Here is a 230,686-nt window from a genome sequence, read left to right on the forward strand (position 1 = left end):
GCCGGGGGGCTATCCCGCACTGTTTTCCGGCCCAAACCACCAGCCGCCAACTATTCCTATGCAGCATATCTGTTGATCGCTGCACCCGCTTCACAGATAAAAAGGCTGTTGTTGTTTGCATGAATCATTCAGTGGCATAACAGCACTCATGTGCTGTATTGCACTGCGCATAAATCAGAATAAAAAACCAACACAAGGATAGATCGAATGAATCTAGCACTCCCCCTTGCAGTCACAGCTGGGATATTTTCTGCAAGTGCGATGGCCGCGCCAGCATCTCCGGCCCCCTTTTCTCCGATGACAACGGCACCAGCATCAGTCATATCCGGCTCGGCATCCCCGATGGCTGTATCGACAGCAGAGGCCAAGCGTACGTTAGCGCTCAGCCTGAGCCAGCAATACCAGCAGCTGGCCCCTGTTCTGCATGACAAAATCAACCAGTATCAATTGAATGCGCCGCTCAACGAATTAAAACAAAACAAGCGCGCAGCCCCGTTTGCCCGTTCGATGATGGCAGTAGATAAAGCGTTACGGGCCGAAAAAGGGATCGAAGAATACACAGATTCAATTATGGAGTTGCGCCTGGCCGATCAGTCCATGCTGGCCCGGTGGCAGGCAGGGCAATCGCCTCTATTCGCCTGGGAGCCGGAAGGCAACGATCAACACTGGAATTATATCGAGGCCTACGATATCGACGGTAACATTCACCTTCTGGATGTCCATGAAGTACCGGAGCGCCCCGTGCTTGTGGTTGATACGAACTCTAGGCAAGAGCTGGAAGCCGGAATCAGGGCGATGAATGATGAAATCAAGCGCTTACAAGGAGAGAAATATCCTGATACCGCACCACGTTCAATGGCTCTTCAATCTTTTTCGGCGGCAGACAATGGCTTCGAGACTCAAGCGGAAGTCCCGAGCATCTCAACCACGGTACTAACAAAAATTCGCCTGAAAGATGATCAGGAGCCCTGGATTTCCGGCAAAGCTGAAGTTTATGCCATTGTCACCGGCGTGAACCCAACCCGTGATGAGCCTGTACTGGACATCATTGATATGCCTTACCTGGACTACAGTGAAACGGATTACTCACCAAACCAAGTGCTGATCCACTGGCAACGCTACCGCTGGTCGGCGGCTGATATGCTGTTGATGGAAAAAGATGACGGCACCAATTATAAGGATTTAGCACGCGCCTTATTGGAAGTGGCGACAGCGGCGCTGAAAGCAATTCCCGATCCTGAAGTGCAGGCATATGCGGTAATTCCGCAGCTCACCGGCAAAGTATTGGAAGCGATCCCGGACAGCTGGGCGACTAACGATGATGACTTTATTGATGTCTATTATACCCTGCGCCAGGGCGTGACCTACACGGACTACGCGGCAGCAGGCAATAATGCCACGGCGACCTTTACGCCATTAACCATTGACCCGACTCAGTAAAGCATCAGCACAAGTCTGTGCGATGCACAACAATCAAACAAGTCTGCGCAATACGCAGGCTTGTCATCGAGTGATGAGGCCGTTTAGAACATCGATCAGACCGCTACCACCTGATATATAGTAGCTCATACTCGCCCTTACACATCCGCTGGAAAGTTACGATTAGATCGTACAGACGACCTGCGTGTATCGTAACTCACAACTGGACAAAAGTGAGCCAGTTGCTTTGCTAATTTAGTAAATCATGAACAACTAAAAGTATGGAAAAGTCGCTTAGCTCAATGTCCAGTATTGATGGTGTAGATCATTTTTACTCGAAGTCCCTTCCCAATGTATTGACAGAGAGAGACGGTTCACAAATGTTAGGAGCAGATTCGGCTTAGAACACTCACGTTAAGCGTTAGATGGATATTATCGAGTAAGTGGAGAATCAGTAGCATCAACCTAGAGGTTGCATCGTCGCTCATTATATCCTCACCAAGGAATCATTCGAACATTCTCTAATTGAATTTGAAGATCGTAAACTTCATAAAGCAATGATATCATTATGAAGTTTTATGTAGGAGTAAAGAAGAGAAGCATAGTTTGGTCGATTTACCCAAGGAGCTAAGCCCGCTTTAACGCAACGTTTTTGGGGTGGATTGGGGCTCTGCGAGGATAATTACACTATCTACCTCAATCGATACCATAGGGAAAATGACATACCGTGTTTCTGAATCTAACAGGGCAGCTTCACCTAAAATGGCCGTAAGTTTCCCCAAGTATTCTTTTAGTGAAAAAGATTGTTAGATTGCGGCTGCGCTATTTTGCCTTATCTATGATAAGGGCTATTCAATATTAGGAACATGATTTTGGCGACGATTGATGATGTACTCTCGAGCAAGGAAGAAGATGATAAGTTGCGTAGCAGCAACCCGAAAACTCCTGATGTGTTCGCTTTTGACTGTGGGCAGCTTCCTTTTGAAAGAATGGGTGATGATCACTTTGAGCTAATGCTGGCAGACCTTTATACAGCTCGTGCAGATGATGGTAAAGAGGATTGGTTTGACAAAGCTTGTCGTCTGAACGACGGCGCAGACCAAGGTCGAGATGTTATCCTTCTTCAAGATTCAGTTCCAGTTGGCGTGATTCAGTGTAAGCGCTACAAAGGTAATGTCGGGCGTCCTCAAATCATACAAGAAATATGCAAGTTCTTCATGTACGCCAAGATTATGCCACAGATAGCTCCCGCTCCTGATACTGAATTTAGATATTATGTAGCGGTGTCTGACGGGGCAACGAGTGATTTATTCGAGTTCATGACAAGTAAAGGTCGAAAACGATTTGATGACTTACGGAGTGAATTCGAAAAAAAAGCGTTGGCAGCGCGGAACGCATCCAAGAAATTAAAGGAGCACCCCGAACTCAAAGATCTAGACAAAAAACAATTATGTGACATTGTCTGGGAAAGAATTACTAATCTACATACAGAACTACACAAGAAGGATAGCTTGTCTCGGATGGTCTCAGACTATCCTAGTATTAAATCGAATTATTTTAGGCTCGAATCGGACACGGCAAAAGTCGTTGATGAGATAAAGAAAATTTTGAGTTCCCGAGGGACAACCCTCTCTGATGACGATGCAAAACTTGTTTCGCATGTGCGCACTGAGTATATAAAACTCACGCTAAGCAGCAGCAGTAGGTTCAATATTGCGCTAATCCAAGGTAAGGAGCTGCTGCCTTTTATTAGAGGTATGTTGAAACCAAAGTCAGGTACCCTCTACACTAATTTCGGCTCTCGCCCAGCATTAATGACTGCAGGTGCTAAGGCAGCAGAGGCAAGCCAATGGAGTGAAATTAATAATCTGGTCAACGATTATCCATATCCACTGGTCTTCAGTGTCGGTTGCGGTGACGTATTAGGCTCTACGCTCCTAGAGTGGATAGAGTCTGATGATATGTCTTGGATCGATCCAAAATGGAAACCTGCTCCAGCTCGTCTTTACAAAGCAGGTTGGTGCTGGGTGAAGGACCCTGAGCAAGAAACCCATGATTGTTACATCTTGGTCGAGAATGAGACTGGTGATCAAAAATACGATCATGCGAATATGTCGTTACGGTTAGCTTTCGAGGATGTAATAGTATGGCCAACTTTAGGTAATGACTTCACCAACCCCATTGGTAACGCAAAATCGCTATTGAGGCGGATAATGGCCAGTCAAGCTGAAGATAGAGCTGGTCGGCGTAACTTAGTATTGGCTTCTCAAGATATTGACAGCATTGACAAAGTGCTAGAGTCAGTTCCAGATTATCATGGCCAGCGTAATCAGTCTCCTATCGCCATTACTATCGCGAACAGCGGACGTCTGCACGACTGTAACGTTGGTCTTTACTGCGCGACAGGAGTATTCCCAGCTATAGATACTGAGCACAATACCCGAGCAACTCCTCCAACAGTCCAACCTCCCAGTAGAGTCATGCGAAGAAGTTGCAACGGAGCCTTAACGCTTACCATAAATTGGACAACCGAACTATTACTAGAGTTCGCCAAAAGCCATCGCTTGATTGGGAATGATGTCAAAGACGATCTGTCACCTGAAGCCCTTGAATTTCATGAGCTCTTTGATCGGCACCCACCGATAGATGGCTACCTTGAATCCGTGAGGAAAGAATTAGAACTCTTGAACGTATTGGTTCAAAACGCAAGTCTTGCTGACTCTAAGGAGTTTACCTATCGGACGAAATATGGAGTGATGCAAGATCAGTCATTTTCATTAGATGATATGTCAGCCTCAGGTGAGTATGTTATGCAGGCGGTTCAAGCACTGAGTTATATCAAATCTCACAAAAGCACTAAGTGGATCGTCGAGTCGGGAGGGGATGGACATATTGAGTACAGTGATCCAGCGTTCGGTGAGTTTAATGTCTTGGCTTGGACTAACCATAGATATCCTGTGAGGCAAATGGAAGCGGATCTATTCGGATGGGCTAGAAAAGCAGCCACCAATCCCAGTTTAATTGTGTTTGCGGACGCTAAGGGACGTGTAAATGATAAAAAGCCCAGTCATGGACGCCATGACTTCACTAGCCCTCCCCCTTTAAAAGGAACAATCACAGAAGCAGAAGAACCTAGCAATGTATATATCTTTGACCTAGGCGAAATTGAATCGTACTACGATGATGATGGAGCCCCTTCAGTTGAACAATTTATGGATGACATATTAGAGCGTAGGAAAAAACTAGATGATAAGTGATTTGATCAACATTCTTCATGAACGAGTTCAAGCTGCGGGCTTTAGATCGCCAGAGGGTGGTAAATTGCTGTTGTCGAATGATGAAAACTGGCCAGATGCAGCACTCGAAAACCAGCTATTTTACTGTTATAGCGACTTCGCATCTATCCTTGTAGTCGATATATCATCTGATACATCCGCCGAGGCTTTGAAGCTTACTAAACGTTCTGAAACATATCTTGATGCCGCACTTATACAACGGGAGAAAAATGGTTCCGTTATTGATGGCTATCTTGTGTTAGCAATGACAAAAATGAATGATAGCCTCAAATCTTTCATCGTAGAAATCGAAAAGGACACGAGATTCGTCAGAAAACATGTGGTTTTTCAGGGAGAACACGGGTGGGAGCGATATCAGCGCATCACTCCTTTAGGGCTTGTTAATGCGCAACCTGAAGCTCAACTTACTGAATTTATTCCAGATAGTATAGAGTCTTCTCAACTTTTAGAGTCGTTGTCGAAGCTAGGTAGTACACCTCTCGCACGACTACATGGGCAAGAATGGAATCTAAATGAATAACCAATCAATTAAGTTTCTTTCGGTCACGATCCGAAATTTTCGTGGTATCCCGCGCGAGTTAACCATCCCTTTGGATGCGCCTTTAACTGTTATACATGCTGCCAATGGCACAGGTAAAAGCACTGTTTGTTATGCGCTGGAGTGGTTGCTGACGGGGAAGGTAGAAGATCTTGCTAACACATCAGATTTCGCCTGCCAATGGGGTCAGGGAGAAACCTCAGTTTCAGCAACCTGCTTGATCGGCGGAGAGCCACATGAGCTTACTCGAAAAGGGAATTCAATATGGATTTCTGAAAATGGTGCGAAAAAAAAGAAGATTAAAGGAGCCGACTTACTAAATTTGCTTACTCCTGTATCAGTTTCAGGAAGAAGCTCTCAAGCTATTAGCAAAGCTAAACGTGGCTGGCTTAGAAATAGCCGTTGGCTATATTCGAATTCTCTATCCTTGTTAATTGATAATAATAAGGCAGAAGAGAGACAACAAATATTTGCGGATATCCTCGGGCTTGGGCATCTTACAAGTACGTTACGAGATTTACGTGACTATCGTAAACAGTTACCTAGTACAAAAGGGCTTCAAGATAGTGTTATTCGCCTTAGCACTGAAATCTCGGAGATTGAAGGTAAGTTGGCCGAAAGTAAACCTTGGAAGGAACGAGCTTCGAGTCATCTCTCCAAGATACTTGAGGCATTCCCTCAGATTACGGCGACGAGGAAGCTTGGAGAAGATTTTAAGTTAGCCCAACTTCAGGTCAGGATTTTCGATCAAAGGGTACAGCATTCTCTTGATATACTCCGACTTCTATCAGGACAATGGGAACAATATAATACGGAACAAAAACAGCTAAACAAGCTGCGCCAAACGCTTGCTGACCTTTCAAAAATAAACGAAATACAGAGTCAAAAACACACTGAACTGTCTGCGGAGCTGTCTGCGGAGGAAGTGAAAGCGGCTGAAGGTTCGCGTTCTGTGATTTGGGCAAAAGAATGCTTGGACGTGCTTAATCGATGGGAACAAGTTATATCATTGCCGAGTATAAAGGCATTTTTTCTGTCGGAAAAAGTTAGTCAAGGCACTCTGCAACAGCAGTTCGTCGAGTGTTCATGGACTGCTGACAAACAAGAGGCTTGGCTTCAATCAGTAAACTACTTGATACAGAACTCAGCAACTGTGGCAGACCTTGTTCAGCAAAAGCAAGATTTGGCGTCAAATATCGTCCATCCACCAACAGATATTGTTAACATTAATCATCAGGCAGAAGAGGCTAAAGTAGCAAGGGTAAAAGCTGAATCAGAGTTCAATGCTCTCTCAAGCGTACTGGATAAGCTGAAGGCTATGGGCAAAGAAATTACCCACTCCCATGATGGGGGGCAATGTCCACTTTGTGATCACGATTGGGGCTCCAGCGATAAGTTGCGCCAACAGATCGAGAATGAAGCATTGCTGACGCCTGAGCTCAAAGATGCAGCTCAGAAACAGGCGAAAGCTCAGAAAGTTGAAAGAGATGCTGTAGCAAGGCTAACTCTGGCAAATAACCAAAGGGTCTCCTATGAGGCTTACGTGGCTCGTATAGTTGCGGTAGACAATCAATTGGCTTCGATTGAGCAACGAACCAAATATCTTGAAATTATAAATGTTCATGATTTCTCAAACTTTAATGAAGCTAATCTCCAGCACCTGAAGAGCCGCATTGATGCCGCTATAGACCTGAGGCTCATTTTTGAAAGCTTGGAAAAAGTAGAGAGTTTATTCGAGAGCTCTCTCGTGGAAGGAGTTGGACAAAGAATATCAAAGGCGAGAGAAAACCTTACTAGCTACACAGATCATTATCAATCGCAAGCAGATCTAGCTAATTCAGCAAAACTAAGGCTCTCCCCTTTGGTGCTAGGGGTAATGGAGAGCATTACTGCTAATTCTCGCGAAATTGAAGGAGTGAAATCTAACATCGCAGCTATAACTCACACTGTCAACGGCTTCGATGCTCGCTGGAAGGAAGTGGTAGGCGAAGATGCAATTACTCTCGAACTCTTGAACTCTACTCTCAAAAAGGTTGAGGATGAGCGCATTCAGGTAGTTGCTTTCAAATCTATGCTGGCAGAATGTGAAGCCGTTGTAAATATTGATTTAGATTCAGGGCCGTTGACTAAGCTTAAAATTGAAAAAGAAGAACTATCCAAAAAGCTTGAAGCAGGCAATAAATACATAACAGAAGCGGACAATACTATTGATAGCTACGCTCATCACGTCAAGAAGTTGACTTCTTCCAGTCTCGCACCGCTTCTTGAACCAGCTGGTGAACTTTTTTCTCGAATGCATGCGAATGAGGTTTATAAGGGGCTAAGTGTGTCAGACGGCGAAGCACTCAAGTGGACAGTATTCGCTGATGGGCATGAGTTTGCTTTGGATGCAGAGGAAAGGTTCAGCCAAGGACAGCGTCAGGATCTTGCGCTTTCACTCTATCTAGCTAGAGCGAGAAATACTGGAGGCAGTTTCTTTCTCGACGAACCAATTGCTCATTTGGATGACCTCAACCGGGTTGCTATGCTGGACATTTTGAGACTTGTTGCTACGTCAATGCCGAATATGAACTTAATTCTTACCACTGCGAGTGACTCACTTGCTCGACATTTGACTCAGAAATTTTCAAGCATTACTGATAGACATCTACTGAGCATGATACATTTAGAAGGTAACCCCCGTACCGGAGTATCTAAGTCTATAACAACAAATGTGATCGACTGAAAGCGATAATTTGTGCCTAGTAGCTCATGGCGCTAGATAGTGAATGAACTAGAGCAATGTGACATAGTACTGCTCTGGTTCAAGATTGAACTGGTATTGACCATTTTTTTCTAGCGTCTTTTAAATTTAAGCTATTAGCACTTATTAGTCGCAGAGTATAATAAATGCTTAATTACTCGATCTTTATCCTGAATTGTGCAGCATTTCTAACACAGCGTTTCAAAGTGCTATTTCATATTTACTCGTTATTGACAGTATTAAGCAGTGTTTTTCTGTTCGACGGTTGAGAGCATGGCTAGTTCGAATTACCTCAGATAAGGCAAACATCTATGAACAGAAAATGAATGAGCTTTTGTTCTAACACGGAAAGGGGCAGAACCGAGTTAGGGCACCTGTCAGATTATGTCACACCGAGGAAACGAAACTGACAGATTGCATTCAGATTAATCCACCTGATAACGCGTTTTCACCATTTGCCCAACCAAGACCTCTGAGTTGACCAAAGACAATTTCACTTTGCTCTCTAACGGGCCAAACAGCGGAATACCGGCACCGAGTATGACCGGCATCGTCGTCACGGTTAATTCACGGAGCACGCCATGACGAATTGCGCTTTGGATCAGCTGACCGCCGTCGATATAAACGGCGCTGACATCGCGGGACTCAAGGTGCGCGAGCATGTCCGGAAAACTTCCGGAAACAATCGTGGCTTTATCTTTCAGCTCCTCAGGCAAAGATGTCAATGAATTGCTCGCCACATAAACAGGCTTGTCGTAGGGCCAGAAGCCAAACGAAGCGACTTTCTCAAAAGTATGCTTCCCCATCAGCAATGCATCGACAGAGGACATAAATTCAGCAAAGCCGAAGTCACTCTCATCCGGATTCTCAATGTCCTCAAGCCAGTCCAGTTCTCCATTTGGCCCGGCAATATACCCATCCAGGCTTTGCGCCATATACGCTGAAACTTTCACGTTGTTCTCCTCCAGATTTCACCGCCAATCACATCGCGCTCTCATCAGGCTTTGCCAGAGGTGATCAGCCTGCTCACGAACCGGCGAAAGCATCCCCTGTGCATGTTGTTATAAAACTTCTCCATTGACCAGCGACCAATGATGCGGCATGAGTTCTCGTATTGTTTTGAACACCAGATCATTACCTTTCGTGGATATCGCAGCTTTCACATCCCCGCCCCAATGGACCAAACGCTCCTGGCAGACACCACACGGCGATAAAATCAAAAACTCACTCTGTTCATCTTCACGGCACAAGCACAATGAATGAGTCACCGCTTCGTTGAGCTTATGCGCTTCCAGATAGGCTCCAACTTCCATGCACAGTGATAAAGCATCATTTTTTACATCTGGTGCTATACTGGTGAGGATTTTTCCAGAAGCCGTTCTCACTGCGGCAGCACCACCCCAACCTGCCGGGTAGCGCGATTCGATAAGTTGAACTGCGGCGCCATACAAATCTTTTTCTATTTGACACGTATCGCTACTCTTTTGAACTTTTAAGTTTTCCATGCTTTAATTCAAATCCTCGCACGATGACATAGGCAATTAATGCGAATATAAATACCACCAAATATATCCACGCGATAGCCTGAAGAAGCGTTTCAATAATGGTTCGATACACTTCCAGAGCCCACCTTTCGAGATTGAGCTCCAGAACTTGCGTCAAGACACAGAACTGATTGCCTCTGAAATAGACGGAAATTGAATTTTTGTCAGGCAAACTTCTGCTTTTGCAAACTCATGCGCTTGCACAAGCGCGGTCACTTCACTGAGTGTCAATCGATGCCCAAGCGGATTGAGTTCAATCTGTCCGGCTTCAGCTGACAATAAACCATAACTTTGTCCGGTTGAATCGATGACTCGATCACTTTCACCCCAGATGAGCGACGCAGTTTCATTCATGAACTCAGATTCCGAAGCGAGATAAATCAGTTCATCATCACCTTCGAGGTGAAATACACAAGGCCATTCAATCATCAATTTCTCCCGTGAACATAACGAATAACAAGGCCAACTTCATCAAGGCTTTGCCGCATCGGGTCAGTTCAATTGTATCATCATAGGAGATCCCATATCACAATCTGAAGGCGGCACTGACTGAGCCGAACATCAATGCAGTATCCTTAAAGGGATAAAATATTCCTGCTCAAGTGAATCTACTTCCGGGGCTGAGGTTCCCAGCTTCAGTTCATCTATCAGCGATTAAAGGTTCGAACATTGCACATCCAGCATAGAGAAGTGGTGACTCGCAATGGTGAACCCTTCACGCAAATAGAACTTATGGGCTGGAAAACGCTGAACACCGGAATCGAGATGGATTTGTTCACACCCGACTTCCAAGGCATACGCTTTGAACCAGTCAATGAGAAACTTGCCAACGCCACAGGAACGATGATTTGCATTGGTGACTAAATCGTCAATGTAGATGTGCTTGCCCCATGCCAACTTCTCCCCCACAACAAAGCCAGCCACCGCGAGGATCCCATCGGGTGACTTCACATAAACGACCTGATAGCCGTGGGCCTGCTGTTTTTTGATCTGGGCTGACAGTGAATCGATGTCGTAGCTTGGTCGCAGTTGTAGCAGTACCTCAAGCACCGCTGGCTCATCAGTGTTAGCGTTGTTGTCTAAGAATCTTACTTCCATGTTTTCTCCATTGGTGCTGAACGCCGGAATCACCAGATAAACGGGCGTGGAACGATGAACACAGTCTATTTCATCTGATACCATCGTACAAATGACTCACCCCCAGATTTAAGATAAACAAATTCACATGAGAAAGTTTGCTTCAACTCCTATCATCCGTTCCCCAAAGCCCGCTATCCAGTGCAATAGCCCCCAGCTATGGCTGCTCTAGATCTGAATGTTGGAGGTAAAAACAGCCTTATACATTGATAAATATAAGTTTTCCATTTTAATCGGCTTGGGAACAACCGCTTCAAAACCCTCGTCGAAATAATACTGAATGTCACTCTCCTGTACATTCGCTGTGACTGCGATAATCGGCAACTCTGGCCTGGATTCCTTAATTTTCCGACAGGCGGCCACGCCGTCCATCACCGGCATCTGAATATCCATTAAGACAAGTTGAGTATCATGAGACACCAAATCCATGGCTTCCTGCCCATTACTCGCGATGACAGGAATAATTGAAAACTTTTCAAGAATTTTCGTGATGATAAACTGATTCACTTTGTTATCCTCTGCCACGAGGACATTGAGTTTTTGAAGCGAGTGCGAATAATCAGGATGATGTGCTGTATCTGATTTCAGTATCTCGCCACCAGAGACAGGTAAATTCAGTTCGATCGCAACTTTAGTCCCAACATTTATTTCACTTGATAGCTCTATTTTTCCACCCATCAATTCCACAAGTGCTTTAACGATAGACATCCCTAAGCCAGCGCCACCATAAACACGAGTAATTGAGCTGTCACCCTGTTCAAATTCGTTAAATAATTTATCTTGCGTGGAACGGTTCATGCCAATCCCGGTGTCAGTTATTTCTAGCCGAACCTTTTCCGGCCTCGTTTGTTCTTGTACAACAAGAGAAATAGCACCGCTGTGGGTGAACTTGACGGCATTATTTAACAGATTGAATATCACTTGCTTCAGACGTAACCCGTCACACAGTCGCTCGGGATAGACCATATTCTGAGACAAATGGAACTTAATGCCTTTGGCGTTACACTCTTGAGTGTAAATCTGATCGACTGCGTTTAACAACTCGTTCAAGTTACACTTTTCTACATGAAGGGTATATTTTTTTGAACTTAGTTTAGTGAAGTCAAGGATGTCATCAACTAGCTTGACTAACATATCACCACACAAGATTGCATTATTAACTAGCTGCAGCGTTTCTTTATCCACTTTCTTCGATTTAATTAACTGTAAACTACCGTGTATACCATTAATAGGTGTTTTGAGTTCATGGGATACCTTAGCCAATAGTTCAGACTTTGCATTATTCGCTGATTCCAGCTCCAGAGTTAACGTCTCTAGCTTTATGACTTTATCATTTAGCTCATCAATTTTCGAACGAATTAAGTTTTCTGTTTTCTTATTGTATCTATAAAAATAGATAACCAATGACAAAAACAGCACAGACAAAATAAAAGCCGAACGTTGTAACCAACTTTGTGTTTTGGTGATCTTTTGTAATAAAACGCCTTCATGATGGTCTATGGCATCTTGCAGTGCTCGATGTACATACCTTTCGTACTCAGATTTTAACTCAAAGTATTGTTCATTTAACAATAAAGATTGGGCATTAGTGAAGCGCTGGCCTTTCGCCAACTCAATCGCTTCCATTTCAATAGCAATGAGCTCATCATTCGTGACTGACGTCGCTTCGATCGCATCTTTTACTCTGGGTTCTAAAGATTTAGCCACCTCTAATACGTTATCTAAGCTCTCTGCCGCTTCTAAATATCGTTTTTCCCAGTAAGAATTTTGGGTGAACGCAAACATTCGGGCAGACATAGTTAATACTTCGTCAAAATATACAATATCTTGAGTCGCCTGTTTAATCGCTAAGAGGTGCTTATCTAATGCATTTCGCTCTTGAAGGTTACTGATCAGAAAAGGGATAAGTGAAATAACACTAAGCCCCAAGACACATATCAAAGCAATGATATAAACTTTTAGCTTCCTCACCTTGTTCAGTTCTTGCGGCATAGATCTATCCAATCAATACTCAACCAATCACATATCGGAGTATAGCTCAACAAACTGAATTATCACGAAAAATCACAAAATTTGAGAGCTCCCTTAGTGCTCACGCATATACACTGTATAACTTGTGTTCCATCAAAACATAGCACACGAACTTTTATCGTTTACCGACTGTATACCAAGCACTGATTCGGACAAATAATGGACAACCGTTCTTATCAAGATTCGGGACAATAACGAGCGATATTACCCCATTCCTTGCTCTCTTTAATACCGACTCCTACGATACCGTCAGCATGACATAATCCCGGTGTTCGAAAAACGACGTTATCGTATAAGCAGACCCACGGAATACCGATTTCAAGGGTGTTCAGAGCGGCATTTTTGCAGCTCGGAGGCGCTTTCTCTGAAGATGAGGACTACAATAACTGCATCTGTTTGCCCGACCATGAGGACCAGCTATGGACCGCGAAGAAAAAGATGCCGGCATTCTGCAAGCGCTGGCTGAACGGATGGAATCACAACGCCTGCCTCGTGCGCTGTCGATAAAAGAGCGGGTCGATAACGGCGAAACCCTGAATGAACTCGACATCCAGTTTCTCAAAGAGGTGCTCGAAGACGCCCAACGCGCGATGCCCCTGATGGAGCGCCATCCGGAATGGCAAAGCTTGGCTGCCAGTCTGATCAATTTATACAAAGAAATCACCGATAAAGCGTTGGAGAATGAAAAAAACCAACCCAAGGATCATTGATCTCGTATGCCGCGACATGACTCAATTTCATCTTGCCGAACCATACCGTCTCTGTTAACTTGAAGCATATGAACAAGCTCTCACTATCCCCAATGTCAATGATGCACATGCCTTCTCAGCGAATGCTGCGGGGGATGGGCTGCTTGTTCTAAAGAAAACACCAAGCAACACCATTCCACACTCACAAACTGGAATGGTGCGCCAATGAGCCCCACTCAAAACCCTCAGTGACTGCGTCCATTCCAGCGATTTCATTTTACGTATGGAGACGCACTGATGACTTCTTTTGTAACCACGCCGATTTTTTATGCCAACGGTAAGCCGCATCTGGGCCATGCCTACAGCGGTATTGTTGCCGATATCTGCCATCGCTTCAGCCAACTCACCGGCGAGGAAAATGTGCTGATCACCGGCACCGATGAACACGGTCAGAAAATTGCGTCCACAGCCCAGGCTGCCGCGACAGATATCGCAACCTTTGTTGATGTCAAGGCAGAAACCTTCGCCGCGTTATGGCCTGAGCTGACCATCCAACCAGACATTTTCATCCGGACGACCCAGTCGGCGCACAAAGCTCATGTTCGCGAGGTCTGGCAGCAACTGTTTGAACGCGGCGACATCTATCTGGGTTCCTATTCCGGCCAGTATTGCGTCGCATGCGAGCAATATTATTCGCCGCGCGAACTGGAGGACGAGCACTGCCCTGTCCACAAAAAACCGGTTGTTACCGTGGCTGAGGAAACCTACCTGTTCCGGTTGGAAAACTACCGCCAGCAACTCCTGGATTACTATTTGGCTCACCCGGATCTGATCACCCCGAGTCATTTCCAGGAGTCGATCATGGCCCTGCTCCGGGAAGGCCCGCTGGAAGACTTGTCAGTGTCGCGGATCAATAACAGCTGGGGCGTTCAGGTACCGAACCACAGCGAGCATACGGTGTATGTGTGGATTGATGCGCTGTTTAGCTACATTACAGCTATCCAGCAATCGGGCCATGCCAACACCGCAATCGCGAACACGGCGCACATCCTGGGCAAAGATATCCTAAAATTCCACGCGCTCTACTGGCCGGCATTTCTGTTGGCGCTTGATCTGCCGCTGCCGAAGAAACTGGTGGTACATGGATGGTGGACCATTGAAGGTCAGAAAATCTCCAAATCCAATCCGCAAACCACCGTCAATCCAAGCACCTTCAGCCACCAGCTCACCGCCGACGGCCTGCGTTATGCCCTGGTTCGGCAAAAACCGCTCTACCGCGATGGCAATGTCGCGATTGGCGAGCTGGCAGAAGTGATTAATGCCGACCTGGCGAACAACTTCGCCAATCTGGTCAAACGCAACAACACTCTGATCCTGAAATACTTTGACGGCCAGCTTGACGACAACCTCAGTCAAGACCTCGATGCTGAATGTGAGCAGTTGCTGAGCACCAGCCGGGCACAACTGGCGCAAGTGATCGGACACTATCAGGATTATGATATTTACCAGGTCACTTTGGTGCTCAAGCAGTTGCTGGACCAGCTCAACACCTTCTTCCACCACCGCGCGCCGTGGCTGATCAGCAAAGGGCAAGACCGCCGACAGACGATCAATACCTGCTTTGTGATTGCCAACGTGCTGCAACAGGTCGCCCTGAGTTATTTGCCGATCGTGCCGCAGCTGAGCCAGCGTGTCCTCACCGAATTCGGCATTGACGAGACCCAATGGCGCCTGAACCCGAACCTGCCGCTGCATACAATTGAGATCCAGGAAAGCAACAGTCATTTTGCGAGAATTCAGTTGAACCGCTAAACCATCGGCACAAAAAACAAATCGGGCGCCCCGTCATCACTGGGGCGCCCGCTTTCATGGTCGGCTGTTGATTACGCAGAGACTGGACTCAGCTGCGAAATATCAAACACTTTATCCGGCCAGCCCCGCACAAATTCTGCTTCGTGCGAGACTAACACCACGGTACCGTCATAGCGCATCAAAGCTTCCTTCAGCGCCGATTTTATATCGACATCCAGGTGCGTGGTCGGCTCATCCAGGATCAGGAGATTGGTTTTCTCCGCAGCCAGACAGCACAGCTTCACCTTGGTTTGCTCACCGCCACTCAGCGTGGCCAGGCTTTGTTGCGCTTTACGGCCGGAAACACCAAACCGGGCCAACTGCTGACGAGCCATTTTATCATTCAGGGTAGCATTGGCCGCCCGCACCACCTGAACTGGGGTACTATCCGGGTACGGCCAATACAAGTCCTGGGCAAAATAGCCCCACTTGATTCCTTTGGCGGTTTCCACCTGGCCTGAGAGCGCATCCACCTCACCGATCAGGGTTTTCAGCAAGGTCGATTTCCCCAATCCGTTAAAACCTACAATCGCGATTTTCTCACCGCGCTGGATATCCAGGTTCACCGGCGGCAGCAGCGGCCGCTGATAGCCAATCTTCAACCCGCGGGCGGCAATAACCCGCTGCGCGTTCAGCGGCGCGGCAGCGAAATGGAACTCCGGGGTGGGCTTTTCTTCCGGTTTCGCCAGCCGATCAATCTTGGCCAACTGCTTTTTGCGGCCATTGGCGATGGTTGCGTTGACGCCGGCACCATTTTTAGAAATATAAGCTTCGAGTTTTTCAATTTGGCGTTGCTGCGCTTCAAATTGTTTGACCAGATGCTGCTGCTCCTGCGCTTTCTGCGCCATCGCCTTGGCGTAGTGACCTTTGTATTTTTTGATCTGCTGATGGTCAATGTCACAGATGCAATTGGCAATGCGGTCAAGAAATGCGGTGTCATGCGACACCACCATAAATGCACCCGGATACTGCTCCAGGAACCCGCCCAGCCATTCGACATGATCGGTATCGAGATAGTTGGTCGGCTCGTCGAGCAGCAGCACATCCGGTTGTTGCAACAGCAATTTTGCCAGCATCACCTTGTGGCGCTGGCCGCCACTGAGCGCGCCCATCCGGGTGTCGAGCCCGAAGCGGTCTATCCCCAACCCGGTTGCAATCTGGATAACCCGGTGATCCAGGCTGTAGAACTGCTCTTTTTCCAGCAGCGACTGCAATGCCGCGGCCCGGTTCAACAGCGCCGTCGATGTATCGGTTGCCATCTGTTCGTATAAGACCATCAGGGTCTGTTCCGCCTCGAACAGCTCGGCAAATGCAGAGGCAAGGTAATCCTGAATCGACAGCGTCTTGTTCACTGTCCCGTGCTGGTCCAGATAACCCATCACAAGATTCGGCTGCCAGTGGATCTCCCCCTGATCCGGCAAATATTCCCCTTGTAGCAATTTCAGCAGGGTACTTTTACCAACGCCGTTGTGACCGGTCACCCCGATATGCTCTCCGGCATGCAGGGCAAAATTGGCATCTTGATACAAGACTTTGTCGGCAACCTGATAAGTCAGGTTTTGAATCATTAATAAGCTCATGTTTTTAAACCATAAAAAAGGGGTCGGTAGCAATGCACCGACCCCTGAATAACGTTCACTGTTATCTTGTTTCTGATAAATTTCAGATACAAAAAAGGCCGGTGATGAAGCATCACCGGCCGCCTTCTCTACCTGTACACATCAGATGCAGGCCGTCCTGCGCTTTCGCGCATCACTGCAACTGACGAAGATTCAGGTTATTTAAGCTCCGAGCAACACTTCATCGTGTTTGTGCGCGGAGCAAAGCCTTCTGACGAAGTTCTTGAATAAGATGTACAACATGATAGAGAGTGTTTAAAAACAATTTGGTGCGAATCTAATCAAATCTTGCCTGCCTGTCAATGCAGACAGAGTCATTTTCACTCGCTGCCGAACTAAATGTCACAGTAAATGTACTGCCCTGGCCCGGCACAGAGGCCAGCGTCATTGTCCCACCAAGATTGCGCACCATCGCCGCCGCCAGAGACAGCCCCAGCCCGTAACCTTCCGTATTGCTGCGACTTTCATCGACACGATACAAACGTTTGAAGACCAACGCCTGATGCTTTGGGGCAATACCAATGCCAGTATCGGCCACTTGAAGGGCGACCCCGCCCTGTGCCAGCGCTGCCGAAGAGAGCGACACCCGGCCGCCGGATTCAGTAAACTTCAGCGCGTTATCAACCAGATTAACCAGAATTTGTGTCAATTTGTCTGCGTCTGAGTCCATCATCAGACTCGGGGCCGGCTCACACTGGATCTCAATCCCTTTGAGCTCGGCAATGTCCTCATACCAACTCGCCACGCGTCGCAAAATATCATTCACGTTCACCGGAGTACGCTGCACCGTTCGCTTGCCGGTTTGCTCATCATTGAGCTTCATCAACGCAGTCAGCAGATTACCCGCCTGCGCCGCGTATTCGGAGCAGTCGGCCAGCGCACTGGCCTGCAAGGCCGATTTTTCTTTCCCTTGCAGCTGGCTTAGCAAGGCATTTTCCGTCGACAACTGAATTCGTGACAGTGGCGTTCGAATATCATGGGCAATCGCATCCAGGGTCCGATCCATCGTGGTCACGACGCCATGCAACCGCGAAACGGCCTCACGCACGCTGTGATTAATCGCGGCCAGTCCCTGCGGTACTTCCGCTTCACCGGCATGCCGGGCAAAAGCATCCAGCGTGCCCCGACTCAAATCATCCAGGTGATGACCCAGCACCACGAGCGGCTGCAAGGTGTTATGAATCAATCGCCAGATAAACACCGAAGTGAAACACGCCAATAGAACCAAGGCTAGGAAGGTCATCAGCCACTGTTTCATCGCCACCGGATAACGGGCCTGGTTATCGAGCACCAGCCAAAAGGCGTGCTCCGTCCCCTGCATCCTGAGCGTCATGTAGGGGCTGGCGAGAAACGCGCTGATCCAGGAATGGTCGCCGACCTGATAGGCTGAAAAGTCGAGATCCGCAGGAATTTGCCGCTCCCCGGCCAGAAACCGGACTTGGGCTTTCTCACCGGGCATCGCTTCTGCCGTTGTATTTGGCATAACAAACGCTGCGATATGGTTGTCCACCAGTCGTTGCGGATTGGCTCGGATCACATGAACCAGCTTGTCATCGGACTCAAACTTGAGGATCCGCTGATACTCCACCGACAAGGAGGTCATGATTTTGGTCTCGACCCGATACAGGTCGTAAAAAAAAATGCCGCCAACCACGGCTTCAATCATCAGCAGCGCCAACAGCAAAATGGCCATAAACTTGCGAAACAGCTGGCGCTGAGTCAGGGCCAGGGCAACTTCAACCTTCTGCTTTGAGGACATAGCCGACGCCTCGGATAGTGTGGATTAAGGGTAAGTCAAAGTGCTTATCCACTTTGCCGCGTAAGCGGCAGACCAGTACATCAACCACATTGGTCTGCGGATCGAACTGATAGCCCCACACCTGCTCCAGGATTGCCGTTTTCGACAGCACTTTTTCCGGGTGCTGCAACAACAACTGCACCAACATAAACTCCCGCTGATTGAGTGGGATCGGTTGTCCGCCGCGATGCAATGTATGTTTGAGTAAATCCAGGGTAAGATCATGATAACTCAGCTGATGCGCGGGTGCGGCCTGAGACTGGCTTCTGCGGGTTAGGATCTGGCAGCGGGCCAGCAACTCGGAAAAGGCAAACGGCTTGACCAGATAGTCGTCCGCACCGGAGCGAAGCCCCAGCACCCGCTCTTCAACGGAATGTTTGGCGCTGAGAATAATCACCGGGGTGGTATGCCCCATGCCACGCAGCTCGGCAAGCACTTGCAGCCCGTCTTTCTTCGGCAACATCAAATCCAGCACAATGACGTCATAGTGGGCGGTGGTCGCAAAATGCAGCCCGTCAACGCCATCGCCGGCCTGAGTCACGGTATATCCTTCCTGCATAAAGCCCTGAGTCAGAAACCGGGTGATGTGCAGATCATCTTCGATCAGTAATACGTTCACTGGATCCATCAGCCTGTGTGGGGAATAACCAGTTCACTGTATCAGCTTTTCTGGTCGAATTTCAGGAACATTACAACCTTGTAATGTTCCTGAAAGCCTCCGGCAATCCCGATGTCGCTAACCTGACAGCACGTACCCAAACACCACCCCGCTTCATGGAGGATCACATGACACCTTTAAAAAATACGCTATTGAGCACTATCTTCGCAGGTCTGGCTGCAACGTCTTTCCAAGCCAGCGCCGAGGATCAGACAGCCACGATTTCTATTGCCCAAATCTCATCAGCCACGGCATTTACACTGAGTCAAGAGGCTGTAGCGCAGTGTGCGGCCAAAGGCTACACCGTCTCCGCCACCGTTGTGGATGTCACCGGCAACGTCATTGCACAGCTTCGCGCAGACAATGCGGGCAAGCACACCCTCGACAGCTCGCGCAAGAAAGCCTTCACCGCCGCCAGCATGAAACAACCGACAGCCAGCCTGATGAAAACCATCGCGGATAAGCCGATGCTGCAACCGCTGAAAGATATGGATGACAACCTGTTGCTCCTGGCAGGCGGCCTGCCGCTGACCGTCAACAATACCGTCATTGGCGCCATTGGTGTCGGCGGCGCACCGGGCGGCCACCTGGATGTGCAGTGCGCGGAAGCAGCGATCAACAAGGTGCTGTGATTCACACCGCCCCGGTTACCCGAAAAAAACAGGTGCTCGATTGAGCGCCTGTTTTCGTTGAAATCAGGCTTACATGAAGCAAGGGCTACATGAAGTGAGGGCTACATCAGCCTTTGTCCTGCGGCTGACGCTTGTGTTTCGGGACATAATTGAGGATCGAGATCGGCACCGGTTTTTTCGGTGCAAAACCTTCCACTTCCCGGCGCTCAATCAGATGGCCCAGGCGGCTTTCGATCATGCACAGATTTTTGAAGTTGTCTTTCGAGACAAACGAGATCGCCTCGCCCGAGGCATTTGCCCGGCCGGTCCGGCCAATCCGGTGGACATATTCATCCGCCGGGAACGGCAAATCATAGTTGACGACACGGGGTAGTTCTTCGATGTCGATCCCGCGCGCCGCAACCCCAGTCGCCACCAGATATTTCAGACTGCCGGCTTTAAAATCTTCCAGCAACTGAGCCCGTGCGGCCTGGCTACGCCCGCTGTGGAACGCTTCCGCGAAAATGCCGCGTTTTTCCAACTGAGACGCCAGCTTTGCCGCGCCGTGTTTGGTTTCGATGAAAATCAGCGCCTGATCCCACTGGTTTTCGTTGATTAAGTGGCTCAACAAAGCCGACTTTTTATCTTTATCGACCGTGATCAGCCACTGCTCAATATTGGCTTTCGATGCCTGATTGGCGGCGATGGTGATTTCATACGGATCAATCACCGCAGATTTCGCCAGATCACGCACTTTGCGCGACAGTGTCGCGGAGAACAGCAACTGCTGAATGTCTTCCGGCAGGCGATCCAGGATCTTGTTCAGATCATCGATAAAGCCCATATCCAGCATCCGGTCGGCTTCATCCAGCACCAGCATTTCAACTTCTTCGAAATACACCGCGCGCTGACCATACAGATCCAGCAGACGGCCCGGGGTAGCCACCAGCACGTCCACGCCTTCAATCAGGCGCTGTTTCTGCTGCTGCTCGTCGACCCCGCCATACATCGCCAGCGACGTCAGCCCCAGGAGCTGACCATACTGAGTGATCTTCTCTTCAACCTGAATAGCCAACTCGCGGGTCGGGACCAGGATCAGCGCCCGGATCCGCTTTTTCTTTTTCGTCTGTCCCTGGCTCAGCTTTTCCAGGATCGGCAGCACGAAGCTGGCGGTCTTACCGGTGCCGGTTTGCGCAGCGGCAATCAGGTTCTTGCCATCCAGGATCACCGGGATCGCTTTGGCCTGGATCGTGGTCGGTTGGGTATAACCGAGCGCTGCCACCGCTTGCGTCAGTGGTTTGCTCAGTCCAAGTTTAGAGAATGGCATGGATCGCCTCTGGTTCATCAAACAATCAGGTCACGCCTGAAACCGGCGCAACACAAGTAAGCGCGGGATTCTACCATGAACCCCGGCAAGCGCTGAGCATTTTTCCACGCGAAATGACCGACTTCAGTAACGAGAGTCATCTTCGAGGGTCAATCCCGAACGGTTTCCCGCATAGCCATCTGTTGCCGCAAGGCAGCAGCCGCATCACGCGGTGAATCGGCGTGACAAATGGCCGAGACCAGCGCAATCCCGTCAACGCCCGTTTCCACCACCGCATCAAGGTTAGCCGCGTTGATTCCGCCAATCGCAACGATGGGATAACTACTTTGGGCAATCGCCCTGGCCAGCCCGTCAATGCCCCACGCTTTCTTGATGTCGGTTTTGGTCGGGGTGGTAAAAATCGCACTCAGCCCCAGATAGTCCAGCGGGAGAAACTCAGCTTCCATCAGTTGCTGCTCGTTTTCAATCGACAAGCCGAGCAGCTTGTCTTCCCCAATCAATCGGCGCGCCAGCGCCGCTGGCATATCAGATTGTCCCAGATGGACACCATCGGCATCGACCGCCAGGGCGACATCGACGCGATCGTTGATGATCAAAGGCACACCCGTGCCGCGAAGGATGTCTTTCACCGCCTGTGCCCGCTCGATAAACGCGCGAACATCACCGTGCTTTTCCCGCACCTGCACCATGGTCACCCCGCCCGCAACGGCTTGTGCCACAACCGAGGTCAGGGTCGCGAGATCTTGCTGATCGTCTGTCACCAGATATAAATGATATGGGTTCACAACAGTGTTCCTTATGCTAACTTCAGGCGCTGGCGCAGTGTGGTTTCATCGAGCTGATACAGTGCATCGAGCAGGTTAAGCTGCAGGCTTCCGGGCCCGGCGGACTGCTCGGCGGCGATTTCTCCGGCCACCCCCAGGACAGCGGCGGCGGCAAGCCCAGTGGTTTCACCTACTGCCGCAAAAGCGCCGGTCAGTGCCGACAGCGTACAGCCCATCCCGGTGACAGACGGCATCATGGCATGGCCGTTGCGCAGCCGAACCTCGCCTTCCGCGGTTACCACGACATCGGTCGCGCCTGAAATCACCACATTGCACCCATGAACCTCGGCCAGATGACGCGCCGTCCCCACGGCAGCTTCACTGCTGTCCAGTGCATCCACCCCTTTGCTCTGGCCTGCTTCTCCGGCCAACGCAATAATCTCCGAAGCATTGCCGCGGATGATCAGCTGCGCTGCCGCCTGGGCGATCTGACGCGACGTTTGGGTACGCAGGGTGCTGGCCCCACAACCGACCGGATCCAGCACCACCGGCTTGCCATGTCGATTTGCTTGCTCAACGGCATAAGCCATGCGCGGCGTCCAGGAACTATCCAGGGTGCCGATATTCACCACCAACGCACCGGCAAAGCTCATCATTTCAGCCATTTCTTCACGCGAATGCGCCATGATCGGGGATGCACCCAGTGCCAGCAACGCATTGGCGGTGTTGTTCATGACAACGTAATTGGTGATATTGACCACCAGCGGCTTTTGCTGACGCACGGCATTCAGTGCGGAGACGATAGTTTCGGTATTCATATGCTTCCTCAGGCGTCACTGTGACGCGGCCTTGTCACGCTCACCGGTGAGCGGTTCATTTTGGGGAATACCTGAACAGAAATGATGTCAGCGGGAAACAGCCATTTGACGGCACACAAAGGCTGGATTTATCAGGCAGATACATCGGGCTGGAGAAGGAGAACAGCGCCCGGCGATCTATTTATTGAGGCGGAGGCATGATACCTTCCATCGCAAGCGGTATAGTTCCCTACGCCAGTGTTAACTGAATCAGGTTCAACGGGTCTCGCAATGCGATCTCAGCCTAACGGCTCCCCGACTATTTCCCGCGATGATATCAATATTGACTGAAAGCGCAACAAGCCGTGTTGCACTTTCAGTCACTTCAACAGCTTACCCCGCGACAGTCCGCTCCCAAATCGAACGCACCGTCAGGGTTGAGAAGCCCAGTTTTTTACAATTCAGTACATGCAACACAAGTTTTACATCACAGCAAAATTGAGATCCGATCAAAAGGACAGCCCAGAAACTTGAATTTGCTCTCAACTCGACGAATAGGTGATCGCCATTGCCGCTGTTAACCTGCTGACTCAAAAGAAATTACGCTTTCTTTACGGCCAGCATTCCCCGAACTCTGATAAAGTCACCCCATGTTCAGTCAACGACCCCAAGTTATGAAAGCCTCTGCACCCCAACGGACGATCAAAACGCAACGATTTGCCCGGGCGCGGCATTTCACCCAAGCGAATTGTGCCGGTACACGGCATTTTACCAAGCCGTGGCTGTTTGCGGCCTTCACCACCCTCGCCGCGCTGGCGGTGAGTGCCCTGCTCGACCACTGGCTTCACTCCACCGCGGCAGTTTTGCTGATCCTACAACTCGGTGTGGTCTGGGTGGCTTTACATGGGGATCGATTCCGGGCGTTCGCCGCCGCCGTGTGCAGCGCGCTGAGTTTCAACTTTTTCTTTACTGCACCACGCTTTTCCCTGCAGATGTTCCACCCCAGTGACATCATGAACCTGGGGGTGTTCCTGCTCGTTGCCCTGATCACCAGCCAGCTGGCCGAGCACTACCGCCGTCAGCAACAGGCGCTGAAACAAGCAACCCTGCGCAGTAACATTCTGCTGTCCGTCTCCCATGATCTGCGCACGCCGCTCTCCACCATCATCGGAACGCTCAGTACTTTGCAGGCGTATCGCAGCAAGCTGGCAGAGCCGCAACAGGAAGAGTTGCTGCAAAGTGCAATGGATGAAAGCCATCGCTTACACCACTATATCGAGAACCTGCTGCAGGCGACGAAACTGCAATGGGATCAAGTCACGTTGCAAACGACGGAACAGTCGATTGCCCCGATCGTGCATGCAGCCTGCCGCCGGGAGCGCAGCGATCGGATTGTTTTGCACATCATCCCGGATCTACCCCGGGTGCATGTTCAGGCTTCCCTGCTGGAACAGGCGCTGTTCAATGTGATTGATAATGCAGTCGCTTATTCTCCGGCGCAGGAGAAAGTCAGGGTTGAGGTCTACCAAGACGGCGATCAGGTAACCCTGGATATCTGCGATCAGGGTCCGGGGATCCCGCCGGACCAGCACCAGCAGGTATTTGACCTGTTCTACTCTCAGCGCCCCGGTAATCAGGCGGACGGTGGATCTGGTATGGGCCTGACCGTCACTAAAAGTATTATCGACGCCCACCGAGGCACCATTGCCATTGTGCCGGTTGACCAAGGCTGCACCATCCGAATCCAGCTTCCTTGTTACGAGGAGCTCTGTCACGAGGATCTGTCATGACGCCCTACACCATCCTCATCATTGATGATGAGCCGCAAATCCAGACTTTCATCCGTATTGCCCTTTCGGCCGAAGGGTTTCAGTCCGTCAGTGCAACAAATGTGGCTGAAGCGCAGGCGCAAATCAACACAGCAGCGCCCGACCTGATCATTCTGGATTTGGGTCTGCCGGACGGGGACGGCAGCGACTTGCTGCAACGCCTGCGCCGTGACCAGCCCACGCCGGTACTGGTGCTGACCGCCCGGGATGAAGAGGACGAAAAAGTCCGCCTGCTCGAACTCGGCGCCAACGACTATTTAAGCAAGCCGTTCGGGATCCGCGAGCTGATGGCCCGCATCAAAGTGCTGCTGCGCGATCTCATCCCTGCCGAAAAGCCGGCGAACAAGCTGGTGTTTGAACAAATGACCCTGGATATAGAACGCCACGAGGTGCTGCTTAACCACCAGCCGATTTCCCTGTCAAAAAAAGAGTTCGCCCTGCTCTCGACGCTGGCCCGCCATGCCGGGGAGCTGGTCAAGCAAGATCACTTGCTGCGCGATATCTGGGGAGAGACGCATCAGGACGATACCCATTACCTCCGGATCTTCATCAGCCAGCTCAGGCGAAAATTAAATGATGATGCCGACCAGCCCCGGTTTATCAAAACCGAACCGGGGATCGGCTACCGCTTTTTGCCCGAGCTGATCCATCGCGAATAGACCCGCGGTATCACCGAGCCGCATGGTGACACTCGGCTCCATACCCGCATAAACCACAGCATCAGGCAGCCCGTTTCTGACGGGATGCCGGCTCAAGCATGCCCGAAATGACTCGGGTCGGCTTTGTACACCTTCAACACAGAGATTAATACGAAACGAGGAATAAATATGGCTCACTTTACTGTCATTGGGCTTGGCCGCTTCGGCATCGCAGCCAGTCTGGAACTCATTCATCTGGGACACACCGTGACCGGGGTCGACCGAAGTGCCACGGTTGCCGACAAATATGTCGAGGAACTCACCCAAACCGTCATTTGCGATGCCACCGATGAAAATGCCCTGCGCGAACTGGACTTATCCAACAGCGATGCCGTGCTGGTCGCGATCGGGGCCGACATGCAGTCCAGCCTGCTGTGTACCTTGAGCCTCAAAAATATCGGCGTTCGGGAAATCTGGGTCAAAGCCAGCACCAAGGCTCACCACACCATCGTCTCGAAACTCGGCGTGTCGCGGATTATCCATCCGGAAGAGGAAATGGGCATGCGGGTTGCTCAAGCGCTCCATTACCCGATGGTGCACAACTACCTTGCCCTCGGCCATGGCATGTATGTGGTTGAAGTCCACGTCAAATCCGCCTGGCAGGATCACAGCTTAAGCCAGATCCTCGAGCGCACCAGCACCTCAATCGATGTGCTGCTGCTCAAGCGGGATCAGCAGACCCTGACCCAACTCCCGCTGAATTTTCGCGTCCAGCCCGATGACATCCTGCTGCTCAGCGGCTCGCGTGCAGCACTCACTCAACTGGCACCAAGGTTGGTATAACCCATGATCATCTGGCATCCCTCTGTCTCTCCGATTGAGAGAAAACCCAAAGCAGGCAAGAAGATCCTCGCGGCGCCGCCCTTGATCCTCTGCGGTAGCTTCCTGCTATTTATCACCCTCGGCACCCTGGCCCTGAAGCTCCCCTGGTCGACCACCCAGCCCATCACCTGGCTGGAAAGTCTGTTTACCGTCACCTCGGCCGTCACCGTCACCGGGCTGGTCGTGGTCGATACCGGCACGGCCTACACCCCTTTGGGACAAATCATCATCGCCTTGCTGATCCAGCTCGGTGGCCTCGGTATTATGACATTTGCCATCGTCACCCTGATTGCCCTCGGCGGAAAAATCGGCTTTTTACAGCGGACCGTTGCCAAGGAGGCGTTTAACCAGACCGATGCATCCACCATTATGGCCACCGCCAAGTCTGTGTTTCTGTTTGCGCTGATCGTCGAAAGTCTGGGGATGTTGATCCTCTTTATCCGCTGGGCCGAAACGCTGGGCTGGCAGACCAGCCTGTTCCACAGCTTTTTCTATACCATTTCAGCATTCAACAACGCCGGGTTTGCCCTGAGCAGCGACAGCCTGATGCCCTATGTCGACGATCCGACCGTCAACCTAACCATTACCGCGCTGTTTATTACCGGGGGACTTGGATTCACGGTATGGATGGATTTGTGGCAAAAGCGCTGCTGGCGCCAGTTGTCCACCTACAGCAAAATGATGCTCTCTGGCACCGTGATCATCAACGGCGTTGCCCTGCTGGCCATTTATTGTATTGAGTATCACAACCCCAATACCCTGGCCCCCCTTTCTGAAGGCGGCAAATGGCTGGCGGCCTGGTTTCAGGCCGTGACCCCGCGCACGGCCGGGTTCAATACCCTGGCGATTGATCAACTGGAAGATGCCACCACGGCCCTGATCCTGGTCCTGATGTTTATCGGCGGCGGCTCGCTCAGTACCGCCAGCGGGATCAAGGTCGTGACCTTCATGGTTCTGGTCATGGCGACCTATGGTTTTCTGGAACGGAATCAAGACATTCATGTGTTTCAGCGCCGCATCGCAACAGACACGATTCGCAAAGCACTAGCGATGGGGCTGATTTCGATTGGGGTGACCTGGCTGGCGATTTTCCTGCTGCTCCTGACGGAAAACGCGCCGATGCTGGATGTGGTCTTTGAAGCGGTGTCCGCCCTCGGGACAGTCGGCCTCTCACGCGGATTAACCGGCGAGCTCTCCGATGCCGGGGAAGTGATCATCATTTTTCTGATGTTCATGGGCCGTTTGGGGCCCTTAACGGTGGCTTACTGTCTGGCGAGTCCCCATGCCAAGCGAGTTCGACATCCGGAAGCCCGACTGGCAATTGGCTGAGCTGATGCCGATGCCGATGCCGATGCGAGCATCCTATCCGGCTGACCCACTCCGCAGGGGAAATCATTCCCCTGCCCGATGCCGACCCGCCAAAGATTTTTCCATCAACTGGCCGTTGGACTGGACGGCGCCAACCGGTTGCCAACCCTGCCTGTGATAAAACGCGCCCGCTGCTGTATTGCGCGGCAAGTACCGCAGGCGGGCTTGGGAGCAGCCCTGTGCTTGAAATTGATCCAACATGTACGCCTGAAGCCGACCACCGAGATGTCGATGCCGGTACGCAGGCACCAGGTAAATAAGATTGATGTAGCCGTAGCGTTGACCCTCAGCGTCAGTCCGAGGGCACTGATATTCCAACTGACCGATGATCTCCCCGGCGTCACGCACATGCAAAAAACCGGCATCCGGGTTGGCAGCCAATGCCTCAAACCAGGCCAGCGTTTCCTCCCGGCTAAAATGGTCGAGATTGCCGTAACTGACCCGGTGCGTCTCCCGGCGAAATTCAAGGCACAACTCAAGATCCCGATTCAGATCCACCGCTGTGAACGTGAGTTGGGGTGTCTGTTTCATCATGGGCAAGCTCCCTCCCTGAGTAACCCTTTTCCTGACAGCCGACGATTAGGGCACAGCCATCAGGGAAGGTTGAGCACCGACACCAAGCGGACCTCAACCTGCAACGAGATATGTCCTTCGCCTTGCTGCCGGACCACAAATGCTCCGCCTTGCGCCGAAAGTTGGGTGACTTTGAGCGTTTCCCGGCCCAGTTGTTCCAGCCAGTAAAGTGCCAGCGAACACTGGGCTGAGCCGGTCGCGATATCTTCATCAATCCCGATTTTGGGCGCAAAATATCGCAGCACGTAGCCATCACTGCCGTCCTGCGCCGTCAGGATCACGGCATGATAATCTGCAATCGCCGCCAGCACCGCCATATCCGGCGTGAACTGACGCACCAACGCCGGGCTTTCCGCCACCAGCACCAAATCCCGGGTGGCAAAGCTGTCGATCACTGGCAGGCCGATTTGCTTCAGATACCGTTTCAGATCCGGCGAACGGTTCGGCTGCCAGCCCGGCAGCGTCATGTGATACCGTGCGCCGTCTTTGCGCACGATCACCGTCCCGTGTTCGCTGGTCAGGGTCATCGTGTTGGCCTCAGCCGCTGTTTCAACATCAGCCGCAACCTCAGTCTCTGTTCCGGCATCCCCGAACGCCTGCTCCCCAAATTCCAACAACACAGCCGCCGCTGCCAGACTGCCATGACCACACAGATTAATTTCAGCCTGCTGGGAGAACCAGCGAACGGCATACTGAGATTCATCATGGACAACAAACGTCGTCACCGGTTGGGCCAGTTGCCGGGCGATTTGTTGCAGAGTCGCCGTGTCCAGCCAGTCATCAAGCACGACGACACCCGCCGGATTTCCGGCAGCTTGTTCCCCGCTAAACACCGTCAATAGATAAGCTTTCATCGTTCAGCCTTTTTCATCCGTGAACACATCAAAAATGAACTTCATGGCGCTGGATCCTCGTGAAGCTAATTCTTCATCAAGCTAGCGCCTCATGAAAATGGAAACTTCAGCCAAACTTCCACTTCAACGCCGCTTGTTCGTGCAACTGCACAAAATCGTTCTTATGAGCGCAATATTGCGCATTGTCGTGCTGACATTGCGCAGCACCTTCTTGCTTCAGCATCGCATATTGCTCGCAAACTTCAGGAAACGCGCGTAAATAGTCGCGAAATGCCAAATGACGCACCGAGCCGGGTGAGTCTTTCACAAACGCATGCACATGGTGTGTACGCTCCGTTTCCCCTTTATAGAAAAAGCGCCGTTCCGGGATCCCAAACTCGCCTTTGGCGACATACCCTAACGCTTCCATCGCGGCCGTCTGCTGGTCCAGTGCTGCCAGGTCGTTCACTTCCAGCAGAATATCAATCAAGGGCTTGGCGGCGAGACCGGTCACAGAGGTACTGCCGATATGGTGGATCCCGGCCAGGTTATCAGCACAGAGGCTCCCTGCGATGGCCTGCTTTTCCTGCTCAAAATCATCCGCCCAGGAAGAACGGTACGCAACCACTTCAATTTTTCTCATCGTATTTTCCTTGCGACCACACTAAACGTGTGCCAATGCTTATGTCTGCCGAGCGCCGTTTTCCCCGGCTGATTTCGCTCATCAAACTTCAAAATCGTGAATCCGTCGAACAAAGCTTCCACCTGCAACCGGCTTAAAGCCGTGATGGTATGATCGGAATGCGTCGCCCAATCATCCGCCACGCCCATGAACCCACCCGCGAAAACCCCGCCGATTTCAATCGCATCGGTGAGTCTCTGCCAGGTTCGCGTAAATTGCGTCGGCTCGGCGAAATACAAGCTGGCATTGGCGATCAGCACGCCGGTCGTCGGGTAATCAAATTGCTCGAAGCTGTCCTGAGAAATATCAATCAGCGGGTCTTGTTCAAAACGCTGCCGACAAATCTCAATCGAGTCCACATTGATATCAAATCCATGTACCTGATAACCCTGCTCACGGAGGAACTGAATATCGCCGCCTGCGCCGCAGCCGCAATCGACCGCCACATTCAGCCCGGAGCGATTCTCTTGAGCAGCCATCTCGGTGAGGGGATGATGCGAGCGCTGGATGGCTTTCTCATAATATCCCCGCCAGCGCTCGGCGGTACTTGATGTCATACTAATTGTCCTATTGAAACTGAAACAGAGCGCGGTGATTTACAGGAGGCCGGCAACCTCATCGCACCATGATGGGAGTTGCTGTCGATACCAATCGAGATACATTGCCGAATCCCGGTGGCGGGAACGGAGCAGAATATTAACCACTTCTATCACAATCCAGGCTTTGGCCATCGCGATATGGCTCACCAGGGTTTCCGGGGCAATCGTCGGCAAATCTGTCAGCCTATGGCGGCATGCCAAATATTGCCCGGCGTACGCTTCATACTGGGCCGGAGTCCCCATGCCGTTGATTAACGGTGCCAAATCAATACTCGGGCAGCCCATCGTCAACCGCTCCCAGTCAAACTGCACCAGTTCACCATTGGCTCTGCGCCCCCAGTTCCCCGGATTACTGTCTCCGGTGATCAGTCTGTTACCGGCAAAGATCGCTGCAGACTGGGCCTGAACCACATGAAAAAAATCAATCGTTGTCCTCGGCAGCGCCAGTGCATCCAGCGCTGATGCCGTGGCGCGCTCAGTCCAGCAAGCCCGGTAAAACGGCAGCGAGGGCTCTTCGACTTCCATCGCATGGATCCCGGCCAGATGCTGAAACACGGCGGGCGTCTGAAGTTCGGCCAGCTTGACCGAGTGCGGAATCAACTCCATCACGATCCGTTTTTCGTCTGCGTCCAACGCCATGATCGCTGGTGAGAAAATGCCGCGCGCATTCAACCGATCGGCATAATGCTGATAAAAAAGTAGCTCCGTCTCGGATAACGGCTTTTTTTCAATGCATATTTTCCCGCCTAGCGTGACTTGCCTGACACTTGCTCTGCCTAATCGGGCCAGCTCTGTCACCTGCTTCTCTCCTTCATCCCTGTTTTGAAAGTCCATGTTTCGAAGATTCCCGCCAGCCTTCGCCAGCAAGTTGCTTTAAATCGTGATCCAATAGCGGGCAATCGGATTGGGAAAAACCTTCCCCATCACAATGTTTTCCAGTACCCCGCCGTTGGCTTCGATGATTTTCCGGGAGCCCGGGTTATCTTCATCGGCAGTCACCAGCACTTGAGATAAACCAATCGCCTTTGATTTTTTCAACCCCAACGCCAGCAGAGTCGTGCCATATCTTTGCCTTCGATGGGCCGGGGCAACATCATAGCCGATATGGCCAGCTTCAAGCGATAAGAAAGGGTTATCAATCCGGTGCCGAATGCGGATCACCCCGACGATGTGTCCATCGTCATTTTTAAGCCAGTAATGATGACAAGGCACATAGCCTGCCGGTAATCCGATCCCTTTTGATTCGTTATTTAGACTTTCCACATAGGCGGCAAAATCAAGCGTTGCCGGGCGGTAAAAATCCGCATTTTCCGGGTCATTGTGAAGAAAGTCGTGGTAAAAGGTTAAAAACGCCGCTTCATCGGCCAGTGAGGGGGAAATGAGTTCCATATCTGTCCTTGTGAAATATCTTCCGTATTCAATCAATCCAGCAGGCTACCTTCAGATGAGGATGTTTGCTGCGCTTTCTGAGTCCGAGTAGCTCCCTTATGATCTGGACATTGATATATGGCATGACTTTTCTCCCTGAAGACATGGATCACGCATGACGCCACTGCTTCAGGGGCATCGTATGAAAAAAGGGGGATTCTGATAACCAGCACTCAAGAGAATCCTTTTCAGGTGCGGTTGAACAACAGTGAATCTGTTGCCAGAGTAAAGCGTTGCAGGGAAAGTTGCAATGAAAACACAGCTAAGAGACTGTATTCAATATGATTTATCTCAATTCAGGGAATGAGCGTTGCTCCGGTTACAGTTAAATCAGCTTTAACTCAATCCCTCTTAAAACGGCGCGGGTACGATCCCGGACCACCAGCTTGGTCAGAATGGACGACACCTGATTACGCACGGTTCCGGTCGATTTAAACAGAGCCGAGGCAATTTCAGCGTTTGAGAAGCCTGCAGCAATCAAGCGTAAGATTTCCAATTCACTGTCCGAAAGCGGCGTAAACGGCTGCTCATTGTTTAACGCCTCCAGCTCGCTGCGACTGGTAATGCCCTGAGTCACCGCCGGCTGAAACCAGCGCTTACCCTGGTGCAACGAAAGCACAGCTTCAGTCAGTACCTGAAACGAAATATCTTTCCTCAGATACCCCTGCGCACCGAGGCGGATACTTTCGAGCACTAAGTCATGCTCATCAAACGTCGACAAGAGCATTACCGGGATGTCAATGCCTGCGTTACGGATCATTTTCAGGGCATCGATCCCCGAGAATTTGGGCATCCTGACATCCAGGATCACCACATCGGGTTCATGAGTTTCTATGAAGGTCAAAATATCCTGAGCATCATGAGCCCGAGCCACCACATCAATCTCAGGGTGTAAATCCAGCAGGCTGCACAGTCCTTCCAGGACCAGGTTCTGATCATCAATGACTACGACGCGCGCCACTATTTTTCTCCTAATAACGAAACCGGCAAACTCAAACAAACGGTTGTTCCTTGCTCGGTATCAATTGTCAGTTCACCATCTAACATTGCGGCTCTTTCCTGCATCCCTTTCAATCCGTTCCCCAACACAATCGGATGCTTTACCCGACCCGGATCACTGGCCTGCCAATAGACATGCTCATCATCTTGCCAAATCCGGATGAGGCAATGCCGGGCCTTGCTGTGCCGAGTCACATTGGTGATCGCTTCCTGAGTCGCACGGAAAAACAACTCTGCCACCTGGGCATTGCTGATCCGCAAATCGGGCTGGAAATCAATTTGAACGTCGAGCTGATCCAAGTCACGCACCTGCTCATGCAGCGCCTGCTCCAGATTGATGGAATCAAATCGGCGTAAATCACTCACGGCCTGGCGAATATCGGACAGCAGCTCCTCAGACAACCGTTTGGCTTTTTGGATCTGTGCTAAATCGCTCTTGGCACACAGCTGCAATGTCAGCTCTAATTGCATATTCAGAGCCGTTAACCGATGCCCCATCACATCATGAATATCCCGTGCAATCCGTAATCGCTCATCCCGTTTCGCCGTGTCGGATAATAAGGTCTGGGTCGCCCGCAGCTCCCGGACCAGATTCCGGTTCGCCAGGTTCGATGCTCGCTCATTTTCAATCGCATATGATAGACGCAGCGCAAACAGGTTATAGGTGGTAAATAAAATCGCGTTGACCAATGCATATGACATATCCGCCACCGCAAAATAAATGCAGGGTAAAAGAATACTCAGCGCAATACAGAACCGAATGGGAACGACCTTGGGAATACTGGCAACAAAGACTATCCCCAGGATCATGATGATGCCGTTATCCACCAACACCAACAGAGCCAGCAAAGCAATAAACTGGGCCGCCAGTGGATATACCGATGATTTGCCTGCACGCAGCCGATACAAATGACAGCCAATAAAGACCAGAGACAAAGTCAGCAAAATACCAACGGCCAGACGAATATCATCAAATGGAAAACGCAATGACTGCTGATCGGGCCAGGCAGTATAAAGCGTAAAGATCGACACCGTTAAACAGGTTAATAACACCAGCCCCAAGTTTAGCCAGCTTTCTGAGTTTCCCAACCGCAAGGACTGCCAAATCGATGTTGCAGCCGGCTTCACATTGATAGCTTCCATTCATGACTCCATGTCTTGCTTAATATTCCAGGTACAGGGCCTGTCGCCCGTCACCGTCGACAACCAATAAGTAAGAGCGCCCGAATGAAGCATCACATATCGAGATTGGCTGTTCATTCTGCATGATACCGCCATTGCACTGATCAATATAGAAACGTCCGCTCAGCATCCCCGATGTCAGGGACACCGGACTACCCTCGATTTCAAGATTCACTGCATCGGCGGCAAAAATCCGTACGGAAAATTCACTGCTGCGATCATCTTTTTCCTGCTTGAATACGTTTAGGGCGACTTGTCCCTGATGTTGCCAGGCCAGAAAATGATAGTTCTTGTCATTGGAGACTTTCACTTTTTTCTGATCTAATAGACCCAGTTGGTTTCTCGCGGCGACATAAAAGGAAATTCGACGTTTGACATTATGCTCATGCGTGATCTCAACGGGTGCGGCCCCGGCAGCCAGCGTCTTTTTGAAGTACTTGCTGTTTTCCACATCACGCTCATCGCCATCCAACTCCGTATTGGCCATATGAAAATCAATTTCGTAGTCGGTTGCATTCATCAGCGTATAGTGGTTTTTATAGTAATCAGAGCCAAAATTGGATGTTTCCAAGTCTTCTTCCGAGCACCCAGCCAAAAATGCCAGCCCAATGAAACCGTATCGCCACCATGAAGTTTTCATGACCGAACCTTCTCCTGATTGAAAGTGTGAATACCCAAACAATGCTCGCAAAACATCGCATCTTGACATCATTTGGGTATCTTCAGGTTAAGCAATCCGGGCACCACTGCCATGTGCCAAAAGTCATGAGATGATCCCACCTCAACATCGATTAGGCAGGGTCATCTGAGCCAATTTCCCCTGGCCTCAGGTTTAATCCGACAAATAATATTCGATGGTCGATACCACCCGAACCTTTTTAATATGCGGGTTATTTTTATCCCGTGCACTGATACTGAATTGGCCCTGGGAAGCGCGTTTTATTTTTCCTAAATGGCTGTCCGAATCGGCGGCAAACTTTTCGGCCACTTTTCGGGCATTCAAAGTCGCTTCTTCAATCATCTCCGGTTTGATCTCGTTGAGCCGGGTAAACAAGTAGTCTGTCTGGCTCTGATAATTGTTCCCGGTAAAAACAATGCCTTTCTGACCCAACTCGGATAAGGTATTCATTACCTGGCGAACCTCGGCAATCTTCGCCGAATAGACCGTCACAATCCGTAATGCGGTATAACGAAAAGGCGCAGCCGAATCATTGCCGTACTGCTGGGCAGACTTATCCGTAAGCGAGGGCGCTGACAGGGAAATATCGGCCGCCTCGATTCCGTGGCTGATCAGGTGATCCCGAATCGCTTGCGCATGGGCATCCAGCGTTTGGTAGACATCCACCAGCTCGTTCCCGGCAACATTAAACTGAATCGGCCAAATCACAATATCTGCCGGATACTCTCGCTCCGACAAACCTTTCACCGTGACACTGCGATCATACATCTTGTGCTCAATTGCAGCATGACCCAACAGATATCCCAGCATCGTCAGGCCCAAAAAGATCCCAAGCCCCAGAATGATGCTGGCAGTTTTATTCATCGACTGCATCCCTTTCTCCTTCTCTGACTCATTTCATCTGTTGTGGTGAAAGCAAACTTGCATCGTAGCCGCGATCAATGCCTTCTCCTCGGCACCGACGTTGTCATAAGTCTAAAACCTGTCCCGCCACCTCGTCCTGTCTCCGGCGCAATTCTCTTCGACACAATGCCGACAATGTGACCCATACCCCGGCAGGTGGCGTCCCATCCTGCAGAAACAGTAACACATATAATAAGACAGGCACGCCTGAGCGTGCCTGTCGTTGATCATGTGATAGTTTAACCGGCGCTTTAAATTTTATCTTGCCACATCCAGCCTGTTGCCGGTGCTGCCGTTCACCCGGTACCATCCGGCAATACTGTAACGAAGCCGGTGAGCCGGAAGAACTTCATGTGGAAAGTTTTCCGACAAAAACACCACCAACCGACCCGCCTTCGGCGCAACCTGGGTCAGATACTGGTCGTTCAGATCGTACACCACCAACTCTCCCCCATCTTCCGTCACCCACTGCTCATTGAGGTAGAATACCGTGGTCAGTTTACGGTTGGTCTGGCCTCGGAAGCTATCAAGATGCTTCTTGTAAAAATCGCCCGGCTCATACTTGGCAAAGTGCGCCTCATACTCAAACAGACCGAGGAACAAGTAGCGGTTCACCGCCACCCGCAAGGCTTCCATCTGCTGCATATAATGCTGCACCGGCGCGCCAATTTCCGGAGACAACCATTGGATTTTATCTTTACGCACCCGCGCTTCCTGAACGTAATTTGTATCCCGACCGATGCCGGACTGTTGCCAGTTTGATGGGATACAAGCTCGCAAGTCATTCACCTGCGCCGGTGTTAAAAAATCGTCCCAAATAAACCAGCCACGGGTATGGATCGCATCAATTAAAGTATCTACGTTCATCAGCATCTACGAAGAAAAGTCTATGCTGCTGTTATAAAAACCTCCGGGGAACAGAACAAATCAACATTTTCATGCCATTGATAAGAAATTTTAATTGAAGGAGTAAAAAGAAGATGTTGTCCTCAACATCGGAGCCATCGTGCGATAGGAAAGTTACCTCGGCGGAATAGCTTGAAGCAGATACAGGGCCTGCTGCCTTGACGCATTCAAGGCAGCAGGCGTTTTTTTAGCTGACCGACTTGGCGTAGCTGGCAACATCAATGTCAACCACTTCAACGGTGTAGGAAGTGTTCGGCTGATCGACTTGCTGCAGCTTCTGCAAAATATGATGTGACAAATTCTTTTTCTTTGTTTCATCACGACCGGCCAAGATCCGAGCTGTGACATGCACAAACCCCGCCGTGGTTCCCCCCACCTGATAGCTGGTATACGGGATCACCCGGGTTTTAATATCTGCCGGGGTAAAGAGCCCGGATTCCAACGCGCCTTGAAAAACGACTGAAGAGAGTTCATCGGGTGAAATGGCCGCTTCCAGTTCCTTCGAGTATTCAATGATGCAATGTGGCATTTCACGCTCCTGTATTTTTGATAGCACAACCCGCTGAGCGGAGTCAGTAAGGATTGATGATTAACGATGTTTACAATAAATCACGGTGTCATCTAATTGCCCGGCCGGCAGCCTGCGCGCTTTTTCAAGGCGGGCCTCCAATCGATAGCCGCACCGCTCTGCAACTGCCCGGCTACGCAGATTGGTCGCAGCCGCGATGATTTCCAGACGCTCTGCGTTCAGATGCTCCAGCGCATATTGTTCCACCCGGGCCACCGCTTCCGTGATATACCCTTTGCCGACTTCATCACTACGAAGCCAGTAACCGATTTCACAAAGCGGCACGGCCGGGTCTTTCAGGATCAGCCCGACGACCCCGAGCAGACGGGCATCGGACTTTCGGATGATGAAAAACCTGAGTTCACCGCGCTGATGTTCAAAATTATCAATCGCCTCACGCATGGCTTGCGTGGCCTGTTCAATGGTCTGGTGATGAGGGACCCAAGGCAAGAACACACTCAGCGTGTCACGATGAGCACAAACGGCCTCAAGGACAGGCTCTACCCAACACATCGCCGGCGGGACCAGCTGAATTCTTTCACTTTCCAATCGACAACTCCTGATAAGCCCGCAACTCACCAGAACACTGTGCCACAGGTGTTATAAGAGTGTAAATGAATTATTCACTTTCCTGAGCCGATTCGATATAAAACCCTGCGTGAAAAATCACATTGTCGTCGAGAGGATCTTAAGCATTAAAAACAGTACGTTAGCTAAGGTTCTCGTTGAATGGCAACTTGCAGTCCTCCCCCTGAGAACTACAGTTAAACTGCAACACGCAAAGACATCACGGAGGCGTACCATGCCACTACGAATTGGAGATAAAGCCCCTGATTTCACCGCCGACACCACTGAAGGATCGATACGCTTTTACGATTGGATCGGAGACGGTTGGGCCATTCTGTTTTCTCACCCAAAAGACTTTACGCCGGTCTGCACAACGGAGCTTGGCTACCTGGCAAGCTTAAAACCCGAGTTCGATAAGCGACATTGCAAGCTCATCGGGCTCAGTGTTGACTCAGTCAGCGATCACCAAGCCTGGCTCAAAGACATCGAAGAAACCCAGGGTCATGCCTTGAACTACCCACTCATTGGGGACTCAGACCTCAGCGTAGCTAAGCTGTACGATATGATCCACCCCAACGCCAGCGGCCCTGCCCAGGAAAGAACAGCGGTCGATAACGCCACCATACGTTCAGTTTTCATTGTCGGCCCGGATAAATTGATCAAACTGATCCTCACTTACCCGATGAGCACCGGCCGTAATTTTGATGAAGTGCTGAGAGTCCTGGATTCCATCCAGCTCACGGCCAAACATCAGGTGGCAACGCCGGTTAACTGGCAGCAAGGAGAAGATGTCATCATCGTTCCTGCGGTTTCCGATGAACAGGCCAGGCAGAAATTCCCTGACGGCTGGCGGGCGCCCAAGCCTTATATGCGCATCGTCCCGCAGCCGAAGTAATCATCTACATCAACATAAAGCATACGCCTCACCTGCCGCTTACGGGGGTGAGGTTATATTTCAACCCACTTCCCTGGTTCAAATGCCGGATTCAGTGCATCCGGCCAATAGCCCCTGGGATTGCTCAGCACCCGGGTGCCGTGGAGGACAACATCCACGCTGTGATGAAGGTGACCATGAAACCAGAGCTGGATGTCATGGTGCTCCATCATCGACTCCAGATTACTGACATAAGCTGGCGCCAGTCGCTCCGGCCGGGCCAACCTTGCGGGCACCCCGCTCCCCCAACACCGTGGACTGGGCGCATGATGCGTGACCACCACAGTCCGCCCCGGGTAAGGCTGGTGTAAGGCACCTTCCAGAAACTGACGGGCAAGGCGATGCTCAAAGAGCGCATCATCCGGGGTAAACAGATGGTCTTCGTACTGCACCAAACGGTGGTCACTGAGGTCGGTGGCAGCCGCAGCCATCGCGCTGTGCCGATTGCCGCGCAGGTTGTAGTCGGTAAACAAGGTTGTACCCAGAAATCGCACCCCCTGGAACTCCACCTGATCTTTTTCCAGAAAATGAACATGGGTGTTGGCCGTGGCCTGCCGCCAGACATGCAAGCTGGATTGCCTGCTCGACAAATAGGGTTCGTGATTGCCCGCAATCACGACGGTTGGCGTCCCTGCAGTCGATTCGAGCACCCAGTCAATATAGGTGGGATCGCTTTTCACCCCGATATCACCGGCAATCACAATCACATCGGCTCCTACCTGAGGGAGCTCATAGTTTGAAGGCGACGGCATAAACTCCAGGTGAAGATCTGACTGGAACTGAATACGCATGCGCGCCTCCTAATTGCGTCTCCCCGACCTACTCTTCAAACGGTTGGGTTTCTCCGGGTTTTCGTAACATCTTGTTGACTTCATCACGATGCAGTTCTTCCGCCGAGATCATTTCCCGGGCGTACTCTTCCAGCACCACGGACTTTCCTTCAACCATCTTGAGCAGTTTGTAGTACAACGCCAGCGCCGACTCTTCATGCGCTAAGCTCTCGCGCATGATATCGCCAATATCATGCTGGTGTGTTTCCAGCAATGGCCCAACCTTCAAAGACGGGTGCCCCCCCAGCAGCGTGACCATCTCCCCGGCTTTATGCGCATGCAACAGCCCTTCATCCGCATTCCCTTTGAGCCAGGAAACAATCGGAATCCGGTTATAACCAAACACCATTAGGGAGTAATGGGTATAACGCACCACCCCGGCCAGCTCGTTTTCCATAATATTGTTGAGCAGATCAATGACTTGTTTCTTTTCAGTATCATTCATTCTCAATCCCTACCTGTCGGTGACAAGGCAGCCGCACAACGATCATCACGGCTAAATATGAAAATAATCAATACCATTTTAGCCAAGATACGCCGGGCTCATTTCCTTATTTTTTCCGTATTTGATCGCAGCTGTTCAGGTAGGCTGTATCGACTGACCCAGGAGTCTGGTATGAACTGAATCCCATACACCTACATCTCATCACGCTGAGCCGGGATACGCCATAAAAAAAGGCTGCGGACATGCCGCAGCCTTCAGCCATTCAAATGTTTCTCGCTTTGCCACCTTCAACTGCAGCTCAGCGAATGGTGCCCCGTTTAGGCCGCATGTTCGGACTCATCTGTTTTATTCTCGATGACCTTGCGATTCTGATTAATCGAGATGGTTTTAGGCTGCATCGCCTCGGGGATCTCTTTTTTCAGATTAATGGTCAACAAACCATTGCTCAGGCCGGCATCAACCACCTCAACATAGTCCGCAAGGTTAAACTTACGTTCAAATGTCCGATTCGCGATACCACGGTACAGGTATTTACGCTCCTCTTCAGTCGCTTTTTCACCGCGAACCGTTAACACACCTTTTTCGACTTTAATATCCAGCTCACGTTGCTCGAAGCCTGCAACAGCAAGCGTAATGGCATAATGGTTTTCGCTCAGCACTTCGATATTGTATGGCGGATAACCACTAGACACCGAATCGGTTGCTAGAGCGCTGTCAATTAAGGATGCGAGACGGTCAAAACCGATGCTATTACGGTACAGAGGAGATAAGTCAATTGAGTTCATAATATATCCTCCAATCAGAAGCAACACACTATAAATTCAATCATGCCGGGAGCACTCTCTCGAAGACATACCCCGGACACTCATTTTATAGATCTTCGGAAATCGCTTTTCAACGCTGTTATTAAGCTAATTATTCATGAGAACGTGTCGATTTATAACGATCGTTAATAATCTTCTTCGATTTCCGAATGGAAGGTTTCAATACTTTTTTCTGCTTTCACCACAGTGGCAAACCTGGCGATGTGAAACAGCGCATCACCTTCGTTCACCAGCGGGATATTGTTTCGGCCAATAATGATCCCAGCCGTTCTGCTGATCACCGGATATTCATCCGTACTGAACGGTGAAGAAATCAGCGCCAGCACATCACCGACCGCCACCCGCTGGCCCAGCTTGGCCATAAACATACAGATACCGTCAATTTCAGCCCGGAGCCAGTAAGATGCCCGCGCAATCACGGGTTGAAAAGCTTTCTTCGACGCCGGTGAAGCCGGCAGCATCTCCAGGTTACGCATCACATTCAAAATGCCCCGGACCCCACCTTTAATCGAAGCGGCATCAAAGCGCAATGCCTCCCCGGCCTCATACAGGATCACCGGCACGCCCTGCTTATCAGCGCATTCGCGCAAGGAACCGTCACGGGTCTTGGAATCAATCACCACCGGCGCCCCGAAGCTCAGCGACATCTGCGCCGCCACCGGGTTATCCATATTGGCCCGGATCTGGGGCAAATTGCTACGATGAACTGCTCCGGTATGCAGATCAATGACATGAGTGCACTGACTCAGGATCTGGGTACGGAACTGATAGGCAAACCGGCCACCGACCGAGCCCTTGGCTGAACCCGGGAAACTCCGGTTCATATCCCGCCGATCCGGCAGGTAACGGGAGCGATGGATAAAACCAAAGATATTCACCACAGGGACAATCACCAGGGTTCCCCGGATCCGCTTCAGCGCCTTGTGTTTGAGCAACTGGCGGCAAATCTCAACCCCGTTGATCTCGTCGCCGTGAATGGCCGCAGACACCAGCAACACTGGACCGTCCCGCTTGCTGTGAATCACTTCCACCACCATGTCCAGGCTGGTATGGGTATAGAGCCTGGCCACATCCAGATAAATGCTTTTTCGCTCACCGGCTGCTACCTCAACATCACCAAAGGTGATCGGAGCCCGCGGCGTTTTCCCTCTGCTTATCATACGTTATTGAACCGTCTTTAACGGCAGGACATCTACCAGCATAGTCCAGAACTGCAATGCGAGATGATGGTATACACTCGATAGTGTGCACTTTTTAAACGATTTCTTATCACTAAACCTGAAAAGCACCCAAACTACGACTAGCTTGATCGGTAAACATACCGTTTATCACCGGGCAAAAGCTCAACCGTGAAGGACGCTCTGATGAAAATTGCTATTCTATCCCGCAACAAAAAACTTTACTCCACTCGCCGCCTGGTCGAAGCGGGCGAAGAACGCGGCCATGAAATGCATGTGATTGATGTATTGCGTTGTTATATGAACATTAACTCCCGCGCCTCTTCCATCCATTTCGAAGGGAAAGCGCTCGAAGACTTTGATGCAGTCATCCCGAGAATCGGCTCATCCGTTACCTTTTACGGGACTGCTGTCCTGCGTCAGTTTGAAACTATGGGCGTATATTCTGTTAATGAATCCGTCGCGATTTCACGTTCTCGCGACAAGTTACGCTCACTTCAACTACTGGCCCGAAAGAATATCGGTCTGCCCATCACTGGATTTGCGAATAAGCCCAGTGATATCCCGGATCTCATCGACATGGTCGGCGGTGCGCCGCTGGTGATCAAGCTGCTGGAAGGAACTCAGGGGATCGGTGTGGTATTGGCAGAAACCCGAACCGCTGCAGAAAGTGTCATTGAGGCCTTTCTCGGCCTTCATGTCAACATCATGGTTCAGGAGTTCATCAAAGAAGCCGGAGGTTCTGATATTCGTTGCTTTGTGATCGGCGATAAAGTGGTTGCCGCCATGAAACGCCAAGGGAAAGAAGGTGAATTTCGCTCGAACCTGCACCGCGGCGGTTCAGCGAGCCTGGTGCGGATCACGCCGGAAGAGCGCTCAACTGCCGTTCGGGCGGCCCGAACCATGGGACTCAACCTCGCCGGGGTTGATCTGCTGCGCTCCATGCATGGCCCTGTCGTCATGGAGGTGAACTCCTCGCCCGGCCTGGAAGGGATCGAAAAAGCCTCTGAGCGCGACATTGCATCCAAAATCATTATGTTCCTTGAAGCCAATGCCAAACAGAGTACCACCCGAACCCGGGGCAAAGGTTAACCGGAAAGCCAATCATACAAACGAGAAATCTCGAGTGAAAATTCTCAGTAAAACTAAGTTCTCATGTTGTGTTACCCCCCGTACAATACCCTGACGCGTATCATTCACGACATGAGAACGAAGGAGATTTCAGGTGAACGAGCTGATTACCGGTAATAAACTCATTGCATCACTGGTCCTGATCGCCATGGCTTGGGTGATCCGCTGGCTGGCGATCCGCCACCTGGGACAACGCCCCAATGGTGATGACGAACAACCCAAACGCTGGATCAACACCGTCAAGAACTTAACCAACCTGGTCATTGCGGTGGGCTTAATCATCATCTGGTTGTCTGAGATCCGTTATATGGCCCTCTCGATTGCGGCTTTCGCAGTTGCTCTGGTGGTCGCCACCCGTGAATTTATCCAATGTTTTCTGGGTTCGCTCTACATCGCCAGTAACCGGACTTTTGTGATCGGGGACTGGATTAAAGTCGGCTCGAACTACGGCGAAGTCGCGCGCAGCGACTGGTTCAGCACGACCTTGCTTGAAATTGATATGGACAACCTCAGCTACGGCTACACCGGAAAATCCCTGTCGATCCCCAACCACCAATTTGTCGGTGGCACAGTCCAAAACCTCAATTTCATGCGTCGCTACATCAGTCATTCGTTTGCCATTACCCGGGAAGCTGACATCAATGTGTTCGATGCCAAAGCCTACATTCTGGAGAAGGCCAATGAATACTGTGCCCCTTTCCAGGAAGTCGCACAGCGCTATACCGGACTCATCGAAAAACGCCTGGGGATCCAAATCGAAGGGACCTCACCGAGTGTCCGGATCAGTACATCCAACATTGGCAAAAATATCTTCACCATCACTATTTTTTGTCCGACCCAGGAAGCTGTGAACATCGAACAACAACTCACAGAAGACTTTATGGCATTCTGGTATGCTGAATTGAGCCGCCTGAAGAAAGAAAAAGAGAAGGAAAAAGAAAAGGAGAAAGAGAGCAAAAAAGCAGAGCTCGTAGATCCCACCACCGGAGGCACCTCGTGAAGTCACCTAAAACCACGGTCGGTTGGCGAGAATGGCTGGCACTGCCCGCCCTCGGTATCCCGGCCATCAAAGCCAAAGTTGATACCGGAGCCAAAACCAGTGCCTTGCATGCTTTCATTGTCAATCCGTATATGAAAGACCAGGAGCCCTGGGTCCAGTTTTTTATCCACCCACTGCAACATGATTTAGACACAGTCGTTGAGTGTCACGCCCGGCTCAGTGATCAGCGGCAAGTCACCGATTCTGGCGGTCATCAGGAAATGCGTTATGTGATTAAAACCGAGATTACGCTCGGCGATCAGCAGCTGGAAGCGGAGATCACCCTGACCGACCGGGAATCGATGAAGTTTCGAATGTTGCTTGGGCGCAATGTCCTCAAGCAAGGGTTTGTGGTCGACTCAGACCAATCTTTTCTGCTGGGGAAACAGCCGGTACACGGTTGCCATTGATCAGAATGCCCTGAAGCTGCCAGGTCAGCATTCAAGCAAGGATTACAAGAAAAAGTCCTATGCAATCGCTCGTCAAGTCAGAGACTTAAGCCGCGATTGAATAGGACTCTCGTCCGGCATGTTTTGCCTTGCGCTGAAAGCTCCCCTTCCCTTTTTTCGCTTTCTCGACACGGGTTCGGAACAGGGTGCTGGTCACAGCAGCTTTGAGCGCATTATCCTGAACCTTGCCTCTGCCAAGCTCGGTCTCAAGCGCTGGCGATGCATGATTGCACTGCACCACTTGGAGAGTATCATTTTGTTTTAGCTTACTTTTTTTAGCCATGATAGAGTTCCTTAATGAATGAAAATCTGCTGCCAGAACAGTCTGGCAGACTGCGCAATATTAAGACCATTTGGCGGGTTCACACAATCAAATTTTTCACCGGCCAAGATTATTTTTCGTGTATGTATTGCTGATACAAATCGAGAAATTTGATCACAATCTCCCGGGCGACATTCGTTTCACAGTTGGTCAGAAAGACCATCCCGGTTTGCGATACCGGATGAAACACCATTTCAGTGCGTATCCCTTTCACCCAGCCGCCATGATGCACAAACCCGGCAATGCCCTGGTAATCAAACGTCCGCCATCCCAGCGCATAATAAACATTGCTGAGCTTGGCACGATAACGGTACTGGTTTGCCCGCACATGGGGCTTATGCATCACAGCAAGTACCGACGGCCGAAGAACCCCCGGCTGATGGCCAAACTGAGCCAGCATCCATTTCGCCAGATCCTGTGCACAGGCATTCACCCCGGCAGCCGCCGGCACCTGATAGTAATAGGCTGCCGGCTTCACCGCCGCAAACCCGCTTTTCACTTTCACATGAGGTTCGACCCGGTTCGGGCTGTTCAGATAACCCGTCAGTCCGAACGAGGCGTGCGACATCTGTAACGGGACAAAGATCAGTTCCTGAACTAAGGTCGAGTAGTCCTTGCCGGAGGCCTGGGCCAGCATGTCCGCCCCTAGGTTATACATCACATTTTGATAACCGTAACAGCGGCCCGGCTCACACACAAACCGTACCCGGCTGAGCATTTGCAGAATGCGGGAATAGCGAACATTATCTTCCAGCAAATCTGTATAGGCATGGGGCACCAGGCCGCTCGAGTGCGACAATAGATGACGCAGGGTCACATGCTTTCCCAGTTCCGGATCACTAAAACTGACATGCTCCAGATAAGGAACAACATGAGTATCCCATTCAATGAGCCCCCTGGAGATCAAAATCGCCGCAACCGTTGAGGTAAACGTTTTCGAAATTGATGCCAGCGGGAAAACCGTGGCAGAATTAATTCGCTGTTTCCCGCCAATTCTGGTGACACCATACCCTCTTAACAATCGTACTTTACCATGAACAACAACGGCTAAGGATGCGCCTGGGATACCCTGCTTGACCGCCTTTTGTACATAACTGTCCAGGGCGAAAACCATTTCGTCCTTCGCCATACCGGGGAGGGTGATCATAGAGATCAGCAAGAGCGCAACCGGGCACAACCCGTACAGCTTATGCAACACAGGAACACCAGCCTTCGTTAGTTTTCACTAAGCGTAGTGCCTGCAGAAACAGTTATTTTTTCTCTGAATTGAGAATTAAATGCGTTCGCAAAAAGGTTCTTAGCGGCGTAACAAAAAAGTTATTGATGACAAAATAGTTCAAGAAATATACTTAGAATTGCTCTATGATAAAAATTGCTGTTTGTTATTTCGCCTGTGCGATTTATTGCTTTCATTTTGAGTGAGGTTAATTCTTTCCGCTTACAAGCGTACGCTCAAAATAATAGATTTCGTGTACAAGCGTTCGCTGAAAATAGTGTTTTATTAGATGAAAGCATCAAGCCATCGGATAAACTAGAACATTTGCACCAAATTAACAATCGACATAAGCCACTGAATCAAAAGAAATTAAACTCATCCGACATGTGTTGAAATGAGATCTGGGGCACAAAATAACTTTTATTGTTCCCGATAATGGCTACAATAAGCCGCCTTAGCCACTTCAAGACAAATATTAATAAGGTCAAACAGTCATGAATGTCGTCGATTTTTTTAAACAAAAACGTGATGGTCTGTCACGACAGCAGTTTGAACTGAAAGACTTCCTATCACCTTCATTGCGTGACTACTGGCTTGAGTTGATGAGGAAGGCGAACAGTACGCAACTTGGCGCATTCATTAACAATCATAACCTCGCCTCCAATGATGATGCAGTTGATAGCCCGGCACCGGAGGCCACTGCTGTGAAAGCTACAGCAGAGCCAGCCAAACAGCCTGCACCGATTGTGATGAAGCCGGAAGCAGAAGCTCTGATGAAAGAGCTCAATGATACCCTGGGTGAAGTCATTCACGTGGGTCAATGGCTCACAGTTGATCAGGATCGCATTAACCGCTTTGCCGATGTCACCGAAGATCACCAGTGGATCCATACCGATCCTGGGCGTGCGGCATCGGAGTCACCGTTTAAAACCACGATTGCCCATGGTTTTCTGACCCTGTCCCTGCTCTCTGTATTAACGGACAGTGTCGACCCGGAGAACCAAAAGTTCCCAACGGCGAAAATGACAGTCAATGTCGGATTTAATAAAATCCGCTTCCCGTACCCGGTGAAGTCCGGCAGCCGTGTCCGAGCCAGTACCCGCATTCAAACCGTCACACCAATCAAGCGCGGCCTGGAAATTGTTCAGGAACTCACGGTCGAAATCGAAGGTATCCGTCGTCCGGCCTGTATCGCGGAGTCGGTGATCCATCTCCATTTTTAAAGCGGGACACCCAAGCAAAAAAAGCCAGGTTGGTTCAACCTGGCTTTTTCGTTCAAGTTCCCGGAGAACTACCACTAGACGATGTTCACGGGTAGAATTTTCAGCGCTTCATTACGGCTCAGGGAAGATAGCCGATCGGCATGAGCCGACACAAACTGACTCACAAAATCCGGTTCGGTCTTCGAATACTCCCGCAATACCCAGCCAATCGCCTTACGAATAAAAAATTCCTTTTCATCCGCGAGCATCAAAATGGTTTCAGTGAGCAAAGGTACATTGGTGTCTGCTTTGTGTTTTAAGTGAACCAGCAAAGATGCGCGGCGAAGCCACATGTTGTCGGATTTGCGCCACGCCAGCAGCTTTGATTCCAGCTCACGGTGCTCTTGCACCAAAGGACCGATCAGCGTCGAAGCAATCTTATCAACAGTATCCCAGTGAGAGGCACCAAGAAGCATCTCCTCATAAATCTCAAACGCTTCCAGGGTTCGGAACACCTTGTAGTGTTCGGCAACGTCCATTGCCAGATACTGCTCTTCCCGATTTTCACCGGACCACAGCCACAATACCAGGCGCCGATAATCGGTAAAATTTCGAACTTGGGTATGTTCCCTTGCTTGTTTAAAAATGGCGCGGCGCTCGGGCGCTTTTACCCCATAGAACGGCTGCTCTGTTTTCATATAAGCCTGCATCGCTCTCGCTTCGTCGGGATCACCGGCTTCTGCCAGACGCTGCTGCATAAAAATCACCATAGGAATGATGAGCGACATAGAAAACTTCCTTAGCTAACTGCGGATAAACGTCTGAAGAGACAATGATGTTGTCTTCTACATTGGAACACAAACTCTAGCACAGAAAAACCGTTTCATACCCACAGCGGAACCCGGTCGGCAAAAATCACCCCAGTGGTCTGAACCTCGCCATAAAGTGCCTCAGCAGTGGCGGCTCATATTCAAACACCAATCCGGACAATGTTGCCGCCCGCTGACTCACGCGAATCAAGGCATCGGCGACATAGTCCATATGATCATTGGTATAAACCCGGCGCGGGATCGTTAAACGCATAAACTCCATCGGTGATGGCTTTTGCCTACCAGTGACAGGGTCACGACCTGCAAGCAAAGAACCGATTTCCACCGCCCGGATACCGGCCTCCAGGTACAGGGCATTACATAGGGACTGGGCCGGGAATTGTTCCGGCGGAATCTGCGGCAACAACCGCCTGGCATCGACAAACACCGCATGGCCCCCAGCCGGTAGCTGCACCGGGACGCCCCCTTCCGCCAACCGGCTGGCCAGATACGCCACTTGTTTGATGCGGTAGGTCAGCCACGCTTGATCCAGCCCATCGTAGAGTCCGCGTGCCAGGGCCTCCATGTCCCGGCCCGCCATCCCGCCGTAGGTCACAAATCCTTCCATCGGCACACATCGGGACTGAACATGCTGAAACAGCTCGGGATCATCACGCACCGCACAAATGCCGCCGATATTGACCATGGGATCTTTTTTGGCCGAGAGCGTCAGCATGTCGGCATAGCGAAACATTTCCGCCACGATATCTTGGATAGACGCCTTTCTGTACTGCTGATCTCGCTGTTGAATAAACCAGGCATTTTCACAAAAACGGGCCGAATCCATAATTACCGGGATAGCGTACCGCTTTGCGAGCTCATATACTGCCTTTAAGTTTGCCATGGCCACTGGTTGCCCGCCGGTGTTATTGCAGGTGATGGTCATAATAATTCCGGCGACATTCTCAGCGCCATAATGGGCAATCGCCTGGTTGAGCTTTTCCAAATCCATATTGCCTTTCCAGGAAAAAGGCTGCGCCGTATCAAACGCGCGTTCATCGACTAAATTGATCGCTTTCGCCCCGCAAATCTCAACATGCGCGGTGGTGGTATCGAAATGATAATTGGACAGAAACACCGGATGCGTCCCGCCCCGGACCTGCCGCATTTTCTCTACCAGACACGGAAACAGGATCTGCTCGGCACCCCGCCCCTGATGCGTCGGCACAAAGTCGGGGTAGCCGAAAATGTCGTCTATGGCAGCTTTCAGGCGGTAATAACTGCGGCTGCCGGCGTAAGATTCATCCCCCATCATCACCCCGGCCCACTGGGTATCACTCATCGCCCCTGTTCCTGAGTCGGTCAGCAAATCGATGTAGACATCCTCACTTTTCAGCGCAAACGGGTTAAAACCGGCGGCTTTCAAAGCGGCGGCCCTCTCCTCAGCCGTGGTCATGCGGATCGGCTCAACCATTTTGATTCGAAAAGGCTCGGGAACACGTTTCATGGGACGACCTCCACCGGGACCTTGCATCGGGTACCGGACAATTCAAGGATGTGAAGTTGACGAATATTCACCGCCTTCCTAGGTTAAATATATCAGCCACCTGGAAAACCTTGTAACGGGGTTCTTCTGAAAACAACGATTGCCGTCACCAGGGCTCCGGGCCAACAAACACATCCATCGGCTGTTTGTACAGCATTAGGGAGCCAGTCCTATGGGACCAAGAGATGTAAAGACCAGTGATGATGCCAAGGCAATCATCAAAGCGCGGGGACTGACGCACGTCAAAGTCGGGCTGTTTGATAACGACGGCGTCATGCGGGGTAAATACATGGCCGTCGATAAATTTTTCTCCGCCTTAGACCACGGCTTTGCCTTTTGTGATGTCGTACTCGGCTGGGATGTCAAAGATCAGCTCTACGACAATGCCCGTTACACCGGTTGGCACACCGGGTATCCGGATGCGCCGGTGCGGATCATTCCCGAAAGCTGCCGAGATGTGCTGGATGAAGATGACATGTTGCTGTTCATTGCCGAGTTTTCCGGCAGTGCCGAATCCATCTGCCCACGTGCAATGCTGCGCCGGATGATCCAGCAGGCCGATGAGATGGGATATCGCGCCTTAGCGGCCCTTGAGTATGAGTTCTTTCTGTTTCGTGAAACCCCGCATTCTGCCCGAGAAAAGGGCTTCCGCAATCTGGAGACGATCACCCCGGACTGGTTCGGCTATTCAATGATCCGCAACTCGACTTACTCAGCGCTATATAAAAGCATCCTCGCCATGGGTGAAAGCATGGACTTTCCCATTGAAGGGATCCATTCCGAAACCGGACCGGGGGTAATTGAAGCTGCCATTGCTGTCGATGAGGCCGAAGCCGCCGGTGATAAAGCCGCGCTGTTTAAAACCTACATGAAAGTGCTGGCTCAGAAGAACGAGCTGATGGCGACCTTTATGGCCAAGTGGAGCAATGATTATCCCGGCCAGAGCGGTCACATCCATCTCTCGCTCAAAAAGAAAGACGACTCACCGATCTTTTATGATGCCGGTCAAGCCAATTGCATGAGTCAGATCCAGCGCCAGTTCCTTGCCGGGCAACAGCGCCTGATGCCGGAGCTGCTGTGCATGATTGCCCCGTCCGTGAATAGCTACAGCCGGATGGTCCCCGGTTTCTGGGCGCCGACCGATGCGACCTGGGGGATCGAGAACCGCACCACGGCATTGCGGGTGATCACCGGCTCGGCCAAAAGCCAGCGCATTGAATACCGCATCGGTGCCGCAGACGCCAACCCGTATCTGGCCCTGGCGGCGGCGCTCGGCTCCGGGCTCTACGGTATTGCCCAGGGCTGGGAGCCCCACCCGCCCGTTGTCGGCAACGCCTACAAACAACCTCACGCGCCTGAACTGGAGCTCCCGCGAACCTTGTGGGATGCCGCGCAACGCTTCAAAGCGTCAGAAGCCGCACGAAACCTGTTTGGCGATGCTTTTGTCGAACATTTTGCCGCCTCCCGGGAATGGGAAGAGCGAGAATACAGAAAACATATCACCGACTGGGAGCTGAGCCGTTACTTTGAAATTATCTGAAGGTGAAATGAATGAGGCTGGGGATACTGCTGCTAGTCAGCCACCAGCTCTTCATTCCTTCAATAAATCTGAACAATTTCGTCAAAATCCCATGCTGGTCTTCCTATTTCATTGATATACAATCAGTTTAATGATTATACCAACAACACGGTATTCGGAGAAACTGACCATGTATCATGCTCATATTTACTTTGATCTGCCCGAGCAGGCCACCGCTGAGGCCATTCACCATCAAATCCGCCTCGAGCGAACCGACATTGCGGCGATCTTTCCGCTCGTCCACCGCAAAGTCGGTCCACATGACAAGCCAATGTTCGAAGTGCATTTCCGTAATAACAAGTTCGGGTTCATTGAATGGTTGGATCAACACAGACAGGGGCTTTCAGTGCTGATCCATCCGGTGAGTGACGAAGAGCTGGCCGATCACACAACCCGGGCACAGTGGCTCGGGCAGCAGTTGCCAATTCATACCCATATTTTTTAGCCCCCTGTATCCACACACACAAAGAGCAGCTTCATACGGCGCTGCTCTTCGTAATTTATACCAGTCGCGGATCAGACCTCGACCGTCACTTTCCGGGCCAGGGACATCGCAAGATTGTTGTCATAATAGGCCGCTTCGTTAATAAAATGCGGATAGGCCTCATAGTCACCTTCCCAGCACACTTCCGTGCCGTCGAACAAGGTATAAATCGGATCGCCCGGGCGCAGCGGTTTAAAATCGGCATCCTGCACATTGCGGTGCACCATCCCGATCCGCTCGCCGTGTTCATCTTCCGGCAGCTTGAGCGTTTCTTCATATTTAAACGCTTCATACGAAGCCGGTAATTCCGGTACCGCATCGGTGTTGTGCAGCTCAATGAAATCCAGAATATGCTGGGTCATGGTTTCCATCCAGTCCAACACATCCTGGCGCAGTACGGACTGCGACTGCGGCCCCACTTCCACAATCACTCCCTGCGGCGTGATCGAACTCAGAAACAGGTGTTCTTCGACTGAGGTTTGATCTTCCAGCACCACCACCGCTTCCGGCATCCGCGCTTTGACATAGGCCCCGAGCTGGCGGTTAAACGCATCCGTTTGCAGCAGGATCAGCGTCGGTCCCATATTACTGGTGGTATTGTGTAAATCGATAATATAGTCAGTTTTGGCGTTCCCTTTCGGCCCTAACTGTTGATTGATCACCTTGGCGCGGCTTTGTTCGTAGTTCGCCAGCGCCGGATTATTCAAATCATCCAAACCAAACTGACGGTTCAAATCAACGTCCAGATAACGTTTGTTTTCTTCAAACGCCTTCGGGTTAGCAAACACGGTTTGGGTGGTAAAGCTATTGCGGGCAATGCGCTCCGGTTGCTGCTGCCACTTTCGCAACAGGTAGATCCCGCTGAATTCATTGCCATGGGTGCCACCAACAACCGCGACCGTTTTCATTGCATTCGTCCTTGTGTTCACAAGCCTGACTCTCACTTTGTTCAATATTTATTTCAAGATACTGAAATAAATATTAGTTTCAACCAGGAAATGCTTTAAAAAAGTGATTACATATTCACAGGGTGCAGCTGCGCCAGCTTGAGATATGAGTGCAAGGTGTGATTTTTGTACTCAATGGCAGAATGAATACTGCTCTGCTTGTTGGCAATCACCGTAAAGTAATAACGGTCATCCCCACGACGAAGCTCAATATCTAACCCCCCGTCATTCACCTGCCAGGTGCCTGTCCCTTTCTGACGGCTGAATAAACCCAGCTCCTCTACGGTCCCATCCGGGTGAAATATCATTTCAGTCACATACCCGGCACTACAGGTTTTAAGCCAATGCTGAACCGGCACCTCTTCACAACTGAACGGGCGCTTGGTTGCCAGCCAGTGCTGCATGTACTGATGCTCACTGTCATCCAGCGTTGGCAACGCAGATAAATCCACTAACCGAACCCGTTCTGATTCGCGTAAAAACAGCTGCAACAGCTGATGCTGCTTCTTCTCCGACATCCCTATCACCTATACATTTCATGGCGTTAGCCAAGAAGCTAAACCCTATTGGGGGCCCTTTCACCCGATAAAAGGCAAAACTGTTAACCTGCTCAAAACTTCACTTTGCCACGCATGGACTTAACCTGGCCGCGCTGCGATTTTTTGTCCATCCGACGTCGCTGCGATCCTTTGGTCGGTTTGGTGGCCTTGCGCGCTTTCTGCTGCACTGCGACCGATTGAATCAACGTCTGCAACCGCAATAAGGCATCTTCCCGGTTTTGCTCCTGGGTCCGATACTGCTGTGCCTTGATGATGATGATCCCGTCTTTGGTAATTCGCTGATCCGCAAGTTGAAGTAAGCGCTCTTTATAAAAAACAGGTAAAGATGACCGTTTGATGTCAAATCGCAGATGGATTGCACTGGAGACTTTGTTGACATTCTGCCCACCCGCACCCTGAGCCCGGATCGCGGAAATATCAATTTCCCAGTCAGCCAATTGCACCGTATTCGAAATCGCTAGCATGATATAAACGCACGTCTGTTAAAATAAGTTTCTCATCAGCATTATAACCGCAAGCCCGCGGTTTATGGCAGCGTTGGGATCAACCCTCCTTTTCCCGGCCTGTTCGGCGCGCACGCCGGCAACGCTCGGAGCAATAACGAACTTGTTCCCAGCATTTTTGCCATTTCTTACGCCAGCGAAATGGCCGCCCACAGATCGGACAAATCTTCTCGGGCAGTTCCGCTTTATTCATCCTCGACCCTTCTGTTGTTATTACCGATCAGGCTATTCTGTCCAACGTCATCCTTCGTACAGCAGTATTCATTTTCGTCGACGCATTCGGGTTTGGCTTCCTGATTGTCTCAGCTGCTCCCTGGCTCAGTCGCCAGCTCAGCCACCTGCCGAATGCCTGGCTGGTCGGCATAGTTGTAACCACCTTTGTTTTCATTGGCACCTGGGCGCAACGTCACCGGCAGGTGTAAATTGAGGGTAGAAAAAACCCGCCGAGCGGCGGGTTAAAAGAGCTTAGAAATTAAAGGTTGCGCCAGCCGCGAGCAGCTCGACGTCGACGAACATCTGCGTCTCAAAATTCAGTTGCTCACCGCCCTGCTCCGGATCATCTTCCGAGCCGTTGCAGACCAAAGTGACATCATAGTTGCCCAACGGTAGATAACCGATTTCATACTCACCAGTCTCGGTATCAACACCTGCTGTTGTGTACGGCTCCGTTGCTGAACCTAAATCGCCATAAATACCATTCGTCGGGGCTTGGTAAACGTAGATGTAAGCATCGTCGATAGTGCTATCACACACGCCCGCGGCTTCAACCTGGCCTGAAATCGTCGCGACGGCATCATTATTTACCAGCCGGACCCCACGTGGCTTGAGTTGGTACCCGTTGGCGTTGCTCACCATACTTTTACGCAGATCAAATTCCAACGTATAGGCCTGCGTTGCATTGGCTTCAACCTGAAAACCATCCAGCTTGAGTTCACCGCTTGGCACCCGGATCCCTTCAACGGCATCCGTATCGGTAACCACATGCGAATAAGGCGTTGCGTTATTGTCTGTATATTTCTCATTTTCAAGAACCGACAATCGCAGTTGTGTGTATTGCCCTGCGGTAAGCTGTTCATCACTCAAAACCTGGAGTGACTGTTCGCCCTGGTAGGCCATCAGGTTAATCACCATAAACTCCGGATGGCCGTCGCTATCCACCGGAATCGACATCCCTTGCGGGATACACTCGGCAGAGCTTTGATCCGCGGCGAAAGATGTCGTCCCCCAACTGGATTCGCTCCCGTTCGTATGGTGTACCTCAATTTCATCAAACGCGACACACACCTTAGTCAGGTTGTCCACCGGCGCATCGGAGAAAGCCAAGCTCATGGTGCCGGCCGCTTCACCATCGGAACCGTCTGAATTACACCCAATCAGAAATGCACTAACCAAGGAGGCAAGAATATATTTATGCATTGATACTACTCACGACTCAATTATTTCCCATAAGCATATCGTCTTGTGAACAGGCCCCCAACCGCTCCACCTGCAACCAGGTAAAACCTGACAGAAATTTTACCAAAGGGAGATGTTCTGGCCCGTTTTCATTTAAATACCGTTCAAAATGACGTATCAATACTAAAAGTCCATCATCGGCAAGGTTGAAGCGACCAACAACGCTGCCATCCCATAGTTAAACCATTTCATCCGCTCAGTATTATTCAGCAGGTGTTGCAGTTGCTTGCCCGCCACAGTCCAGACACTGACAGACGGCACATTGACCGCTGCAAACACAGCTGAAACCAACACAACACCCTGCCAGTTGGCCGAGAGGTTATACACACTCACGGCGGTCAGGGCCATTGACCACGCCTTTGGATTGATCCACTGAAAGTTTGCCGCAGCCAAAAAGCTCAGCGGGCGATAATCCAACGCGTTGTGACTCCCGGCACGACTGCGAGCAATTTTAAAAGCGAGATAGAATAAATACAGCAGGCAACCCACTTGTAGAATCTGATGCACCACGGGGTATGCCGTAAAAACGCCCATCAGACCGACCCCGACCAGGATCACCATAAAGCTAAACCCAAACACAATGCCCAGCATATGTGGGACCGTCCGGAGAAAGCCGACATTCGCACCGGAAGCCATCAGCATAATATTGTTGGGGCCAGGGGAGACCGTAGAGACAAATGCGAAGCTTGCCAGCGCCAGCAGATGTTGATAGTCCATATTGATTCATTCCTTATTCATGAGCTTTGGGTATATATTAACGGGAGGTAGCCGCAATTTTGTGTCTATCAATGTGCCAGTCTCATTCATTTAGCAAGATAAATTCAACATGGACAGATTTGACGAAAGAATATTGCGCGAGCTGAAATCAAATGGTCGGTTATCCAACGTCGAGCTGGCGGAGCGGATCGGTCTCTCTCCTTCAGCCACCCTGCGGCGGGTTCAGGAATTGGAGCGCAGCGGGATCATTAAAGGCTATCGTGCGGTTCTGGATCCGGGGAAAATGGGCATCGGGTTCATTGCCTATGTCACCATCGGACTCTCCAGCCATGGCAAACGCTCACAACTCGATTTTGAGCAACGACTCCAGACTGCGAAGGAAGTAACGGAATGCCACAATATTACCGGCAACAGTGAATACTTACTGCGGGTTGAGACCTCAAATCTCAGCGCTTATAAACGCTTTCATTCTGATGTACTGGGAGAAATCCCTCAGGTCATTGCCATCTCCACCCTGGTGGTGATGGAAACCCCGAAGGACGAACGCTAGCGAGAGCATAATGCTCTCGCTATTTCTGATCACTCGCTTACTGTGATTGGTATTAAAGCGAAGCTTCGCGGATCAACGCCTGTGGGATCCCGGTTTGCATCACCAGAGCCCGGCTCAGGCGACTTTCAGCTTCGGTATCATGTTGCACAGCCGTCTGCAGTGTCTTTGTCGCAGAAACCGGCTTATGCTCACCGACCTGGGATTCAGAGCGCGACAAAGGCTGATGAACTTCCACATAAACCGAGCCATCCGGCTCTACCGTTTGCTTCAGTGGCTGATTAATCACTTTGACGCGCGTCCCTTTGGCAACCTGAGGAAACAGCCACTCGATATCCCAAGGGTTCATCCGGATACAACCGGAGCTGACTCGCATCCCAATGCCAAAATCTTTATTGGTGCCGTGGATTAAATATTGGCCGCTGCCGTATGCCAGGCGCATGGCGTATTCACCCAGTGGGTTTTCTGGCCCCGCAGGCACGACCCCCGGCAATTCAATCCCGTGTTTTTCCCGGTATTCACGCCGGATGTTCGCCGTTGGGGTCCAGGTCGGGTCGACAATTTTCTGGCTGACGGAAGTCGTCATCAGTGGGGTTTCCCGTCCGACCCGCCCGATCCCGATTGGGAACACATACATCCGCTCCGGGTTATCCTTCGGAAAGTAATACAGGCGCAGCTCGGCTAGATTGATCACAATCCCTTCGCGTTTCACATCTGGCAGGATCAGTTGCGTTGGCACGGTTAACAAGGTCCCCGGGGTTGGCAGGAATGGATCGACCCCCTGGTTTGATTCCATCAATGCCAGAAAGCCGACACCGAACTTATTGGCGATGTCAGCCATGCTTTCCCCTTCGTTCACCTGGTAATATTCCATCAACCCGACCAGCTTGCTATCCGCAGCGGGTCGTGGGTACTCAATGGCTTGAACCGTCACCGACAAGAGGCAGAGTAAATAAATGAGCAATGAACGAAACACAAAATCCTCCAACTGATTTATGAGTAAGTATGGCTGAAAGGCGCAAAGTGTTGAGCTTGCACCAGTCGCTTCTCAACTTTAAGACATGCATCCGAAACATCACCCGGATTTCGCCAACCACTGAATCCTACCCACCTGGGCGCTTTGCTTCGTCATCACCAGGTAAAAATACACCACAAAAATATCCTGTCTCGCAAATACAACCGTCTTTCCTTGATAACTTACGCTGATCCGGTTCTTCGGGTATAAACTATAGGAGAAAGCAGATAAGGGCCTCCCCATGAACCCATTATCCCCCTTGAATATGGATCGACACGAACGTGTCACGATCGATACCAGCACCCAAACCTGGCTGGCTTCCCCCTTACCCGGGGTGTGGCGGATCCCACTCGAACGGGAAGCTGCTGAATCCGGACAAGTCACCAGCCTGGTGCGCTATGAGCCAAACACCCACTTTAGCGCTCATTATCATCCGAACGGTGAGGAAATTTTCGTCCTTGAAGGTATCTTCCAGGACGAATTTGGCAACTATCCGGCCGGGACCTATATCCGTAATCCACCAGGATCATGCCACGCGCCGCGCAGCGACAGCGGATGCCTGCTCTACGTCAAGCTCAACATGTTCCCTAAAGATGACCACGACGTATTTCGTCTTGATACTCACAATGCGAGCTGGCAACCGGGTATTGACCGTCAAACCACCATCCTGCCGTTACACGGCTTCGGCCATGAGCAAACCTCGCTGGTCCGCTGGGCGCACGATACCTGCCTGGCCAGCCACCAACATGAAGGCGGAGAAGAAGTGTTTATCCTCTCCGGTGATTTTTCCGATGAGGAAGGAACATACGGACAAGGCACCTGGATCAGAAACCCGCCCGGCAGTAAGCACCAGCCAGCCAGTCAAAGCGGCTGCCTGATGCTGATGAAAACCGGTCATTTACCAGTTTAGGCCCAATGGGTTTTAAAACGCGATGGATAAGGCTTGAAAACGAGCCATGGTCTGCTGGTAATGCACTGTACCCGGTTGATAGTAACCGGCCGGCATCCGGTTCTCGAGCCCGGCTGCTTTGAGCTGTTGCCACTCTGCCCGGGTCAGGATCACATAGTCCAGATGTTCATCCAGGCATTGCGCCAGGCTTGCGTAAGTCAATGCGTCATCCCGGATCAGAGTTTTCAACTTTCCGGTCAGAGCGGACAAGGGCAACCGGAATAATCGGACCAGTTGCTTACGATCGGGCACCCGCTGTGCCGCCAGTGAGCGCTGCGCATAATCAAAGATCTGTGTCCAGTCCGCTTTCCCCTGTCGGGTGACGAGTTGGTGACGGTAGCAGTAATACCCTTCGAGGTACATCTCAAGATAATGGAAGCGCTCAGCATGGACCTCCAGATAAAGATGCTGTAGTTCCAGATCAGCGTCATACAAATGGGAGTCAGTCATATTCAAAACTCAGCAGGGTGCCCCCACTTGTTGTGCGTTGCGTGGCAGCCCTGCTTGTGTCCAATGGTTCTTTATTTTGATCGTGAAGGTGAAACTATAACGGGAAGCGGATCCCGATCGCCCCTTCAAACCGGGAGTCGGAATCCTCATGGAAGTATTGAGCCATCACGCCCTCCGCATAGAGATCGAAAGTGTCAAAAGGGATTTCCATGCCCAAGCCGGCACGAACAGCCAGCTGATAAGACTCATCATCGACCCATTGCACACCAGTGATGAGGTGAAACGGTGAATACAGCGAGCCTTGGCTGAGATCGGAAGCATTCCACAGCGCATCTGCCGTCACACTTAAGGTATCTAACCCGAGAGAAAACTGCGCATCCTGTCGGTATTTCACCGTCAGTCCAGACGACGGATCCCCCACATAGACGCCAGCGGTGAGTGGTGACTTTGCTGCGAAAACCTGCTGTGGTAGTGCCAAAGTAAGAGCCAGTAATAATGCGCGTTTATACATCCCTATTCCCTGAAGCTGTAAATCTCAGTATCGCGGCGCAACATAACCTCTTTCAGAAAAAATGCAAAGGGCAATATCATGAAATTTATATGCGTGTGACCGGGTCTACTGATCCATCAAGCGTTTGCGAAAAACCCAATTGGTCAAAGGACGATTATGTATATCAAGAAAACACCAGACTGGTCACTGAAGGAAAGTGATGCCACCCCAGAGCCCATTTACCGCCAGCGCCGGGAAATCCTGAAAAAGCTGGGAATTACCCTGGTGGGGATGCCTCTGGCCACGCATGCCGACGCCGGTCTGTTTGATAGCCTTCTGGGATCCGAGCCCAAGCAGACCCCGGATAAGCGTCGGGCGCTTGCAAGTCAGAGCTCTGCATATTCAAATCGTTCGCTCTCACTGACACCAGAAGAGAAAATCCTCAAATACAATAACTTTTATGAGTTCGGGACCGATAAATCGGACCCGGCTGCCCGCTCCGGTAACTTCAAGACTAACCCATGGACCGTAGAAGTCGGCGGACTGGTACACAACCCCCTCACCCTGGGCTATGAAGATATTTTCAGCAAATTCCCTCTGGAAGAGCGTATATACCGCCTACGCTGTGTTGAAGCCTGGTCAATGAACGTTCCCTGGATCGGCTTTCCCTTAGCCAGCCTGCTACGCCTGGCAAACCCGATGGGCAAGGCGAAATATGTCGCTTTTCAGACTTTGTACGATCCGAAGCAAATGCCGGGACAAGCTTCCAGAAGATTGGGAGGTGGGATCGATTACCCCTATGTGGAAGGGTTGCGGCTGGATGAAGCCATGCATCCACTGACCCTGATCGCGGTTGGCCTCTACGGCAAAAACCTGGCACCGCAAAACGGTGCGCCGATCCGACTGGTCGTGCCCTGGAAATACGGCTTCAAAAGCATTAAGTCAATTGTCCGTATCCAGTTGACCGACCGTCAGCCACCGACTACCTGGAATTTACTGGCACCTCATGAGTACGGATTCTATGCCAATGTGAACCCAACAGTAGATCACCCCCGCTGGAGCCAGGCCAGTGAAAGGTTTATCGGCGAAGGCAGCCTGTTCAGCAGTCGCCGCCAGCCGACCCTGATGTTCAATGGCTATGCTGATCAGGTGGCCCGGCTGTACAAAGGCATGGACTTGAGGAAGCAGTTTTAATGAAGCTCACGGCACGTCATATCACCGGGCTGAAAGTAGTCATTCATCTGATTTCGCTAGCTTTTGTCGCCCTGCTGATCACCAACACTCTGTCAGGCGGTTTCGGCGCTGATCCGGTGGAGGGCCTGAGCCACTTTACCGGCAAAGCCGCCCTGAACACCTTGATCCTGACTCTGCTGATCTCACCTGTGGCGCGCAAGTTCAGACAAGGGGCGCTGATGAAAGTGCGCCGGTTGCTGGGACTCTACAGCTTTTTCTGGGCTGTATTGCACCTGGGGGTTTATCTGGCCCTGGACCTCGGTTTCAATGGCTCCCTGCTGCTGAGTGAAATTGTCGCCCGGCCTTATTTAACCCTGGGTGCCATATGCTGGCTGATCCTGCTGGCTTTGGCCGTAACCTCCACCCAGGGCATGCAACGACGCTTAGGTCCACGTTGGCAGAAACTCCATAACTGGGTCTATCTTGCCATTCTGCTGGCACCAATCCACTATTACTGGTCGGTCAAATCCGGCTTGGTAGAGCCTGCGATTTATATCGTCATTGCCCTGATTCTACTCAGCTTTCGCCACAAGACGATACGGCGTTGGCTACCCGGCCTCCCGTTGCGCCGCCCCTCAACAGAGCGGAGCTAAATCATTTCGGCAGCCTGGGAACGCAAACTGAGTGCCAGGCTGCATTTTCCCGTCCTAACCCCCTGAAAAACCATCAAGCCCGTGCTGATTTTCTGATAGGATAAGCACTTCGCGTGTTTTCGGGCTGCCAGCGTGAGCGATCATCAAACGCAATGTGGCAGGCAGCTCGTTTGATGAGGCTAAACTTTCTTGATCAGTGATCTACTCTCCGTCAGTATTCAACAATTTAAAGCTGACTGCTTGCAGCTCTGTGAGCAGCATTATCCGACGGTACACAACCGGGGAATGCGTGGAGACCACCTGGGTAAAGCACTGTGTCGCCGGATTGTTGCAACGCTGAGCCAGGCCGACATTCCAGCCCAGCTGCAGGTTTTAGAGCAAGAAGGCAAGGCTGACCAGCCGATCTTTCGGCTTGAGACCCCCCAGTTCACCCTCTGGGTTGTTGCTCATCGCTTGGTCAGTGCAAACCTGGCACGTCGGGAGTCACTTGTTGCAGCCGTTGATTCCGTCAAAACCGCATGCCAGGCCCATTCCCATCCGCATTACCTGATTTTGGTCGCCGATCACTGGTTTGACCGCAGCAAGGCCAGTAAAGAGCTGCCGGCCTGGTGGCTGGGACAACTCCCGGATAATATCAACGACTATCAGGCTGATGGTATTCGCCTGCTCGACAGCGCACAATCCTTCCCTGAAACGCTTGCCCAGCGACTGCACATCATGGACGGAACGCACCAGATCCACCACCCTCTGAAGCGCCACAGCGACGGTAAAACCGTTCACCGCTATCTCCTGCTCACTGCCGTGTACCCGTTACTATGACCACGTCCCCATCTCACCTCGCGCTGCGGGATGACAGCATTTTCAAGCTGTTTGTTCGCTATACCGTTCCGACAATCGCCGCCATGCTGGTCACCGGGATTTACGTCACGGTCGACGGCATGTTTGTTGGCCACTTCATCGGCGAACAGGGTCTGGCGGGGATCATGCTGGGTTATCCGATCGGCTCGGTTCTTTATGCCGTCGGAGCCATGATTGGGATGGGGGCATCGGCGCTGGTTTCCATGAAACTGGGGGAAGGCAACACCCGCGCTGCACAGCAAATCGCCGGGCAAACCTTAACGCTCTGCGCCATTGCCGCCCTGATTGTGTGTACGCTGGGGGTTGTCTGCCGGGATGACTTGCTCAGCTGGCTCGGGGCAGAAGGTGAAATCCTGCAGATGGCTTCGGACTATCTGCTGTGGTATTTCGCGCTGGGCATTTTCCCGATCCTCGCGATGGCCTTTTCAGCCCTGCTGCGCAACGATGGTCAGCCCAACCGGGTCACATTGATCATGATCTTCGGCGGCATCCTCAACGTGTTTCTCGACTGGCTGTTTATTGTGGTGCTTCCCTGGGGGCTAACCGGTGCAGCCATTGCCACCATGCTCTCTCAGGCGGTGACCGCCTTGCTCTGTCTACAGCACTTTTTTAGCTCAAGAGCCACCTTGCGGATCCACAAACACACCCTGAAACTGACCTGGCAAAACACCTTGGAGATCTGCCGGCTGGGTTTTTCCAGCTTGCTGATGTACCTCTATTTATCCGTCGTCCTGACGCTGCACAACAAGGCGTTTCTCTGGGTCGGGGACGCCATGGATGTCGCCGCCTACGGTGTCGTCAGCTACACCGAGGCTTTTTTCTACCTGGTTTTCGAGGGGATCGCCCTGGGTATTCAGCCAATCACCAGCTATAACACCGGCGCCGGCCAAACAGACCGCGTCATCCAGACCCGAAACCTGGCGTTTGCTGTCACCTTACTGGTTGCGCTGAGCGGAATGGCAGTCATTTACAGTTTCCCGGAGTATTTCGTCTATCTGTTTGCCGGCACCCAAACCAGCATCTTGCCGGATGCGGTCCAGGGGATGCAGCTCTACTTCTGGGGATTACCGATGGAAGGATTGCTACTGGTTGGTGCCACCTACTTCCAGTCCATCAACCGTCCCAAAGAGGCATCCCTGCTGACAGGCGGCAAACTGGTTCTAATCAGCGGTTTCATCTTCGCTTTTGCCGCGCTGGCCGGAATTCACGGCGTTTGGATGGCGCTGCCAGTCTGCAGCAGCCTGCTCACTGTCTGGTTACTGCTGAGTTTGCGCAAGAACGTCCGGCCGGTGTATTCAGTCGCCTAAGCGATTCAATCACAAAACAGGCAGCCGGAGCTACCTGTTTTCTTTCAGAAGTATTCGAGCTTGTAGCCGGCACCGTATACCGAGTGGATCAGCTCTTCATCCGGCTGAACCTCGGTAAACTTCTTCCGCAGCTTTTTAATATGACTGTCAATGGTACGCTCACTGACAATCCGGTTGTCCCGGTAAATCGCTTCCATCAGCTGACTGCGGGAATAGACTCGGCCCGGCGACGAGGCCAGAACATCCAACATCGCAAATTCAACCGCGGTCAAATCCAGCGCCTGACCTTTTAACGTCGCTTTAAACTTCGTTTTATCCAGCTGAAGAACCGGCGCCGCCGGTGTTTCAGCCTCCGTTTCCGGAATAAAATGCTGTGGTACCAGCGAGTAGCGCCTGAGTACGGCCTTCACGCGTGCCACCACCTCACGCAAACTGCATGGCTTACAAATATAATCATCCGCCCCGATTTCCAGGCCAATCAAGCGATCGATTTCATCAACCTTTGCTGTCACCATCAAAATAGGGACCTGGGTAAACGTCCGCAATTCCCGGCATATCGAGACCCCGTCTTTCCCCGGCAGCATACAATCCAGCAAGATGAGATCCGGCTGATTCGTTTTCACCCACGCAACAACCCCGCTCCCTTCATGCAATGCACTGGTCCGATAGCCGGCTGCCTTCAGGTAATCCTCTGTCAGCGCAGCCAGCTGCACTTCGTCTTCTACAACTAAAATATGTTCCATTATTGCTCCAAGGTGATGCCGACTTGTATACTCACGCCGCCAAGCTCTGAATGTTCTGCAGATAATTGCATGCCATGCGCTTCGGCAATACTGCGACAAATAGACAAGCCCAGGCCTGCCCCACCAGATTTATTACGCTGTCTCGCCGGGTCGGCGCGAAACAGCCGCTCAAACATCTGCGCCAAATCATCGTCTGACAGACCCGGCGCTGAATCATTAAATGCAATTTGTAAGTGGCTGTGCTGGTGCTGACAGACCACTTCAAGCTTCCCACCAGCGTCGGTATATTTCAGTGAGTTTTTGAGCAGATTTGAAAACAGTTGCTGAATGCGGATCTGATCCAGCTCCATTGTCAGGGCCATCATGGTTTCACGCTCACCGATATATCGCACAGTCAGTTCCAGTCCTTTTTCATCAAAAGCATCACGGTACAAGTCGACACATTGTTCCATGAGTGCCACCGGTGGGGCAGAAAACTTATCATAACTCAGGGCGCCAATATCGCTGAGCGACAGCTCATACAAATCATTTACCAAGTGCGATAAATGCGTGACATTGTGGTGAATCGATTTCATGGTCGATTCACCGTTTTGCCTGACACCATCCTGAACCGCTTCCACTTCCGCCTGCATGATTGCCAGCGGGTTTCGCAGCTCATGAGAAATATCTGCGATCCACTGCTGCCTGGCGCGCTCATTCTGCTCCAGTACCGCAGCCAGGTGATTAATGTCGCTTGCCAACTGACCCAGCTCATCTTCACGCTCAATTTTAACCCGAGTTTCATAAGTACCAAGCGCCAACTGACGCACACCATTGTTAAAGACCTCAATGGTTTTCAATAATGAATGAGCCCAGGGGAACGCGATGGCCAGCGTCAAGCCGCAGGATACCGCCCATATCCAAATCAGGCTGGAATTAAACTCTTCGACAAACTGAGCTTCTGTCGCCTCAGCCAGAGTCTCCGGCTGGATATAACCCAGATACCCGATAATCTCTCCCTGATGGTGTAAAGGGTGTAAGATCTGATCCTCATGTTGTAACGGACCGACAATTTTTTTCTTTTCCGCATCCAGCAAAAAAACCCGCAACTCAAAATCGCTGTGGACCACATCGCCCAGCCTCGGGCGAGGATGCTTCGGTGGTCGCCCCTCGCCCAACCCCGGACCACCCGCTGACGGTGGCGGCGGATGACGTTCATAACGAACCATGCCATCCGGCGGGGGGTGCATAAACTCAGGTTCAAACTCTTTCGCGAAATCTGAGATTTGCGTGGGTTGCCATTGCGGCGCCTCAACCTCGCCCTTGGTTGAGTTCACCAGCTTCGGCCACCAGAGGTGCGGACTCACGCGCTGCTCCAGGTAGCCGGGTAACGCCTGCTCCAGTAACGCAATGAGCTGCTCCGTGCGCTGCTGCTCGGTACTGTTCACATAGCGCATTAAGCCGTTGTCCATTGAAAGTTTGGTCAACGCCACCATGGTGACCGAGCCAATCAAGGTGGTGACCACAATCATGATAATGGCCTTTAGCCGGATATAGCTTCGAACACCCCCGGTCAACTTCCGTATCATTGTTCCCATATTCTGTTTGCCTACTGCCTCGATTGACCCACATCCCGCAGGAAGGGGCGGCCATTAATGTAAGAAGGTCTCTCAAGCACTCTTCATCATCAAACACGCTCTCCTCAAATCACTGCTGCGTCTGAAGATCGAGCCATACTTGCTGAACATCGCACCTTGAAGTGTCAGGAATATAAGATACTGTTTTAGACGGGGCACGTCATATTTATAATTCGAAGATGAATTCAGCAAATTGGCTTCGCGGCTCAGTCAATAACACTCGATCTTCTCGCAAAGATTCCCCCGCCACATTCCGCGGACCGCTTGTTGCAACCACAATGAAAGCGATGACCACCAGGAAATATTCCAGCACCGAAACGCTGATCAGCCAGAGGTTGTCGAGCAGACGGAGAGGTAAACACCGAACAGTGACACGACCAGCGCGAGATACTTACTCATTTTCATCCTTACCTTGCTGAGGGATCAAACATGGCTAGTGTGTGCGAAGCCGTGTGCGAAGCCGTGTGCGAAGCCGTGTGCGAAGCCGTGTGCGAACCAGCTGATGACATCAATCGATGATGTATGCAAGTTGGTCTGAGTGCGATGATAATAGTAAGGCGGTATTGAGGAGGAATTAGGGATGAAATGTGCAAAGAATATGGAAAGGATACCGGCCGCGTTCACCGGTACCCACAGCATAAAAGGCTTAGATCACACCCAGCTCTTTCAGGCGCTCCATCAGATAGCTATGCGCGGTATGGCGCTCTGACAGCACGACCTCAGGTTTCGGGTGCAGGAACAGCGGCAGGGAGATGCGCGCTTTCGTTTTGTCCGTCCCTTCCGGGTTAATCACACGGTGTGTCGTCGACGGGAAGTAACCCCCAGACGCTTCTTGCAACATATCCCCAATATTGATGATCAGGTTGCCGAAATCACACGGTACATCCAGCCAGTCACCTTCTTTGGTTTGCACTTGCAGGCCCGGCTCATTGGCCGCCGGAAGTACAGTCAGCAGGTTGATATCTTCATGCGCCCCGGCACGAATTGCGCCCATCTCTTCGTCACCTTTCAGCGGCGGATAGTGCAAGACACGCAATAGGGTTTTATCACTACCGTCGATCATGCTCGACAGTGATTGTGAATACAGCGCGGACACATGGTCTGGTGAGTGTTTCTCGACCCAAGAAAGCAACTCAGCAGCCAGTTTATTGGCTTCCTCGTAATAGTTTTGCAGCTCTTCACGCAGTGCTTCCGGACACTGGCCCCACGGGTAGAAGTGGAAGTACTCTTTGATGTCTTTCTTCGTGTGGCCTTTTGCGACTTCAGACACCTCTGCCGGGAAAAAGCCGTCTTGTGTTTCAACGTTGAAGTAGTAGTCCTGCTTCTCGTCACTGTTGAAAAAAGTGTTCCAATGCTCATAGATTGAGCTCACCAGCTTCTGCTGGATCGGATGGTTCTTCAGGACCCCGAATCCCGTGTTACGTAAGGATTCAACAAATAGTTCTTCAGCATTTTCTGCGGTGTAATCGACGGCTTCCAATTTCATAACTTTTTCTTCTTTGGCTGACAGATTCGTACGAAGTATAGCGATTCAAAGAAAAGGGTTTCCCGGGCTGATACATCGCCAGCCCATTTTCATTAATGTCGCATACCCTGAGTCTCAAGCGGATTCTATTGACTCTATCTGCGTGTCACAAGAAAGAAACACAGCTAAAAAGGAAACACTGCGTTTATAAGCAGAAACAATTAAACGATTGCCTAACCGTTTGCGCCGAATGCAACTGCGGAGCGCCGGTTTCCCCCGCCGTCCTGGATCGTATGGCTCCTCGCCTCAATGACCGTGAGCATCAGGTCCGGAATTGGCCGACCATGTCTTCAAGCTGGCTACATTGTTGAGTTAAGGCAGCAAAGGCCTGTTCTGTCGCTCTAACCCTGTCGACCATTTCGGTACTCATTTGAGCAATTGCCTGCACATTGTGGTTGATGTTATCACTGACCTGACTCTGCTCGGTCGCGGCAGTCGCGATTTGCAAGTTCATCTCATTGATCACCGCCACCGATTCACTGATCGCATCAATCGACTGGTTGGCGCTATTGGCTTTTTCAACCGTTAAAGTACCACTTTCACGGCTCGATTCCATCGCCTGAACCGCAGCGCGGGCGCCTTGCTGCAGACGCTCGATCATCTTCTGGATCTCGCCTGTGCTGTCTTGTGTTTTACTGGCCAAGGTCCGGACTTCATCCGCCACGACCGCAAACCCGCGCCCCTGCTCGCCGGCCCGGGCAGCCTCTATTGCAGCATTGAGCGCCAACAGATTGGTTTGTTCGGCAATCCCTCGAATCACATCCAGAATCGAAGCGATATTCCCGACATCCCGCTCCAGCTCACCAATCACCTCGCAGGAAGATTCAATTTCACCGGCCAGCTGGTGAATCGAGGTGACGGTGTCGGTCAACACGGTGCGCGTGGTTGCCGATTCCTGACTGGCCTTCTGCGTCGCCTGGGCTGCATCATTAGCATGCTGGCTGACATTGTCACTGGTCAGGCTCATTTCCTGAACGGCCGTCGCCGCTAAAGCACTTTCTTCCTGCTGACGGGATGTAGTCGTGACCACCCCCTGCGTTTCATCCTGAATTTTCACCGTCTCATGACGAACAGCCTCCAAGGTCAACGCTACCTCAATCATGGTACAGTGGATCCGGGAAACAAATTCATTGAAGGCATTTGCCAGTTCGCCGATTTCATCTTTTCCGTCCGCTTCAATCCGCTGGGTTAAATCCCCGTGGCCGACCGCAATGTCCTTCATAGCCGTTGTCAGCCGCTTCATCGGGGCACTGACCCACGTGGACATGACCCAGGCCACCAACAAAGACAGGGCAACCACAAAAACAATCCCGAACTCCATCAGGAATGTGACGGTAGCCATTTCGCGATGCATGAGTTGCAGTAACTGTGACTGAGCCTGCTTGATCTCAGCCTCCATCGCCTGGATTTCATCATTAAGCCGAGTTTGCGCCGTATTTATTTCCGTCAGATGCAGCGCATGATAGTTTGCTGCACTGTCGGGGCGCTGCGCAATGGCCTGATAGTGCTTGAACCAAGCCGCATAGGACGACTCCAGCGACTGCAGTCGCTGTTCATATTGCTCAGGCACAAAGCCAACGTCAATGAGCCGCCGGGCCGAAAGCAAGGCCGGCAGTGCCGCTTCACCACTTTGCTGCAACTTGAGCACATAACCGTTCACGAGCTGGGGATCGCGATTGGCCAGGACGATCCCCCGACCCGCAGCAACCACCTGAAAAATGTCATGATGGCCTGCGTTTATTTGCTCCAGCACGGGTTGCATTTCATCCGTCAGCAAAGCACCAGTGTCTGCTTGCTGTTTGGCAGCAAGCCCCACCCAGGCAAACAAGGTGGTAAATAGAATCACGACAACCAGTATCGGCACCACAAACTTCCAGCGAAAAGAAAGGCTTTTGAACCATGACATAGTTATTTCCCCGAGCTTAAAAAGATTGCACACTGAATCATCACATTAACGATTCACGGTGGCTGCATCCAGAAACAACCTACGTAACATGGTATATATCCGATTCCCTTCTTGAGTTTTATGAAACAGCGGTTTTTTATTACATCAAACTTGGCTAGCCATTACTCTATGAATACGAATGAATCTTAGTTCTTACCCATGAACTGCAATTATTACGATGCAAAAAAAATGTCATCAAGCGATGATTTTTCAGTCAAGATCAGCGCAGTCTCATCATTTTTTTCGTGTTACAATTAACATTATTTAATGTCTTGTCATTAATATATTGATACGCAACAGCCACTTGTGCTTTTATACTCCCGCTCAAAGAACAACACCTATAACAAACATCGTTAAAGTCAGGCTCATTCAGAATGTCCGCAAGTCACACCGTTCCCAATATTGCACAAGAAGTTACCTTTCCGGAAGGAGAACAACTGGTCTCAACCACGGATCTAAAAGGGGTGATTACCTATTGTAACCCTTCATTTTGCCGGGTCGCCGGCTACGGTGAGGAAGAGCTGATCGGCCAGAACCACAATATCATCCGTCATCCGGACATGCCGAAGGCTGCATTCGCAGATATGTGGGCCCGGCTACGCGAAGGCGATGCCTGGCGAGGCATTGTGAAAAACCGTACCAAGAGTGGTGGGTTTTACTGGGTAGATGCTTACGTCACCCCTATCTATGAACAGGGCAAGGTCACCGGCTACCAGTCCGTGCGAGTTAAGCCGCAAGCGCAATGGGTTCAGGTAGCAACAGCGGCCTATCACCAGCTGCTAAAAGCTGAAAAACGGGGTCGCCAACAAGCATTCACCCTGCCGGGTAGCTTCAAATATGGCGCCCTGGCGGGTGCCTGTGCTCTGCCAGCCGTCGCTGGATTGATGGCGAATGGATTTAGCCTCCAGAGCCTGCTCACTCTTGCCCCGCTGGCCGTCGTCGGCTTACTATTCCGCCAGGAGCTGGTTGAAACCCCGCTGCGTCTGAAAGAGCTTCGCCAGCAATATGACAGTATCAGCCGACTCATTTTCTCCGGTAACAACCAGTTTTCTGTCGCGGACTACCACCTGAAAATGGCCTCTGCGCGCATTCGAACAGTGCTGGGCCGGATGACTGACTCTGCGGTGCCATTGCATGATCTGTCTGATCAACTCAGCGATTCGGCCCACCGGGTAAATCAGGCCATTTCAACCCAGGACAGTAACATCCGCCATGTCGTCGATGCCATGAATAATATTGCCGACTCTGCCCGGACCGTCGCGTCCCATGCTTCGGATAGTAGCGCCCTGCTGGATGAAACGCGTTATCATTGTGATCAAACCCGTGATCAGCTCACGTCGACTCAGGGAAGTCTGCAAGCCTTGTCAGCGCAGGCCGAGCAAGCAACCGAAGCGACGCATCAACTTAGCAGCGAAGCGAGCAAAGTCAGCACCGTGATGACCGAAATCAACGGGATTGCCGAGCAAACCAACTTGCTGGCGCTGAACGCTGCCATCGAAGCAGCTCGTGCTGGCGAGCATGGTCGCGGTTTTGCCGTGGTTGCTGATGAAGTCCGTGCCCTGTCATCGCGCACCCAGACTGCGACGGAGCAAATCCAGACCAGCATTGCGCAAATGTTGCTGACCATTAACGAGTGGCAGTCGCTGATCGAAAGCAATCGGGACAAAACCAACGAGTGTGTCGATATCGCTGCCAAGGGCGCGGAATGCCTGGAACAGGTTGAACACAACATGCAGGCGATCAGTGCGTTAATTGGCCAGGTTTCCGGCTCGGCATCAGAGCAGGAGCACCTGTCAGATCAAACCAGCCAGCACGTCCACGCGATCGCGCAAGCTTCCCAACAAAATCTCAACGAAGTCAGCCAGGTCGAACATACCAGCCTGATGCTCAAAGAAAAGGTTGACGACTTCCATCAGCTCGCCGCTCGCTTCGAGGAAAAGTAATTGCCACCGCCGCCGCACTTTCTTGTGCGGCGGTCACTCCTCGCACACCGACAATGATACGCAGGTCCGATTCTCCGGCCACAAAACCGCGATTGCTTTCTTCCCAGACGTGCACTAACTGCGCAGCTGCGTTACCATTCGGGCTTCCCTCTGAGCCAGGTCCTTCTCCTTATGTATCAAGACACTCTGCAACACTACTTTGGATTCGACAGCCTTCGCCCCGGTCAGGAAGCGGTGATCACCCGCATACTCAAGGGTCAATCTGCTTGTGCCATCTTTCCAACCGGCTCCGGGAAATCACTCTGTTACCAGCTCCCGGCAGTCCAGCTGCCCCACCTCACCCTGGTGATCTCGCCCCTGCTGGCCCTGATGAAAGATCAGCTGGGGTTCCTGCACAGCAAGAACATCCCGGCTGCAACGATTGATTCCACCCAGAGCTGGGAAGAAAACCAGCAGGTGATGCAGGCTGTCCGGGATGGTACAGTCAAGGTCTTAATGATTTCTGTCGAGCGGCTGAACAACGAGCGCTTCCGTCAGTTTATCTCAAATATTCCGATTTCTTTGCTGGTCGTTGACGAAGCCCACTGTATTTCCGAATGGGGGCATAACTTCCGTCCGGATTACCTCAAACTGCCGCAGCACCGGGACTGGATGAAGATCCCGCAGGTCCTGTTGCTGACTGCGACCGCCACCCCGGCCGTGATCGACGATATGCGCGAGAAGTTCGCCATTGCCGAAGACAACGTTGTTGTGACCGGCTTCTATCGCCCGAACCTGGATTTAACCATCACCCCGGTTGAAGAGGCGCAAAAGCAGCATGCATTGCTCGAGCAACTCTCTCCGACGCAGCCCACTATCGTCTACGTAACGTTGCAAAAAACGGCGGAAGACTTGGCTCAATGGCTGAGCCAGCATGGATTTCAGGCCCGGGCCTATCATGCCGGGATGGATGCAGAACGCCGCCAGCACATTCAGCAGGCATTTATGAACGGCGACTGCCAATGCATCATTGCCACCATTGCTTTCGGGATGGGGATCGATAAAGCTGATATCCGCCGGGTCATTCACTATGATCTGCCCAAATCCATCGAGAATTACAGCCAGGAAATCGGCCGCGCCGGACGAGATGGCCAGACCTCCCATTGTACCGTGCTCGCGAATAAGTCCAGCCTTAATGTGCTGGAAAACTTCGTCTACGGAGACACGCCGGACCTGGCAGCTATCGATGCCGTCCTGGCGCAAATCCAGAATACAAATGGCCCTTGGGAAGTGATCCTGTCACGTTTATCCCGAGACACCAACATTCGCCTGCTGCCACTGAAAACCTTGCTGGTGTACCTGGAAGTCCACGGTATTATCGAACCCCAGTACACCTATTTTGCCGATTACCGCTTCAAACCCGTCATGGCGCTGGATGCCATCGTGGCGCAGTTCCAGGGCGAGCGGCAACAATTTGTCAGCCAGATCTTTGCCTGTTCACCGAAAGCGCGGACCTGGCATACGGTTGACTTTGATGCCTTATGGCAACATGCCCAGGCCGAGCGCAAGCGCGTGGTTGCCGCGATTGATTTCTTCAGCGAAAAAGGCTGGATTGAACTGGAAAGCAAGCAAATGACCGATGTCTTCCGGGTTCTGGAACCGAATTTTGACCGCGCCGCGCTGGCCGGCAGCCTTTATCAGCTATTCAAGAACAAAGAAGACAATGAAATTGGTCGGATCCAACACATGATTAGCTTTTTCGAAAGCAAACAGTGCCTCAGTCATTCGCTGGCGCACTACTTTGCCGACCACCGCGCCCCTGAGCAATGCGGCCATTGCTCTGTATGTCGGGGGGATGCTGCCACGCTGCCAGCAAACGAAGCCCAGCCGGAAGTTTCGGCCAATATGCTTCAGGCTTGGTGCGATCCATTTCTGACGGCCTGCCAATCGCCCCCATCCACAGCAGCCGTCACCCGGTTTCTCAGTGGTATGTCCTCGCCGCTGAACACCCAACTCAAAGCACGGCAGATGGGCGGGTTCGCCAAGCTGGAAGCCTATCCGTTCCGGCAAGTCCGGGATCATGTTGCCCGCCTGTACCCAGATCTGCCGGAGTAACTTGCTGAGATGTCGGGGAAAGGCTCAGCCCCGACATCTGGTATAGACCTAAGCATTTCAATTTTAAGAAAAAAATGACATCATTTTGAAATATTCCGGCAACACCAAGGTCTTGATCACAGGTTCACTCAAACCACCCAGCTTACCGAAGGCGGTAAGTTAAGGAGCCAATGATGATCAAGCTACTCAGTGCTGTTGTACTCGCGGGGATGAGCCTGTCCGTTCAAGCCTTCTCCTGGACATCCTATCAAGACACACGCCACTTCACTGCCGCAGCAGGCAGTGACAAGGCACAGGTCACTCAGCAGGGTGTTTCGCTCAGCAAGACCATTCAAACCGCAACGCCTCGACAGCTGAAAAGATCACTGGGGATTTATGACCATGGCTTGCGTTCCCGGTCGGTCAATGTCAGCCAAACCCAACTCGTCGTACAGGAATTTTTCACACAATCCGGTACCCCGCAATATCAGGCGATCGTCAAAGTCAGCTACAACTACGATGTCCAGAACCGCAGTAGAGATTAACTTACAGGTTCTGTACGACCCGATACGTTTGTCAGAGCACGTCGGTTCAAGCCGAAGCAAAGAGAGTACAGATGTACTCTCTTCTTTCTCCGGCACTAGCAACATTCCTTTTCGAACAAAAGTTTTATTTCGAGCGTATTATATTCGTTCATAATCACAACCCTCTATCCCCCAAGAGCATCGGCTTTCATTGTCTCATAGCGTATGGAGTAGCTTGTTGCGCCCAGAATAGCCCTACTCAGGGTGCCGACTTGTGGGAATATCACTGATGACACCTGCTACAGCCTCACTCATCTTGCATGCTCACTTGATCATCAAATTGCGAACACACGCAGCAACCAAACGCTCAAATGAGCGACAAAAGTCACAATATAGACACAAAAACGAAAACAAAATGTTCGGTTTGTGTACATTATCGCTCCAAATGACCTATATTATGTTTCGAGGGTGTTAACAAAACACACTTTCACAACATAACAAGGACAATATGTGGTCATTGAAGAGGAAGGAATATGAGCCATCATGATAGAAAAACCCTGACCGGGGAATGCATCGCAGAGTTTATCGGCACCGGATTGCTGATCTTTTTTGGTGTCGGCTGTGTCGCCGCCCTGGTTCTGGCCGGTGCCAGTTTTGGGCAATGGGAAATCAGCATCACCTGGGGCCTTGGGGTGACCATTGCCATCTACTGTACTGCCGGTGTTTCCGGTGCCCATATCAACCCAGCCGTGACCATCGCTCTGGCTTTGTTCCATGGCTTTGATAAGCGCAAAGTGGCGCCGTACATTGCTGCGCAATTACTGGGCGCATTCAGTGCAGCCGCCCTGGTCTATAGCCTGTACAGCAACTTATTTGCGGACTATGAAGCGACGCACAACATTATTCGAGGCACGGAAGCGAGCCTGGCGACCGCAGGCATCTTCTCGACCTATCCACACTCTGCGCTCAGCTTCATGGGGGCCTTTGCGGTTGAGATGGTGATCACCGCTGTCCTGATGTTCGCCATTCTGGCCATTGGCGATGAAAAGAATGGCACGCCGCGCGGCGCAATGGGGCCATTGCTGATCGGGCTTTTGATTGCCGTGATTGGTGGCTCACTGGGCCCACTAACGGGTTTTGCCATGAACCCTGCCCGCGACTTTGGGCCGAAATTTTTTGCCTATCTGGCTGGGTGGGGTGATATCGCACTAACCGGTGGTAAGGATATCCCTTACTTCATCGTCCCAATCCTGGCACCAATCATGGGGGCATCCTTCGGAGCCTGGCTGTACCCGAAAGCCATTGCCATGTACCTGCCACAAGCTGAACCGGCACAGCGCTCAGACGCAACACCTGCTGAACTCACGAAATAAGCCTGATTATAAAGAAGAGGAAGAAAGATAATGAACGCCGAGAAGAAATATATTGTCGCGCTGGATCAAGGCACTACCAGCTCACGCGCTGTCATTCTCGACCACGATGCCAATATCGTCAGCACCGCACAACGCGAGTTTACCCAGATTTACCCCAATGCCGGTTGGGTAGAGCATGATCCGCTGGAGATTTATGCCACCCAAAGCTCAACCCTAACCGAGGCCCTGGCCAAGGCTGAGATTCGTACCGATGAAGTGGCGGCGATCGGGATCACCAACCAACGTGAAACCACGATTGTCTGGGATAAAAACACCGGCAAACCTGTCTACAACGCGATTGTCTGGCAGTGCCGTCGTACAGCTGAAATCTGTGAAGAACTGAAGTCTCAAGGTCTGGAAGACTATATCAAGGAAAACACCGGTCTGGTGCTGGATCCTTACTTCTCAGGCACCAAGGTCAAATGGATCCTGGACAATGTCGAGGGCGCCCGTGAGAAAGCTGAAGCCGGTGAGTTGTTATTCGGCACGGTTGATACCTGGCTGACCTGGAAAATGACCCAGGGTCAGGTTCATGTCACTGACTACACCAACGCCTCCCGTACCATGTTGTTTAACATCAATACTCTGGAATGGGACGAAAAGCTGTTAAAAGCGTTCGATATCCCATTAAGCATGATGCCGTCTGTTCGTAAATCATCTGAGATCTACGGCATGGCGAACCTGGGTGGTAAAGGCGGCACACGGATCCCGATTGCGGGTATCGCAGGCGATCAACAGGCTGCTCTGTTTGGCCAGATGTGCGTGACCTCCGGTCAGGCGAAGAATACCTACGGTACCGGCTGCTTCCTGCTGATGAATACCGGGAAGAACAAAGTAACCTCTTCCAACGGCCTGCTGACAACCCTGGCCTGCGGCCCGGAAGGCGATGTCAGCTACGCGCTGGAGGGTGCCGTATTCATGGCCGGCGCCTCGATTCAGTGGCTGCGTGACGAGATGAAACTGATCAACGACGCGCGGGATACCGAATACTTTGCCGAAAAAGTAGAGACAGCCAATGGTGTTTACGTCATTCCGGCCTTTACCGGACTGGGCGCACCATACTGGGATGCCTACGCCCGCGGTACAATTGTGGGCCTGACACGCGGCGTGAATGCCAATCATATCATCCGCGCAACGCTGGAAAGTATCGCTTATCAGGCTCGTGATGTGCTGGATGCGATGCAAGCGGATTCCGGTATTACCCTCGACAGCCTGAAAGTCGATGGTGGTGCAGTGGCCAATAACTTCCTGATGCAGTTCCAGGCTGATCTGCTTGATACGGAAGTTCACCGTCCTGTGGTCACCGAAGTCACAGCACTGGGCGCTGCTTATCTGGCCGGTATGGCGGTTGGTTTCTGGCAGGATCTGGACGAAGTGAAAGAGAAAGCCAAACTGGATCGCCTGTTCATACCAGATGGCGATCAACAAAAACGAGAGCGCCGTTACTCAGGCTGGAAACGGGCTGTATCCTGCTCTCGTGGTTGGATTGAGCACTAATACCAATCGCAGTAAATAACTGGTCATCCTAGCTCGCTAAAATGCTCGATAACTGCGTTAGAATTTTTGATTGTAGAATAACTACTTATCAAAAAATTCTGCCTTGTTCTCAAACATTTTTCCTACGCTATTTCTGATCACTTACTTACTTTGATTGGTATAATCCACAAAGGCTTGCGACCCAATTCAGACCCGCCTTAGGCGGGTCTGTTACCACCAACGCCCAATACACGCACTTATATTCCCTATCGCAAATAAGCCTGTAATTTGTTTTAGGTCATAGCGATCCGGATCACATCGCATTAGACTCTCGGATATATCGGTACAGATCATGAAGAGATCACTATGGCAAACGAAGAACTGGACTACCAAACCTGCGAAGCATGCGGTGTTTCCGCCGAAATGGGCTTTATTATCAAAGAAGGTGATGATGTCGCCGAAGTACAGATTACAGGTCAGGGAAAAGCGGTTCTCGAAGCCGAATTACAGCGCTATCTTGCCCTGGCCGCTGAAGTCAATGCAAACTTCAAGTACGAAGCTTCGCAGATTGATGAAAACAGCCAGACATTACAGGCCCGGCTGCAATTTGAGTGCAGCGCTGAAAAACTCATTTTCGAGCTGAAAAGTCGCTCACTGGCGAAATAAGATCACCCCCGGTCGCCTTTATGGCGGCCGCACTCATTTCACCTGCCCCTCACCGACGGCTCGATATAGTATCGCCAAACCGAATATACTGGTCTGAGGTGACCTTCAATTCATTCGCGTCTATTATTAATGAAAGCGCATATGCAATATCTTGCGTTTTTATACTGGTAAATCCCCTCACTTTGTATGACAATACAAGCACAATGTGCCCACATGTGCATATCGTCAGGTTGACATGGAATAAAGGAATCGTCCGATGAAGAGTCAAAGAGCAAAAGTGATTGCCAATTGGAAACCCACCAATGAGCGAGAATCCGCAGCAATGAAAGAGCTACTGATGCAGGAAATGGGCGTAAGCACGGAACACCATCAGGGTGGTACAGGCAAAGTTGCGCCAAACTCGGGCCGGATGGTTCGCTAACCCCAGAGCTGTCCATCACGCCATGAAAATCACGCAGTGCAATCGGCGCTGCGTTTTTGTTGCCGCTTTACTTTGTCTGTGCTGTCTTAAGTTGGCTGGTTTAATTCGAAGCGCTTTTCTGAGATGGCTTATCCAACTGATGCCAAGTTAAGCGGCCATTGGTTTCAAACTGATTCTCAGCCTGACAAACCAGCTGCGTTGTCCCCACGATCACAATCGAACCGCGAGAGTACTCTTTGCCGCCGTACCAACAGATCCGGTGGTCGACACCTTTGGGGTGGATCTCCACCTTCGGTGTAGCCGTTGAAATCGACTGCTGCGCGACAGCAACCGGGAGCACCGTACCGACAAGCAGCCCAAAGCCCAGACAGCCTGTCTTGAAGCCAAACATATACGTTCTCATTTGATTATTCACCTGGAATTGACGGGAGCCGGATACCCGCCCCGTGTTATTCATAGCAGGGATCCTGAAAATTCACGACCGGGATGCGCAATTTTGTACAAACGCCTTCCAAAAATCTCCGATATACTGAGCCGAGGACGCTCGACAGGAAATTCGCCAGCATGACGCCAGCTCAGAACCATCAACATACAACACTGCAGCCTGCCAAAGAGCTGGCCACTTACCGCGTGGCCCAGGAGCTGGGCGGTATTGAGTTACTGAATGCCCACTATCATCGCCAGAATTTCTCTCGCCACAGCCACGAGGGCTATACCGTTGGGGTGATTGAGAACGGCGCCCAGAAGTTTTACCGCACCGGCGGTAACCACGTTGCCCCGCAAAACAGCATCATTCTGGTCAACGCCGATGAAATTCATAACGGCCATTCAGCGACAGAAGGCGGCTGGTCTTATCAAGCCATGTATCCCCTGCCGGGGCAATTTGAAGCAATTAGCCGGGAGCTGACGGTTAGCACTGCCCGAAGTGGCGCTCCGTACTTTCCATCCCCGGTCGTTGATGATCCGGAGCTGGCCAACCAGCTCCGGCTTGTCTTCAACACCCTGGAGCACTCGACCAACCGGCTGTTGCGTGAAACGCTGCTCTATGGTGTCCTGACCAAGCTCATGTGTAAGCACGGCTGCCAGCCGGGTCTGCCGGGTGAGTCACCCAAAGCCCAACAGCAGGTGAAGCGGGTGAAAGAGTTTCTTGATGATTTCCCAAGTGCAGATGTGTCGCTGCAAGAGCTTGCTAACCTGGCCTCCTTCAGCCCATATCACCTGGTCCGAGCGTTCCAGAAAGTCTATGGTTTACCGCCCCACGGCTATCAAATCCAGTCCCGCCTGCGACTGGCCAAAAAGCTGATCCGGCAGGGACATACACTGTCAGACGCGGCACAAGAAGCCGGCTTTCATGATCAAAGCCACCTCCATCGCCATTTTAAAAAAGCCATGGGCGTCACCCCCGGCCAGTTCGCGAAGCAGGTCAATACCTAACCTGATATTCCTGATACACAGCCCGCAAATTGCGCAACAACGTACAAGTTTACATGCCCCTTATCAAATAAGGTACAGACTCAACAAACCAATAAGAATTGAGACTCCATGCAAACACCAAACTCTGTTGAAGCGACGGGCTACGGGCCCGACGACATGGCACTAGCCCCGACACAACAAGGTTCCACAGCCGAAACGGCGGCCACCGAATCCAAATTGGCCCAGTTCCGACAAGGCGCGCTGGCCGTCACACCACTGTGTATTGCCGTGATCCCCTGGGGGCTTCTGGCCGGCTCATTCGCAATCGATATTGGACTGGATCCCTTTCAGAGCCAGGCTTTATCAGCCATTGTCTTTGCCGGTTCTGCCCAGTTGGTTGCCACCGGCCTGTTGAAAGTCGGGGCCGGGCTGGCAACCTTGCTGCTGACAACGCTAATCATTACCTCCCGTCATTTGCTCTACAGTATCAGTATGCGCGATAAAGTCAGCCCGCTACCGCTCAAGTGGCGTCTGGGGCTTGGGTTCTTGCTGACTGATGAGCTGTTTGCTTTGTGTGGCCATCAATCCCCCAAGCAATTTAACCGCTGGTACGCGCTCGGGGCAGGCCTGTGGTTTTATCTGTGCTGGAACCTGGCTTCATTTGCCGGAATCGTCGCTGGCAAGTTTATTCCCAACCTCGACAGCCTTGGCCTCGACTTTGCTATTGCCGCAACCTTCATCGCACTGGTTGTACCTGCCATTAAGAATATTTCAGTCCTGGTATCCGTGGTGGTCGCAATGATCGCTTCGGTCCTTTGCCAAGCATACCAAGTTGAAGGCGGCCTGATGCTGGCCAGCCTATCTGCCATGGTCGCCGGTTACAGTTATAATAAATTCCTCGGCGGTCCGGTTTCCCAGCAACCTGAAGGAGGCAAGTCATGATTTGGGTTTCAATCGGGGCGATGGCCCTGTTGGTCTTTGCCAGCCGTTATCTCTTTCTAGCCCCCGGATTACCGATCAAACTGAGTGCTGAAACCCAGAAGTTACTAAGCTATTCAAGTCCTGCAGTATTGACAGCTATTTTGGCGCCCATCGTGTTTCTGCCGGAGGGTGAAGTCGCCCTGTCCTGGACCAACCCGTACTTAGTAGCAGCGATCACCGCTGTGCTGCTGGCCTGGAAACTCAAAAACGTCCTACTGACCACCGTACTTAGTATGGCCCTATTTTTCCTGCTATCGGCCTGGTAAGCAAAATGCCTGAGCCTCCCGCCCCAATCGGACTCGTCCCGGTGGGGCGAAAATGGGACTGGTCAGCTCAGGTTGCAGCGCTGCACTATACAACAATCTGATAATCAGCCGATAAATGAGCAACCACAGCACTATGGTTGCCATGCTTTCGAAATCTATCCTAGGTGTACAAAACAAAAAGCCGATATGGAGCCCAAAGCATGACCAAGATTAACCATGATGAACCACCCAAATCTCATCAACATTCTCACGCGTGTCCGGAAAGGGAGCAGGTGTTGGTTTGGGACGAAACCAAAGCTAGATCCTACGCCGAAGCGTATGGCAACTGGCCCACCAACCGTTTGGCTGTCGCGGCGATCCCCTTTAAGGCCGATGACCGTTTGTTAGATATTGGCTGTGGCAGTGGCACCGCGCTCCGAGAGGCTTCTCGATTAATTACCTCGGGGGCACTGCTCGGCATTGACCCCAGCGCAGCAATGCTTGAGATCGCGAAGGCTCAAACCAAGACTCATCCAGCCGGGACGCGTGTTCAGTATTTGACCGGGGCTGCGGAGGCACTCCCCTTAGATGACGGCAGCATATCAGTCGCACTGGCCATCAACACATTCCATCATTGGCTGGACCCGGCGCAGGGGCTCGCTGAGGTACTACGGGTATTAGAGCCAGGTGGCTATCTTTATATCGCTGAGGACCACGAGGTGATGGCCTGGCATCAAAACGATGCAAACCACCTTCTCAAGCAAATAGAGGACGCCGGCTTTTTTCGACTGAAACGGCAAACCCTGGCCGAGGGAGAAATTGCTTTCGAATTACTCAGAGCGCAAAAGCCTTAGCCATCCATTGCATCCCCTGAATCAGGCGTGACTTGAGTGCTCTCGGTAGTCAGACAGCAATGGCTACCGGGGCTAATCTCCGCCCACGAAGCGAACGCCCATTTCTCATCAACATCATGCCTGTTTTTCTTTTATGGGCGGATCTGTCACACAAAAATGCACCCATTTTATGCTTGTTCACAGTGGAATCATCAATGAATAAAGTATCCAGCCTTATTTTATATAGCATGAAGACAATTCTGTTCGTTTTCGTCCTGCCCTTCATGACCGGATCCTGGCTCGTGAACTGGCTCGTCCAGGTGTTTCTTCAATAGCCTCCGCGACGTACTGTGGCCCAGGGTGGCTCAGATAGCCCCGGCTCTACCCGCATCGGTGCTGAACGGATATAGCGAGTCCGGTTGATATTTTCCACAAAGCCTAGAGCCCCACCCCGTAAAAAAATATTCTGTTGAAAACTAAAAATGCGCTGATTTTTACACAACCAACGCCCTGCTCCCCCTGGCTGTTGCAAGTTAAAGTATCGACCAATGATACAACGACATGAGAGAACAACATGGACTTTGGGAATGATCCGATAAAACACTTATTTTTCAAATTATATTGGCCGACATTAACCGGCATGCTGACCATGGCAGCCTACCAGGTCGCTGATGGTATTATTGTCGGTTATGGTGTCGGCACGATGGGTTTAGCGGGCATCAGCATGAGCTTTCCGGTATTAATGGTCGCCATTTCACTGGCCATGTTATTTGGCATTGGCAGCAGTATGGTTGTCGCTATCAAACTTGGAGAAAATCAACCCACTGAAGCTAACCGTGTTTTCCACTATGGTTGCAGCTTCTCTGTTTTGATATCTACTGCATTCACTGGTGTGTTGCTGATCTGGATGGATATGTGGGTTGATCTGCTTGGTGCCAATGCTGACATCCAACCTTACCTTAGGGAGTACCTAATCTATTGGGCTATATTCTTGCCGACGCTGTTCCTACGGTTTAGCTTCAGTTTCTTTATCAATAACGACAAATCGCCTCATGTTTCACGAAATGCCAATATATTATCCAGCATTTTAAACGTCTTGCTCGATCTGCTGTTCGTACTCGTGTTTGAATGGGAATTAAAAGGAGCCGCCATCGCGACGGGCATTGCTCAAACTGTGGCCGTCATTTATATGGGATACCATTTCTACCTGGGGAAGCAGCAGCTCTCATTCACAAGTTATAAATTTAAGGTCCGCGATCATGAGCAGAAAAGAATTTTAAAATTAGGCTTTCCTATTTTTATTGCGGAGATCTCAGGCGCCTTGGCTTTTGCCCTGCTGAACAGAGTCGCGATTTCTCAAGGCGGTAGTGAGGCGGGCGCGGCATTAGCCACGATTAGCTTTACCCTGTTTTTCGTCATGAAGTTCCTGGTTGGTGTTGCTTTCTCGGTACAACCGGTCTTTGGTTTTAATCACGGTGCTAAAAACCATCAACGCATCGAAGAGTTACTCGGTTTTTCATTGAAGTTTGTCTTTGTCATTGGCGGTTTGGCTTACATCTTCATCTACTTGTTCGCCGGGGAAATCGTCAGTCTGTTCAATGTAGTGAACCCAGAAGAAGTTGCACTTGCAACTCAGGCACTGGCCCTGTTCTATCCTGCGACAGCTTTTATGGGAGCGAATTTAGTCCTGGGATCCTATTTTCAGTCGGTGGAAAAAGTAAAGATTGCAACCAACTTGGCGCTGCTTCGAGGTATTGTCTTCGTCTCGCTATTTTTAATGCTGTTACCAACAGCCTTCGGTTTAACGGGCGTGTGGCTGGCGATACCACTGGCTGAGTTCGTGACCTTTGTCGTCACCCTTCCTTTCATTTCACTGAAGAAAACAGCGCAGTACGCCTAAACCACACGATAACCCAGCGGCTTGCCAGATATACCAATCACAGCGAGTAAGTGATCAGACATAGCGTCAGAAAAATGCTGAGAACAAAGTGGGATTTTTCGAGCAGTCGTTATCCTACAATCAAAGATTGTAACGCAGTCAACGGGCATTTTAACAAGCCAGGGTGACCGCTTATTGAGGACGATTGGTATTAGTTGCTGGGTTTCGTTGCCTGTTTCTTGCGCCATTGAGCTGGAGTCTGCCCTGTCACCTTCTTAAATTGCCGGATAAAGTGGGTCATATCTTTCCAATCTAACTCGGCAGCCACCTCCTGAACCGTTAGAGAGCTGTGAGATAATCGGCTCGAGGCTTTCTTGATTCTAGCCTGGCAGATCCACTCTCCAACCGTAAAACCGGTTTCCTTCTTCACCATCGTCGCCACATGGGAAGGCACACGGTGAACGGCATCCGCAACATCTTTCAGCGAAATGGCACCATGGCAGTTTTGATGAATAAATCTCAGTGCTTCTGACGCCAGCTTGCTCACCGGGGGATGCGTGCTCTCCAATGCCATACCACGGTAAATATCGCCAAAAATGATTGACAGATAGGAGCGCAGTAAAGGGGGAGATTCAGCGCCTGATTGCTGGCTTTCATCACTCAATGCTTGCACAAGCTGGATCAACAAAGGGATCCGCGCCGGCTCAACGGGCACAGTCGGAAGAGAGCCATCGATTACCCGCTGAAAAGGCTCCATCAGCAGACTGGCTTCATCAATGCCCAAGCAGCCGGTACAAAAAGAAACCAAGTACATCTCAACATGCGTAGCACTTAAAGTTCTGTGCGGCACGCCGGGAGGGATCATGATCATAGCAGGGGCAACAATCCTGATATCTGTGCCATAAACCATCTCGATCACACCTTGGGTCAGTAAAGCCAGTCGGTGCTCCGGATGATGGGCGGTGTGGCTGTGCTCTTCAAATGACAAGTCCCTGAAGTGATCGACTTTAACGTGGTGGATTTTATCCGGCAGCATGTCTCTTAACCTAAATCTGAATATATGCCGATTTTACCTCATCCCCCACTCTATTACACCGGCATGGATAAATTAAAATATTAATATTGGCACGTCGCCAAACAACATCACTTGTGAGAAGAACACGGATGCGGTTTTCCATAAACAAGCATCTCTGTCAAAGGAATCGTGACCATGACTCAAAAATCCTGGCAAATTCGCCAAGCCTGCCAAGCAGATGCCGATCGATTAACTCAGTGTATGCACCATGCTTACCGTCAATTGAACGCGGCATATGGTGGACAAGCGCTGCCTCCGATGCAAGTCGACTACGCAGAAGAGATCCGTTTATATCCGGTATGGGTCGCTTACGCGGGTGATACTTTAGTCGGCGGACTAATTCTGATCCACGAGCAGGATTACACAACCATTGCCAATGTTGCCGTTCACCCTGATTTTCAGGGGTATGGTCTCGGCCGGGGATTGATTGAATTTGCACAGCAGCAAGCAGCGCAGCATGGCCATCAAGCGCTACGGCTGGTTACGCACCAGGCATTCACAGAAAACATCAACCTCTATACTTACCTCGGTTGGAAAGTCGACAAGCATCAAGAAAACAAGATATTTATGACCAAAACACTGCCAACAACAAACGTTGTCGGATCAACCAGTTGAGTTCATGTTGCCACGGCTGTGCGGCAACAATGGTCTGCCCCGCATGAATCTTTGGATGCGGGGCACGCCTATTCAGAACAATTTCAGGCCAAAGGCGCGTTTGATCTCCCCGAGAACAGCATCGGCTTCTTCTTGTGCCTGCTCACTGCCCTGTTTCAGGAGTGCCACCAGCTGGGCTTTATCCGCCATGTACTCCGCCCGCCTTTCATGGATCGGCGCGACCAGCGTCTGCAGGCAATCTGTCAGGATCTGTTTGGTGGTCCCATCCCCCAAACCACCCGCCTGATACTGCTGCTTTAATTCGCTGACATAAGCGGAATCCGGGTGAAATGCATCCAGGTAGGTGAAGACCACATTGCCCTCCACACAACCCGGATCTTCAATCCGCAGATGGTTGGGGTCGGTGTACATCGACTTCACCGCCCGCGCAATCGCCCGATCATCCGAATCCAGGTAAATACAATTCCCCAAGGATTTTGACATCTTGCTCTTGCCGTCCGGTGCCGGTAACCGGGGCATCTCACTCAGCAAAGGGCGGCATTCAACCAGGATATCTTCCCCAACGATTTGATTGAGTTTGCGGACAATCTCGTTGGTCTGCTCCAACATCGGCAGTTGATCGTCCCCGACCGGCACCAGAGTCGCCTTAAACGCCGTGATATCGGCGGCCTGGCTTATGGGATAGGTCAGAAACCCGGCCGGTATCGACGCACCGAACCCCTTGCCCTCAATTTCATGCTTGACCGTCGGGTTACGCTGTAAACGGGCCACCGTCACCAGATTGGCATAGTACATCGTCAGCTCGGCCAGTGCCGGGATCGCCGACTGCAGGCAGATCCGGGTCTTCAGCGGATCGATCCCAACGGCCAGATAGTCCGCCACAACATTGAGAATATTGTCGGCGACTCTGCGCGGATGATGGCCGTTATCGGTCAGGCCCTGCATATCAGCCACCAGAATCGTTTGCTGATAGCGATGCTGCAACGCCACGCGCTGTTGCAGGGAGCCGATAAAATGGCCCAGATGTAACTGGCCCGTCGCCCGGTCGCCGGTCAGGATTTTCTCAGCCGTTTGAGATTTCAGGGAAGCTTGTTGCTGATGGTTCATGATCATACTCCAGGTTAATTCCGCCGGAGACACCATCAATGAGTTGATTCAATCGCTGCCTGCCGGCGGCTATTGAATACACGTGATCCAGCGCCGCTCTATAACACAGAGCGCCACCAGGAATTTGCGATGAAAAAAGCAATAGAATTCATATTCATGCCGACAAAATACCAAGGAGACCAGGAAGATGCAACCATGAATACAACAAGTTGCATTTACATTTCGTAGTCTACAGATTCGGGCGACAAGTTACAGCAACGCACTAGCTAACACACGAATGTAGCAGATAACTTCTGATACCAATCACAGTCAGTAAATGTTCAAAAATAGCGTAGAAAAATACCGAGGGCGAGGCAGAACTTTTCGAGAAGCCGTTACCCTATAATCAAAAAATCTAACGCGGTGGTTGAGTATTTCAACAAGCCAGGATGACCCGTGATTGACGACAATGGGTGCTACATTGGCAGAGCTCAAAAAGGTGGAGCTCTGAAGCGAGGCTGACGCAATGAACGCAATAGGCTTACACTAAAAGGAGGGTCCACCAGTCCTTAGCCGCCATGTCGCGAAGTATTATCAAGCAAATACCGAACATGCTGACCACATTACGCATGTTTTTAGCTGTGCCCATTTACTTCTTTATCCTGGAGCGAAACTTTACGACCGTTCTTTGGATCATCGCGATCGCCGGTTTGAGTGACGGACTGGATGGCTGGCTTGCCCGAAAATTAAAAGCGCTGAGTCACTATGGCGCAATTGTCGACCCGTTGTCCGACAAAGCCATGCTACTCTGCGCCTATATTGCGTTCGTACAAATTGAGCTATTACCGCTCTGGGTCTTCGCCATGATAGTGATTCGGGATATCATCATTCTGCTCGGTGCAGCTCTGTTCTATCTTTGCTTTGGGCCTTATCGGCTTGCGCCCAGTTTATGGGGAAAAGGCTGCACCTTGGCACTGATTGTGCTGGCCTTGCTCATCATTAGCCAACAGCTGCTGCCACAGATTCCCGAACAACTCATCTCCGTTGGGCTCATGGCAGTCATATTCCTTATCACCATCAGCGGCACCCACTATATCTATAACTGGGCTGCAAAAGCACACATGCTATGGAAGAGCCCCCCCCCACATCGATAGTTCACACCTCAGTCGTGTAAATATTTTCGTTTATAATCTGACGCTTTAGCAAAGAATATCATCGGGATAATCAGCAAAATTATACCGGGCAAGAAGATTAAGGATTCGTGTACGAGCAACTGATAGACACTGATTCCAAGAAAGGCCCCCAACAATAGCAAAATAACGCCATGCACAATAGGATGACGAAATGAGAAAATTGCATACAAACGTACCACTACGACACCTCAATCAACTTTTGATTTCTAACTAAGGCGGCAACAAACCCCGCAAATTAAATCCCCAAAAGAATGGTTCAATTTTTATGATCACCCGCCACCAGCCGTTCCATGCATTTCACTCTTCAGTAACAATATAGTCGTTAATTGTGAGGTTAGTTCAGAAAGGTGGGTGAAGGCTTGCTTATCAAACATAATAAAATAAGGGATACAAGCTTCCGGACGTTCAGCCCGGAGCAAGTAGAGCAACTTCAGCGTGTTTTGGCTTTTAGCCAGGACAAAATCACTGGCCCACTGCGGTAAAACAGCAGCGCTGATAAGATCAGGCAACAGCCCAGAAATTTATGTATCGGCATGGTCTCGCCATACCAAAGGATACTCAGAACCACTGTCCATACCGGCTCTAATACCATAATAATCGCAGCATTGGCTGCCGTACTATGCTTTTGCCCGGTGGTCTGCATCACATAGCGTAAGCTGGTTGCTAACAGGACACTCATCGCAAACCAGCCCCAAGTCGATAACAAAATGGTTTCCGGCCAGGTTTCAAAACTCAGCGAAGCCACCCAACCAATCATACCAGTGACAAAGAGCTGAATGCAGGTCAGCAGTAACGGGGGGACATGCCGGACAACGCGGCTGTTGACGTTAAAGTGCAGCGCCAGGGTCAACGCTGCGCACAAAAACCACAACTGACTGGCGGACTGCTGCCACCCCGCCCCACCCAGTGCCAGCAACATCAGTCCCCCGACGGCAAGTGGCAACGACCACCAGAACATTCGGGGCGGACGCTGACGAAACAGGGGCCAGGCGATCAGAGGCACAAACAACATGGAGAGGCTCATAATGAACGCGCCCTCACCGAGCGTCTCACTCACCGAGATAGAAAAGATCCACAGCAGCAGTGAGCACCCGAGCAGGCACCCAACACCCATGGCCCGGATCAGCTCGCGGCGTTTCACCTGCTTGAGTGCCGAATAACAAAACGGGAGCAAGCACAGTGAAGCCAGCACAAAACGAGCACCAATAAAGCCAAATGGCGGTAAGCCCTGGATCGCTTCTTTGGAGAAGATCCACCCGGCAGCGGCCAACATGGTTGTTGCGATTAAAATAAGATCAGCGCGGCGATCCAAAGTCATAAATACCCACTCAAACGAGCGTCATGAAAAGTTGTAAAAAAAACATTCTATCGCCAAGAGGTATAAAAAGTAACAACCATTTTTCAATCGACACAACGAAAAAAGCCAGCGAAATCCGCTGGCTTTGATACAGGACTATGCGTCGTTAAGTGTTAAGCATTGACGGATTGCTGACTCGCTTCGACGGCATTGGACACTTCAATCGGCAATGTCTGCTGCACATAACTGCCAGGCGCGGGAGCCAGAGCCGGGTAATTTTTATTGCCCAACTCACGTCCATCAACTGGCTCTGCCGAATCATACTGAGCCAACCAGGTATTCCAGTGATTCCACCAAGAGCCGTCCTGACGTTGTGCAGATGCCAGCCAAGCCTCCGGATCATCAACAACTTTATCACTGGTGTAAAAGCCGTACTTGTTCTTCGCCGGGTGGTTCACAATTCCCGCAATGTGGCCGGATTCACCCAACACAAAAGTCAGCTTGCTGCTCAGATTCTTCGCACCACGGTAAGTCCCCTGCCAGAGTGCAATATGGTCTTCCTGAGTCGAGATAAAGTAAGCCGGTACTTTGATCTTAGACAGGTCAATATTCACCCCGCCCACTTGATACCCTTTCGGGTCAACCAGCTTGTTCTCAAGGTAGAACTGACGAAGCAAGGTACTATGACATGCCACAGCAACATTCGTACTATCACCATTCCAGTACAGCAAATCGAAATCGATCGGGCTGTTCCCTTTCAGGTAATTGTTAATGTAGTAGTTCCAGTAGAGACTATTTTCACGCAAGAGGCTGAATGTGACACTCAATGAGCGCCCATCCATATACCCTTTGGCCTCATTCTGCGCTTCAATCGCGGAGATGATCGGATCATTGATATAAGCGCCGATTTCTCCCGGTTGTGAAAAGTCCAGCAGCGTCGTAAAGAAAGTGGCCGACTTTATGCGGTTACGCATCCGCTTACCGGCATAATACGCCAACGCAACAGCTAGCAGCGTACCACCAATACAATAACCGGCAGCATGAATCTGCTTTTCACCGGTAATGTCTTCAACCGCATCAACGGCCTTGACCACCCCATCAAGGACATAATCTTCAAAGTCGACACCGGCCATGCTGACATCCGGGTTGCGCCAGGACATCATAAAGACCGTATGTCCTTGCTCGACCAGCCAACGCACCATGGAATTATTCTCACGAAGATCCAGAATGTAGTACTTATTGATAAACGGCGGAACAATTAACAACGGGGTTGCATTCACCTGCTCAGTCAACGGCTTGTATTGAATTAACTCAAACAAGTCATTTTTGAAGACCACCTGACCTTCCGAGTTCGCCACGTTCACCCCAAGCTCGAACGCACTATCGTTGGTCATGCGGATCTTCAGCACATCAGCACTGGCCTTCATGTCTTCCTGTAACAGTTCCATCCCTTTCGTCAGGTTTTCACCGTTCGTAGCCACCGTCAACTTCGCGAGTTCAGGGTTAGTCGTAATGAAATTCGTCGGGGACAAGGCATTAATCGCCTGACGGGAAAAGAAGTGCAAACGCTCTTTGGCTTTGTCATCTATGCCCTCTATCGAGTCGATTGTTTGCTTCATCGTATTGCTAAACAGCAGATAAGACTGTTTGATATAGTTATAGAACGCTTCACTTTCCCATGCCGGATCAGTAAAGCGTTTATCATCTTTTTCGGGCTTGACCAGATCGGCGTCATCACCATTTTTCAAGGTGACGTTCTGCCAGATCTTCATCTGATTTTCCCACCATTCCATTTGCGCTTGCGCTAAAACAGATGGCTGCGCTGCAGCTTTTTCGAGAAACTCGATGCTGTCTTCTAAATTAATTTCATTCAGCGCTTTATTAAGGGGAGAGTTCATGGCTGCCTTGCCAGATTCAAGTTCCTTCCACCATGCCTGGTTTATGTCTTGGAGCTTGGCAAAGTAGTCCGCAAAGAAGTTATAGTTCATTACAATGACCTCAGTGTTAGGACTAAAATAGCCGCCCACGGAATGGGGCGGCTGAGTGGTCATTTCACTTATGCTGTTGGCGTGGCTTGCTTTACATTTTCCGCAACCAACTCTTCCACCTCAGTTTTGAAAGACTGAGCAATCGCATTGAACTTATTGCTGTCATCAATCAGCTGCTGAGACAGTTTTGTCAACGATTCCAGTTGCTGGCTGTTGTACTCAGCAAAAGACTGCAGATCTTTCACTTCGCTTACAGCTTTGAGCTGAGAAATCCCAAGGTCGCTATACGCGCGAACTGCTGCCAGTTGCAGCTCTGTCAGCTCTTCAATATTCTTGGTGAACACTTTGTTGAACTTCACGTATGGTGCCAAAGATTTTTCAGTCTGCTCAGAGAAAGATTTAAACATTTCCGTATACATAGCGGTTTCCTTCAATTAGAAAGTATCAATGGAGTACCCGATCCATCAACTGAGGCCCGGGCACAAACAAAATATTTAGGATTCAACGTTCTTTAAGACAATAGCCGTGCCCATACCGCCTCCGACGCAGAGCGTCGCAAGCCCATGTTCAGTACCTCGACGACGCATCTCATGAAGAAGACTGACGATAATTCGATTTCCTGACGCACCCAGCGGGTGACCCAGCGCAATCGCACCGCCATTCACGTTCGAACGCTCGGCTAAATCTTCGACCTGAGTATCCAGCTCATCTGCCAACTCATGCAGCACACCCAGTGCCTGGCCAGCAAACGCTTCGTTAAACTCGAACAGGCCAATGTCACCAATAGTCAAGCCTGCTTTGTTCAAAGCTTTAGTCACAGCCGGTACAGGGCCGAGACCCATGACTTCCGGTGCGACCCCCGCTTGGGCGTAGCTTTCAATTTCAGCCAATGGTGTCAGGCCATATTTTTGCACTGCGGTCTCAGAAGCAACGATGATGGCGCTGGCGCCGTCATTGATACCTGAAGCGTTGCCCGCGGTTACACTACCGCCTTCTTTCTTAAATGCCGGGCGCAATTTCGCCAAGCCTTCAATGCTGGCATCAGGTTTAGGATATTCATCGGTATCGACCAGATTGGTCTTGCGACGAACTGTCACTTCAACCGGCACAATTTCGTCAACAAATTTACCCTGCTCAATGGCTGCAACCGCTTTTTGCTGACTGGCCAGTGCAAAGTTATCCTGCTGTTCACGAGTCAGGCCCACTTTTTCGACCACGTTTTCCGCAGTCACACCCATGTGGTAGTTGTTGAAAACATCTGTCAAGCCATCGTTAATCAGTAGATCCGCCAGCTCCAAGCCGCCCATTTTCTGACCGTCGCGGATCGATGCCGGGACAGTGAACGGGATTTGCGACATGTTTTCAGCACCGGCCGCCACGACGAGTTCGGCATCACCGGCTTTAATATGCGCCGCAGCGTCCATCACGGTTTTCATCCCGCTCCCGCAAACCATATTCAACGTGTAAGCCGGCACCTCCTGAGGAACACCGGCGTACAGCGCCGCCTGGCGACCCGGGCCCATGCCTTGGGCGGCACTGACCACATTACCCAGAATCACCTCATCCAGGTTCGCCGGGTCGACATTCGCCTGCTCCAACGCTGCTTTAATCGCAGTCGCAGCTAGACGGGAAGCCGACACTGCTTTCAGTGAGCCGTTAAAGCTCCCCAAAGGGGTACGCTTTGCAGCAACAATATAAACTTTAGTCATTTTTGCGTCCTTTCAATTCGATCACCGAAGTCACAGATTAATGCATGTACAAACCGCCATTCACAGACAGGGTCTCGCCTGTGATGTATGCTGCGGCGTCACTGGCAAGAAATGTCACGGCTGCGGCGACTTCACTCGGTTCCGCCAGACGCTTCATCGGGATTTCAGCTTTAATGGCGTCCAGCACTTCCGGCTTGATCGCTTGGACCATCGGAGTCCCGGTATAACCCGGGGCAATCGCATTGACCGTCACGCCAAAACGCGCCCCTTCAGCAGCCAGGGCTTTGGTAAAACCAATCATACCTGCTTTCGCAGCTGAATAATTTGCCTGACCAAACTGGCCTTTCAGGCCATTCACTGAAGAAATATTAATAATGCGTGCATTACCCTTGTCGCACATGGATGCGAACAGTGGGTGTGTAACGTTATACAAACTATTGAGGTTGGTTGTAATGACCTCATGCCATTGCTCTGCAGTCATTCGCTTGAATGTTGTGTCTCGAGTAATCCCTGCGTTATTAACAAGAACATCGACAGCACCTTCTTCTGCTAATAAGCTCGCCAACGCTTCTTTGCAATAGGCTGTATCAGTAACATCCAGAGGAAATAACCTAACTTGGTCTTCTGAATAGTTATTTTCCTGAAACCATTGTTTCGCTTTTTCTTCCCCACTCGGGAAATACGTTGCAATCACACGATACCCAGCGTCGACTAACGCATTTGTGATTGATGATCCAATACCACCTTTCGCACCAGTTACTAATGCTGTTTTGCTCATTACAGAAGACTCCATTCCATCATTGATGATGCTATTACTGCCTTGAAAATAAAAAGCGAGTTGCATTCAGTTTCAAGGATTAACCAACCTAATTGAACTACCTGATTATTCCTAAACTTTAATGCATCGTATCGGTCAATTAAGTCATTACCGTGACCTTCATATTGCATAAATATTATAAGAACACACAGGCATACCAATATCAACACACAGCATCAATGGTCGTACCAATATTCCACTACAGAATTTACACTTCAATACACAACCATTTCATTACTCAATAAATTCCTTTTTCAAAAATAACTAATGCATTAATGGTGCCAGGTTATTTAAAACATAGAATTATTCATTTATCTATGGAGATAGACAGCATCATTCATGAAACATTCATATCTCTTGCACTTATTTAATACGCAAATGCACAATATGGGTGCCAGGTTCAACGTCAATTATTCGTCAAATTAATAAAACCAACGATACTATTTTATAAAGCACATCATTATTCATTCAGTGGGTATCCTCGTTTTAATAAACGTTAAGTCTAAAAAAACATTTTATATATCCAGTTATTATTTAAAAAACCCAACTATTGATAGGTGTTTTAAAAATATTTTTATCTTTTTTGTCACCTCCAACGTGGGAACAAGCGCCCAGAACCAGATGCCGATCGATCCAGGCAACCGCCAGGATAATCACCTGTTTCTTGCTGTTCAGGCTTGAAATCACCGTCAGGTAACCCTATGAACAGGCTATAATTCACAGCACAGGCTCCGTGATGAACAGATCTTGCGCTATCAAACAAAATAACCACCACCATAATGGCTGGACTGAACTATCGGCCGGTATTCTGGTCACACAATTCACCTTTTAATTGATGGCTTTATAGTTAAAGGACTCAATTCATTTATGTTAACGTCGACGTTTCAACGCCTGCAGGCCTACCTGGACAGCCAGGTAATTGGTCAACCTGATCTCATCAAGCAACTGTTGATAGCCCTCCTGGCCGATGGCCATATCCTGGTCGAGGGGCCGCCGGGTCTTGCCAAGACCCGGGCTGTGAAAGTCCTGGCCGATTGTATTGAAGGCAGCTTTCACCGGATCCAGTTCACCCCGGATTTGCTCCCTGCAGACTTAACCGGAACGGACATCTTCCGTCCGGAAACCGGCGAGTTTACCTTTCAGTCCGGACCGATTTTTAATTCTCTGTTGCTTGCCGATGAAATCAACCGGGCGCCGGCGAAAGTTCAGGCGGCCATGTTAGAAGCAATGGCGGAGAAGCAAATCACAGCCGGGCGGGAAACATACAGCCTGCCGGCGTTATTTCTGGTCATGGCAACCCAAAACCCGATTGAACAGGAAGGCACCTACCCGCTCCCGGAAGCACAGCTTGATCGATTCCTGCTGCAATTGAATGTGGAATATCCGGATGCGACCAGTGAGCTGGAAATCCTGCGTCTGAACCGTGGTGAAGCAATGGGCGCCCGGAGTGTCGAACCTGTGCAACTCACTCAAAAAGAAATTTTCGCGGCCCGCCAGGAAGTGCTGAATATTCATATGGCTGAAGAAGTGGAGCATTACATCATCCGGCTAACCATGGCAACCCGTGAGCCGGAACGCTACAGCGATCAGCTGGCCAGCTGGCTGCAATTAGGGGTCAGTCCACGGGCAACCCTGGCGCTGGATCGCTGTGCTCGTGCCCATGCCTGGCTCAGTAATCGGGATTTCGTCACCCCGGAAGATGTACAGCAAATGACTTACCCAGTATTGCGCCATCGCCTGCTGCTTAGCTACGAAGCCCAAGCAGAGGGCATCGCCACTGACACGCTGATCAGCCAGATCATCGAACAGGTCGCGTGCGCATGACAGAGACATCCGTGACACCGGCTCTGCCGCCCCACAGTGATGGCGTGAACTTATGTCTGGCCGAACTGCTGCAATACAAGAATCAGGCTGTTCGCTGGTTACCGCCGGCGCAAAGTATCTGGTCGCAGCTCAACGGCCAGCACTTAAGCCGAAAGAAAGGCCGTGGGATGAACTTTTCGGAAGTTCGTCCCTACCAGCCGGGTGATGATATCCGGGCCATCGACTGGCGCGTTACCGCTCGCACCGGAAAAACACACACCAAGCTATTTACCGAAGAGCGAGAGCAACCGGTAATGCTCCTGATCGATCTGAGTCAGAACATGCACTTCGGTTCAATGCTGCTGCTCAAGTCTGTTCAGGCTGCCCACTTCGCCAGTTTGCTCAGCTGGCTTGCCGTCAGTGAGCAGGATCGGATCGGCGCGATCATTTATACCGGCTTTCAACTCATCGAATGTAAACCGACGGCGCGCCAGCAAGGTCCGCTGCGGGTGATCAATGCCCTGATTGAAGCGCACCGCCATCAGGAGCCGGAGCAGGTACCGGTGGATTTCGCCGCAGCCCTGAAGCACCTTCATCACCTGTGCCCGAAAGGTAGCGATATTGTAGTGATCAGTGATTTTTACTTGTTGACTGCTACAGACAAACACCGCCTGAGCCAGCTGCGCCAACACAACCGGATCCGGTTTGTTCAAGTTTCAGACCCCCTGGAACAGGGGTATACCCATTTCAGAGGAACCGAGCATGTCAGGGATAACCATCAGGCGCTATGGGTCGATTTTTCAGCGAAAGACACCCGTCAGCAGCTTCATGACCAGTACCACCATCACCAGCAATTTCTCCACAACCTGGCCCACAGTCTGGCGATCCCGGTCCATCACCTGTCGGCAGCACAGCCGTTAATGTCTCAATTAAATCCTTCAGGAGTCACCGCATGACTGAGCAACCAGCGGTCAACAATATGGCTTCCACTTTGCCCCTGGCCGACATTCATCTGCCGCAAGCCCCCGGATACTGGCCTCTCGCCTGGGGATGGTGGGTGTGCGGGATCATTGCCTTGTGCCTGCTCGTCAGCGGGCTGTTTGTATTGCTTCGCACCATCCGCAACAATCGAGCCAAGCAAAGAGCACGAAGGGAAGCCCTTCGTCGACTGAAAACCTACACGGATCCCGGCACTCTCAACGCCATTAACTTATTGCTGCGACAAACCGCAATGTCCTATTACTCCCGCCAACAGGTTGCCAGCCTGACCGGTGAGCAATGGCTGATTTTTTTAGATCGCCATTTAACCGATGACCAGCAAGGGTTTTCGAAATTATCAGAGCCCTGGAGCCAGGGGCTCTTTTCCGGTCAGGCATTAGAACCTCAGGATTTCCAGCGTTGCTATCGGCAAGCCGAGCTGTGGCTAAAAAACGCCCAACTACCCTCTCCACGATTGCAGCAACCGAACGTGACAGAGGGTGCCCATGTTTGAGTTTCTCTGGATTTGGGCCTGGACTTTGCTGCCCCTGCCCGTGCTGGTTTATCGCTTCACCAAACCGGTGACTCAGCCAGTGGCCATTCGCCTTCCCAAGCTTCCGGAAGGGATTGGTCAACAACAGCCAAATACCCGCTGGCGAAAGATCCTGGCCGGCATTGCCTGGTGCTTGCTGATCAGCGCACTGGCCCGCCCGGTCTGGTATGGCGATCCAATTAAAATCAATCCTGAGCACCGAGACATGATGTTGGCAGTTGATCTGTCCGGATCGATGTCGATCGAAGATATGATCACCCCGGACGGTGAAACGACGGACCGCCTGACTGCCGTCAAGCAAGTCCTCGGTGACTTCATCGAAAGACGTCAAGGTGACCGATTGGGATTGGTGCTGTTTGCCAAACATGCTTACCTGCAAACACCCCTGACTTTTGACCGGGATACCGTCAAGCAGCAACTAAGCAGGAGCGTGTTAGGTTTGATTGGCCAAAGTACCGCAATTGGTGAAGGGTTGGGGATCGCTGCCAAAACCTTTATCGACAGCCAGGCCCCGCAGCGAGTGATTATTTTACTGAGTGACGGCACCAACACTGCCGGCGTGCTCCAGCCCATTGAAGCGGCTGAGCTAGCAGCGCGGAGCGATGTCACGATTTATACTGTCGGGATTGGTGCCGAGGCTCTTGAGCAACGGACCTTCTTTTCAACACGGACCGTGAATCCGTCGCAGGATCTGGATGAAAAGACTTTAACCGAAATCGCCAAACTCACAGGCGGACAATACTTCCGCGCCAGAAATCCTCAGGAGCTGGAACAGATTTATCAGTTAATCGATCAAATGGAACCTATCAACACCGCGCAACAAACCTGGCGTCCGCGTCAGGAGCTTTTCCGTTATCCACTCGCCATAACCCTGCTGCTCACAGTGCTGCTGGCCCTGTTAAGGAGGCGCCATGGCTGAATTTACTTTTCTGTATCCCGAATGGCTGTGGGCATTGCTGCCGCTCGGCGCACTTCTACCCTGGCTGGCCCGCAACAAGGGGCAACAAACAACACTTATTGCACCTCACCTGACCCGACAATTTGGTGAGCTGTCACCCTCGTCTTCCAGCCGTACGGTGATGGGATTAACAGTCGTCTGGTGCCTCAGTGTGCTCGCACTGGCCGGACCCAGCTGGGAAAAAGCCGAGCTCCCAGCTTATCATCTCTATGGGGCGCGAGTATTGGTTCTGGATATGTCCCGCTCCATGTATGCCACTGACGTCAGCCCCAACCGGCTGACTCAGGCACGATTCAAAGCCTTGGATATGCTGCCCGGCTGGACCGAAGGGAGCACCGGCCTGGTCACCTACGCGGCGGATGGCTATATCGTCAGCCCACTGACCCGTGACAGCAGTACTCTGGCCAACCTAATCCCCTATTTATCCCCGGACATTATGCCGCTTCAAGGCAGTAACGCTGCAGCCGGGATCAGGGAAGCCATCAACCTGCTCAAACAAGCTGGCCATCCAGCAGGCGATATCATTCTGATCACCGACGGGCTGAGCAAGCAGGAATCGGAGCAAGCACAGGGTTTACTCAAAGGCAGTCGCTACCGCCTCTCCGTACTGGCCATCGGTACCCGCCAGGGCGCGCCCGTGCGCTTACCGGATGGGCGCCTGCTGACCAACAGCCGGGGAGAGACAGTCGTTGCCAAGGTCAATCTCGACACACTGCTCCCGCTGACCAAACAAACAGGAGGTCAGCTCCAGCTGTTTCAATCCACCAACCGGGATGTGGAACGTCTGATCGCAGCGACCGCCAAACCGCAACATAGAACAGATCAACAGCAGGAGAAAACGGTGGAAGAGCGAATCAATAATGGGTTCTGGCTGATTATTCCATTGGTTATTTTGTCACTGGCCGGATTTCGCCGTGGCCTTGTGATTGCTGCGCTGATGTGTCTGGTACCCCTGGACCCGGCCATGGCCTCCCCTTGGCAAAATGCAGATCAACAAGGTCACCAGGCCTACATGGCGCAGGATTATGAAGCTGCGGCGGGGCTTTTTACCCAACCACAATGGAAAGGTGCCGCGCAATACAAAGCGGGCAAATTTACCGAAGCGATTGAAACCCTCAAGCCCCTCACCGATGTTCAATCACGCTACAACCTGGGCAATGCCTACGCCCAGTCAGGTCAGTACGAGCAGGCAATTTCAGCCTATCAATCGGTCCTTGAGCTTCAGCCGGATCACGCCGATGCCCGACAAAACCTAGAGCTGGTGAAACAGCAACAGCAACAGCAACAGCAACAGCAACAGCAACAGCAACAGCAACAGCAACAGCAAGATGAAAATCAAAGCTCGGATCCGAATCAAACCGATGATGAGCAGAAGTCAGAATCACCAGACGACAGTCAGCAGAATCAGCAGAATCAGCAGAATCAGCAGAATCAGCAGAATCAGCAGAATCAGCAGAATCAGCAGAATCATAACAATGGCTCTCAACAATCCGGTCAAGACCAGGGAGCAGGACAACGGCAACCTCAATCGGCTAACAATTCTGAAGCCGCATCGCAAACTCAGCCCGAACCCTCTACTGCAACGCAACGTTCAGAAGAGGCCAAAGCGCAGAGCAAAGGCCGCTCAGCCCCTGAGCCACAACAGACTGAAGAAGCCGCAGGCGAACAGCAGCCAACAGGCAGTCATGCTGAATCCGATGATGAAGCGTCGCCAGGGCCGCTCTCTGCCAGCGATCCGGTGTTGAAAAAGCTAGAGCAAATTCCGGATGATACCAGCGCCCTGATCCGTGCCCAGTTGTTACTACAAGCGCGCGAAAAACAGGCTCCGCAAGAAACTGAGAATTCATGGTAAGAAGATGATGAGAAAGATCGCCCCCAACGCACGAGCACTTCGGCATCCAAGCTGCCCCGCCAGCTTTGCCTGTTGGATTTTACTGGCGCTGATGACCGTTATCAGCCTGCCAGCTTATGCTGCACAAGCAGTGGCCACTGTGTCCAAGACCCGAGTGGCCGTCAATGAAGTATTTCAGCTGACGATTAGTATCGACGACAGCGTGAGTGCCAATGCTTTGGATTTATCAGTACTAGATAAAGATTTCCATGCTGGTTCGCCTGCAACCAGCAGCCGAACCAGCATGATCAACGGCGTCGTTACCCGGCAAACAGAATGGCGTATTGCACTGGCAACCAAGGCGGAAGGTCAGTTTACCATCCCCAGCTTTCGGATTGGCGCAACCAGCACTGACCCAATTGTCATTACCTCGGAGCAAAGCAGTACGCAACCCCTCGTCGAGCCGGACATCACAATCAGCACTGAGATTGATAAACAACAGCTTTATCTGGGTGAAAGCATACGCTATACCGTTCGCCTGATGATTGGCGAGCAAATGAGCCAGGCGACCCTGGTGCCGCCAGCGGGTGATGGGCTAGAGGTGAAACAGATCGGTGAAGATCGCCAGGCGGAGCCGGTGCTTAATGGTCGCCGGTATCTGTCAATCACCAGGGAGTATCAGATCACGGCCCACGAACCTGGCCAGCATCAGCTCCAAGGCGCCGAGTTTCGCGGCAATGTCTTAAAACAAGGTCGCGGGTACGGCTCAACCCTGCGGGTCCCGGTTGAAAAGCAAGCAGGCGATATCACGCTGGACGTGAAGGATATTCCACCCGGTTATACCGGACTCTGGTTACCGACAGAAGATTTACAGCTAACGCAACAGTGGCAGCCTGAAAGCGACGAGATTCGGGTCGGCGACCCCATTACCCGGCTCATCACGCTTAAAATGAAACATACCGAGCAGAGTAAAATGCCTAATCTGTCGTTGGACTATCCCGGATCGGTCAAGGTCTACAATGAAAAGCCTGTTTACAGCACAGTCAATGGCTATACGCTCATGACGCTGAAACAGGTGATCATTCCCCGTGAACAAGGCAACCTGAACCTGCCTTCCCTGACCGTCAACTGGTGGAACACCACAACCAGCCAGCAGGAAACCAGCCAACTAAACGGCCTGACACTGTCGGTATTACCGGGTGATCCCCTGAACAACCTCGCCCTCCCCCAAGACAAATCGACACTAGGTCAACCCGCGTTTCAAGTCACCCACCCGGCACCTGAGATCATCAACGATACCGGCTGGTGGCCATGGCTGACAGCCCTGTTTGCCGCCCTGTGGCTTCTCTCAACCGGGCTGTGGCTGAACGCGCGTTTCGGCGACAAGAAAAACGCGACACCATCCGCACGCCCAGTTTCCGGCCCCACACCGCTTGAAGGCATGCGCCGGGCCGTCCAGGCCAATCACCCCATCCAGGCTCAGATGTACTACCAGCAATGGCGCCGGCACCAGGGCGAGCACCCATTGCGAGAGCAACTGGAACAAGCCGTCAATCAAATGCTGGCAGCACACTACCAGAAGCCATCCGATGCAGGCCCCGCAGACTGGAGCAACCATACCTTGCTCAGCCTGATCGACTCGATTAACCAACAACGGCCCAAGCAAAAAACACAACCCAAGCACCATTCGGTACTGGAACCCTTAGTGCCCGAAAGATAACTTGAATGATTTAATATGCAATACGGGTTATTCATTAGATGCAAAAAGCTCACCTTCGCGTGAGCTTTTTTAACATTCAACAGCCTTGTTTCATTAATATGTTAACGGTTATTTTCCAAACAGGCTGATTGCATCTGAACTTACTGGTCTTAGCTCAAAAGCGTGTTAATCACTTGTAAATCGATGGTATATGAAAAGAAAGGTGGAAAATAATCGTATTTCCTGTTAAAAAACGTCTCGGAAGCGAAATTTAATCCTTCCGTAACATATTATAAAATGATGCAGGACGTAATATGAACCAATCACAACCTTTTCTCGCCCGTGTTGCCAATGGCAGCCTGGTGATTCAAATCCTTATCGGTATTGTCGCCGGTATCGTGCTCGCTTCGGTTGCTCCGGAATCTGCTGTGAAGGCTGGCTTCCTGGGTAGTCTGTTTGTCAGCGCGCTGAAAGCTGTTGCCCCGGTACTGGTGTTTATCCTGGTTGCTTCTTCAATTGCCAACCAGAAAAAAGGCGCCCATACCAATATGAAGCCAATTATCATGCTGTACCTGTTCGGTACACTGATGGCATCACTAACCGCGGTTACCATGAGTTTCCTTTTCCCTACTCATTTGACTCTGGTAGCCAGTGCGACCGGTACCACGCCCCCGGAAGGCATTACCGAAGTTTTGAACACACTGCTGTTCAAGATTGTTGATAACCCAGTTAATGCTCTGATGACCGGTAACTTCATCGGTATTCTGGCCTGGGCAATTGCGCTGGGCTTCGCCCTGCATCAAGCCAGTGAAGCAACAAAACAGGTATTCCACGATGTCTCCAACGGGATCACCCTGATTGTTCGTTTCGTGATCCGTCTGGCTCCAATCGGTATCTTTGGTTTAGTGGCGAACACCTTCGCTGAAACCGGCTTTGCAGCCTTGGCCAGCTACGGTCATCTGCTGGGTGTGCTGCTGGGCTCTATGCTGATCATCGCCCTGGTCGTGAACCCGTTGATCGTTTTCTACAAAACCAAATCCAACCCATATCCGCTGGTCCTGCGTTGTATCCGTGAAAGTGGTATCACAGCATTCTTTACCCGTAGCTCTGCGGCGAACATTCCAGTAAACATGCAACTGTGTAAGGATCTGGATCTGCACGAAGATACATATTCTGTATCCATCCCACTGGGTGCAACCATCAACATGGCCGGTGCTGCGATCACCATTACGGTACTGACGCTGGCTGCCGTACACACCATGGGTGTAGAGGTTGATCTCGCGACAGCTGTTCTGCTGAGTGTTGTCGCCGCTGTATCTGCTTGTGGTGCATCCGGTGTTGCTGGTGGCTCACTGCTGCTGATCCCACTGGCTTGTAGCCTGTTCGGTATCCCGAACGACGTCGCGATGCAGGTTGTCGCTGTTGGCTTCATCATCGGTGTGATTCAGGATTCTGCAGAAACTGCTCTGAACAGCTCGACAGATGTTCTGTTCACAGCAGCGGCTTGTAAAGCTGAAGAAGCTAAAGTCGCCAACGCTGAAACAGCAAAGTCGTAATTCCGACAGATACAAACTAGAAAAGGCAGCCGATGGGCTGCCTTTTCTATTTCTCTGGGTCGGAACTCGATATTACTGGTTCAAGTCTTCCAGTTTTTCCGTCAAACCTTCAGCCTGTGCAGAGACCTGATCTTTCGCATCTTCCAACAAATCCTGAACTTCTTCTACCGGACGAGAATCCACAAAATCTTCAATTTGGTCTTTATAAGTCACACCGATATAAACACCGATGCCAACCAGCAGTAACATTATGTATTTAATCATAATTTTCTCATAATTCTATAGATAACCCGACGCAGGCACCCGCTTTTACCTCATGACAAAACCCAGGAACTCGCCGCCAGCGTCGCGCAATTATACTGACTATATCGACCAAAACAATATAAATCAGTAAGTTAGATACGAAGGCTACAGTCATCCCCTCACTCAGACGAGACGCCTACTGCAGAAGGCCGTCTTCACCTTATCATCAGCTTTAGCCGAATCATTCTATAGCTTATTCGCATCCCTAACAATTTGAAACAATTTGTTCTAACGGCATGTAACTTTTATTTGACAAGTTCGAAGCCATTTTCATACTTAATTACAGGAGTTTAATTCAAAATATGGACTTGACGGACCAGTGTGAACACCTTTACTTTAACAATAATATAACAAGACAAGGACGAAAAGATGACATTACCGCTGCCCACAGAACGCTTAAGGGACACCCTCATGACACAGGCTTTACCACATGAAATGTTATTAAAATGGGCAGACGAGCGCCCGGATGACCTCTATCTCCGCCAAATCAAGAACCGGCAATTTGTCGACTTCACCTATGCAGAAGTGCTTGACCAAGCACTCCGTCTGGTTAGTGCGTTACGGAGTATGGGCATTCAACCGGGCGACCGGGTCGCGCTTATCTCAAAAAACTGTGCCGAGTGGTTCATCACAGATTTAGCCCTTATGCTTGGCAGTTATGTCAGCGTCCCGATCTTTCCGACCGCTGGTCCCGACACCATTGAGCACTGTATCAGTCACAGCGAATCAAAAGCTTTGCTCATCGGTAAGCTCGATGATAACAAAGCCACAGCAGCAGTCCTGGAAAATCACCCGGACATGCCAACCATCGCCTTCCCGTATCCCAACATGCTACCCTGTCAGTATCAATGGGAGACGCTGCTGGCCGAGTTTACCCCCAGCGAGGAGCGTCCGGATCACAAACCGGACGACCTGATGTCCATTGTCTACACCTCCGGTACCTCCGGCCTGCCGAAAGGGGCACTGCTGACATTCGGTGCCTTTGCCTGGACGGCACAACGCCTGATTGATCACATCGGGATGCAGGAAGATGAGCGCCTGTTCTCGTACCTGCCGCTGGCCCATATTACAGAACGCGTCTACATTTACGGATCATCTGTGATGGCGGGCATCCAGGTGGCCTTCCCGGAATCGCTCGAGACCTTTATCGACGATGTCAAAATGCACCGCCCCACCCTGTTTATCTCCGTGCCCCGGCTCTGGACCCTATTCCAACAGCGGATCCTTGAGAAACTGCCACAGCACAAACTCAACCTGCTGCTCAAAATTCCGTTTATCTCCGGGGTGATCAAGCGCAAACTGGCCGATGGCCTGGGGCTGGACAAAGCTCGCGTGCTGGGTTGTGGCTCCGCGCCGGTGTCTCCGGCACTGCTGCGCTGGTATGAAAGTATCGGGCTCAACATTACAGAGGCTTGGGGGATGACCGAGTCCTTCGCCTACAGCACCCTGAACCACCCGTTCCGTAGTGAGAAAATTGGCACCGTCGGCAATGCCGGCCCTGGAATCGAGCTCAAAATCGCCGAAGATGATGAAATCCTGGTCAGAGGCGCTGGTATGTTCTCCGGCTACTACAAGAATGAAGAAGCCAGCAAAGCCGCCTTCAATGAAGAGGGCTGGCTCCACACGGGTGATATCGGATTCCTTGATGATGAAGGTTATCTCACCATTCAGGGCCGCAAAAATGACACCTTCAAAACTGCCAAAGGTAAGTTTGTTGCACCCGTCCCGATTGAAAAACGCCTATTTGAGCTGAGCAACATTGAGATGATGTGCGTGATTGGCTCCGGCCTGCCTGCGCCAATCCTGCTGGCAATCCCGCATGATTTCCCGAATTTTGATCGCGAACGCTATGAGCGCAAGGCGCACCATGTCATTGAAACCATCAACCAAGAGCTGGAATCTCATGCGCAAATTAAAGGGGTACTGATGATTAAAGAGCCCTGGAGCATTGAAAACGGCATCCTGACCCCAACGCTGAAAATCAAACGTCACCTGTTAGAGAAGAAATATCATGACATAGGTGCCAATTGGCCGAAGGGACAACTGGTTCAATGGGAAGAATAAAGTAACTCGTTCCCCCATCACCTCAAAGCCGCCTGTACAGGCGGCTTTCATATTTTCCCGAATGGTCGGATACGCATCAGTGTACACCGAGGCTACGCTTTCTCTTCATAAGTAATGATTGACACAATCGCTCCCAGCGGATCAGCAATCGCGCACATACGGCCAACGCCGGGCACATTCATCGGCGGATAAACCGCTTTTCCGCCCTGAGCTTCAGCTTGCTCCAGGATAACATCCACATCATTGACGGTAATATATGTTCCCCAATGATTCGGAATATGCTCGTACCCTTCCGGTTTGGCCATAATCCCCCCTACGGCTTCGCCATCGGCTTTAAGCACATGGTAAACCCCGTCGGGCATTTCCATCGCTTCCACCTCCCAGCCAATCACATCGGTGTAAAAAGCAACCGCCTTGACCGGATCATCCGTCATTAATTCTGACCAGCTAAATGCGCCGTGCTGTTTAAATGGATTGTGCATTTGCATCTCCTTCTGCTTGTTGTCAGTACATATCATTAACAGTAGACAAAATCGCCACACTGCCCAGCGCTAATTGATCCATTTCCTTCCAAGGCCCTGTTACTTGCAGCAATGCGCGAATCCATTACCATATGTTTATCAACGGCTGTGGCAAGGAAGGCGCAATGACTGCTCACAGAGCACTTCACTATCATTTACAGCAAGCATTGGATGCATATCAAAGTCCAGTGCGCACTAACTATCCGCTGCATCACCAACAGGTTTCGAACCTCGAAGCCGCCATTTATTTCCTCAACCTGGCACACCAACAGCAACCTGAACACTTGAGCACGCTGCTCACCCTGGCAACCCTGCATACCTTTCAAGGCGACATCGACACAGCAATCGCTCTCTTCCGCCAGTGCCTGATACGGTGCCAAAGCACGCCAGAACACCGCAGGGTACTGACTTATTTAATAGCCTGGCATCATTACCAGCATGATCATCAGTCGGTGGCAATTACTTTGGCCCGGTTACGACAACTCAGCAGTCAATCCGCGGGGTTTCTCGACCGTGTTCTCGGCCAAATCGAGCGCATCCTGACTCAGCCCATCCAAAGTAACGCCGAGGAGCCTCTACACCCAAGAACACCAAACAGCCACGCGCTCATTACACTGGGGTATAAGCTCCAGCCGGACGGCACCCTGGCCCGCCCCTTGCGCTCCAGGCTGAATTTGACGAAAAAGCTCTCGCTGCTGTATCCCACCAGCGCGATAGTTGTGACCGGTGGCGCGCCGCAGCAAGGACACACCGAGGCGCAGCGAATGAAGCAGTGGCTAATTGAAAATGACGTTGATGGACAACGCATCATTGAAGAAGGTCTGGCAACCAGTACCATCGACAATGCCCGCTTCAGCCTGGCACTACTTCATCAGCACGGTATTCGGCAGGCGACCGTGATCAGTCATGCCGCGCATGTACAACGATCACAACTACTATTCCAGTTGTTGCAGCTCGATTCAAACCAGCCAACCATCACCGTTGATCACTGCGCACTACCGGAGCCTCACATCAATCAACGCAGTCAAGCTAAAGCCATCAAACGGAACTGCTACATTGATGCGCTCCGGGCTATCGGACTGCCTGCCTTTGATTGCCCGCCATTTGTCAGCCTTTGATGGCAATTGTCAGGGATTATTCTGCAGCTTAATACAAAAGTATTAAGCACATGATTTGATAAGCACACTGCAAAATACTAATCTTAACGCATAAGGTATATTTACTTCTATTCAACAAGTTGTGCGGGGGATATTTTGGCTCAGACACAGATTCGACATATCCTCATCGTGGATGACCACAAGTTTATCCGAACAACCTTGCAAATCACGATAGAGCAGCTAGGTGATTACTCCTGCTATCAAGCTAAAAGTGGTGATGACGCAATTGCCACGCTGAATCACACGCCGCAGATACAGCTCATCTTCTGCGATCTCAATATGCCAGATGAAGACGGGATTACGTTTCTGACGCGTTTAGCTAAATTACGCAGCGAAGTAAGAATTGTTCTCATCAGCGGAGAAGATAAAGAAGTCCTTCAGTCTGCCCAGTCTTTAGGCGGTAAATTTGGGCTAAACATCATTGGCATCGCTGAAAAGCCGGTGACATCCCAAAGGGTTCAACACTTAATTCAATTGGCGGAAACCTCTCCCTCAACCAAATCTGCAGTGCCCAGTACAGCATTCACTGAAGCGGACTTAAAAGAGGCTTTATCAAACAAAAACGTAATTTGTTTTTTTCAACCCCAGGTCCAGTTGAGCAATCGCCGTGTGATCGGGTTTGAAGCCTTGGCGCGAATTCGCCACCCGCAGAAGGGCCTAATAACACCCAATTTATTTATTGATCTAGCAGAAGAACTTGATCTAATTGATCAAGTGACAACGCAGGTAGTTCAATACGCGCTCTCCCATTTCAACACGTGGTACACTGAACAGGATTTAACGCTGTCGCTCAACTTTTCTGCCAGCACCATGGCATCTGATAATTTCCCGGATTGGCTATCTCGCATGGCCAAGACTTACCACATCGAGCCTGAAAGGATTATCTGTGAGCTCACAGAAACAGTGCTCTCCAATAATCCTCATGAGCTCATCCGAAACCTGCTCCGGTTGCGACTGATGAAGTTCAAGCTTTCTATCGACGATTTCGGTACCGGCTACGCTTCTTTAGAGCAACTGCATGAGATCCCATTTAATGAAGTCAAAATTGATATGTGTTTTGTACGGGACTTCCTGAACAATACACGATCACGTACCGTCGTCACGAACTGCCTTCAATTGTGTTCAGAAATGAATATAAAAACGGTTTCTGAAGGCATAGAAGATCAAGCCACTTTCACGGCTTTGGCCAAGCAAGGGTGTGACTACGGACAAGGCTACTACATTTCCAAACCTCTGTATGCCAGTGATGTTAAGACATTTCTGAACGAATATGCTGCAACCTCTGAAATAAATTAAGACGATTGCTTCACCTGTGCAAAGGAGTGCCAATGAAGCTCTATCAGAAAATCGCGTCCATTTTTATTTTTTTCGGCCTGCTGCTGATGGCACTCACCTTTGCGACATCCCACAAAAGTAAAGCCATCATCAACGATCAGTCGTTGCTCCAGATTGAACGCGAAGCTGAGTTACTCATTGGCATGATTGAGCGCAATTTATTTGAGCGTTACCATGATTCAAGAGCCTTCACCCTCAGCCTGGGGGCACTCTCCAAACAAGGCTTCAACAGCCTCGCCCACTCAACCAGTACAATCAAGAATTTAAATACCTTCGTCGGTAATTATAAAGTGTATAAGCGAATTATTATTACTGACACCAAAGGCAACCTTATCGCCGCAAGCGACCGTAACAAAAGAGGACAACCACTCCCGGCGCTCAAGTTAAACCCTCAACAACTACAGCAAACCACTTGGTTCCAGAATGCCATTCACGGCCGATTCCTTTCTCCAGATGATGGCGAAGGAACCACAGTTGCTGGGCCAATGCGGAATATCATCCGTGCCGTTAACCCCGCACCCGACAGCTATGAAATGGTATATACCTCGCGGCTTCTGTCGACCCAGGGCGAAGTTTTGGGCCTCTGGATAAATGTGGTCGACTTCCAGGTCATTGAGAAGATTGTCGGTGAAGCCTATGAACTTTTGGCGCAAAGAGGCATGCCCAGTACAGAACTGACCATCCTGGATCGCTCCGGGAATATCATTGTTGATTACGATCCGGTCGGGCAGCTCAAAGCCGATTACACCCGGGACTTTTCTGTATTAGGCCAACTGAACCTGGCCCGGAACGGCGTAGAAGGTGCCAGGCTCGCAGTCGCCGGGCTCTCAGGGTCCAATGTTTCGTTGCATTATCGCAAGCAAATCGAGCAGATTACAGGCTATGCCAACAGCCACGGCGCTTATGACTACCCGGGGTTGGGTTGGTCTGCCCTCGTTCGTATCCCGGTTGATGAAGCATTCAAGGCAGCAAACGCCCTGCAACGAAATATCCTCATCTTGTCGTTCATTGTAATCTTGATCATCTTATGTACCGGGGTATTAATGGCGTTACGGATCAGCCTACCATTGCAGAGGATCACAGCGGTTATTCGACAATTAGCCCATGGCAATATGGCGGTTGACATTCCTCCCTATAAAAATCAAGACGAGCTCAGCGAAGTCAGTCACGCGACGCAAATCCTCAAAACAAAGCTTATCGAACGGGAAGTGCTTCAAAAGCAAACCGAAGAGCAACAACAAGAGCTGGATATCCAGCGGAGAGCTATCAATGCCACGGCGACAGGCATCGTGGTGAGTGACATGACTCAGCCCGATAGTCCACTCATTTATGTAAACCGCGCCTTTGAGCTGCTCACAGGCTATCAGTCTGACGAAGTACTTGGCCGAAACTGTCGTTTCCTGCAAGGCGATGACCATGATCAGGAAGCGCTAACACGTCTGCGACAGGCAATCAAAGACGGACATTCCTGCTCGGTCGTCCTGCGTAACTATAAACAAGATGGGACTTTGTTCTACAACAATCTGCGTATCGACCCGGTTTATGATGAGCATAGCACTTTAACCCATTTTATCGGGGTGCAGACAGATATTACCGAACTGAAACATAAGCAGGAACGCGACCAATTAGAATTAGAGAATATTATCGATGAACGAACACAGGAGTTTAAGGAGTCTGAATCCAGGCTGAGGACCGTCTTCGATACGGCTATCGACGGAACCGTTGTCATCCATGATAATGGGACCATTCTCGATATCAATAAATCGATCGAGCTTATTTTTGGCCGAGGACGAGATGAGCTCATCGGTGCTGGAATTGAGTTACTGATTCCGGTAATCGATCAAACCACCGGTTCTCTGCCATTGCCCCTCGACTCGTCCACCAACGAAAAAGATCACGCCAACGGTACCCCGACGGAAACAACCGGAAAACATAAGTCCGGCCGCGATATTCCTATCGAGCTTTCTGTTGGCCGAACCCAGTTAGGAAACAGCACCGCTTTTGTCTGCGTGATTCGGGATATCACCGCCCAGAAAATGGTTCAGGATCGAGAGCATGCGCTCCAGCAAGAGCTTGCTAAACGTGAGGTCATCTATCGCGCTGCGTTTAGTCAGGCAGCCATTGGTATCGCCCGGGTTTCCCTTGATGGTCAATGGCTAGAAGTGAATGACAAACTGTGTGAAATTTTAGGCTACACACAGCAAGAGCTATTAGCGACGAAGCTACATTCAGTGATTTGCCCGGACGACTTAGAAGCAGAGTTGACGCTGCTGAATCAATTAATCAATGAGAATCGCAAATCCTACAGCAACGACCGGCGTGTCCTCACCAAAGCCCAACAAGCTGTATGGGTTAAAATTTCTGCATCACTGGTGAAAGAAAGTACGCATGAGCCTAAATATTTCATCGTCGTTATTGAAGACATCAGCGAACGAAAACAATTTGAGCATGAGCTCAATCAATCACGACATCAAAAAGAAGCACTGCTGATGGGAAGACGCCTGGCATCAGAGGCCGGCGGTATCAGCCACTGGAGCTGGGATATTATCAACAATGAGATCCATTGGGACGAGGCCTCCTATACGCTCTACGGCCTCACCGACAAAACAACGGCACTGGACTACGACACTTGGCGGCAATTTGTACACCCGGATGACCTCAACCATGTAGACGAGATGATTCATGACAGTTTTGAACAACGGTCTTCCTTCTCATCTGAGTTCCGCATTATCCATGGTATCACCCATGAAATACGGTGGCTGAAATCCGCAGCAGACTTTGTTATCGAGAACGGGGAACCGATCAAATTGTATGGGATCTGCCTGGATATCACAGAAGAGAAACTCACACAAATGGAACTGGAAAAAGAATCACAATCAGCACGTCAAGCGAATGAGGCAAAATCGCGTTTCCTGGCCACCATGAGCCATGAGATCCGAACTCCGATGAACGGGGTGATCGGCATGATCGATCTGCTTCGCGAAACTCAGCTTAGCGACGATCAAAAGCGCATGGCAGCCACAATCAGGGACTCAGCCTTCTCGTTGTTGGATGTTATCAATGACATTTTGGACTTTTCGAAAATCGAAGCGGGTAAAATTGAGTTAGAGCTTACCCCTACTTCACTGCTCTCTGTTGTCGAAAAAACCGTCGACTCATTATGGGCTCATGCATCCAATAAAAAAGTGCGCTTATATCTCGAGCCCGATTTGAATATTCCCAACCGACTGATGCTTGACCCTGTCCGGCTCCGGCAAGTGATGCTGAACTTATTGGGTAATGCTATCAAATTCTCACAGGGGCGCCGTCAACCTGGTATTGTCCTCATCAAGACCCATTACCTGGCTGCCCCACAACATCAAGAACAAATTACCATCGAAATTATAGATAACGGCGTCGGCATGTCAGAAAGCCAGCAAGGCAAGTTATTCCAACCTTTCACGCAAGCCGACTCATCAACCACCCGTAAATATGGCGGGACCGGCCTGGGACTGACCATCTCTAAATCTTTCATCGAAATCATGGGCGGTCATATTGAAGTGGAAAGTGAGCTGAACATAGGGAGTACTTTCCGAATCAAGCTGCCGGCAAACCAAGTCAATGGAGCCACTACAGAGTTTGATAATATCGATATTCATGGCCTGCACGTATTTGTGTTCATCAAAGATTTACATCTAACGCAATGTGTAAAAGCGACTTTAGGACAAACCGGCTGTGATTATCAGCTGCACGATCCTTCCGACAGCCATGAGGACATTTTGGCACAGTGGCAACAACGAAGCGTTTCCCCGGATGTGATCATTACTGACATACAAGACTTAAACCTTGCATTTCAAGCCTTGAAGCGCGATCAAAGCACTCAACCCGACCTCCGCTTTGTTATTCTGAATGATAACCCAGCCACAAGTAAAGGGCTGGTCAGTAACAACGTTTATATCGCCGGCTCGCATCCGCTCAAACCATCCGAATTAGTGTTTGGACTTGCAGTGATTACCGGGCGAGAAAGCCCAATCATTGACTGGACTTTTGAGGATAGCCACACAGCCGAACCGCTTCCCATTGTTCCTATCAGCAGGAGCGAAGCTGAACGTCAGGGAAGCTTAATCTTAGTCGCAGAAGATCAGCCAACAAACAGAGAAGTGATCGGCCAGCAATTGACACGCCTGGGTTATGTTTGCGATATGGCCCCCGATGGCCTGGAGGCCTTGGAAATGTGGAAATCCGGTCACTATCGCTTGTTACTGACAGATTGCCATATGCCGAATATGGACGGATTCGAACTCACCAAAGCGATTCGGGAGGAAGAATCAAAACACCCGGACCTTGAAACAACGACTATCATCGCAATCACCGCCAACGCGCTCGTTGGTGAAGGCGATCATTGTCTGGGCTCTGGAATGAATGACTACCTGACGAAGCCGGTTGAGTTAAGCAAGCTTCGCGAAACACTCTCGAGATGGATGAAGCATCATGTAGATCCCGTACACACACCGATTGTACCGACCAAAGATAACATCGCCGACGAGCCTGATGAACCTCGTCGTCCAGAGCACTTGTCTAAACTGGATCACCCCGTTAATTTCGATCACATCACCACCGTACTCGGAACGGACAATCCGGCCATTCATGACCAGATTCTTGCCTCCTTCTGGTGCAGCTTGCAGCAGGATGTGAGCCGGTTGCAATGCGCAGTTGAAGCGAAAGACCCCGTTGAAATCCGCAAGTTTGCCCATGCGGCGAAAGGTGCTGCGCGTTCAAGTGGCTGCATCGCTTTATCAACGCTATTTGATGACATCGAGCAACAGGCTCCCAGCCGGAATTGGGAGAATATCCACTCACTTCAGCAGCAACTTCATTCGCAAATCGAGTCCTTGGAAAGGTTTCTGCGGGGCTCAAAAGTTATTGAATAGTTTACAAAAAAAATGACAATCCTTAATCCACGAGGATAGGTTTGGCTTTCATGCCTCCCGGCAAGACACCACACACCGGCTTTGTGTCCCTGTGTGTCTCATCCGCTCCACCACACGCTCCAAGCCAGGTAAATCTGCGCCCGGACAATATGCCAATGTTGCTCCCGAAATAAACAGATAATGAAACTTTTCGCCACAAGCCGTGCAGTTTAAGGCGGCATAATTCTGTTGGCTTACCGCTAATTTCGAGGCCACTTTCACTTGCGGTGCAAGTTTATCTACTCGGATAGACATAGTGATCTCCTGCTCAATAAAGCTTGATGAATACTCACAAGCCTAGCTGAATCATAAAGTAAGCAAATACGTACATTAAGTATGCAAAAAGCTAGACATTCCACCCTCAACTTAATGATGAGATTAATATCCCGACGTCATGATTCTGTAGTAACAGTAAGACCTGCTCAGCATCACACTTGCAGTACCCTACAAAAATTGGCCACAGTCTTATAAGCAAGCCAGAATCTTCGCCCCGACTGATCCGGACTTAATCCCCCCTTGTGATGATGCGGTCTGATCGGGCTGCAGTAACCGATCAAATAACCCGTTATTGCGTGTTTTGCTTCTGCGAAGTTCTGTTAGCCAATTGTTGGTACCCAGGACGATTTAATGTAAATAGTCAAGTACTGCTTAGCCGGAATTTAGAGACGAATGGAACAGAGCAAACGATATAAGCTGCGGGCAAGCTGAGTACCCGCAGCTTGATTCTGGGGAGACGGATACCTTAGTTGATGTACATGGATACACCAGGACCAACGTCTAGACCGAGACCGGTCCATAACAGCAAGAACGAAGTCCAGAACACAAGGAAGCCAATGGCGAGCGGAAGCATTGTCGCCATCAAGGTACCAATTCGGAGTTCAGGCTTATAGCTTTGCATATACACCAGTGCCACACTGAAATAAGGTGACATGGGTGAAATAATGTTCGTCGAACTATCTCCGATTCTGAACATCGCCAGCGTGAACGCAGGTTCAATATTTAATTGCATTAGCATCGGAATAAATATCGGAGCAAATAGCGCAAATTGAGCACTGCCACTGGTCATGAAAATATTACAGATACAGGTGATCAAGATGAAACTGATGATCAAGGCATACCCATCGAAACCGACAGACTGTAAGAAGTGCGCGCCTTCAAAGGCTACCAGGTTCCCAATACCCGTCCATTTGAAATAGGCAATAAACTGGGAAATGGCTAAAAACAGAACCAGCGTTGTTGCAAGAGCCTTCACGGAGTCGGCCATTAGGTCCGGAATATCTTCTACTTTTTCAATTTTACGGACTGCCTTCCCATAAATAATGCCGATACCAAGAAAGTAAAAAAACATGAATGGCACAAGACTTTTCAGAAAAGGCGACGGAATCAAACCGCCATCCGCGTTCCTCAGCGCTGAGGATTCAGGCAGGACAAGCGCCATCACAAAAGCAAAGTAGCCTAGCGTAAACAATGCCACCCGCTTGAGACCCGTTTTTTCCTCCGCCGTCATATTCACTTCAGCCGTTGGTCTTTCTTTGATCATTGTTGACAACGGATGTAGGTTATTCAGGCGCGGTTCGACGACTTTATCTATGATAAGCGTCCCGACGATAGCGAGAATAAATACAGAAGAGGCGACAAAGTAATAGTTATCCACCGCACTGACATACGCATCAGGGTCGATGATTCTTGCTGCGTCTGTTGCAATGCCTGCAAATAGAGCGTCCCCAACCGTAATAAACAAACTGGCATCAAAGCCGGCTCCTGCTGCCGCATAAGCTGCTGCTGCCCCCGCTAACGGATTACGGCCTACACTATGGAATACCATGGCAACTAACGGGATTAAAATGAGATAGTTTGCGTCGGAAGCAATAGAGCCACAGATACCGGCAATAAACACGAAAAACGTCAGCAAATGACGCGGTGCTTTGGCCACTGTCTGTGTCAGTAAAGTCGAGAGTAAACCAACGCGCTCGGCTAAACCTATGCCCAGCATCACCGTGATGATTGTGCCTAGAGGTGGGAAGTTCACAAAATTTTTCACAAAATTAGTGAACATGTACGCGATGCCGTCACCGGATAGCAAAGATTTAATTGGATAAGTTTCTGCGGTTTTGGGGTTGTACGTGTTGATATTGAAATAATTTAAGACCGCCGAAATCACCATGACAAATATGGCTAAGTAGACAAACAATAAAAACGGATGAGGTAATTTATTCCCCGTTGTTTCAACCCACGATAAAAAACGATTATCCTTGATTGTTTCTGGCCTGTGTTGTGCGTGCTCCACTACTGATCTCTCCCTAGGTAAAATTGTGCTACACCCATATAGACTTGCCGTGCTACAGCGATATTTTCATCATTAAAGTCATAGTGAGGATTGTGTAAATAAGCAGAATCTTCACCATTGCCGATAAAGAAGTAACAACCCGGTCTTTCTAACAAATAAAAACTGAAGTCTTCTGCCCCCATCGTTGGCATATAATCAATTTCCAACAGGTTGTTTTTATCAAAACTATACTGACATGCTTCAATCACATCTGTGGTCTCTTGGCGATGGTTGACCAAAGCCGGAATTGATAACAAGATGGTGAATTCATAAGTACAGTTGAATTGCTCACAGACACATTTGAGTGTTTTTTCAATCTCACGAACCAGCAGCTCATCGGTTTCTTTCGTATCTGAACGTACACTCAAGCTGAGTTGCGCCTTTGATCCAATGACATTGTGGCCCTGTCCAGAATGAAACTCTGAGACAGTCACTGCCGCGGCGTTCAGTGGCGATAGTTTTCTGGACACCACCGTTTGAACCTGCGTCACAAAACTTGCACCAGCAACGATAGGATCATGTGTTAAATGGGGCATCGCTGCGTGCCCCCCTTTCCCCGTGATTTCAACGGAGATACTGGTATTCCCCCCCATTGCAGAGCCAGATTTCACAAAGACAAGCCCTTGCTTAAAGCCGGGCCTGTTGTGATAACCAAATATCTTATCGACTCTCGGGTTCTCAAGGACCCCGTCATCAATCATGGCCTTCGCGCCAGCTCCACCCTCTTCTGCCGGCTGCATAATAATGACGATGTTACCGCAATACGCCTCTTTGTTAGCCACTAAGGATTCCGCAGCGCATAGCAAACTAGCGGTATGCCCATCATGGCCGCAAGCATGCATCTTTCCGGTATTTTGAGATTTATGCTCAAATTCGTTGAGTTCCAAAATCGGAAGCGCGTCCAGATCGGCACGAAAAGCAATCGTCGGCCCTGGTCTATTGGTATAAAGAACCGCTTTGACCCCTGTTTTCCCAATACCCGTGGTGACTTCATAGCCCAAGTCAGTTAAATGTTCAGCGACTAATTTCGCCGTATCGAATTCTTCATACTTAAGCTCTGGATTACGGTGGAGTGCTTTCCTAATCTCAATGTACTTGTTGATATCTATGTCCATGATTATATCCACGTGTTGATTCTTTTGTTGATATTAACCATATGCGCACAATAAGTCATACAAAATAAAACAACAATTACGAACACACCACAACCTGGCAACATCTGCATTCGTGAATCTGAACCACTGCGCAGCGACTTGCGCCCGACGAAGCTTCGTTCATACCTGCCATTCTCACTTCATCCTCTATGCAGACCGACCAAGTTATCGACAGGGAGGGTGAAACCAATTTATGTCTGGTGGCGAGTGCGCTACACTCCCTTTCAAACCAAGGGTCTCAATGGCCTGTTAATCGGTAACCTGATGGGACTGACACTGTGTTCACGGCAAGTCTGGCTGACAAAACACCAGACACCACCCGGTCAGTGATTGTGTGCTTGCCTCATTTCGCACCCCATCAGCAACAAGCCATAAAAAAGAGTTATTTTTCAAATGTCTAGCAATGCAATCCAGTGGTTCCCGGGCCACATGCACAAAGCCCGTAAAGAAATCGAAGAAGTCCTGCCGAAAATCGATGTCATCATCGAAGTGTTGGACGCCCGTATTCCTTTCAGTAGCGAGAACCCGCTGATCAAGAGCTTTCGTGAGAGAAACAACAAGCCTGTCGTCAAAGTTCTGAATAAGCGTGATCTGGCAGATCCGGAAATGACGCAACTGTGGATCGATCACCTCGAGCAAGAGCAGGGTGTAAAAGCACTGGCCATCACCACGGAAAATATCAGTGAAGTGAACAAAATCATGGATCTGTGCCGCAAGCTGGCACCGCACCGGGAAGAAATGGGCAAAAATATTCGCACCATGATCATGGGGATCCCGAACGTCGGCAAATCAACCATCATCAATACCCTGGCAGGCCGCAGCGTGGCGGTCACCGGAAACCAGCCGGCAGTCACCCGTCAGCAACAGCGGATCAACCTGCAAAACGGAATTGTCTTGTCCGATACGCCGGGCATTCTGTGGCCGAAAGTTGAAAACCCACACAGCGGATTCCGTCTGGCAGCCACCGGCGCAGTCAAGGACACCGCGATGGACTACGTGGATGTAGCCTTTTTCACTATCGAATACCTGAAAGATGCCTACCCCGAGCTCATCAAGGCGCGGTATAACCTGGATGACGAACTGCCGGAAACTGAAATTGAATTGATGGAAGAAATCGGCCGCAAACGGGGCTGCCTCAAAGGCGGTGGACGGGTTGATCTGCACAAAGCATCTGAAATCCTGATCAATGAGCTACGCAACGGCACCCTGGGGAAAATTACCCTGGAGCGTCCGGAGATGATCACTCAAGAGTTGATCAACGTCGCCATTGAGGAAGAACGCAAAGCCGAAGAAAAGGCAAAGAAAAAAGAAGAACGCCGCAAGCGCTACCTGAAAAACAAGCGATAACCCCCGCACCTGGGCATATTGTGGGGTGTAATTTCGATCCTCGCATGGTCCTCAACAGACCCGCTATAAAAGCAGGTGCCGTTCTCCCGCTACAGAGAGCAGCACCTGTATGCCAAATGACAAAGGATGATGTACCATAGCTACGACAGCCCTTCCCGCTGGTCATCCTCTTCAAGTCATTACCAGCCTGATACTGCCACTGTGATCTAAGCAACTGGAATGCCAGTTTTATGTCCACTCAAAATCAGCAACTTAGGCATACACCTCTTTGAGTCCCGCACCAAAATCACGAAGCGCTGCACTCTTTTCTCTCATCCTCTCTTTCCACAGCCCGAGTACATCAGTCCAAACACACCGATCCGGGTTGCGAAACTATTCTTTACAAGCATTGACCTTTTATTGGTTATAACTCTAAAGACTCATGATTCACAACAGGCTGAATGAGCTGAAATAATCGTTTAAATCATTGTTTTTAATCAATCTGAATTTAATACTTGTCTAGAAATGGTATTTTTAAATAAGTACAACACAAAAGTTTTCATCATCAATAATATAAACTTCTCGAAACCATTAGTTTTTCTCACTTTACGAAAAAGATAATCCCCTTCATATTTCACGCCAAAAGAATCCTGCACAGACTGCGCCAGTCAGTCAGTGCCGCGCTTCACCCTGTCTATCTTATTCAAAACTTATCTCAAGGCGTCTGCTTTTCCAGCAAACGTCCTAAGCTCCGGCTTGCCAAAAACCATAAGATAGATTTATTAATCAACACCTTAATTTGGAGATGACGGTAGTGATCCAGAACACTACTTCCCCATCCAGCACCGGGATCTTTGTGCCTGTCGCTGGCTTAACCGTGTTTGCGATTGCAGCCGGATATTTGATGAGCTTAGTTCCGCTGTCGCTGAGCAGCTTTCGCATTGACAGCCAGTACGCCGGCTGGCTGGCCAGTTCGTATTATATTGGCTTGTTAATCGGTTCAATGATGATCGAGCCAATCATCAGTAAAATGGGCCACCGGGCTGCCTTTGTCAGTTTTTTGCTCTTACTGGCCTCAACCGTGATTGTACTGCCCCTGTTTGCCAATCGTGATGCCTGGTTACTGGCACGTCTGATCGCAGGCATGGCCGTCGCTGGTATTTTTGTCGTGGTTGAGTCCTGGTTGCTCATCAGCGATTGTCCAAAACAGCGAGCCAAACGGCTGGGGATCTACATGACTTCGCTCTACGGCGGCACAACCGTTGGTCAGTTAGGGGTCGGCGTGATTGGCGTTGACGGGTTCGGCCCGTTCATTGCGGTTCTGGCCCTGTTGCTGACAGCCACCCTACCGGCGATTATGCTGCGCCAGTCGCCGCCGAAACAACAGGCCCATTTAAGCCTGTCGCTCAAAGACATCGCCCGGCTGAATAAACCGGCGATCATTGGCTGCGTGGTTTCAGGTATTGTCATGGGGACGATTTACGGCCTCATGCCACTGTCATTGCGACAGAGTCAACTCGACCCCAATCAAATCAGCGTTTTGATGGCCGCAATTGTCCTGGGCGGGATGACGATTCAGCCGATCATCGGCAAGCTGTCAGTCGTGATCAGTAAAACCCTGCTGCTGGCACTGGTGTCGCTGTTGGGCGTGTTTGCGGTTGGCCTCACCTACCTCACCAACGACTTTCATGTCTTGGCTATGGCACTAGCGCTACTTGGTATGTCTGCCTTCGCTTTGTATCCGGTTGCGATCACCCTGGCATGCGAGAAGTTAGATGCTGCCTATATCGTGGCGGCAACTCAAGTCATGCTGTTCAGCTATAGCGTTGGCTCAGCACTGGGGCCGATTGGGGCGGGTTCATTTCTGGAGCAGCCGCTGGCAAATCCGTCGAATGGATTAATGGACTATTTCTTTATTGTATTGCTGGCAACCAGCATCTATATGTTGCTGGCCAGTGCGAAACGAAGTGATACTGCGCTGGCAAGTTAGACTAGGCCAGAAAAAGAGCGGGCGCGACATCATGTCGCGCCCTTAGGTCTTACATGCAGCAATCCGGCTACGTTAGTGCTCCCTGCATCATTCCTTGATTATGCTGATTCCTTCAGCGGTTCCTTTTATCTCTATCCCAGAGATGTCCTGGCGGTCTTACCTTGACCCGTCGATACATCCTGTCTCGACTCTCTTCTCCTTCCTGGAGGTGTCCCTGACTTCATCCTGAAGTGGTCCTTTGTCGTCCTGACCGGCAAAAATCCTATTTGCCTTCTCGGCTCCATCCGAGCATCCCTTCACAGTCCCTGTCGATAAGTCATCCTGATTTACCGCCCTCTTCCTGAGGTTGCCATCATCCTTGGCATTGTTCCTGTTCCGTTCCGTCAGTTCCTTCCGACGGCGTTAAGATTACGTTAATTCTCAGTAGATACAACGTACTCAGATCACAGTTTCCCAGAAATATTTTATAAAATTGTTAGGAATCATCATAAGCAACTGAAATATAAAGACTATAATCAGTTTTTAGCGGTGATTACTTATTCTGTTATTTTGCATTTCCCACACATCTGTAAGAGATCTCGCACAAATCACCCCAACAATTGATGGCGCATCAACCCAAAGCCCCAAACAAACGGTTAATTCAGGGCTTTTAGTTTCTCGATAAGGACTTCTTTTCGGTATGGTTTTGCAACATAATCATCCATACCCGCGTTAAAGCACTCCTGTATATCCTCATCCAGGACGCTGGCTGTCACGGCAATAATCGGTAACTTGCGCTCCGCGCTCACTTCCTGCTCCCAACCACGGATGGCCCGGGTCGCCGCCAGGCCATCCATCACCGGCATCATGCAATCCATCAGAACTGCCCGATACGGTTTTCCGGCTTTTACCGCTTCCACGGCCGCTTGCCCATTATCCACCAGCTCAAACTCAAAACCGGCCTTTTCAAGAAATAATGCGGCCACCCGTTGATTGACCGGGCTGTCTTCAGCAACCAGGATCAAATCATGGGTGGTCTCAACGGGTGTCTGTACAACTGACTCGGGTTCCGCAACACGTCGACCTTGGACTTGCTCGATCGCGGCAAGGACTGTCCTCACCAGCCGCTGGCCGAACAACGGCTGCACCAGCAGACCATCAATCGGCAAATCAATGTCCTGATACTGATCATCATGCTGACAACAGAGCACCAGGGCTAACTTGGGTGCTAGCCCCCTGAGCTGGGAAATGTATTGTCGTAATAACGGTGGCGGCAATGAGAACAACACCACACACGAATAGCCAGATAAATCCGTCGAGGAAGAAAGCGCCGGTACATGCTCCGATCGCATGCCCCAACGCTGCATTTCAACCTCCAGACGCTCAACAACAACCGGATCATCGCCCAGTAACAAGCAGGAAACCCCGCTTGCTTGAGCATCTGCCGGAACTTGCGCCGTCGCCACATCGACCGTCAGATGAACACTAAACCGGCTGCCAACACTTTTCTCTGACTCCACACTCATTTCGCCGCCCATTAGCGCTACCAGTTGATGGCATATCGCCAGCCCCAGACCAGTCCCGCCAAAGCGGCGGGTAATGGTGCCATCTTCCTGAATAAAGGGCGCAAAGATCTCTGTCTGCTTTTCAGGCTCAATCCCGATCCCCGTATCTTCCACCAAGAAGGTTAATTTCACTTGTCGGGCAGTGAGGGGCTCACAACGGACCTGGATCAAGACGCGGCCTTCAGCCGTAAACTTAACGGCGTTAGACATCAAATTCATCAGAATTTGCCGTAACCTATGCTCATCGACCAGTACAGAGCGCGGCAGCTCTGCATCTAATTCAACGGCCAGGCGCAGGCCGGCTTGATTCGCTTTCGGCAGAATAATACTGGCAGTGTCATATACCACTTCACTGACATCCGTCACCGACGGCACCAAGAACAGCTTACCGGATTCAATTTTAGACACATCGAGGATATCGTTAATCAAAAGCAGCAAGGTATGAGATGAAGTTGTAATCGTACTGAGATATTCTTGCTGCGCCGCGTTGAGTTGGGTCTCTTCCAACAGCTCAGATATCCCGATGATTCCGTTGAGCGGCGTGCGAATTTCATGCGACATGTTCGCCAGAAATGAGCTTTTTGCCACATTCGCCTGCTCCGCCTGCTCTTTGGCATGAAGCAGTTTATTCTGATTCACGCGCCGCTCTTCAATAAGCCCATTCAGCTGCTGAAAAAAAGCAGTAAACTCATCATTGCCATCGATTAATACCCTGGAGTCTTGCCGGGCCAGCGGCTGATGTTCCATCTTTTTTAATGTGGCCAGAATCCGGTTGACGGCAGTGAAACACCGAGCCGCAATATTCCCCCCCAAATAGCACATCAAGAGAAAAGCCATCACAACCATGCTGGCAATCAGCACCATTTGCCATCGGATGTGCTGTACTAAATCCTGGATTTCACCAACCAGTTGCTGGCGGATTTGCCCGGTCACATCCTGAACCTGCTGGAAACCGACTTCACTCTGTTCAAGCCGATTCAATAGGTCTTCATCCGATTCCGTGAATGCGCGTGGCTGTTCATACTGAACAAAGGCAGGATTGAAAAAACTGCGTTGAAGAAATTGAACCTGCGTCGGGGTAGCGTAGAGCCTTAAAAACCGTTCAATGTAAAATGCCTGCTTCTCCCTCGCCACCCAGAGTTTCTGCGCTTGTCCTTTGACCCGCTCCGGGTAAAGGGATAAAACACTGGCATACCAGTTATCCTGCCCGGCCCAGAACTGAAACCAGATCAGCTGATACAGTGCCGCCAAATGATGCTCGACTTCCGGAATTGCGCTTTCGCTTCCTTCGCTTTCAAGACGTTGAAACAACTGTTCCTGCAGCAACGTCATCCAGCCCACCCAACTGTTGAAGTCTTCCTCGCCGACACCGGCAAAATCGTCCAGCAAGGCTTGAGTCTCTTCCAGTATTTGCACGAATTCTTGATGTTGCTCCGCGTCAAACGCCTGGTCAAGCTGAGCCTTCAATACCTGTAAGATTGCCGCCAGTTGCTGCTGTGTGTCATCATCTGCCCGTTGATAGAGCTGGTTCAGCTTCAGCTGATGGGTCTGCGCCGCCAAACGCGATAAATCATCGGCGAATTGAACTTTCGCACTATACATATTCAGCGACTTTTCCTTGTGATAGAGATCGGAAAGCGCGATTCCTCCCAGCCAGGAACTAAACAATAGCGGGCAGACCACCAATAGCAATAGTCTGGATTTAATCGATAGATGATTCATCAGGTTCATATCTTCTCCTTGAAAAGAACCCTGAGCTTTTTATTCTCGCCGATGCATAAACACTTTAAGCTTAGGAGGAATCACAAAAATGAACATGATTGGCCGCGCATTATGAGAGCGAACCGCCTGAAAAACATCAGGCTACGGCACCACAACCAATTTCGGCAAAATCAACCATACTTAAACCGTTAGCGTGAAACCAATCTGACACAGTGGAGGGGCTTGCTATGTTTTTGAAAGAGGCTCGGACTGGGGATTTAGTCGATGTCGTTGATATGGCATCCTTGATTAACCCCTTCTCGCGGCATGTGACCGTGCAGTTTCAGTCGGGGGAAGATCTTGCCGATCCTGTTACCATCGACAAACAAGAATTAGCGTTTCCTTCCGGAGAAGAACTGCCTGAATGCTGGATAAACGGCTACTACCGTGTCGGCAACAAATAACCGCATTATTTGCCAACTTTCGGTACAGCGATGTAGCCACCCTGCTGTTGGCCGCCGGCCAACCCTACCATCTTGGTGTAAAAGGCACATAACGTGCCTTTTACATCCTGAACTAAAAAGCCGTTATGCTCCCTGCTGGAGATTTTTTGCCAGCTCCAGACAATGCAGGCGGAGTTCTTCAACCTTGTCCGGATCCATCTTCGACTCCTGCTCTAACTGGCGGGTCAGGTTCTTCGCTTTGTCCCGCAGCGCATAGCCGGTTTCGGTCAGATTAATCACTTTCTTGCGCTCATCGTCAGGCGAAACATTGCGGGTCAGCAAGGCTTTCCCTTCCAGGCGCTTGACAATCGGCGTCAAGGTTCCGGGATCCAGGCGGGTATCCTGCGACAACTGCGTTAAGCTGACCCCGTTGTTATACCAGAGTGACTGCATCACCAGGTATTGCGGATAAGTCAGATTAAACTCATCCAAAACCGGTCGGTAGGCTCTCACCAACGCATTGGTTGCGGTATACAGAGCGAAACAGACGTTATCTGATAATTGTTGTGACATGAAAACTCCTTGCGCTATCCCGCTTATGTTACGACAAAACGACGCCTGGACAAATATTTTGCACACAAAATATTTTCACGCAAAGGTGTTGCCAACCAGAAGTTCACAGGTTAGTGTATTCCCACAATTACTTTGCGCGCAAAACTTTTGCGGAGCAATAACATCACGACACGTCACGTTAAGAAGGCGAGCTATGAAATCACAAGAGATCCATTTGGCCTCCCGTCCGCAAGGCACCCCCACCGCAGACAACTTCTCCCTGATCGAGCGCGAGCTCGCGCCGCTTCAAGACGGCCAGGTGCTGATTCAAAACCTGTGGATGTCAGTTGATCCTTACATGCGGGGTCGCATGATTGACCGAGCCAGCTATGTGCCACCGTTTCAACTTAATCACGTGTTAGAAGGTGGTGCCATCGGTGAAATCATCGAATCCAGGAATGACCAATGGCCGGTTGGGACCAAGGTCAGCCACATGCAAGGATGGCGCAGCCATGCCATTTGCGATGGCCAAGGGCTGACGGCCATTCCGGCAACCTCGCTGCCACTGCAAAGCTTCCTCGGCATTATGGGAATGCCGGGCATGACAGCCTGGACCGGCCTGTTCCGCATTGCTGAACTGAAACCGGGAGATACAGTGTTTGTATCAGCCGCATCCGGCGCGGTCGGTAGCATAGCTTGCCAGCTTGCCAAGCTACAGGGCTGCACCGTGATCGGCTCTGTCGGCTCAGATGAAAAGGCAGAAAGCCTGAAAGCGTTGGACATCGATGCCGTAATCAACTACAAAACGGCAGGCGATCTGACGCAAGCCCTGGCGCAAGCAGCCCCGCAAGGGGTTGATGTGTACTTTGAGAATGTTGGTGGCGAACATCTGGAAGCTGCACTCAACAATATGAATGAATTCGGCCGGATTACGGTCTGCGGAATGATTTCACAATATAACGCCACCGAGCCACAGCCAGGCCCGAGCAACATTGGTATGCTTATCGTTAAAAAGCTGAAGATGCAGGGCTTCATTGTCTTCGATCACTGGCAACATTATGGCGACTTTGCTGCACAGATGGGCCAATGGATCAGCGAGGGCAAGATCAAATGGGACGAAACCATTTATGAGGGGCTGGCGCAGGCGCCGGAAGCCTTTATCGGCCTGTTCGAAGGCAAAAACAAGGGGAAAATGCTGGTCAAGCTGTAACGCCTCGAACTGCATTCGATCTATGTTGAGTGATCTGACGGGTCCCCTAAGGCCCGTCAGCTTTCACTCGCGCGATGTGAGCACTAATCTCTGGGCGATATCACTGGTGAGCCGATCCACCCCAGCCGCCAGAGCATTCACTTGCGCGACATATCCATCCTGCTCAAGCGGCATCTGGTAGGAAAACGGATATCCACCCAGCAACACGCCGTGCGCATCCAGCAACAACCACTCTCCACTGACCTGCGCCACCCCCGTGTAATGGCCGTTGAACTGATTAAACCGAACCTGAACACGCGGCACGTCCAGGGTTGCCAGCGCCGGTGTCAACTCTGTCGGCCAGTACCTGGCTTGTTTACGACGCAGATCTGAATTGATCCGCCGGGTCAGCTGCTGCGTGATGCTCTCCGCCCAGAGGTTCTGCTGCGCCTGCACCACTTCCGTGTCACTCATCTGATAGACCAAACCATTCCCCGCCAAATGCGCCGCCATTTCAACCGGTCGAACCACCAGCAACGGTCGCCCTGCCGGCTGAAACGATACCCCGGGGGTTCCGGTCACCGGCAACAAGTAGGTGCTGCTCATGGCCACCGGTTCGCTGCTGCAGCCCGTTGCTATCAACAGGGCACACATCATGCCGCCCAAAATCCATTGTCGCATTATTGTTGCCCCTCAAACTGTTGCCGTCCGACAGGGATCGGATCTTTGGCCTTCTCCCCTGAGAAAATCAGTGAGTTCGGCTTTTCATTGATCTGACGAAGTACCGGCTGCAATTCCACCATCACTCGCTCAAAACGATGAAGCGCCTGCTCCAGGCTACGATAAGGCGCGCCATCCGGTCCGAACCCATTCAGGGTATTCTGGATTTGCTGCAAGCTCTCCCGAATTTCTCCCGGGATCGCCTGGGTTTCTTTTCGGGCCAGTAATATCGCCAGTTCATTGGCCATTTTTTCCGTCGCTCGCAGCGTGCGCTGTGATGCCTGCAGGCTGTCATTCAAGGTCAGCAACGTGTCTTCAACCGGCATTTCATTCACCTTGTTCAGCATAGCGCTGATCTGTTTCTGAATTTCAGCAAAGCCCCCCGCTTTGGTCGGAAAAATATCGTATTTCCCGTACCGTCGCTCTTTGGGCATGACTTCATCAGGATGAATTTCCATATCCACCAACAATGCACCGGTCAACAAATTTCCAGTTTTCAGGGATGCCCGCAACCCGGCCTGAAACTCATTCTCGAACCTTTCCTTGATCCGGGGCAACTGCTCCACCTCCAGGTTCGGATACACCCTCCCCAGCTCAATCCGTACCAGCACCGGGATCTGTTTAGTCGCAAAACCCTCCAGCGCCTTGGGCATTTCCAGCGGTACCCGCCGGACTGTCCCGATCTGAATTCCACGATACTCAACCGGTGCGCCCGCCGACAGCCCGCGCACCGACTCATCGAACAACATCACATATTCCAGGTACTCATCAAAAAATCGCTCCCGAGCCTCCTTCAAGTTATCGTAGAGCCGAAACCTGGACATATTGTCGGTGATCAAGCTGCCGGGATCATTCCCCCGCGGCACCCGGAAACTCACCCCGCCGGTGATCAGCGATTCAATCGAACCGATTTTCAGGTTGAACCCTTCGGCAGACATCCGCAGCTCGACCCCGGACGTGAGCCAAAAGCGCGTCCGTTTTCGAATCAAGCTGTTATAGGGTTCAAAAATAAACAGCTGATAATTGGCCCGTTTTCTTTTCGGGTCAAACGTGACTTTCTCCACCCGCCCTACGGTGAACCCTTCATATAATACCGGATCGCCAACCCCTAACTTTCCGGCTTCATTGTGATAGAGCACCAACCGCAATCCTTTGGCATCCGGTGGTGCAACAGGCGGTATATCCAGTACCCGGAACGAGGTTTTCTCCTCTTTGCTGACCCCCGGCTGAAGCTGAAGGTAAGCACCGGAAAGTAATGTATCCAGCCCGGAGATCCCTTCCTTGCCAATTCGGGGCTTCACCACCCAGAACAAAGTGTCTTCTTTCAGCATCCGCTCGGCATCTTTATCCAGCTCGGCCGTCGCGATGATCGCTGAATAGTCCTGGTTAATTCGGACATCCGTAACCACCCCGACCCGGACATTCAAAGCCCGGATCTCTGTTTTGCCGACCTCGATACCTTCCGCCGTATTCAGGATTAAGGTCACTTCCGGTCCTTTGCTCACCACATATTGCACCAACATCCAGATCCCAATGGCCAAGGCGATCACCGGGACCAGCCATATCGTCGATACCTGTTTAAGCTCATTCACTTGCGCCTGTTCCGGCTGATTTTCTTCACTCATGCAGCTTCTCTTGATGGTGGGTTAATTCCGGATGGGAACGCTCCGGCTCTGCCCCCGTCCCCTGAAACACGGGCCGGTTATCTAACCAGAACAGGCGCGGATCGAAAGTAATAGCCGACAACATGGTCAAAATCACCACACAGGCAAACGACAGCGCAGCCGGGCCTGGGAAAATCGCCATCAGGTTTTGCAGCTGTACCAGGGCAACAAGGATCGCAACCACGAAAATATCAATCATCGACCAGCGGCCAATCAGCTCCGTCATCCGGTACAGCCGAAGTTGTAAAATGGCCTGGCGCTGACTGCCGACCCGCTGCGCATTCACATATAACCAGCCTAATGCCAGGATTTTCGCCAGCGGGATCACGATGCTAGCGAGAAAGATCACCATGGCGATCGGATAAGAGCCTAACTGCCACAGCAGCATCACCCCCCCCATGATGGTTGAGCCCTCCTCCTTACCCAAGCTCACCGTAATCATCATCGGATAAAGGTTTGCCGGAACAAAAAAGACCACCGCCGAGATCAGCAGCGCCCAGGAACGGTGCAAACTCTGTCTGGGGTTGAACGGGTGTAAGCGACCATGACAACGCACGCAACGCGCGTGGGTCCCTGGCGCCGGCAGCGGGTTCAGCTGTGCGCAGCAATGACAGCTGACATGATTGACCGAGTGATGACTGTCACCCGGCACCACATCGGGTACGGGAACCATCGGCTCGAGCTGCAACCACAGCCAGGTTCGATCCACCATCGACACGCATTTGACCACCAGCAGGGTGTAGACACAGAACGCCCAGAATGACATCCCGAGCCCGATATCAGCCAGCGAGGCAATCTTGATCAGGCTCACCAGCACCCCAATCAGGAACACATCCACCATCAGCCAGGGTTCGATCACCGACATCAGCCGGCACAATCGCTTTTGAAACGCCGAGACCTGCGGTGGCTCCGTCGTCTGACAACGCCGTCCGGCCAGCCAGTACAAATACAACACGGTCGAAATATACCAGGCCGGCAAAATCACCACGGTCAACAGCAGCAACATCGCCAGCAGGCTGTTACGGAACTGGCTGAGCATTTGGGCAGCATGTAGCAGGGTGATCTCCTGACTGATCCCCTGCACACTGAACGACATAAATGGAAAACTGATGCTGAGCACCAGCATGATCAGGCAGGCGATCCCGTATGCCAGCGGGCGCTGAAGCGGCAAACTAATGTGTTTCGCCAGCAAATGGCCACAACGTGGACAAGTCGCTTTCTGCCCGCCAGCCAGCTCGGGCAGCACTGTTACCAGGCCACACTCTTCACAACCTACCAGCACATCCGGGGAGGCGTTTTCACGCATATTCTGCCTTCATTTAATCGCATCTCATCCTGAGCCAAACGATCTAAGTATAGGTAAGCTCTGTAAAAAGCGAGTATTGATGCCAAGACCTTCAGCGTAGATGCGAAAGCCCGATCAGGCCGAAGGGAATAAATGGTGAACGAAAAGGCGGGCAATAAAAAACCTCCCGGTGGGAGGTTAAGTCTAGCAAGATAAAGTGAACGTCTAGTTATACCAATCGTCCTAACTCAAAGTATAGTGAATATTTTGATAGCCATACATTTAATGTGGATACCACAGCATCCATCCCTTGCCGTCAAGCTGTCAGCGCAGCATGTGCCCGGTCCGTTTTCGCCGCGCAGATAAAGTCATTCTTATGCAGTCCTTTAATGGAATGACTCCACCAGCAAACCGTCACTTTACCCCACTCCAGCGTAATCGTCGGGTGGTGAAACGCCGCTTCAGCCAGCTCGGCCACCTGATCGGCAAACGCCCAGGCCTGTTTGAAGTTTTTAAAGGTATACACCCGCTCGAGCTGATCGATCCCGTCACGGGAAATAATCTCCCAAGCCGGAATACTTTTGACCAGCTCACGCCGCTCATCCGCAGTCACCAACGGCGCATCAATCTGACAGGCTTCGCATTTTAATTCATGTAAATCAGACATAGTCTCCCACAACCTCCTTATCTTTCGGTGGAAACATTGGCTTATGTAAGCCTAATTCAATTGCTTGGTGAACCATACTCATAATGTCCTGATGAGCGAGTTCATACAGTTGTTCAATCTCATCCAGGACAAAATAGATCGGTTGCATAATATCAATGCGGTACGGTGTGCGCATAATATCCACCGGATCAAACGGCCGGTAAACCGGCTTGTCGCCAGACACGGCATATTCAGTTTCACCCGGTGACGATAAGATCCCGCCGCCGTAGATACGCAACCCGTCCGGACGCCTGAGCAACCCGAACTCCACGGTAAACCAGTACAAGCGTGCCAGATATACCCGCTCCTGTTTGGTGGCCGCATAACCCAGCCGCCCGTAAGTGTGGGTAAATTCTGCAAAAGCCGGATTGGTCAGCATGGCACAGTGACCGAAAATTTCATGGAAAAAATCCGGCTCCTGCAAATAGTCAAACTCGTCCCGGCGACGTAAAAATGTCGCAACCGGAAACTGCTTATTGGCCAGCAATTTGAAGAATCGGTCAAAATCAATCAGCGCCGGAACCCGGGCACATTCCCACCCGGTCACCTGGCGCAGAACCCGGCTGATCTCTTCCAGCTGCGGGACGCGATCCCGCGGCAGATCGAGCAACTTGAGCCCGGCGATATATTCATCGCACGCCCGGCCTTCAATACAACTCAGCTGTCGGCTGACCAGATCATGCCAGATTTGATCTTCTTCCGGACTCCAGTGAATAAAGCCGCTTTCATCAGGCTTTTTGGATACATACTTTGTGGCAACACCCATAAACGAACCTGCTTCTTGTCGTGTTATATAACCCGACATCCCTGTGGATTTATAAGAATATCTTCCGTCTGCATTAAGGTTAGGTGGTTTAGCTGCCCGAATGGAACCCAATGATAAGAATCGTAAAAACACCACGCGTAACAATATTTTTACATCAAACAAAAGTTTACCCCACGACTCACCCCGTATGAACCCGGCGCAGAAGCGAGGCCAAGATCACCTTGAGAAAGAGCGAGTTATGTAAAAAATTCCGCACAGCGTGCTGGAGGGAAAAATCAACAAGTAAGTTGCTTGTTCGGTTTGAGTCAGCCAGATTTAATGTACTGAGTTAACAAAACATTAACCTAAGGATGAAGCAATGCGGCACTGGTTTCAGTTTCCAATCATTGAAGGAAAAGCCTCGCGACAGGCGCACTGTGATCTCCCGGATGGGACGTTTGAGCGAGAATGCGGCAAGGAAGGTTTTTTTGGTCCGGCCAGCCACATGTACCACGCCAACCCGCCGACCGGCTGGATCAGTTGGGACGGTCCGCTCCGCCCGCGTGCCATCGATACCAACAAACTGGAACAGCCCGGACACACCCCGTGGGATGCTTCATTGCTGCTGCACAACCAGCATGTAAAATTCCGCGTATGGACCTGCCGGAGTTCGATGGATCACCTGGTGCGCAACGGTGATGGTGACGAAGTCCTGTTTATTCACCAGGGCAGCGGCCACCTCTATTGTGACTACGGCCACCTGACGTTTCGTGACGGCGACTATATCGTCCTGCCCCGCGCCACCAGCTGGCGCATCGAGGTCGATGAGCCGGTAACAATGCTCCTAATTGAGGCGACCAACAGCGGCTATCAAATGGCCGATCGGGGGCTGGTCGGCCAGCATGCCGTTTATGATCCGGCCGTGCTCGAACACGCCCGCATTGATGACGCGTTTCTGGCGCAGCAAAGCGGCGATCAGCAATGGCAGGTGATGCTGAAAGCACGCAATCAGCTCAATACTATTACCTACCCGTTCAACCCACTCGACGCTCAGGGCTGGAAAGGCAACCTGACCGTATTCAAGCTTAACTGGCGTGACATCCGTCCGCTGATGAGCCACCGCTACCACCTGCCGCCTTCAGCGCATACCACCTTTGTTGCCGACGGCTTTGTGATCTGCACCTTTGTGCCCCGCCCGATTGAAAGCGATCCCGGCGCGCTTAAAGTGCCGTTCTACCACAACAATGATGACTACGATGAAGTGCTGTTTTATCACCGGGGCAACTTCTTCAGCCGTGACAACATAGAAGCCGGGATGATCACCCATCACCCTTGCGGCTTTTCCCACGGCCCGCACCCGAAAGCATTAGCAGCCAGTATGGAAAGTCCGAAGCAGGAAACCGACGAGGTTGCCGTGATGATCGATACTCGCCATCCGCTGGATCTCGCGGAATTACCTGAAGGTGTTGAAAATAAAGACTACGTTTATTCATGGCTGAACAAGAAATAGTTTGCGCTTCGGCGCCTCAGCAATACGGATATTTACCACTGCAATAAAGGAGTTGCGTGTGAAACTAGCTTCCCTGAACCATGGCCGGGACGGACAACTGATTGTTGTTTCCCGTGATTTAACCCAGGCCGTCCATGCCCATGATATCGCCCCGACTTTACAGTTTGCGCTCGATAACTGGGATCAAGTTGAAAACGATCTGCAGCACCTCTACCGCAATCTCAATGACGGCGTGGCGCAGGATGTCTTCCCGTTTAATCCGGCCCTGTGCGCCTCTCCCCTGCCCCGCGCCTACCAATGGGCGGACGGCAGCGCCTATGTCAATCATGTCGAACTGGTGCGAAAAGCGCGTGGCGCTGAAATGCCGGAAAGTTTCTGGACCGATCCGCTGATGTACCAAGGCATGTCCGACGGCTTCCTGGCACCGACCCAGGATATCGAGATGGCGGATGAAAACTGGGGCATCGACTTTGAAGGCGAGATCGCAATCATCACCGACGATATCGATATGGGCACCCGCACCGAGGAAGTGCACGGCCATATCAAGCTGCTGATGCTGGTCAATGATGTCTCGCTACGCAATTTGATCCCGGCGGAGCTGGGCAAAGGCTTCGGTTTCTTCCAGTCCAAACCGGCTTCGGCTTTCTCGCCCGTCGCCGTCACCCCGGATGAGCTGGGCGACAGCTGGCACGATTACAAGGTCCATCACCGTTTGACCGTCCACTACAACAACGAGCTGTTTGGTCAGCCCCATGCCGGGACCGATATGACCTTTAACTTTGCCGAATTAGTCCAGCACGTCGCCAAAAGCCGGCATATCTGCGCCGGAACCATTATCGGCTCGGGGACGGTATCGAACAAAGACCGGAGCAGCGGCTCATGCTGCCTGGCTGAACGCCGAATGCTGGAAGTGATCGAGAACGGCTCGGCGAGCACCCCGTTCATGCGCTTTGGCGATACCATCAAAATCGAAATGTTCGATGATGCCGGTCAGTCTATCTTCGGGGCGATTGAGCAGAAAGTCGTGCGCTATGATCATCGCTACCACGACGAAGATCTCAACCACCACAAACCGGTGTAAGCGGAGGCGCAATGGAGCTATTTGATTATTTCCGCTCATCGGCCTCGTACCGGGTACGCATTGCGCTCAACCTCAAAGGGCTGGACTACACACTGAGTCCGGTCTCTTTGCTGGCTAACGAGCAGACTGACGCAAGCTATACCGCGATCAACCCCAGCGCCCTGGTGCCGGGGTTGCGCACCGAACAGGGCATGCTCGGCCAGTCCGTCGCGATTCTGGAATACCTCGAAGAGCGCTATCCGGAACCCCCCATTCTGCCCCGGGGAACTTGGGAGAAAGCCAAATGCCGCGAGCTCGCCCTAACCGTCGCCTGTGATATCCATCCTCTCAATAACCTGCGGGTACTCAATTATCTCAGCCGTCAGCTCGGCGTGGAGCAAGCGGAGAAAACCGTGTGGTATCACCATTGGTTGAAACTGGGATTTCAGACTTTGGAATCCCTGCTCGCGTCGCAGGAACAGCCGTTTTGTTGTGGCAATCAACCGACCATGGCCGACATTTGCCTGATCCCGCAGCTCTACAATGCGCGCCGGTTTGAGCTTGATCTGGCGCCCTACCCGACGCTGATCAAGATTGAGCAGCAGTGTCAGCAACTTGAAGCATTCCGCCGTGCCCATCCAGATGCGCAATCATCCTCGCACCTGTGAATTAAGCTTCAACAAAGGTTTTCAATTGCAGAATTCTAGAACACAAGGAGCGTGTGATGACAGCAAGCAGTGAGGTAGAGGTCATGGATATTCAGAACGACCTACAGCCACAGCTGATGTGGATGCCGGAAAAAGACCGGATTCACGACAGCTTGTTATACCAGTTTATGGTTCGGCTCAGTGAGCAGGAAAATACCCTGTTCCACGACTATCAACAGCTGCACCATTGGAGTGTTGAGCACAGTGAACACTTCTGGCAAGAGGTTTGGGACTTCTGTGGTGTCAAAGGGGACTTTCAAGGCCCAATCACCACCTGTCCGCCGCAAAGCCAGACGCCGGCCAAAGACACCCAATGGTTTCCTCACACCACCCTCAACTTTGCTGAAAACCTGCTCAGCAACTGGGAACGCCATGCGGCAGCTGATGCCATCATTTTTCATTGTGAAGGCGAGCCAAGCCGCCGCCAGCACCTCAGCTGGCAACAGCTGTACTGGCAGACTTCGCAATTTGCTGCTTATCTGGCCGCTAAGGGGATCAAGCAAGGCGATGTCATCGCCGCCTATTCCCCGAACCTGCCCCAGACGATCGTCGCCATGCTGGCGGCCACCTCCCTGGGCGCCATCTGGACCTCAACGTCTCCGGACTTCGGGGTCGACAGCGTGGTGGAGCGATTCGGACAAACCAAGCCCAAGCTGCTGATTTGCGCCGACGGCTACTTTTATAACGGCAAAACCCACAACAGCCTGGACAAAGTTGAAGCGATGCTGGAACAGTTGCCGAGCGTGCGCGATCTGGTGATCATCCCCTATACCCAAACCCTGGACGAACTAACCGCGCAACCAGCCGGGCCAGCAAAGGCGATACAGCCAACGCCTGCGCACGGCGAGACCGCTTACTGGCCACAGATCCTGGAACGCTTTGCGCCGCAGTCCCTGACATTTACCCCGGTGCCGTTTAACCACCCGCTGTATATCCTCTATTCATCCGGTACCACGGGCCAGCCCAAGTGTATCGTGCACAGCACCGGCGGCACCCTGCTCAACCACCTCAAGGAGCACCAGCTCCACAGCAACATCAAGCCGGGTGATCGGCTGTTCTACTTCACCACCTGCGGCTGGATGATGTGGAACTGGATGGTCAGCGGCCTGGCTTCCGGTGCCGGACTGGTACTGTATGATGGCTCGCCCTTCTATCCCGACGGCAACGTGCTGTGGAATATGGCAGAACAAGAATCCGTGAGCCTGTTTGGCACTTCTGCCAAATACCTCGAAGCGCTGGAAAAACAAGGTTATCAGCCGGCGACAACCCATGTGTTGCCCGCACTGAAAACCCTGTGCTCCACCGGCTCGGTCCTTGCACCGGAGCAGTTCGACTATGTCTATCAGTCGATAAAACCTGATCTGCAACTGGCCTCGATTTCCGGCGGCACGGATATCTGCGGCTGTTTTGCCATCGGCAACCCGCTCAACCCCGTCTACCGAGGGGAGTGCCAGGGTCGGGCGCTGGGGATGGATGTCCGGGTATTCGATGATAAAGGCCGGTCCCTGTACCAACAGCAGGGCGAACTGGTGTGCTGTAACAGCTTTCCTAATCAACCGGTCGGGTTCTGGAACGACCCTGACGGCAGTCGTTATCATCAGGCCTACTGGGACACCTTCCCCAATGTCTGGCACCACGGTGATTTTGTCGCGCTGAGCGAAACCGGCGGGCTGATCTTCTTCGGCCGCTCCGATGCCGTGCTCAATCCCGGCGGGGTACGGATCGGTACCGCGGAAATCTACCGCCAGGTCAATCCGCTGCCGGAAGTTCTCGACTCCATCGTCATCGGCCAGAACTGGCAAAACGATGTCCGGGTGGTGCTGTTTATTCAGCTCGCGGAAGGTTATGCCCTGGATGAATCGCTGAAGCAGACCATTTGCCGTCAGATCCGCGAGCACTGCTCTCCCCGCCATGTGCCGGCGGTGATCCTGGCGGTGGATGATATTCCCCGTACCAAGTCCGGAAAGCTGGTCGAACTGGCGGTGCGCAATGTAGTCCATCACCAGCCGGTTAAAAATGTCGGGGCACTGGCAAATCCGCAGGCATTAGAAGCGTTTAAAAATCGCCCGGAACTGCAAGATCACCCGAAATAATCACCGCCAAGGCACTTTTTCGACGCCAAAGGAGTGATATGATGGTCGGATCATGCGAAATAGAGAAGCAGAGCCCGAGATGAAGCGTATTCCGACCAACATTATCACCGGTTTTTTAGGGGCCGGAAAAACCACAGCCATTCTTTCCCTGCTGGCCCGTAAACCTGAAGGGGAAAAGTGGGCCATTCTGATCAACGAATTCGGCAATGTTGGGGTCGATGGCGCCATCCTGGATCAACAAGGCGCCATCGTCAAAGAAGTCCCGGGCGGCTGTATGTGTTGTGTCGCCGGGCTGCCGATGTCTGTCGGCATTAACGCCCTGCTGGCACAAAAGCCGGACCGCCTGCTGCTCGAACCCACCGGGCTTGGCCACCCGAAAGAAGTAATCGCCAAACTGACATCTGAGAGTTATCGTGATTATATCGATCTCAAAGCAACCATTACCCTGGTCGACCCACGCCACTTCGGGGATCCGCAATATACCCAAAACCAGAACTTTCAGGATCAGCTGGCCCTGGCCGATGTCGTCGTCGCGAACAAAATTGATGCCTGCAACGAGGCCGATCTGGCCGCTTTCGAAGCTTTCGTTGCCGATTGTGAACCAACCAAAGCCGCAACGGAGAAAGTCGAACAGGGTGCACTGGACGTCCGCTGGCTCGATACCGAGCGAACCGAACGCCATGCTACCCACAGCCATCACCATCATGGTAGCGACACTGCCGAGCCGCTGCCGGGACTGGAGCTGACGCCGGGGCAAGCCTTCATTCGCCGGGAAAACAACGGCCAGGGTTACCGCAGCTGCGGCTGGTGCTTTGCTGCCGATCAGGTGTTCGATTTTGCCCAGCTGTTCAGCCTGTTCTCGAATCTCAATGCCCAGCGGGTGAAAGCCGTGGTCAACACCGAGCGCGGCTGTTTTGCCTTCAACGTGGTTAATCAGGTAGTCTCCGTTAATGAACTGACCCTGAGCGGCTTCGAGTCACGTATTGAGGTCATCGACAAGGAGCTGCTGCCGTGGGATGAACTGGAGCAGATCCTGTGCTCGATGATTAGCGCACAACCCTGACCCTTGACGGCTCATTCTTCTCTGTTTCATGCTAATAATGAGTATTGAATAAAAGAAAATTCCAAAACCATTGCAACGAAATCGCAAATTTGTCCGGGACTGTCCATCCCCGGACGTCATCACAAGCAAGGAGCAAGTATGCTAAACCCTGCTACTGCGAAAGCAGTCATTGACCATGCGCTATTTCTCGGAGCTGACTTTGCCGAACTCTTTGTCGAGCATCATCAGTCCAGCTCAGTCGAGTTGATCTCCGGCGATATCGACAAGGTCAACTCCGGGATCGACTTCGGGATCGGTGTCCGCCTGTTCTTCGGCCACAAGGTACTGTACGGCTATACCAACAGTACCGACGAAGAAGAGCTGAAACGCGTGACCAGCCTGTTGGCCGCCAAAGATAAACGCGACCAAATCGCCCAGGCCGGTACACTGAATCTCAGCCGTTACACCGATCGCCACCAGTGTCAGCTACCGCTCTCGCAGGGTGCCAGCCTCGACGCCAAAATTGCGTTCCTGCGCGACACCGATCAGGCGGCTCGCAGCGAAGATGAGAAAATCTCGCAGTTTATCGGCCGCATTCTGCAGCGGGAGCAGCAAGTCGAGATCTTCAACTCAACCGGGCTGCATATCGGCGATACCCGCCACTATACCCGTGTTGCCGCCACCGCCATTGCCCAGGACGGCAATGAGCAGTCGACTGGTTTTGAAGCGCCGGGCGCCCTGACCGGCTGGGAATTCAACACCCGCCTCAATGCCCGCGAGCTGGGTCATCAGGTCGCCAGGCAAGCCATGGTAAAACTGACCGCCGAGCACTGCCCGTCCGGTGAAATGCCGGTGATTATCGGTAACGGTTTCGGCGGCGTGATCTTCCACGAAGCCTGCGGCCACTTGCTGGAAACCACCTCAGTCGCGAAAAAAGCTTCCGTGTTCCACGACAAGATGGGCGAGATGATTGCCAACCCGGTGGTCAGCGCTGTCGATGACGGCACCATGAGCCACGAGTGGGGCTCGATCAACATCGACGATGAAGGGATGGAAACCCAACGCACGCAACTGATCAAAGACGGTAAGCTGACCAGCTTTATGGTCGATCAGATGGGCGGACTGAAAACCGGCTACGCGCCAACCGGCTCGGGTCGTCGTGAGTCCTACAAATATGCGCCGACCTCACGAATGCGGAATACCTTTATCGAACCAGGCGACAGCTCCCTCGACGCCATGATTGGCAGTGTCGAGCGCGGCATCTATGCCAAGAAAATGGGCGGCGGCTCGGTCCAGCCCGGCACCGGCGAGTTCAACTTTGCCGTGCAGGAAGCTTACCTGGTTGAAAACGGCAAGATCACCAAGCCCCTGAAATCAGCCACCCTGATCAGCACCGGTCCGAAAGTGCTGAAAGAGATCAGCATGGTCGGTCAGGATTTTGCGCTGGCAGCCGGGATGTGTGGCTCCGTCAGCGGCTCGGTACCGACCACCGTCGGCCAGCCTGCCCTGAAAGTCGATAACATTCTTGTTGGTGGAGGTAACTAATGGCAGATCAACAGACGCTTCAACACGCAATTGATCAGGTTCTGGATCGCGTCGCCGCTGCCGGTGCCGATGCCGACGTGATTGCCAGCAGCAGCAATAACTTTTCCCTCAAGGCCAACGCCGGTGAGCTGGATGAGTACAAAGTCACGTCCGGCCAGGTGATTGGGGTACGAGTGGTCAAAGATCAGCGCATCGCCACCAGCTATTCGGAATCCCTCGAGCCCGCCAGCCTGGATATGATGGTCGAGCAGGCGCTGCAAAATGCCCGCTTTACCAAACCGGATGAGCACCAGGCGATCCGCTGCCATGACAGCAAGCTGACCACAACCGCAGCCGAAATCTACCAGCAGGACACCGCCAGCGTCGATGACAAAATCGCCTTGGCCCTGTCGCTGGAAAGCGGTGTCGTGGCCAAACCGAATGCTTCGTCGGCACCATATAACGGCTTTGGCGAGTCCGACAGCCGAATCATTCTGGCGAACACTCAGGGCACGCTGTGTCAGCATCAGGAGCGTTCGACTTACTGTTACGCCTATACCCTGTACGAGCAGGACGGCAAGCAGTCGATGCACGGCGGCATGTCCTCCGGCCGACGCTTTGACGAGCTGGATCCAGCCTACTGTATCAACCATGGCTACGAGACTGCCAAAGCCCTGCTGGACGGTGCACCGGTGGCAACCGGCAACTATCCGGTGATCTTTGATCTCAGCTGCCTGAGCAGCCTGTTCGGTGCATTCGGCATGTGCCTCTCCGGCCACTCGGCGATGAAAGGGATCAACCCGTGGCGGGAAGCCCTGCAAACCCAGGTTGCCAGCCCGCTGCTGACAATCTCAGATATTGCCTACATTGAGGGCGGCTCAGCGATTAAAGCGTTCGACAGTGAAGGGTATGCGACCACAGATACGATCCTGATCGGTGAAGGCCAGCTGCAAAGCCTGCTGCACAACAGCCATACTGCCAGCTTCTTCGGCATTGACAACACCGCCAATGCATCGCGCTCGGCTAAGGGCGGTTTGGGGGTTTCCTCACGACATACCGTCGTTGCGACCGGTACCAGCTCTGAGGCAGAAATCACTTCAGGCGAGTATCTCGAACTGGTGGAGTTGCAAGGCGTGCATTCCGGCGCGGATGCGGTCAGCGGCGACTTCTCCTTCGGCGCCAGCGGCTTCCTGTGCCGCGATGGCCAGCGCGTTCAGCCGGTGCGCGGGATCACGGTTGCCGGTAATTTTTACCAGATGCTGAAAGCCATTGATGCCGTCGGCGACACACTGCAAAATGATTACGAGCGCGACTTCTTTGCGCCGAAAATCCGTTTCGCCAAGCTGAGTATTGCCGGGAAATAACCGCTGCTCACGCGCATCATTATTGATGTTAAAACACAAAACGGCGAGCGCAATGCTCGCCGTTTTTTTGGTCATGAATGAACCCATCACGGAATAGCAACCGCTCTGCGCCCATCGCACCGATTTCAATCGGTGAGCAGAAATCAATCATATGTGTGGCTCCGCATCCGAGCAGCCGGAGCACAACAGAAAAAGGGCTATTTTCGTAGCCCTTTTATACCAATCGCAGTAAATAAGGGGTCATCCTAGCTTGTTACAATGCTCGATAACTGCGTTAGAGTTTTTGATTGTAGAATAACTACTTATCAAAAAATTCTGTCTTGTTCTCAAACATTTTTCCTGCGCTATTTCCGATCACTTACTCACTTTGATTGGTATTAGTCGTTATCGTTGACTCGCCGTATCGTGATTACTGCGCAGGTGTTGGATCCACAGGGACCTCTGGGTTTTCTTCAACCGGTGGCTTGCGCATTTGCAATAACCAGTACTTGGCATCCGTGTTCCCTTCCTGGCTGAGCACCAAGGTGTCCCCCAGATTGTACAGCTTCCACTGCGTATCAATCTTAACCGGCAATTGGTACATATACTTATCGCTTGACCACTGACCGTCCTTATCACGAACCGCCACACCATGGTTCAGCACAGCAAAGACTTCATTCGGCACGTCAGCATTGTTGACCACAAATTGCGTACCGTCATGCAGGCGGGTCTTCGCACTATACTGCCCTTTCAGATCTTCGCCTTGCTTAGCAAAACGTTGATGATGAACGCGCTCTTCAATGATGCCATCAATTTCAACATCGACAATTTCAGCAACTTCATGAACGGCATTTCCCTCACCATCTTTTATACGTCCGGCACTGAATAGGACATGGCCGTCCAGCTTACGAGCTGCGGTGGCAAATGTGTCATCCGTCGACTGAACTTTACCATCGGTAAACAGGTGCAGTTTCGGCAACTCAGCAATTGAGTCCCAAATCCAGTAACCAATACCATCCCAGCTGCCTTTCTGCGACACCATACAGCCGGCACCAGAATCCTGCAGGGCATCTTCAACCGCAAGGCTTAAGGTTTCAACGCTGCGACAGAAATGCTCAGCATCCCCCGGTACGACAAATTCCTGAGTGGTGATTTGCTGGGTTTCCAAATCAAAGATGCTTAAGACTGGCGCGCTGAAAGAGCCAGAGTTATTCATGTTTTGAGTATCCAGAACAGCAATCTGCGTGTTGTTGGCCGGTGTTTGGACCCGAACACCCGGGATTGACGCTTTTTGCTCCCAAGTCCCCGTTTCAAAATGATACAGATGAAGTGTCACGGCCTCATCGCTGTGGCTGACCACCAGATCGCCTGTCGGCGTAAAGGCGAAGCTGTCATAGGTTACGTTAAACTTACCATTCGGGAAGTCAGTCAGTACCACTTCAGTCGTGCTGCCATCACTGAGCTGATAACGATGTACGATTTGCTGATCGCTGGCCGCTCCGTTGCCACTGTCGGTCAGCAGCAAGACGTAACCATTGCTGGCATGAATGATTTCGTTACTAACGAACTTATGCGCAATGTTATGCTCATCCTGCGTTGCTGCCAGCACTAGCACTGGCTCTGTCTCACCCGCTGTTGTTAACTGGGTCAGGTAAATGCCATCTTGTTCAGCACCTTTTACCTCCCAGAAGCGATATAGGGTATTATCACTTTGGATAGCCTGAATCAGGGTGGATGTGCCCTCTGCCGGAGCATTCCCAGTGAAAGCATTCCATTGATAGACATTCGCATTATCCACCACATTGACCGGCAGCGTCACCTTAGTCGGATAATCGTAAACATCTGTGCTCGAGATCGCACCAATCTCAGCGAAAATCTGCTGCAACTCAACCGGCACATTGTCGATGCTCAGCTTCGTTTCACCGGCGCGCACTGCTCGAATGCGCTCGCCGTCTTTATCAACTTCGGCAACCTTAATGCCCGATGCATCAACTTCAGCCCTAAACCCATAGGATTCAAAATCTAAACCATTGTCAACGGCGGTAAATACATGCTCGACACCGTTCGAACGGCTGAACTTGAATCCGTATTCAAAGATATCCCCTTCGTTCATGGTCAGGACCCCATCAACAAAACCTGGTGTTGATGCGATAATCTTCGGTTGGATCACAGTCACGGTTTCTTCAAGGGTGTTCCCCTGATACGTCGCCGTCACAACGGAAGTCCCTTCAATAATCCCCGTTGCAACGCCATTTTCATCAATGGTCAGCACATCAGGATTGCTGCTGGTCCAAATGATGCCGTCGGTGATCACACTGACGCTGCCGTCGTTGAATTCCCCATTCAGGGACATTTGCAGGGTTTCAGCACGAGAAATGCTGTTGTTTGGCAGATTGAGACTGAAGCGAATCAGTTTTGCAACAACATCAAATTCCTGTGTGGCTGTGAGATCGCCCAGGGTCGCTGTCACGGTTGCCATACCGGTCCCTTTGGCCAGGAAGCGGCCGTTACCGAGTGATTCCAGCAATTCTGGATGGCTCGATACCCATGTGGCTTCATTGCTGAAGTCGACCAGATAGTCGTTCTGATGGACACCATATGCAGTCACCTGGAACTCATCTGACAGATACTGCTGGCGATTATCAAAATCTAAGCGAAGTGATGCCAGGACGGCTTGGTCAGCATTGAACTGAACTGTTGCAGTTGCGCCCTGGTATTCAGCAGTCAGCGTGATATTACCGGGCTTCACGACTTGCAACTGTCCATTGTTCACAACCACAGCCTTCTTCGGCGTGGCGGTAAATGTCGCAAGGGAGGTCACTTCTGTAGAAGTGTCATCAGACCACAGCGCGGACACCAGAGGTTGTAGCTTGTCGCCGACAGTTACCTGTTGGTGAATGCCCGTCAGCACAATATTATCCAGTGCGGTTTCCGCCACTTCTGCAACCATCTGGATTTCAGCGGAAGCACCTTGATAGTTGGCCTGGAGGACAATAGGTCCCGCCATTTTCACTTCGAGAGAATCGCCATTAACGACCAAAGCACCCTCTGGGTGAACAACGAACTGAACAAGATTAGAAACATCGGTTGAAGTCACATCTGACCACAACGCGAAAACAGCCGGGCTCAACTTGTCACCAATACTGACTTTCTGCGGAATACCCCCCAGAATAATATTTTCGATGACAGCGTCCGTCGGCTCTGTAGTGACGATCGTATCGTATTTTTCATCCCATTGAGAGATATCAACAAAGCGGTCACCTTCCTGTTCCAGGAACCACTCATCATTAAATAATGCCGTCCAGGCATCTTGGTAAGAAATCGTATTGAGTCGGTACCATTCTTCCCATGCCGAATCAGAGAGCAATGCACGTAGCCAAACCGTACTATTTTCAAAACCAGCCAACGTTGCCGAGTAATCGATAATCGCTTTTAAGCCAACACCGTAACGAATAACATTTTGCTCAATAACGTTGCGATCACGTTTCTGGTAAGCATCCCACTCTGTGCTGCTGACAAAGTTGTTCTTATCGACATCAGCAAGTACATATTCAACCGTTGAAAAGTTGGTGATCAACGCATGATTTTCATTATTTTTAAGCGCCTCCGCCAAGCTCGCGCCACCATATTGATAGAGAACAATGTCATCACGCTGAGCTCGGTAAGTAATGGGTTGTTTCTCAATTTTCCCATACTGATCAACAGGGATCAGCGCCTCAACGGCATACTTACCGTGCGTATCTGTTTTTCCGGTCGCTAACAGTGTTTTACCTGCATAAATGGAAACACTGGTGTCCGCCATAGGGCCGTCGTATACCATCCCGCTGAACGTGATTTTTTTCTGTTCGATTGTTTTTGTCGTGGGGCTATCAGAATCAGAATCACCACAAGCTGTCAGCAAAGTAATGAGCGGTATACTCATTAAAATTGGCCTATACATTTGTTCTCCTTAAAATCAACAACTTTTTCGCTTTGAAATACATTACGGCGGAAATATCCTCAACGATATGAATGATAAATACCGTAAATTCAGGCAATAAGAATAAATCAGCTGCTATTTAAAATAACAACCAACGTTCAGGTAACGTCGAAATTTCCGAGGAGAAATCTAAAGATTTCTATAAAATTTATCAAGAATGCTATCGCACCCTCGTGATGATGAGAAATAAATAGAAATGAACGAAGAATTCAATAAAAATGTAATTGACGATACGAACAACAAAAAACAACCGAACGATGTTATTCATTTTAAAACAACAATATATATTATTCACTTTGTTTTTTAGAATGAATTTTAGCCAGCCGGATAACACCTCTGTAAATTACACACTTATGTGAGGTTGTTTCAAATTTAATTTTTTATTAATCGCTCTGAATGCCTCATAAGTATTATATAAAAATCTAATAATTATGACTTCCTACAAATTCCATGTGCAATTATTGCAACGAAATGGTTTATATTTGAATTAGTGTCTAAAATTTAGCGTATTAGTTCGCTTGAAAATTAGTCAAATGGCGCAACCTTGTTAGACATCAGTACGCCAGACGATGGATTTTGTGCGCCTGAACGCGAAATAGAAGAATCTAAACGTATCAATTGATTATGCGACGGGTTAAAACCTGCGATCAGAGCCTTTTTATCTATGGCTGATTCGCGGTGATGATGGCCCCGCCCAAGAGGAGAAATAAACAAAAATCCGGGTAGCCGCAGCACACTCATCCAATCGCTGTATCGGGGTCGACATGATAGTAAGTGTTGACTGATATCCCGCCTAGCTCCGGCTCCAGGTAATCCCGCACCACATCGATGGACTCCGCTTCCCACATGCACTGGCAGAGCGAATGCCGTTCGCTGATCATCGTGGAATGCAGTTGCATCCCACTCGGGGGACTGGCCAGCATATCGCCTACTTTCTGCCAGAATGCGTCCGGATCTTTAATCACATGCTCAATCGCGACAAACATAATTCCGCTCCTTTGCTCTGTCCAAAGTATAGCGGGGATTGAGAAATGCCGTTTAAATCAGTCCCTTTCGCTCAGCATCTTTCATCACCTCTTTAAATGACGCCTTTAAACCGGGCCTGGGCGCTGCGGCTGACCGGCAGCTTCTGCTGGCCAACGATTGCGAACAGTCGGCCAGTGAAATCCTTGTGGACTTTCTCAATTGCTGCCACGTTCACGATCGTCGAGCGGTGCACCTGCCAGAACTGCTCCGGATCAAGTTGCTCCAGCAGCGATTTCAGCGCAATTCTCAGCACATACTCATCCACCATGCCCGGCTTGTGCTCGCTGCGTTTAAACACCGACACGTACTTATCTTCAGCCTTGAAATAGAGAATATCCGCCACGGAAATGACATAGATATCCTCCCCCCGACTGGCTTTAACCCAGTTGAGATAGGAAACCGGTGCTGGCACCGAGAGATGGTTGAGCTGCGCAATCAACCGGCCCAGATCCTGCGGTGCCAGAGCTGCTGCCGGCGACATCCGGGCCTTTTTCTCAGCCAGCCGGTGCTGCACTTTCTCGCAAGCCTTTGCCAACCGCGTCTCACTGAGCGGCTTGAGCAGATAATCAATCGCATTCTGCTCAAATGCATTCACCGCATAATCTTTGTACGCTGTCGTAAAAACGATCTGCGGCACTTGCGCCAGCTCAGCCAGCGATGCTGCCACCGACATCCCGTCCAGCGCCGGCATCCGAATATCCAGAAACACCACATCCGGCTGATGCTGCTCAATCGCTTCCAGCGCTTCGAGCCCATTGCCTGCCGCCGCCACAATCTCCAGCTCCGGCCATACTTCCGCTAAGGCTTTGTTTAAATGATGCCGCAGTACCGGCTCATCATCGGCGATCACGGCCCTGGCAAACAATTGCTCCATGATTATCTCCCTCATTTACTTCAGCGATGGTTGTTCAACAAACACTGCCGGATGTTCGACGAGCTGTTTTTTAGGCAACCTCAAGGTTGCGATCACCCCGCCGCTTGCCGGCTCTTTGATGCTCAGACTTCCCTGCTCACCGAACAGCGCCTGTAACCGGCGGCGAATATTCTCCAACCCAAGGCCATGGCCGCTGGAGGCAGAGTCAGGCTGAAATCCGTTTCCGTCATCAATCACCTCAACGATCAATTCCCCATCAGTTTCCGAAAAAACGATCTCAATCTGCCCTCCCTGCGCCTTGGGCTCAATCCCATAATCAAGGGCGTTCTCGATTAAAGGCTGAATCAACAAGGGCGGGATCCGCTGCTGGAGATCGACATTGTGATGGCTCACCTGATAGCGCAGCCGCTCACCCAGGCGGATCTGCTGAATATCCAGATAGGCTGAAATAAAGGTGATCTCTTCTGCCACCGTGGTGTATTTTGCCCGGCTTTTATTCAGGTTGCTGCGGAACATATCAGTGAGCCGGACCAGCACGCGCTTGGCCGTTTCTTTGTCCTGATCAATCAGTGCAATGGCATTGGCCAGCGTATTGAACAAAAAGTGCGGCTCAATCTGGCTCTGAAGCTGTCCCAGTTGGCTCAGCGCCAGGGCTTTTTCCTGCTCCGCCTGCTTCAGCCGCGCCGCTTCAATCGCCTGCTGCATCACCAGGCGTTTCTCGTAACTGTAAAAATAATAAAAACACAGCACGGTAAAGATCAGCGCCAGCAAAATCACCGCTTTCATCGTCTCCAGGGACTGAGGCGAGTTCGGATCATTGAGCCAGAGAAATGCGTTCGCCGTTCCCAGCAACATTGATGTTGAGACAGAGCAAACATTCACCAATCGCTGGCTCAGGTGTGGGAAGAAATAGCTCAACAGGCAAGCCGGGATCACCGCACTCATCCCGTAGCCAAAGCTAACAATCAAATCATCATAGAAATTTCCCGGCCAGACCACATTGGTTGCAATGGCAATCACCAGGCAGAACAGGGCGGTGATCACAATACTTTTCCACCAGGGTGAAATCTCTTCTATTCCAGTATCCATCTTAAATCATCCTTTTAGGTTCAAAAAAATCATACGCTTATCGGGGTTATTCTGAAATGCTGACGGCTTGTCCAGGTCGCCGCGATCTCCCCCAGCCTCAAGAATCCTCGTTTCATTCGCAATTACCACATCAAGAACAGGTTAATCACTTCTCTCCTTCTCCATCTGCTATGCCCCAAGGCAGGTATATCTCCCTGAGCTGTTATGGGTGAGCGTACGGAAATTGAAACCGAACTGTTGGCGGATGCGACCAACGACAAGCTGCTGGCGCGAACGGAACGAAATGTCGACCGAATGGTATGGACACAATGATGGTGCAGACGAATCAAGCGAAGAAATACAGTAGGAAGAATGAAAGGCAACCCGATGCAACTCAAACCGGGCCGCCATATTTAAAAAAGGAACCATTTTGATGGGAAGCCGCAAATGGCGATGCTACGCGACGGGCTGCTCTAACAACACTCGTGCTTCCAGCGTTTCGATCCGAGACACCAATTCAGGCGTCATCGTCGCTTTCTGATTGGTTTTGAAATTGAACATCACCACCGTCGCCGAGCCCGTGGTGGTGATCGCCCCCAGCTTTTTACTCACGATGGCGTATTCCATGGTGAAACGGTCTGCTTTCAGTTCTGAAACCCGGCTGCCGACATACAGAGTATCGGGGAAAGTGACTGGCATTTTGTAGCGGCAGTTGGTCTCGCCCAGCACTGGTCCAATCCCGGTCTGCTTCATCTCTTCCATCAGGTCGATATCACGAAAATAATCAATCCGGGCGGTTTCAAAGTAACGGAAATAGATCACATTATTGACATGGCTGAAGGCATCCATTTCACCCCAGGCAACTGGTATTTCAGTCACTACCGGATACCCCTGTAAAAGCTCTTTCATTGTTGCTCCTTGCCTTGGTTTCACAAACCACGAGCCTGCCCTATCCGACATCGACGGCCCGACACTAGAGCATTTAATCTAACCCCGAAATAACAAAACCACAACAAACAAAGAACAATCCCGTCTGGCACAGCACACTTTCGGCTTACTGGGGTCATGTCGGCAAAGCAGTAAGAAAAGAAGATACCCGCAGGCATTCGTGATGCCTGGTGAAGATTCATCCAGTTATGAAAGCGCCGTGTAAAATTCCGCCGTAAAACCGCCGGAAGCCTGATTTTATAAGGGCTCAGACAATAGAATGGGGTATCCTAAGCCACCTTTTGACCGCTTGATTACGGCTTGGCGGACATTCCGACAAGCCCCGTAGTACAGCCAGCGCGCTTTACGATACAGGCCCAATTTTTATGATTTACAACGATACACTACCGGTACGCTTTCCCAAGGGAGCTTTCGCGATGTGGACGGTATACGGTTTTACCGGCGCATCAATCCTTGCATCTATCATTTTCTCACTGTTGCTATTTCTTTCCATTGATGAAGATCCGGTCATGCAGCTGCTGTTCGGCGGCCTGGCCGTGATCTTCGAACTGGGTAAGTTTTTTGCCTGGTACGAATTCGGCGAACGCCGTGCCCGCCGCAACTACACCGGCGCTTTTTCCGCATTTGCTTTCTACAGTGTACTGGCCGCCATTTCGATCGGCGGCTCTATTGGCGGGATTAATAGTGCGACCAACAAGGCGCAAAGCCATGTCAATGTGCAGCAAAGCAAAATCAACAGCTACAACATGCAGATCGAGGCGATTGAAAAGCAAATCCAGCTCAATAATGTGGCCGCTGAGAAGTATATTGAAATGGAGCGAATCGCCACTGGCGTCACTCGGATCCAACGTGAAAACAACAAGCTACGAGAGCAACAGCAAGCACTGGCCATCGAGCGCGACAGTTTGCCTGTTGTCAGCCAGGGATCCGTTCTTGGCCTGATTGACAGCCTGGCCAAGTCGCTCAACGTTCAGACCCAGACCGCTCAGTTGGGGCTGGTGATCTTCCTGTCGGTGTTGCTTGATTTCTTCGCGGCTTTTTTTGTTGGCCTGATTGGTGAAGAACTACGGTTTCGTAACCAGTTTCGCCGGGTGAACCCAATCACCATTGATGCTTTTGATGATCAAACCACACCGGCGCCGGAGCTCCTGACGCATCAGCGGGCAACACCGCAGCCGGGCCATCAGTCGGGAGCAGACGATGCTCAGCAACCGGCATCACCGTCGACAGAGCCGGCTACGTCAACCGATACAGACTCAAGCGAAACGACCTCTACCGACGCTGAACCACCTCAGGCACAGACGCCGTACCAGCAGACGATCGAGGCTCTGAGTACCAACCAGGTCAATTGCACAAAACGGGCTGTCAGCCGTTACCTGAAGATCAGCGCTGAAGAAGTCGATGCGATTTTTAAACAACTGCTCAGCGAAGGCATTGTCAGCAAAAAGCCGAATAATCACTACCAGTGGCATGGCGTTACTGAAAGTTAACACAAACCGTTAACGCCACACGCCCATCATTTCCCCCTGGCCCGCGATCAATCAGTATCACACTGATTTGCTGCGGGCTTTTTAATTTCTTCTATACTTCTTAAATAAGCAGAAGACAACGACACAAACCATTACACATCTAACCAATAAAGCCATCATCACGAAAATAATTCAATTAAAATCAATATTTTAACGGTATACACATTATTAGACACCAAAAAGAACCTTGATAGCGCCGACAATAATGTTTAGAGTTCTATAGAAATTTGCACTTTTTTGCTCTACAACGCAAAACAAAGTCAATGCCAAGGATGCAACTCATGTCGACTATGTTAGAAGTTCAAAGCCTGTACAAAGTGTTTGGAGAAACACCCCAAGAGGCTTTCCCCCTACTGGAAAAGGGGCTGGATAAAGATCGGATTTTCGACCAGACCGGACTCACCGTTGGGGTCCAGGATGTTTCTTTATCCATCAATGAAGGTGAAATTTTCGTGATCATGGGACTCTCCGGATCAGGCAAATCCACCCTGGTTCGCCTGTTGAACCGCCTAATCGAGCCGACCCGCGGCAATGTCTTGCTCAATGGCAAAGATATCGCCCACATCTCCGATGATGAACTGCGCGAGGTCCGCCGCAAACAAATCTCCATGGTCTTTCAGAATTTTGCGTTGATGCCGCACATGACGGTACTGGAAAACGCTGCCTTTGGACTGGAGCTTGCCGGTGTCAATCTCGAAACCCGCAACCAAAAAGCACTCGCCGCCCTCAAACGGGTCGGTCTCGGCTCCCACGGCGAGTCCTACCCGGATGAGCTCTCCGGCGGGATGAAGCAACGGGTCGGTCTGGCCCGTGCGCTGGCCAATGACCCCGATATTCTGCTGATGGATGAGGCCTTTTCAGCCCTTGACCCGCTGATTCGCACCGAAATGCAAGATGAGCTGATCCGACTGCAAAACGATGACCGACGTACCATTGTGTTTATCTCCCATGACCTGGATGAAGCGATGCGCATTGGCGATCGCATCGCCATTATGCAAGATGGCGTTGTGGTTCAGGTCGGCACCCCGGACGAGATCCTCCACCACCCGGCCAACGATTACGTCAGCTCATTTTTCCGCGGTGTCAATGTCGCCACCGTGTTCTCGGCCAAAGACATTGCCCGCAAGAAACCAGCCGCCATGTTCAAGAAAAATCAGAATGATGGTCCGGCTGCCGCCATGCAGATGCTGATGGATCATGATCGCGAATACGGCATTGTGGTGGAAAAAGACGGCAAATATACCGGCATCGTTTCCATCGACTCACTCAAGCAAGCCCACCGAGAAAAACATTCTCTGAGCAGTGCATTGCTTGAAGACACCATTTCGATTCAACCCAATGTGCCCCTCGGTGAGCTAATCAGCCAGGTGGCTGATGTGCCTTATGCCGTGCCCGTCGTGGATGAGGACGGCACATATTATGGCGTGATCACTAAATCCCGCCTGCTACAGACACTGGACAGGGAGTAAATCATGGCGACTGAGAATCAACCCAACACCGCACCGGAATCAAGCGATCCCTGGTCGACGTCAAGTGCGCCAGCCGATCCCTGGGCAACGGATACCACCAGCGGTGGAGATCCCTCTTGGTTAACCCAGGCCGCGCCGACCGAACCGGAGGCCTTTGACTGGCTTCATCCGTTTCAGGATGCAGTGATCCCGTTCGATCAATGGGTCGAAACCGCCCTGAACTGGATGGTCGAACATGGTCGCCCCCTGTTCCAGGCCATCCGGGTCCCGATTGATTTTATCCTGACCTCATTTGAAACGGCATTGACCGCCACACCAGCACCGCTGATGTTGCTGATCCTGTTCCTGATTGCCTGGCAGCTGGCCGGGCCGCGTATGGGGATCGCCTCTCTGCTCTCACTGCTGTCGATTGGCCTGATTGGCGCCTGGTCCGAAGCTATGGTCACCCTGGCGTTGGTGATGACTTCGGTGTTCTTCTGTTTGCTCATCGGCCTGCCGATGGGGATATGGCTCTCACGCAGTGATACCGCCGCCCGGTTTGTCCGCCCGGTGCTCGATGCCATGCAGACCACGCCGGCGTTCGTCTATCTGGTTCCCATTGTCATGTTGTTCGGGATCGGGAACGTCCCGGGGGTTGTGGTGACCATTATTTTCGCCCTGCCACCGATTGTCCGGCTGACAATTCTGGGGATCCAGCAGGTGCCGGAAGAGCTGATTGAAGCCGGCCACGCCTTTGGGGCCAACCCGAAACAAATGCTTTATCGCATCCAACTGCCGCTGGCGATGCCGACCATCATGGCAGGGGTCAACCAAACCCTGATGCTATCGCTGTCGATGGTAGTGATCGCCTCGATGATTGCCGTCGGCGGTCTGGGGCAAATGGTGCTGCGCGGTATCGGCCGCCTGGATATGGGGATGGCTGCAGTCGGTGGCCTCGGCATCGTGATCCTGGCTATTTTGCTTGATCGCATCACACAAACTATTGGTACCGAAAGTCGTGACAACAAAACCCGCTGGTATCAAACCGGACCGGTATCTGTGATCTATCGTCTGAAAAAACGCTTTTCATCATCTAATCCTGCGAAAAAACTAGGAGAGCAATAATGAACTATTCATGGAAGACAGGTTTAACACTCACAACACTACTGACTGCGGCAGTCGCAACTTCTGCCTACGCTGAATCCCTCCCGGGCGAAGGCGTCATGGTTCAGCCGGTTCAGTCAACCGTTGCCGAAGAGACCTTCCAGACGTTAATCGTCAATAAAGCACTTGAAGCACTGGGTTATGACGTGAAGCCGACCAAAGAAGTTGATTATAACGTCGCTTACACCTCAATTGCCGAGGGGGATGCCACTTTCCTGGCGGTGGGGTGGTTCCCGCTCCATGCTGATAAATACACGATGGCCGGCGGCGACAACAAATTCTTCCGTAATGGCGACTATATCTCTGGTGCGGCGCAGGGGTACCTGATCGATAAGAAAACCGCTGAAAAATACGGCATCACCAATATTGCCCAGCTGAAAGATCCAAAAATCGCCAAGCTGTTTGATGCCAATGATGACGGTAAAGCAGACTTAACCGGCTGTAACCCAGGTTGGGGTTGTGAATTGGTAATAGAAGAGCAGCTGACGGCTTACGGACTACGTGACACGGTCACTCACAACCAGGGGAACTATGCGGCCATCATTGCCGATACCATTTCCCGCTATAAAAAAGGCGACCCGATCCTTTATTACACCTGGACCCCATACTGGGTGAGTGGTGTTCTGGTTCCAGGCAAAGATGTCGTCTGGCTGGAGGTTCCATTCTCTGCCCTGCCGGGTGAGCGCAAAAACATTGATACGACGCTGCCAAACGGCAAGAACTTTGGCTTTGAAATGAACTCAATGAAAATTGTTGCCAACAAAAAATTCGCGCAAGAGAACCCGGCTGCTGCACGCCTGTTTGAAATCATGAAGCTCGACATTAACGCTGTCAGTGCTCAAAACATGATGATGAGCAAAGGCAGCAACTCGCAAAAAGATATTGAAGCGCACGCCAATAGCTGGATTAACGCAAATCAGGATACGTTCAACCGCTGGATTGCCGAAGCGAAAAAAGCACAGCTGTAACACAGCGCATTGCAACACCGGATGGCCGCTGCGGCGGCCTCTTTTTTCTCATCCCATACATTGACCCCTGAAACACATCAGAAGGAGGGAGTTTTGGATATCCATGAAGAAGTACTCATCGCGATTCGGCAAATCATTCGTGCTGTCGATCTGCATTCGCGGCAATTGAACAAAGACTTCGGACTCACAAGCCCGCAACTGCTCATCATGCGTGCGATTCGAAGTTCTGGTGAAGTGACCATTCGCCAGCTCTCAATCAATACCAATATGAGCCAGGCAACGGCCACCAGTATTATTGATCGCCTGGAAAAACGCGGCATGGTGACCCGATGCCGAAATACCAAAGATCGCCGGAAAGTCAATGCGTACTTAACCGAGCAGGGGGATATTGTGTTGGATCAGGCGCCTCTGCCCCTGCAGGATAATTTCATTAAGCAGTTTCAGCGGCTGAATGAGTGGGAGCAGACATTGATCTTATCCTCTGTCCAGCGGATATCGACCATGATGAATGCCCAGGAACTGGATGTTGCACCTGTACTGGAAGTCGGCTTTGACCACAGCGGGCAGCATCACACTCCCCGCCAGTAATCCGATGGTGCCGTCCGGTGAGTCTGTACCGACTCACCGACCCGGCCCCGCTCGGTTTCTTTGTTCCTATTTCGATTCCACGTCCAGAACCCCACGACGGATCTGATCCAACTCAATCGATTCGAACAGCGCCTGGAAGTTCCCTTCCCCGAAGCCCTCATTCCCTTTACGCTGAATAATCTCAAAGAAGACAGGGCCGATCACGGTATCGGTAAAGATTTGCAGCAGAATCCCGCTTTGATCGCCATCGATCAGAATCTTCAGCTCATTAAGTTTAGCGATATCTTCCTTATGTTGCGGGACGCGCTTGTTAATGCCTTCATAGTAAGTATCCGGCGTGTCCATAAAGGCCAGGCCACCATCTTTCAGCGTTTTGACCGTGGCTAGGATGTTATCTGTACTCAGGGCGATATGCTGGATCCCCTCCCCGTTGTACTGTTCCAGATATTCGGCAATCTGGGACTTGTCATCGCTGGATTCATTGATCGGAATCCGGATTTTGCCACAAGGTGACGTCATCGCGCGCGACAGCAAGCCGGTCACTTTCCCTTTGATGTCAAAGTGACGAATCTCGCGGAAGTTCGCAATCTTCTCATAAAAGCTGGACCAGAGATCCATGTTGCCGCGCTGCACATTGTGGGTCAGGTGGTCAATCACTTTCAGCCCGGCGTCTAACGCCGCCATCCGCTCTTTGTAATCCGGGTAATAGTCAAAGTCGATCTCGTAGATGTCGTGCTCGCCGTAGCGATCTACCAGATAAATCAACGACTCGCCAATCCCGTAGATCGCCGGGATATTGAGCTCCATAGGGCCCGCCTGGGCTGCGCAAGGGGTCGCCCCTTTCTCAACCGCATACGCCAATGCCTGGCTGGCATCCTGAACCCGAAAGGCCATCGCATTCACGCTGGCACCATGCACACCGGCAAACCCGGCCGCTTGTGAATGGGCCTCACCGTTAACGATAAAGTTGATGTCTCCCTGACGGTAGAGCCAAACCGCTTTATGCTTATGCTTGGCCACCTCGGCAAAACCCATCAGGCGAAACAGGTTCTTCAAATTGGCAATCCCTTCCGGAGTCGGCGCTGTGTACTCTACAAATTCAAAGCCATCCGTTCCCATTGGATTATCAATCATTTTGTTCATCCTTTTTTCCTCACTTTGTTTGTATGATGTGTAACCATTACTTATAGGATTAGCATTTCCTGCCTAAGGATGAGACATTTGCAGAGAAATCAATGTTACACAAATGTAAATACAACTTGTAAACCACGATTGCCAGAGACAATTTGAGTCAGTCAAACCCACGGCCGGGCTGTACACCTTCACAGGCAGCACCCGGCAACCACGGGTCAATCCGATAGCTCATGCCGATGTGCTACCTGCCGGGCAAATTTCACGCTCACCTTTCAACGGTTAAATTTCAAGGTCTATCATTGATAGTGAGGTGAACAAATGAATGTGAATAAGCGAGATAAGCTAAAGCTGCCGAAGAAAAAAAAGCCGGATGTTCCATTAAAGGCTTCAGAAGAGATTTACCTGCCAACCTATCATTTTCTGCTCAATGAGTTTCATCACGCCCGATTGCATGAAAAAGGGATCATCCGTGATGATGATATCGAGTTCCTCCACCAGTACCGGGTCTCCCTGCGCCGCTGCCGGGTTCTGATTAGCCTGATGAAAACCCTTTTTTTGCCACGACAGAAAAAGATGCTGAACCTGGCCCTCAAAACACTGATGCAAAAAACCAATCAGCTACGGGATCTGGATGTCTTTCTTGAGCAAATGGATGACTATTTTTCGAAACTCGATCATCGGCATCACCAGGGGCTCAGCTGTTTCTTTGACGCATTACAGCATGAGCGGGAAGCCACCCATAAAGCCGTAAAGAAATGGCTAAAAACAGATAATTACGAGCAGCAGTGCCAGCAGGTGAAAGGGTTGATCAAAGAGCTGGAAGCCACACCGGTCAACAAAGGGCGCCAGAAGAGTAAAGCCTTTGCCCAGGGGATCATCTGGAAGCGTTTTCAACGCACCGTGACGATCTGCAGCAGCCTCGATAGCAACAGTCCGGACGAGCAAATCCACCAGCTTCGGATCTGCTGTAAAAAACTGCGGTACCTGCTGGAATATTTCACACCGCTCTTTCCGACGAAAACAACTAAAGTGCAAATTCGCCACTTAAAGCAATTACAAGATGAGTTGGGAGATTTTAACGACTCATCCACCCAATTGATTTTTTTCGAAAGTTATCTGGAACGTCACGAAGTCCCCAGTCTGAACCGCCGGGCGATTGCCGAGTTAAAAAAAGTTACCCGGCAAAATCACCTGGCATCCAAGGAACGGGTGATCCAGAAACTAAGCAGCTTTATCAGTCAGGACAATGTCGCCAGCTTTAAGGCCTTGTACCACTGCGAATGCTAGCGATATCAGTCCACAGATTAAGCTCGAAGTGCTTTGACAATCTCACCTTCAATTGATTCAGGCCGCTTGGTTGGCGCGAAACGCTTCAGCGGCTGACCATCCCTGCCGATCAGAAACTTGGTAAAATTCCATTTAATTTTGTCACCGAACAGTCCGGGCTGGGCACGTTTAAGATACTGAAACACCGGATGACTATTCGCCCCGTTGACATCCACTTTTTCAAACATCGGGAACTCTACCCCGTAATTGATCTGGCATGACTGGGCAATTTCTTCGTTTTTACCCGGCTCCTGGCCGCCAAACTGGTTACAGGGAAAACCCAGGATCACCAACCCGTCATCTTTATACTTGGCATACAAGTCCTGCAATCCCTGATATTGCGGCGTAAAACCACATTCGCTTGCCGTATTCACCACCAACACCACTTTACCGGCAAATGTATTCATCACCACATCTTCGCCACGGATATTTTTCGCCGACAGCTCGTAGAAACTTGTCATCTGATTCCCTCCTTTTCACCCTGAATCTTGAATATCACCGCCTACCTTAGCAGAGAAAATTAGAATTAAACGCCCATTTTTATGATGGTGCCTATCCGATATCACAAAGGTGCTCAAATAAAATTTCGAGTCAGTTCTCATCTTTCTTTCAGAGTACTATCGAAACGATAAACTTGGTGCTATTTTAAACATTCAAAATATTGAAGATAAAAACAGGTGTTATGAAAACGCAATATATCAGTAAAGAAGGGGCAGCAATTATCAATATTGCCCGCTACTTAATGTCAACGTCCGTCAATGATCGGCTGCGGACCATTGACGCATTATCTGAAGATATAGGCGTTTCCGTTGGCTTTGTCCAGAAAGCCCTGACCACCATTGAACAACAAGGTGCTGTCACACTGTCAAAACAGGGGCGCAACGGCACGTTTATCGGTCAGCTGGACTATCGTGCACTAGCCGGACTGACCGGATTCTCTCACGTCGTCTGCGCCATGCCCCTCCCCTACACCAAACACTACGAAGGGCTGGCCAGCGGGCTAAAAAAGCAAATCGGCGACCTGCCGTTGTACTTTGCCCATATGCGCGGTGCCAGTGCCCGGGCAGAGTGTCTGATGGCCGGAACCCATGACATTGCCATCATGTCCAAGCTGGCAGCGCAGACTTACACCGGCGGCTTTGTAACGGCCATTGATTTGGGCCAACACTCCTACTCTCTTCCCCACCGGTTAATCTTCCGTCAGGGGGAATATGAAGAAATTCAACGCGTCGGGGTGGATCCGGACTCACCAGACCAGAAAATACTAACTCAGGGCGCTTTTCTGGACAAAGCGGTCACCATTGTAGAAATCAACTACGCCGACAGCCTCAACCTGCTGCTCAGCGGAGAAATAGATGCGGTGGTCTGGCTGCCGGAAGCCATTGATATGGAAAAATATGGCCTTGCCGAGCAACCATTGGATCACATTGAGCAATGCGCACTCGCTTCAGAGGCTGTGATGCTGGTCAGCGGGGACAACCCGCACATCACAACCCTGCTCCGCAAGCTCATCAACATTCCGGCTTTACTTGAACACCAACAACAAGTCGTCCGGGGCGAGATCACCCCGAGCTACTAAACCCGTTATACAGGAGCGCATCATGAAGGAACGTCTCAACCTGCTGCGACAAGCGAACGTCATCAGCGCTGATGCCTGTCAGGCGACGGAAATTGCAGTCCGTCTGATCGGCGAACAGTTCGCACTGACCCCGGACAATGAGCAATTCCAGATGGCCATGACCCACTTTGCCCGGGCCTTTGACCGCATCCGGAGTGGCGCGCCTGTTGATGAGGGACTGGATCCGGAGATCTTCGATGAGATCCTGGCGGATGACGGATTCGAGCAAGTCCAGGCCCTGAATCAGCGCATCCTTGACCAAGTCGGCCTGGTACAGGTGCCGGTAACTGAAAACTCGTTTTTCCTCAGCAATCTCTTTTCGCTCTGTTGCGCCAGCGCTGCCGAGGAGGGTACATGTTAATCAACCCAAACGGTTACACCTATTGCCATGAACATCTGCATATCGATCTCTCGCCGCAAAAAGGCAATATCGACTGCCGTCTGGATCAGTATGACCTGATCAGAGCGGAGATGGACGCGCTGGTCGATCGCGGTGTGTATAACATTATCGAGGTGACCAACGCTTTTATGGGTAGAAATCCTCAATTTATTGAAAGTTTAATGTCTGATACAAATATCAATATCTTACTCTCCACCGGATATTACATTGAGGGATTTTTCCCACCGGATCTGTATACCAAATCAGCAAAAGCGATCAGCCGGGAAATGATCCGAGAGATCGTCGACGGCATTGACGGCAGCAACCTCAAAGCCAGCGTGATTGGTGAAGTCGGCAGCAGTGAGAACACTTTTACCGAAACCGAGAAAAAAGTGTTTGAAGCCGCGGCCATGGCCCATTTTGAGACCGGCCGGCCCATTTCAACCCACCAGTCCATGAGCACCATGGGACGCTACCAAATTGAGTTGTTCAAACAGTTCGGTGTCGATCTGGAGAAAGTCACCATCGGCCACTGCGATCTGAAAGACAACCTGGAAGATATACTGTGGCTGTTGGATCAGGGCTGCTATGTCCAGTTCGACACCATCGGCAAGAACTCGTACTACCCCGACAGCCGCCGCATTGCCATGCTCAAAGCCCTGGCGGAACGCGGCCTGCTCGAGCGGGTCATGCTCTCGATGGATATTACCCGTCGTTCACATCTGAAAGAAAACGGTGGCCCCGGTTTTTGTTACCTGATGGATACGTTCCTTCCCCAACTGGAAGAAAACGGCATCAGCCGGGCAGAAATCGACACCATGTTAAAACACGCACCCTACCAACTCTTCCAATAATAATCAGAGAATAAAAAGGTCCTGTTATGAAAAAAATCGGTATTGCCGGCTTACAACGTGAGCAAATCAAAGCACAAATTGAGCAAACCCAGCCGGGCCAGTTCGAGTGCCATATCCTCAACGACATGGAAGCCGCGATGAAGGTGAAGAACGGCGAACTCGACTACTACATCGGCTGCTGTAACACCGGTGCCGGGGCGGCCCTGTCAATCGCCATCGCCATCATTGGCTTCGCCCAGAGCTGTACCATCGCCAAACCTGCCATCCAGGCCAAACAGGATGAAGTCGAGCAGTTCGTCAGCGAAGGCAAAGTCGCGTTCGGGCTTTCCGTCGAGCACGTCGAGCATGCTGTTCCCATGTTAATTAATACACTGGCTAGCAGGTAACTGGTTATGGATATCATAAATATCGGGCTGGTCGCCCTACTCTGTGCAATGACGGCACTCATCGCCAACATGAGCGCCTCCGTCTTCCATGACGGGATCCGTCCAATTCTGCCACAGCTGGTCGAAGGTCATATGACCCGACGTGACGCCGGCTCGGTCGCATTCGGCCTGTCGATCGGCTTTGTCGCCTCGGTGGGGATTTCATTCACTTTATCGACCGGGCTGCTCAACCCCTGGCTGCTGTTTCTCCCCACGGACATCCTCGGGGTGATGATCGCCAGCCGCTGGCTAGCAGCCCTGGCCGGTGGTCTCTGGGGAATCCTGGTGGTGACGTCGCTCTCCGGTGTCAATGCCGTCCTGACTGGTTTACCGATTGACGCCCTCGGTGCACTGGGTGAGTTGGGCACCCCGGTGATGACCGCGTTTGCCCTGTTCCCGCTGCTGGCCATTTTCTATCAATTTGGCTGGAAAGCCGGGGCCATTGCTGCCGGGGTGGTCTTGCTGTCACGCTTACTGACCATCCAGTTTACGTCGATTTATCCCGAATCCATCCAGATCTTCGTCGGCATGGTCATGCTGGTCGGCACCGCGATCCACAAAGACATCAACGACAAGAAGAATGGCATTTCACCACCGGACATGTCCGGCATGCACAGCCTGTTTGAAGAGCGCACCAAGCGGATCATGAAGCACCTGCCGCTACTGGCTGCAACCGGCTCGCTGATTGCCATTGTGGCCAACGCGGGGATCTTTGCCGGGTCAGAAGTCTCGATCTATGCCCTGGCCGATGCCTATAAACTCACCGATCCGGCGGCACATGACGCCGCGATGCAACAGGTCGCGCTATCAGAGTTCATGCGCGGTCTGGGTTTTGTACCACTCATTGCCACCACAGCACTGGCAACAGGCGTCTATGGCGTGGTCGGCATGACGTTCGTCTTTGTCGTTGGTTACCTGGCACCGAATATCCCAGTTGCCGCGGTACTTGGGGCACTGACGATCTGCATTGAGGTTTTCCTGCTGCGCAAGGTCGGTCACTTCCTGGAGCAATTTCCTTCTATTCGCAACGCATCAGACAATATTCGCAACTCAATGAATACCCTGATGGAGTTTGCGCTGCTGATTGGCGGGGTCCTGGCAGTCATGAAAATGGGCGCAACCACCGGCCTGACCATTTTCACCATGCTGTTCTTCCTCAATGAAGTCATGGGCCGTCCGGTTCTGAAAATAGCAGCACCCGCAGTTGCGGCCATTCTGACCGGTATCTTACTGAATGTGCTGTATGTACTAGGTCTGTTCACTGTCTAGCAGACTGCTTCCAGAGCCAGTCTGCACGTTTCACCCAGCTCACAGTTATCCACGCGTTCCGCTTGTGGACTGGCTCTGCTCGTCGTTAAAAAGGGGTTTACATGTTTCTCCAAGCATTACAAAAACAAAACCCGGCACTCATTGATGGCGCCTTCACCCTGCTGAAGGAAGGCGCTATTTTGCCTGACACCTATGTCATCGATGTCGACCAGTTCACGGCAAATGCCCGGCTGATCAAAGCAACGGCGGATCAATATGGCATCCGGCTATATGGCATGACCAAGCAATTCGGCCGCAATCCGCTGCTGGCCAAAATTCTGGTCGACGAATTAGGTTACGATGGGATCGTTTGTGTGGACTTCAAAGAAGCCCGCCAACTCCATCAGGCAGGCATCAAAATCAGCCACATCGGTCACCTGGTACAGCCGCCGAGCCGCTATATCCCCTTTATTGTCTCGACCATTCAGCCCGAAGTGATCACCGTCTATTCGCTGGAAAAGGCGCAGGAAATCTCCGCAGCGGCCGTTGCAGCCAAACGGACCCAGCCTGTCCTGCTGAAATTCTACCGAAGCAGCGATTATCTCTACACCAATCAGGAAGCCGGTTTTCCGATCGAATCCCTGGATGCCATCTGCCACGAGATTGCCTCGTTACCGAATCTGCAGATTGCCGGACTGACCCACTTCCCCTGTTTTTTGTATAACCCGGCGTCGCAGGATACCGAGCCGACCCAAAACCTCGAGACCCTGCTTGCCGCCAGCCAGCAAGCCGGTCAGTTAGGCTATCCGATATCACAGCTCAATATTCCTTCAGCCACCAGCAGCCGGACCCTGGCGCAAATTCGGCAATTTGGCGGTACCCATGGTGAGCCCGGCCACGCCCTGACCGGCACGATGCCGGCGAATCAGGACGGCAGCCAGCCGGAAAAAGTAGCCATGGCGTATGTCACCGAAGTCTCTCACCAGTTCGGGGACGCCAGTTATTGCTATGGCGGCGGCTACTATCGCCGCGGCCATTTGGCGCAGGCCCTGATCAGGGAATCCCGTCAGGGCACAGAAACTGACCATCTGGTCGATGTCCGCAACGACGATGAGGCCAGTATCGATTATCACCTACAACTCGACCGGCCCTGTCAGGTCGGCACGCCTGTCATCATGGCATTTCGGACTCAAATATTTGTCACGCGAAGTGATGTTGCGCTTGTCGCAGGGTTATCAGGTAACACCCCCACGCTGCTTGGTTTATTCGATGCACAAGGTAATGAGGTAAAACATGGCTAAATTTGTTGTCGTGGTACTGGATGGTTTCGGTGTCGGCGAAATGCCGGATGTGGTCGATATCCGGCCACAGGATCGCGGTGCCAACACGGCGGTGAAACTGCTCGACCATTTTCCGCTCAAAACGCTGCCGACGCTGGAAAAACTGGGGCTGATGAATATCACCGGCCTGACCCGATCGCGGATGCAGCCATCTGCCATCGCCAACTGGGGCACTGCCAAACTGGCCCATTTCGGCTGCGACACCTTCATGGGTCACCAGGAAATCATGGGGACCCGGCCGAAACCGCCGCTAATCAAGCCGTTCCAGGAGTCCATTGATGCCATTGAGCAGGCGCTCACTCAGGCGGGATATACCACGGCGCGGATCACCCGGGACACTCTGCAACTGCTGTTGGTCGAGGGCTGCGTGGTGATCGGGGATAATCTGGAAGCCGACTTGGGTCAGGTCTACAACCTGACCGCCAACTTCAATCTGATCAACTTTGACGAAGTGAAACAGATTGGCCGCATCGTCCGCGGGGCCAACGCGGTCAGCCGGAATATTGCGTTCGGCGGTTTGATTCCGTCCATGGACCAGGTTTTCAATGCCATCGAAACCAAAGCCGACAAACACGGCCAGCAGGCTTATATCGGCGTCAACGCACCAGACTCCGGCGCCTATGATCAGGGCTTTCAGGTCGTCCATCTGGGCTACGGCGTGGATGCCCTGACCCAGGTGCCGCACCAGCTGCATCAGGTCGGGATCCACACGTACCTGTACGGCAAAGTTGCCGATATCGTCCAGAACGAGACCGGCACTTCCTATACATCAGTGGTCGATACCGACCAGGTGTTTTCCCTGCTTTTGGCAGACCTGCAACAGCATGAAGGTTTCTTTTGCGCCAATGTGCAGGAAACCGACCTGTCCGGCCACCAGCAGGATCCCAAGCGCTATTGGAGCATTCTGGAAAAAGCGGATCGCGGCCTCGCCGCCGTTATCGACACCCTGAACCGTGGCGATGTGCTGATCGTGATGGCTGATCACGGCAATGATCCATTTATTGGCCATACCAAACATACCCGTGAACAAGTGCCACTGATGGTTTACAGCCCGGCAATTACCGGCGTCCAGGTGGGCTACCGGGATACCCTGGCCGATATCGGCGCCAGTGTGACCGATTTTTTCGGAGCCCCGCAGCCGGAGTCCGGGCGATCGCTGCTCGCACCACTCACCTTCAACCTCAACCCGACGGAGTCACATGATACCGAATAATTATATCTTGAGAACGATTGAACAACATTTCGATAAATAACATTCAATGATGAATAAAAATGATCGCCTAAACAAGGTGTTCATTTTTATTAAATAGCTTAAGCGACCAGTAATCAATTTATATTACGAATTAGATAAAAATTTCGGACCTAACAAAAACATCTGGAATTTAACTCACAAAATACAAAACAAAATTCATAAATACAGCTGAGTGTGAGTTGTCGCAATTACTTTCAATATTTTGAACATTAATATTTTAAATATACAACCAAGGAAGGGATTTAATCATATAACCCCAATAAATTTAATTTGTTCGACGTAAATATATCCATGCCGCACTCAATTTAATCCCGAATGACATCATTCGAACGAAAGGAATACACTATGAGTATATTTGACAAAACCCTCGTCTTTGTCGAGAGCGTGGTTGCCCCCATGGCAGCCAAAATATCGGCACAAAGGCATATTAATGCCATTAAAGATGGTTTCGTAGCAACCATGCCATTTCTGATTGTCGGCTCGCTCCTGCTGGTGTTAGCTTACCCGCCGGGCACCGGAAACTTCTTTCTGGACGGCTGGCATTCACTGATCGAGATGATTGGGCAGAAAAATATCCTGGCGCCATTCCAAGTCAGCATGGGTATTTTTGCTTTATATGCAGCTTATAGTATTGCCTATAGCCTGGCGCGTGCTTACGACATTCGTGCACAGAACTCCGGGCTATTATCTATGTTTTCATTTCTGCTGGCTGTCGCACCCGTTCAGTTTATTGATGACGTCGGCAGCGTCATGTCAGTTGCTTATATGGGGGGGACAGGTGCCTTTACTGCAATATTATGTGGCTTGCTTATTCCGGAATTACAGCGATTCCTGCGTGACAAGAACATTCGCTTGAAACTGCCGGATGCCGTCCCACCAAAAATTGCCGCTTCGTTTGACCTGCTTATCCCGGTTCTGTTTGTTTCCGTTATTATTGTCGCAATTAATGGCACACTTGCCAGCTATGATTTAAGTATTCCATCCGCCATCATGGAAATATTTAAACCGTTAGTCTCTGCGTCGGATTCATTCTTTGCTTGCCTGCTGGCTGTTATCCTGATTCAGCTGCTCTGGTTTGCTGGTATCCATGGCTCGTCTGTAGTCGTCAGTGGTATTCTTTACCCGATTTTGATTATCAACCTGGGTCTGAACCAGGATGCACTGGCAGCCGGTGAGCCGCTCCCGAAAATCTTCGTCAACCCGGTTCTGGACTTCTTTATCTTTGTCGGGGGCGCGGGTGGTACCTGGGGTTTTGTCGTCCTGATGATGCGCTCTCGTGCCACGCAGCTACGCACCATTGGTAAGATGTCAATTATTCCTGGCACCTTCAACATCAACGAGCCGGTCATTTTCGGAACGCCAATCGTTATGAACCCGAACTACTTCATTCCGTGGATGCTGTCCCCCATCATTAATACCTGTATTGTCTGGGGTGCATTCAAAATGGAGCTTCTCTCAAAAATTATTGCACTGCCACCCTGGACCATGCCGGCCCCGATTGGTGCCGTCATGGCAACCAACTCAGGAACGGCCGCCATCGTCGTCGTTCTGTGCGTACTCGTCAGCGTCATCATCTACTACCCGTTCTTCAAAATTCATGAAAAGCAGTTGCTCATCGAAGAGCAAGCTGCCGAAAAACAAAGTGGCGAACAGTTGAAGCCTTCTAACGCATAACGCGTTCCTGTTGCAGCCCCAGCGTACGGGGCTGCTTTTCGATCCCTTCACCGCAAATAGCTTCCCTGTTCTCTCCCTTTCAGGTGCTTGTTCACAGCTGGTAACGGTTCATCTCAACCGGAGTATAAACATGGCATCCAGATGATCAATCAAGATATAATGTTCCAAAGCCTGCAAGCAGAAGACACATGAACGATCTCCACCACACCCTTAACACGATGGGGCTGCAATCACTTGAGCTGAGCGAGCCAGACCAACAGCAAATCACCCGACTGATTGACACCCAAACCCGCTTTTTTGCCAAGGTTGTTCAGCAAAAGCCTGACAAGCCGCCACACGATTTAGTGCTGGGTTTACTGACAAAGAGCTACCAGGAAGCGCTGGCAAACTTTCAAGCCACAGAAGCGACCATCAGCCGGGTGCAATCTGTTTTTGAAGAGACCATCGGCCGTGAGCAAGCGCAGAAGTTCACCACCAGCAGCAACAACGACGTGCAGCACTTTGCGGTATTATGGTTTATGGCTCAGGGGTATATCGGTATCGATTTCAGCTACGCCAATGACCACGCCAACGAAGCCGCCACCATTCTGGCCGGCTCTCCGGCGGTACGTGACAATGACCCGAATGCGCTGCGCTCATGGTTCATGCAGTCTTATTATGTCGGACGGCATACCGCAAAGACCAACCAGCAGGAAAGATCCGGTTTGGTGAGCAGAATCAAGCGCTTATTCAACAGTAAACGTTCACATTCCTGAAGGCCGGTTCAACAGAGGGCAGACTCAACAGCAGCTGTAAGAAGGCCGACCGCAACTGATGGTTTATCCAGCAACAAAAATAAAGATTGTGCATTGTGTAAGCAGGCTCTACACTACGCCCACTTCAAAAGAATATGTTGTTCCTTATTATTTCCTCGCCTGGCAGAGCTCTGCCAGGCGTTTTTTTTGAAAAGATGTTTTCATACCAAAATCATAAACATTCGGCCTTTTTAATAGCAAAAGCCATCAAATTAGTATGAGAAGATTGCTTCATTGCGAAGGGCTGAGGTCAGTATCGATCCAGTATTTTGAGCCGGCGATCTTGGCATCGAGGAGCAAGCCTTTCTCATCAATCTGATAGATTGCCATCCCGCCATTGTACTTTGCGGTCAGCTCAGCACTTTCAGTCCCGGCCACCACCCCGATCTCTGAGGTGGCTTCCCAGCCATCCCGGATGAACTGCTCAAATCGCTCCTGATCTTCAAACAAAATGATTTGTTGATAGAAACTCCCACCAATCCCGGCCGCCAGTCCGGCACCGAACATTTTCATGTAGGTTCGCTGATCGTTCTGACGGTTAATCGCCACGCCCGCGCCCTGATTAGTATGCAGCACCAGCGAAAACTGGCGTGAATCAAACACGGCATAACCATAAGCTTGATCAAACAACAGTTTTACACTGGGATGCTCATTAAACAGCCGTACCATAGCTGTATCCGCCATGGTATCGAGTGCCAGCCGGGCTTCTTCCGGCGTTTCCGGCGCCAGCATCTCATCCAGCTTTTCTTCACCAGCTTTTAGCCAGGCCTTCCCTTTCTCAATCGATGCGTCGGTCCACTCGCCGGCAGTGTTGAAAGCATCCCGCCCCCATTCCGAGACAGAATCCCAGGCTTCTTTGGAAAACTCAGTAATATTCTCCCAAGCCTTTTTTGAACCTTCACTGACCTTCTCCCCAATCTCCGCAGCCGTTTCTTTCAGCGTCTCCCAGCTGGCGTGAGTCGGGGCAGACAGGCAACTTAGGGCTGCAATCAGGATCGACAAAGCTTTTATCTTCATCACCAGCTCCTTTCATACCGGCTCGAATGCATTGCCGGTATTCAATTACTTCTTCTTCGGACGGAAAGGCTTGATGACGGATTCGTCACATTCCAGATACGGACCTTCCATCAGATCGATACAGTAAGGTATAGCAGGGAAAACCGCATCCAGGCATTCGCGAATGGACTTCGGTTTACCCGGCAGGTTGACAATCAGGCTGTCGCCACGCAAGCCAGCTGTCTGGCGTGACAGGATTGCCGTCGGAACAAACTTCAAGGATTCAGCGCGCATCAGCTCTCCAAAGCCCGGCATCATGCGATCACACACCGCTTCCGTAGCTTCCGGGGTGACATCCCGTTTGGCCGGCCCGGTGCCACCTGTGGTCACAATCAGGCTACATTCTTGATCATCAGCCATCTTGATCAGGGTTGCCTCAATGACATCCTGCTCATCCGGGATCACTTCGTACACCGGCTCCCATTCGGAGGTCAGGTAGTCACTCAGCGTCTCGATAATGGCTTTCCCTGAAATATCTTCGTATACACCCGCGCTGGCACGATCACTGACCGTTACGATACCAATCTTAGCTTTGGTCATGGTTCTTCCTCACTTCCGCTTCTGCAACTCACACCAATGAGCCAGCCTGGGCTGACTCAATTTAGTCAAATGAAATGCAAGTTTAAGGAATCTGGCTGATGGGATAAACCTTTGAGTCAAAAAACATGACCTCGGAAGCAAGATATTCAGTCGCAATACACAAGGCGGTGTTACACCACCCCACCATTGACCGAAATGACCTGGCGTGTGACATAGCCTGCGATATCAGACATCAGGTAGCTGATCAGCCCGGCAACCTCCTCAGGCGCTCCCATACGGCGCAGTGGCACCGACGGCAATAACTGCTCCTGTACTTCAGGTTCTACCATGCCGGTATCGATCAATCCAGGCGCCACACAGTTCACCGTGATCTGCCGTTTGGCCAACTCCAGTGCCAGCGCCTTAGTCGCACCGATCACCCCGGCTTTTGATGCACTGTAATTGGTCTGTCCCCGATTCCCGGCCAGCCCGGAAACAGAAGCCAGCGTGACAATTCGGCCGCCCTGGCGTCGTTTTACCATCGGCATCACGCAGGGATGCAGAACATTGTAGAACCCGTCCAGGTTGGTGTGGATCACCCCGTCCCAATCTTCCCCGGTCATGGCCGGAAATGCATTATCCCGGGTGATCCCGGCATTACACACCACCCCATAATAGGCACCATACGCAGCAATATCTGTTTCAATTGCATCCTGACATTGTTGGCGCTCACGGATATCGAACTGGATCAACCGTCCGGTCCCGCCGTTCGCTTCAATCATCGCCAGTGTCTGCTGCGCCCCGGCAACATCACGGCCATAGTGGCTCACCACCTCAAACCCGTCGCGGGCTAACTGACAGGCAACCGCACGCCCGATACCTTTACTCGCCCCGGTCACTAACACCTGTCTTTTCATGACGCACTCCTTGTTCCCATCTCCGCCAGCTGTGCTGCAGTTGGCACAAATACATTCAACTGGCTACTCGCAAGCATTTGTCCCGAATGTTCAATCCGGCAACGAAAGACCACCAGAGTCTGGCTCACCGTGACTTGCTCGGCATAAATATCCAGTATTTGGCTCTCTTCAAATACGGATCGTTCGGCCTGATACTGCCGACAACCCAGCAAAAAACCCACTGCGGGCTCCTTTCCTCGCTGCCTGGCATGATAACCATCCCAGGCCGCTACCGCCTGAGCCATCAGCTCAATCCCGACGAATCCGGGGACTCCCCCGGCATCGTCATCAAAGAAAAAATGCTCAACCGTTGGCGTCAGCCGGCAATGTACAGCGGTATCACTGACCGCAACCAGCTCGTCAAGCAGGATCATCGGTGCATCATGAGGCAATAGCTCAGACATTGGCGGGAAATACGTCCCTTGTCGATTATTTCTCATACGGATATCCAAAAATCAGGCTGATATTATTCCCGCCGAATGCGAAAGAGTTACTCATCACCGCCGGCTGTTCCAGAGCCATTCCCGGCTTCACCAGGGTGATCGGGGCCAATGATGCGCCATGTATGCCGTCGTTGACCTGCACCGGCAATGGCAGTTGCTCATGTAAGATCTGCCAGCAGATCGCAGCTTCGACGGAACTGGCGGCGCCCAGAGTATGCCCGGTCAGCGGCTTGGTTGAGCTGACCGGAACCTGAACGCCGAACACCCGGTGAATCGCGCCCGCCTCCATCGCATCATTGAGCGGTGTTGCCGTCCCGTGCGCATTGAGATAGCCGATCTGTTCCGGTGATAACCCGGCATCTGCTAGCGCCTTCCGCATCGCTTCTTCCGCCCCCCGCCCTTCCGGATGCGGCGCCGAGATATGATGCGCATCCGAACTGTCCCCGGCACCCAGCAAGGCCACCGGATATTCCGTCGCGCCTTGCCGGTCCAGAGACAACAACATAAAGGCTGCCGCTTCGCCGATATTGATCCCTTTTCGGTTCTCGCTGAACGGATTACATAAGCCATCAGACATCGCTTCCAGGCCATGAAAACCGTTGAGCGTCAGTTGGCACAGTGAGTCCGCGCCACCGACAATCACGGCATCCGCCATCCCGGAACGCAGTAACCGCCGGGCCGTCAAGAAAACCCGGCCACTGGAAGAGCAGGCCGTTGAAATCGTATACGCCGGGCCATGTGTGCCGAAGTACTTCGCCACGAACGCTGAAATATTCCCGGCTTCATGGGTACGATAATCATATGATGACGGAAAGTCGCCAGCATCTTGCCTGGCCGCAAGTGCAGCTTCGGTGTCGGCAATGCCCGAGGTACTGGTGCCCGCAATCACCGCAACCCGATCGGCCCCATAAATCTCGATAGCCTGCTGCACCTCGGCTTCTATCGCCGTCAACACGGACAGCGCCAAACGGTTATTCCCCGAATCGTAGGCCTGCAGCCGTGCAGGCATCCTCGGACGATCACCGCAGGCTTTACCGACAACGGTCTCCATCCCGGTGTTGAGCTGATCCGAGACGATAGCCATGTCCGGAGAAAAACCATCCGCTAAACGCTGGCGGATCTGATTTCGCGTTAGCCCCAGCGCCGAATGACTGGCGCAGGCATGGATATATACAGGCGCTGAAGTTGCATGATTTCCAGCAGTTGCACTGTGTTGTAAGATGGTCTTCATGTTTGATTCTCCATTCCGGTACTCGGGCGAAACCGGATCCGTCCTGAGGCGTGGTTAACCGGCTCGCCCGCTCCCTCCTGTGACGATTGATAGCGAAAATAGAGCTTGGATGTCTCAGGCGCCCAGTCCAGAGTTAATATCACCGTCTCTCCGGGTAAAATCGGCTGCTGAAATTTCACTGCTTCCATCCCGGAAAACGCGTCGCCTGCGCCCAGATAACGGCGGCCGAATGCCTCGGCCCAACCGATTTGAGTCACCCCGGGCAGCAGCGGATAGCCAGCGAAATGTCCCTGAAAGTCGGCGAGCTCAGGGTCAATCAGTAAAGTCAGTATCAGCTGACATCCTTGTCGCTGCTGCGACATAATGCTGGGCATTCGTTTACTCACAGGGAATCTTTCCTTCATTCAAATCACGGTGTTCAGCAGAGTCTTCAAACAGCTGCGCGAGGGTGGCAACCAGACGTTTTCCCTGGCGGTTCACAGGGATATCATCGACCACCCGAAAGCGGCGGGGTATGCCAACCGGCTCAATCCAGCCTCGGAGTGCTCGCCGCAATTGCAACCAAAAGGGCCCCTTGCCCGACTCGGCCAGCTGACGCTGCCCTTGTGCGGTCAAAGTGATCACAGCCCCTAATGTCAGCCGCTCCCCCTGTTGCAACGGCAGTACGGCGGCTTCCTCCACCCAGCACAACTGCGACAAGCGTTGCTCGACCTCCACCAGTGAAATCCGCTTCTCTTCGATTTTCACCACCCGATCCGCCCGGCCCTTCAACAAGAAATGCCGATCATCGTACAGTTCGCACTGATCGTCCGTCTGGTACCAACATGTTGGATCAATAAAAGGCGAGCGGATCTGCAAACAATGTTGTGCATTCAATGCCATTTCAATCGGCGCAAAGCATTGCCAGGGCGTATCCGATTCGTGTTGCTGCCGGTATCCAATCCCGCCAGTTTCGGTACTGCCGAACACCTCAAGCGGAAGAGAGCCCAGCAAGGCATGACTATGTCGGGCTGCAGCCAAAGGCAACGGCCCGCCGGATGAGAAAATCGCGCCATATGATTCATGTGCAGGATCCGTCCCCTCTCCCAGCCGTTTGAGTAATGCCGGGCTGGTCACGAGCGTTGTTGCCGGACTGGCACTGGCCATCACCTGCTCCGGGTAATCAAGGGCCTGACGGCTGAACGGCCGACCGGCACACAGCGGCCAAAACACCCGAAACAGCATGCCGTAAATGTGTTGATGCGAGACTGTACTGACAATTCGGCTTCCCGCCAGTATCGTGCCCCACTGCTGTTCCAGCGCCGAAATTTCCGCCTCAACCACACCCAACGATTTACCCACCGCTTTCGGCTGACCACTGGAGCCGGAGGTAAACAAGGTCAGCAATACTTGCTCGGCAACAAGAGGCGTCAGCGGCTTGTCCGTGACCGGCATCGGTTTTGCCCCCGGTAGCCGACAGGCACAAGCCATGTGAGCAAGATCGTCCCGGTCGTGTAACAGCCCGTCAAACTGATCAGCAAGCTCGGCCAGCGCATCCGGCTGACAATTACCAGGCAAGATAAGCTGCTTTCCGGCATGAGCGGCGGCCATGAATCCCACCGCGAAGTGATAGCTATCTTCAAAGCACAACGCCCAACGCCGGGCTTTTTGCGTGTTAAGCCACTGCGCCCAAGCCACGACATCCGCCTTAAACGCAGCCCAGGTCACGTCAGCTCCACCGTCGAATGCCAGGCAACACAACGGTGCTCTTGAAGACAACATCACCTCCGATAATGCGCTAAATGCCATTTCCTCTGATTGCACCTGAGGCAGTGAGGCGCAGTTCGAGTTTCTGATTGTATCCACCAGCCTATCCTATTGATTTATATTACCCAAAGAACAATGCAACAGGATGCACTTATTCTCCAGAAAATTCTGAAATCGATTGGATCGGATGCGATGAAGCTCACTGTGGTGTGAATGGGCGGGTAAGGAAAAACGGTATCAACCGGAGGCTCAATGCTTCGTTACACTTTTTGCGAAATTGATCACATAGAAGAAATCAAAACTTTATCTCAGAACGACCAGCATGTTCAGAAATTTATACCCCTACATGCCAAACAGGCAAAAAAACAAATTCGAAATCAACCTTATATCCGACGTATCAACCAGAACAGAAAATAGATTGACAAAAAAATTTACAATGTTTAACAGCAATACTGGTTTTCATTTAAAAGGAAGTCGGTATATTAATTTAATGCTTTCTTTACCGATTCAATTTAAATATGATTATCGTTATCGAAAGCAATATAACCGCACCCATTCAGATGTCATTAAATATTGAATTTAGCAACCATGAAAAGGAGTGTTTTATATGGCCAAGCGTGTATCCAACAAACGCATCAAAGAAATTCTGAAAGATGTTAAAGAGAAAAAGTCATAACCGATAAGCCTCCAGACCCTGGAGGCTTTTAACTTTAGGGTTGAGTGGTTACTCAGCTCAAAAATAAGTTGAACCGAAGCTTCAGCCTGAATCACCTGAATAATCAGTTCATCAATCAACTCAGCCACTTATTTACTAGCGCTTTCCATCGCTGTAGTTGAAGTCAGCAACAAGCCATCACTACCCGCCTTTTGCCATTGAGCATCTGTTTTCCCATTTCATGCACAGCTTTGTGCAGCCTTAAGGCAACATTTAAAGTCAGCTGGTTGGTCTGTTTCGAAATCTTTCAGATCATATCAACCGCCGCTTCATCGAGCCGGTTCACCAGAAACTTACTCTCCTCAGCATGCTGAAAGATCATCATTGAAAATAATCAAAACCCCGGATTAATTTATCACTATGATTGATATAAAAGCGACAGAAACATAAACCATCCCGATGAACCTGATCGTTCATTCAGCCCGCGGAGACTGAGCATGGCCAAGGAAATTTGTCTTGAGAGTTTGATTAAACAATTATACAGCGCACTGGTCTTGCCGGATGGTTTCAGCCCGTTCTTTAGCCACTTTGTCCAACAGTTCAATTTACGCTCCGGCGGCGTCTTGATGGTTAACCAGGCAACCAAAGAAACCCGTGCCATCTGGTGTGAAGGACTCTCACTGTCCGACCTGTCAACGTTTCAGACCCACTATGAGCACATCGACCCGCTGGTCGAACAGCTGACACAATCTCCGCCTGGATGCTTTTGCTACCTTGGCCTTCAAGAGTCGAGACAGATTCAAATGTCCCAGCCAGACTATTACCAGCAATGGCTAGAGCCTCTGGATATTCAGTATGCTGCCGGTGCAGTCCTGGGGGCTGATCAGCAATGGATCAGCCAGCTTTTCTTTCAACGGCGTGCCAACCAGGGTGATTTTACAGTCGAAGAACGACTTACCCTCCAGCAGTTGTTGCCCCATATCCAACATGCACTTCACCTGTATCACCTCAAGGTAGACCAAGATAAAAGCCATCTACTCTCACAACTGCTATTTGATCAGATCCAGCTCCCGGTCTTATTGGTGGATCAACACGGGAACGTGTGCCACCAAAACGCCAAAGCCAGCTTATACCTGGAAAAAACGGCCTCATTGAAAGTACTCAACCGTCGAATCCACTGGCACAGTGCGCAAAAAACAGAAGCGATCAGCCAAGCCATCACCCAAAGTATTGAGGGTGAAAAAGTCGAGACGCTGCAACTGACATCCAGCCATATGATGCCGGTGATCATCACGATCACGCCACTGCTGGCCACGGATGTTACCGCAGACAAAGGCGCAGCGGTTTTTATCTACAATTCAGACAACAAACCCACGATGGATCCTCAGGCACTGATGGCTCTGTTTCAACTTTCGAAAAGTGAAGCCAATGTAAGTTGCGGTTTGATCGACGGGCTTTCCCCTGCGGAGATTGCCGAGCGCCACTATCTTTCTCAGGAAACGGTCCGTACCTATATCAAGCGGATTATGAAAAAAACCGATACATCACGGCAAAGCGAACTGGTCGCCAAACTCATTGCCAGCCCGGCCTACTACGCCGCATCGAGCCTATCAATCGATTAAACCTCAGCTATTTTAGTCAAGGTTCAATCCCCTCTAAATAATAAATTTCTCAATGTTGTAACGTTTTGTCCCCAGATGGGGACAGCTTTTGTGCCGGCACATTTATATTCTTTGCAAGTCACTTCCGACTTCAGTATCCAGAAACACATTTACTCTGTTTCCGTCATTGGTGCTGAATTCAAATTTTGCGTACGCCAGAACTGTTGCCCGGCGCAGGACAATTGCCGTCCATGTGACAAGGAAGATTTTTAAGAAGCGTAGAATGTAAGGTACCCAATATGGATAAGATACGGATCGCCTGTTTCGTCAGTACATTGACTCTGTTACCTGCCTGTGGTGGTGACAGCAGTTCAAACCAGAGTCAAACCGGCACAGAAAATACCGGCACCACCAATTTCAAAGTCAGCGTTGATGCACCCGCTCAATTACTGCCCTCCGGTTCAGAACAAGCCAGCACCTCTTTTGGCCTTCTCAGCCTGGCTTATGCTGATACCGTCGAAGGATTAGAGAAAGAAAACTTTGCCGTCGCTGTGATTGGTCCGGATGGCAAGGTTGTCGAAAAGGTGACGCTCACCGACGGCAACTGGGAACGAGAAAATGATGGCACCTATACGATTACTTTGCCGGGCGGTGAGCGCCTGGACTGCGTGGTTCTGGTTTCACTTGATGACGGGACACCAGCTGTTCAGATCGGGGAGCAACTGCCAACCGATGTCTTGCTGGCACCGACCACATCGACCCGGTTCCAGGTTGATCTGAACAGTAGCGTGGCTTACCAGGCGATCGTCGATGAAATTGCAGCCGCCGACGGCTGGGGAGATTATGCTGCCGCGGTTGGTAGTAATCCGGCCGATATTCAAACCACCGATGAACTGGTCAGCGAACTGATTGCCAGTGTCGCTGACAATGTCGACAGCTTGGTTGAAAACTTAGGTGCGCTGAATTTTGATGTCGCCACCGTCCTCGCTACGCCGGAAATTAAAGAACTGGCAACCAAGGTGGTCGAGCGGATCAAAACTGAACGCGATGCTGTGACAACCAATGCTGCGACAGTACTTGAAAGTGGTCTCTGGTGGTTATGGTCTGCACAAGAGTGGACAGAAAATAACGCAAGGCTGGTTGAACTTGAAGCCGGCAAGATCAGCTTTAATAATGGCGTCACTACCGAGAGTATTTATGAATGGGACTCAAACAGCGAAGACCCTATCACACTTACCGAAGCAGATATGACGTCCACCCAAAGCCTGGACGCCATTGATACAACGAACATGAATATAGATAGCTGGGTACTGACGCAGTATCCGGATGAAGCCTGGCAAGCGGCCTACGATATGATCGTATTCCGCTCAGCAGATCAAAACAAAGCTGTTTTCGCCGATATCGGTCTGCATCAGGACCCAAACCTCGACCACCAAATCACCCTGAAGGAAATCAATCTGGCCGGGAAGAAAGTCTCCACTTTCCTGAGTTACCCGCAAACCCAAGCCTTCCTGCCCTATTTACCCAAGGACTTGACGTTTGGCGGAAACGCCAAAGGCTATAAAATTGAAGAGCAAGCCGGCACGGACATTCGCTATGAGTTGTGGCATGACAACGACTGTGACCCGCTGTTCAATGGGAACTGTAACCGGGCCTGGCTCAATGGCGAAGCCAATGCCCCAACTGAATTAGCCGAAATTGTGGCAGAAACCGCCAGTACCGGGCCGTTCGTTGGCGATATCCACGGCGTCTGGCTTTCACAGGACATCCTCGCCGAGTTGATTGATGACGCCGGCAAAACTCTGGTGCTCTGGTACCGAGCAGCCAATGATAATTTCACCAAAGCCCATACTGACACCTGGCAGGAAAAAAATATTTACGGCGAAACCCTCTATATTTTCACTGTCCCGGAGGAGCTGGCCGAGGCCGATCAGGACTTTGACGCAGACGAACGCGAAGTCTTCTTCGCCGTCCAAAATGGCTTTGTGCGCAAGGGGGCGATTAAATCCAGTGTGAATACCGACAGTGAGCTGCTGCTGAACCAGGCCGCGATCGACACCATTTATACCAATGCCAGTGTCGACAACCTGCCGCAATTCGGGCGCTGTACTGAGGGTGACAAAACCACCTCGGCAACCGAGTCCGATCTGATCCAGGCACTTGCCAATTGTGGCTTCCTGCGCGCCGATAATTATATGGATACCTTCTATGGCCACAACTTAGTCCGGGTCAATGGTAACGGCGAGACACGCGCTTACCAGTTCAAAAACGATGGCACATTTGACTACTTCAAGGACGGCTTGCAGCGGACACCACGACAGTGGCAACTCGACGACGGCCTGATCCGAATTCATTACGATGATCAGAACGACCCCAGCTATGAGTTACTGGCACTGACCCAAGCCGATGTTCCTGGTGGTCAGTTCGCCTTCAAGATTTATACCCATGATGCCTATCCTGGTGAGCCTCAGATTGATGAAGTCTGGTCATATGTTGCCAAGCGCTATGATCCACAAACCGTACTAACAGCCTGTGAGGCGGACGACTCAGGGTTTGATGACCAAAACAGCGTCCCGTTTGAAGGACAGGAAAAAACAATGCAAGAGTACGAACAAGCTGTTACAGCTTGTCGCGTCAACACCGCCGGTGATCGCCAGGCACGCTATACAGCCCGGGGACTGCAAAACAAGGCCTGGCAGGTCACCGACGAAGAAACCGAATACATGTTGTACTTCGATACCGATGAGAACAACGACGGCTGGTTTGACGGACTGTTCCGCAATGTGGACCCGAATGATGCGGAAGAAGTTGGTTTCGAGTGGCAAATCGTGGACGACCAATATCATCTCAAGGCCAACATCGATGGCATTGATTTGACCGAGCTCGGCACTATTGTTGCAGCCAACGGCACCGAGTTCAGCGTAAAGTATTATTCCAAGCAGTCCAACTGGCCCACTGACTTCAACTATATGGATGAGGATGAAGGCGAAATCTGGAGTGAGACCTATCGTGTCATTGAACTTGAGGACGTCCCGGCCCTGCCACAATAAACCCGGTGCCTGCCTTTACCAACACCAAGCCGCTCACCTGAGCGGCTTTCTTGTTGATTGCTGAGTACCGCTTCGTTTCTACGAAGCTAAGACGCCGATCTCCGCCGCTTTACTCGGTGGCAGACCGAAGTAACGCTTAAACTCACGGCTGAATTGCGCTGCACTCTCGTAACCCACCTGGGTTGCTGCCACGTTGGCCGGCATACCGTCCTGGACAATCAGCGTCCGGGCTTTATTGAGGCGGATTTTCTTGATGTACTGCAACGGCGGATCCGTCACCACCTGCTTAAACGTCCGGTGAAACGCCGAGGTACTCATCCCGGCCATCTGAGCCAGCTCATCAATCACCAGCTTCTGCGGATAATGCGCCTGAACGTGGTTGATCACAGTGGAGACCCGCGCCAGCGCACTGTCCTGCTTACAATACTGCGACAGCAAATAGCCCTGCTTGCCAAGCAAGAGTAAATAGAAAAACTCCCTCAGCAGCTGCGGCCCCAGCACCTTGGCATCGAGCGGATGTTGCATTGCCGTTAACAGGCGCGCCATACAATCGTTTACTTCGGCTGTCATGGTCGAAACCGCGACGCCCCGGCCATGGGGATCGGGTGAAAACGGGGCTTCCTGTAGCTCGAACAGCTCCACCAGCTGCTGAATCGTCGCCAGATCAAACTCAATATCCACCCCGATCAACGGGGCGTCTTGCGAAGCAAACGTCTCACAGGCAATCGGATACGGGGTTGCCACAATCAGACAATGTTCGGTATCGTACTCAAATCGGTAATCATTCAAATGTCCGACTTTATTGCCCTGAAAAATGACCACTACCCCTTGCTGGTACATTTGCGGCGTCACCTTACAATATTGGGTCAATCGGAACAGCCGAACCCCGGGTATCAAGGTTTCAACCCGGCCTTGTTGCTTATCCAGGCCATAATACTGGCAGACAGACTCGGCTAAAGTGGCATTCTTTTTCATACATGCTCCTCCACCCGCTCATCATCGCTTTTCCGCCGCAAAGTACAAGGATTTTTTCCCGATGAGCAGAATCAGGCAAATATCAGACAGAATTGTGTATTAACCAACGGGCCTTGTTCCCCTAAACTCATTCACCAGAAACAGCCTCAACGCTGGATACACACACCGGAGCAAATGATGAACAAATTTACTTATCACAACCCGACACGCATTCATTTCGGAGAAGGCCAAATCGCGGCAATTGCCAACGATATTCCTCAAGATAAGAAAGTCCTGGTGCTTTACGGCGGCGGTTCAATTAAAACCAATGGCGTCTACGATCAAGTCGTGGCGGCCCTTGCTGATCACCAGTGGGGAGAGTTTGGCGGCATTGAAGCCAACCCACAGTACGATACCCTGATGCAGGCCGTTACCAAAATTCAGTCCGAAGGTTTTGACTTCCTGCTGGCTGTCGGCGGTGGGTCAGTCATTGACGGCACCAAATTCGTCGCCGCGGCAGCAAGCTACGCCGGTGACGATCCTTGGCACATTCTGGCCAACAATAAACCAGTCACTGCCGCCCTGCCACTGGCTTGTGTGCTGACCCTGCCGGCAACCGGTTCAGAAAATAACATGGGTGCCGTGGTCTCCCGTGGCAAAGACAAACTGGCCTTTATGTCCCCGCTGGTTCAGCCGCGCTTTGCCGTGCTGGATCCACAAACGACACTCAGCCTGTCACCGCGCCAGGTCGCCAATGGTGTAGTCGATGCTTATGTTCACGTCATGGAACAGTACCTGACTTACCCGGCTGACGCTAAAGTCCAGGACCGATTCGCCGAAGGCTTGCTGCTGACGCTGATTGAGGAAGGCCCGAAAGCCCTGGCAACGCCTGACGATATGGCGGTACGCGCTAACGTGATGTGGGCAGCCACTCAGGCACTCAATGGCCTGATTGGCGTCGGTGTACCGCAAGACTGGACCACCCACATGATCGGCCACGAGCTAACCGGCAACTACGGCATCGACCATGCCCGTACCCTGAGCATCGTGCTACCGGCAGTGATGCAGGAGCAACGCAGCTGCAAAGAAGCAAAGCTGCTGCAATACGGCGAGCGTATCTTCGGCATCACCGAAGGCTCCACGGATGAGCGCATTGATGCCGCCATTGCTCAAACCATTGCGTTCTTCAAGCAAATGACGGTGCCGACCCGCCTGAGTGATGTTGAACTGGGCAGCGATGCGGTGGATGTCATTATGGCCAGCCTGGAAAGCCACGGCATGACCGCACTGGGCGAGCACGGTAAGATCGGTCTGGCAGAGAGCCGCGCGATCCTCAATACCGCGCTGTAATCTCATGCCAATATAACGACATCAGGCAGCCTACGGGCTGCTTGATTTGTTTCAGGCCCCGGCAGTATCGCTGCATCACCCCATCGGCAGCGGCGTGCCCTGCTTCACCGGCCGGATGGCAAGGTTAGTGTTGATATCCTGAACCATGCTGAGGGTCTGCAGCTTGCGCATGAAGGCTTCGTAATGGGCCAAATCTTTGCTGACCACTTCCATCAGGTAATCGTAAGCGCCGGAAATCACATGACAGCTGATCACTTCATCCATCATTTCCACTGCGGATTCAAATTCACTGATCACCTGATCCCGGTGCTGACTGAGGCGGACATTGACGAAAAAGGTCATCATCAGGCCCATTTTCTGGCGATTCAATTTGACCTGATACCCTGAAATGACCCCGTCTGCTTCCAACTTTCGGATCCGCCGGGCGCACGGGGATACGGACAAACCGACCATATCCGCAATCTCAGCCGTTGTTTTGCGGACATCACTTTGCAGTGCCGCGAGAATCTGTTTATCTTTGCTATCCATCCATTCGCTTCCTTGCTCTCCCTGCTCCCGGCTCTACCGGGCACAATGACCAACAATCAAAATTTTAGCAATAATTACCAACAATTCAGAACATATTAGTCATAACGGGCAAAATTGACAGTATTCAACATTGATTTTGCCAACTATCACCCGGCGTACTTGACCATAATAAATGCCATAACCAATAACAGGCATAAGACACTATGGCGCAATTACAATCCAAACAGACGCTGGCGGGATTAGTGGCGATGCTGGCCACCTTGCTGATCTGGTCCAGCTTCTTTCTCTCCCTCAGGGCGTCGGGCAATTCGATGCTGACCGTCGGTGATATGGCGCTCCTGCGTTTTCTGCCGGCAGCGCTGTTCTTCGGCGCAATCAGTTGGCCCAAAGCCAAACAGATTGCGGCAACCCCAAAACGATACCTGCTGGCCATCGCCTGTGGTGCCGGGCTGCCCTTTATGCTGCTGGCAGCAAGCGGGTTGCGTCTGGCCCCGGTGGCCGACGGCGCATCCCTGATCCCGGGGATCCTACCCCTGTTTGTCTCCTCCATTGCCGTTTTCTGCTATCGTGAGAAAATCTCGGATGCCCGTAAGATCGGGATAGGATTGATTGTGGTGGGCATTGGCCTCTTTGTCGCCAATTCACTGCTGCGCGGCCAGTTACAAATTGCTCAGGGTCATGCCCTGCTCCTGGCAGCCAGTTTCAGTTGGGCCTGGTTCACGATTGCGATGCGGGTCAGCGGCCTGAACCCGGCATGCAGTGGGGCGGTGCTGGCCGGATCCGCTTGCTTACTCCTTGCCGTTTGCGGCCTGACCGGCTGGCTGGAGTTTAATCTGCTGTCAGCACCAGCGGCTGAAGTGTTCACCCACTTTCTGATCCAGGGCATCGTGGTCGGTATCTTGTCCAATTATTGCTACGGCTTTGCCATCTCCCGACTCGGTGCAGAAATGAGCGCGGCACTCGGCTCATTCACTCCGGTGCTGGCCGCGCTGTTGGCTGTGCCCCTGTTCGGCGAGACCATCTCTACCAGCGCAGCACTGGCCATGGGTTGTATCGTCTGTGGCGCCCTGGCCGCCAGTGAGCTGATCCAAAGAAAACAGGCGCCAATGACAACGACGGCGTTGCCCAGGTGATCGAGTCGTTCGTGCTCAATTCATAACGCCGCTCAGACGTAAAAAGAAAGGTTGCAGGCAAAAGAAAGCCACTGTTTTTCTTAGACAAACGGCCTGCAACCTTAATAAGAAAGACTGATATTCAACGAAAGCATCTCGCCATCAAACTGCTGTTGGGCGTTGAGCGTCGTCAACCACTTGAGCTCCCCGTTCAGGGTACTGCCGGACTGAAGCCGCCGATAGCTCAGTACCGGTCCAACCCCCAATGACCGGCTCTTAAACGATCCGGCCATCGCGCCATTCCCCCCGTCAGCCGTTAGCTGCCGGGTCCAGTAACCACTCAGGCCGACCCCGGTAAAGCCGCCCAATAAAATCACGTACTGACTGAGCGTCGATTCGACTGACGCCTGGATCCCCGACAAGTAGTCCGTTTGCCGGTTCTTACTGTGAATGTCGAGCCCGGCATGAACGGAGAATGACTGCCCCAGAACCGGCTCCAGATAAGACAGCGATACCGCCGGCCGCAGTGTCCAGTAGTTATACCCGGTGTTTGCCAGTCGTCCCGGCTCATAATTGCCGGTCGGGACAAACAGGCTCAGCCGGACCTGCTGATGCCAATGCTCCGAGGTGCTTCGCGAAGCCATCAGGGGAGTCAATTCCAGATCCCCCAGCCCGCTGACCTTGGCGTGCCGCCCCGACTCAAGCTCCGACGCAGTCTCTGCCGTCATCTCAGACGTTACGTAAGGTAGCTTCAGCGCTGCGGCATAATCCCAGTCCCCCGGCAGCTCCCAGCGGGAATTCCAGACCAGGCCGAGCGCCAGCTCCTGGTAATCAGTGTCCAACTGCGAGACCCGTTCTCCGGCAACCGGCACGTTCGCTTCTGCCAGCGTCCCCTCATAGCGCTGGTGCCACAGTTGCACGGCGAACCGGGTTTCGAACGGTAACCACAGCGCCCTGCTTGACAGCGAGCCCGGATGGTAACGCCCGCCCGCTTCAGCGGCGTCTGCCGTCTTACCCAGGCTCATCACAATCAATGTCAGGACGATGAAGACATGCCGCCTCATAAACACCTCTGCGGCACCACACACAGCGCCATCACTTTCTCAGTGAGCGTTTCAATCGGATTGAAGCTATGGGGAGAGCTTAGCTAATCGCCGCCCGGATACGACGATCAGCACAGAGAAAAAGCAGGGAATATTAAGGGTGAGAAAAAAGTATTAGATAGAGAACATTAGCGGCATGTTCAGCGGTGTTCGCCACCTGCTTACTTTGGCTCTGGCTCCGGCTCGTCAAAATAAACCTGCTCAACATTCAGGCTGACCGCCTCTCGCAACATCGCCAGAAAGCGCTTTTCCACATCCGTTAGCGGCGTGGTTTCCGGCGTGACCAGATACACCGCGGCTGTCGGTAGCCGCTCATAAGGCGGCAACTGTCTGAGCTGCCCCAGCTCGACAAAAGGCTTCGCACCCTCCACGGTCAGCGAGCCGAACCCCACGCCGGCCAGGATCAACCGGCGGATTTCCTCTTCATTGGACGAAACCGCCACCAGCTTGCCCCAGAACGGCAGTTGGGTTCGCAGTTGGGCAATCGCACTGAGCCCCTCCCCCGGCTGATCACTTTCAAACGAGACATAGGACAGGCCGCTGAGATCTTCCGGCTCAATTGATATTTTGTCGAACAGGGGATGACTTTGGCCACAGTAGAATCCCATTCGCTCATAGCCCAGCAGATCAAACCGCAGCCCGGTTTGCGACACTTTTTTGTTACTCAGGCCGATATGAAGTTCCCCAGCCCCGACCGCGCGAACAATTTCAGTGCTGGGTTGGGTATTGATGGTGATCAGCACATTCGGATACAGCTGATGGAATTTCGCCAGAGTCTGATCAAACGCCGGGCAATGAATATGGCTGGCAATCTGGATATCAATCTCGCCCTGGATTTCGCTCTCATTCTGCGAGAATTGCTCGGCCATATCGGTCAGCACCCGGCGGGTCGATGCCGCAAACTCATACACCCGAAGCCCCTGATAGGTCAGGGTAAACACCCCTTTGCGCCGGGTGATCAAACTCACGCCCAGATGGGCTTCCAGTCGCTTGAGGGCATTGCTGACGCTCGGCTGGCTCAGCGACAGCTTTCGCGCCGCACCGGTAATGCTCTGCTCATCAACAATGGTCAGAAAGGTATACAACAGGTTCCAGTCTAAATTGCGCAGCAGGCGTTCGTGGGAAGAAAGCATTCAGTCCGTTTTCCTTGATTTATGCGGTTTTCACATAGCGTGAGACTATGGATAGCATAACGATTCTCCATTTGTAAAACATTAACATTTTAACAACACTCAGCTTTATGTCCGGTCGCTGCGATAAGGTAGAAGAGGATCATGCAGCCCGGTCCGGCAAGGGCCGAGGAAAGACCGGTACATGCAAACACAACCACAGGAAGTACCACACAAAGGGAATAATAATGAAAAAAACAGCTTGTTCACTGGCATTGTCCGTCCTGCTTGCATCCGTTCCGCTGACTCAGGCACAGGCGAAAGAAACCACCCTGCGGATTGGCACCGAAGGCGCCTACCCCCCGTTCAACTATTACACTGCAGATGGCCAACTTGCTGGTTTTGATATCGACATCGGCAATGCCCTGTGCGAGAAAATGAACGCCAAGTGCACCTTTGTCGCCCAGGACTGGGAAGGCATTATCCCGGCGCTGCTGGCCGGAAAATACGATACTGTGATTGCCTCGATGTTCATCACCGAGAAACGCAAGCAACGCGTAGACTTTACCGACCCGTATCAGAAATCAGCCATGACTTTCGTGGTACCGAAAGACTCGGACATCAACGACTTCTCACCACAAGCACTGGCGGGTAAGACCATTGGTGCCCAGGGCTCCAGTACTCAGGGCGATTACCTCACCGCCCTGTACCCGGATTCAGACGTTCGCCTGTACCCGACTCAGGACGCTGTCAACCTTGATCTGGTCTCCGGTCGCCTCGATGCCCAGGTCGGCGATATCGTCCCGATGATGAGCTGGGTCAAAGACACTCAGGACGGTCAGTGCTGCAAACTCGCCGGGAACCTGATCACCGATCCGACTTACGTCGGGGAAGGCGTGGGGATTGCCCTGCGCCAGGAAGATGATGCCCTGCGCCACAAACTCAACAAGGCCCTGGCCGACATCGTCGCCGACGGCACCTATCAAGCCATTAATGACAAGTACTTCTCTGTCAACATCCTGACCCTGGAATAACCGGGCCGATGTCACCTGCATGTCAGCCTCAGAGGAAACTTTATGCAATGGTTTGATTACCTTAGCTTCGGCCAGCACGGCTGGGGCGATGAACTGCTCAGCGGCCTGGGAATCACCCTGGGCCTGGCCCTGGTGACCCTGCCGATTGGCCTGGTGCTCGGCTTTACCGTCGCTGCGGCATCGGTCTCCGGCAAGCCGATTGCCCGGATGATAGCCACCTTTTTCACCACCACGATCCGCGGGATCCCTGAGCTGCTGACCCTGTTCATGATCTACCACGGCGCCGGAATGCTGATCAACAGCGCCCTGAAATGGCTCAACCCGGAAGCGGCGTTTTTTGAACTCAGCCCGTTTGTCGCCGGCACCATCGCGCTGAGCCTGGTGTTCGCCGGTTATGCCGGTGAGGTGTTGCGCGGCGCCTGGAACGCGCTGGATCATGGTCAGAAAGAGGCCGGTCTGGCGATTGGCCTGAGCCGCAACCAGATCTTCTTTCGCATCGAGCTGCCGCAACTGATCCGCCTGGCCCTGCCGGGACTCGGCAACCTCTGGATCAACCTGGTCAAAGACACCGCCCTGGTTTCCGTCATCGCGCTCAACGATCTGATGCGGATGGCCAATGTCGCCGTCGGCGCAACCCGCAAGCCGTTTGTCTTTTTCCTCGCCGTCTGCCTGATCTACTGGCTCATCTGCCTGTTCTTCGAGTGGTGCCTAGGCCGGATTGAACAACGCGCCAACCGCGGCATTCGCGCCTCATAAAAGGAAGCCTCTATGTTCGATATTCTCATCAACTACGGGCCAAAATTGCTCGACGGCGCGGTCATGACCCTGAAGCTGACCTTCATCGCCGTGGCAATTGCTCTGGTGCTGTCACTGCCGCTGGCGATGCTACGCCGCAGCCCTGTCGCGATGTATCAGTATCCGGTCCGGCTGTATATTTCATTTTTTCGCGGCACCCCGCTGCTGGCCCAGCTGTTTCTGGTCTATTACGGCTCTGGCCAGTTTCGTCCGGAACTGACCGAGCTCGGCCTGTGGTGGTTTTTCCGCGACCCCTACTACTGCGCCCTGTTCGCCTTTACCCTGAACTCGACCGCGTATCAGATCGAGATCCTACGCGGTGCCCTGCAGGCCGTGCCGCCGGGTGAAGTGGAAGCCGGGGTTGCGATCGGGATGCCGCGCCCGCTGCTGTACCGCAAGATCATTTTGCCGCACACCTACCGGATCGCGTTTCCGGCGCTGGGCAACGAGATCATCCTGATGCTCAAGGGCGGTGCCATTGCCAGCGTGATCACCCTGCTGGATCTGATGGGCCAGACCCGCCGGGTCTTCTCGCAAACCTTCGACATCTCGATCTATGTCTGGGCTGCGCTGTGTTACCTGCTGATCACGACCGTGTTTGTGCTGATTTGGCGCCGCATCGAGCGTCGCTTAACCCGCCATCTCAACCTGGTAGTGACCCGGCCGCCACAACACAAGCGCGCGACAACCACCACCGAACCGACGCATACAGACACAACGCAAACCGACACCCTGACCGTTCAAGCCAAGGAGGCGACCCATGTCCGTTAATGCACCCGCCGAGTTCGCCCTGGAAGCGGACGATCTACACAAATCCTTCGGCAATATCGAAGTGCTGAAAGGCGTTTCGCTGGCGGCGAAGAAACACGATGTCATTACCATCATCGGTGCCAGTGGCTCCGGCAAAAGCACCTTTCTGCGTTGCCTCAACTTACTGGAAACCCCGACCAGCGGCCGCTTGCGGGTTCACGGGGAAGCGCTGGATCTATCTCTGGCTGCCGACGGCCGTCATGACAAAGCCCTGCAGCAGCAAATCGAGCGCACCCGTGCCCACCTCGGGATGGTGTTCCAGCAGTTCAATCTCTGGACCCATATGACGGTACTGGAAAATGTCATGCTAGGCCCGTGTACCGTGCTCAAGCGGGATAAAGTGCAGGTGGAAGAGAAAGCCAAAGCCCTGCTGGAGCGGGTCGGAATGCTGGAGAAATGCCATATGTATCCGGACCAGCTCTCCGGCGGCCAGAAACAGCGGGTGGCCATTGCCCGGGCGCTGGCGATGGATCCGGACGTGATCCTGCTCGATGAGCCGACCTCCGCCCTCGATCCGGAGCTGGTCAGTGAGGTGCTTCTGGTGATCCGCGAGCTGGCCCTGGAAGGCCGCACCATGATCATGGTCACCCACGAAATGCGCTTTGCCTGCGATGTCTCCTCCCACGTCATTTTCCTCCACCAGGGGCAAATTGAAGAGCAGGGGCCGCCGGAGCAGCTGTTTCACAACCCGCAGTCTGAGCACCTGCAGCGATTTTTATCATCTCAGTACTAATACACTGATTTTATTTAGCAAAACCATCGATTTACCAACAAATTTTTTCCCTAGACAACTGGGCCCTTTGCATCGATTGAAATTCGAAGGGCCGATAGATACCGACAAAGAGGACAACGCCATGTCAATGACTGAACTGAAAACCCCATACCTGGTTTTTCTGGGTGATGCGCAAGATCTGCTGATGGCCAAAGTGGCGAAAGGTGTTGCCCACTGGCGCCCGGAAAAATGCCTGGCCCAATACCGCCTGGAAGGCGCCAAGGCCGATCTTGGCCTGCCGGAAATGCCGATCAAACAAGCGGCCGAAGCCGGTGCCAAAACCCTGATCCTCGGCCTGGCACCGATGGGCGGCACCTTGCCACAAAGCTGGATCCCGCTGCTAATTGAAGCGATGGAGTCCGGCATGGATATTGCCAGCGGCCTGCACATTCGCCTCAACGATATCGAAGATCTGGTCGCGGTTGCCCGGCGCACCGGCCAGCGCCTGATCGATGTTCGCCACCCGGAGCTGTCACTGGTCTGCGGCAGCGGTAAACCCCGTAGCGGCAAGCGCCTGCTGACGGTCGGCAGTGACTGCTGCGTCGGAAAAATGTTTACCGCCCTAGCGATTCATCAGGAAATGGCCGCACGCAACATCAAGGCGACCTTCCGTGCCACCGGCCAGACCGGGATCCTGATTGAAGGCTCCGGGGTGCCGATCGATGCCGTGGTTTCCGACTTTACCTCCGGCATGATTGAGCAACTCAGCCCGGCCAACGAAGCCGATCACTGGGACATCATTGAAGGCCAGGGCTCGGTGCTGCACCCTGCCTACGCCGGCGTCAGCTTAGGCTTGCTGCACGGCGCCCAGGCCGATGTCATCATCCTGTGCCATGAAGAAGGCCGGGTTCAGATGGATGAAATGGAAGGCTTTGAGGTCCCGGACTTCGACACCCTGATTGAAACCAACCTGCACCTGGGTCGGGTCACCAACCCGAATATTCGCCTTGGCGGCATCGCACTGAACACTTCGTCGCTGTCGGAAGAAGACGCGATGAAAGCCATTGCCCGCTACCAGGAAAAATACGGTGTGCCGGTGGTCGATCCGGTGCGTACCGGCGTCGCTGCGATTGTTGACGGACTGGAGAGCTAATCATGCGCAAGATGACAATCACGGTCGAGCAATGGCCGCTGAAACAGCCGTTCGTGATCTCCCGGATGGATCCCATGCTGCACGGTGAAGTGGTGGTGGTGGAAATCGAACAGGATGGCCTCATCGGCCGCGGCGAATGTGAACGCAGCGATGTGTTTGAGCCGGATTATCCGCCGGTCCTGCCGGTGATTGAAGCGGCCCGTGATGCGGTGGAGCAAGGCGCCAGCCGGGAAGAGTTGCTGGCGATCATGCCGGCAGGCTGTGCCCGCAATGCCGTCGACTGCGCCCTGTTTGAACTCGAAGCCAAGCAACAAGGCCGCACTGGCTGGCAACTGGCCGGCTTCGATCAAGCGCCGCAGCCAGTCACCACCGTCTTTACTCTGTCGCTGGATACGCCGTCCAATATGGCAACGATGGCAGCCAAAAACAAAGATCGCCCGCTGCTCAAGCTCAAGCTTGGCCGGGAAGGCGACATCGAGCGTGTCGCCGCGGTCCGCGCCGCAGCGCCGGACACCCGCCTGGTGATTGATGCCAACACCGGCTGGAGCCTGGAACAGCTCAAAGATTACCTGCCGAAACTGGCCGAGCTGGGGGTCGAAATGGTCGAGCAGCCGCTGCCGCCGGGCCAGGATCATCTGCTGGAAGGCATCGATCCGATCATTCCGATCGCCGCCGATGAATCCTGTATCGATCGCAGCTCGCTACCAGAATTGGTCGGGCGCTACCAAATCGTCAACATCAAGCTGGATAAAACCGGTGGGATGACCGAAGCGCTGGCTTTGTTGCAAGAAGCCAAAGCACAGGGGTTCGAGATCATGGTCGGCTGCATGATTGGCACCTCGCTGGCCATGGCACCCGCCCTGCTGCTGGCACAGCAGGCCCGCTGGGTCGATATCGACGGTCCGATCCTGCTGAGCAAAGACCGCGACGGCGGGCTGGGCTATCACGGCAGTACCGTCCACCCGGCCGAAGGTTTGTGGGGCTAAGCCGCCACAACCCCTTGGCTGCGCAATAAAGAAGCAGGACCGGTTGGGTCCTGCTTTTTTGCTTGTTCATCGGTACAAATTTTCGCCACCAATCAGCGAACACCTGTACGCAAAAACCTTGATCTCGCCCCGCATTTATCATGGGGCGGAATCTCCAAAGATACCTCCGAATCTCTCCCGGTCAAAGCAGGATTTCATGCAGTTTGCACAATTATGCGATGTATCACAAAGTGAGTTTTATCCGCTTAACTCGGAAAAATTCGTTTGCTAAAGATACGTTGAATCTGACGCAGGGTTGCTTTAGGAGGTAATTGTGTCTATCAATTCTATCGACCATAACGAAATCGCAGATGTCTCCTCAAAATGGGATTTCAAAGACGAAACCGCGACCAACGTTGCGCGCTGTAAGCGCCAGCAAGCAGAAGCTAGACGCCGAATCGAAATGCTGCGCGATATCCGCGACAGTGGCTTAACTATCGAGGAAGCGAAAGAACTGGGGCTACTTCACTAATACCAATCGCAGTAAATAACTGGTCATCCTAGCTTGTTAAAATGCTCAATAACTACGTTAGAATTTTTGATTGTAGAATAACTACTTATCTAAAATTCTGCCTTGTTCTCAAACATTTTTCCTGCGCTATTTCTGATCACTTACTTACTTTGATTGGTATAACAGATCAGGCTTAAACCATGGCGGCTGGCGCACTTTTCCGGAGTAGCGCGCCGGCCTGATAGAAAGCGTCTATCGCATCAATCTATTATTCCGGCTTTTCTAATCTCGGGGTAGTCGTTACAGTATTGCCAATCCTACGAAATGGAACGCAATTATGAGTACACTGACTACCCGTTGCCCGCACTGCCAGGCAATGAACCGAATTCCGACCGAGCGCATCAACGACGTGGCTACTTGCGGCGCCTGTAAAGACAAGCTGCTGGATGGTAAGCCAATCGAAGGCACCACCGAGAACTTTCTGTCCCTGATCCAGGGCGACAAACCGGTTGTGGTTGATTTCTGGGCCCCGTGGTGTAACCCGTGTGTCGGTTTCGCACCGATTTTTGAAGATGTCGCAGCCGAGCGCAGCGGTGATATCCGCTTCGTGAAAATTGATACCGAAGCCCAGCAAGCGCTGGCGGCACAGTACCGCATTCGCAGCATTCCGACCATTATGGTGTTCAAAAACGGCCAGATGGTCGATACCATCAACGGCGCACTACCAAAGGGTCAGTTCGAACAGTGGCTGAACCAGGCATTGACCAAGGCATAAATTGCTGTTGTCACCCTGTTCCCCCTTTTGCCTGATTCAGCCCATCCCATCCACGCCCTGCAAACCGCAGGGCGTTTTTAACGGTTCAGCCCAGAGCGCCTCTGCCCGGCTTACCGCAGATCTTGCCTGACCAGCCTGCCAACTCAGCGCGTTTTCAGCCAGGACATCCTTGACGCTTTTCAGGGCATCGGCGTTTCATTGTTGAGAAGCACCTCCAATGATAGTTGCGCTTTTAAGCCGCTGAGTCTTATATACTTCATAGTATTCGCTCGCGTGCTTCACAGGTCTCCTTGTCTATGAAAATCAGCCTCAACAACTTGTCATCTACTGTGTTCCTGTCTGTCTTGCTCACCGGGTGTAGCAGTACCTCAACTTTCTTTTCCGGCAGCAGCGAATACAGTTTCCGGGATTCGGCAGAAAGTTTTATTCAAATGAATGACACCCGCAGCAGCGGCGCCGAAGTAGATAAAGGGCTGTTCTATCCCAAGAGCGCGTTCTCCTTTACCTATCGCTATTGCGCCAACAGTCCCGACATGGCGCGACAGGACATGACGGAGTTTCACCAGCTGGCTAAGCGAGTCTGTGATGCCAACCACGGCCAAATCATCCACCAGGACACCGGGAGCTGGTGTGTGAATTATCCGGACACGGCCAATGAGCAACCGGTGTTCTACGCCCGGATCTCCAGCACCGAGCTGTGGGCTGATCTCTGTCTGGACGGACCGTTTGTCACCCTGAAAGTCATTGAAAACACCGAGGCCAGTCCGGATGAGTGGTACCAGGCAGCCAAAGTCCTTGGCTACCAGCCCTACTCCCAGTACCGTATGCTGCTCCCGGCACCGGAAGTCGGTCAGTTACACCAGCCGGAAAAAGAGCCCGTCGCGACCGAATTCTGGAACGAGGAAAGCCAGTATATCTATACCAATGTTGGATCAGTGGTGTGTTTGTATAACCGCCCGGCAGGGGAAAGCGTCGGCTATACCTATCAGGGAACCGTCCACAGCGTCGATAACGGCCTGGTCAAAGTGGCCGCCACCGCCAAACTCAAAGGCGACATTCGCACCGCCCCGACACTCGAGCCGGTGGAATGGCACCACCCGATGGCGTATATCACCGCCGCCGCCAACGCCTGGTTTGTTTGTGGTTAAGTACAAAAGGAGTTTTTATCGGCTAGCAACGACGATCAATTTGACACGCAACTTTTTGGCTTTCTTCTCTGGCAAGCGCTACATCCAGTTTGTATTTCGGCAGTTTTTCAAGGAATAATTTTGCCGAATACTCGCCATTCTTTAATGCTTGACTGAGCCAGTAGAAGGCCAAGTAATCATGCTTCGGAATAGAACACTCACCATCCAGAAAACACATGCCCAAATATAACTGACTTGTAGATAAACCTTCCACCGCAGCGTGATTCAGCAGCTGAAAGCCCTTTTGTACGTTACCGCTCCCACCGAGCTCAATATAAGTCAGTCCCAGTAGCTCGGTAGAAATTAATTCACCAGCATCAGAAGCGCTTTTCAAGTAAAAGATTGCATCGTTGGTATCTCGGTTTCTCAGTAGAATTTCAGCATAGCGATACTGTGCAATCGGATTGCCTTGATCAGCTAATATTTTCAGCTGGTTTATCGCTTGTGTACGAACCTTTACATCATCGGCTTCAAGCGGCAGCGACAAAATCTCAACATCATCTTTCATCGCCACTGTATGATTCACATAAAACAAGGCGGATAGCAGCAGGATAAATACCGAAATACTAAGCGTTTTCCTATTCAATTTCATATAACTACTACCAATTACATGAGTTTAATGAAGCCAGAAACCTGCGAGTTGCATATCACACTATTTTTACTACAACCAACCAAACATACCAAGAAGCATACCGCTGATCTAATCGATCATCGATGTACTGACGTCTCATAAAAATCAAACATCTTCAGCACCCCGCAAGCCTTATCCCCAGTTCAGTACCTGCCAGTTTTCCCGGTCGGCATGCTGGACCAATTGCGCGCACGGGTTCACGAGGTAGGCATAATCCGCATGCAGGCACAACGGCAGGTCATTGATGGAGTCGGTGTAGAAATGGACTTCCGAATACCCCTCAGGTTGGGCCAGTAACCACTGCTCCAGACACGTCACTTTGCCTTCACGGTAGCTCGGTGTGCCCTGAATGGCTGCGGTATAGCTGTCTTCTGTCTCGACCAGGTTGATCCCAATCGCGTGCTCAATGCCGATCCGCCGGGCGATTGCTTCAACCAGAAATGCCACCGAAGCGGAAATGATCACCATCGTGATTCCATCCTGCTTGAGTTGGCGGATCAGTGCTTCAGCCTGGGGAAACAGTTTCGGCAGAATGTGCTTATCAACACAGCGATCCACCAGCGCGGTCAGCTGCGCTTTCGACATCCCCGCCAGCGGTGCCATGGCAAACGCCAGATAGTCTTCCATCTTCATCTCGCCGTTGGCATAGCGCACCATCATCTGCCGGTCCTGCTCAAGAAAACCGGGCGTCGTGACAATCCCCTCCTCGACCAGAAACGCATTCCACAGCATGGCGCAGTCTGCATCAAACAGGGTATCGTCCATATCAAAAACATACAGCGGTTGGGACATTTCAGGCTCTCACAGGTTGAATTTCATTGAGGTTAAACAGCAGCTCTAGCTGACTGCCGGGGGCCAACAACCGCTCCGAGGAACGATTGAGCAAATCGACCGTCAGCTCACAGCCGCTGACCTCGACCCCGTAGCGGATCACATTGCCCAGCAGCTGATGGTGCTTAATCGTACCTTGCTGCGGCGCAGAAATATGTGAGCCATACTGGCGTCCGGCTTCTTTGACATAAATCGACTCCGGGCGGATCGCCACTTTCCAGTCGGTTTCAATCGCAAACAGCTGACGGGCTTTGTCAGCATCGACCAGGTTGTAATGGCCCATAAACCCGGCGACAAACTCATTGGCCGGATGGGTATAAATCGCTTCCGGCGAGCCCTGCTGGACTATCTCGCCCTGATTCATCAGGAAAATACGATCAGACATAATCATCGCTTCTTCCTGATCATGGGTAACAAAGACCGTGGTCAGGTTAAGCTCTTTCTGAATGTCCCGGATCTGCTGGCGCAGGTGTTTGCGAATTTTAGCATCCAGCGCCGACAGCGGCTCATCGAGCAGCAAAATTCTCGGCTTGACCACCAGTGCCCGAGCCAGTGCCACACGCTGGCGCTGGCCACCGGAAAGCTCATGCGGATAGTGTTTCTCTTTGCCTTGCAGCTCGACCAGCGCAATCACCTTGGCCACGTCCTTGGCTATCGTCGCGGCCGGTACCTTCTTCATCTTCAAGCCGAACGCGATGTTCTCCGCTACCGTCATATTAGGAAACAGCGCATAGGACTGAAACACCATGCCGATTTCCCGTTGTTGCGGCACCTGATGGGTGATGTTCTCGCCATCGACCCAAATCTCACCGCCATCGACTGGATTCAATCCGGCCAGACTGCGCAGCAGCGTCGATTTACCGCAACCGCTCGGGCCGAGCAGGGTGACAAACTCCCCTTGCTCAATTTGAAACCCAATGTTTTCAAATACGGTGTTGTCACCAAATCGCTTGGTCAGTTGATTGACGGTTACGTAACTCATAAATTTGCCCCTCGGCTAAAACGGCTCGCCAGCCAGGTCAGGAAAAAGATGAACAGGAAGTAAGTCATCACTAATGCAGACGTGAAATGCCCGCTGGTCTGTCGCATGTTGTAGAGATAAATCTGCAATGTCTCAAACCGGGTGCCGACCAGAATATTGGCAAACACAAACTCACCCAGCAGGAAGGAAAACGACAGGAACAGCGACGCCATCAGCCCTTTTTTCAGGTTCGGCACAATAATCAGCAAGAACGCTTTGGTGGTGCTGGCACCGAGCAGATGCGCTGCATCCATCAAATCGTGCAAGTTGATCGCCTCGAAGCTGTTGGCAACCGCCCGGTACATAAACGGCAGCGCAATCGTGAAATAAGTGCCAATCAAAATCCAAGGCGTCCCCACCACCGGCACACTGCTGTCGGCATAGATTTGCAGCAAACCGACCGACGAGACCACCGGCGGCACCGCAAACGGCAACAGGATCAGGATGTTCATCAGCTTATCGAGCTTGGGAAAATAGTAGAACACCACGAAAATGGCCGGGATGATCAGCACCACACTGAGCACCAGCGCGGCAATACAGATGAGCAACGAGCGTCCGAATGCAGCCAGAAAGCGTTCATCGGTCAGCAGTTTGCCGTACCAGTCCAACGTAAAGCCGTCCGGCAGAATCGTTGCGCCCCAGCTCGAGGACAGGGAGTACACCAAAGTGGCGATCAGCGGGATCAACATGATCCCGACAATGGTGTACACCACGGTTTTGTGAAAGGTGACATTAGCGTTTTGCATGGGTTCCCCTCGCCGCATCACTGCGGGCAATCAGCCATTGGTTAATCAGGGTGATCAGGGCCAGCAGGGTGATCAGCAGCACCGAAATCGCAGCCGCCAGGTTCGGCTCCAGGAACAGATCCCCCGAGACCAGGCTGGCAATCCGCACGGTGATCACGTTGTAGTTGCCGGACGTCAGGGCGTAGACACTCGCATAGGCGCCCATAGCATTGGCAATCAGGATGATCAGAGTCCCGAGCAGCGCCGGCGATAACACCGGCAGCGCAATTTTCTGCCAGTATTGCCGGGTGCTGGCACCAAGCAATGCCGCGGCGGCTTGCCAGTCGTCGCTGAGGGCATCAAAGGCCGGATACAGCAACAGCACCGCCAGCGGGATCTGGAAATAGATATAAATCGCCAGCAGCCCCCACTTGCCGTACAGGTTGAAGTCCTCGATCAGGCCATACTGTTTGAGCAACAGGGTAATGGCGCCGTTGACGCCCAGAATGATGATGAAAGCGAAAGCCAGCGGCACGCCGGAGAAGTTGCTGCTCATATTGGTAAAGGCAATCACCCCGTCGCGCAGCTTCGAATCCACCCGCCGCAACGAGGACACCAGCAGGGTGGCAATCGCCAGCCCGAAAACGCTCGACCAGCAGGCCAACCACAAGCTGTTGCTGAACCCTTGCAGCATAAAACTGGAATCTAAAATCTCCAGGTAGTTCTCAAAGGAAAACTCATCCTCGTAAATAAAGCTGTTTATCAGCACCCACACCATCGGGGCCAGCTGGAACAAATAGAAAAACAGCGCAAACGGCGCCAGCCACACGGCTGGTTTCAGCTTTTTCAGACCAAACAATCGGCCACGCTGCGCTGAAGACCCCGCGTTCTCCGGGGTCATCACTGAACTTCTCATGGGGCTAGAATTTCCTGGGCGTATGGTTTGTTGTGTTCAAGGCCAAGCAACTGGCAGACAGTACCGCAGATCTCGGTCTGGCGAATTGTGCCGCGCTGATGGCTGAACCCCTCGCCAATCACAAACAGGGGCACCTCGCGCTCTTCCGCCAGCGTGCCGCCGTGGGACAAGTCATTGTTCATGCCATGATCACTAGTGACCATGATTTGATAGCCATCGGCCAGCCAGGACTCGATATAATTGGACAAATGAATATCAGCGCTACGCGCGCAGTTGCGGTACTGGCGGGAATCAAGCCCAAACTGGTGCCCGGTATCATCGATGTTCATCGGGTGGATCAGCAGAAAGTCCGGCTGATAACGACGGCGCAGATCTTCCGCGTCCAGGAACAGCGCTTCATCCGGGTATTGATCCCAGTGATAAAAGCGGCCGTGCTGAATATTGAGCGTTTCATCGTGGGTAAACCGGTCCCGCACCGCTTCATAAGGCGCGCGGTTGTAAAGCTCGCTGACCCAGTGATAGGCAGCAGCGGCCGTCACTTTGCCCTGCCCCTTCGCCAGACTGAAAATCGACTCATGATGTGAGCGACGGACAATCTGGTTATTGACGATACCGCTGACCACCGGCGGCACACCGGTGAGAATGCACTCATACAACGGGCGCGACATCGACGGCAGCTCACACTGGAGTTTGTAGAGTGTTGCGCGTTGCTGCTCAATCAAGCCATGCAGGTAGCCCATGCAATCATGGGCGACCTGGTAATTGAGTCCATCCAGCACAACAAGGATCACCTTATTGCTCATGTAAACCTCTTACTGCTGGTGAATCAGCACGTTTTCCTGCCATTGACGCGGCAGTTTACGGGCCGATTTTTCCCAGGCTTTAAAATCCGTCACAGGATGAACATTGGTGTATTGCGAGTTCGGCAACAGCTTGTCCTGAATTGATTTCGGCAGGGTGATTGAACTGCGGATCGGGCGGGCATAACCTTCAGCCAGGTTGATTTGTCCCTGATCGCTGAAGATATATTCACGGGCCAGCTTGGCGGCATTCGGGTTCTTGGCAAACTTGTTGATAATGGTGGTATAGCCGGAAATCACCGAGCCGTCTTGCGGAATGCTGACGGTAAAACGGTCGCGGTCAATCTGATCACGATAGTTCAGGGCATTGAAATCCCACAGAATCGCAACTTCCACTTCCCCTTTCTCCAGATTTGCCAGGCCCGGATCAGTGAACGACAGACGTCCCTGCTTGGCCAGCTTGGAGAAGAACTTGATGGCCGGTTTCAAATTCGACTCATCTCCACCCTGAGCAAATGCAGCCGCCAGCACCGCATTGTTGGCCTGAGCAGCGACGCCCACATCCCCAACGCTGACTTTGTAATCGCCCTTGAGCAGATCATCCCAGGATTTCGGTGGGTTCTTCACCAGGTTGTTATTGGAGATAAAGGCGATGGTCCCGGTATACGCCAGGGCCCAATGGCCGTCTTTATCTTTAGCCCAGTCCGGGATCTCTTCCCAGGTGCTTGGTTTATAAGGCTGCGTCACGCCCTTTTTCACCGCAACGCGGGCGAAGGCAAAACCAACATCACCGATATCCGCGGTGGCATTTTTCTTTTCCGCTTCAAACTTGGCAATTTCCTGCGCCGAGCTCATGTCGGTATCCTGATGCGTCAAACCATAATTGACTTTCAGGTCGGCCCAGGTATCTTTCCAGTTGGCCCAGCTATCCGGCATCCCGACACTGTAAACGGCACCTTCTTTTTGTGCGGCTTCAACCAGCGACTCCAGGTCTGCATCACTTGCATAAACAGTGGCTGAAAGTGTGGTGGCAAGCAGCGTGGTTTTGAGCGCGAGTGTACGGGTTAACAAAGTATTCATCGTCTCCATCCTTTCTGGACTAGGTCAGTAAGTTCACTTTTTATCCTATGGATGAAGTGTGACGATTTCGGTGCAGGGATATGACAAATTTAATGCATTTATTTGTCACCACTATTTCAAAGCCCTGGAAAGCCCTCATATTTACTGTCATTTTTCTGTGATAAAGATGTCGTACATTTTTCACATCGACAGTTTCTGGACTAGTTCAGTGATGGCTATACAAACGAAAACACAAACCAAAAGTCCAACCCAACTTGGCAAAATTAAAACCAGCATTCGTCAGCAAATCCAGTCAGGGATGATGAGCGGCGGACAAAAGCTGCCATCCGAGCGCGAGCTGAGCACCCTGTTTGAAACCACGCGGATCACGATAAAGGACGCGCTGGTTGCGCTGGAAACCGAAGGCCTGATCTATCGGGAAGAGCGTCGTGGCTGGTATGTCTCCCCCCAGCGCATTTGCTACAACCCGCTCTCGCGCAGCCACTTTCACCAGATGATCCGCGATCAGCACCGGATCGCCGAAACCCGACTGCTCAATACCCGGACCGAAATGGCCGCCGGAGAATACGCCGCCGCGCTGAATATTCGCCAACTCACCCCCATCCACATCATTGAGCGCCTGCGCTATATCGATGGCCGGGCGGTGCTGTTTGTCGAAAACTGTCTGATGACCAACCTGTTCCCGGGGATCCTGGAAGAAAATCTGACCCTCTCCCTGACCGGCCTGTTCGCCGAAAAATATGGCTATCAAACCCAGCGCTCCCGCTTTGATGTGATCCCAACCGCCGCCCCGGGCCATGTCGCCAAAGCTTTGAACCTGGCAGAAGGCCAATCGGTACTGAAAATCTGCCGGGTCAACTATAAACAGGACGGCACCCTGATGGATTGTGAATTTGAATACTGGCGCCCGGATGCGGTGATGATTCGGATTGACAGTTCGGCGGAGTGAATAGCAATACAAGGCTTAAATCCAGTTACATTTTAATATTCCTCCCCTTTCTTTAGAATAAAACTAGTTCAATGAATACTGGAATCCATATCCGATTTTTCATATCAAAGATATTCGATTCGCTTTATAAGTATTTCAGCAGAGATTATATTGATTGCATATAAATCAATTTATACTGGGCGATAAGAAAGGAGGAGTCAGGTGTCGAGGTTTGAAATGATGTGGAAAGAACACCCATCTGTTAAAAATTTCTTTGATGATTTTCCTTGCACTAATGAGTCTGGTGAAAAAGCCCATCCTCACCATTTAAGCAAATCATTGAATTCGAAGCCAGCGAGGGTGTCTCAAAGATAAAGGGGAAGAAAGGAATAATTTTCTTTAAAGATTATTATGAGCCAAATAATCAGGGTGATCATATCGACTTATGGAACGGCAGCAGATTAACTCGGTATAGTTCATGGGTTGAGTTTGCGATGAGAGGTGGAAGACATTATTTCAGCTCTACTGTTTGGTTTTGGCCTGTTCCCTAAGTGAAGGGTAAATTAACATGACAAAAGAAAAGTTTATTTTTCCATTGATATTATCTAGTCTATTTGGATGCCAACCTGAACATGAATCCCCGACTTCTGATATATTCATTAATGACCTACCTGATAATGGTGCCCTTATCAAAGTCTCTGAAGATGGTCATCTAACAAACATAGATGAAGTAGATAAGGCCCTAGAAGGTCACCATAAAGAAAAATTCAATCTTTCTTTACAATGGTTAGCTACAGAGTCAGAAGTGTCATTCTATAAGCTGGATGGTAAATCAGCTCATGGCATTGTTCAGGTTGCTAATTGCCTTAAAACGCCAGGAAAAAAAGAATCTGACTGTATTTAACGTCCTCAGGCATGAAAAGACAATCAGGGGTGTTAAGTACACCCCATGGATTTGATATAGAGTACATTGCACCTAATAACTCACTGTGGTGCACCTTTTTACAGGTCGCCCCTCACACAGGGGCGTCCATCACAATCACTACACCACAAAGTCAAAATTCGCGGCCAATCCGTCGGACTGTGGCATCGGGTCGATTTGCAGCGCTTCGCGATTGCGGGCCCACCATTCGTTGCCGGTTTGGTCCTGCAAGTAAAGTTGGGTTGTGAGTAACTCACGCCCACCCTGCCAGATCTTGACGTGAATATGCGGCGGCCGTCCAGTATAAGGCACCGGATAGAGGGTGTGAAAGCGATAATGGCCCTGGCTGTCGGTCAACGCCGCACCAAAACCGGCAAAATGGCGATCGACCTGCTCATGGCCGGATTGACGGGGATGATGATAGATCCCGGCACCATCGCACTGCCAAATCTCAACCCGGCAATCGGTCACCGGCTGACCGCTCATATCCAGCACCCGGCCACTGAGCCACATCGGGGTGCCGTTCACCGCCGCCTGATCCCCGATCAGGGATTCCCGAAACGGAATCGCCACCACCGGATAAAACGGCCCTTCAGTTTGTGACGGCGTCCGGGCCAGTGCCCCCCTGCCCCAGGCTGAAGGCAGCCAGACTGCCGGCCACATTGCCAGCGACCAGCACGCCAGAAAATTTCGTCGGTTCATTCCCCCTCCTGCTGCCAAAACCATTCCGCTTCGCTTTCTTCATTGTGGCAGCCATGGGGGAAATTGCGTGCTCAACCATGCACTTCTTTATGCGATCTTTGATTACGCTATAGGCTATTCTGCGCTCAATACAAAACAACCCGGCCAGGCCGGGTTGTTTGCTTTATGGTTGGCCCAGGTTTTTCCGCCCGTGTTACTCACTGGCAGCCGGTTGGACCTCGCCGTGCACCACCCAAGGCTTATCAGCCACGGACAAGGCATCTTTGTCTGCCCAGGTGGTCCTGATGGCCGGAATATTGGCCGCTGTCGGCAATGTCAGCAGTGATGAACCGTTCAGATCCAAGCCTGAGTTGGTACAATCGCTGACTCCGCCGGCCGCCGGCATGAAGCGCTTATCAATCCCGGTGGCTTTGACCACATAGCGGTTCCCGTTGGTGTCAGTATACACCGGAGTGCCGTCGGCGAGACTAAACAATGCATTCCACTGGCCTTCGGCCTGCTCCCAAGGGATCCCGTGCAGGTTCCCCGGGCCATGATATTCCAGCATCACCTGGGCACCGTCATGGGCAGATTCACCATTTCTGTCATGGGCAGCCTGGTGGCTGTAAATCACCTGAATTGGCTTGTCGAATTCATAAAAGCGCTGATCAGAGACTTTTTTCAGCATCGTCAGCTGGCTCCAGCTGTCCACACCCATTTCCCAGCGATAGGTAACAGTGCCCTGACCATTGAGATCATCCCAGCTGTTGACTGAAGCCGCATCGGCACTGAGCACAAATTCACCGCTGGACGCGCCCCAGAACGTCTGATCATCACTCAGATCATCCCGGGTAAAGTTCAACGTCACCGACTGGCCGGACAAGCGCAGTGTCATATCCGCCGGATCCAGGGTATAGGCGATCCCCGCCGATGACGGATCTTCATACGGCTGGGTAAAGTTCCAGCTCAGGGCGTCGTTAAGGCTGATATTGCTCTGCGGACAGTCGCCGTAACAGATCAGGTTAATCGCACCGCTGTTAAAAATGGCATCGTTCGCGCGCACCGTTTCGTTGCTGGTGTAAGCAACTTTGTGGCTCCCGCCATCATTGCCCAGATAGTTGATGTTCTGACGCAGCATCGGGGACCAGAGGTAGGTATTCTGGGTGATTCCGGCATCATTCCCGTCCGGATTGCCTGAACCGTCATCGCCCTGGAACTGGCCGGCACTTGCGACCCAGTAGACATTAACGGAGTTGTTGCCGTCCCAGTATTCAAAGGATTCACCGTCTTGCAGCGCGCGTTGGCCTTTGATCTGACGCATCAGTTTGCCCGGCGCCGTCACCACGGTATAGCTCACCCCATCCTCATCGGTAATGGTGGTCGGTGCGACGTAGCCCTGCTGGTGCTGCTCTTCCGTCCAGAGTCCCCATTCACCAACAAACCCGTGCTGAGGCTGGCCGCTCTGGGCGGAAATATATTCAAAGTTGAAACCAGCTTTGATATCCAGCAGCTCACCCGTTGTCTCATTAAACAGCGAGTAGCTGTGAACATTCTCACGCGGGTTGTTGCGGCTCAGGCACACTTCCGGATTGCTGCCCACCTGCTTGAGGTAATAGTTTTCGTTGTAGGCCAGCTTATATTCAATCGGCACCGGCGGATTCTGGCTCCAGTCAAGTCCCTGGGTTTTCCCTCGCCCGCTCTTGCCCTCGGCATCGTCAATCTGCACAATCGCCGCCTGCTCAATGGTATTCCCACCTTCTTCAAACGAGTTGATCAGGCTAATCATATTCTGACCATTTTCCACCGAAATACTCAGATCACCCTTGTCCGCACCGGTTGCATGTTTGAACGTAAACTGTAATTCACCAAAAGGACTTGTCGGGCCGGGAGCGGCGGACACACGGGTATTGACGATATACTGGCCATCCGCTTCTTCAGCATCCTGGAACCAGACAGTGACGTTTTGCGGACTTTGGTTATCTGCACGGGTTGAGCTGACCACCACTTCAGAGTACGCAATCTTACTGGCCGATTGTGAGCTTTCATCTCCGTTTCTGCCCTCACACTGGGCCGAATCGACCAGCGCGCGGTAATCCGCATTGGCAAAGTTCTCAGCACCGGTGGCTTTCATGATGCACAGCAGCATGTTGGCCATATTCAGTGGCTCTGCCGCCTGCTCGCCAACATAACTGTCGGTGATCGTATTGGTGTAATCTGTCCCCGCATCATTGTAACTCGCGGCGCCTGAAGCAGAAAAAAGTACACTGGAAATGGCTGTCGCCAGGGATAACTTCTTCATCTCAATTCCTTTTTTATGATTATTTTAATTCACGACACTGACCGTTGAAGGCGTACTAATCCCACTGACTTCACCGGAAACTGCTTCCGCATCTGAACTTCCCCCACCGCTGTTACACGCTGTGAGCACTAAACTTAAAGTTGCTAAACAGAACAAGCGCTTCAATAATCTCATTGCAAATTCCCTTACTTTACACGTCGGACATTCTCTTGAATTAAATAGCCAAACTGAATGATTAAAAATAAATAAATTTCACATGTGCAACAGGTTTACTTGTTATTAATATCAACCACTGCCATCCACGTGCAGACATTATATTCATAAAAACTCGAAATAAATGATGAAAGTATTAATATTGTGAGATGAAAAACAAATCGACATTTAATTGGCGAAAGTTATTTTATTGAACATTATTTTCGACAATTTGTTGACGGGCGAAATAGGTTTTTAACTCTAACTCGAATCAACACGAAGAACACACAAAACAATAAAATCAAATAGTTACAATGGAATCGAGGTTAATTTAGCCATTTACCCTGCCTCACCAATCAGCTTACAACCATGTCATCCGCAACCAAACCAAAAATAATATTTAACTATCAAAACCTTATTTAACATTGAAGTAAAAACTCAAAAAATAATAAATGATCATGTCTCTAAAAAATCAGATTTATCGACACACCACAGCACAACCCAGAAAGCGAACAACCACTCAACCAACTTTATAAATAGATGTTTCATATTAATCAGAGACCATATACAAATTATCACACCCCGAAGTGTTCGATAAATCAGATTTCCTGATGGAAATGAATCAACACAAGGTTTGAGGTTCTGGGGGCTGCTGTTCCTGAGCAGCTGGTGTATCAGCCATATGGGCCAGCCTCATGTGCTGGTGCGCTTTATGAGTGTTCGCAAGGTTGAAGATATTAAAATTTCGCGACTGCGTCATTGAGATCATTTTTGGCCCCCGTTCTGAAAGGCGCTACATATTTTGATGCAATGATTTTTGGTGTATGTCCGAGCTTAGCCAACTCCCGGGCCCAGTAATGAGAAGCTCCGTAGGCTTCCAGTCCGATGCTCGCGGGTGGGATATTGGCAAACGCCGATAGGACTTTTGACCGCGTTATTGTACTTTGGATCAACAGCTTGCCTTGGTGATTCTCACCGTGGATACTGCAACTATATTTGGCTAAATCAATGCTGTAGACAGATGGTGACGGTGACCTCCGGTTTGAATGGGATCAGACTTACTCAGTGTGGCAACGCCTGATGAGGGAGAGTCCCATGTCATTCGTTATGTTTTGGTACAAATTACAGCTTATTTCAACGCTATGATGCTATATATCGCAAAAATAAGTTACAGCGTTTTTCATCATTGCTTCTCATGCTAGGTTCTTATTTTCTATAGTTTAATTGTGAGAAGTAGAATGGTAAAGTTTGATGAGCTTTGGGTTGCACATGCTACGATCAGTGGTGTAGATAATCCTTGTGTTGTAAATAATGAGCCTGCTTTTTCTAATCAATGTGCAATTCGAGTAGGTAATGCATTAGCAAAGTGTGGTTACAATACGTCTAAATTGATCGGTGCCGAACACTGTTGGCACCACGCTAAGTCAGAAGGACATATTTTACGCGCACAACAATTAGCAGATGCATTGAAAAGAAATAGACCATCAGAGTTTTCTGCTGGTAAATCTATTCCGGTTAAAGGCTTCAAGAAACACATATCTGGTCAAAAAGGGATAATTTTTTTCAAAGACTATTGGCTGCGAAACTCGGACCCAATAAACAACCCAACGGGAGATCATATCGATCTTTGGAATGGTTCGCGATTGACTGATTGGAGTTCATGGATACGAATCACTACTGGTTTGTCAATCGAAGGGGTCTGGTCAGACTTTGAAAAATCGAAGGAAATAATATTCTGGAGGTGTTTAAAGTGAGTCGATTACTCAAAATTATTGCAGGTGGATTACTTGGCGCAGTAGTTGTCATTCTTGCTGTGTACTTAATTGGTCACCTGTTTGGACCGCTATACAACTCAGAAGATGAGTCTGCTCGTAACTTTAAGATTTTCCTTGTACTTCTGGCTGGTGGAACAGGAGGGGGAGCGTTGTTAGTTCATAGGTGTACATCAAAGCACAACAAGCGACTATAACGTCAATAGCTAAATTTTAGCTTTATTTTCATTCCACTAAATAGCCCCAAAACACCAGCCTAAACAACAGCGACCAAAAAAGGCATCCCGAAGGATGCCTTGAATTCAGCCAAGTAAAGTCAGATATGGGGTCAGATCGTCAGCGGGGTCAGATCGTCAGCGGGATCAGCTCGACGCCCAACACCGTGCTAATTCCCATCACCACCAGCAGCGAGGTTTTGAACACCGCTTTGGACCACTCGACATAGTTGTCGTCAGTCACTTTGCGGAAGGTCACCCGGGTCCACATCAGGCAGACTGCCGAGGCCACCGCCAGGTATTCATAACCGCCGCCACCCAGCAGGAACAGCCCCAGCGCAACCGCACTGAAGGCCACCACGTAGGCTTGCATGTGCTTGCGTGCTTTCTCAATGCCTTCGACCACCGGCAACACCGGAATACCCGCGTCGCGGTAATCCTGCATGCGGAACATGGCGATGGCATAAGAGTGCGGCATCTGCCACAGGCAGAACAGCGCAAACAGCAGCACGGCATCCAGGCTGATGTAGTTGGTCACCGCCAGGTAACCGACCAGCGGCGGAACCGCGCCGGAAACGCTGCCGACCAAGGTGCCGTAAACCGAGGTGCGCTTGTACCACATGGTGTAGAAGAACACGTAAAACACGTAGCCCAGCAACACCACCACTGCTGAAAGCGGGTTGGCGATGCGATAAAGCACCGCGGTTCCCACCAGCAGCAGCACAACTGCATAAATGAACACATGATCGATATTCAAGCCATCCTGGACCAGGATCCGATTCCGGGTCCGGTCCATTTTGCTGTCGATATCGCGATCAAAAATGTTGTTCACCACGCAACCGGAGGCAATCACACAGGCCACACCCAGCAGGGTGAACGCCAGCAGACCAACATCCGCCGCTTCTGTTTTGGCAGCGAGGAAGAACCCCGCCGCCACAGAAATCAGGTTGCCGATGATGATGCCCGGCTTGGTAATGGAAATGTAGCTCTTAATCATGACGCCCTACATCATCATATTGACGTTGAGGTTCCACATAATCCAGATGGAACCTGCAATCACGATAAACACCACCAGCGCGGTAAACACCAGGGAGATCATGTTCCACTGGCCGTCTTCGGTGCGGATCTCCATGTGCAGGAAGTACACCAGGTGCACCAGCAACTGCACAATGGCACAACCGAACATCAGCACGTAAGTGATGGTATCCGGCAGGCTCTGCGTCGCCACGAAGTAGAACGGGATAATGGTCAGGATCAGCGAGGCGATAAAGCCTTTGACGTAGTCCTGCACCCCAGAATCAGCGTGTTGTTGGCTCATGACATGACCCCCAGCAGATAAACGATGGTGAAAACACAGATCCAGACGATATCCAGGAAGTGCCAGAACAGGCTCAGACAATGGAAACGGGTTTCCATCATCTCGTTCAGGCCCTTGGTATTGAGCTGCCAGTAGCACACCGCCAGCCAGATCAGACCGAAGGTCACGTGCAGGCCGTGGGTCCCGACCAGCGCGAAGAAGGCCGACAGGAACGCGCTGCGATCCGGGCCGTACCCTTCTTCAATCAGGTGATGGAACTCATACACTTCCATGATGATAAAGCCCAGGCCCAGTAGGAAGGTGATCCCCATCCAGCGTTTCAGACCGGCAATATCCTTGCGCTTCATGGCAATGATGCCGAAGCCGAACGTGATACTACTGAACAGCAGCATCATGGTTTCCGTGAAGACGAACGGCAGCTCGAAAATGTCTTTCCCGCTTGGGCCACCGGCCGTGCCGTTAACCAGGACTGCATAGGTTGCAAACAGGCTTGCAAACAGGATGCAGTCACTCATCAGGTAAATCCAGAAGCCAAACAGCTTGTTGCCTGCCGTGTCGTGGTGATCATGACCATGATCATGCGCAATCGCATTAGTTTGCATAGGTCACCTCCAGATCATCATCGTTATCTTCATTGCCGGACGTCACTTGCCCTTTCGCTTGTTTCAGCTTGGCTTGACGTTCCGCTTCAATCGCTTTGATTTCTTCAACGGTCACGTAGTAGTCCACGTCTTCGTTGAAGCTGTGGCGGATACAGGTCACGATCATGCCGACAAAGCCGATCGCGGCCAGCCACCAGATGTACCAGATCATCGCGAAACCAAACACCAGAGACCATGCAGAAACATACATCCCGGTTGGGGTGTTTTTCGGCATATGGATTGGCTGATAGTCCGCTTCCTGATCTTTGTTATGCTCACCACGCTCTTTCTGATACCAGAACGCATCCAGCTCGTCGCCTTTCGGCAGCACGGCAAAGTTGTAGAACGCCGGTGGAGAAGACGTTGCCCACTCCAGGGTACGGCCATCCCACGGGTCACCGCTCAGATCAGCATTCTGGTGACGGTCACGGATACTCACGAAGATCTGAATGAACTGACACAGCACACCTGCGGCAATAATCGCCGTACCACAAGCCGCAACGGCCAGCAGCGGGAAGAACTCAGGATTGATATCCTGGCTCAGACGACGGGTCATGCCCATGAAGCCCAGCGCGTACAGCGGGACGAAGGCCAGAATGAAACCGATGATCCAGCACCAGAAGGCACGCTTACCCCAGGCTTCGTTCAGGGTGAAACCGGTCATTTTCGGGAACCAGTAAGCCATACCGGCAAAACAGCCGAAGACCACACCACCGATGATGACGTTATGGAAGTGCGCAATCAGGAAGACCGAGTTATGCAGCACAAAGTCCGCACCCGGAACCGCCATCAGAACGCCGGTCATCCCGCCAATCGTGAAGGAGATCAAAAAGCCGATGGTCCACAGCATTGGCGTGGTGAACGTAATGCGGCCTTTGTACATGGTGAACAGCCAATTGAAGATCTTCACCCCGGTCGGGATCGAGATAATCATGGTGGCGATGCCAAAGAAGGCGTTCACATTCGCGCCGCCGCCCATGGTGAAGAAGTGGTGCAGCCAAACGACGAAGGCCAGCACGGTGATCACAATCGTTGCCCAAACCAGCGAGGTGTAACCGAACAGCTTCTTGCGCGCGAACGTGGCCGTCACTTCTGAGAACACACCGAAGACCGGCAGCACCAGAATGTATACTTCCGGGTGACCCCAGGCCCAAATCAGGTTGACATACATCATCATGTTGCCACCCATATCATTGGTGAAGAAGTGGGTGCCAACGTAACGGTCCAGCGTCAAGAGCGCGATAGTCACGGTCAGGATCGGGAACGAGATAATGATCAGGATATTCGAGCACAGCGATGCCCAGGTAAAGACCGGCATCTTCATCAGTGGCATCGACGGGGTACGCATGCGCAGGATGGTGGTGAAGAAGTTCACACCCGACAGCGTGGTCCCCACACCGGAGATCTGCAGCGCCCAGATCCAGTAGTCGACCCCGACGCCCGGACTGGCGTCAATCCCCGACAGCGGCGGGTACGCCAGCCAACCGGTACGACCGAACTCACCTACCGCCAGTGACATGTTGGTCAGGATCACACCGACCACAAACAGCCAGAAGCTCAGGTTGTTCAGGAACGGGAACGCCACGTCGCGCGCACCAATCTGCAGTGGCACGATGATGTTCATCAGGCCGATGATCAGCGGCATCGCCACGAAGAAGATCATAATCACGCCGTGGGCGGTGAAGATCTGATCGTAGTGATGCGGTGGCAGGTAACCAGCTTCGCCCGCAGCAGAAAACAGCTGCTGGCTTCGCATCATCACTGCATCGGCAAAACCACGCAGCAGCATAATCATCGCCACAGCGATGTACATAAAACCAATTTTCTTGTGATCGACCGAAGTAAACCACTCATTCCAGAGGTATTGCCATTTCCCAGCACGGGTGATCATCGCGACAACCGCGAGACCGACCAGCGCAATCACCCCAAGCGTCACCATAATGATGGGCTCATGATAAGGAATGGACTCTAGTGTTAGTCTTCCAAACATAATCTCATTAACCTTCGTGTTCAGCCTTGTCCATCTGAGCTTGCTCCATCGCGTGATGACCTGAATGGTTGTTGCTCGGATGGTTGTTGCTCATATGGCCATCGCCCATGTGACCTTCTTCCGACATTTGCGAGTGCATTCCGCCTTCGAACTGCATCACAACATCAGAGAACAGGGAGTGCGGTACTTTCGAGTAGAACGTCACCGGAACATCAATGCTCGGCTCCGCCAGCGCTTCATAATCACTGAAATCATGCAGCTGCTGTGGCGCGGCTTTCACCTGCTCAACCCACTGGTTGAAGCTGGCGCGATCGTCCAGAGCCACGGCCTTGAACTTCATGTGCGAAAAACCTTCGCCGCTGTAGCTGGCCGCGATGCCTTTGTACTCCCCTGCGTGGTTCGCCATCAGGTGCAGACGCGTCACCATGCCCGGCATGGCGTAGATCTGGCTGCCTAAACGGGGAATAAAGAAGGAGTTCATGATGTTGTCCGAGGTGATCTTGAAGTTCACCGGCACATCTTTCGGGAAGGCAACATAGTTCACGGTCGCAATGTTTTGCTCCGGATAGATGAACAGCCATTTCCAGTCCAGAGACACCACCTGGATTTCCACCGGCTTCACGTCACTCACCAGCGGCTTTGACGGCTCCAGCGCATGTGTTGAACGCCAGGTGATCACGCCCAGAATGGCGATAATGATGATTGGAACTGTCCAGACCACCACTTCAATCTTGGTCGAATGAGCCCATTCAGGCGCATATTCTTCCTGGGTATTATCAGAGCGGTATTTGTAAGCGAAGTAGATTGTCATCAGGATCACCGGGATCACGACAATCAGCATCAGAAGCAAAGCTGTAATGATCAGCTCTTTCTCCTGAACACCGATAATCCCCTTGGGATCCAACAGTGCAGATTCACACCCGGAGAGCATTAAAATTGCACTAAACAACCCCACCCTCGACAAGATGTTCTTATATCTTGAGGCTTCCATTTACTTTCTCGATTGTTTTGCAATATTCCCACATAAAAGTTGGCACTTTTAGGATATTGCGATTGGTTTTAATACGTGTTTTTGTTGTTGAGCTTTGTAAAAATCGTCCGTTCTGGCACCGTTCAGGAACGTGCTGCCACTGCATTTGCACCATGCAAACATTTGTGACCGGCCCGAACATCACAGTTACAAAAAGAAACAATTTGTTACAAGTGACGCATTATCCGGATAAGACCAAGCAACCTCACTAGCGCAAAATGAAAACTAACGTTTCGAAAATGGTAACGACGTGCTTCAAAAAACCATTGAAAAGCAAAGGATTTAACATTCAAACACTTGTTATCTCAGAAATGTTTCACAAAAAAGAGAGGTGTGTTACCAAGTAAAAATTGCATGATCCGTACGAACTAATTTGTCATAAAATTTACAAATAGACAGAATCATCAATAATGGGGTTGATTTTTTGGAAGTGTACACAGGGTAACCTGCGCGGGTATCAGTACGCCAATGTCCATCACAGGGACACAGCAACGCCTCATGAATCTCAAAAGATTAGAAAGAATAAGCCACTGGATGTAATTACACACTAAGTGGCAAAAAATGAAGAGTTAAAGGGCGCAGGAAGATCGAATTTAGTCGCACTATTTTGCAGGGATGGTTATTTTTACACCACTCTCACCTCCGCCATCTGTCACCCTGAATTGGACATGCGGTATCGCATGACGGACCGCGATGCCCGAGCAAGGAACAGCCCGCCAAGGCTGTTCCGAAAACAGGATGTCACAGATACTCTGACAGCATCATATCAGATGAGTTGTCGCTGTTCGTCAGGCCAGTCAAAAGCCTTCCAGAACAATCTTTCCAACGGCACGACCGGATTCCAGCTCGGCATGCGCGGCTTTCAAATTCGCGGCATTAATCACACCGAGATGCTTCCCGGCGGTGGTCCGGATATACCCCTGATCTACCAGCGCCGCGACGCGCTCAAGCAGTTGATGTTGAGCGTCCAGATCCGCCGCCTGATGCATGGCGCGGGCAAACATGAACTCGATATGCAGCGACAGACTCTTGGATTTCAGTTTCATCACGTTGAGTGCGTCCGGATCATCAATCATAGCAATTTTGCCGAACGGCACCAGCAAATCAGCGTAGCTGTCAAAATACTGCTGCGTGGCATTGAGGCTGGCGATATGCGTCACCGGACCAACCTGGTCTGCCGCGATCAGGGCGTCAATTTGCGGCTTGAGCGGCTGAGTATGATCTACCACCTGATCAGCGCCAAGGCTTTTCACCCAATCCCGGGATGCATCGCGCGAAGCCGTCGCGATCACGGTCGCACCAGTCAGGGTTTTAGCCAGCTGGATCAGGATCGAGCCTACCCCGCCTGCGGCGCCAACCACCAGAATCACGTCATCCGTTGCAGCCTCGGCCTCCGGTGAGTGCTGCGGCAGATTGAAGTGATCAAACAACAATTCCCAGGCCGTAATCGTCGTCAGCGGCAATGCCGCCGCTTCGGCATCAGAGAGACTGTTCGGTTTATGGCCGACAATCCGCTCATCCACCAGCTGATACTCGGCATTGCTGCCCGAGCGGGTCAGATCACCGGCGTAATAGACCTGATCGCCCGGTTGAAACAAGGTGGCGTCCTCCCCCGTCGCGACCACTTCACCCACGGCATCCCAGCCAATGACTTTGTATTCGCCTGCCGTTGGCGAAACGTTCTGGCGGATCTTGTAATCCACCGGATTCACCGCCACGGCCTTTACCTTCACCAGTAGATCCCGGCCGCTGGCAATCGGCTGAGGGAGCTCAATATCAACCAGGGCATCGTTGTCGGTGATCGGGCGTGCTTTCGTGTATCCAATTGCTTTCATGACATTTTCTCCAGTGGGTGCCGCCCCTCGGGGACGTTGAACTGGTAGCCAGTGTGACTTTTTATTACACTGCGATAAACAGCCTAATCCATGAAACATTATCAATAATTTTTTGAAAATATGATGATTGAAGATCTGAAAGTCGTGCTCAAAGTGGCCGAGTTTCGCAGCATTACCGCCGCAGCAAACAGCTTAGGCATGCGCACCGCAACCGCCAGTGCCGCAGTGAAACGCGTCGAGCAGTCCCTCGGGGGAGAGCTGTTTGTGCGGACCACGCGACAGCTCAGATTATCGACTGCCGGGGAAAAGTATCTCCCACAATGTGAGCAGGCATTGCAGATGCTGGAGCAGGCACGGCAAAACATCCGTGCCGATCAGGGGACGATCGAAGGCGAACTGCGCATTGCCGTATCGTCGGACCTGGGCCGCAACTGTCTGCTCCCCTGGGTTGATGAGTTTATGACGGAGCACCCGGGGCTGAGCCTGCGGGTGAATATCAGCGACAGCAATATTGATTTCTACCGCGATTCCGTGGATATGGCATTGCGATACGGCTCGCCGAGCGATGCCGGTCTGTATGGCTTTCAGATCTGCCATGTCCCGACCTTGCTTTGTGCCACCCCGGCTTATCTGGCGCAACGGGGTCAACCGAAGCATCCCCAGGATCTGGTGTCGCATAACGGCCTGTTCTATCAACTACAGGATATTCCCCACGATACCTGGACATTTACCCGCGACGATCAGCAATTCAAAATCAAAATGAGCGGCGATCGAGTGTCGAATGACGGCGATTTGGTTCGGCGCTGGTGTGTGGCGGGGAAAGGCATTGCCGTAAAATCCTGCCTCGATATGGCGGATGATTTGCTGTCCGGGCGTGTAGTCAACGTCATGCCGCAATTCCGGCCGCGAGTCACCGAACTGTGGTTGATCTGCCCGAGTCGGCAGTCGATCACCCCGGCGATGCGGTTACTCAGGGATCACTTGCAGCGCAAATGTGCCGAGCGCCTCAACGCCCTGGTCGAACAAAAGATCCTGCCAAAGCATGCTTTGGATTGAATATCTGATGCGGACCGTATGCTCGTTCAGAACATTTCGCTGAGTATGTCAAATATGCCACAAGAAACCTTAGTCAAACGAACAGACTTCCGCCGCCTTCTGTACACTTTTGTCCATAGTTATCATCGGCAGCATTACCCTGCACGGCAACCATTCGGCACCTGACATTCCGGCATCGCCAAACAAGGCGTAATTTTATCTTCAAAGCCAATATCAAATAACATGCCTTGCGAGACTTCACCGGCCATCTTCCTCTCCGGCAGATTCACCACAAATAACGCTTGCTTGCCTTCAATCTCCTGTGGGTTCTCACGCTCTTGTTTTATCCCGGCCAGGATCGACCGGGTATGATCGCCAAAATCAACCATCAGCTTCATCAACTTATCGGATCGTTCAACCGCCGAGACGGAAGTAATGGTGCCAACACGAATATCCAGTTTTGCAAAATCATCGAAAGTGATGAGTTCTTTGATTGGCGCTGGGTTCATCTGTTTTCCTTATTTTTCAAATGGCACGAATCAAGGGGCACGCAGCTTCTCCACCTGTATTGTCCGTCAACCATAATCGCAAAGCACTTCTATTTCAGTTCATTCGATCACCAATCCGACAATTCAGTCTTTCAAAAACTCAGACTAACTCAGCCGGAAACCACCACCGCATACCCTTCACCGTCAGGGACAAAATCAACATAGTTGCGAATGGCCGGCAGGCTGTCTTCCGGATGGTGGGACACATACAACAGCTGGCTGAGCTGCTCTTCGGCGATCATATTGAGGACCTGGTAGACCAGCTTGCGGTTGACGAAATCCAGCCCCTGGTAGGGTTCATCGAGGATCAGCAACGCAGGCTGTTTAATGAGTGCCCGGCCGATCAGCAATAGCCGCTGCTGGCCGTAACCCAGGGCGCGAAAAGGGGTGCGCTCTTCATCCGCCATTGCCAGAATCGCCAGCCACTCACGGGCTTGCTGCACCTGAGTTTTCGACGGCTGATCGTACAGGCCGATGGAGTCATAAAAGCCGGACAACAGCACCTCCAGCGCACTGCAACTGACGCGATACTGCATATGCAGTGAGGATGACACCACCCCGATCCGGCGCTTGATATCCCAGATGCTCTCACCGCTGCCGCGTCGATAGCCCAGCACCGTCATGTCATTGGCATAACATTGTGGATGATCGCCTAAAATCAGCGCCAACAGGGTACTTTTGCCACAGCCATTCGGTCCGCGGATCTGCCAGTGCTGACCCGGCAAAATCTGCCAGTTCACCTGGTCGAAGATCAGCCGGTCAAAATACTCTACTTTGCCGTCACGAATTGCCACCAGCGGCGCATGCCCCTGTTGTGGCTGCTCTTGGGACAGAGCGTGCGTCAGTTGAGTCTGATAGGCCTGTTGAAATAGTTGCTGGCGCTCGCGGATCAGTGCCATCACCGCGTCACTGCGCTCAGCCGACAAAGCTTCCAGCTGACGCAGCACCGGATGCGAGGTGAATTCAGCGACCGTCATCCCCGGGCTTAATGTCATGACGTTGGCATTTCCCGCCCGCTCTGTGGCGGACGTTTCACTGAACATCGCGATATGCGTGATGCAATCGGGAATATGGGATTCTCGCGCGGTGATCAAAACCAGCGTCATCTGCTCGGAGAGATTGCTCAGTAAGGCGGAGAGTTTTTCCTGGTGGACCACATCCAGCCCGACATAAGGATCATCGAGCACCAGCAACTGAGGATCGACAGCCAGCGCACGGGCCAGCATCAGACGTCGGGTCTCCCCTGTCGACAGCTGGCGAAAACCGCTGTTGCGCAGGTGCTCCAAGTCCAGCATCTCCAGCAGTTGCTCGACCTGATCGCTGTCCCGGCAACACTCACCAATCAGGTATTCGACCGAATGACCATAATCAATCTGGTCGATGTAATCCGTTTCGTCCTGCTCCAGCTCCGCGTCCAGCAACGCCTGCTGCTGCGCCAGAGAAACCACCCCGACCCGCTCCGGCAATCCGGTGATGTCGCCGCCGTCAGGCATTCGCTCTCCGCTCAGGAGCTGGCCCAATAGCGACCCGTAATGCTGATAAGCAGAAAAAATCATCCAGTGCTGACCGGGTTCAATCTCCCACAGGTCAACTTGCAGGCTCCCGTGCGAAAGCGCCAGTTGCACATCTTGCATGGCAATGGTCATGTTTCATTTCCTTATGAAAAAACGGTTTGGTACCCAATACATACCAAACCGTCACCTTAACTGTAAAACCGAGACTGTAAATCAGGCCTTAATTCTGCAACCAGATGGTCTTGGTCTGCAGATACTGATCGAAGGCTTCCAACCCGTTGTCCCGGCCACCAAACCCGGACTGCTTATAGCCGCCGAACGGTGTGGTGATATCCCCTTCGCTGAAGCAGTTGACCGAAACCGTCCCGGCTTTCAGCTGACGCGACACCCGGTGTGCCCGGCGGATGTCGGACGTATACAGGGATGCGGCCAGGCCGTAGTTGCCCGCGTTCGCCAGACGGATCGCTTCCGCTTCGCTGTCAAAGGTGGTGACCGCCAGAATAGGCCCGAACACCTCTTCGCGGAACAGCGCCATCTCCGGCGTCACGTTGTCGAAAATGGTCGGTTCGACAAACAGTCCGGCGCCGAGATCCGGTGTCCCGCCACCGTGAACCAGCGTCGCGCCATCTGCCTGAGTGCGCTCAAGGTAACTGCGGACCTTATCAAAATGCGCCGGCTCAATCATCGGCCCGATGCTGACCTGTGGGTCCTGCGGATCCCCCAGTTGCCACTGGCTGAGACCGGCTTTGAGTTTCTCCAGCAGCGCATCTTTGATGCTGGTGTGAACCAGCAGGCGCGAGCCGCAGCTGCAGTTCTCACTCATGTTCCAGAACGCAGCGTTCAGCACGTCATCGACAATCTCATCCAGGCTGTAAACATCGTCAAAAATCACCTGCGGGCTTTTACCGCCGCACTCCAGCACGATCTCCTTGAGGTTACTCTGCGCCGAGTATTGCAGAAACAGTCGGCCGACTTCGGTGCTGCCGGTGAACGATACCACATCAACATCCGGGTGCAGTCCCAGCGGCTGACCGACCGCTTCACCCAGCCCGGTCACCAGGGTCAGCGCCCCTTGCGGCACCCCGGCCTCGTGCGCCAGTTGCACCATACGATAGGCACTCAGGCTGGTCTGCTCGGCAGGTTTCACCACCACCGAGTTACCCGCCGCCAGCGCCGGGGCGACTTTCCAGGCGAACATCTGGGCCGGGAAATTCCAGGGCAGTACCGCACCGACGACGCCAATCGGCTCTTTGACAATCAGTCCCAGGGTATCGGTATTGGTCGGCGCAATGCGGCCGAACACTTTATCGATCGCTTCGGTGTACCAGGTAAAGGTATGGATGGTTTCCGGAATGTCGGTATTCAGACATTCGGTGATCGGTTTGCCGGCATCGACACAATCCAGCGCCGCCAGCTCTTCCGCGTGTTCGCTCATCAGTGCCACCCAGCGCTGTAAAATCGCTTTGCGATCGCCCAGCGGCATCGCTGACCACTCGCCGGATTCAAAACTGCTCCGGGCCGCCGTCACCGCGGCGTTTACTTGCGCCTCGCCTGCTGCTTGGATCCGGCCAATCACCTGACCGTCATACGGGCTGTACGTCTCCAGCGTGCCGATCTCCGCCAGCGCGGCCTCGGACAAGCCGGGGATCAAACATCCGGCAAACAACTCACCCTGCCTGGCAGCCTGAAAAACCTGCTCTTTCGCTTTTGTAAACGTTAACGTCATGATGATCTCCTATTGCAGTGCCGCATCCAGCAGTTGAAGGAAAGCGTCCTGATCGGTTTTGCAGATCGGTTGCAATGGCGCGCGGATTGGGCCCACGTCCTGGCCGCGATGGATCAGCGCCAGCTTGGCCTTCTGGTTATAGTCCGCCGACTCCTGGTTCTGGATCACCGGCAGCAGCTTGGTCATGATGGCGCGCAAGGCGTTGTAATCACCGATGCGGGCTGACTCCAGCATCTGGACATGGGCTTCCGGCAGATAGTTCGCCGCCCCGCCGATCCAGGCGCGAACGCCCCAGAACAGGTAATCAGCGCCCTGATCGTCCGAGCCGCACACCACGGCGAAATCATCCAGGTTCGCATTGATCAGTGACAGCGCTCGGGTGAAATCGCCGCTGCTCTCTTTGATCCCGACAATGTTCGGATCGCGGCTCAGCTCAATCACGCTGTCCACTTCAATTTCCACCCCGGAGCGGGCCGGGAAGTTGTACATGATGATCGGCAAGCCGACCTCACGGCTGACAGTTTGATAATGGGTGATAATTTCGCTTTGCTGCGGCAGGCAGTAAATCGGCGGTGCCAGCATCAGGCCCTGATAGCCCAGCGCTTTGGCCTGCTGCGCTTTGTTGATCGAGCCCTGAGTGTGGGTATCGTTCACCCCGGCAATCAGCTGCGCGCGATCCCCGACATGCTCGGCGATAAACGTCAGGACCTGCGTCCGCTCTTCATCACTGAAGGCATAATACTCCCCGGTGGTGCCGCAGGCGACAATACCCGCCACACCGGCTTCAATTTGCCAGTCCAGCAGCTTGCCCAGGGCTTCAAAATTGACTTGGTTGTCATCCGTAAACGGGGTAACGACAGGAACAAAAATACCGTCGAGTTTCATAAAGCTCTCCTTGAAATGCGGGCCGGACGTCTGACCGGCCCTGATGTAATGTACGCAGTAAAGTTAAAGGTTCTGATGGCCGCCGACTTACGAGGACGCTTCGGCTTTCGTCAGTGAAGTTGATTCGTCCGCTACTGACTCTGTCCGCCAAATCGCAATGTTGGCGTAGCCGTAGAAGAGTGAAATCGCGAGCACCAGGAAGTGGTACCAGAGGAACGGCAGGTAACCGAGGGTCGACACGCCCAGGGTCGTTGCCATAAAGACGCCGCCGTCAGACCAGGGCACCATGGGTGTGGTGACTGTGCCGCCGGCTTCAGTGTTGCGGGACAGCACCCGGCGATCGATGCCCTGCTGGTCGTAGTTTTTCTCCGTAATCGTGCTGGCAGTGATCAGCGAGACATACGCCGCGCCGCCGAAGAAGTTGCCGAAGAAACCACCAAACAGGGTCGACAGCGTCAGGCGACCGGCATTGTTGGCCCAGGTCAGGAAACGGTTACAAATCACCTGCAAGATCCCGATTTGCTCCATCAGACCACCGAGGCCGAGGGCGAACAGGATCAGGGCAATCACTTCCAGCATCGACAGAATGCCGCCGCGGTTGAGCAGGGTGTTGAGGAAGTCGACCTCAGATGACATCGCGTTACCGACATACACGGTGCGCACCGCATCCAGGGTCGGCATGCCCTGCGCGACCACGGCACAGATAATGCCGAGCACAGCTCCGAGGGTGATCACCGGAATCGACGGCATCCGGCGTGACAGCAGCAGAATCACAACCACCGCAGGCAGCAGCAGCCAGGGGGAAATCGTAAAGTGTTGCTCCAGCGCCATCATCGCCGCATCCGCGCGGCTGGTATCAACGCTGCCGTCGACATAGAAAAAGCCCACCAGCAGGAACATCGTGAAGGCAATCACGCAGGCCGGTCCGCTGACATACATCATGGATTTGATGTGATCGATCAGATCCACCTTACACAGCGACGCCGTCATCACCGTGGTATCCGACAGTGGCGACATCTTATCGCCGACATAAGCACCACTGATCACCGCACCGGCCACCAGCGGCAGCGGGATCCCAAAGCTGTGACCGATCCCGATCATCGCGATCCCGGCCGTCCCTGCCGTACCGAACGAGGTACCGGTCGACAGCGAGGTCATGGCACAGATCACGAACGCTGCGGCCAGAAAGATATTCGGGCTCATCACGTTCAGGCCATAGTAAATGATACTGGGGACAATCCCGCCGGCGATCCACGAGCCAATCAGGGCACCGACGGTGATCAGGATCAGCACCGCTTCCATCCCGTTATGGATCCCCTTGATCAACCCGGTCTGCATTGCATGATAGGTTTGCCCGAGCCGTAACCCGAGACCCATCACCAGGAACCAGGAGGCAAACAACGCCAGCTGGATCGGCAGCGACAGGACATTGATAAACAAAAACATAATGGCAATAAAGCCCGCCATCAGGCCGACCACTTCCATGCTGGTCGGTAACCGGACAGCACTCGAATTCGTGCTCATAACTCTCTTCCTTTTGTTGATGAATACGTCATTGGTTTGCTCTGTTATTTTTTAGCGTGACATCTGTCCTGCACCCGGTGCCCCTGCTCTCTCCGATTGCACAATCGGAGCCTCGCAAGGGATCCGGCAGCAACGACATGAATTAGTGAAAACGGCTCAGCCGGTACGCACTGAGATCCAGTCCCGGTGTCTGCCGCCGGGCCAGTTCGGTGATCAGCTGCGCGGTGATCGCCGCTTGGGTGAGGCCGAGGTGATGATGACCCAGCGCCAGCATGACCCGCAGATCCGGCCCGACCGCATCAATAATGGGCAGCGAGTCCGGCAACGAAGGTCGGCAGCCCATCCAGGGGGTCGCTCCGGCAAGATCCAGCGGATGTTCAAACAGGGCATCGCCCAGATCGGCCAGCCGGTGGGCGCGCGCCATGTTGGCCGGGCGATCCAGCCCGGCAAATTCCACGGTCCCGGCCAGGCGAAGACCGCCTTGCATCGGCGTCATGATGAAACGCCGCTCGGCCGAGGAAACTGCTACCGGGATACGATCGGCTTCTTTGGGCAACATCAGGTGATAACCGCGCTCGGTATCCAGCGGGATGTTGACGTCAGTGAGCTGATAGACCAGTGACTGACTGAACGCACCGGCGGCCACCAGCACCCGCGATGCCCGCACCGGACCTTGGGTGGTGGTCAGCTCCACACCCTGATCAGTGACAAATCCGCCGGTCACTTCCTGCTGGTGATAGGTCATCCCAAGCTCCTGCGCGGCTGTCATCAGCCGGGCCACCAGACGATGCGGGTCAACCACATGGCTGGTTTCGGGGAAATCCAGCGCGCCAATCACCCCTCCAGAAAGGCCGGGTACCTGCTGGTGCAACGCCTTCTTCGCCAGCGGGTTCACCGCGACCCCATTGGCTGCCAGGGTTTTGGCAAACTGGTGCAGCGCCTCGCCGGTTTTCGCCTGTTCGAATACCAGCAATGAGCCCTGATGCCGCATTAAATTCTCGCCTTCCATGTCCGCCAGCAGCTGTTTCCAGGCGGCCAGACTGGCCTGGTTGAGCTGGATCAGCCCTGCCCGGCTACGCTGCTGCGCCTCGGCGCGCATATTGGCGACCAGCTTGAGCATCCAGGGCATCAGGCGGGGAAAGTAGCGCCAGTCGATCCGCAGCGGGCCCAGCGGATCCAATAACATGCTCGGGATCTGGGTCAGCATCTGCGGGTTGGCCAAAGGCATAATTTGCTCGGTGGCAATATGGCCCGCATTGCCGAACGAAGCCCCCTGCCCCGGCGCTTCCTTATCGAGCAGCACCACCCGGAATCCGGCTTGTTGCAGCCGGTATGCACAGGCGCAGCCGATAATGCCGGCGCCGATAATCGCAATGTCGTGACCCATCTTTTCCATTTGTGATCTCATCCCATGAATTTCGCGAGCATGTATATTGTATACAATATACACTAGGGGGGTGTTGTTCATTCAGCCAGCGCTTTTCGATGGTTTTGTGATCAGGATCGAGCCAAGGCGCAGATCAAACGAACACAACAGCAAAGCAAAACTTCAATGATTCAAGGAGATAGAAACGATGCGTGAAGGAACTTTTTTTTGTATTGATGCGCACACCTGCGGCAATCCGGTACGACTGGTCGCCGGCGGTTACCCCAGCCTGAAAGGCAATACCATGAGTGAGAAGCGTCAGGACTTCCTGGAGCACCATGACTGGATCCGTCGTGCCCTGATGTTTGAACCGCGCGGCCATTCCATGATGTCCGGCTCGATCATCTATCCGCCGTGCAGTGACAACGCCGATGCATCGATTCTGTTTATTGAAACCAGCGGCTGCCTGCCGATGTGCGGTCACGGCACCATCGGAACCGTCACCAGCGCCATTGAACACGGGGTCCTGCAACCGAAAACACCCGGACGCCTGATCCTCGATGTTCCGGCCGGGCAGATTCGGATCGACTATCAGCAAAACGGCAATAAAGTCGAAAAAGTGCGGATTTATAACGTCGCCAGCTACCTCGCCCACCGCGACGTGGTGATTGACGTCGAAGGACTGGGTGAGCTGACCGTCGATGTGTCATACGGCGGTAACTACTACACCATCATCGAACCACAGAAGAACTTCCCGGGTCTGGAGCACTTCAGTGCCGACCAGGTGCTGCACTATTCGCCGAAAGTACGGGAAGCCATTAATCAGGTGGTCGACTGTGTTCACCCGGACGATCCGACCGTGAGCGGTGCCAGCCATGTGCTCTGGACCGGCACCCCGACTCAGCCGGGTGCCCATGCGCGCAATGCGGTGTTCTACGGCGATCGCGCTATCGACCGCTCACCGTGCGGCACCGGGACCAGCGCCCGCATGGCCCAATGGGTGGCCCGCGGCCGCTTAGGCGTTGGCGAGGATTTCGTCCATGAAAGTATCATCGGCAGCCTGTTTGAGGGCCGAGTTGAATCCATGACCAAAGTGGGGGATTATGATGCCATCATGCCGAGTGTTCAGGGCTGGGCACGCGTCACCGGCCACAATACCATCTGGGTCGACAGCGAAGATCCCTATGCGTATGGCTTTGAAGTAAAGTAAAATAAATCCGGCCGCCGTTAGGCGGCCGAACCAAGAAGAAAGTTAAAAGGAGTTACCTTGCAGCCCAAAACACGTACCCAATATGTTGCCGATGCGATCCGTGACAAAATCCTCCGGGGTGAAATCAAAGGCGGCGATCCGCTGCGTCAGGATGCACTGGCAAAAGAATTTGATGTAAGCCGAATCCCAGTACGTGAGGCCCTGCTGACCCTGGAGTCAGAAGGACTCCTCGAGTTCCACGCCCATAAAGGCGCGTTTGCCACTGAGCTTTCGACCGATAAGATCCGCGAGCTGTTTGAGCTTCGGGTACTGCTGGAGTGCCACATGCTGGCCCACGCCATCCCCCTGATGTCAGACGCCGACTTAGATGCCGCCGAAGCCATGTTGCAGGAGTACGAAGAGATCTTAAATACCGGCAGCCGAGTCGATCACTGGAGCAATTACAACTTCGCGTTTCACAAAGCCCTGTATACCCCGGCCAACCGTCCGGAAACCATGCAGTTGATCACCCAGCTCAATACCCAGTCGGATCGCTATATCCGCATCCAACTGCTCCATACCGCCGGCGTCGCCAAAGCAGAAGCCGAACACCGGGAGCTGCTAGTGCTGTGCCGGGAGCGCAACACCGAAGCGGCCTGCGATCTGCTCAAACGCCACATTGAAGTCTCCGCCGAGGATATCATCGGCCTGCTGGATCAGCAGAAACAAAACAGCCAAGAGAACTAATTCCAACCTTTTCTGCTAAAAAAAACCACACATCAATGCCTTAAAAACAAAACCCAGCGGGCTGCTTTTTAAGGCATTCAGTACAAAACGAGCCCTATCCACCACAAACACCCGATGACGGTTGAATATATTTTCACCACAGTACTGAGGATAAGCTATCTTATTAACATATAGGTTAACAACTAATTTCATAATCTCGACCATGGAAGGACAAGCATATGTCTGGGGCTATCAAACAACTTATTCTTCTATCAAACCACAGAACACATGTGCGTGCCCTCGGACTCTGTGTTCCACCCAAATTAAAAGTTGGTTTGACCGTTCTTGATGTCAACACATTCGCATCTGAACTGAACAATGAAAAAAATATGTTAGTTCTGATTGACCTGACGAACCTGGATGCAGAGACCAAGCGATTACTGCAAGATAAGCTCAAATCCGGAACGGCTTCCCTAGCCTTACTCAGCACAACAGATCATCTTGTTATCGATGAAATAGTCAAGTGGCCAAATGTCTGTGGATACTTCAATCTTGATGACGAGTTCGACATCATTTGTAAAGGCATTCAAGCAGTGATGGCTGGAGATACTTGCTTTTCATCCCATGTTGCCTCTCAACTCGACGATTATTACCGTAAACATCAGCCAAAGCGCGCGCAGTTTGATCCTGAATCTCGATCACCATACCTCAAAAATATCAGCCACTGCTGAGTCGCGTACGAGGTGCTTGCACTCACGATACAACTCGACAAAACCCTAGCAAGTGCAGGTGATCAATTTCATACTTTTTTCATACTTCGATACTGAGAGCCTTAGTCTAATTTTAAAGAATAATATCAATAGCCAGAATGATTGACGATTGATAAGACAACACCATGAACAAAATGATACTGGGCGCTCCAGTAGACTGAAACTTTAAAAATAGCAAGCCTGAGAAATTGTCACTCATTTTTATACAAATGAAGGAGTTGAACATTCTGTTTTTTCAAGCAAAGTGGGAGCTGTAACCCAATGGCGGTAGCATGCTTGAATACGCACAACCAAAAGTTACACATTGATAAAACAAACCGCATAAAACAACGCCATAAATTAAAAGCTGTATTTATAAGGCAAATAATAAAATGAAAAACAGAGATATAATTCGAGAAAAGGAGCCTGACTTTGGGTTGTTATATCGCCTAGTTGATATATCAATCGTTGCCTTAACCCTCTATATTTCTCTCGGGCTCTATCTTCAGGAAGTGGCCAGCAACTATTATATTTCTTGCGCATTCGGCATGATCTGTTTTTTATTGTCTGCTGAAAGTTGTCACCTTTACCGCTCATGGAGAACAGGGACCTTCCGCGAGCATGCTATCGCAACATTGTTATCCTGGATACTGACAGTGTTCATACTGATAGCCACCGCCTATTTCACCAAGAAAAGCACTGATTTTTCACGAGTCGTGATCGGACTCTGGTTCGTACTGACTCCCTTCGCGCTAATCATCTGGCGCTTTGCCATACTGCAAGTGACTCGACAACTATATCATCGCGGATACTACACACAGAAAGCAGCGATTATTGGTGTCACAGAGAATGGTATCGCTCTTGCAGAAGAACTAAAGCTCAGAACCGATTCAGGCATCATTTTAGAAGGATTCTACGACGAACGAGATAACGACCGTATTCCGAAAGATCTCAAAGTGCCGATATGCGGCTCGGTCAGCGACGCTTTAGAGAAAGCCAGACAAGGTGAACTAAAACATATCTACATTGCAATGCCGCTTTATGCCAAAGGGCGAATCACACAGTTCCTTGAAAAGTTTTCGGACACTACAGCGAATACCTATTTAATTCCTGACTTCTTCAGTTATAACCTTTTGTATTCGCGTTTAGGGCATGTAGGCGGCATCCAGGTATTAAGCGTGTTTGATACCCCATTTAATGGCCTGACGGCATGGGTGAAACGTATTGAAGATATTATCCTGGCATCCATAATTCTTGTCCTTTCTTCTCCTTTATTAATTGCGATTGTTATCGGCGTAAAGCTCTCGTCACCAGGCCCGGTTCTATTCAAGCAAGACAGATACGGTCTGGATGGAAAGAAAATAAAAGTGTGGAAGTTTCGAACGATGAGTACGACAGACAATGGCGCCTTGATTAAACAAGCAACTAGGAATGACTTCCGTGTCACTGCTTTTGGGGCTTTTCTTCGCCGAACATCACTGGACGAATTCCCCCAGTTTATCAATGTCCTTCAAGGCACAATGTCAATCGTTGGCCCTCGCCCACATGCTGTCGCCCACAACGAAGAGTACCGAGCGATTGTCGAGCGCTATATGTTACGCCATAAAGTCAAACCCGGTATCACAGGATGGGCACAAATCAACGGTTATCGGGGTGAAACGGATACGATCTCAAAAATGGAAAAAAGAGTGGAATATGATCTTGCATACATTCAATGCTGGTCATTATCGATGGATCTGAAAATCATATGCCTGACCACCGTCAAAATATTCTCAGATAAAATGGCTTACTAAGACATGTGGCGTGATATAACCATGAAATATTCTCTCCTTATTCTGTTATTTATGTCTCCTCTCGCGATGGCTATTTTTTCGCCGGCTGCGTATGTAACAGATTCGGGCATAGAAATCACGCCGGTGATTGCGACCTCGATTCAATATGATGACAACGTTACCAATGAAAACGAGAGTAACAATCAAATCTCGTCCATGCTCCTTGAGTTGGAGCCATCCATTTTTGTCAAAGCGACGCACGGCAACAATTATTTCTATGGCGACTATATTCTTACCAAAGGCAATTATTTTAATAGTTCAGAAGACAATTACTTAGATCATCGATTCGATTTGATCAGCGAATTGAATATTAACCACCGTAACCGTCTCAATCTTGCCTATGAATTCGATCGCCTGCATGAAGCGCGCGGGACGGGCATCTCAGAAGGGATCAGCAGCACGACCGACGGATTTGATGAACCGATTGAATATAGCGCACACTATTTTCATGCCAATTATGCTTATGGCTCTGAAGGTGCCAAAGGGCAGATTGTCGGCTCCGTGGGCTACTATGATCGATCATATGAAAATTTCCGTGAGGTGACCCGATTCAGAGATTACGACGAAAACCACTATGGTGCGGCCTTCTATTACCGAATGACATCCAGTACCCGATTGTTTATGGATATCCAGCAAGAAAATCGCCGATACCAGACCACCGCACCGCAGCAACCCAGTTTAGATAACGATGTCACCTATTATTACATGGGTGCTGAATGGGACATTTCCGGAAAAACATCCGGCATCGCCAAGTTCGGCTTACAGGACAAGCGTTTTCGTGACGGGAACCGTAGCGACTTTCGCGGTAACAGCTGGGATATCAAGCTCTCCTGGTCCCCCAGACGGTACTCAACACTAAGCCTGAGCACTCTGCAACAAGCCAAAGACCCGGATCAGGCCGGTGATTATATTAAAGAGACCGCCTATGCCATCGGCTGGCAACATTTCTGGCGGGAGCGATTTTATACCGATCTCTCCTATACAAACTCAGACGAAAGCTACACCGGTATCAATCGAAAAGATACTACGAATACCTGGCAAATATCTGCCAATTACGACATGCGCCGCTGGCTTACTTTCAGTCTCGGCTGGGACTATACAGACAGGACATCCTCCCAGCCTGGTATTGATTCCAATAAACAGGTTTGGTCTCTCACAGCAACCTTTGGCCTTTAATCCAAACCGCTCAGGCCACTCTAGCGAGGTGTAACATGACGCTCATCAACGCTATTTTACTCAGCTTATTCATCATATTTCCGGTGTACGCTGCAAGCTTTGAAGATATTTATCAACTTGGCCCGGGGGATAAAATCCAAATCCAAGTCTATGGCGAGGAGGAACTCTCCGTTGATCAACTCCTGTTAAGCTCAAGTGGTACGTTTGATTATCCCTATCTTGGCCAAATCTCTGCAAAGGGGAAAACCCCTGAGCAATTGAAGAATGAAATCTATCACGGGTTGAAGGGCGACTATTTAGTCTCGCCGAAAGTACGGATCAACATCATCTCCTATCGTCAGATTTATGTGAACGGTGAAGTCAAACGCCCCGGCGGATATGAATATAAGCCCGGACTCACCGTCGATAAGGCCATCGCTTTAGCCGGTGGGTTTACCGACCGCGCTTCACGGAATGCGATTAATATCAACCCAGCCAATAATGGTCCCCAGCGGAAAAAGGTCAGCCTGAAACATAATGTTGAGCCGGGCGATATTATCGTCATCGATCAGAGTTTCTTTTAAGAATCAGTCTTCTTCAGTTTGATTTTGCAAACTAAGTGAGTGACATATGCTAGAAACACCGGTAAATCACCCTCAAAGGAAAGAAGCAAACTTTGGCTTCGGAAGCTATCTGTCGACCTTAAAGAAATACAGATTAGCCATCTTTCTCCTGACAACACTCACGGCTGTCGTGAGCTACTTCTTGGTACAATCGACTACGCCCGTGTACCGCGCCACCGCTGTGCTTCTCATAGAAGCCCAACAGCAAAAAGCTGTATCGATCGAAGAAGTGGTCGGTATCGATACCAGTAAAAAAGAATATTATCTCACCCAGTTTGAGATCCTGAAGTCGAACAAAATCGCCCAACATGTCATCGACAAGCTGGATCTGGCTACCTTGCCGGAGTTTAACGGTCAACTTGAGGACACCGGGTTACTCGCCACCATCAAGGCCTGGCTGAAGTCATCGCTATCCACCCAAACGACACTTTCGGAAATTCAGGCCACCACAATGCTGACTCGACAGGAAAAGCTGAAACGAAAAGTGTTGGCAACTTTTAAGGATAAGCTCACCATCGCGCCCATCCGGAATACTCAACTGGTGAAGATTAGTTTTGAGTCAGAGGATCCGATCTTGGCCGCACATATCGCCAATGAAGTGGGCAACAGTTATATCCAGTCAAATCTGGAAGCACGGCTATCCATTACCTCTCAGACCTCCGACTGGCTCCGCGAACGCCTGGATGAACTGAAGCAACAATTGGTTGAATCAGAAGCACGGCTCTCGAACTTTATGCAACAAGAAGGATTGATTGACTTCAGCGGTATCAACGGACTGGCATCGGTTGAGCTGACCGAGCTGACCAATCAACTGTCGGCTGCCCGGGATCGCCGGATTGCAGCTGAATCACTGTCGTATCTGCTCAACAAAAATAAAAGTGCCGACGCTGCCAGTCTGTCAACGGTGTCAGAAATCTCCAACCACCCGCAATTACGCGATATTCGTCTGGCCGAAATTGATGCAGAAAAACGTGTTTCAGAACTATCAAAACGCTATGGCCCCAAGCACGACAAAATGATTCAGGCACAGGCGCAGTTAGCGACAATTCAGCGGCATGCGAAAAAAACTCCTGACCCAACTGGCCAAAGGTCTGGATAAAGAGCGCCAGGCCGCACTACAACAGGAGGCCAGCTTAAATCAGGCATTGAAGGATAAGAAGGATGAATATCAGCAGTTAATCATCCAGGAAGCAAAATACGACGCGCTGAAGCGAGACGTTGAAAGCAACCGCCAGTTATACAACCTATTCCTTAACCGCCAGAAAGAAACCAGCGCCACCAGCGACTTGAAATCGACCAATGCACGATTCTCCGACTATGCGCTGCCGCCGCTACAACCAACCAAACCGCAAAAAGCGAAAACAGTTGCAATCGCCACAATGACCATGATGGTCCTGACAATCCTTCTGGCATTTATGCTTGAATCGTTTCGCAGCACCATCGAAAAGCCCGACGAAATTGAAGACAAACTCAATCTGCAGGCTTTAGGAGCACTGCCACTTATCAAGCCGAAGAACTACCGGAAAAAAGGGCTGGATGCGCACCTGTTCTTTGATAGTAAACAACAGGGCTTCACCGAGTCCGTCCGGACGATCCGGACATCCTTGCGACTCCAGCTGATGAATCATTCTGGTAAACGAATTGCCGTTACGTCATCTATTCCTGAAGAAGGAAAGACGACGACTTCAATCAACCTGGCTATCGCAATGGGCACCATGGAGAAGGTCCTGTTGATCGACTGCGATCTGCGAAAACCTGCTATTGGAAAGAGTTTCGGACTATCCAAGGATCATCCGGGGCTCATCAATCTCCTGGTCATGGGAGAGCCCCTCGAGGCGTGTCTCTATCATGACGCCCAGTCAGGTATCGATATTCTGACGGCCGGTGAGTCCACACCTAGTCCCCAGGAGTTGCTTGGTTCTGAGCAGTTTGCTGCGCTGCTGGCCACCCTTGAAGCGCAATATGACCGAATCGTGATTGATACGCCTCCGGCCCTGGTGGTCAGTGACGCCCTGATCATGGGTCAACAGACCGGGAGCGTCGTCATGGTCGTTAAAGCAGGTACCAAGCTAAATGAGGTCCAGGCCGCAATCGCCAAGATGACAAAACACAACATCCCGATCCATGGCGTTGTGCTGAACCAAGTTGATCGACAACACACGCAGTATGACAGCTATTACGACAAATTTGCGACCGCCGAACAGCAGCACAGCTAGCGCCTTAGGCGCCTGGCACCAGCCAAACAGGAAAGGTTGTACGATTTTGAAAGGATTACTGAAGTTTTTGAGTGCGTCCATCGTGACACAGGCGACCGCGGCAATGACCGGGCTCCTGCTGGCCCACTGGCTGATGGTTGATGATTACGCCATTTATACCGTAATGACGATGATGACCGGTGCCGTTATGGTGTTAACCAAAGGCGGTGTCAACCTGGGGCTGAACGCCATTTTAGGTCGCGTCTGGCCTGATAAACAGAAAGCTCAGCAAGCGCTGAAAGCCTCATTAATCGTCAGAAGAAAAATCGCAATCATATTGCTCCCGATGATCCTGTTTTTTTCATCCTGGTTACTTTTCGAAAATGGTGCTGACATCCTGACCATGCTCATGATGGCCTTGTTTCTCGTCATCTACTATATATTTGATTTTCAATCAAAATTACATGAGCAAATCATATTCTTCGATAACAGCGCCCATAAAGTTCAACTCATTGATGGCACACTGTCTCTTTTTCGTCTGGTCTGTATTTTAGCGCTCAAGTTTATCGGGTTCCTCAATGTAAGCTTAGCGATCTTAGTCGGGGTACTGACCGCAGGACTGCGTATTTTTCCAATTAGAAAAGCCGTCGCTAAAATTATCCCTCAACACCGGGCAACGCCTGTAACGCATGGAGATATCGACGAAGTAAAGCGCATTGCTCACCGGCAACTGTCTCTGGATATTTTTATGGTCATACAAGCGCAAGCCGTCCTCTTTGTGATTGCCTACTACGGTGATTATTCTGATACTGCAGCATTTGGCGCGCTGACTCGAATCGGACAACTTTTTCTACCGGTCACTGCCTTCATTACCGCCTACGCAGTGCCCCGGTTTTGCCAGGTCAGCCATCAAAGGCTCGTTCGGGACCTGATGTTATGGACCGGGCTGGTGTTTGGCATCGGCATGATGTTAGTCCTGCTCTCGGCGACTTATCCGGAGCTGTTACTATTCTTGGTCGGTGATAACTATGCGAGCTACACATATGAGCTACTTATCTCATGTATTTATGTCGCCTTTAACGCAGCCTGCTATTGTTTTTGGACATTACTGGCCAACAGAGGCTTAAATAAATACTCCTATGTTCAGTTAATTACTTTCCCTTTCTGGTGCTTGATTGCCCCGCTCGTCTTCGATCTTTCAACATTAAGCGGTGCACTGGCTTTTCAATTTGGTATTCCAGTAACTTTATTGATGGCAGCGCTCATGGATCTGAAAAAAGAAATGTTCTCGGGAGTTGCGATGAAGTCTCGACATTAAAAATGTCCGAATCACACGACCGCAAACCGTAATGAGCTTGGCACAAATATCACTTGTGAATATCGAAGATATGGGTTTGATATGAGAATCACGATTGTATCTGAAGTTTTCAGTCCCAAAATCGGCGGCATGGAACGATATGCCGAAGATATGGCGATGTATTGGTCAGAACAGGGTATTGCCGTCGAAATCATTACGGATACACCGGACAAGGACCACCGGCAAATCACGGAGCAATACAGCATACGAAGAGGGCTAAGTTTCACAGAAAAGGTCCGAGTATTCCGAGCGTCTGAAATAATCTTTTTTGTTGGCATCACGATAGAAAATATCCTGGCCGCATACCTGGCCCGAAGACGCGCCGTCGTCAGTCACCACGGGGTTTATATCTACAGCAATGAATTTAGCCATTACATCAAAGGCATGATCAAACGATTATTGTGCCGTCCGATGAATAACATCAGTGTCAGCAATTTTGTCGCCCGGGAAATCGGGGGCAAACAAAAAGTGATCTTGAATGGCTATCGGGATGATCTCTTCTTTCCGCCCCAACACAAGCCAAACCCAAGAACCTTTATTTTTTGTGGCCGCCTCGTTCCGGATAAAGGCGTCGACTTGCTGATCTCGGCTTTTTCACAAGTCCACCAAACCTACCCTGATGCTTCACTGGTCATCATCGGCGATGGATGCGAGCGGGGCAAGCTGACATCACAAGTCAATCAATACAACCTGAGCCATCGTGTCACGTTTTTAGGCTCACAGGCTTTACCGAAAGTCGGGGAGCAACTGAGACAAAGTACCTGCCTGGTCGTACCATCCCGATGGAATGAGCCCTTCGGCATTGTTGCACTGGAAGGCCTGGCCTCAGGATGTGAAGTGATTGCCACGGCACGAGGGGGCCTACCGGAAGCCCTGGGGGGCCATGGCCGGATTGTCGCCCCGGATGCAGACGCGATTGCAGCGGCCATGCTCGAGGTTTGCGATAGCAAACGGAACAGGCAGGAAACCGATGTAAGCAAGTATTTACAATCGAGGTGCGCCTGTTGTGTGGCCGCTGAATATTCAGCCTACCTGTTTTCAAGCATGTCGCAACACGATGTGCGTCGAAACTGGGTGAAGTGAGGGAGCATCATGTTTTTAGTCGTCCACCCCGTTGGCAATAATGCGACCAGAATGCTGATTAAAGCCATGAGTGATTCAGACGCACTACACTCCTTTCACACGTCTCTCGCTTATCATGATGGCTTACAGAGCAAACTTCTACCTCGCTTCGTGGTAGAACAACTCAAACGTCGCAGCTTCCCGGGGATCCCCAAACGGAAGGTCATGACGTATCCGTACTTCAATCTGGCCCGGATCGCCGCACAACGCCTGAACTTCACGAAACTCGTGAACAATGCAAGCGGCCGGCTCGGCGTTGAGAAGCTATACCATTACATCGATTCACATGTCGCAAACTACATTGAATCCCAACCGAACGAGCAACTCAGCAGCGTGTATGGCTTCGACGGGAAATGCTTATCAACATTCAGGCGCGCCCGGGAGTTAGGTCATCTCCGGCTCTATTATGAAGCGGCTTGTGGCTATACCCCCCATGTTGCGCAAGTGATGGCCGAAGAGAAAGAGCTCAACCCAGCCTGGCGCGCCAGTATTCCGGTGATTCAGCAAGCCACGATTGATCGACACGAGGAGGAGCTTCACCTGGCCGATCACATCATTGTCGCGAGCTCCATTGTCAAGAACGACTTAATCAAACATAACATTCATAAAACGATCTCAGTGGTGCCCTATGGCTCGCCACATGTATCAGATTCACCGCATGTACCAGGCTCTCCACACGTCTCAGGCTCACCGCTGATCACAGAGACATCCACCGTGAGCATGGCCCATCAGTCGCCGCTGAACGTCATGTACGTCGGCTCACTGTCGCAACAAAAAGGTATTTCGTATTTATTTGATGCCTTCAAGAAAGTTGGCGGTCACCAAAATCTCAATATTACCATCGTTGGCCAGGACTATAGCCTCGGCAGAAACAAAGCGCTTGCGAAGCATTTAAAACATTACCAATGGTATAAGTCCGCCCCGAACAACCAAATTATTCAACTGCTAAAAACCGCCGACATACTCGTTCTGCCCTCTCTGACGGAAGCGTTCGGACTGGTTGTTCTCGAAGCCCTTTCTCAAGGCACCGCCGTGATTGTCAGTGACCAGTGTGGCGCCTCCGATCTCATTGTGCATGGCAGCAACGGCTATGTTGTGCCGGTTCGTTGCTCAGACGCAATTGCAGAGAAACTGACCGTACTGGATCAAGACCGAGACCAGTTACGCGCCATGAAGTTGGCGGCAATCGAAACCGCAAGAACATATAGCTGGCAGCAATATGCTGAAAGTATCCGGCATTCATTAGGGATCGAGCAAAATGATTTTTCGTGTCAGTAACCAACAGGAAACAGCCCGTATTATCAAGACGCTTTTCTTTACCGTCTACGTGCTGATGCTGCTTGAAGGGGTTCTGAGAAAGTGGTTTTTTCCATCGTTCAGCTCATTGATCTTTTTTATCAAAGACCCTTTCGTCCTGCTGATTTATTTTTATGCAATTCAGGCCAA

At 51.5% G+C, this 230,686-nt stretch carries 209 protein-coding genes and 1 riboswitch (1 of these 210 running past the window's edge); of the genes, 106 read left to right on the plus strand and 103 right to left on the minus strand.

Annotated features, from left to right (window positions below; all coding sequences use genetic code 11):
• Window positions 1-207 precede the first annotated feature (207 nt).
• The 4 genes from NNL38_RS16955 to NNL38_RS16970 all read left to right on the plus strand — a co-directional run bounded on the left by NNL38_RS16955 (window position 208) and on the right by NNL38_RS16970 (window position 7,978).
• Complete coding sequence (locus NNL38_RS16955; RefSeq protein WP_255391607.1) at window positions 208-1,440, plus strand: DUF3103 family protein; 1,233 nt, start codon at window positions 208-210, stop codon at window positions 1,438-1,440.
• Between the two features lie 851 nt (window positions 1,441-2,291).
• The gene (locus NNL38_RS16960) at window positions 2,292-4,676 is read left to right on the plus strand and encodes an ABC-three component system protein (RefSeq protein ID WP_255391608.1); all 2,385 of its coding nucleotides are present in this window, start codon (window positions 2,292-2,294) and stop codon (window positions 4,674-4,676) included.
• Window positions 4,666-5,235: a hypothetical protein gene (locus NNL38_RS16965; protein WP_255391609.1), complete on the plus strand. Its 570-nt coding sequence runs from the start codon at window positions 4,666-4,668 to the stop codon at window positions 5,233-5,235. The genes NNL38_RS16960 and NNL38_RS16965 overlap by 11 nt, the downstream gene beginning before the upstream one ends.
• Entirely contained in the window at window positions 5,228-7,978 is a 2,751-nt protein-coding gene (locus NNL38_RS16970) for an AAA family ATPase (RefSeq protein ID WP_255391610.1), read from the plus strand. Before NNL38_RS16965 ends, NNL38_RS16970 begins: the two co-directional genes overlap by 8 nt.
• A 443-nt stretch (window positions 7,979-8,421) precedes the next feature.
• Here the strand turns inward: NNL38_RS16970 and NNL38_RS16975 are convergent, their stop codons facing one another.
• The 5 genes from NNL38_RS16975 to NNL38_RS16995 all read right to left on the minus strand — a co-directional run bounded on the left by NNL38_RS16975 (window position 8,422) and on the right by NNL38_RS16995 (window position 12,669).
• On the minus strand, window positions 8,422-8,949 hold the full coding sequence (locus tag NNL38_RS16975) for a dihydrofolate reductase family protein (protein ID WP_255391611.1): 528 nt from the start codon (window positions 8,947-8,949) through the stop codon (window positions 8,422-8,424).
• A gap of 108 nt (window positions 8,950-9,057) precedes the next feature.
• Window positions 9,058-9,501, minus strand: a complete 444-nt coding sequence (locus NNL38_RS16980) for a cytidine deaminase (RefSeq protein ID WP_255391612.1) — start codon at window positions 9,499-9,501, stop codon at window positions 9,058-9,060.
• A 153-nt stretch (window positions 9,502-9,654) separates the two neighbouring features.
• The gene (locus NNL38_RS16985) at window positions 9,655-9,969 is read right to left on the minus strand and encodes a DUF4144 family protein (protein ID WP_255391613.1); all 315 of its coding nucleotides are present in this window, start codon (window positions 9,967-9,969) and stop codon (window positions 9,655-9,657) included.
• A gap of 225 nt (window positions 9,970-10,194) precedes the next feature.
• Complete coding sequence (locus NNL38_RS16990; protein ID WP_255391614.1) at window positions 10,195-10,638, minus strand: GNAT family N-acetyltransferase; 444 nt, start codon at window positions 10,636-10,638, stop codon at window positions 10,195-10,197.
• A gap of 207 nt (window positions 10,639-10,845) precedes the next feature.
• Window positions 10,846-12,669 (minus strand): hybrid sensor histidine kinase/response regulator, encoded by a 1,824-nt coding sequence (locus NNL38_RS16995; protein ID WP_255391615.1) that lies wholly within the window; start codon window positions 12,667-12,669, stop codon window positions 10,846-10,848.
• 458 nt (window positions 12,670-13,127) lie between these two features.
• Between NNL38_RS16995 and NNL38_RS17000 the strand changes: the two genes are divergently transcribed.
• Window positions 13,128-13,418, plus strand: a complete 291-nt coding sequence (locus tag NNL38_RS17000; protein WP_255391616.1) for a hypothetical protein — start codon at window positions 13,128-13,130, stop codon at window positions 13,416-13,418.
• Between the two features lie 276 nt (window positions 13,419-13,694).
• The gene (locus NNL38_RS17005; RefSeq protein ID WP_255391617.1) at window positions 13,695-15,209 is read left to right on the plus strand and encodes a methionine--tRNA ligase; all 1,515 of its coding nucleotides are present in this window, start codon (window positions 13,695-13,697) and stop codon (window positions 15,207-15,209) included.
• Window positions 15,210-15,280: 71 nt separating this feature from the next.
• Here the strand turns inward: NNL38_RS17005 and NNL38_RS17010 are convergent, their stop codons facing one another.
• The 3 genes from NNL38_RS17010 to NNL38_RS17020 all read right to left on the minus strand — a co-directional run bounded on the left by NNL38_RS17010 (window position 15,281) and on the right by NNL38_RS17020 (window position 19,284).
• A complete protein-coding gene (locus NNL38_RS17010; RefSeq protein WP_255391618.1) occupies window positions 15,281-16,828 on the minus strand; it encodes an ABC-F family ATP-binding cassette domain-containing protein in 1,548 nt (515 codons plus the stop codon).
• A gap of 316 nt (window positions 16,829-17,144) precedes the next feature.
• A complete protein-coding gene (locus NNL38_RS17015) occupies window positions 17,145-18,626 on the minus strand; it encodes a sensor histidine kinase (RefSeq protein WP_255391619.1) in 1,482 nt (493 codons plus the stop codon).
• A complete protein-coding gene (locus tag NNL38_RS17020) occupies window positions 18,604-19,284 on the minus strand; it encodes a response regulator (protein WP_255391620.1) in 681 nt (226 codons plus the stop codon). Before NNL38_RS17020 ends, NNL38_RS17015 begins: the two co-directional genes overlap by 23 nt.
• 167 nt (window positions 19,285-19,451) lie before the next feature.
• On the opposite strand from NNL38_RS17020, the gene NNL38_RS17025 reads away from it, so the two are divergent.
• Window positions 19,452-19,955 carry a GlcG/HbpS family heme-binding protein gene (locus NNL38_RS17025; protein ID WP_255391621.1) on the plus strand — a complete coding sequence of 168 codons (504 nt, stop codon included), beginning with the start codon at window positions 19,452-19,454 and terminating at the stop codon, window positions 19,953-19,955.
• Window positions 19,956-20,061: 106 nt separating this feature from the next.
• Here NNL38_RS17025 and NNL38_RS17030 read toward each other — a convergent pair whose 3' ends face one another.
• From NNL38_RS17030 to thiM, 3 genes are all read right to left on the minus strand, one after another.
• A complete protein-coding gene (locus tag NNL38_RS17030) occupies window positions 20,062-21,261 on the minus strand; it encodes a DEAD/DEAH box helicase (RefSeq protein WP_255391622.1) in 1,200 nt (399 codons plus the stop codon).
• Between the two features lie 149 nt (window positions 21,262-21,410).
• Window positions 21,411-22,046 (minus strand): thiamine phosphate synthase, encoded by a 636-nt coding sequence (gene thiE, locus NNL38_RS17035; RefSeq protein ID WP_255391623.1) that lies wholly within the window; start codon window positions 22,044-22,046, stop codon window positions 21,411-21,413.
• 11 nt (window positions 22,047-22,057) lie between these two features.
• Complete coding sequence (thiM, locus tag NNL38_RS17040; protein ID WP_255391624.1) at window positions 22,058-22,843, minus strand: hydroxyethylthiazole kinase; 786 nt, start codon at window positions 22,841-22,843, stop codon at window positions 22,058-22,060.
• A 209-nt stretch (window positions 22,844-23,052) separates the two neighbouring features.
• Window positions 23,053-23,150: riboswitch (TPP riboswitch) on the minus strand.
• A gap of 346 nt (window positions 23,151-23,496) precedes the next feature.
• Here thiM and NNL38_RS17045 point away from each other — a divergent pair.
• From NNL38_RS17045 to NNL38_RS17060, 4 genes are all read left to right on the plus strand, one after another.
• Window positions 23,497-24,612: a sensor histidine kinase gene (locus NNL38_RS17045; protein WP_255391625.1), complete on the plus strand. Its 1,116-nt coding sequence runs from the start codon at window positions 23,497-23,499 to the stop codon at window positions 24,610-24,612.
• Complete coding sequence (locus tag NNL38_RS17050) at window positions 24,609-25,310, plus strand: response regulator (protein ID WP_255391626.1); 702 nt, start codon at window positions 24,609-24,611, stop codon at window positions 25,308-25,310. Before NNL38_RS17045 ends, NNL38_RS17050 begins: the two co-directional genes overlap by 4 nt.
• A 168-nt stretch (window positions 25,311-25,478) precedes the next feature.
• Window positions 25,479-26,132, plus strand: coding sequence for a potassium channel family protein (locus tag NNL38_RS17055; protein WP_255391627.1), 654 nt, complete (start codon window positions 25,479-25,481; stop codon window positions 26,130-26,132).
• Window positions 26,133-26,135: 3 nt separating this feature from the next.
• Window positions 26,136-27,500, plus strand: a complete 1,365-nt coding sequence (locus tag NNL38_RS17060) for a TrkH family potassium uptake protein (RefSeq protein ID WP_255391628.1) — start codon at window positions 26,136-26,138, stop codon at window positions 27,498-27,500.
• 63 nt (window positions 27,501-27,563) lie between these two features.
• On the opposite strand, the gene NNL38_RS17065 is transcribed toward NNL38_RS17060, so the two are convergent.
• The 13 genes from NNL38_RS17065 to NNL38_RS17125 all read right to left on the minus strand — a co-directional run bounded on the left by NNL38_RS17065 (window position 27,564) and on the right by NNL38_RS17125 (window position 37,440).
• On the minus strand, window positions 27,564-28,073 hold the full coding sequence (locus tag NNL38_RS17065) for a GNAT family N-acetyltransferase (RefSeq protein ID WP_255391629.1): 510 nt from the start codon (window positions 28,071-28,073) through the stop codon (window positions 27,564-27,566).
• A gap of 59 nt (window positions 28,074-28,132) precedes the next feature.
• Window positions 28,133-28,966 carry a PhzF family phenazine biosynthesis protein gene (locus NNL38_RS17070; RefSeq protein ID WP_255391630.1) on the minus strand — a complete coding sequence of 278 codons (834 nt, stop codon included), beginning with the start codon at window positions 28,964-28,966 and terminating at the stop codon, window positions 28,133-28,135.
• Window positions 28,967-29,072: 106 nt separating this feature from the next.
• Window positions 29,073-29,588, minus strand: coding sequence for a GrpB family protein (locus tag NNL38_RS17075; protein ID WP_255391631.1), 516 nt, complete (start codon window positions 29,586-29,588; stop codon window positions 29,073-29,075).
• Entirely contained in the window at window positions 29,585-30,184 is a 600-nt protein-coding gene (locus NNL38_RS17080; protein WP_255391632.1) for a class I SAM-dependent methyltransferase, read from the minus strand. Before NNL38_RS17080 ends, NNL38_RS17075 begins: the two co-directional genes overlap by 4 nt.
• A 39-nt stretch (window positions 30,185-30,223) precedes the next feature.
• A complete protein-coding gene (locus NNL38_RS17085) occupies window positions 30,224-31,060 on the minus strand; it encodes a phosphotransferase (RefSeq protein ID WP_255391633.1) in 837 nt (278 codons plus the stop codon).
• Window positions 31,061-31,099: 39 nt separating this feature from the next.
• A complete protein-coding gene (locus tag NNL38_RS17090) occupies window positions 31,100-31,615 on the minus strand; it encodes a GNAT family N-acetyltransferase (RefSeq protein ID WP_255392271.1) in 516 nt (171 codons plus the stop codon).
• Between the two features lie 364 nt (window positions 31,616-31,979).
• Window positions 31,980-32,615, minus strand: a complete 636-nt coding sequence (locus tag NNL38_RS17095; RefSeq protein ID WP_255391634.1) for a response regulator transcription factor — start codon at window positions 32,613-32,615, stop codon at window positions 31,980-31,982.
• Entirely contained in the window at window positions 32,615-33,796 is a 1,182-nt protein-coding gene (locus NNL38_RS17100) for a sensor histidine kinase (protein WP_255391635.1), read from the minus strand. The genes NNL38_RS17095 and NNL38_RS17100 overlap by 1 nt, the downstream gene beginning before the upstream one ends.
• 19 nt (window positions 33,797-33,815) lie before the next feature.
• A complete protein-coding gene (locus NNL38_RS17105) occupies window positions 33,816-34,475 on the minus strand; it encodes a hypothetical protein (protein WP_255391636.1) in 660 nt (219 codons plus the stop codon).
• 192 nt (window positions 34,476-34,667) lie between these two features.
• Entirely contained in the window at window positions 34,668-35,387 is a 720-nt protein-coding gene (locus tag NNL38_RS17110) for an SIMPL domain-containing protein (RefSeq protein ID WP_255391637.1), read from the minus strand.
• 288 nt (window positions 35,388-35,675) lie between these two features.
• Entirely contained in the window at window positions 35,676-36,284 is a 609-nt protein-coding gene (locus NNL38_RS17115) for a 2OG-Fe(II) oxygenase (RefSeq protein WP_255391638.1), read from the minus strand.
• 226 nt (window positions 36,285-36,510) lie between these two features.
• Window positions 36,511-36,852 (minus strand): 5-carboxymethyl-2-hydroxymuconate Delta-isomerase, encoded by a 342-nt coding sequence (locus tag NNL38_RS17120; RefSeq protein WP_255391639.1) that lies wholly within the window; start codon window positions 36,850-36,852, stop codon window positions 36,511-36,513.
• 60 nt (window positions 36,853-36,912) lie between these two features.
• Window positions 36,913-37,440 (minus strand): GNAT family N-acetyltransferase, encoded by a 528-nt coding sequence (locus NNL38_RS17125; protein ID WP_255391640.1) that lies wholly within the window; start codon window positions 37,438-37,440, stop codon window positions 36,913-36,915.
• 253 nt (window positions 37,441-37,693) lie between these two features.
• On the opposite strand from NNL38_RS17125, the gene NNL38_RS17130 reads away from it, so the two are divergent.
• On the plus strand, window positions 37,694-38,353 hold the full coding sequence (locus NNL38_RS17130; protein WP_255391641.1) for a peroxiredoxin: 660 nt from the start codon (window positions 37,694-37,696) through the stop codon (window positions 38,351-38,353).
• Between the two features lie 53 nt (window positions 38,354-38,406).
• On the opposite strand, the gene NNL38_RS17135 is transcribed toward NNL38_RS17130, so the two are convergent.
• From NNL38_RS17135 to NNL38_RS17150, 4 genes are all read right to left on the minus strand, one after another.
• On the minus strand, window positions 38,407-39,183 hold the full coding sequence (locus NNL38_RS17135; protein WP_255391642.1) for a metallophosphoesterase: 777 nt from the start codon (window positions 39,181-39,183) through the stop codon (window positions 38,407-38,409).
• Between the two features lie 28 nt (window positions 39,184-39,211).
• Window positions 39,212-39,667, minus strand: coding sequence for a ferritin-like domain-containing protein (locus NNL38_RS17140; RefSeq protein ID WP_255391643.1), 456 nt, complete (start codon window positions 39,665-39,667; stop codon window positions 39,212-39,214).
• 317 nt (window positions 39,668-39,984) lie between these two features.
• Complete coding sequence (locus tag NNL38_RS17145) at window positions 39,985-40,452, minus strand: Hsp20 family protein (protein WP_255391644.1); 468 nt, start codon at window positions 40,450-40,452, stop codon at window positions 39,985-39,987.
• A gap of 164 nt (window positions 40,453-40,616) precedes the next feature.
• Complete coding sequence (locus NNL38_RS17150) at window positions 40,617-41,651, minus strand: succinylglutamate desuccinylase/aspartoacylase family protein (RefSeq protein WP_255391645.1); 1,035 nt, start codon at window positions 41,649-41,651, stop codon at window positions 40,617-40,619.
• Window positions 41,652-41,855: 204 nt separating this feature from the next.
• Here NNL38_RS17150 and rimK point away from each other — a divergent pair, with 204 nt between their 5' ends.
• The 3 genes from rimK (at window position 41,856) to NNL38_RS17165 (ending at window position 44,249) form a co-directional block, all read left to right on the plus strand.
• Window positions 41,856-42,761 (plus strand): 30S ribosomal protein S6--L-glutamate ligase, encoded by a 906-nt coding sequence (rimK, locus tag NNL38_RS17155; protein ID WP_255391646.1) that lies wholly within the window; start codon window positions 41,856-41,858, stop codon window positions 42,759-42,761.
• A 133-nt stretch (window positions 42,762-42,894) separates the two neighbouring features.
• Window positions 42,895-43,800, plus strand: coding sequence for a mechanosensitive ion channel family protein (locus tag NNL38_RS17160; protein WP_255391647.1), 906 nt, complete (start codon window positions 42,895-42,897; stop codon window positions 43,798-43,800).
• Entirely contained in the window at window positions 43,797-44,249 is a 453-nt protein-coding gene (locus tag NNL38_RS17165; protein ID WP_255391648.1) for an ATP-dependent zinc protease family protein, read from the plus strand. The genes NNL38_RS17160 and NNL38_RS17165 overlap by 4 nt, the downstream gene beginning before the upstream one ends.
• 85 nt (window positions 44,250-44,334) lie before the next feature.
• Here the strand turns inward: NNL38_RS17165 and NNL38_RS17170 are convergent, their stop codons facing one another.
• Entirely contained in the window at window positions 44,335-44,529 is a 195-nt protein-coding gene (locus NNL38_RS17170) for an alternative ribosome-rescue factor A (RefSeq protein WP_369414633.1), read from the minus strand.
• A 151-nt stretch (window positions 44,530-44,680) separates the two neighbouring features.
• A complete protein-coding gene (locus NNL38_RS17175; RefSeq protein WP_255391650.1) occupies window positions 44,681-45,808 on the minus strand; it encodes a serine hydrolase domain-containing protein in 1,128 nt (375 codons plus the stop codon).
• 512 nt (window positions 45,809-46,320) lie between these two features.
• On the opposite strand from NNL38_RS17175, the gene NNL38_RS17180 reads away from it, so the two are divergent.
• Window positions 46,321-47,049 carry a MaoC family dehydratase gene (locus NNL38_RS17180; RefSeq protein WP_255391651.1) on the plus strand — a complete coding sequence of 243 codons (729 nt, stop codon included), beginning with the start codon at window positions 46,321-46,323 and terminating at the stop codon, window positions 47,047-47,049.
• Window positions 47,050-47,123: 74 nt separating this feature from the next.
• Here NNL38_RS17180 and NNL38_RS17185 read toward each other — a convergent pair whose 3' ends face one another.
• Both NNL38_RS17185 and NNL38_RS17190 read right to left on the minus strand, forming a co-directional pair.
• Window positions 47,124-47,816, minus strand: a complete 693-nt coding sequence (locus NNL38_RS17185) for a DNA alkylation repair protein (protein WP_255391652.1) — start codon at window positions 47,814-47,816, stop codon at window positions 47,124-47,126.
• A gap of 127 nt (window positions 47,817-47,943) precedes the next feature.
• The gene (locus tag NNL38_RS17190; protein WP_255391653.1) at window positions 47,944-49,344 is read right to left on the minus strand and encodes a tryptophanase; all 1,401 of its coding nucleotides are present in this window, start codon (window positions 49,342-49,344) and stop codon (window positions 47,944-47,946) included.
• Window positions 49,345-49,555: 211 nt separating this feature from the next.
• Here NNL38_RS17190 and NNL38_RS17195 point away from each other — a divergent pair, with 211 nt between their 5' ends.
• Window positions 49,556-50,923: a glutamine synthetase family protein gene (locus NNL38_RS17195; RefSeq protein WP_255391654.1), complete on the plus strand. Its 1,368-nt coding sequence runs from the start codon at window positions 49,556-49,558 to the stop codon at window positions 50,921-50,923.
• A 169-nt stretch (window positions 50,924-51,092) separates the two neighbouring features.
• The gene (locus tag NNL38_RS17200) at window positions 51,093-51,407 is read left to right on the plus strand and encodes a DOPA 4,5-dioxygenase family protein (protein WP_255391655.1); all 315 of its coding nucleotides are present in this window, start codon (window positions 51,093-51,095) and stop codon (window positions 51,405-51,407) included.
• Between the two features lie 71 nt (window positions 51,408-51,478).
• Here NNL38_RS17200 and NNL38_RS17205 read toward each other — a convergent pair whose 3' ends face one another.
• From NNL38_RS17205 to NNL38_RS17220, 4 genes are all read right to left on the minus strand, one after another.
• Complete coding sequence (locus NNL38_RS17205; protein ID WP_255391656.1) at window positions 51,479-52,354, minus strand: aspartoacylase; 876 nt, start codon at window positions 52,352-52,354, stop codon at window positions 51,479-51,481.
• 107 nt (window positions 52,355-52,461) lie between these two features.
• A complete protein-coding gene (locus NNL38_RS17210) occupies window positions 52,462-52,911 on the minus strand; it encodes a hypothetical protein (RefSeq protein ID WP_255391657.1) in 450 nt (149 codons plus the stop codon).
• A gap of 92 nt (window positions 52,912-53,003) precedes the next feature.
• Window positions 53,004-53,417, minus strand: coding sequence for an alternative ribosome rescue aminoacyl-tRNA hydrolase ArfB (gene arfB / locus NNL38_RS17215; RefSeq protein ID WP_255391658.1), 414 nt, complete (start codon window positions 53,415-53,417; stop codon window positions 53,004-53,006).
• A gap of 79 nt (window positions 53,418-53,496) precedes the next feature.
• Entirely contained in the window at window positions 53,497-53,649 is a 153-nt protein-coding gene (locus NNL38_RS17220; protein WP_255391659.1) for a DUF2256 domain-containing protein, read from the minus strand.
• A gap of 49 nt (window positions 53,650-53,698) precedes the next feature.
• Here NNL38_RS17220 and NNL38_RS24790 point away from each other — a divergent pair, with 49 nt between their 5' ends.
• Complete coding sequence (locus NNL38_RS24790; RefSeq protein WP_369414634.1) at window positions 53,699-53,878, plus strand: DUF3392 family protein; 180 nt, start codon at window positions 53,699-53,701, stop codon at window positions 53,876-53,878.
• Between the two features lie 43 nt (window positions 53,879-53,921).
• On the opposite strand, the gene NNL38_RS17225 is transcribed toward NNL38_RS24790, so the two are convergent.
• The gene (locus tag NNL38_RS17225; protein WP_255391660.1) at window positions 53,922-54,872 is read right to left on the minus strand and encodes a DUF4382 domain-containing protein; all 951 of its coding nucleotides are present in this window, start codon (window positions 54,870-54,872) and stop codon (window positions 53,922-53,924) included.
• Between the two features lie 162 nt (window positions 54,873-55,034).
• The gene (locus tag NNL38_RS17230) at window positions 55,035-55,628 is read right to left on the minus strand and encodes a LysE family translocator (protein ID WP_255391661.1); all 594 of its coding nucleotides are present in this window, start codon (window positions 55,626-55,628) and stop codon (window positions 55,035-55,037) included.
• 109 nt (window positions 55,629-55,737) lie between these two features.
• Between NNL38_RS17230 and NNL38_RS17235 the strand changes: the two genes are divergently transcribed.
• Entirely contained in the window at window positions 55,738-56,178 is a 441-nt protein-coding gene (locus NNL38_RS17235; RefSeq protein WP_255391662.1) for an Lrp/AsnC family transcriptional regulator, read from the plus strand.
• Window positions 56,179-56,230: 52 nt separating this feature from the next.
• On the opposite strand, the gene NNL38_RS17240 is transcribed toward NNL38_RS17235, so the two are convergent.
• Entirely contained in the window at window positions 56,231-57,151 is a 921-nt protein-coding gene (locus tag NNL38_RS17240; protein ID WP_255391663.1) for a L,D-transpeptidase family protein, read from the minus strand.
• Window positions 57,152-57,431: 280 nt separating this feature from the next.
• Between NNL38_RS17240 and NNL38_RS17245 the strand changes: the two genes are divergently transcribed.
• The gene (locus tag NNL38_RS17245; protein ID WP_255391664.1) at window positions 57,432-58,100 is read left to right on the plus strand and encodes a cupin domain-containing protein; all 669 of its coding nucleotides are present in this window, start codon (window positions 57,432-57,434) and stop codon (window positions 58,098-58,100) included.
• A gap of 12 nt (window positions 58,101-58,112) precedes the next feature.
• Here NNL38_RS17245 and NNL38_RS17250 read toward each other — a convergent pair whose 3' ends face one another.
• Both NNL38_RS17250 and NNL38_RS17255 read right to left on the minus strand, forming a co-directional pair.
• On the minus strand, window positions 58,113-58,589 hold the full coding sequence (locus tag NNL38_RS17250; RefSeq protein WP_255391666.1) for a hypothetical protein: 477 nt from the start codon (window positions 58,587-58,589) through the stop codon (window positions 58,113-58,115).
• A gap of 94 nt (window positions 58,590-58,683) precedes the next feature.
• Window positions 58,684-59,100 (minus strand): hypothetical protein, encoded by a 417-nt coding sequence (locus NNL38_RS17255; RefSeq protein ID WP_255391667.1) that lies wholly within the window; start codon window positions 59,098-59,100, stop codon window positions 58,684-58,686.
• Between the two features lie 156 nt (window positions 59,101-59,256).
• Between NNL38_RS17255 and msrP the strand changes: the two genes are divergently transcribed.
• From msrP to NNL38_RS17275, 4 genes are all read left to right on the plus strand, one after another.
• Window positions 59,257-60,273: a protein-methionine-sulfoxide reductase catalytic subunit MsrP gene (gene msrP, locus NNL38_RS17260; RefSeq protein WP_255391668.1), complete on the plus strand. Its 1,017-nt coding sequence runs from the start codon at window positions 59,257-59,259 to the stop codon at window positions 60,271-60,273.
• The gene (gene msrQ, locus NNL38_RS17265; protein WP_255391669.1) at window positions 60,273-60,905 is read left to right on the plus strand and encodes a protein-methionine-sulfoxide reductase heme-binding subunit MsrQ; all 633 of its coding nucleotides are present in this window, start codon (window positions 60,273-60,275) and stop codon (window positions 60,903-60,905) included. The genes msrP and msrQ overlap by 1 nt, the downstream gene beginning before the upstream one ends.
• Window positions 60,906-61,094: 189 nt before the next feature.
• The gene (locus tag NNL38_RS17270; RefSeq protein WP_255391670.1) at window positions 61,095-61,724 is read left to right on the plus strand and encodes a hypothetical protein; all 630 of its coding nucleotides are present in this window, start codon (window positions 61,095-61,097) and stop codon (window positions 61,722-61,724) included.
• Complete coding sequence (locus NNL38_RS17275) at window positions 61,721-63,070, plus strand: MATE family efflux transporter (protein ID WP_255391671.1); 1,350 nt, start codon at window positions 61,721-61,723, stop codon at window positions 63,068-63,070. The genes NNL38_RS17270 and NNL38_RS17275 overlap by 4 nt, the downstream gene beginning before the upstream one ends.
• Before the next feature lie 44 nt (window positions 63,071-63,114).
• Here NNL38_RS17275 and NNL38_RS17280 read toward each other — a convergent pair whose 3' ends face one another.
• From NNL38_RS17280 to NNL38_RS17295, 4 genes are all read right to left on the minus strand, one after another.
• On the minus strand, window positions 63,115-63,813 hold the full coding sequence (locus tag NNL38_RS17280) for a response regulator (RefSeq protein ID WP_255391672.1): 699 nt from the start codon (window positions 63,811-63,813) through the stop codon (window positions 63,115-63,117).
• Window positions 63,813-65,390 carry an ATP-binding protein gene (locus NNL38_RS17285; protein ID WP_255391673.1) on the minus strand — a complete coding sequence of 526 codons (1,578 nt, stop codon included), beginning with the start codon at window positions 65,388-65,390 and terminating at the stop codon, window positions 63,813-63,815. The genes NNL38_RS17280 and NNL38_RS17285 overlap by 1 nt, the downstream gene beginning before the upstream one ends.
• 685 nt (window positions 65,391-66,075) lie before the next feature.
• The gene (locus NNL38_RS17290) at window positions 66,076-66,915 is read right to left on the minus strand and encodes a 2OG-Fe(II) oxygenase family protein (RefSeq protein ID WP_255391674.1); all 840 of its coding nucleotides are present in this window, start codon (window positions 66,913-66,915) and stop codon (window positions 66,076-66,078) included.
• 301 nt (window positions 66,916-67,216) lie between these two features.
• Entirely contained in the window at window positions 67,217-68,860 is a 1,644-nt protein-coding gene (locus NNL38_RS17295) for a methyl-accepting chemotaxis protein (protein WP_255391675.1), read from the minus strand.
• A 413-nt stretch (window positions 68,861-69,273) separates the two neighbouring features.
• On the opposite strand from NNL38_RS17295, the gene NNL38_RS17300 reads away from it, so the two are divergent.
• From NNL38_RS17300 to NNL38_RS17330, 7 genes are all read left to right on the plus strand, one after another.
• Window positions 69,274-70,842, plus strand: a complete 1,569-nt coding sequence (locus tag NNL38_RS17300) for a methyl-accepting chemotaxis protein (RefSeq protein ID WP_255391676.1) — start codon at window positions 69,274-69,276, stop codon at window positions 70,840-70,842.
• A 171-nt stretch (window positions 70,843-71,013) separates the two neighbouring features.
• Entirely contained in the window at window positions 71,014-72,936 is a 1,923-nt protein-coding gene (locus tag NNL38_RS17305; protein WP_255391677.1) for a RecQ family ATP-dependent DNA helicase, read from the plus strand.
• Window positions 72,937-73,106: 170 nt separating this feature from the next.
• Window positions 73,107-73,460, plus strand: coding sequence for a DUF3316 domain-containing protein (locus NNL38_RS17310; RefSeq protein WP_255391678.1), 354 nt, complete (start codon window positions 73,107-73,109; stop codon window positions 73,458-73,460).
• Window positions 73,461-73,972: 512 nt separating this feature from the next.
• Window positions 73,973-74,812: an MIP/aquaporin family protein gene (locus NNL38_RS17315; RefSeq protein WP_255391679.1), complete on the plus strand. Its 840-nt coding sequence runs from the start codon at window positions 73,973-73,975 to the stop codon at window positions 74,810-74,812.
• Window positions 74,813-74,842: 30 nt separating this feature from the next.
• Window positions 74,843-76,348, plus strand: coding sequence for a glycerol kinase GlpK (glpK, locus tag NNL38_RS17320; RefSeq protein ID WP_255391680.1), 1,506 nt, complete (start codon window positions 74,843-74,845; stop codon window positions 76,346-76,348).
• A gap of 345 nt (window positions 76,349-76,693) precedes the next feature.
• A complete protein-coding gene (locus tag NNL38_RS17325) occupies window positions 76,694-76,993 on the plus strand; it encodes a DUF406 family protein (protein WP_255391681.1) in 300 nt (99 codons plus the stop codon).
• Window positions 76,994-77,249: 256 nt separating this feature from the next.
• On the plus strand, window positions 77,250-77,414 hold the full coding sequence (locus tag NNL38_RS17330) for a hypothetical protein (protein ID WP_255391682.1): 165 nt from the start codon (window positions 77,250-77,252) through the stop codon (window positions 77,412-77,414).
• Window positions 77,415-77,514: 100 nt separating this feature from the next.
• Here NNL38_RS17330 and NNL38_RS17335 read toward each other — a convergent pair whose 3' ends face one another.
• Window positions 77,515-77,817, minus strand: coding sequence for a DUF1496 domain-containing protein (locus NNL38_RS17335; protein ID WP_255391683.1), 303 nt, complete (start codon window positions 77,815-77,817; stop codon window positions 77,515-77,517).
• A gap of 161 nt (window positions 77,818-77,978) precedes the next feature.
• Here NNL38_RS17335 and NNL38_RS17340 point away from each other — a divergent pair, with 161 nt between their 5' ends.
• The 5 genes from NNL38_RS17340 to NNL38_RS17360 all read left to right on the plus strand — a co-directional run bounded on the left by NNL38_RS17340 (window position 77,979) and on the right by NNL38_RS17360 (window position 82,786).
• Window positions 77,979-78,848, plus strand: a complete 870-nt coding sequence (locus NNL38_RS17340) for an AraC family transcriptional regulator (RefSeq protein WP_255391684.1) — start codon at window positions 77,979-77,981, stop codon at window positions 78,846-78,848.
• A 156-nt stretch (window positions 78,849-79,004) separates the two neighbouring features.
• The gene (locus NNL38_RS17345) at window positions 79,005-79,769 is read left to right on the plus strand and encodes an AzlC family ABC transporter permease (RefSeq protein WP_304414214.1); all 765 of its coding nucleotides are present in this window, start codon (window positions 79,005-79,007) and stop codon (window positions 79,767-79,769) included.
• Entirely contained in the window at window positions 79,766-80,074 is a 309-nt protein-coding gene (locus NNL38_RS17350) for an AzlD domain-containing protein (RefSeq protein WP_255391686.1), read from the plus strand. The genes NNL38_RS17345 and NNL38_RS17350 overlap by 4 nt, the downstream gene beginning before the upstream one ends.
• A 200-nt stretch (window positions 80,075-80,274) precedes the next feature.
• A complete protein-coding gene (locus NNL38_RS17355; RefSeq protein WP_255391687.1) occupies window positions 80,275-80,907 on the plus strand; it encodes a class I SAM-dependent methyltransferase in 633 nt (210 codons plus the stop codon).
• A 553-nt stretch (window positions 80,908-81,460) separates the two neighbouring features.
• Entirely contained in the window at window positions 81,461-82,786 is a 1,326-nt protein-coding gene (locus NNL38_RS17360; RefSeq protein WP_255391688.1) for an MATE family efflux transporter, read from the plus strand.
• A 190-nt stretch (window positions 82,787-82,976) separates the two neighbouring features.
• Here NNL38_RS17360 and NNL38_RS17365 read toward each other — a convergent pair whose 3' ends face one another.
• Window positions 82,977-83,801, minus strand: coding sequence for a helix-turn-helix domain-containing protein (locus tag NNL38_RS17365; RefSeq protein ID WP_255391689.1), 825 nt, complete (start codon window positions 83,799-83,801; stop codon window positions 82,977-82,979).
• Between the two features lie 174 nt (window positions 83,802-83,975).
• Here NNL38_RS17365 and NNL38_RS17370 point away from each other — a divergent pair, with 174 nt between their 5' ends.
• Window positions 83,976-84,455, plus strand: a complete 480-nt coding sequence (locus tag NNL38_RS17370; protein WP_255391690.1) for a GNAT family N-acetyltransferase — start codon at window positions 83,976-83,978, stop codon at window positions 84,453-84,455.
• Between the two features lie 72 nt (window positions 84,456-84,527).
• On the opposite strand, the gene trpS is transcribed toward NNL38_RS17370, so the two are convergent.
• Complete coding sequence (gene trpS, locus NNL38_RS17375; RefSeq protein ID WP_255391691.1) at window positions 84,528-85,562, minus strand: tryptophan--tRNA ligase; 1,035 nt, start codon at window positions 85,560-85,562, stop codon at window positions 84,528-84,530.
• Window positions 85,563-86,152: 590 nt separating this feature from the next.
• Here trpS and NNL38_RS17380 point away from each other — a divergent pair.
• Window positions 86,153-86,695, plus strand: a complete 543-nt coding sequence (locus NNL38_RS17380; RefSeq protein ID WP_255391692.1) for a CDP-alcohol phosphatidyltransferase family protein — start codon at window positions 86,153-86,155, stop codon at window positions 86,693-86,695.
• 469 nt (window positions 86,696-87,164) lie between these two features.
• Here the strand turns inward: NNL38_RS17380 and NNL38_RS17385 are convergent, their stop codons facing one another.
• The 5 genes from NNL38_RS17385 to NNL38_RS17405 all read right to left on the minus strand — a co-directional run bounded on the left by NNL38_RS17385 (window position 87,165) and on the right by NNL38_RS17405 (window position 92,506).
• The gene (locus NNL38_RS17385; protein WP_255391693.1) at window positions 87,165-88,052 is read right to left on the minus strand and encodes a DMT family transporter; all 888 of its coding nucleotides are present in this window, start codon (window positions 88,050-88,052) and stop codon (window positions 87,165-87,167) included.
• Window positions 88,053-88,204: 152 nt separating this feature from the next.
• On the minus strand, window positions 88,205-90,019 hold the full coding sequence (gene phaC, locus NNL38_RS17390; protein WP_255391694.1) for a class I poly(R)-hydroxyalkanoic acid synthase: 1,815 nt from the start codon (window positions 90,017-90,019) through the stop codon (window positions 88,205-88,207).
• Between the two features lie 68 nt (window positions 90,020-90,087).
• Window positions 90,088-90,438 carry a phasin family protein gene (locus NNL38_RS17395; RefSeq protein WP_255391696.1) on the minus strand — a complete coding sequence of 117 codons (351 nt, stop codon included), beginning with the start codon at window positions 90,436-90,438 and terminating at the stop codon, window positions 90,088-90,090.
• Between the two features lie 75 nt (window positions 90,439-90,513).
• Window positions 90,514-91,728 (minus strand): acetyl-CoA C-acetyltransferase, encoded by a 1,215-nt coding sequence (locus NNL38_RS17400; RefSeq protein WP_255391698.1) that lies wholly within the window; start codon window positions 91,726-91,728, stop codon window positions 90,514-90,516.
• A 37-nt stretch (window positions 91,729-91,765) separates the two neighbouring features.
• Window positions 91,766-92,506: an SDR family oxidoreductase gene (locus NNL38_RS17405; RefSeq protein WP_255392272.1), complete on the minus strand. Its 741-nt coding sequence runs from the start codon at window positions 92,504-92,506 to the stop codon at window positions 91,766-91,768.
• Between the two features lie 906 nt (window positions 92,507-93,412).
• Between NNL38_RS17405 and NNL38_RS17410 the strand changes: the two genes are divergently transcribed.
• From NNL38_RS17410 to sstT, 7 genes are all read left to right on the plus strand, one after another.
• Window positions 93,413-94,369, plus strand: coding sequence for an AAA family ATPase (locus tag NNL38_RS17410; RefSeq protein WP_255391699.1), 957 nt, complete (start codon window positions 93,413-93,415; stop codon window positions 94,367-94,369).
• Window positions 94,366-95,304 (plus strand): DUF58 domain-containing protein, encoded by a 939-nt coding sequence (locus NNL38_RS17415; protein WP_255391700.1) that lies wholly within the window; start codon window positions 94,366-94,368, stop codon window positions 95,302-95,304. The genes NNL38_RS17410 and NNL38_RS17415 overlap by 4 nt, the downstream gene beginning before the upstream one ends.
• A complete protein-coding gene (locus tag NNL38_RS17420) occupies window positions 95,301-95,840 on the plus strand; it encodes a DUF4381 domain-containing protein (RefSeq protein WP_255391701.1) in 540 nt (179 codons plus the stop codon). The genes NNL38_RS17415 and NNL38_RS17420 overlap by 4 nt, the downstream gene beginning before the upstream one ends.
• Window positions 95,833-96,798, plus strand: coding sequence for a vWA domain-containing protein (locus NNL38_RS17425; RefSeq protein WP_255391702.1), 966 nt, complete (start codon window positions 95,833-95,835; stop codon window positions 96,796-96,798). The genes NNL38_RS17420 and NNL38_RS17425 overlap by 8 nt, the downstream gene beginning before the upstream one ends.
• Window positions 96,791-98,689, plus strand: coding sequence for a VWA domain-containing protein (locus tag NNL38_RS17430; protein WP_255391703.1), 1,899 nt, complete (start codon window positions 96,791-96,793; stop codon window positions 98,687-98,689). The genes NNL38_RS17425 and NNL38_RS17430 overlap by 8 nt, the downstream gene beginning before the upstream one ends.
• A 4-nt stretch (window positions 98,690-98,693) precedes the next feature.
• Complete coding sequence (locus NNL38_RS17435; protein ID WP_255391705.1) at window positions 98,694-100,388, plus strand: BatD family protein; 1,695 nt, start codon at window positions 98,694-98,696, stop codon at window positions 100,386-100,388.
• Window positions 100,389-100,681: 293 nt separating this feature from the next.
• A complete protein-coding gene (gene sstT / locus NNL38_RS17440; protein WP_255391706.1) occupies window positions 100,682-101,923 on the plus strand; it encodes a serine/threonine transporter SstT in 1,242 nt (413 codons plus the stop codon).
• 72 nt (window positions 101,924-101,995) lie between these two features.
• On the opposite strand, the gene NNL38_RS17445 is transcribed toward sstT, so the two are convergent.
• Entirely contained in the window at window positions 101,996-102,187 is a 192-nt protein-coding gene (locus tag NNL38_RS17445; RefSeq protein WP_255391707.1) for a YtxH domain-containing protein, read from the minus strand.
• A 474-nt stretch (window positions 102,188-102,661) separates the two neighbouring features.
• On the opposite strand from NNL38_RS17445, the gene NNL38_RS17450 reads away from it, so the two are divergent.
• Window positions 102,662-104,290 (plus strand): AMP-binding protein, encoded by a 1,629-nt coding sequence (locus NNL38_RS17450; protein ID WP_255392273.1) that lies wholly within the window; start codon window positions 102,662-102,664, stop codon window positions 104,288-104,290.
• 92 nt (window positions 104,291-104,382) lie between these two features.
• On the opposite strand, the gene NNL38_RS17455 is transcribed toward NNL38_RS17450, so the two are convergent.
• A complete protein-coding gene (locus NNL38_RS17455) occupies window positions 104,383-104,772 on the minus strand; it encodes a VOC family protein (RefSeq protein ID WP_255391708.1) in 390 nt (129 codons plus the stop codon).
• Window positions 104,773-104,936: 164 nt separating this feature from the next.
• Here NNL38_RS17455 and NNL38_RS17460 point away from each other — a divergent pair, with 164 nt between their 5' ends.
• From NNL38_RS17460 to NNL38_RS17470, 3 genes are all read left to right on the plus strand, one after another.
• Window positions 104,937-105,929 carry a YdcF family protein gene (locus NNL38_RS17460; protein ID WP_255391709.1) on the plus strand — a complete coding sequence of 331 codons (993 nt, stop codon included), beginning with the start codon at window positions 104,937-104,939 and terminating at the stop codon, window positions 105,927-105,929.
• 135 nt (window positions 105,930-106,064) lie between these two features.
• Window positions 106,065-107,264, plus strand: coding sequence for an EAL domain-containing response regulator (locus NNL38_RS17465; protein WP_255391710.1), 1,200 nt, complete (start codon window positions 106,065-106,067; stop codon window positions 107,262-107,264).
• 32 nt (window positions 107,265-107,296) lie between these two features.
• Window positions 107,297-112,213: a PAS domain S-box protein gene (locus tag NNL38_RS17470; protein WP_255391711.1), complete on the plus strand. Its 4,917-nt coding sequence runs from the start codon at window positions 107,297-107,299 to the stop codon at window positions 112,211-112,213.
• Window positions 112,214-112,994: 781 nt separating this feature from the next.
• On the opposite strand, the gene NNL38_RS17475 is transcribed toward NNL38_RS17470, so the two are convergent.
• Window positions 112,995-114,539, minus strand: coding sequence for an AbgT family transporter (locus tag NNL38_RS17475; protein ID WP_255391712.1), 1,545 nt, complete (start codon window positions 114,537-114,539; stop codon window positions 112,995-112,997).
• Window positions 114,539-115,693 carry a M20 metallopeptidase family protein gene (locus NNL38_RS17480; protein WP_255391713.1) on the minus strand — a complete coding sequence of 385 codons (1,155 nt, stop codon included), beginning with the start codon at window positions 115,691-115,693 and terminating at the stop codon, window positions 114,539-114,541. The genes NNL38_RS17475 and NNL38_RS17480 overlap by 1 nt, the downstream gene beginning before the upstream one ends.
• A 432-nt stretch (window positions 115,694-116,125) precedes the next feature.
• Between NNL38_RS17480 and ylqF the strand changes: the two genes are divergently transcribed.
• The gene (gene ylqF / locus NNL38_RS17485; RefSeq protein WP_255391714.1) at window positions 116,126-117,079 is read left to right on the plus strand and encodes a ribosome biogenesis GTPase YlqF; all 954 of its coding nucleotides are present in this window, start codon (window positions 116,126-116,128) and stop codon (window positions 117,077-117,079) included.
• A gap of 793 nt (window positions 117,080-117,872) precedes the next feature.
• Window positions 117,873-119,048, plus strand: a complete 1,176-nt coding sequence (locus tag NNL38_RS17490; protein ID WP_439651410.1) for an MFS transporter — start codon at window positions 117,873-117,875, stop codon at window positions 119,046-119,048.
• A gap of 635 nt (window positions 119,049-119,683) precedes the next feature.
• Here NNL38_RS17490 and NNL38_RS17495 read toward each other — a convergent pair.
• Window positions 119,684-122,323 (minus strand): hybrid sensor histidine kinase/response regulator, encoded by a 2,640-nt coding sequence (locus NNL38_RS17495; RefSeq protein ID WP_255391716.1) that lies wholly within the window; start codon window positions 122,321-122,323, stop codon window positions 119,684-119,686.
• A gap of 218 nt (window positions 122,324-122,541) precedes the next feature.
• Here NNL38_RS17495 and NNL38_RS17500 point away from each other — a divergent pair, with 218 nt between their 5' ends.
• Complete coding sequence (locus NNL38_RS17500) at window positions 122,542-122,757, plus strand: acetyltransferase (protein ID WP_255391718.1); 216 nt, start codon at window positions 122,542-122,544, stop codon at window positions 122,755-122,757.
• Between the two features lie 123 nt (window positions 122,758-122,880).
• Here NNL38_RS17500 and NNL38_RS17505 read toward each other — a convergent pair whose 3' ends face one another.
• Window positions 122,881-123,309, minus strand: coding sequence for a MarR family winged helix-turn-helix transcriptional regulator (locus tag NNL38_RS17505; protein ID WP_255391719.1), 429 nt, complete (start codon window positions 123,307-123,309; stop codon window positions 122,881-122,883).
• Between the two features lie 193 nt (window positions 123,310-123,502).
• On the opposite strand from NNL38_RS17505, the gene NNL38_RS17510 reads away from it, so the two are divergent.
• Window positions 123,503-124,498: an NADP-dependent oxidoreductase gene (locus tag NNL38_RS17510; RefSeq protein WP_255391721.1), complete on the plus strand. Its 996-nt coding sequence runs from the start codon at window positions 123,503-123,505 to the stop codon at window positions 124,496-124,498.
• 63 nt (window positions 124,499-124,561) lie between these two features.
• On the opposite strand, the gene NNL38_RS17515 is transcribed toward NNL38_RS17510, so the two are convergent.
• The 5 genes from NNL38_RS17515 to phhA all read right to left on the minus strand — a co-directional run bounded on the left by NNL38_RS17515 (window position 124,562) and on the right by phhA (window position 129,657).
• Window positions 124,562-125,158: a PqiC family protein gene (locus NNL38_RS17515; protein ID WP_255391722.1), complete on the minus strand. Its 597-nt coding sequence runs from the start codon at window positions 125,156-125,158 to the stop codon at window positions 124,562-124,564.
• Window positions 125,158-126,822 (minus strand): intermembrane transport protein PqiB, encoded by a 1,665-nt coding sequence (gene pqiB / locus NNL38_RS17520; protein ID WP_255391723.1) that lies wholly within the window; start codon window positions 126,820-126,822, stop codon window positions 125,158-125,160. The genes NNL38_RS17515 and pqiB overlap by 1 nt, the downstream gene beginning before the upstream one ends.
• Complete coding sequence (locus NNL38_RS17525) at window positions 126,815-128,167, minus strand: paraquat-inducible protein A (protein WP_255391724.1); 1,353 nt, start codon at window positions 128,165-128,167, stop codon at window positions 126,815-126,817. The genes pqiB and NNL38_RS17525 overlap by 8 nt, the downstream gene beginning before the upstream one ends.
• Window positions 128,168-128,462: 295 nt before the next feature.
• Window positions 128,463-128,813, minus strand: coding sequence for a 4a-hydroxytetrahydrobiopterin dehydratase (locus tag NNL38_RS17530; RefSeq protein ID WP_255391725.1), 351 nt, complete (start codon window positions 128,811-128,813; stop codon window positions 128,463-128,465).
• Window positions 128,806-129,657: a phenylalanine 4-monooxygenase gene (phhA, locus tag NNL38_RS17535; protein ID WP_255391726.1), complete on the minus strand. Its 852-nt coding sequence runs from the start codon at window positions 129,655-129,657 to the stop codon at window positions 128,806-128,808. The genes NNL38_RS17530 and phhA overlap by 8 nt, the downstream gene beginning before the upstream one ends.
• A gap of 319 nt (window positions 129,658-129,976) precedes the next feature.
• Here phhA and NNL38_RS17540 point away from each other — a divergent pair, with 319 nt between their 5' ends.
• The 7 genes from NNL38_RS17540 to NNL38_RS17570 all read left to right on the plus strand — a co-directional run bounded on the left by NNL38_RS17540 (window position 129,977) and on the right by NNL38_RS17570 (window position 138,897).
• The gene (locus tag NNL38_RS17540; RefSeq protein ID WP_255391727.1) at window positions 129,977-131,107 is read left to right on the plus strand and encodes a homogentisate 1,2-dioxygenase; all 1,131 of its coding nucleotides are present in this window, start codon (window positions 129,977-129,979) and stop codon (window positions 131,105-131,107) included.
• 58 nt (window positions 131,108-131,165) lie between these two features.
• Entirely contained in the window at window positions 131,166-132,188 is a 1,023-nt protein-coding gene (locus tag NNL38_RS17545) for a fumarylacetoacetate hydrolase family protein (protein ID WP_255391728.1), read from the plus strand.
• A gap of 11 nt (window positions 132,189-132,199) precedes the next feature.
• Window positions 132,200-132,835: a maleylacetoacetate isomerase gene (gene maiA / locus NNL38_RS17550; protein ID WP_255391729.1), complete on the plus strand. Its 636-nt coding sequence runs from the start codon at window positions 132,200-132,202 to the stop codon at window positions 132,833-132,835.
• 56 nt (window positions 132,836-132,891) lie between these two features.
• The gene (locus NNL38_RS17555; protein WP_255391730.1) at window positions 132,892-134,967 is read left to right on the plus strand and encodes an acetoacetate--CoA ligase; all 2,076 of its coding nucleotides are present in this window, start codon (window positions 132,892-132,894) and stop codon (window positions 134,965-134,967) included.
• A 79-nt stretch (window positions 134,968-135,046) separates the two neighbouring features.
• A complete protein-coding gene (locus tag NNL38_RS17560) occupies window positions 135,047-136,030 on the plus strand; it encodes a CobW family GTP-binding protein (RefSeq protein ID WP_255392274.1) in 984 nt (327 codons plus the stop codon).
• A 138-nt stretch (window positions 136,031-136,168) separates the two neighbouring features.
• Entirely contained in the window at window positions 136,169-137,554 is a 1,386-nt protein-coding gene (locus NNL38_RS17565; protein ID WP_255391731.1) for a TldD/PmbA family protein, read from the plus strand.
• Window positions 137,554-138,897: a TldD/PmbA family protein gene (locus NNL38_RS17570; protein ID WP_255391732.1), complete on the plus strand. Its 1,344-nt coding sequence runs from the start codon at window positions 137,554-137,556 to the stop codon at window positions 138,895-138,897. Before NNL38_RS17565 ends, NNL38_RS17570 begins: the two co-directional genes overlap by 1 nt.
• Window positions 138,898-139,306: 409 nt before the next feature.
• Here NNL38_RS17570 and NNL38_RS17575 read toward each other — a convergent pair whose 3' ends face one another.
• The 5 genes from NNL38_RS17575 to NNL38_RS17595 all read right to left on the minus strand — a co-directional run bounded on the left by NNL38_RS17575 (window position 139,307) and on the right by NNL38_RS17595 (window position 146,732).
• Window positions 139,307-142,678 carry an Ig-like domain-containing protein gene (locus NNL38_RS17575; protein ID WP_255391733.1) on the minus strand — a complete coding sequence of 1,124 codons (3,372 nt, stop codon included), beginning with the start codon at window positions 142,676-142,678 and terminating at the stop codon, window positions 139,307-139,309.
• A 914-nt stretch (window positions 142,679-143,592) separates the two neighbouring features.
• Window positions 143,593-143,841: a hypothetical protein gene (locus NNL38_RS17580; protein WP_255391734.1), complete on the minus strand. Its 249-nt coding sequence runs from the start codon at window positions 143,839-143,841 to the stop codon at window positions 143,593-143,595.
• 92 nt (window positions 143,842-143,933) lie between these two features.
• Window positions 143,934-144,755 (minus strand): LytR/AlgR family response regulator transcription factor, encoded by an 822-nt coding sequence (locus NNL38_RS17585; protein ID WP_255391736.1) that lies wholly within the window; start codon window positions 144,753-144,755, stop codon window positions 143,934-143,936.
• 15 nt (window positions 144,756-144,770) lie between these two features.
• A complete protein-coding gene (locus NNL38_RS17590; protein WP_255391738.1) occupies window positions 144,771-145,844 on the minus strand; it encodes a sensor histidine kinase in 1,074 nt (357 codons plus the stop codon).
• A 435-nt stretch (window positions 145,845-146,279) separates the two neighbouring features.
• Window positions 146,280-146,732: an acyl-CoA thioesterase gene (locus tag NNL38_RS17595; protein ID WP_255391740.1), complete on the minus strand. Its 453-nt coding sequence runs from the start codon at window positions 146,730-146,732 to the stop codon at window positions 146,280-146,282.
• Window positions 146,733-147,187: 455 nt separating this feature from the next.
• On the opposite strand from NNL38_RS17595, the gene NNL38_RS17600 reads away from it, so the two are divergent.
• The 5 genes from NNL38_RS17600 (at window position 147,188) to NNL38_RS17620 (ending at window position 152,468) form a co-directional block, all read left to right on the plus strand.
• Window positions 147,188-148,261, plus strand: a complete 1,074-nt coding sequence (locus NNL38_RS17600; RefSeq protein WP_255391741.1) for a Preprotein translocase subunit SecY — start codon at window positions 147,188-147,190, stop codon at window positions 148,259-148,261.
• Between the two features lie 320 nt (window positions 148,262-148,581).
• The gene (gene proV / locus NNL38_RS17605) at window positions 148,582-149,769 is read left to right on the plus strand and encodes a glycine betaine/L-proline ABC transporter ATP-binding protein ProV (protein ID WP_255391742.1); all 1,188 of its coding nucleotides are present in this window, start codon (window positions 148,582-148,584) and stop codon (window positions 149,767-149,769) included.
• Window positions 149,770-149,772: 3 nt separating this feature from the next.
• Window positions 149,773-150,873: a glycine betaine/L-proline ABC transporter permease ProW gene (gene proW / locus NNL38_RS17610; RefSeq protein ID WP_255391743.1), complete on the plus strand. Its 1,101-nt coding sequence runs from the start codon at window positions 149,773-149,775 to the stop codon at window positions 150,871-150,873.
• Complete coding sequence (proX, locus tag NNL38_RS17615) at window positions 150,873-151,880, plus strand: glycine betaine/L-proline ABC transporter substrate-binding protein ProX (protein ID WP_255391745.1); 1,008 nt, start codon at window positions 150,873-150,875, stop codon at window positions 151,878-151,880. The genes proW and proX overlap by 1 nt, the downstream gene beginning before the upstream one ends.
• Before the next feature lie 93 nt (window positions 151,881-151,973).
• The gene (locus tag NNL38_RS17620; RefSeq protein ID WP_255391746.1) at window positions 151,974-152,468 is read left to right on the plus strand and encodes a MarR family winged helix-turn-helix transcriptional regulator; all 495 of its coding nucleotides are present in this window, start codon (window positions 151,974-151,976) and stop codon (window positions 152,466-152,468) included.
• A gap of 66 nt (window positions 152,469-152,534) precedes the next feature.
• On the opposite strand, the gene hppD is transcribed toward NNL38_RS17620, so the two are convergent.
• Window positions 152,535-153,611: a 4-hydroxyphenylpyruvate dioxygenase gene (gene hppD, locus NNL38_RS17625; protein WP_255391747.1), complete on the minus strand. Its 1,077-nt coding sequence runs from the start codon at window positions 153,609-153,611 to the stop codon at window positions 152,535-152,537.
• 309 nt (window positions 153,612-153,920) lie between these two features.
• Here hppD and NNL38_RS17630 point away from each other — a divergent pair, with 309 nt between their 5' ends.
• A complete protein-coding gene (locus NNL38_RS17630) occupies window positions 153,921-154,889 on the plus strand; it encodes a CHAD domain-containing protein (protein WP_255391748.1) in 969 nt (322 codons plus the stop codon).
• Between the two features lie 17 nt (window positions 154,890-154,906).
• Here NNL38_RS17630 and NNL38_RS17635 read toward each other — a convergent pair whose 3' ends face one another.
• On the minus strand, window positions 154,907-155,389 hold the full coding sequence (locus tag NNL38_RS17635; protein ID WP_255391749.1) for a glutathione peroxidase: 483 nt from the start codon (window positions 155,387-155,389) through the stop codon (window positions 154,907-154,909).
• A gap of 221 nt (window positions 155,390-155,610) precedes the next feature.
• On the opposite strand from NNL38_RS17635, the gene yhfZ reads away from it, so the two are divergent.
• The 9 genes from yhfZ to NNL38_RS17680 all read left to right on the plus strand — a co-directional run bounded on the left by yhfZ (window position 155,611) and on the right by NNL38_RS17680 (window position 164,473).
• Entirely contained in the window at window positions 155,611-156,507 is an 897-nt protein-coding gene (gene yhfZ / locus NNL38_RS17640; RefSeq protein ID WP_255391750.1) for a GntR family transcriptional regulator YhfZ, read from the plus strand.
• 22 nt (window positions 156,508-156,529) lie between these two features.
• Entirely contained in the window at window positions 156,530-156,907 is a 378-nt protein-coding gene (locus tag NNL38_RS17645; protein ID WP_255391751.1) for a hypothetical protein, read from the plus strand.
• Window positions 156,901-157,779, plus strand: coding sequence for a phosphotriesterase family protein (locus tag NNL38_RS17650; RefSeq protein ID WP_255391752.1), 879 nt, complete (start codon window positions 156,901-156,903; stop codon window positions 157,777-157,779). The genes NNL38_RS17645 and NNL38_RS17650 overlap by 7 nt, the downstream gene beginning before the upstream one ends.
• Window positions 157,780-157,805: 26 nt before the next feature.
• Window positions 157,806-158,165: a DUF2620 domain-containing protein gene (locus NNL38_RS17655; protein ID WP_255391753.1), complete on the plus strand. Its 360-nt coding sequence runs from the start codon at window positions 157,806-157,808 to the stop codon at window positions 158,163-158,165.
• Between the two features lie 6 nt (window positions 158,166-158,171).
• Window positions 158,172-159,473, plus strand: a complete 1,302-nt coding sequence (locus tag NNL38_RS17660) for a YhfT family protein (protein ID WP_255391754.1) — start codon at window positions 158,172-158,174, stop codon at window positions 159,471-159,473.
• Between the two features lie 101 nt (window positions 159,474-159,574).
• The gene (locus NNL38_RS17665) at window positions 159,575-160,753 is read left to right on the plus strand and encodes a YhfX family PLP-dependent enzyme (RefSeq protein WP_255391755.1); all 1,179 of its coding nucleotides are present in this window, start codon (window positions 159,575-159,577) and stop codon (window positions 160,751-160,753) included.
• Window positions 160,746-162,005 (plus strand): phosphopentomutase, encoded by a 1,260-nt coding sequence (locus tag NNL38_RS17670; protein WP_255391756.1) that lies wholly within the window; start codon window positions 160,746-160,748, stop codon window positions 162,003-162,005. Before NNL38_RS17665 ends, NNL38_RS17670 begins: the two co-directional genes overlap by 8 nt.
• A gap of 384 nt (window positions 162,006-162,389) precedes the next feature.
• The gene (locus tag NNL38_RS17675) at window positions 162,390-163,718 is read left to right on the plus strand and encodes a PTS sugar transporter subunit IIC (protein ID WP_255391757.1); all 1,329 of its coding nucleotides are present in this window, start codon (window positions 162,390-162,392) and stop codon (window positions 163,716-163,718) included.
• Between the two features lie 188 nt (window positions 163,719-163,906).
• Window positions 163,907-164,473 (plus strand): hypothetical protein, encoded by a 567-nt coding sequence (locus NNL38_RS17680; protein WP_255391758.1) that lies wholly within the window; start codon window positions 163,907-163,909, stop codon window positions 164,471-164,473.
• A 270-nt stretch (window positions 164,474-164,743) separates the two neighbouring features.
• Here the strand turns inward: NNL38_RS17680 and NNL38_RS17685 are convergent, their stop codons facing one another.
• The 7 genes from NNL38_RS17685 to NNL38_RS17715 form a co-directional block, all read right to left on the minus strand.
• Entirely contained in the window at window positions 164,744-165,523 is a 780-nt protein-coding gene (locus NNL38_RS17685; protein ID WP_439651421.1) for a lipid-binding SYLF domain-containing protein, read from the minus strand.
• 51 nt (window positions 165,524-165,574) lie between these two features.
• A complete protein-coding gene (gene mog / locus NNL38_RS17690) occupies window positions 165,575-166,108 on the minus strand; it encodes a molybdopterin adenylyltransferase (RefSeq protein WP_255391760.1) in 534 nt (177 codons plus the stop codon).
• 170 nt (window positions 166,109-166,278) lie between these two features.
• Window positions 166,279-167,004 (minus strand): 3-ketoacyl-ACP reductase FabG2, encoded by a 726-nt coding sequence (locus NNL38_RS17695; RefSeq protein WP_255391761.1) that lies wholly within the window; start codon window positions 167,002-167,004, stop codon window positions 166,279-166,281.
• Entirely contained in the window at window positions 167,001-167,483 is a 483-nt protein-coding gene (locus NNL38_RS17700) for a hotdog family protein (protein ID WP_255391762.1), read from the minus strand. The genes NNL38_RS17695 and NNL38_RS17700 overlap by 4 nt, the downstream gene beginning before the upstream one ends.
• The gene (locus NNL38_RS17705; protein ID WP_255391763.1) at window positions 167,473-168,717 is read right to left on the minus strand and encodes a beta-ketoacyl-[acyl-carrier-protein] synthase family protein; all 1,245 of its coding nucleotides are present in this window, start codon (window positions 168,715-168,717) and stop codon (window positions 167,473-167,475) included. The genes NNL38_RS17700 and NNL38_RS17705 overlap by 11 nt, the downstream gene beginning before the upstream one ends.
• Window positions 168,714-169,103, minus strand: a complete 390-nt coding sequence (locus NNL38_RS17710; RefSeq protein ID WP_255391764.1) for an ApeI family dehydratase — start codon at window positions 169,101-169,103, stop codon at window positions 168,714-168,716. Before NNL38_RS17710 ends, NNL38_RS17705 begins: the two co-directional genes overlap by 4 nt.
• Window positions 169,096-170,505 carry an AMP-binding protein gene (locus tag NNL38_RS17715; protein WP_255392275.1) on the minus strand — a complete coding sequence of 470 codons (1,410 nt, stop codon included), beginning with the start codon at window positions 170,503-170,505 and terminating at the stop codon, window positions 169,096-169,098. Before NNL38_RS17715 ends, NNL38_RS17710 begins: the two co-directional genes overlap by 8 nt.
• A 1,110-nt stretch (window positions 170,506-171,615) precedes the next feature.
• Between NNL38_RS17715 and NNL38_RS17720 the strand changes: the two genes are divergently transcribed.
• Window positions 171,616-172,740 (plus strand): helix-turn-helix transcriptional regulator, encoded by a 1,125-nt coding sequence (locus NNL38_RS17720; RefSeq protein ID WP_255391765.1) that lies wholly within the window; start codon window positions 171,616-171,618, stop codon window positions 172,738-172,740.
• Between the two features lie 278 nt (window positions 172,741-173,018).
• Entirely contained in the window at window positions 173,019-175,769 is a 2,751-nt protein-coding gene (locus tag NNL38_RS17725) for a hypothetical protein (protein WP_255391766.1), read from the plus strand.
• A gap of 78 nt (window positions 175,770-175,847) precedes the next feature.
• Here the strand turns inward: NNL38_RS17725 and NNL38_RS17730 are convergent, their stop codons facing one another.
• On the minus strand, window positions 175,848-176,744 hold the full coding sequence (locus NNL38_RS17730) for an AraC family transcriptional regulator (RefSeq protein WP_255391768.1): 897 nt from the start codon (window positions 176,742-176,744) through the stop codon (window positions 175,848-175,850).
• Window positions 176,745-176,921: 177 nt separating this feature from the next.
• Between NNL38_RS17730 and NNL38_RS17735 the strand changes: the two genes are divergently transcribed.
• The gene (locus NNL38_RS17735) at window positions 176,922-178,073 is read left to right on the plus strand and encodes an iron-containing alcohol dehydrogenase (RefSeq protein WP_255392276.1); all 1,152 of its coding nucleotides are present in this window, start codon (window positions 176,922-176,924) and stop codon (window positions 178,071-178,073) included.
• A 75-nt stretch (window positions 178,074-178,148) separates the two neighbouring features.
• On the opposite strand, the gene NNL38_RS17740 is transcribed toward NNL38_RS17735, so the two are convergent.
• Window positions 178,149-178,601 (minus strand): Lrp/AsnC family transcriptional regulator, encoded by a 453-nt coding sequence (locus NNL38_RS17740; protein WP_255391770.1) that lies wholly within the window; start codon window positions 178,599-178,601, stop codon window positions 178,149-178,151.
• A 203-nt stretch (window positions 178,602-178,804) separates the two neighbouring features.
• Between NNL38_RS17740 and NNL38_RS17745 the strand changes: the two genes are divergently transcribed.
• Window positions 178,805-179,734: a DMT family transporter gene (locus NNL38_RS17745; RefSeq protein ID WP_255391771.1), complete on the plus strand. Its 930-nt coding sequence runs from the start codon at window positions 178,805-178,807 to the stop codon at window positions 179,732-179,734.
• 101 nt (window positions 179,735-179,835) lie between these two features.
• Here NNL38_RS17745 and NNL38_RS17750 read toward each other — a convergent pair whose 3' ends face one another.
• Both NNL38_RS17750 and NNL38_RS17755 read right to left on the minus strand, forming a co-directional pair.
• Entirely contained in the window at window positions 179,836-180,777 is a 942-nt protein-coding gene (locus tag NNL38_RS17750) for a SphA family protein (protein WP_255391772.1), read from the minus strand.
• A gap of 200 nt (window positions 180,778-180,977) precedes the next feature.
• The gene (locus NNL38_RS17755) at window positions 180,978-181,949 is read right to left on the minus strand and encodes a LysR family transcriptional regulator (protein ID WP_255391773.1); all 972 of its coding nucleotides are present in this window, start codon (window positions 181,947-181,949) and stop codon (window positions 180,978-180,980) included.
• Window positions 181,950-182,173: 224 nt separating this feature from the next.
• Between NNL38_RS17755 and NNL38_RS17760 the strand changes: the two genes are divergently transcribed.
• The 9 genes from NNL38_RS17760 (at window position 182,174) to NNL38_RS17800 (ending at window position 189,828) form a co-directional block, all read left to right on the plus strand.
• A complete protein-coding gene (locus NNL38_RS17760; protein ID WP_255391774.1) occupies window positions 182,174-182,959 on the plus strand; it encodes an ABC transporter substrate-binding protein in 786 nt (261 codons plus the stop codon).
• A 42-nt stretch (window positions 182,960-183,001) separates the two neighbouring features.
• A complete protein-coding gene (locus NNL38_RS17765) occupies window positions 183,002-183,715 on the plus strand; it encodes an ABC transporter permease (RefSeq protein ID WP_255391775.1) in 714 nt (237 codons plus the stop codon).
• Window positions 183,716-183,727: 12 nt separating this feature from the next.
• Window positions 183,728-184,525 carry an ABC transporter permease gene (locus NNL38_RS17770; protein ID WP_255391776.1) on the plus strand — a complete coding sequence of 266 codons (798 nt, stop codon included), beginning with the start codon at window positions 183,728-183,730 and terminating at the stop codon, window positions 184,523-184,525.
• Complete coding sequence (locus NNL38_RS17775; protein ID WP_255391777.1) at window positions 184,515-185,297, plus strand: ABC transporter ATP-binding protein; 783 nt, start codon at window positions 184,515-184,517, stop codon at window positions 185,295-185,297. Before NNL38_RS17770 ends, NNL38_RS17775 begins: the two co-directional genes overlap by 11 nt.
• Before the next feature lie 121 nt (window positions 185,298-185,418).
• Window positions 185,419-186,429, plus strand: a complete 1,011-nt coding sequence (dgcN, locus tag NNL38_RS17780; protein WP_255391778.1) for an N-acetyltransferase DgcN — start codon at window positions 185,419-185,421, stop codon at window positions 186,427-186,429.
• 2 nt (window positions 186,430-186,431) lie between these two features.
• Window positions 186,432-187,415 carry an N-acetyl-D-Glu racemase DgcA gene (gene dgcA, locus NNL38_RS17785; protein ID WP_255391779.1) on the plus strand — a complete coding sequence of 328 codons (984 nt, stop codon included), beginning with the start codon at window positions 186,432-186,434 and terminating at the stop codon, window positions 187,413-187,415.
• A gap of 313 nt (window positions 187,416-187,728) precedes the next feature.
• On the plus strand, window positions 187,729-187,926 hold the full coding sequence (locus NNL38_RS17790; protein WP_255391780.1) for a hypothetical protein: 198 nt from the start codon (window positions 187,729-187,731) through the stop codon (window positions 187,924-187,926).
• Between the two features lie 316 nt (window positions 187,927-188,242).
• Complete coding sequence (gene trxC / locus NNL38_RS17795) at window positions 188,243-188,680, plus strand: thioredoxin TrxC (protein WP_255391781.1); 438 nt, start codon at window positions 188,243-188,245, stop codon at window positions 188,678-188,680.
• A gap of 296 nt (window positions 188,681-188,976) precedes the next feature.
• Complete coding sequence (locus NNL38_RS17800) at window positions 188,977-189,828, plus strand: hypothetical protein (protein ID WP_255391782.1); 852 nt, start codon at window positions 188,977-188,979, stop codon at window positions 189,826-189,828.
• Between the two features lie 22 nt (window positions 189,829-189,850).
• Here the strand turns inward: NNL38_RS17800 and NNL38_RS17805 are convergent, their stop codons facing one another.
• The 7 genes from NNL38_RS17805 to NNL38_RS17835 form a co-directional block, all read right to left on the minus strand.
• Window positions 189,851-190,459, minus strand: a complete 609-nt coding sequence (locus NNL38_RS17805) for a tetratricopeptide repeat protein (RefSeq protein WP_255391783.1) — start codon at window positions 190,457-190,459, stop codon at window positions 189,851-189,853.
• Window positions 190,460-190,630: 171 nt separating this feature from the next.
• Window positions 190,631-191,290: an HAD family hydrolase gene (locus tag NNL38_RS17810; protein ID WP_255391784.1), complete on the minus strand. Its 660-nt coding sequence runs from the start codon at window positions 191,288-191,290 to the stop codon at window positions 190,631-190,633.
• A gap of 1 nt (window position 191,291) precedes the next feature.
• Window positions 191,292-192,311: an ABC transporter ATP-binding protein gene (locus NNL38_RS17815; protein ID WP_255391785.1), complete on the minus strand. Its 1,020-nt coding sequence runs from the start codon at window positions 192,309-192,311 to the stop codon at window positions 191,292-191,294.
• Window positions 192,308-193,096 carry an ABC transporter permease gene (locus tag NNL38_RS17820; protein ID WP_255391786.1) on the minus strand — a complete coding sequence of 263 codons (789 nt, stop codon included), beginning with the start codon at window positions 193,094-193,096 and terminating at the stop codon, window positions 192,308-192,310. Before NNL38_RS17820 ends, NNL38_RS17815 begins: the two co-directional genes overlap by 4 nt.
• On the minus strand, window positions 193,083-193,991 hold the full coding sequence (locus tag NNL38_RS17825; protein ID WP_255391787.1) for an ABC transporter permease: 909 nt from the start codon (window positions 193,989-193,991) through the stop codon (window positions 193,083-193,085). The genes NNL38_RS17820 and NNL38_RS17825 overlap by 14 nt, the downstream gene beginning before the upstream one ends.
• Entirely contained in the window at window positions 193,988-194,794 is an 807-nt protein-coding gene (locus tag NNL38_RS17830) for an alkaline phosphatase family protein (protein WP_255391789.1), read from the minus strand. The genes NNL38_RS17825 and NNL38_RS17830 overlap by 4 nt, the downstream gene beginning before the upstream one ends.
• Window positions 194,795-194,803: 9 nt before the next feature.
• Complete coding sequence (locus NNL38_RS17835) at window positions 194,804-195,871, minus strand: ABC transporter substrate-binding protein (protein ID WP_255391790.1); 1,068 nt, start codon at window positions 195,869-195,871, stop codon at window positions 194,804-194,806.
• A 211-nt stretch (window positions 195,872-196,082) separates the two neighbouring features.
• Here NNL38_RS17835 and NNL38_RS17840 point away from each other — a divergent pair, with 211 nt between their 5' ends.
• The 3 genes from NNL38_RS17840 (at window position 196,083) to NNL38_RS17845 (ending at window position 197,703) form a co-directional block, all read left to right on the plus strand.
• Window positions 196,083-196,820, plus strand: a complete 738-nt coding sequence (locus NNL38_RS17840) for a UTRA domain-containing protein (RefSeq protein WP_255391791.1) — start codon at window positions 196,083-196,085, stop codon at window positions 196,818-196,820.
• Between the two features lie 317 nt (window positions 196,821-197,137).
• On the plus strand, window positions 197,138-197,350 hold the full coding sequence (locus NNL38_RS24795; RefSeq protein WP_369414635.1) for a T6SS effector amidase Tae4 family protein: 213 nt from the start codon (window positions 197,138-197,140) through the stop codon (window positions 197,348-197,350).
• A gap of 17 nt (window positions 197,351-197,367) precedes the next feature.
• Entirely contained in the window at window positions 197,368-197,703 is a 336-nt protein-coding gene (locus tag NNL38_RS17845; RefSeq protein WP_255391792.1) for a hypothetical protein, read from the plus strand.
• 138 nt (window positions 197,704-197,841) lie between these two features.
• On the opposite strand, the gene NNL38_RS17850 is transcribed toward NNL38_RS17845, so the two are convergent.
• A complete protein-coding gene (locus tag NNL38_RS17850; protein ID WP_255391793.1) occupies window positions 197,842-198,423 on the minus strand; it encodes a dioxygenase family protein in 582 nt (193 codons plus the stop codon).
• Window positions 198,424-198,616: 193 nt separating this feature from the next.
• Complete coding sequence (locus tag NNL38_RS17855; RefSeq protein ID WP_255391794.1) at window positions 198,617-200,701, minus strand: hypothetical protein; 2,085 nt, start codon at window positions 200,699-200,701, stop codon at window positions 198,617-198,619.
• Window positions 200,702-202,131: 1,430 nt separating this feature from the next.
• Between NNL38_RS17855 and NNL38_RS17860 the strand changes: the two genes are divergently transcribed.
• The gene (locus tag NNL38_RS17860; protein ID WP_255391795.1) at window positions 202,132-202,647 is read left to right on the plus strand and encodes a type VI secretion system amidase effector protein Tae4; all 516 of its coding nucleotides are present in this window, start codon (window positions 202,132-202,134) and stop codon (window positions 202,645-202,647) included.
• A 363-nt stretch (window positions 202,648-203,010) separates the two neighbouring features.
• On the opposite strand, the gene cyoE is transcribed toward NNL38_RS17860, so the two are convergent.
• The 6 genes from cyoE to NNL38_RS17890 all read right to left on the minus strand — a co-directional run bounded on the left by cyoE (window position 203,011) and on the right by NNL38_RS17890 (window position 209,694).
• A complete protein-coding gene (gene cyoE, locus NNL38_RS17865) occupies window positions 203,011-203,877 on the minus strand; it encodes a heme o synthase (protein ID WP_255391796.1) in 867 nt (288 codons plus the stop codon).
• Between the two features lie 6 nt (window positions 203,878-203,883).
• On the minus strand, window positions 203,884-204,198 hold the full coding sequence (gene cyoD, locus NNL38_RS17870) for a cytochrome o ubiquinol oxidase subunit IV (RefSeq protein ID WP_255391797.1): 315 nt from the start codon (window positions 204,196-204,198) through the stop codon (window positions 203,884-203,886).
• A complete protein-coding gene (gene cyoC, locus NNL38_RS17875) occupies window positions 204,195-204,800 on the minus strand; it encodes a cytochrome o ubiquinol oxidase subunit III (protein ID WP_255391798.1) in 606 nt (201 codons plus the stop codon). The genes cyoD and cyoC overlap by 4 nt, the downstream gene beginning before the upstream one ends.
• Entirely contained in the window at window positions 204,790-206,829 is a 2,040-nt protein-coding gene (gene cyoB / locus NNL38_RS17880) for a cytochrome o ubiquinol oxidase subunit I (RefSeq protein ID WP_255391799.1), read from the minus strand. The genes cyoC and cyoB overlap by 11 nt, the downstream gene beginning before the upstream one ends.
• 7 nt (window positions 206,830-206,836) lie before the next feature.
• On the minus strand, window positions 206,837-207,820 hold the full coding sequence (gene cyoA, locus NNL38_RS17885; RefSeq protein WP_255391800.1) for a ubiquinol oxidase subunit II: 984 nt from the start codon (window positions 207,818-207,820) through the stop codon (window positions 206,837-206,839).
• A gap of 836 nt (window positions 207,821-208,656) precedes the next feature.
• Entirely contained in the window at window positions 208,657-209,694 is a 1,038-nt protein-coding gene (locus NNL38_RS17890; protein ID WP_255391801.1) for a zinc-binding alcohol dehydrogenase family protein, read from the minus strand.
• A 120-nt stretch (window positions 209,695-209,814) separates the two neighbouring features.
• Here NNL38_RS17890 and NNL38_RS17895 point away from each other — a divergent pair, with 120 nt between their 5' ends.
• Window positions 209,815-210,750: a LysR family transcriptional regulator gene (locus tag NNL38_RS17895; protein ID WP_255391802.1), complete on the plus strand. Its 936-nt coding sequence runs from the start codon at window positions 209,815-209,817 to the stop codon at window positions 210,748-210,750.
• Between the two features lie 134 nt (window positions 210,751-210,884).
• Here the strand turns inward: NNL38_RS17895 and NNL38_RS17900 are convergent, their stop codons facing one another.
• The 6 genes from NNL38_RS17900 to NNL38_RS17925 all read right to left on the minus strand — a co-directional run bounded on the left by NNL38_RS17900 (window position 210,885) and on the right by NNL38_RS17925 (window position 218,322).
• Window positions 210,885-211,238: a tRNA-binding protein gene (locus NNL38_RS17900; protein WP_255391803.1), complete on the minus strand. Its 354-nt coding sequence runs from the start codon at window positions 211,236-211,238 to the stop codon at window positions 210,885-210,887.
• A 149-nt stretch (window positions 211,239-211,387) separates the two neighbouring features.
• Window positions 211,388-212,923: an ATP-binding cassette domain-containing protein gene (locus NNL38_RS17905; protein ID WP_255391804.1), complete on the minus strand. Its 1,536-nt coding sequence runs from the start codon at window positions 212,921-212,923 to the stop codon at window positions 211,388-211,390.
• 88 nt (window positions 212,924-213,011) lie between these two features.
• Complete coding sequence (locus tag NNL38_RS17910; protein WP_255391805.1) at window positions 213,012-214,517, minus strand: aldehyde dehydrogenase; 1,506 nt, start codon at window positions 214,515-214,517, stop codon at window positions 213,012-213,014.
• 9 nt (window positions 214,518-214,526) lie between these two features.
• Window positions 214,527-215,402, minus strand: coding sequence for a 4-hydroxy-tetrahydrodipicolinate synthase (gene dapA / locus NNL38_RS17915; RefSeq protein WP_255391806.1), 876 nt, complete (start codon window positions 215,400-215,402; stop codon window positions 214,527-214,529).
• Between the two features lie 87 nt (window positions 215,403-215,489).
• Window positions 215,490-216,926, minus strand: coding sequence for a Na+/H+ antiporter NhaC (gene nhaC, locus NNL38_RS17920; protein WP_255391807.1), 1,437 nt, complete (start codon window positions 216,924-216,926; stop codon window positions 215,490-215,492).
• 142 nt (window positions 216,927-217,068) lie between these two features.
• A complete protein-coding gene (locus NNL38_RS17925) occupies window positions 217,069-218,322 on the minus strand; it encodes an NAD(P)/FAD-dependent oxidoreductase (protein WP_255391808.1) in 1,254 nt (417 codons plus the stop codon).
• 178 nt (window positions 218,323-218,500) lie between these two features.
• Between NNL38_RS17925 and NNL38_RS17930 the strand changes: the two genes are divergently transcribed.
• The 12 genes from NNL38_RS17930 to NNL38_RS17985 all read left to right on the plus strand — a co-directional run.
• A complete protein-coding gene (locus NNL38_RS17930) occupies window positions 218,501-219,502 on the plus strand; it encodes a 4-hydroxyproline epimerase (protein WP_255391809.1) in 1,002 nt (333 codons plus the stop codon).
• 57 nt (window positions 219,503-219,559) lie between these two features.
• Window positions 219,560-220,228, plus strand: a complete 669-nt coding sequence (locus tag NNL38_RS17935) for a GntR family transcriptional regulator (RefSeq protein WP_255391810.1) — start codon at window positions 219,560-219,562, stop codon at window positions 220,226-220,228.
• Window positions 220,229-220,446: 218 nt separating this feature from the next.
• On the plus strand, window positions 220,447-220,938 hold the full coding sequence (locus NNL38_RS17940) for a hypothetical protein (RefSeq protein ID WP_255391811.1): 492 nt from the start codon (window positions 220,447-220,449) through the stop codon (window positions 220,936-220,938).
• Between the two features lie 410 nt (window positions 220,939-221,348).
• A complete protein-coding gene (locus NNL38_RS17945; RefSeq protein WP_255391812.1) occupies window positions 221,349-222,749 on the plus strand; it encodes an undecaprenyl-phosphate glucose phosphotransferase in 1,401 nt (466 codons plus the stop codon).
• A gap of 21 nt (window positions 222,750-222,770) precedes the next feature.
• The gene (locus tag NNL38_RS17950; RefSeq protein ID WP_255391813.1) at window positions 222,771-223,964 is read left to right on the plus strand and encodes an outer membrane beta-barrel protein; all 1,194 of its coding nucleotides are present in this window, start codon (window positions 222,771-222,773) and stop codon (window positions 223,962-223,964) included.
• 35 nt (window positions 223,965-223,999) lie between these two features.
• The gene (locus tag NNL38_RS17955) at window positions 224,000-224,527 is read left to right on the plus strand and encodes a polysaccharide biosynthesis/export family protein (RefSeq protein ID WP_255391814.1); all 528 of its coding nucleotides are present in this window, start codon (window positions 224,000-224,002) and stop codon (window positions 224,525-224,527) included.
• A 46-nt stretch (window positions 224,528-224,573) separates the two neighbouring features.
• Entirely contained in the window at window positions 224,574-225,665 is a 1,092-nt protein-coding gene (locus tag NNL38_RS17960; protein WP_255391815.1) for a GumC family protein, read from the plus strand.
• The gene (locus NNL38_RS17965) at window positions 225,622-226,782 is read left to right on the plus strand and encodes a polysaccharide biosynthesis tyrosine autokinase (protein ID WP_255391816.1); all 1,161 of its coding nucleotides are present in this window, start codon (window positions 225,622-225,624) and stop codon (window positions 226,780-226,782) included. Before NNL38_RS17960 ends, NNL38_RS17965 begins: the two co-directional genes overlap by 44 nt.
• 46 nt (window positions 226,783-226,828) lie before the next feature.
• Window positions 226,829-228,079: a lipopolysaccharide biosynthesis protein gene (locus NNL38_RS17970; RefSeq protein ID WP_255391817.1), complete on the plus strand. Its 1,251-nt coding sequence runs from the start codon at window positions 226,829-226,831 to the stop codon at window positions 228,077-228,079.
• Window positions 228,080-228,160: 81 nt separating this feature from the next.
• On the plus strand, window positions 228,161-229,201 hold the full coding sequence (locus tag NNL38_RS17975; RefSeq protein WP_255391818.1) for a glycosyltransferase family 4 protein: 1,041 nt from the start codon (window positions 228,161-228,163) through the stop codon (window positions 229,199-229,201).
• 9 nt (window positions 229,202-229,210) lie between these two features.
• A complete protein-coding gene (locus tag NNL38_RS17980) occupies window positions 229,211-230,518 on the plus strand; it encodes a glycosyltransferase family 4 protein (RefSeq protein ID WP_255391819.1) in 1,308 nt (435 codons plus the stop codon).
• A protein-coding gene (locus NNL38_RS17985) for a hypothetical protein (RefSeq protein WP_255391820.1) crosses the window boundary here: on the plus strand, window positions 230,499-230,686 show its 5' end (the start). The gene runs 1,135 nt beyond the window's last position; the window shows 188 of its 1,323 coding nt (coding positions 1-188); the start codon lies at window positions 230,499-230,501; its stop codon lies beyond the right edge, outside the window. The genes NNL38_RS17980 and NNL38_RS17985 overlap by 20 nt, the downstream gene beginning before the upstream one ends.

This window comes from Photobacterium atrarenae (genome assembly GCF_024380015.1).
GTDB classification, from domain to species: Bacteria; Pseudomonadota; Gammaproteobacteria; order Enterobacterales; family Vibrionaceae; genus Photobacterium; species Photobacterium atrarenae.

What these genes read in the sequence shown, in the direction of transcription:
- dapA (WP_255391806.1), bottom strand. Translation starts at nt 215,402, where the DNA reads ATGAAACTCGACGGTATTTTTGTTCCTGTCGTTACCCCGTTTACGGAT.
- cyoA (WP_255391800.1), bottom strand. Translation starts at nt 207,820, where the DNA reads ATGGAAGCCTCAAGATATAAGAACATCTTGTCGAGGGTGGGGTTGTTT.
- NNL38_RS17825 (WP_255391787.1), bottom strand. Translation starts at nt 193,991, where the DNA reads ATGAGAAGTTCAGTGATGACCCCGGAGAACGCGGGGTCTTCAGCGCAG.
- arfB (WP_255391658.1), bottom strand. Translation starts at nt 53,417, where the DNA reads ATGCTAGCGATTTCGAATACGGTGCAATTGGCTGACTGGGAAATTGAT.
- NNL38_RS17515 (WP_255391722.1), bottom strand. Translation starts at nt 125,158, where the DNA reads ATGCGACAATGGATTTTGGGCGGCATGATGTGTGCCCTGTTGATAGCA.
- NNL38_RS17630 (WP_255391748.1), top strand. Translation starts at nt 153,921, where the DNA reads ATGAATGTGAATAAGCGAGATAAGCTAAAGCTGCCGAAGAAAAAAAAG.
- NNL38_RS17555 (WP_255391730.1), top strand. Translation starts at nt 132,892, where the DNA reads ATGACAGCAAGCAGTGAGGTAGAGGTCATGGATATTCAGAACGACCTA.
- NNL38_RS17960 (WP_255391815.1), top strand. Translation starts at nt 224,574, where the DNA reads ATGCTAGAAACACCGGTAAATCACCCTCAAAGGAAAGAAGCAAACTTT.
- rimK (WP_255391646.1), top strand. Translation starts at nt 41,856, where the DNA reads ATGAAAATTGCTATTCTATCCCGCAACAAAAAACTTTACTCCACTCGC.
- NNL38_RS17665 (WP_255391755.1), top strand. Translation starts at nt 159,575, where the DNA reads ATGTTTCTCCAAGCATTACAAAAACAAAACCCGGCACTCATTGATGGC.
- NNL38_RS17505 (WP_255391719.1), bottom strand. Translation starts at nt 123,309, where the DNA reads ATGTCACAACAATTATCAGATAACGTCTGTTTCGCTCTGTATACCGCA.
- NNL38_RS17090 (WP_255392271.1), bottom strand. Translation starts at nt 31,615, where the DNA reads ATGGAACTCATTTCCCCCTCACTGGCCGATGAAGCGGCGTTTTTAACC.
- NNL38_RS17350 (WP_255391686.1), top strand. Translation starts at nt 79,766, where the DNA reads ATGATTTGGGTTTCAATCGGGGCGATGGCCCTGTTGGTCTTTGCCAGC.
- NNL38_RS16995 (WP_255391615.1), bottom strand. Translation starts at nt 12,669, where the DNA reads ATGCCGCAAGAACTGAACAAGGTGAGGAAGCTAAAAGTTTATATCATT.
- NNL38_RS17855 (WP_255391794.1), bottom strand. Translation starts at nt 200,701, where the DNA reads ATGAAGAAGTTATCCCTGGCGACAGCCATTTCCAGTGTACTTTTTTCT.
- NNL38_RS17055 (WP_255391627.1), top strand. Translation starts at nt 25,479, where the DNA reads ATGGCTCACTTTACTGTCATTGGGCTTGGCCGCTTCGGCATCGCAGCC.
- NNL38_RS17410 (WP_255391699.1), top strand. Translation starts at nt 93,413, where the DNA reads ATGTTAACGTCGACGTTTCAACGCCTGCAGGCCTACCTGGACAGCCAG.
- trpS (WP_255391691.1), bottom strand. Translation starts at nt 85,562, where the DNA reads ATGAACCATCAGCAACAAGCTTCCCTGAAATCTCAAACGGCTGAGAAA.
- NNL38_RS16985 (WP_255391613.1), bottom strand. Translation starts at nt 9,969, where the DNA reads ATGATTGAATGGCCTTGTGTATTTCACCTCGAAGGTGATGATGAACTG.
- NNL38_RS17445 (WP_255391707.1), bottom strand. Translation starts at nt 102,187, where the DNA reads ATGATTAAATACATAATGTTACTGCTGGTTGGCATCGGTGTTTATATC.
- NNL38_RS17415 (WP_255391700.1), top strand. Translation starts at nt 94,366, where the DNA reads ATGACAGAGACATCCGTGACACCGGCTCTGCCGCCCCACAGTGATGGC.
- NNL38_RS17860 (WP_255391795.1), top strand. Translation starts at nt 202,132, where the DNA reads ATGGTAAAGTTTGATGAGCTTTGGGTTGCACATGCTACGATCAGTGGT.
- NNL38_RS17940 (WP_255391811.1), top strand. Translation starts at nt 220,447, where the DNA reads ATGTCTGGGGCTATCAAACAACTTATTCTTCTATCAAACCACAGAACA.
- dgcN (WP_255391778.1), top strand. Translation starts at nt 185,419, where the DNA reads ATGTCAATGACTGAACTGAAAACCCCATACCTGGTTTTTCTGGGTGAT.
- NNL38_RS17805 (WP_255391783.1), bottom strand. Translation starts at nt 190,459, where the DNA reads ATGAAATTGAATAGGAAAACGCTTAGTATTTCGGTATTTATCCTGCTG.
- NNL38_RS17975 (WP_255391818.1), top strand. Translation starts at nt 228,161, where the DNA reads ATGAGAATCACGATTGTATCTGAAGTTTTCAGTCCCAAAATCGGCGGC.
- NNL38_RS17695 (WP_255391761.1), bottom strand. Translation starts at nt 167,004, where the DNA reads ATGAAAAGACAGGTGTTAGTGACCGGGGCGAGTAAAGGTATCGGGCGT.
- NNL38_RS17030 (WP_255391622.1), bottom strand. Translation starts at nt 21,261, where the DNA reads ATGCCATTCTCTAAACTTGGACTGAGCAAACCACTGACGCAAGCGGTG.
- NNL38_RS17310 (WP_255391678.1), top strand. Translation starts at nt 73,107, where the DNA reads ATGATGATCAAGCTACTCAGTGCTGTTGTACTCGCGGGGATGAGCCTG.
- NNL38_RS17845 (WP_255391792.1), top strand. Translation starts at nt 197,368, where the DNA reads ATGACAAAAGAAAAGTTTATTTTTCCATTGATATTATCTAGTCTATTT.
- NNL38_RS17635 (WP_255391749.1), bottom strand. Translation starts at nt 155,389, where the DNA reads ATGACAAGTTTCTACGAGCTGTCGGCGAAAAATATCCGTGGCGAAGAT.
- NNL38_RS17105 (WP_255391636.1), bottom strand. Translation starts at nt 34,475, where the DNA reads ATGAAAACTTCATGGTGGCGATACGGTTTCATTGGGCTGGCATTTTTG.
- NNL38_RS17060 (WP_255391628.1), top strand. Translation starts at nt 26,136, where the DNA reads ATGATCATCTGGCATCCCTCTGTCTCTCCGATTGAGAGAAAACCCAAA.
- NNL38_RS17745 (WP_255391771.1), top strand. Translation starts at nt 178,805, where the DNA reads ATGGCGCAATTACAATCCAAACAGACGCTGGCGGGATTAGTGGCGATG.
- NNL38_RS17925 (WP_255391808.1), bottom strand. Translation starts at nt 218,322, where the DNA reads ATGGAAAAGATGGGTCACGACATTGCGATTATCGGCGCCGGCATTATC.
- trxC (WP_255391781.1), top strand. Translation starts at nt 188,243, where the DNA reads ATGAGTACACTGACTACCCGTTGCCCGCACTGCCAGGCAATGAACCGA.
- NNL38_RS17070 (WP_255391630.1), bottom strand. Translation starts at nt 28,966, where the DNA reads ATGAAAGCTTATCTATTGACGGTGTTTAGCGGGGAACAAGCTGCCGGA.
- NNL38_RS17355 (WP_255391687.1), top strand. Translation starts at nt 80,275, where the DNA reads ATGACCAAGATTAACCATGATGAACCACCCAAATCTCATCAACATTCT.
- sstT (WP_255391706.1), top strand. Translation starts at nt 100,682, where the DNA reads ATGAACCAATCACAACCTTTTCTCGCCCGTGTTGCCAATGGCAGCCTG.
- NNL38_RS17770 (WP_255391776.1), top strand. Translation starts at nt 183,728, where the DNA reads ATGTTCGATATTCTCATCAACTACGGGCCAAAATTGCTCGACGGCGCG.
- NNL38_RS17680 (WP_255391758.1), top strand. Translation starts at nt 163,907, where the DNA reads ATGAACGATCTCCACCACACCCTTAACACGATGGGGCTGCAATCACTT.
- NNL38_RS17280 (WP_255391672.1), bottom strand. Translation starts at nt 63,813, where the DNA reads ATGGAACATATTTTAGTTGTAGAAGACGAAGTGCAGCTGGCTGCGCTG.
- ylqF (WP_255391714.1), top strand. Translation starts at nt 116,126, where the DNA reads ATGTCTAGCAATGCAATCCAGTGGTTCCCGGGCCACATGCACAAAGCC.
- NNL38_RS17000 (WP_255391616.1), top strand. Translation starts at nt 13,128, where the DNA reads ATGGACCGCGAAGAAAAAGATGCCGGCATTCTGCAAGCGCTGGCTGAA.
- NNL38_RS17650 (WP_255391752.1), top strand. Translation starts at nt 156,901, where the DNA reads ATGTTAATCAACCCAAACGGTTACACCTATTGCCATGAACATCTGCAT.
- NNL38_RS17590 (WP_255391738.1), bottom strand. Translation starts at nt 145,844, where the DNA reads ATGGATACTGGAATAGAAGAGATTTCACCCTGGTGGAAAAGTATTGTG.
- NNL38_RS17965 (WP_255391816.1), top strand. Translation starts at nt 225,622, where the DNA reads ATGCGAAAAAAACTCCTGACCCAACTGGCCAAAGGTCTGGATAAAGAG.
- NNL38_RS17015 (WP_255391619.1), bottom strand. Translation starts at nt 18,626, where the DNA reads ATGTCCTCAAAGCAGAAGGTTGAAGTTGCCCTGGCCCTGACTCAGCGC.
- NNL38_RS17150 (WP_255391645.1), bottom strand. Translation starts at nt 41,651, where the DNA reads ATGATAAGCAGAGGGAAAACGCCGCGGGCTCCGATCACCTTTGGTGAT.
- NNL38_RS17500 (WP_255391718.1), top strand. Translation starts at nt 122,542, where the DNA reads ATGTTTTTGAAAGAGGCTCGGACTGGGGATTTAGTCGATGTCGTTGAT.
- NNL38_RS17370 (WP_255391690.1), top strand. Translation starts at nt 83,976, where the DNA reads ATGACTCAAAAATCCTGGCAAATTCGCCAAGCCTGCCAAGCAGATGCC.
- NNL38_RS17525 (WP_255391724.1), bottom strand. Translation starts at nt 128,167, where the DNA reads ATGCGTGAAAACGCCTCCCCGGATGTGCTGGTAGGTTGTGAAGAGTGT.
- NNL38_RS17345 (WP_304414214.1), top strand. Translation starts at nt 79,005, where the DNA reads ATGGCACTAGCCCCGACACAACAAGGTTCCACAGCCGAAACGGCGGCC.
- NNL38_RS17670 (WP_255391756.1), top strand. Translation starts at nt 160,746, where the DNA reads ATGGCTAAATTTGTTGTCGTGGTACTGGATGGTTTCGGTGTCGGCGAA.
- NNL38_RS17210 (WP_255391657.1), bottom strand. Translation starts at nt 52,911, where the DNA reads ATGTCGGAGAAGAAGCAGCATCAGCTGTTGCAGCTGTTTTTACGCGAA.
- proX (WP_255391745.1), top strand. Translation starts at nt 150,873, where the DNA reads ATGAACTATTCATGGAAGACAGGTTTAACACTCACAACACTACTGACT.
- NNL38_RS17565 (WP_255391731.1), top strand. Translation starts at nt 136,169, where the DNA reads ATGCTAAACCCTGCTACTGCGAAAGCAGTCATTGACCATGCGCTATTT.
- msrQ (WP_255391669.1), top strand. Translation starts at nt 60,273, where the DNA reads ATGAAGCTCACGGCACGTCATATCACCGGGCTGAAAGTAGTCATTCAT.
- cyoC (WP_255391798.1), bottom strand. Translation starts at nt 204,800, where the DNA reads ATGCAAACTAATGCGATTGCGCATGATCATGGTCATGATCACCACGAC.
- NNL38_RS17980 (WP_255391819.1), top strand. Translation starts at nt 229,211, where the DNA reads ATGTTTTTAGTCGTCCACCCCGTTGGCAATAATGCGACCAGAATGCTG.
- NNL38_RS17450 (WP_255392273.1), top strand. Translation starts at nt 102,662, where the DNA reads ATGTTATTAAAATGGGCAGACGAGCGCCCGGATGACCTCTATCTCCGC.
- NNL38_RS17580 (WP_255391734.1), bottom strand. Translation starts at nt 143,841, where the DNA reads ATGTTTGTCGCGATTGAGCATGTGATTAAAGATCCGGACGCATTCTGG.
- NNL38_RS17220 (WP_255391659.1), bottom strand. Translation starts at nt 53,649, where the DNA reads ATGAATAAAGCGGAACTGCCCGAGAAGATTTGTCCGATCTGTGGGCGG.
- NNL38_RS17835 (WP_255391790.1), bottom strand. Translation starts at nt 195,871, where the DNA reads ATGAATACTTTGTTAACCCGTACACTCGCGCTCAAAACCACGCTGCTT.
- NNL38_RS17425 (WP_255391702.1), top strand. Translation starts at nt 95,833, where the DNA reads ATGTTTGAGTTTCTCTGGATTTGGGCCTGGACTTTGCTGCCCCTGCCC.
- hppD (WP_255391747.1), bottom strand. Translation starts at nt 153,611, where the DNA reads ATGAACAAAATGATTGATAATCCAATGGGAACGGATGGCTTTGAATTT.
- NNL38_RS17140 (WP_255391643.1), bottom strand. Translation starts at nt 39,667, where the DNA reads ATGAATGATACTGAAAAGAAACAAGTCATTGATCTGCTCAACAATATT.
- NNL38_RS17110 (WP_255391637.1), bottom strand. Translation starts at nt 35,387, where the DNA reads ATGCAGTCGATGAATAAAACTGCCAGCATCATTCTGGGGCTTGGGATC.
- NNL38_RS17380 (WP_255391692.1), top strand. Translation starts at nt 86,153, where the DNA reads ATGCTGACCACATTACGCATGTTTTTAGCTGTGCCCATTTACTTCTTT.
- NNL38_RS17435 (WP_255391705.1), top strand. Translation starts at nt 98,694, where the DNA reads ATGATGAGAAAGATCGCCCCCAACGCACGAGCACTTCGGCATCCAAGC.
- NNL38_RS17600 (WP_255391741.1), top strand. Translation starts at nt 147,188, where the DNA reads ATGTGGACGGTATACGGTTTTACCGGCGCATCAATCCTTGCATCTATC.
- NNL38_RS17050 (WP_255391626.1), top strand. Translation starts at nt 24,609, where the DNA reads ATGACGCCCTACACCATCCTCATCATTGATGATGAGCCGCAAATCCAG.
- NNL38_RS17775 (WP_255391777.1), top strand. Translation starts at nt 184,515, where the DNA reads ATGTCCGTTAATGCACCCGCCGAGTTCGCCCTGGAAGCGGACGATCTA.
- NNL38_RS17305 (WP_255391677.1), top strand. Translation starts at nt 71,014, where the DNA reads ATGTATCAAGACACTCTGCAACACTACTTTGGATTCGACAGCCTTCGC.
- NNL38_RS17655 (WP_255391753.1), top strand. Translation starts at nt 157,806, where the DNA reads ATGAAAAAAATCGGTATTGCCGGCTTACAACGTGAGCAAATCAAAGCA.
- NNL38_RS17725 (WP_255391766.1), top strand. Translation starts at nt 173,019, where the DNA reads ATGGATAAGATACGGATCGCCTGTTTCGTCAGTACATTGACTCTGTTA.
- NNL38_RS17225 (WP_255391660.1), bottom strand. Translation starts at nt 54,872, where the DNA reads ATGCATAAATATATTCTTGCCTCCTTGGTTAGTGCATTTCTGATTGGG.
- NNL38_RS17595 (WP_255391740.1), bottom strand. Translation starts at nt 146,732, where the DNA reads ATGAAAGAGCTTTTACAGGGGTATCCGGTAGTGACTGAAATACCAGTT.
- maiA (WP_255391729.1), top strand. Translation starts at nt 132,200, where the DNA reads ATGGAGCTATTTGATTATTTCCGCTCATCGGCCTCGTACCGGGTACGC.
- NNL38_RS16980 (WP_255391612.1), bottom strand. Translation starts at nt 9,501, where the DNA reads ATGGAAAACTTAAAAGTTCAAAAGAGTAGCGATACGTGTCAAATAGAA.
- NNL38_RS17295 (WP_255391675.1), bottom strand. Translation starts at nt 68,860, where the DNA reads ATGTCATGGTTCAAAAGCCTTTCTTTTCGCTGGAAGTTTGTGGTGCCG.
- NNL38_RS17800 (WP_255391782.1), top strand. Translation starts at nt 188,977, where the DNA reads ATGAAAATCAGCCTCAACAACTTGTCATCTACTGTGTTCCTGTCTGTC.
- NNL38_RS17570 (WP_255391732.1), top strand. Translation starts at nt 137,554, where the DNA reads ATGGCAGATCAACAGACGCTTCAACACGCAATTGATCAGGTTCTGGAT.
- NNL38_RS17395 (WP_255391696.1), bottom strand. Translation starts at nt 90,438, where the DNA reads ATGTATACGGAAATGTTTAAATCTTTCTCTGAGCAGACTGAAAAATCT.
- NNL38_RS17575 (WP_255391733.1), bottom strand. Translation starts at nt 142,678, where the DNA reads ATGGCGGACACCAGTGTTTCCATTTATGCAGGTAAAACACTGTTAGCG.
- cyoE (WP_255391796.1), bottom strand. Translation starts at nt 203,877, where the DNA reads ATGATTAAGAGCTACATTTCCATTACCAAGCCGGGCATCATCATCGGC.
- phhA (WP_255391726.1), bottom strand. Translation starts at nt 129,657, where the DNA reads ATGTCGGGTTATATAACACGACAAGAAGCAGGTTCGTTTATGGGTGTT.
- NNL38_RS17510 (WP_255391721.1), top strand. Translation starts at nt 123,503, where the DNA reads ATGAAATCACAAGAGATCCATTTGGCCTCCCGTCCGCAAGGCACCCCC.
- yhfZ (WP_255391750.1), top strand. Translation starts at nt 155,611, where the DNA reads ATGAAAACGCAATATATCAGTAAAGAAGGGGCAGCAATTATCAATATT.
- NNL38_RS17205 (WP_255391656.1), bottom strand. Translation starts at nt 52,354, where the DNA reads ATGAAAACGGTCGCGGTTGTTGGTGGCACCCATGGCAATGAATTCAGC.
- NNL38_RS17085 (WP_255391633.1), bottom strand. Translation starts at nt 31,060, where the DNA reads ATGGACTTTCAAAACAGGGATGAAGGAGAGAAGCAGGTGACAGAGCTG.
- NNL38_RS17850 (WP_255391793.1), bottom strand. Translation starts at nt 198,423, where the DNA reads ATGAACCGACGAAATTTTCTGGCGTGCTGGTCGCTGGCAATGTGGCCG.
- NNL38_RS17715 (WP_255392275.1), bottom strand. Translation starts at nt 170,505, where the DNA reads ATGGCATTTAGCGCATTATCGGAGGTGATGTTGTCTTCAAGAGCACCG.
- NNL38_RS17315 (WP_255391679.1), top strand. Translation starts at nt 73,973, where the DNA reads ATGAGCCATCATGATAGAAAAACCCTGACCGGGGAATGCATCGCAGAG.
- NNL38_RS16965 (WP_255391609.1), top strand. Translation starts at nt 4,666, where the DNA reads ATGATAAGTGATTTGATCAACATTCTTCATGAACGAGTTCAAGCTGCG.
- NNL38_RS17910 (WP_255391805.1), bottom strand. Translation starts at nt 214,517, where the DNA reads ATGACGTTAACGTTTACAAAAGCGAAAGAGCAGGTTTTTCAGGCTGCC.
- NNL38_RS17185 (WP_255391652.1), bottom strand. Translation starts at nt 47,816, where the DNA reads ATGTCGCTCATCATTCCTATGGTGATTTTTATGCAGCAGCGTCTGGCA.
- NNL38_RS17065 (WP_255391629.1), bottom strand. Translation starts at nt 28,073, where the DNA reads ATGATGAAACAGACACCCCAACTCACGTTCACAGCGGTGGATCTGAAT.
- NNL38_RS17130 (WP_255391641.1), top strand. Translation starts at nt 37,694, where the DNA reads ATGCCACTACGAATTGGAGATAAAGCCCCTGATTTCACCGCCGACACC.
- NNL38_RS17955 (WP_255391814.1), top strand. Translation starts at nt 224,000, where the DNA reads ATGACGCTCATCAACGCTATTTTACTCAGCTTATTCATCATATTTCCG.
- NNL38_RS17005 (WP_255391617.1), top strand. Translation starts at nt 13,695, where the DNA reads ATGACTTCTTTTGTAACCACGCCGATTTTTTATGCCAACGGTAAGCCG.
- NNL38_RS17480 (WP_255391713.1), bottom strand. Translation starts at nt 115,693, where the DNA reads ATGGACATAGATATCAACAAGTACATTGAGATTAGGAAAGCACTCCAC.
- NNL38_RS17730 (WP_255391768.1), bottom strand. Translation starts at nt 176,744, where the DNA reads ATGAAAAAGAATGCCACTTTAGCCGAGTCTGTCTGCCAGTATTATGGC.
- NNL38_RS17025 (WP_255391621.1), top strand. Translation starts at nt 19,452, where the DNA reads ATGACACCTTTAAAAAATACGCTATTGAGCACTATCTTCGCAGGTCTG.
- NNL38_RS17075 (WP_255391631.1), bottom strand. Translation starts at nt 29,588, where the DNA reads ATGAGAAAAATTGAAGTGGTTGCGTACCGTTCTTCCTGGGCGGATGAT.
- NNL38_RS17760 (WP_255391774.1), top strand. Translation starts at nt 182,174, where the DNA reads ATGAAAAAAACAGCTTGTTCACTGGCATTGTCCGTCCTGCTTGCATCC.
- NNL38_RS17290 (WP_255391674.1), bottom strand. Translation starts at nt 66,915, where the DNA reads ATGAAATTGGAAGCCGTCGATTACACCGCAGAAAATGCTGAAGAACTA.
- NNL38_RS17275 (WP_255391671.1), top strand. Translation starts at nt 61,721, where the DNA reads ATGACCACGTCCCCATCTCACCTCGCGCTGCGGGATGACAGCATTTTC.
- NNL38_RS17230 (WP_255391661.1), bottom strand. Translation starts at nt 55,628, where the DNA reads ATGGACTATCAACATCTGCTGGCGCTGGCAAGCTTCGCATTTGTCTCT.
- NNL38_RS17250 (WP_255391666.1), bottom strand. Translation starts at nt 58,589, where the DNA reads ATGACTGACTCCCATTTGTATGACGCTGATCTGGAACTACAGCATCTT.
- NNL38_RS17325 (WP_255391681.1), top strand. Translation starts at nt 76,694, where the DNA reads ATGGCAAACGAAGAACTGGACTACCAAACCTGCGAAGCATGCGGTGTT.
- phaC (WP_255391694.1), bottom strand. Translation starts at nt 90,019, where the DNA reads ATGAACTATAACTTCTTTGCGGACTACTTTGCCAAGCTCCAAGACATA.
- NNL38_RS17235 (WP_255391662.1), top strand. Translation starts at nt 55,738, where the DNA reads ATGGACAGATTTGACGAAAGAATATTGCGCGAGCTGAAATCAAATGGT.
- NNL38_RS16990 (WP_255391614.1), bottom strand. Translation starts at nt 10,638, where the DNA reads ATGGAAGTAAGATTCTTAGACAACAACGCTAACACTGATGAGCCAGCG.
- NNL38_RS17080 (WP_255391632.1), bottom strand. Translation starts at nt 30,184, where the DNA reads ATGACATCAAGTACCGCCGAGCGCTGGCGGGGATATTATGAGAAAGCC.
- NNL38_RS17755 (WP_255391773.1), bottom strand. Translation starts at nt 181,949, where the DNA reads ATGCTTTCTTCCCACGAACGCCTGCTGCGCAATTTAGACTGGAACCTG.
- NNL38_RS17400 (WP_255391698.1), bottom strand. Translation starts at nt 91,728, where the DNA reads ATGACTAAAGTTTATATTGTTGCTGCAAAGCGTACCCCTTTGGGGAGC.
- NNL38_RS17765 (WP_255391775.1), top strand. Translation starts at nt 183,002, where the DNA reads ATGCAATGGTTTGATTACCTTAGCTTCGGCCAGCACGGCTGGGGCGAT.
- cyoB (WP_255391799.1), bottom strand. Translation starts at nt 206,829, where the DNA reads ATGTTTGGAAGACTAACACTAGAGTCCATTCCTTATCATGAGCCCATC.
- nhaC (WP_255391807.1), bottom strand. Translation starts at nt 216,926, where the DNA reads ATGAGCACGAATTCGAGTGCTGTCCGGTTACCGACCAGCATGGAAGTG.
- NNL38_RS17895 (WP_255391802.1), top strand. Translation starts at nt 209,815, where the DNA reads ATGATGATTGAAGATCTGAAAGTCGTGCTCAAAGTGGCCGAGTTTCGC.
- NNL38_RS17890 (WP_255391801.1), bottom strand. Translation starts at nt 209,694, where the DNA reads ATGAAAGCAATTGGATACACGAAAGCACGCCCGATCACCGACAACGAT.
- NNL38_RS17495 (WP_255391716.1), bottom strand. Translation starts at nt 122,323, where the DNA reads ATGAACCTGATGAATCATCTATCGATTAAATCCAGACTATTGCTATTG.
- NNL38_RS17540 (WP_255391727.1), top strand. Translation starts at nt 129,977, where the DNA reads ATGCGGCACTGGTTTCAGTTTCCAATCATTGAAGGAAAAGCCTCGCGA.
- NNL38_RS17285 (WP_255391673.1), bottom strand. Translation starts at nt 65,390, where the DNA reads ATGGGAACAATGATACGGAAGTTGACCGGGGGTGTTCGAAGCTATATC.
- NNL38_RS17385 (WP_255391693.1), bottom strand. Translation starts at nt 88,052, where the DNA reads ATGACTTTGGATCGCCGCGCTGATCTTATTTTAATCGCAACAACCATG.
- thiM (WP_255391624.1), bottom strand. Translation starts at nt 22,843, where the DNA reads ATGAATACCGAAACTATCGTCTCCGCACTGAATGCCGTGCGTCAGCAA.
- NNL38_RS17255 (WP_255391667.1), bottom strand. Translation starts at nt 59,100, where the DNA reads ATGTATAAACGCGCATTATTACTGGCTCTTACTTTGGCACTACCACAG.
- NNL38_RS17045 (WP_255391625.1), top strand. Translation starts at nt 23,497, where the DNA reads ATGAAAGCCTCTGCACCCCAACGGACGATCAAAACGCAACGATTTGCC.
- NNL38_RS17700 (WP_255391762.1), bottom strand. Translation starts at nt 167,483, where the DNA reads ATGAGAAATAATCGACAAGGGACGTATTTCCCGCCAATGTCTGAGCTA.
- NNL38_RS17830 (WP_255391789.1), bottom strand. Translation starts at nt 194,794, where the DNA reads ATGAGCAATAAGGTGATCCTTGTTGTGCTGGATGGACTCAATTACCAG.
- NNL38_RS17115 (WP_255391638.1), bottom strand. Translation starts at nt 36,284, where the DNA reads ATGAACGTAGATACTTTAATTGATGCGATCCATACCCGTGGCTGGTTT.
- NNL38_RS17245 (WP_255391664.1), top strand. Translation starts at nt 57,432, where the DNA reads ATGAACCCATTATCCCCCTTGAATATGGATCGACACGAACGTGTCACG.
- NNL38_RS17660 (WP_255391754.1), top strand. Translation starts at nt 158,172, where the DNA reads ATGGATATCATAAATATCGGGCTGGTCGCCCTACTCTGTGCAATGACG.
- NNL38_RS17815 (WP_255391785.1), bottom strand. Translation starts at nt 192,311, where the DNA reads ATGAGTTACGTAACCGTCAATCAACTGACCAAGCGATTTGGTGACAAC.
- proW (WP_255391743.1), top strand. Translation starts at nt 149,773, where the DNA reads ATGGCGACTGAGAATCAACCCAACACCGCACCGGAATCAAGCGATCCC.
- NNL38_RS17645 (WP_255391751.1), top strand. Translation starts at nt 156,530, where the DNA reads ATGAAGGAACGTCTCAACCTGCTGCGACAAGCGAACGTCATCAGCGCT.
- NNL38_RS17200 (WP_255391655.1), top strand. Translation starts at nt 51,093, where the DNA reads ATGTATCATGCTCATATTTACTTTGATCTGCCCGAGCAGGCCACCGCT.
- NNL38_RS17360 (WP_255391688.1), top strand. Translation starts at nt 81,461, where the DNA reads ATGGACTTTGGGAATGATCCGATAAAACACTTATTTTTCAAATTATAT.
- NNL38_RS17530 (WP_255391725.1), bottom strand. Translation starts at nt 128,813, where the DNA reads ATGTCTGATTTACATGAATTAAAATGCGAAGCCTGTCAGATTGATGCG.
- NNL38_RS17330 (WP_255391682.1), top strand. Translation starts at nt 77,250, where the DNA reads ATGAAGAGTCAAAGAGCAAAAGTGATTGCCAATTGGAAACCCACCAAT.
- NNL38_RS17190 (WP_255391653.1), bottom strand. Translation starts at nt 49,344, where the DNA reads ATGAAACGTGTTCCCGAGCCTTTTCGAATCAAAATGGTTGAGCCGATC.
- NNL38_RS17120 (WP_255391639.1), bottom strand. Translation starts at nt 36,852, where the DNA reads ATGCCACATTGCATCATTGAATACTCGAAGGAACTGGAAGCGGCCATT.
- NNL38_RS17945 (WP_255391812.1), top strand. Translation starts at nt 221,349, where the DNA reads ATGAAAAACAGAGATATAATTCGAGAAAAGGAGCCTGACTTTGGGTTG.
- NNL38_RS17820 (WP_255391786.1), bottom strand. Translation starts at nt 193,096, where the DNA reads ATGCAAAACGCTAATGTCACCTTTCACAAAACCGTGGTGTACACCATT.
- NNL38_RS17930 (WP_255391809.1), top strand. Translation starts at nt 218,501, where the DNA reads ATGCGTGAAGGAACTTTTTTTTGTATTGATGCGCACACCTGCGGCAAT.
- NNL38_RS17430 (WP_255391703.1), top strand. Translation starts at nt 96,791, where the DNA reads ATGGCTGAATTTACTTTTCTGTATCCCGAATGGCTGTGGGCATTGCTG.
- NNL38_RS16955 (WP_255391607.1), top strand. Translation starts at nt 208, where the DNA reads ATGAATCTAGCACTCCCCCTTGCAGTCACAGCTGGGATATTTTCTGCA.
- NNL38_RS17750 (WP_255391772.1), bottom strand. Translation starts at nt 180,777, where the DNA reads ATGAGGCGGCATGTCTTCATCGTCCTGACATTGATTGTGATGAGCCTG.
- NNL38_RS17900 (WP_255391803.1), bottom strand. Translation starts at nt 211,238, where the DNA reads ATGAACCCAGCGCCAATCAAAGAACTCATCACTTTCGATGATTTTGCA.
- NNL38_RS17740 (WP_255391770.1), bottom strand. Translation starts at nt 178,601, where the DNA reads ATGGATAGCAAAGATAAACAGATTCTCGCGGCACTGCAAAGTGATGTC.
- NNL38_RS17135 (WP_255391642.1), bottom strand. Translation starts at nt 39,183, where the DNA reads ATGCGTATTCAGTTCCAGTCAGATCTTCACCTGGAGTTTATGCCGTCG.
- NNL38_RS17950 (WP_255391813.1), top strand. Translation starts at nt 222,771, where the DNA reads ATGAAATATTCTCTCCTTATTCTGTTATTTATGTCTCCTCTCGCGATG.
- msrP (WP_255391668.1), top strand. Translation starts at nt 59,257, where the DNA reads ATGTATATCAAGAAAACACCAGACTGGTCACTGAAGGAAAGTGATGCC.
- NNL38_RS17455 (WP_255391708.1), bottom strand. Translation starts at nt 104,772, where the DNA reads ATGCACAATCCATTTAAACAGCACGGCGCATTTAGCTGGTCAGAATTA.
- NNL38_RS17300 (WP_255391676.1), top strand. Translation starts at nt 69,274, where the DNA reads ATGTCCGCAAGTCACACCGTTCCCAATATTGCACAAGAAGTTACCTTT.
- NNL38_RS17010 (WP_255391618.1), bottom strand. Translation starts at nt 16,828, where the DNA reads ATGAGCTTATTAATGATTCAAAACCTGACTTATCAGGTTGCCGACAAA.
- dgcA (WP_255391779.1), top strand. Translation starts at nt 186,432, where the DNA reads ATGCGCAAGATGACAATCACGGTCGAGCAATGGCCGCTGAAACAGCCG.
- NNL38_RS17905 (WP_255391804.1), bottom strand. Translation starts at nt 212,923, where the DNA reads ATGACCATTGCCATGCAAGATGTGCAACTGGCGCTTTCGCACGGGAGC.
- NNL38_RS17675 (WP_255391757.1), top strand. Translation starts at nt 162,390, where the DNA reads ATGAGTATATTTGACAAAACCCTCGTCTTTGTCGAGAGCGTGGTTGCC.
- NNL38_RS17335 (WP_255391683.1), bottom strand. Translation starts at nt 77,817, where the DNA reads ATGAGAACGTATATGTTTGGCTTCAAGACAGGCTGTCTGGGCTTTGGG.
- NNL38_RS17340 (WP_255391684.1), top strand. Translation starts at nt 77,979, where the DNA reads ATGACGCCAGCTCAGAACCATCAACATACAACACTGCAGCCTGCCAAA.
- NNL38_RS17180 (WP_255391651.1), top strand. Translation starts at nt 46,321, where the DNA reads ATGAATGTCGTCGATTTTTTTAAACAAAAACGTGATGGTCTGTCACGA.
- NNL38_RS17705 (WP_255391763.1), bottom strand. Translation starts at nt 168,717, where the DNA reads ATGAAGACCATCTTACAACACAGTGCAACTGCTGGAAATCATGCAACT.
- NNL38_RS17195 (WP_255391654.1), top strand. Translation starts at nt 49,556, where the DNA reads ATGGGACCAAGAGATGTAAAGACCAGTGATGATGCCAAGGCAATCATC.
- pqiB (WP_255391723.1), bottom strand. Translation starts at nt 126,822, where the DNA reads ATGAGTGAAGAAAATCAGCCGGAACAGGCGCAAGTGAATGAGCTTAAA.
- NNL38_RS17460 (WP_255391709.1), top strand. Translation starts at nt 104,937, where the DNA reads ATGACTGCTCACAGAGCACTTCACTATCATTTACAGCAAGCATTGGAT.
- NNL38_RS17420 (WP_255391701.1), top strand. Translation starts at nt 95,301, where the DNA reads ATGACTGAGCAACCAGCGGTCAACAATATGGCTTCCACTTTGCCCCTG.
- glpK (WP_255391680.1), top strand. Translation starts at nt 74,843, where the DNA reads ATGAACGCCGAGAAGAAATATATTGTCGCGCTGGATCAAGGCACTACC.
- NNL38_RS17560 (WP_255392274.1), top strand. Translation starts at nt 135,047, where the DNA reads ATGAAGCGTATTCCGACCAACATTATCACCGGTTTTTTAGGGGCCGGA.
- NNL38_RS17405 (WP_255392272.1), bottom strand. Translation starts at nt 92,506, where the DNA reads ATGAGCAAAACAGCATTAGTAACTGGTGCGAAAGGTGGTATTGGATCA.
- NNL38_RS17470 (WP_255391711.1), top strand. Translation starts at nt 107,297, where the DNA reads ATGAAGCTCTATCAGAAAATCGCGTCCATTTTTATTTTTTTCGGCCTG.
- NNL38_RS17735 (WP_255392276.1), top strand. Translation starts at nt 176,922, where the DNA reads ATGAACAAATTTACTTATCACAACCCGACACGCATTCATTTCGGAGAA.
- NNL38_RS17145 (WP_255391644.1), bottom strand. Translation starts at nt 40,452, where the DNA reads ATGAACTCAATTGACTTATCTCCTCTGTACCGTAATAGCATCGGTTTT.
- NNL38_RS17100 (WP_255391635.1), bottom strand. Translation starts at nt 33,796, where the DNA reads ATGGAAGCTATCAATGTGAAGCCGGCTGCAACATCGATTTGGCAGTCC.
- NNL38_RS16970 (WP_255391610.1), top strand. Translation starts at nt 5,228, where the DNA reads ATGAATAACCAATCAATTAAGTTTCTTTCGGTCACGATCCGAAATTTT.
- NNL38_RS17810 (WP_255391784.1), bottom strand. Translation starts at nt 191,290, where the DNA reads ATGTCCCAACCGCTGTATGTTTTTGATATGGACGATACCCTGTTTGAT.
- proV (WP_255391742.1), top strand. Translation starts at nt 148,582, where the DNA reads ATGTCGACTATGTTAGAAGTTCAAAGCCTGTACAAAGTGTTTGGAGAA.
- NNL38_RS17365 (WP_255391689.1), bottom strand. Translation starts at nt 83,801, where the DNA reads ATGCTGCCGGATAAAATCCACCACGTTAAAGTCGATCACTTCAGGGAC.
- NNL38_RS17585 (WP_255391736.1), bottom strand. Translation starts at nt 144,755, where the DNA reads ATGGAGCAATTGTTTGCCAGGGCCGTGATCGCCGATGATGAGCCGGTA.
- cyoD (WP_255391797.1), bottom strand. Translation starts at nt 204,198, where the DNA reads ATGAGCCAACAACACGCTGATTCTGGGGTGCAGGACTACGTCAAAGGC.
- NNL38_RS17720 (WP_255391765.1), top strand. Translation starts at nt 171,616, where the DNA reads ATGGCCAAGGAAATTTGTCTTGAGAGTTTGATTAAACAATTATACAGC.
- mog (WP_255391760.1), bottom strand. Translation starts at nt 166,108, where the DNA reads ATGACCAAAGCTAAGATTGGTATCGTAACGGTCAGTGATCGTGCCAGC.
- NNL38_RS17840 (WP_255391791.1), top strand. Translation starts at nt 196,083, where the DNA reads ATGGCTATACAAACGAAAACACAAACCAAAAGTCCAACCCAACTTGGC.